Source organism: Methanococcoides alaskense, from assembly GCF_027594145.1.
GTDB classification, from domain to species: domain Archaea; phylum Halobacteriota; class Methanosarcinia; order Methanosarcinales; family Methanosarcinaceae; genus Methanococcoides; species Methanococcoides alaskense.
Genome location: NZ_JAQFFK010000003.1, coordinates 173,014 through 403,699, shown reverse-complemented (window position 1 = coordinate 403,699; position 230,686 = coordinate 173,014). Strand labels below are relative to the sequence as shown.

241 protein-coding genes, 6 tRNA genes, 1 other RNA gene and 4 pseudogenes (2 of these 252 running past the window's edge) are annotated in these 230,686 nt (G+C 43.3%); 103 read left to right on the top strand and 149 right to left on the bottom strand.

What is annotated here, in order from left to right; translation table 11 throughout:
- Positions 1 to 1,152, bottom strand: a pseudogene (locus PBV53_RS05780) (methionine adenosyltransferase) (it extends 55 nt beyond the left edge of the window).
- Positions 1,153 to 1,450: 298 nt separating this feature from the next.
- Between PBV53_RS05780 and hisG the strand changes: the two are divergent.
- From hisG to hisB, 3 genes are read left to right on the top strand one after another with little or no spacing between them, the layout of a single operon-like run.
- Positions 1,451 to 2,305 carry an ATP phosphoribosyltransferase gene (gene hisG, locus PBV53_RS05775; protein WP_270096215.1) on the top strand — a complete coding sequence of 285 codons (855 nt, stop codon included), beginning with the start codon at positions 1,451 to 1,453 and terminating at the stop codon, positions 2,303 to 2,305.
- Between the two features lie 10 nt (positions 2,306 to 2,315).
- Entirely contained in the window at positions 2,316 to 3,056 is a 741-nt protein-coding gene (gene hisA / locus PBV53_RS05770; protein WP_270096214.1) for a 1-(5-phosphoribosyl)-5-[(5-phosphoribosylamino)methylideneamino]imidazole-4-carboxamide isomerase, read from the top strand.
- Positions 3,057 to 3,081: 25 nt separating this feature from the next.
- Positions 3,082 to 3,657, top strand: a complete 576-nt coding sequence (hisB, locus tag PBV53_RS05765) for an imidazoleglycerol-phosphate dehydratase HisB (RefSeq protein WP_270096213.1) — start codon at positions 3,082 to 3,084, stop codon at positions 3,655 to 3,657.
- Positions 3,658 to 3,695: 38 nt separating this feature from the next.
- Here hisB and PBV53_RS05760 read toward each other — a convergent pair whose 3' ends face one another.
- From PBV53_RS05760 to argC, 10 genes are all read right to left on the bottom strand, one after another.
- On the bottom strand, positions 3,696 to 5,798 hold the full coding sequence (locus tag PBV53_RS05760; RefSeq protein WP_270096212.1) for a helix-hairpin-helix domain-containing protein: 2,103 nt from the start codon (positions 5,796 to 5,798) through the stop codon (positions 3,696 to 3,698).
- A gap of 14 nt (positions 5,799 to 5,812) precedes the next feature.
- Positions 5,813 to 6,646 (bottom strand): DUF4130 domain-containing protein, encoded by an 834-nt coding sequence (locus PBV53_RS05755; protein WP_270096211.1) that lies wholly within the window; start codon positions 6,644 to 6,646, stop codon positions 5,813 to 5,815.
- On the bottom strand, positions 6,643 to 7,782 hold the full coding sequence (locus PBV53_RS05750) for a helix-hairpin-helix domain-containing protein (RefSeq protein ID WP_270096210.1): 1,140 nt from the start codon (positions 7,780 to 7,782) through the stop codon (positions 6,643 to 6,645). Before PBV53_RS05750 ends, PBV53_RS05755 begins: the two co-directional genes overlap by 4 nt.
- Positions 7,783 to 7,943: 161 nt before the next feature.
- A complete protein-coding gene (locus PBV53_RS05745) occupies positions 7,944 to 8,459 on the bottom strand; it encodes an ArsR family transcriptional regulator (protein WP_270096209.1) in 516 nt (171 codons plus the stop codon).
- Positions 8,460 to 8,546: 87 nt separating this feature from the next.
- Positions 8,547 to 9,200: a sugar phosphate isomerase/epimerase family protein gene (locus tag PBV53_RS05740; RefSeq protein ID WP_270096208.1), complete on the bottom strand. Its 654-nt coding sequence runs from the start codon at positions 9,198 to 9,200 to the stop codon at positions 8,547 to 8,549.
- Positions 9,201 to 9,428: 228 nt separating this feature from the next.
- Positions 9,429 to 10,778 carry an ADP-dependent glucokinase/phosphofructokinase gene (locus tag PBV53_RS05735; protein WP_270096207.1) on the bottom strand — a complete coding sequence of 450 codons (1,350 nt, stop codon included), beginning with the start codon at positions 10,776 to 10,778 and terminating at the stop codon, positions 9,429 to 9,431.
- Between the two features lie 13 nt (positions 10,779 to 10,791).
- Complete coding sequence (pfkC, locus tag PBV53_RS05730; protein WP_270096206.1) at positions 10,792 to 12,249, bottom strand: ADP-specific phosphofructokinase; 1,458 nt, start codon at positions 12,247 to 12,249, stop codon at positions 10,792 to 10,794.
- Between the two features lie 38 nt (positions 12,250 to 12,287).
- Positions 12,288 to 13,472, bottom strand: coding sequence for a bifunctional ornithine acetyltransferase/N-acetylglutamate synthase (gene argJ / locus PBV53_RS05725; RefSeq protein ID WP_270096205.1), 1,185 nt, complete (start codon positions 13,470 to 13,472; stop codon positions 12,288 to 12,290).
- A gap of 9 nt (positions 13,473 to 13,481) precedes the next feature.
- Positions 13,482 to 13,946, bottom strand: coding sequence for a CBS domain-containing protein (locus PBV53_RS05720; protein ID WP_270096204.1), 465 nt, complete (start codon positions 13,944 to 13,946; stop codon positions 13,482 to 13,484).
- A gap of 21 nt (positions 13,947 to 13,967) precedes the next feature.
- Entirely contained in the window at positions 13,968 to 14,981 is a 1,014-nt protein-coding gene (gene argC, locus PBV53_RS05715) for an N-acetyl-gamma-glutamyl-phosphate reductase (RefSeq protein WP_270096666.1), read from the bottom strand.
- Positions 14,982 to 15,102: 121 nt separating this feature from the next.
- Here argC and PBV53_RS05710 point away from each other — a divergent pair, with 121 nt between their 5' ends.
- Entirely contained in the window at positions 15,103 to 15,531 is a 429-nt protein-coding gene (locus tag PBV53_RS05710) for a nucleoside 2-deoxyribosyltransferase (protein WP_270096203.1), read from the top strand.
- Between the two features lie 26 nt (positions 15,532 to 15,557).
- Here the strand turns inward: PBV53_RS05710 and PBV53_RS05705 are convergent, their stop codons facing one another.
- The 5 genes from PBV53_RS05705 to PBV53_RS05685 all read right to left on the bottom strand — a co-directional run bounded on the left by PBV53_RS05705 (position 15,558) and on the right by PBV53_RS05685 (position 21,440).
- Positions 15,558 to 16,160, bottom strand: coding sequence for a TIGR00296 family protein (locus tag PBV53_RS05705; RefSeq protein WP_270096202.1), 603 nt, complete (start codon positions 16,158 to 16,160; stop codon positions 15,558 to 15,560).
- A 19-nt stretch (positions 16,161 to 16,179) separates the two neighbouring features.
- Positions 16,180 to 17,424, bottom strand: a complete 1,245-nt coding sequence (locus PBV53_RS05700; RefSeq protein WP_270096201.1) for a phosphoglycerate kinase — start codon at positions 17,422 to 17,424, stop codon at positions 16,180 to 16,182.
- A 145-nt stretch (positions 17,425 to 17,569) separates the two neighbouring features.
- On the bottom strand, positions 17,570 to 18,637 hold the full coding sequence (locus PBV53_RS05695; protein ID WP_270096200.1) for a phosphotransacetylase family protein: 1,068 nt from the start codon (positions 18,635 to 18,637) through the stop codon (positions 17,570 to 17,572).
- A 45-nt stretch (positions 18,638 to 18,682) separates the two neighbouring features.
- Complete coding sequence (gene acs, locus PBV53_RS05690) at positions 18,683 to 20,773, bottom strand: acetate--CoA ligase alpha subunit (protein ID WP_270096199.1); 2,091 nt, start codon at positions 20,771 to 20,773, stop codon at positions 18,683 to 18,685.
- Between the two features lie 142 nt (positions 20,774 to 20,915).
- A complete protein-coding gene (locus PBV53_RS05685) occupies positions 20,916 to 21,440 on the bottom strand; it encodes a dihydrofolate reductase family protein (protein WP_270096198.1) in 525 nt (174 codons plus the stop codon).
- A gap of 167 nt (positions 21,441 to 21,607) precedes the next feature.
- Between PBV53_RS05685 and PBV53_RS05680 the strand changes: the two genes are divergently transcribed.
- Together PBV53_RS05680 and PBV53_RS05675 are read left to right on the top strand one after the other, a co-directional pair.
- Positions 21,608 to 22,171, top strand: coding sequence for a flavodoxin family protein (locus PBV53_RS05680; RefSeq protein WP_270096197.1), 564 nt, complete (start codon positions 21,608 to 21,610; stop codon positions 22,169 to 22,171).
- 109 nt (positions 22,172 to 22,280) lie between these two features.
- Positions 22,281 to 24,014 (top strand): chloride channel protein, encoded by a 1,734-nt coding sequence (locus PBV53_RS05675; protein WP_270096196.1) that lies wholly within the window; start codon positions 22,281 to 22,283, stop codon positions 24,012 to 24,014.
- 2 nt (positions 24,015 to 24,016) lie between these two features.
- On the opposite strand, the gene PBV53_RS05670 is transcribed toward PBV53_RS05675, so the two are convergent.
- From PBV53_RS05670 to cgi121, 3 genes are all read right to left on the bottom strand, one after another.
- Positions 24,017 to 25,309, bottom strand: coding sequence for a tRNA (N(6)-L-threonylcarbamoyladenosine(37)-C(2))-methylthiotransferase (locus tag PBV53_RS05670; protein ID WP_270096195.1), 1,293 nt, complete (start codon positions 25,307 to 25,309; stop codon positions 24,017 to 24,019).
- A 12-nt stretch (positions 25,310 to 25,321) separates the two neighbouring features.
- Positions 25,322 to 26,410, bottom strand: a complete 1,089-nt coding sequence (gene glpX, locus PBV53_RS05665; protein WP_270096194.1) for a class II fructose-bisphosphatase — start codon at positions 26,408 to 26,410, stop codon at positions 25,322 to 25,324.
- A gap of 111 nt (positions 26,411 to 26,521) precedes the next feature.
- The gene (cgi121, locus tag PBV53_RS05660) at positions 26,522 to 27,031 is read right to left on the bottom strand and encodes a KEOPS complex subunit Cgi121 (RefSeq protein ID WP_270096193.1); all 510 of its coding nucleotides are present in this window, start codon (positions 27,029 to 27,031) and stop codon (positions 26,522 to 26,524) included.
- Between the two features lie 268 nt (positions 27,032 to 27,299).
- On the opposite strand from cgi121, the gene leuS reads away from it, so the two are divergent.
- Positions 27,300 to 30,188 carry a leucine--tRNA ligase gene (gene leuS, locus PBV53_RS05655; RefSeq protein ID WP_270096192.1) on the top strand — a complete coding sequence of 963 codons (2,889 nt, stop codon included), beginning with the start codon at positions 27,300 to 27,302 and terminating at the stop codon, positions 30,186 to 30,188.
- Positions 30,189 to 30,236: 48 nt separating this feature from the next.
- Here leuS and PBV53_RS05650 read toward each other — a convergent pair whose 3' ends face one another.
- Positions 30,237 to 30,845 (bottom strand): hypothetical protein, encoded by a 609-nt coding sequence (locus tag PBV53_RS05650; RefSeq protein WP_270096191.1) that lies wholly within the window; start codon positions 30,843 to 30,845, stop codon positions 30,237 to 30,239.
- A gap of 243 nt (positions 30,846 to 31,088) precedes the next feature.
- Between PBV53_RS05650 and PBV53_RS05645 the strand changes: the two genes are divergently transcribed.
- Genes PBV53_RS05645 through PBV53_RS05635 form a run of 3 tightly spaced genes read left to right on the top strand, consistent with a single transcriptional unit; the run spans position 31,089 to position 32,944 of the window.
- The gene (locus PBV53_RS05645; RefSeq protein WP_270096190.1) at positions 31,089 to 31,598 is read left to right on the top strand and encodes an ArsR family transcriptional regulator; all 510 of its coding nucleotides are present in this window, start codon (positions 31,089 to 31,091) and stop codon (positions 31,596 to 31,598) included.
- A complete protein-coding gene (locus PBV53_RS05640) occupies positions 31,595 to 32,383 on the top strand; it encodes a DUF7839 domain-containing protein (protein WP_270096189.1) in 789 nt (262 codons plus the stop codon). The genes PBV53_RS05645 and PBV53_RS05640 overlap by 4 nt, the downstream gene beginning before the upstream one ends.
- Before the next feature lie 30 nt (positions 32,384 to 32,413).
- Entirely contained in the window at positions 32,414 to 32,944 is a 531-nt protein-coding gene (locus PBV53_RS05635; protein WP_270096188.1) for a metallophosphoesterase family protein, read from the top strand.
- 184 nt (positions 32,945 to 33,128) lie between these two features.
- Here PBV53_RS05635 and PBV53_RS05630 read toward each other — a convergent pair whose 3' ends face one another.
- The 12 genes and pseudogenes from PBV53_RS05630 to PBV53_RS05575 form a co-directional block, all read right to left on the bottom strand.
- On the bottom strand, positions 33,129 to 33,695 hold the full coding sequence (locus tag PBV53_RS05630) for an RPA family protein (RefSeq protein ID WP_270096187.1): 567 nt from the start codon (positions 33,693 to 33,695) through the stop codon (positions 33,129 to 33,131).
- Positions 33,696 to 34,976 carry a replication protein A gene (locus PBV53_RS05625; protein WP_270096186.1) on the bottom strand — a complete coding sequence of 427 codons (1,281 nt, stop codon included), beginning with the start codon at positions 34,974 to 34,976 and terminating at the stop codon, positions 33,696 to 33,698. It lies immediately after the preceding gene.
- A gap of 109 nt (positions 34,977 to 35,085) precedes the next feature.
- Positions 35,086 to 36,918 (bottom strand): cation:proton antiporter domain-containing protein, encoded by a 1,833-nt coding sequence (locus PBV53_RS05620; RefSeq protein ID WP_270096185.1) that lies wholly within the window; start codon positions 36,916 to 36,918, stop codon positions 35,086 to 35,088.
- Between the two features lie 189 nt (positions 36,919 to 37,107).
- Positions 37,108 to 38,511 (bottom strand): annotated as a pseudogene (gene mtbB / locus PBV53_RS05615) ([dimethylamine--corrinoid protein] Co-methyltransferase).
- Between the two features lie 22 nt (positions 38,512 to 38,533).
- Positions 38,534 to 39,202 carry a dimethylamine corrinoid protein MtbC gene (gene mtbC, locus PBV53_RS05610; RefSeq protein ID WP_309739297.1) on the bottom strand — a complete coding sequence of 223 codons (669 nt, stop codon included), beginning with the start codon at positions 39,200 to 39,202 and terminating at the stop codon, positions 38,534 to 38,536.
- A 125-nt stretch (positions 39,203 to 39,327) separates the two neighbouring features.
- Positions 39,328 to 39,486: a hypothetical protein gene (locus PBV53_RS05605; protein ID WP_270096184.1), complete on the bottom strand. Its 159-nt coding sequence runs from the start codon at positions 39,484 to 39,486 to the stop codon at positions 39,328 to 39,330.
- Positions 39,487 to 39,498: 12 nt separating this feature from the next.
- Positions 39,499 to 39,795 carry a hypothetical protein gene (locus tag PBV53_RS05600; RefSeq protein WP_270096183.1) on the bottom strand — a complete coding sequence of 99 codons (297 nt, stop codon included), beginning with the start codon at positions 39,793 to 39,795 and terminating at the stop codon, positions 39,499 to 39,501.
- Position 39,796: 1 nt separating this feature from the next.
- Positions 39,797 to 40,843, bottom strand: coding sequence for a DMT family transporter (locus tag PBV53_RS05595; protein WP_270096182.1), 1,047 nt, complete (start codon positions 40,841 to 40,843; stop codon positions 39,797 to 39,799).
- Between the two features lie 125 nt (positions 40,844 to 40,968).
- Positions 40,969 to 41,619, bottom strand: coding sequence for a corrinoid protein (locus tag PBV53_RS05590; RefSeq protein ID WP_270096181.1), 651 nt, complete (start codon positions 41,617 to 41,619; stop codon positions 40,969 to 40,971).
- Between the two features lie 41 nt (positions 41,620 to 41,660).
- Positions 41,661 to 43,151, bottom strand: a pseudogene (gene mttB / locus PBV53_RS05585) ([trimethylamine--corrinoid protein] Co-methyltransferase).
- Positions 43,152 to 43,962: 811 nt separating this feature from the next.
- Entirely contained in the window at positions 43,963 to 45,585 is a 1,623-nt protein-coding gene (locus PBV53_RS05580) for a methylamine methyltransferase corrinoid protein reductive activase (protein ID WP_270096664.1), read from the bottom strand.
- A 168-nt stretch (positions 45,586 to 45,753) separates the two neighbouring features.
- Complete coding sequence (locus PBV53_RS05575; RefSeq protein ID WP_270096180.1) at positions 45,754 to 46,344, bottom strand: hypothetical protein; 591 nt, start codon at positions 46,342 to 46,344, stop codon at positions 45,754 to 45,756.
- 321 nt (positions 46,345 to 46,665) lie between these two features.
- On the opposite strand from PBV53_RS05575, the gene PBV53_RS05570 reads away from it, so the two are divergent.
- The gene (locus PBV53_RS05570) at positions 46,666 to 46,980 is read left to right on the top strand and encodes a DUF6951 family protein (RefSeq protein ID WP_270096179.1); all 315 of its coding nucleotides are present in this window, start codon (positions 46,666 to 46,668) and stop codon (positions 46,978 to 46,980) included.
- A gap of 91 nt (positions 46,981 to 47,071) precedes the next feature.
- On the opposite strand, the gene PBV53_RS05565 is transcribed toward PBV53_RS05570, so the two are convergent.
- Complete coding sequence (locus PBV53_RS05565; protein WP_270096178.1) at positions 47,072 to 47,935, bottom strand: RPA family protein; 864 nt, start codon at positions 47,933 to 47,935, stop codon at positions 47,072 to 47,074.
- A 2-nt stretch (positions 47,936 to 47,937) separates the two neighbouring features.
- Positions 47,938 to 49,239, bottom strand: a complete 1,302-nt coding sequence (locus PBV53_RS05560; RefSeq protein WP_270096177.1) for a Single-stranded DNA binding protein — start codon at positions 49,237 to 49,239, stop codon at positions 47,938 to 47,940.
- A gap of 210 nt (positions 49,240 to 49,449) precedes the next feature.
- On the opposite strand from PBV53_RS05560, the gene PBV53_RS05555 reads away from it, so the two are divergent.
- A complete protein-coding gene (locus PBV53_RS05555; protein WP_270096176.1) occupies positions 49,450 to 49,671 on the top strand; it encodes a histone family protein in 222 nt (73 codons plus the stop codon).
- A 17-nt stretch (positions 49,672 to 49,688) separates the two neighbouring features.
- On the opposite strand, the gene PBV53_RS05550 is transcribed toward PBV53_RS05555, so the two are convergent.
- From PBV53_RS05550 to PBV53_RS05500, 11 genes are all read right to left on the bottom strand, one after another.
- Complete coding sequence (locus tag PBV53_RS05550; protein ID WP_270096175.1) at positions 49,689 to 50,195, bottom strand: COG2426 family protein; 507 nt, start codon at positions 50,193 to 50,195, stop codon at positions 49,689 to 49,691.
- Between the two features lie 3 nt (positions 50,196 to 50,198).
- Positions 50,199 to 51,155, bottom strand: a complete 957-nt coding sequence (locus tag PBV53_RS05545; protein WP_270096663.1) for a replication factor C small subunit — start codon at positions 51,153 to 51,155, stop codon at positions 50,199 to 50,201.
- Positions 51,156 to 51,317: 162 nt separating this feature from the next.
- On the bottom strand, positions 51,318 to 51,650 hold the full coding sequence (locus PBV53_RS05540; RefSeq protein ID WP_270096174.1) for a DUF4870 domain-containing protein: 333 nt from the start codon (positions 51,648 to 51,650) through the stop codon (positions 51,318 to 51,320).
- Between the two features lie 12 nt (positions 51,651 to 51,662).
- A complete protein-coding gene (locus PBV53_RS05535; RefSeq protein WP_270096173.1) occupies positions 51,663 to 52,460 on the bottom strand; it encodes a Fe-S cluster domain-containing protein in 798 nt (265 codons plus the stop codon).
- Positions 52,457 to 53,047: an Rnf electron transport complex subunit RnfA gene (gene rnfA, locus PBV53_RS05530; protein WP_270096172.1), complete on the bottom strand. Its 591-nt coding sequence runs from the start codon at positions 53,045 to 53,047 to the stop codon at positions 52,457 to 52,459. The genes PBV53_RS05535 and rnfA overlap by 4 nt, the downstream gene beginning before the upstream one ends.
- 1 nt (position 53,048) lies before the next feature.
- The gene (rnfE, locus tag PBV53_RS05525; RefSeq protein WP_270096171.1) at positions 53,049 to 53,660 is read right to left on the bottom strand and encodes an Rnf electron transport complex subunit RnfE; all 612 of its coding nucleotides are present in this window, start codon (positions 53,658 to 53,660) and stop codon (positions 53,049 to 53,051) included.
- Positions 53,661 to 53,674: 14 nt separating this feature from the next.
- Positions 53,675 to 54,247 (bottom strand): Rnf electron transport complex subunit RnfG, encoded by a 573-nt coding sequence (gene rnfG, locus PBV53_RS05520; protein WP_270096170.1) that lies wholly within the window; start codon positions 54,245 to 54,247, stop codon positions 53,675 to 53,677.
- The gene (gene rnfD / locus PBV53_RS05515; RefSeq protein WP_270096169.1) at positions 54,240 to 55,169 is read right to left on the bottom strand and encodes an Rnf electron transport complex subunit RnfD; all 930 of its coding nucleotides are present in this window, start codon (positions 55,167 to 55,169) and stop codon (positions 54,240 to 54,242) included. The genes rnfG and rnfD overlap by 8 nt, the downstream gene beginning before the upstream one ends.
- Before the next feature lies 1 nt (position 55,170).
- The gene (gene rnfC, locus PBV53_RS05510; RefSeq protein ID WP_270096168.1) at positions 55,171 to 56,532 is read right to left on the bottom strand and encodes an Rnf electron transport complex subunit RnfC; all 1,362 of its coding nucleotides are present in this window, start codon (positions 56,530 to 56,532) and stop codon (positions 55,171 to 55,173) included.
- A gap of 13 nt (positions 56,533 to 56,545) precedes the next feature.
- Entirely contained in the window at positions 56,546 to 58,018 is a 1,473-nt protein-coding gene (mmcA, locus tag PBV53_RS05505) for a methanogenesis multiheme c-type cytochrome (RefSeq protein ID WP_270096167.1), read from the bottom strand.
- 9 nt (positions 58,019 to 58,027) lie between these two features.
- Positions 58,028 to 58,432 (bottom strand): hypothetical protein, encoded by a 405-nt coding sequence (locus PBV53_RS05500; protein WP_270096166.1) that lies wholly within the window; start codon positions 58,430 to 58,432, stop codon positions 58,028 to 58,030.
- Between the two features lie 212 nt (positions 58,433 to 58,644).
- Here PBV53_RS05500 and PBV53_RS05495 point away from each other — a divergent pair, with 212 nt between their 5' ends.
- Positions 58,645 to 59,586, top strand: a complete 942-nt coding sequence (locus tag PBV53_RS05495) for an FAD:protein FMN transferase (protein WP_270096165.1) — start codon at positions 58,645 to 58,647, stop codon at positions 59,584 to 59,586.
- 45 nt (positions 59,587 to 59,631) lie between these two features.
- Here PBV53_RS05495 and thpR read toward each other — a convergent pair whose 3' ends face one another.
- Positions 59,632 to 60,183: an RNA 2',3'-cyclic phosphodiesterase gene (gene thpR, locus PBV53_RS05490; RefSeq protein WP_270096164.1), complete on the bottom strand. Its 552-nt coding sequence runs from the start codon at positions 60,181 to 60,183 to the stop codon at positions 59,632 to 59,634.
- 136 nt (positions 60,184 to 60,319) lie between these two features.
- Between thpR and PBV53_RS05485 the strand changes: the two genes are divergently transcribed.
- Positions 60,320 to 61,201, top strand: coding sequence for a DNA integrity scanning protein DisA nucleotide-binding domain protein (locus tag PBV53_RS05485; protein ID WP_270096163.1), 882 nt, complete (start codon positions 60,320 to 60,322; stop codon positions 61,199 to 61,201).
- Between the two features lie 22 nt (positions 61,202 to 61,223).
- Here PBV53_RS05485 and PBV53_RS05480 read toward each other — a convergent pair whose 3' ends face one another.
- Both PBV53_RS05480 and rqcH read right to left on the bottom strand, forming a co-directional pair.
- Complete coding sequence (locus PBV53_RS05480; RefSeq protein WP_270096162.1) at positions 61,224 to 62,267, bottom strand: mRNA surveillance protein pelota; 1,044 nt, start codon at positions 62,265 to 62,267, stop codon at positions 61,224 to 61,226.
- A gap of 48 nt (positions 62,268 to 62,315) precedes the next feature.
- On the bottom strand, positions 62,316 to 64,307 hold the full coding sequence (gene rqcH / locus PBV53_RS05475) for a ribosome rescue protein RqcH (protein ID WP_270096161.1): 1,992 nt from the start codon (positions 64,305 to 64,307) through the stop codon (positions 62,316 to 62,318).
- A gap of 150 nt (positions 64,308 to 64,457) precedes the next feature.
- Between rqcH and priS the strand changes: the two genes are divergently transcribed.
- The 9 genes from priS (at position 64,458) to PBV53_RS05430 (ending at position 69,985) form a co-directional block, all read left to right on the top strand.
- The gene (gene priS, locus PBV53_RS05470) at positions 64,458 to 65,630 is read left to right on the top strand and encodes a DNA primase catalytic subunit PriS (protein WP_270096160.1); all 1,173 of its coding nucleotides are present in this window, start codon (positions 64,458 to 64,460) and stop codon (positions 65,628 to 65,630) included.
- On the top strand, positions 65,620 to 66,339 hold the full coding sequence (locus PBV53_RS05465) for a hypothetical protein (protein ID WP_270096159.1): 720 nt from the start codon (positions 65,620 to 65,622) through the stop codon (positions 66,337 to 66,339). The genes priS and PBV53_RS05465 overlap by 11 nt, the downstream gene beginning before the upstream one ends.
- 15 nt (positions 66,340 to 66,354) lie before the next feature.
- A complete protein-coding gene (locus tag PBV53_RS05460) occupies positions 66,355 to 66,633 on the top strand; it encodes a 50S ribosomal protein L44e (RefSeq protein ID WP_270096158.1) in 279 nt (92 codons plus the stop codon).
- Positions 66,634 to 66,638: 5 nt separating this feature from the next.
- Complete coding sequence (locus tag PBV53_RS05455; RefSeq protein ID WP_270096157.1) at positions 66,639 to 66,815, top strand: 30S ribosomal protein S27e; 177 nt, start codon at positions 66,639 to 66,641, stop codon at positions 66,813 to 66,815.
- A gap of 10 nt (positions 66,816 to 66,825) precedes the next feature.
- Positions 66,826 to 67,623 (top strand): translation initiation factor IF-2 subunit alpha, encoded by a 798-nt coding sequence (locus tag PBV53_RS05450; protein WP_270096156.1) that lies wholly within the window; start codon positions 66,826 to 66,828, stop codon positions 67,621 to 67,623.
- Between the two features lie 6 nt (positions 67,624 to 67,629).
- Positions 67,630 to 67,800 carry an RNA-protein complex protein Nop10 gene (locus tag PBV53_RS05445; RefSeq protein ID WP_270096155.1) on the top strand — a complete coding sequence of 57 codons (171 nt, stop codon included), beginning with the start codon at positions 67,630 to 67,632 and terminating at the stop codon, positions 67,798 to 67,800.
- A complete protein-coding gene (locus PBV53_RS05440) occupies positions 67,793 to 68,578 on the top strand; it encodes a proteasome assembly chaperone family protein (RefSeq protein WP_270096154.1) in 786 nt (261 codons plus the stop codon). Before PBV53_RS05445 ends, PBV53_RS05440 begins: the two co-directional genes overlap by 8 nt.
- 9 nt (positions 68,579 to 68,587) lie before the next feature.
- The gene (locus PBV53_RS05435) at positions 68,588 to 69,817 is read left to right on the top strand and encodes a TIGR00375 family protein (protein WP_270096153.1); all 1,230 of its coding nucleotides are present in this window, start codon (positions 68,588 to 68,590) and stop codon (positions 69,815 to 69,817) included.
- A 50-nt stretch (positions 69,818 to 69,867) separates the two neighbouring features.
- Positions 69,868 to 69,985: transfer RNA gene (locus PBV53_RS05430), tRNA-Ser, on the top strand.
- Between the two features lie 148 nt (positions 69,986 to 70,133).
- Here the strand turns inward: PBV53_RS05430 and PBV53_RS05425 are convergent.
- Positions 70,134 to 70,964 (bottom strand): YihY/virulence factor BrkB family protein, encoded by an 831-nt coding sequence (locus PBV53_RS05425; protein WP_270096152.1) that lies wholly within the window; start codon positions 70,962 to 70,964, stop codon positions 70,134 to 70,136.
- A gap of 220 nt (positions 70,965 to 71,184) precedes the next feature.
- Here PBV53_RS05425 and PBV53_RS05420 point away from each other — a divergent pair, with 220 nt between their 5' ends.
- Positions 71,185 to 71,379: a YegP family protein gene (locus PBV53_RS05420; protein ID WP_270096151.1), complete on the top strand. Its 195-nt coding sequence runs from the start codon at positions 71,185 to 71,187 to the stop codon at positions 71,377 to 71,379.
- A 179-nt stretch (positions 71,380 to 71,558) separates the two neighbouring features.
- Positions 71,559 to 71,876: an ATP-grasp domain-containing protein gene (locus PBV53_RS05415; RefSeq protein WP_270096150.1), complete on the top strand. Its 318-nt coding sequence runs from the start codon at positions 71,559 to 71,561 to the stop codon at positions 71,874 to 71,876.
- 18 nt (positions 71,877 to 71,894) lie between these two features.
- Here the strand turns inward: PBV53_RS05415 and PBV53_RS05410 are convergent, their stop codons facing one another.
- Entirely contained in the window at positions 71,895 to 72,704 is an 810-nt protein-coding gene (locus PBV53_RS05410) for a protease inhibitor I42 family protein (protein WP_270096149.1), read from the bottom strand.
- Between the two features lie 224 nt (positions 72,705 to 72,928).
- Between PBV53_RS05410 and PBV53_RS05405 the strand changes: the two genes are divergently transcribed.
- Positions 72,929 to 73,270 carry an ABC transporter permease family protein gene (locus PBV53_RS05405; protein WP_270096148.1) on the top strand — a complete coding sequence of 114 codons (342 nt, stop codon included), beginning with the start codon at positions 72,929 to 72,931 and terminating at the stop codon, positions 73,268 to 73,270.
- A 1,350-nt stretch (positions 73,271 to 74,620) separates the two neighbouring features.
- On the opposite strand, the gene cofD is transcribed toward PBV53_RS05405, so the two are convergent.
- Complete coding sequence (gene cofD, locus PBV53_RS05400; RefSeq protein ID WP_270096147.1) at positions 74,621 to 75,541, bottom strand: 2-phospho-L-lactate transferase; 921 nt, start codon at positions 75,539 to 75,541, stop codon at positions 74,621 to 74,623.
- A 65-nt stretch (positions 75,542 to 75,606) separates the two neighbouring features.
- Between cofD and PBV53_RS05395 the strand changes: the two genes are divergently transcribed.
- The 8 genes from PBV53_RS05395 (at position 75,607) to PBV53_RS05360 (ending at position 79,636) form a co-directional block, all read left to right on the top strand.
- Positions 75,607 to 76,809 carry an HD domain-containing protein gene (locus tag PBV53_RS05395; protein ID WP_270096146.1) on the top strand — a complete coding sequence of 401 codons (1,203 nt, stop codon included), beginning with the start codon at positions 75,607 to 75,609 and terminating at the stop codon, positions 76,807 to 76,809.
- A 3-nt stretch (positions 76,810 to 76,812) separates the two neighbouring features.
- Positions 76,813 to 77,169: a prenylated flavin chaperone LpdD gene (lpdD, locus tag PBV53_RS05390; protein WP_270096145.1), complete on the top strand. Its 357-nt coding sequence runs from the start codon at positions 76,813 to 76,815 to the stop codon at positions 77,167 to 77,169.
- A gap of 2 nt (positions 77,170 to 77,171) precedes the next feature.
- The gene (locus PBV53_RS05385; RefSeq protein WP_270096144.1) at positions 77,172 to 77,723 is read left to right on the top strand and encodes a UbiX family flavin prenyltransferase; all 552 of its coding nucleotides are present in this window, start codon (positions 77,172 to 77,174) and stop codon (positions 77,721 to 77,723) included.
- Between the two features lie 159 nt (positions 77,724 to 77,882).
- Positions 77,883 to 77,959: transfer RNA gene (locus PBV53_RS05380), tRNA-Pro, on the top strand.
- Between the two features lie 280 nt (positions 77,960 to 78,239).
- Positions 78,240 to 78,524: a ubiquitin-like small modifier protein 1 gene (locus tag PBV53_RS05375; RefSeq protein WP_270096143.1), complete on the top strand. Its 285-nt coding sequence runs from the start codon at positions 78,240 to 78,242 to the stop codon at positions 78,522 to 78,524.
- A gap of 12 nt (positions 78,525 to 78,536) precedes the next feature.
- The gene (gene crcB, locus PBV53_RS05370) at positions 78,537 to 78,941 is read left to right on the top strand and encodes a fluoride efflux transporter CrcB (protein ID WP_438941551.1); all 405 of its coding nucleotides are present in this window, start codon (positions 78,537 to 78,539) and stop codon (positions 78,939 to 78,941) included.
- A complete protein-coding gene (gene crcB, locus PBV53_RS05365) occupies positions 78,941 to 79,306 on the top strand; it encodes a fluoride efflux transporter CrcB (protein ID WP_270096141.1) in 366 nt (121 codons plus the stop codon). The genes crcB (PBV53_RS05370) and crcB (PBV53_RS05365) overlap by 1 nt, the downstream gene beginning before the upstream one ends.
- Positions 79,307 to 79,327: 21 nt before the next feature.
- On the top strand, positions 79,328 to 79,636 hold the full coding sequence (locus PBV53_RS05360; RefSeq protein ID WP_270096140.1) for a DUF190 domain-containing protein: 309 nt from the start codon (positions 79,328 to 79,330) through the stop codon (positions 79,634 to 79,636).
- A gap of 3 nt (positions 79,637 to 79,639) precedes the next feature.
- Here the strand turns inward: PBV53_RS05360 and PBV53_RS05355 are convergent, their stop codons facing one another.
- From PBV53_RS05355 to PBV53_RS05345, 3 genes are all read right to left on the bottom strand, one after another.
- The gene (locus PBV53_RS05355) at positions 79,640 to 79,900 is read right to left on the bottom strand and encodes a YhbY family RNA-binding protein (protein ID WP_270096139.1); all 261 of its coding nucleotides are present in this window, start codon (positions 79,898 to 79,900) and stop codon (positions 79,640 to 79,642) included.
- A gap of 89 nt (positions 79,901 to 79,989) precedes the next feature.
- Positions 79,990 to 80,691, bottom strand: a complete 702-nt coding sequence (locus PBV53_RS05350) for an RAD55 family ATPase (protein ID WP_270096138.1) — start codon at positions 80,689 to 80,691, stop codon at positions 79,990 to 79,992.
- A gap of 295 nt (positions 80,692 to 80,986) precedes the next feature.
- Positions 80,987 to 81,520 (bottom strand): MogA/MoaB family molybdenum cofactor biosynthesis protein, encoded by a 534-nt coding sequence (locus tag PBV53_RS05345; protein ID WP_270096137.1) that lies wholly within the window; start codon positions 81,518 to 81,520, stop codon positions 80,987 to 80,989.
- Positions 81,521 to 81,833: 313 nt separating this feature from the next.
- On the opposite strand from PBV53_RS05345, the gene PBV53_RS05340 reads away from it, so the two are divergent.
- From PBV53_RS05340 to pheS, 6 genes are all read left to right on the top strand, one after another.
- A complete protein-coding gene (locus PBV53_RS05340; RefSeq protein WP_270096136.1) occupies positions 81,834 to 82,352 on the top strand; it encodes a 50S ribosomal protein L16 in 519 nt (172 codons plus the stop codon).
- A gap of 30 nt (positions 82,353 to 82,382) precedes the next feature.
- Positions 82,383 to 82,994 carry a translation initiation factor IF-2 subunit beta gene (locus tag PBV53_RS05335; protein ID WP_270096135.1) on the top strand — a complete coding sequence of 204 codons (612 nt, stop codon included), beginning with the start codon at positions 82,383 to 82,385 and terminating at the stop codon, positions 82,992 to 82,994.
- 49 nt (positions 82,995 to 83,043) lie between these two features.
- Entirely contained in the window at positions 83,044 to 83,256 is a 213-nt protein-coding gene (locus PBV53_RS05330) for a P-loop NTPase family protein (RefSeq protein WP_270096134.1), read from the top strand.
- Positions 83,257 to 83,289: 33 nt separating this feature from the next.
- Positions 83,290 to 84,528, top strand: coding sequence for a radical SAM/SPASM domain-containing protein (locus PBV53_RS05325; protein WP_374708515.1), 1,239 nt, complete (start codon positions 83,290 to 83,292; stop codon positions 84,526 to 84,528).
- 66 nt (positions 84,529 to 84,594) lie between these two features.
- Positions 84,595 to 85,893 carry a tryptophan--tRNA ligase gene (locus PBV53_RS05320; protein ID WP_270096133.1) on the top strand — a complete coding sequence of 433 codons (1,299 nt, stop codon included), beginning with the start codon at positions 84,595 to 84,597 and terminating at the stop codon, positions 85,891 to 85,893.
- Positions 85,894 to 85,911: 18 nt separating this feature from the next.
- The gene (pheS, locus tag PBV53_RS05315) at positions 85,912 to 87,393 is read left to right on the top strand and encodes a phenylalanine--tRNA ligase subunit alpha (RefSeq protein ID WP_270096132.1); all 1,482 of its coding nucleotides are present in this window, start codon (positions 85,912 to 85,914) and stop codon (positions 87,391 to 87,393) included.
- A gap of 22 nt (positions 87,394 to 87,415) precedes the next feature.
- Here pheS and PBV53_RS05310 read toward each other — a convergent pair whose 3' ends face one another.
- Positions 87,416 to 88,555 carry a DUF362 domain-containing protein gene (locus PBV53_RS05310; protein WP_270096131.1) on the bottom strand — a complete coding sequence of 380 codons (1,140 nt, stop codon included), beginning with the start codon at positions 88,553 to 88,555 and terminating at the stop codon, positions 87,416 to 87,418.
- 417 nt (positions 88,556 to 88,972) lie between these two features.
- Between PBV53_RS05310 and PBV53_RS05305 the strand changes: the two genes are divergently transcribed.
- Positions 88,973 to 90,424 carry a pentapeptide repeat-containing protein gene (locus PBV53_RS05305; RefSeq protein ID WP_270096130.1) on the top strand — a complete coding sequence of 484 codons (1,452 nt, stop codon included), beginning with the start codon at positions 88,973 to 88,975 and terminating at the stop codon, positions 90,422 to 90,424.
- A gap of 164 nt (positions 90,425 to 90,588) precedes the next feature.
- Here PBV53_RS05305 and PBV53_RS05300 read toward each other — a convergent pair whose 3' ends face one another.
- From PBV53_RS05300 to larE, 4 genes are read right to left on the bottom strand one after another with little or no spacing between them, the layout of a single operon-like run.
- A complete protein-coding gene (locus PBV53_RS05300) occupies positions 90,589 to 91,143 on the bottom strand; it encodes a DUF531 domain-containing protein (RefSeq protein WP_270096129.1) in 555 nt (184 codons plus the stop codon).
- 3 nt (positions 91,144 to 91,146) lie between these two features.
- Entirely contained in the window at positions 91,147 to 91,581 is a 435-nt protein-coding gene (locus PBV53_RS05295) for a GNAT family N-acetyltransferase (protein ID WP_270096128.1), read from the bottom strand.
- 2 nt (positions 91,582 to 91,583) lie between these two features.
- Complete coding sequence (locus tag PBV53_RS05290) at positions 91,584 to 91,709, bottom strand: hypothetical protein (RefSeq protein ID WP_270096127.1); 126 nt, start codon at positions 91,707 to 91,709, stop codon at positions 91,584 to 91,586.
- A gap of 3 nt (positions 91,710 to 91,712) precedes the next feature.
- On the bottom strand, positions 91,713 to 92,405 hold the full coding sequence (gene larE / locus PBV53_RS05285; protein ID WP_270096126.1) for an ATP-dependent sacrificial sulfur transferase LarE: 693 nt from the start codon (positions 92,403 to 92,405) through the stop codon (positions 91,713 to 91,715).
- 176 nt (positions 92,406 to 92,581) lie between these two features.
- Here larE and PBV53_RS05280 point away from each other — a divergent pair, with 176 nt between their 5' ends.
- From PBV53_RS05280 to PBV53_RS05215, 14 genes are all read left to right on the top strand, one after another.
- On the top strand, positions 92,582 to 92,986 hold the full coding sequence (locus PBV53_RS05280) for a hypothetical protein (protein ID WP_270096125.1): 405 nt from the start codon (positions 92,582 to 92,584) through the stop codon (positions 92,984 to 92,986).
- A 38-nt stretch (positions 92,987 to 93,024) separates the two neighbouring features.
- The gene (locus PBV53_RS05275) at positions 93,025 to 94,149 is read left to right on the top strand and encodes a magnesium chelatase ATPase subunit I (protein ID WP_270096124.1); all 1,125 of its coding nucleotides are present in this window, start codon (positions 93,025 to 93,027) and stop codon (positions 94,147 to 94,149) included.
- A gap of 14 nt (positions 94,150 to 94,163) precedes the next feature.
- Complete coding sequence (locus tag PBV53_RS05270) at positions 94,164 to 95,768, top strand: VWA domain-containing protein (protein ID WP_270096123.1); 1,605 nt, start codon at positions 94,164 to 94,166, stop codon at positions 95,766 to 95,768.
- Positions 95,769 to 95,832: 64 nt separating this feature from the next.
- Positions 95,833 to 96,405, top strand: coding sequence for a hypoxanthine/guanine phosphoribosyltransferase (gene hpt, locus PBV53_RS05265; RefSeq protein WP_270096122.1), 573 nt, complete (start codon positions 95,833 to 95,835; stop codon positions 96,403 to 96,405).
- Positions 96,392 to 97,387 (top strand): diphthamide biosynthesis enzyme Dph2, encoded by a 996-nt coding sequence (gene dph2, locus PBV53_RS05260; RefSeq protein WP_270096121.1) that lies wholly within the window; start codon positions 96,392 to 96,394, stop codon positions 97,385 to 97,387. Before hpt ends, dph2 begins: the two co-directional genes overlap by 14 nt.
- 5 nt (positions 97,388 to 97,392) lie before the next feature.
- Positions 97,393 to 98,004 carry an METTL5 family protein gene (locus tag PBV53_RS05255; RefSeq protein ID WP_270096120.1) on the top strand — a complete coding sequence of 204 codons (612 nt, stop codon included), beginning with the start codon at positions 97,393 to 97,395 and terminating at the stop codon, positions 98,002 to 98,004.
- A gap of 73 nt (positions 98,005 to 98,077) precedes the next feature.
- Positions 98,078 to 98,791 (top strand): exosome complex RNA-binding protein Csl4, encoded by a 714-nt coding sequence (locus PBV53_RS05250; RefSeq protein WP_270096119.1) that lies wholly within the window; start codon positions 98,078 to 98,080, stop codon positions 98,789 to 98,791.
- 24 nt (positions 98,792 to 98,815) lie between these two features.
- A complete protein-coding gene (locus PBV53_RS05245; protein WP_270096118.1) occupies positions 98,816 to 99,091 on the top strand; it encodes a DNA-directed RNA polymerase subunit L in 276 nt (91 codons plus the stop codon).
- Between the two features lie 77 nt (positions 99,092 to 99,168).
- A complete protein-coding gene (gene pscS, locus PBV53_RS05240) occupies positions 99,169 to 100,332 on the top strand; it encodes an O-phospho-L-seryl-tRNA:Cys-tRNA synthase (RefSeq protein ID WP_270096117.1) in 1,164 nt (387 codons plus the stop codon).
- Between the two features lie 122 nt (positions 100,333 to 100,454).
- A tRNA-Gly gene (locus tag PBV53_RS05235) sits at positions 100,455 to 100,525 on the top strand.
- A 74-nt stretch (positions 100,526 to 100,599) separates the two neighbouring features.
- Positions 100,600 to 100,710, top strand: a complete 111-nt coding sequence (locus tag PBV53_RS05230) for a formaldehyde-activating enzyme (RefSeq protein ID WP_270096116.1) — start codon at positions 100,600 to 100,602, stop codon at positions 100,708 to 100,710.
- A 200-nt stretch (positions 100,711 to 100,910) separates the two neighbouring features.
- Positions 100,911 to 101,495 carry a metal-dependent hydrolase gene (locus tag PBV53_RS05225; protein ID WP_270096115.1) on the top strand — a complete coding sequence of 195 codons (585 nt, stop codon included), beginning with the start codon at positions 100,911 to 100,913 and terminating at the stop codon, positions 101,493 to 101,495.
- 271 nt (positions 101,496 to 101,766) lie between these two features.
- Positions 101,767 to 101,946 (top strand): hypothetical protein, encoded by a 180-nt coding sequence (locus PBV53_RS05220; RefSeq protein WP_270096114.1) that lies wholly within the window; start codon positions 101,767 to 101,769, stop codon positions 101,944 to 101,946.
- Positions 101,947 to 102,106: 160 nt separating this feature from the next.
- Entirely contained in the window at positions 102,107 to 102,787 is a 681-nt protein-coding gene (locus PBV53_RS05215; RefSeq protein WP_270096113.1) for a class I SAM-dependent methyltransferase, read from the top strand.
- A 44-nt stretch (positions 102,788 to 102,831) separates the two neighbouring features.
- Here PBV53_RS05215 and PBV53_RS05210 read toward each other — a convergent pair whose 3' ends face one another.
- Together PBV53_RS05210 and PBV53_RS05205 are read right to left on the bottom strand one after the other, a co-directional pair.
- Positions 102,832 to 103,428: an IMPACT family protein gene (locus PBV53_RS05210; protein WP_270096112.1), complete on the bottom strand. Its 597-nt coding sequence runs from the start codon at positions 103,426 to 103,428 to the stop codon at positions 102,832 to 102,834.
- Positions 103,429 to 103,551: 123 nt separating this feature from the next.
- A complete protein-coding gene (locus PBV53_RS05205; protein ID WP_270096111.1) occupies positions 103,552 to 104,691 on the bottom strand; it encodes an RNA-guided endonuclease InsQ/TnpB family protein in 1,140 nt (379 codons plus the stop codon).
- Between the two features lie 221 nt (positions 104,692 to 104,912).
- On the opposite strand from PBV53_RS05205, the gene PBV53_RS05200 reads away from it, so the two are divergent.
- From PBV53_RS05200 to comE, 7 genes are all read left to right on the top strand, one after another.
- Positions 104,913 to 106,052 (top strand): aldo/keto reductase, encoded by a 1,140-nt coding sequence (locus tag PBV53_RS05200; protein ID WP_270096110.1) that lies wholly within the window; start codon positions 104,913 to 104,915, stop codon positions 106,050 to 106,052.
- 94 nt (positions 106,053 to 106,146) lie between these two features.
- A complete protein-coding gene (locus PBV53_RS05195) occupies positions 106,147 to 107,409 on the top strand; it encodes a PAS domain S-box protein (RefSeq protein WP_270096109.1) in 1,263 nt (420 codons plus the stop codon).
- A gap of 6 nt (positions 107,410 to 107,415) precedes the next feature.
- Positions 107,416 to 110,028 carry a sensor histidine kinase gene (locus PBV53_RS05190; RefSeq protein WP_333482266.1) on the top strand — a complete coding sequence of 871 codons (2,613 nt, stop codon included), beginning with the start codon at positions 107,416 to 107,418 and terminating at the stop codon, positions 110,026 to 110,028.
- Positions 110,029 to 110,075: 47 nt separating this feature from the next.
- On the top strand, positions 110,076 to 110,309 hold the full coding sequence (locus PBV53_RS05185; RefSeq protein WP_270096108.1) for a cytochrome b5 domain-containing protein: 234 nt from the start codon (positions 110,076 to 110,078) through the stop codon (positions 110,307 to 110,309).
- A gap of 188 nt (positions 110,310 to 110,497) precedes the next feature.
- Complete coding sequence (locus PBV53_RS05180) at positions 110,498 to 111,751, top strand: cysteate synthase (RefSeq protein WP_270096107.1); 1,254 nt, start codon at positions 110,498 to 110,500, stop codon at positions 111,749 to 111,751.
- A gap of 38 nt (positions 111,752 to 111,789) precedes the next feature.
- The gene (gene comD, locus PBV53_RS05175) at positions 111,790 to 112,287 is read left to right on the top strand and encodes a sulfopyruvate decarboxylase subunit alpha (protein WP_270096106.1); all 498 of its coding nucleotides are present in this window, start codon (positions 111,790 to 111,792) and stop codon (positions 112,285 to 112,287) included.
- Positions 112,284 to 112,853 carry a sulfopyruvate decarboxylase subunit beta gene (gene comE, locus PBV53_RS05170; RefSeq protein ID WP_270096105.1) on the top strand — a complete coding sequence of 190 codons (570 nt, stop codon included), beginning with the start codon at positions 112,284 to 112,286 and terminating at the stop codon, positions 112,851 to 112,853. The genes comD and comE overlap by 4 nt, the downstream gene beginning before the upstream one ends.
- Here comE and PBV53_RS05165 read toward each other — a convergent pair.
- The 6 genes from PBV53_RS05165 to PBV53_RS05140 all read right to left on the bottom strand — a co-directional run bounded on the left by PBV53_RS05165 (position 112,816) and on the right by PBV53_RS05140 (position 119,518).
- On the bottom strand, positions 112,816 to 114,099 hold the full coding sequence (locus tag PBV53_RS05165; RefSeq protein ID WP_270096104.1) for a methanogenesis marker 16 metalloprotein: 1,284 nt from the start codon (positions 114,097 to 114,099) through the stop codon (positions 112,816 to 112,818). The two genes, comE and PBV53_RS05165, sit on opposite strands and share 38 nt — an antisense overlap.
- A gap of 20 nt (positions 114,100 to 114,119) precedes the next feature.
- Positions 114,120 to 116,108, bottom strand: coding sequence for a monovalent cation:proton antiporter family protein (locus tag PBV53_RS05160; protein ID WP_270096103.1), 1,989 nt, complete (start codon positions 116,106 to 116,108; stop codon positions 114,120 to 114,122).
- Positions 116,109 to 116,226: 118 nt separating this feature from the next.
- Positions 116,227 to 117,363 (bottom strand): hypothetical protein, encoded by a 1,137-nt coding sequence (locus PBV53_RS05155; RefSeq protein WP_270096102.1) that lies wholly within the window; start codon positions 117,361 to 117,363, stop codon positions 116,227 to 116,229.
- 98 nt (positions 117,364 to 117,461) lie between these two features.
- Positions 117,462 to 118,415: a tyrosine--tRNA ligase gene (locus tag PBV53_RS05150; protein ID WP_270096101.1), complete on the bottom strand. Its 954-nt coding sequence runs from the start codon at positions 118,413 to 118,415 to the stop codon at positions 117,462 to 117,464.
- A 91-nt stretch (positions 118,416 to 118,506) separates the two neighbouring features.
- Positions 118,507 to 119,238 (bottom strand): tRNA(His) guanylyltransferase Thg1 family protein, encoded by a 732-nt coding sequence (locus tag PBV53_RS05145; RefSeq protein ID WP_270096100.1) that lies wholly within the window; start codon positions 119,236 to 119,238, stop codon positions 118,507 to 118,509.
- Between the two features lie 7 nt (positions 119,239 to 119,245).
- On the bottom strand, positions 119,246 to 119,518 hold the full coding sequence (locus tag PBV53_RS05140; protein ID WP_270096099.1) for a PRC-barrel domain-containing protein: 273 nt from the start codon (positions 119,516 to 119,518) through the stop codon (positions 119,246 to 119,248).
- Positions 119,519 to 119,670: 152 nt separating this feature from the next.
- Between PBV53_RS05140 and PBV53_RS05135 the strand changes: the two genes are divergently transcribed.
- From PBV53_RS05135 to PBV53_RS05125, 3 genes are all read left to right on the top strand, one after another.
- Positions 119,671 to 120,432 (top strand): ribonuclease H-like domain-containing protein, encoded by a 762-nt coding sequence (locus PBV53_RS05135; protein WP_270096098.1) that lies wholly within the window; start codon positions 119,671 to 119,673, stop codon positions 120,430 to 120,432.
- A gap of 47 nt (positions 120,433 to 120,479) precedes the next feature.
- Positions 120,480 to 122,294: an excinuclease ABC subunit UvrC gene (uvrC, locus tag PBV53_RS05130; protein WP_270096097.1), complete on the top strand. Its 1,815-nt coding sequence runs from the start codon at positions 120,480 to 120,482 to the stop codon at positions 122,292 to 122,294.
- Positions 122,295 to 122,559: 265 nt separating this feature from the next.
- Positions 122,560 to 123,249 (top strand): YkgJ family cysteine cluster protein, encoded by a 690-nt coding sequence (locus tag PBV53_RS05125; protein ID WP_270096096.1) that lies wholly within the window; start codon positions 122,560 to 122,562, stop codon positions 123,247 to 123,249.
- Positions 123,250 to 123,251: 2 nt separating this feature from the next.
- On the opposite strand, the gene PBV53_RS05120 is transcribed toward PBV53_RS05125, so the two are convergent.
- The 7 genes from PBV53_RS05120 to PBV53_RS05090 form a co-directional block, all read right to left on the bottom strand.
- Complete coding sequence (locus tag PBV53_RS05120; RefSeq protein WP_270096095.1) at positions 123,252 to 124,358, bottom strand: TIGR04013 family B12-binding domain/radical SAM domain-containing protein; 1,107 nt, start codon at positions 124,356 to 124,358, stop codon at positions 123,252 to 123,254.
- A gap of 10 nt (positions 124,359 to 124,368) precedes the next feature.
- The gene (locus tag PBV53_RS05115) at positions 124,369 to 125,478 is read right to left on the bottom strand and encodes a site-2 protease family protein (protein WP_270096094.1); all 1,110 of its coding nucleotides are present in this window, start codon (positions 125,476 to 125,478) and stop codon (positions 124,369 to 124,371) included.
- Between the two features lie 27 nt (positions 125,479 to 125,505).
- Positions 125,506 to 125,919 (bottom strand): DUF126 domain-containing protein, encoded by a 414-nt coding sequence (locus PBV53_RS05110; RefSeq protein ID WP_270096093.1) that lies wholly within the window; start codon positions 125,917 to 125,919, stop codon positions 125,506 to 125,508.
- Positions 125,906 to 127,093: a phosphomevalonate dehydratase large subunit gene (locus PBV53_RS05105; RefSeq protein WP_270096092.1), complete on the bottom strand. Its 1,188-nt coding sequence runs from the start codon at positions 127,091 to 127,093 to the stop codon at positions 125,906 to 125,908. The genes PBV53_RS05110 and PBV53_RS05105 overlap by 14 nt, the downstream gene beginning before the upstream one ends.
- Before the next feature lie 18 nt (positions 127,094 to 127,111).
- On the bottom strand, positions 127,112 to 128,377 hold the full coding sequence (locus PBV53_RS05100; protein WP_270096091.1) for an anhydromevalonate phosphate decarboxylase: 1,266 nt from the start codon (positions 128,375 to 128,377) through the stop codon (positions 127,112 to 127,114).
- 294 nt (positions 128,378 to 128,671) lie between these two features.
- Positions 128,672 to 129,133, bottom strand: coding sequence for a DUF5806 family protein (locus PBV53_RS05095; RefSeq protein ID WP_270096090.1), 462 nt, complete (start codon positions 129,131 to 129,133; stop codon positions 128,672 to 128,674).
- A gap of 129 nt (positions 129,134 to 129,262) precedes the next feature.
- Positions 129,263 to 130,444 carry a nucleotidyl transferase family protein gene (locus PBV53_RS05090; RefSeq protein WP_270096089.1) on the bottom strand — a complete coding sequence of 394 codons (1,182 nt, stop codon included), beginning with the start codon at positions 130,442 to 130,444 and terminating at the stop codon, positions 129,263 to 129,265.
- A gap of 243 nt (positions 130,445 to 130,687) precedes the next feature.
- On the opposite strand from PBV53_RS05090, the gene PBV53_RS05085 reads away from it, so the two are divergent.
- Positions 130,688 to 131,005: a cupin domain-containing protein gene (locus tag PBV53_RS05085; protein WP_270096088.1), complete on the top strand. Its 318-nt coding sequence runs from the start codon at positions 130,688 to 130,690 to the stop codon at positions 131,003 to 131,005.
- 19 nt (positions 131,006 to 131,024) lie between these two features.
- On the opposite strand, the gene PBV53_RS05080 is transcribed toward PBV53_RS05085, so the two are convergent.
- The 9 genes from PBV53_RS05080 to PBV53_RS05040 form a co-directional block, all read right to left on the bottom strand.
- A complete protein-coding gene (locus PBV53_RS05080) occupies positions 131,025 to 131,672 on the bottom strand; it encodes a metal-dependent transcriptional regulator (RefSeq protein ID WP_270096087.1) in 648 nt (215 codons plus the stop codon).
- A complete protein-coding gene (locus PBV53_RS05075; RefSeq protein WP_172367511.1) occupies positions 131,669 to 131,833 on the bottom strand; it encodes a hypothetical protein in 165 nt (54 codons plus the stop codon). Before PBV53_RS05075 ends, PBV53_RS05080 begins: the two co-directional genes overlap by 4 nt.
- Positions 131,830 to 133,857: a ferrous iron transport protein B gene (feoB, locus tag PBV53_RS05070; protein ID WP_270096086.1), complete on the bottom strand. Its 2,028-nt coding sequence runs from the start codon at positions 133,855 to 133,857 to the stop codon at positions 131,830 to 131,832. Before feoB ends, PBV53_RS05075 begins: the two co-directional genes overlap by 4 nt.
- Positions 133,858 to 134,039: 182 nt before the next feature.
- On the bottom strand, positions 134,040 to 134,543 hold the full coding sequence (locus tag PBV53_RS05065; protein ID WP_270096085.1) for a metal-dependent transcriptional regulator: 504 nt from the start codon (positions 134,541 to 134,543) through the stop codon (positions 134,040 to 134,042).
- A 96-nt stretch (positions 134,544 to 134,639) separates the two neighbouring features.
- The gene (locus tag PBV53_RS05060) at positions 134,640 to 135,611 is read right to left on the bottom strand and encodes a GltB/FmdC/FwdC-like GXGXG domain-containing protein (RefSeq protein ID WP_270096084.1); all 972 of its coding nucleotides are present in this window, start codon (positions 135,609 to 135,611) and stop codon (positions 134,640 to 134,642) included.
- A gap of 9 nt (positions 135,612 to 135,620) precedes the next feature.
- Complete coding sequence (locus tag PBV53_RS05055; protein WP_270096083.1) at positions 135,621 to 135,989, bottom strand: ATP-binding protein; 369 nt, start codon at positions 135,987 to 135,989, stop codon at positions 135,621 to 135,623.
- 14 nt (positions 135,990 to 136,003) lie between these two features.
- Positions 136,004 to 136,318 (bottom strand): CGGC domain-containing protein, encoded by a 315-nt coding sequence (locus PBV53_RS05050; protein ID WP_331522309.1) that lies wholly within the window; start codon positions 136,316 to 136,318, stop codon positions 136,004 to 136,006.
- A gap of 52 nt (positions 136,319 to 136,370) precedes the next feature.
- Positions 136,371 to 137,123, bottom strand: a complete 753-nt coding sequence (locus PBV53_RS05045) for a DUF166 domain-containing protein (RefSeq protein ID WP_270096082.1) — start codon at positions 137,121 to 137,123, stop codon at positions 136,371 to 136,373.
- Between the two features lie 112 nt (positions 137,124 to 137,235).
- Positions 137,236 to 137,895: a ferredoxin-like domain-containing protein gene (locus tag PBV53_RS05040; RefSeq protein ID WP_270096081.1), complete on the bottom strand. Its 660-nt coding sequence runs from the start codon at positions 137,893 to 137,895 to the stop codon at positions 137,236 to 137,238.
- Between the two features lie 86 nt (positions 137,896 to 137,981).
- Between PBV53_RS05040 and PBV53_RS05035 the strand changes: the two genes are divergently transcribed.
- Positions 137,982 to 138,338, top strand: coding sequence for a winged helix-turn-helix transcriptional regulator (locus tag PBV53_RS05035; protein WP_270096659.1), 357 nt, complete (start codon positions 137,982 to 137,984; stop codon positions 138,336 to 138,338).
- A gap of 11 nt (positions 138,339 to 138,349) precedes the next feature.
- Here PBV53_RS05035 and PBV53_RS05030 read toward each other — a convergent pair whose 3' ends face one another.
- The 3 genes from PBV53_RS05030 to PBV53_RS05020 form a co-directional block, all read right to left on the bottom strand.
- Entirely contained in the window at positions 138,350 to 138,553 is a 204-nt protein-coding gene (locus tag PBV53_RS05030; protein WP_270096080.1) for a DUF1059 domain-containing protein, read from the bottom strand.
- Between the two features lie 42 nt (positions 138,554 to 138,595).
- Positions 138,596 to 139,321 (bottom strand): hypothetical protein, encoded by a 726-nt coding sequence (locus PBV53_RS05025; protein ID WP_270096079.1) that lies wholly within the window; start codon positions 139,319 to 139,321, stop codon positions 138,596 to 138,598.
- 152 nt (positions 139,322 to 139,473) lie between these two features.
- Positions 139,474 to 139,899 (bottom strand): peptidylprolyl isomerase, encoded by a 426-nt coding sequence (locus tag PBV53_RS05020; RefSeq protein WP_270096078.1) that lies wholly within the window; start codon positions 139,897 to 139,899, stop codon positions 139,474 to 139,476.
- Positions 139,900 to 140,157: 258 nt separating this feature from the next.
- Here PBV53_RS05020 and PBV53_RS05015 point away from each other — a divergent pair, with 258 nt between their 5' ends.
- The 5 genes from PBV53_RS05015 to PBV53_RS04995 are packed head-to-tail and all read left to right on the top strand — an operon-like array spanning position 140,158 to position 143,224.
- The gene (locus tag PBV53_RS05015) at positions 140,158 to 141,105 is read left to right on the top strand and encodes a DUF7287 family protein (RefSeq protein ID WP_270096077.1); all 948 of its coding nucleotides are present in this window, start codon (positions 140,158 to 140,160) and stop codon (positions 141,103 to 141,105) included.
- A complete protein-coding gene (locus PBV53_RS05010) occupies positions 141,102 to 141,617 on the top strand; it encodes a DUF7288 family protein (RefSeq protein WP_270096076.1) in 516 nt (171 codons plus the stop codon). Before PBV53_RS05015 ends, PBV53_RS05010 begins: the two co-directional genes overlap by 4 nt.
- Positions 141,605 to 142,063 carry a DUF7261 family protein gene (locus tag PBV53_RS05005; RefSeq protein ID WP_270096075.1) on the top strand — a complete coding sequence of 153 codons (459 nt, stop codon included), beginning with the start codon at positions 141,605 to 141,607 and terminating at the stop codon, positions 142,061 to 142,063. The genes PBV53_RS05010 and PBV53_RS05005 overlap by 13 nt, the downstream gene beginning before the upstream one ends.
- The gene (locus tag PBV53_RS05000; RefSeq protein ID WP_270096074.1) at positions 142,060 to 142,506 is read left to right on the top strand and encodes a DUF7266 family protein; all 447 of its coding nucleotides are present in this window, start codon (positions 142,060 to 142,062) and stop codon (positions 142,504 to 142,506) included. The genes PBV53_RS05005 and PBV53_RS05000 overlap by 4 nt, the downstream gene beginning before the upstream one ends.
- The gene (locus PBV53_RS04995; RefSeq protein ID WP_270096073.1) at positions 142,487 to 143,224 is read left to right on the top strand and encodes a DUF7289 family protein; all 738 of its coding nucleotides are present in this window, start codon (positions 142,487 to 142,489) and stop codon (positions 143,222 to 143,224) included. Before PBV53_RS05000 ends, PBV53_RS04995 begins: the two co-directional genes overlap by 20 nt.
- Before the next feature lie 165 nt (positions 143,225 to 143,389).
- Here PBV53_RS04995 and PBV53_RS04990 read toward each other — a convergent pair whose 3' ends face one another.
- Positions 143,390 to 148,666, bottom strand: a complete 5,277-nt coding sequence (locus tag PBV53_RS04990; protein ID WP_270096072.1) for a VWA domain-containing protein — start codon at positions 148,664 to 148,666, stop codon at positions 143,390 to 143,392.
- Positions 148,667 to 148,925: 259 nt separating this feature from the next.
- Here PBV53_RS04990 and PBV53_RS04985 point away from each other — a divergent pair, with 259 nt between their 5' ends.
- Positions 148,926 to 149,201 (top strand): hypothetical protein, encoded by a 276-nt coding sequence (locus PBV53_RS04985; protein ID WP_270096071.1) that lies wholly within the window; start codon positions 148,926 to 148,928, stop codon positions 149,199 to 149,201.
- A gap of 519 nt (positions 149,202 to 149,720) precedes the next feature.
- Here the strand turns inward: PBV53_RS04985 and thiC are convergent.
- From thiC to PBV53_RS04940, 9 genes are all read right to left on the bottom strand, one after another.
- The gene (gene thiC / locus PBV53_RS04980) at positions 149,721 to 151,004 is read right to left on the bottom strand and encodes a phosphomethylpyrimidine synthase ThiC (protein ID WP_270096070.1); all 1,284 of its coding nucleotides are present in this window, start codon (positions 151,002 to 151,004) and stop codon (positions 149,721 to 149,723) included.
- A 448-nt stretch (positions 151,005 to 151,452) separates the two neighbouring features.
- A complete protein-coding gene (aglJ, locus tag PBV53_RS04975) occupies positions 151,453 to 152,379 on the bottom strand; it encodes an S-layer glycoprotein N-glycosyltransferase AglJ (protein ID WP_270096069.1) in 927 nt (308 codons plus the stop codon).
- Positions 152,380 to 152,931, bottom strand: coding sequence for a TATA-box-binding protein (locus tag PBV53_RS04970; RefSeq protein ID WP_270096068.1), 552 nt, complete (start codon positions 152,929 to 152,931; stop codon positions 152,380 to 152,382).
- A gap of 106 nt (positions 152,932 to 153,037) precedes the next feature.
- Positions 153,038 to 154,141 (bottom strand): SMC-Scp complex subunit ScpB, encoded by a 1,104-nt coding sequence (scpB, locus tag PBV53_RS04965; protein WP_270096067.1) that lies wholly within the window; start codon positions 154,139 to 154,141, stop codon positions 153,038 to 153,040.
- 16 nt (positions 154,142 to 154,157) lie between these two features.
- Positions 154,158 to 155,000: a segregation/condensation protein A gene (locus tag PBV53_RS04960; RefSeq protein ID WP_270096066.1), complete on the bottom strand. Its 843-nt coding sequence runs from the start codon at positions 154,998 to 155,000 to the stop codon at positions 154,158 to 154,160.
- The gene (gene smc / locus PBV53_RS04955) at positions 154,997 to 158,521 is read right to left on the bottom strand and encodes a chromosome segregation protein SMC (RefSeq protein ID WP_270096065.1); all 3,525 of its coding nucleotides are present in this window, start codon (positions 158,519 to 158,521) and stop codon (positions 154,997 to 154,999) included. Before smc ends, PBV53_RS04960 begins: the two co-directional genes overlap by 4 nt.
- A gap of 19 nt (positions 158,522 to 158,540) precedes the next feature.
- Positions 158,541 to 159,353, bottom strand: coding sequence for a hypothetical protein (locus PBV53_RS04950; protein WP_270096064.1), 813 nt, complete (start codon positions 159,351 to 159,353; stop codon positions 158,541 to 158,543).
- Between the two features lie 68 nt (positions 159,354 to 159,421).
- A complete protein-coding gene (locus PBV53_RS04945; protein WP_270096063.1) occupies positions 159,422 to 162,088 on the bottom strand; it encodes an AAA family ATPase in 2,667 nt (888 codons plus the stop codon).
- Entirely contained in the window at positions 162,085 to 163,536 is a 1,452-nt protein-coding gene (locus tag PBV53_RS04940) for a metallophosphoesterase (RefSeq protein WP_270096062.1), read from the bottom strand. The genes PBV53_RS04945 and PBV53_RS04940 overlap by 4 nt, the downstream gene beginning before the upstream one ends.
- A 184-nt stretch (positions 163,537 to 163,720) precedes the next feature.
- On the opposite strand from PBV53_RS04940, the gene PBV53_RS04935 reads away from it, so the two are divergent.
- Together PBV53_RS04935 and PBV53_RS04930 are read left to right on the top strand one after the other, a co-directional pair.
- Entirely contained in the window at positions 163,721 to 164,584 is an 864-nt protein-coding gene (locus PBV53_RS04935; RefSeq protein WP_374708516.1) for a glucose-6-phosphate isomerase family protein, read from the top strand.
- Between the two features lie 87 nt (positions 164,585 to 164,671).
- Entirely contained in the window at positions 164,672 to 165,430 is a 759-nt protein-coding gene (locus PBV53_RS04930) for a DUF128 domain-containing protein (RefSeq protein ID WP_270096061.1), read from the top strand.
- Positions 165,431 to 165,433: 3 nt separating this feature from the next.
- Here the strand turns inward: PBV53_RS04930 and recJ are convergent, their stop codons facing one another.
- The gene (recJ, locus tag PBV53_RS04925) at positions 165,434 to 166,819 is read right to left on the bottom strand and encodes a RecJ family nuclease (protein WP_270096060.1); all 1,386 of its coding nucleotides are present in this window, start codon (positions 166,817 to 166,819) and stop codon (positions 165,434 to 165,436) included.
- A 20-nt stretch (positions 166,820 to 166,839) separates the two neighbouring features.
- On the bottom strand, positions 166,840 to 167,340 hold the full coding sequence (locus PBV53_RS04920) for a hypothetical protein (protein ID WP_270096059.1): 501 nt from the start codon (positions 167,338 to 167,340) through the stop codon (positions 166,840 to 166,842).
- Between the two features lie 101 nt (positions 167,341 to 167,441).
- On the opposite strand from PBV53_RS04920, the gene PBV53_RS04915 reads away from it, so the two are divergent.
- Positions 167,442 to 167,621 (top strand): hypothetical protein, encoded by a 180-nt coding sequence (locus PBV53_RS04915; protein ID WP_250867821.1) that lies wholly within the window; start codon positions 167,442 to 167,444, stop codon positions 167,619 to 167,621.
- A gap of 247 nt (positions 167,622 to 167,868) precedes the next feature.
- Here PBV53_RS04915 and PBV53_RS04910 read toward each other — a convergent pair whose 3' ends face one another.
- Positions 167,869 to 168,264, bottom strand: coding sequence for a DUF1699 family protein (locus tag PBV53_RS04910; protein WP_172368232.1), 396 nt, complete (start codon positions 168,262 to 168,264; stop codon positions 167,869 to 167,871).
- A 257-nt stretch (positions 168,265 to 168,521) separates the two neighbouring features.
- On the opposite strand from PBV53_RS04910, the gene PBV53_RS04905 reads away from it, so the two are divergent.
- Together PBV53_RS04905 and PBV53_RS04900 are read left to right on the top strand one after the other, a co-directional pair.
- On the top strand, positions 168,522 to 169,178 hold the full coding sequence (locus tag PBV53_RS04905) for an MBL fold metallo-hydrolase (protein WP_270096058.1): 657 nt from the start codon (positions 168,522 to 168,524) through the stop codon (positions 169,176 to 169,178).
- 35 nt (positions 169,179 to 169,213) lie between these two features.
- Positions 169,214 to 169,534 carry a ribonuclease P protein component 4 gene (locus PBV53_RS04900; protein ID WP_270096057.1) on the top strand — a complete coding sequence of 107 codons (321 nt, stop codon included), beginning with the start codon at positions 169,214 to 169,216 and terminating at the stop codon, positions 169,532 to 169,534.
- Positions 169,535 to 169,539: 5 nt separating this feature from the next.
- Here PBV53_RS04900 and PBV53_RS04895 read toward each other — a convergent pair whose 3' ends face one another.
- The 3 genes from PBV53_RS04895 to ffs form a co-directional block, all read right to left on the bottom strand.
- Positions 169,540 to 169,779 (bottom strand): hypothetical protein, encoded by a 240-nt coding sequence (locus PBV53_RS04895; RefSeq protein WP_270096056.1) that lies wholly within the window; start codon positions 169,777 to 169,779, stop codon positions 169,540 to 169,542.
- A 69-nt stretch (positions 169,780 to 169,848) separates the two neighbouring features.
- Positions 169,849 to 169,933, bottom strand: a tRNA-Ser gene (locus PBV53_RS04890).
- A gap of 78 nt (positions 169,934 to 170,011) precedes the next feature.
- Positions 170,012 to 170,326, bottom strand: an RNA gene (gene ffs, locus PBV53_RS04885) — signal recognition particle sRNA.
- A gap of 115 nt (positions 170,327 to 170,441) precedes the next feature.
- On the opposite strand from ffs, the gene PBV53_RS04880 reads away from it, so the two are divergent.
- On the top strand, positions 170,442 to 170,681 hold the full coding sequence (locus tag PBV53_RS04880; protein ID WP_270096055.1) for a transcriptional regulator: 240 nt from the start codon (positions 170,442 to 170,444) through the stop codon (positions 170,679 to 170,681).
- Positions 170,682 to 170,732: 51 nt separating this feature from the next.
- Here PBV53_RS04880 and PBV53_RS04875 read toward each other — a convergent pair whose 3' ends face one another.
- The 3 genes from PBV53_RS04875 to xseA all read right to left on the bottom strand — a co-directional run bounded on the left by PBV53_RS04875 (position 170,733) and on the right by xseA (position 173,712).
- Positions 170,733 to 172,112, bottom strand: a complete 1,380-nt coding sequence (locus tag PBV53_RS04875; protein WP_270096054.1) for an ATPase domain-containing protein — start codon at positions 172,110 to 172,112, stop codon at positions 170,733 to 170,735.
- Between the two features lie 102 nt (positions 172,113 to 172,214).
- Positions 172,215 to 172,484 (bottom strand): exodeoxyribonuclease VII small subunit, encoded by a 270-nt coding sequence (locus PBV53_RS04870; protein ID WP_270096053.1) that lies wholly within the window; start codon positions 172,482 to 172,484, stop codon positions 172,215 to 172,217.
- 4 nt (positions 172,485 to 172,488) lie between these two features.
- A complete protein-coding gene (gene xseA, locus PBV53_RS04865; protein WP_270096052.1) occupies positions 172,489 to 173,712 on the bottom strand; it encodes an exodeoxyribonuclease VII large subunit in 1,224 nt (407 codons plus the stop codon).
- A 185-nt stretch (positions 173,713 to 173,897) separates the two neighbouring features.
- Between xseA and hdrC the strand changes: the two genes are divergently transcribed.
- Complete coding sequence (gene hdrC / locus PBV53_RS04860) at positions 173,898 to 174,392, top strand: CoB--CoM heterodisulfide reductase subunit C (RefSeq protein WP_270096051.1); 495 nt, start codon at positions 173,898 to 173,900, stop codon at positions 174,390 to 174,392.
- A 22-nt stretch (positions 174,393 to 174,414) separates the two neighbouring features.
- Positions 174,415 to 175,305: a CoB--CoM heterodisulfide reductase subunit B gene (gene hdrB / locus PBV53_RS04855; RefSeq protein WP_270096657.1), complete on the top strand. Its 891-nt coding sequence runs from the start codon at positions 174,415 to 174,417 to the stop codon at positions 175,303 to 175,305.
- A gap of 467 nt (positions 175,306 to 175,772) precedes the next feature.
- On the opposite strand, the gene mtrH is transcribed toward hdrB, so the two are convergent.
- The 10 genes from mtrH to PBV53_RS04805 form a co-directional block, all read right to left on the bottom strand.
- Positions 175,773 to 176,729 (bottom strand): tetrahydromethanopterin S-methyltransferase subunit H, encoded by a 957-nt coding sequence (gene mtrH, locus PBV53_RS04850; RefSeq protein WP_270096050.1) that lies wholly within the window; start codon positions 176,727 to 176,729, stop codon positions 175,773 to 175,775.
- Between the two features lie 14 nt (positions 176,730 to 176,743).
- The gene (mtrG, locus tag PBV53_RS04845; RefSeq protein WP_250867832.1) at positions 176,744 to 176,971 is read right to left on the bottom strand and encodes a tetrahydromethanopterin S-methyltransferase subunit MtrG; all 228 of its coding nucleotides are present in this window, start codon (positions 176,969 to 176,971) and stop codon (positions 176,744 to 176,746) included.
- Complete coding sequence (locus PBV53_RS04840; RefSeq protein ID WP_270096049.1) at positions 176,968 to 177,207, bottom strand: tetrahydromethanopterin S-methyltransferase subunit F; 240 nt, start codon at positions 177,205 to 177,207, stop codon at positions 176,968 to 176,970. Before PBV53_RS04840 ends, mtrG begins: the two co-directional genes overlap by 4 nt.
- A 5-nt stretch (positions 177,208 to 177,212) precedes the next feature.
- A complete protein-coding gene (mtrA, locus tag PBV53_RS04835; protein ID WP_270096048.1) occupies positions 177,213 to 177,938 on the bottom strand; it encodes a tetrahydromethanopterin S-methyltransferase subunit A in 726 nt (241 codons plus the stop codon).
- A gap of 1 nt (position 177,939) precedes the next feature.
- The gene (locus PBV53_RS04830) at positions 177,940 to 178,263 is read right to left on the bottom strand and encodes a tetrahydromethanopterin S-methyltransferase subunit B (protein ID WP_270096047.1); all 324 of its coding nucleotides are present in this window, start codon (positions 178,261 to 178,263) and stop codon (positions 177,940 to 177,942) included.
- The gene (mtrC, locus tag PBV53_RS04825) at positions 178,260 to 179,069 is read right to left on the bottom strand and encodes a tetrahydromethanopterin S-methyltransferase subunit MtrC (protein ID WP_270096046.1); all 810 of its coding nucleotides are present in this window, start codon (positions 179,067 to 179,069) and stop codon (positions 178,260 to 178,262) included. Before mtrC ends, PBV53_RS04830 begins: the two co-directional genes overlap by 4 nt.
- A gap of 1 nt (position 179,070) precedes the next feature.
- Positions 179,071 to 179,790, bottom strand: a complete 720-nt coding sequence (mtrD, locus tag PBV53_RS04820; RefSeq protein ID WP_270096045.1) for a tetrahydromethanopterin S-methyltransferase subunit D — start codon at positions 179,788 to 179,790, stop codon at positions 179,071 to 179,073.
- The gene (gene mtrE, locus PBV53_RS04815) at positions 179,787 to 180,692 is read right to left on the bottom strand and encodes a tetrahydromethanopterin S-methyltransferase subunit E (protein WP_250867837.1); all 906 of its coding nucleotides are present in this window, start codon (positions 180,690 to 180,692) and stop codon (positions 179,787 to 179,789) included. Before mtrE ends, mtrD begins: the two co-directional genes overlap by 4 nt.
- 180 nt (positions 180,693 to 180,872) lie before the next feature.
- Positions 180,873 to 181,259, bottom strand: coding sequence for a DUF5402 family protein (locus tag PBV53_RS04810; RefSeq protein WP_270096044.1), 387 nt, complete (start codon positions 181,257 to 181,259; stop codon positions 180,873 to 180,875).
- Positions 181,256 to 182,290 carry a peptidase U32 family protein gene (locus PBV53_RS04805; protein ID WP_270096043.1) on the bottom strand — a complete coding sequence of 345 codons (1,035 nt, stop codon included), beginning with the start codon at positions 182,288 to 182,290 and terminating at the stop codon, positions 181,256 to 181,258. The genes PBV53_RS04810 and PBV53_RS04805 overlap by 4 nt, the downstream gene beginning before the upstream one ends.
- A 93-nt stretch (positions 182,291 to 182,383) precedes the next feature.
- Between PBV53_RS04805 and PBV53_RS04800 the strand changes: the two genes are divergently transcribed.
- A complete protein-coding gene (locus PBV53_RS04800; RefSeq protein ID WP_270096042.1) occupies positions 182,384 to 183,193 on the top strand; it encodes a sugar phosphate isomerase/epimerase family protein in 810 nt (269 codons plus the stop codon).
- A gap of 13 nt (positions 183,194 to 183,206) precedes the next feature.
- On the opposite strand, the gene PBV53_RS04795 is transcribed toward PBV53_RS04800, so the two are convergent.
- The 4 genes from PBV53_RS04795 to PBV53_RS04780 all read right to left on the bottom strand — a co-directional run bounded on the left by PBV53_RS04795 (position 183,207) and on the right by PBV53_RS04780 (position 186,124).
- Positions 183,207 to 183,617, bottom strand: coding sequence for a universal stress protein (locus PBV53_RS04795; RefSeq protein WP_270096041.1), 411 nt, complete (start codon positions 183,615 to 183,617; stop codon positions 183,207 to 183,209).
- Between the two features lie 160 nt (positions 183,618 to 183,777).
- Positions 183,778 to 184,293 (bottom strand): Fe-S-containing protein, encoded by a 516-nt coding sequence (locus tag PBV53_RS04790; protein WP_270096040.1) that lies wholly within the window; start codon positions 184,291 to 184,293, stop codon positions 183,778 to 183,780.
- A gap of 6 nt (positions 184,294 to 184,299) precedes the next feature.
- Complete coding sequence (locus PBV53_RS04785; RefSeq protein WP_270096039.1) at positions 184,300 to 184,962, bottom strand: ABC transporter ATP-binding protein; 663 nt, start codon at positions 184,960 to 184,962, stop codon at positions 184,300 to 184,302.
- Positions 184,955 to 186,124: an ABC transporter permease gene (locus PBV53_RS04780; protein ID WP_270096038.1), complete on the bottom strand. Its 1,170-nt coding sequence runs from the start codon at positions 186,122 to 186,124 to the stop codon at positions 184,955 to 184,957. Before PBV53_RS04780 ends, PBV53_RS04785 begins: the two co-directional genes overlap by 8 nt.
- A 295-nt stretch (positions 186,125 to 186,419) precedes the next feature.
- Between PBV53_RS04780 and PBV53_RS04775 the strand changes: the two genes are divergently transcribed.
- The 5 genes from PBV53_RS04775 to PBV53_RS04755 all read left to right on the top strand — a co-directional run bounded on the left by PBV53_RS04775 (position 186,420) and on the right by PBV53_RS04755 (position 189,422).
- Positions 186,420 to 186,833 carry a hypothetical protein gene (locus PBV53_RS04775; protein WP_270096037.1) on the top strand — a complete coding sequence of 138 codons (414 nt, stop codon included), beginning with the start codon at positions 186,420 to 186,422 and terminating at the stop codon, positions 186,831 to 186,833.
- 67 nt (positions 186,834 to 186,900) lie between these two features.
- Positions 186,901 to 187,194, top strand: a complete 294-nt coding sequence (locus PBV53_RS04770) for a hypothetical protein (protein ID WP_270096036.1) — start codon at positions 186,901 to 186,903, stop codon at positions 187,192 to 187,194.
- A 150-nt stretch (positions 187,195 to 187,344) separates the two neighbouring features.
- Positions 187,345 to 187,806, top strand: coding sequence for a restriction endonuclease (locus tag PBV53_RS04765; RefSeq protein ID WP_270096035.1), 462 nt, complete (start codon positions 187,345 to 187,347; stop codon positions 187,804 to 187,806).
- A 176-nt stretch (positions 187,807 to 187,982) separates the two neighbouring features.
- Entirely contained in the window at positions 187,983 to 189,101 is a 1,119-nt protein-coding gene (gene tnpB / locus PBV53_RS04760; protein WP_270096034.1) for an IS200/IS605 family element RNA-guided endonuclease TnpB, read from the top strand.
- Between the two features lie 165 nt (positions 189,102 to 189,266).
- Complete coding sequence (locus PBV53_RS04755) at positions 189,267 to 189,422, top strand: hypothetical protein (protein WP_270096033.1); 156 nt, start codon at positions 189,267 to 189,269, stop codon at positions 189,420 to 189,422.
- 38 nt (positions 189,423 to 189,460) lie between these two features.
- Here PBV53_RS04755 and PBV53_RS04750 read toward each other — a convergent pair whose 3' ends face one another.
- Positions 189,461 to 191,458, bottom strand: a complete 1,998-nt coding sequence (locus PBV53_RS04750; protein ID WP_270096032.1) for a UvrD-helicase domain-containing protein — start codon at positions 191,456 to 191,458, stop codon at positions 189,461 to 189,463.
- A gap of 395 nt (positions 191,459 to 191,853) precedes the next feature.
- Here PBV53_RS04750 and PBV53_RS04745 point away from each other — a divergent pair, with 395 nt between their 5' ends.
- Entirely contained in the window at positions 191,854 to 192,264 is a 411-nt protein-coding gene (locus tag PBV53_RS04745; protein ID WP_270096031.1) for an HIT family protein, read from the top strand.
- A gap of 43 nt (positions 192,265 to 192,307) precedes the next feature.
- Here PBV53_RS04745 and PBV53_RS09595 read toward each other — a convergent pair whose 3' ends face one another.
- The 8 genes and pseudogenes from PBV53_RS09595 to PBV53_RS04710 all read right to left on the bottom strand — a co-directional run bounded on the left by PBV53_RS09595 (position 192,308) and on the right by PBV53_RS04710 (position 202,000).
- The gene (locus tag PBV53_RS09595; protein ID WP_309739269.1) at positions 192,308 to 192,436 is read right to left on the bottom strand and encodes a hypothetical protein; all 129 of its coding nucleotides are present in this window, start codon (positions 192,434 to 192,436) and stop codon (positions 192,308 to 192,310) included.
- Between the two features lie 189 nt (positions 192,437 to 192,625).
- Positions 192,626 to 195,550, bottom strand: coding sequence for a DEAD/DEAH box helicase (locus PBV53_RS04740; protein WP_270096030.1), 2,925 nt, complete (start codon positions 195,548 to 195,550; stop codon positions 192,626 to 192,628).
- 1 nt (position 195,551) lies between these two features.
- On the bottom strand, positions 195,552 to 195,947 hold the full coding sequence (locus PBV53_RS04735) for a (deoxy)nucleoside triphosphate pyrophosphohydrolase (RefSeq protein WP_270096029.1): 396 nt from the start codon (positions 195,945 to 195,947) through the stop codon (positions 195,552 to 195,554).
- Between the two features lie 180 nt (positions 195,948 to 196,127).
- Positions 196,128 to 196,244, bottom strand: a pseudogene (locus tag PBV53_RS04730) (ISNCY family transposase); the annotation flags it as partial.
- Between the two features lie 23 nt (positions 196,245 to 196,267).
- Positions 196,268 to 198,544 (bottom strand): carbamoyltransferase HypF, encoded by a 2,277-nt coding sequence (gene hypF, locus PBV53_RS04725; RefSeq protein WP_270096028.1) that lies wholly within the window; start codon positions 198,542 to 198,544, stop codon positions 196,268 to 196,270.
- Positions 198,545 to 198,607: 63 nt separating this feature from the next.
- A complete protein-coding gene (locus tag PBV53_RS04720; protein ID WP_270096027.1) occupies positions 198,608 to 199,102 on the bottom strand; it encodes a hydrogenase maturation protease in 495 nt (164 codons plus the stop codon).
- 46 nt (positions 199,103 to 199,148) lie between these two features.
- A complete protein-coding gene (locus PBV53_RS04715; protein WP_270096026.1) occupies positions 199,149 to 200,936 on the bottom strand; it encodes a nickel-dependent hydrogenase large subunit in 1,788 nt (595 codons plus the stop codon).
- Positions 200,936 to 202,000: a hydrogenase small subunit gene (locus PBV53_RS04710; protein ID WP_270096025.1), complete on the bottom strand. Its 1,065-nt coding sequence runs from the start codon at positions 201,998 to 202,000 to the stop codon at positions 200,936 to 200,938. Before PBV53_RS04710 ends, PBV53_RS04715 begins: the two co-directional genes overlap by 1 nt.
- Positions 202,001 to 202,172: 172 nt before the next feature.
- On the opposite strand from PBV53_RS04710, the gene PBV53_RS04705 reads away from it, so the two are divergent.
- Genes PBV53_RS04705 through hypE form a run of 5 tightly spaced genes read left to right on the top strand, consistent with a single transcriptional unit; the run spans position 202,173 to position 205,646 of the window.
- Positions 202,173 to 202,403 (top strand): HypC/HybG/HupF family hydrogenase formation chaperone, encoded by a 231-nt coding sequence (locus PBV53_RS04705; RefSeq protein WP_270096024.1) that lies wholly within the window; start codon positions 202,173 to 202,175, stop codon positions 202,401 to 202,403.
- Between the two features lies 1 nt (position 202,404).
- On the top strand, positions 202,405 to 203,496 hold the full coding sequence (gene hypD, locus PBV53_RS04700; RefSeq protein WP_270096023.1) for a hydrogenase formation protein HypD: 1,092 nt from the start codon (positions 202,405 to 202,407) through the stop codon (positions 203,494 to 203,496).
- 1 nt (position 203,497) lies between these two features.
- Positions 203,498 to 203,881 (top strand): hydrogenase/urease maturation nickel metallochaperone HypA, encoded by a 384-nt coding sequence (locus PBV53_RS04695; protein WP_270096022.1) that lies wholly within the window; start codon positions 203,498 to 203,500, stop codon positions 203,879 to 203,881.
- Between the two features lie 20 nt (positions 203,882 to 203,901).
- Positions 203,902 to 204,555: a hydrogenase nickel incorporation protein HypB gene (gene hypB, locus PBV53_RS04690; RefSeq protein WP_270096021.1), complete on the top strand. Its 654-nt coding sequence runs from the start codon at positions 203,902 to 203,904 to the stop codon at positions 204,553 to 204,555.
- Between the two features lie 29 nt (positions 204,556 to 204,584).
- Complete coding sequence (gene hypE / locus PBV53_RS04685; protein WP_270096020.1) at positions 204,585 to 205,646, top strand: hydrogenase expression/formation protein HypE; 1,062 nt, start codon at positions 204,585 to 204,587, stop codon at positions 205,644 to 205,646.
- 51 nt (positions 205,647 to 205,697) lie between these two features.
- Here the strand turns inward: hypE and PBV53_RS04680 are convergent, their stop codons facing one another.
- A complete protein-coding gene (locus PBV53_RS04680; RefSeq protein WP_270096019.1) occupies positions 205,698 to 205,853 on the bottom strand; it encodes a hypothetical protein in 156 nt (51 codons plus the stop codon).
- Between the two features lie 49 nt (positions 205,854 to 205,902).
- Here PBV53_RS04680 and PBV53_RS04675 point away from each other — a divergent pair, with 49 nt between their 5' ends.
- Positions 205,903 to 207,870 (top strand): DUF2341 domain-containing protein, encoded by a 1,968-nt coding sequence (locus PBV53_RS04675; protein WP_270096018.1) that lies wholly within the window; start codon positions 205,903 to 205,905, stop codon positions 207,868 to 207,870.
- Between the two features lie 416 nt (positions 207,871 to 208,286).
- On the opposite strand, the gene PBV53_RS04670 is transcribed toward PBV53_RS04675, so the two are convergent.
- The 5 genes from PBV53_RS04670 to PBV53_RS04650 all read right to left on the bottom strand — a co-directional run bounded on the left by PBV53_RS04670 (position 208,287) and on the right by PBV53_RS04650 (position 212,355).
- A tRNA-Gln gene (locus PBV53_RS04670) sits at positions 208,287 to 208,359 on the bottom strand.
- A gap of 49 nt (positions 208,360 to 208,408) precedes the next feature.
- A complete protein-coding gene (locus tag PBV53_RS04665) occupies positions 208,409 to 209,500 on the bottom strand; it encodes an OBG GTPase family GTP-binding protein (protein WP_270096017.1) in 1,092 nt (363 codons plus the stop codon).
- A 50-nt stretch (positions 209,501 to 209,550) separates the two neighbouring features.
- Positions 209,551 to 210,768: a molybdopterin molybdotransferase MoeA gene (locus PBV53_RS04660; protein ID WP_270096016.1), complete on the bottom strand. Its 1,218-nt coding sequence runs from the start codon at positions 210,766 to 210,768 to the stop codon at positions 209,551 to 209,553.
- Between the two features lie 49 nt (positions 210,769 to 210,817).
- Positions 210,818 to 211,696 (bottom strand): branched-chain-amino-acid transaminase, encoded by an 879-nt coding sequence (gene ilvE, locus PBV53_RS04655; RefSeq protein WP_270096015.1) that lies wholly within the window; start codon positions 211,694 to 211,696, stop codon positions 210,818 to 210,820.
- A gap of 128 nt (positions 211,697 to 211,824) precedes the next feature.
- Positions 211,825 to 212,355 (bottom strand): hypothetical protein, encoded by a 531-nt coding sequence (locus PBV53_RS04650; RefSeq protein WP_270096014.1) that lies wholly within the window; start codon positions 212,353 to 212,355, stop codon positions 211,825 to 211,827.
- Between the two features lie 182 nt (positions 212,356 to 212,537).
- On the opposite strand from PBV53_RS04650, the gene PBV53_RS04645 reads away from it, so the two are divergent.
- A tRNA-Arg gene (locus PBV53_RS04645) sits at positions 212,538 to 212,612 on the top strand.
- Positions 212,613 to 212,683: 71 nt separating this feature from the next.
- Here the strand turns inward: PBV53_RS04645 and PBV53_RS04640 are convergent.
- The 4 genes from PBV53_RS04640 to PBV53_RS04625 all read right to left on the bottom strand — a co-directional run bounded on the left by PBV53_RS04640 (position 212,684) and on the right by PBV53_RS04625 (position 215,811).
- Positions 212,684 to 213,784, bottom strand: a complete 1,101-nt coding sequence (locus PBV53_RS04640; protein WP_270096013.1) for an ABC transporter ATP-binding protein — start codon at positions 213,782 to 213,784, stop codon at positions 212,684 to 212,686.
- 9 nt (positions 213,785 to 213,793) lie between these two features.
- Complete coding sequence (modB, locus tag PBV53_RS04635) at positions 213,794 to 214,462, bottom strand: molybdate ABC transporter permease subunit (RefSeq protein WP_270096012.1); 669 nt, start codon at positions 214,460 to 214,462, stop codon at positions 213,794 to 213,796.
- A complete protein-coding gene (gene modA / locus PBV53_RS04630; RefSeq protein ID WP_270096011.1) occupies positions 214,462 to 215,280 on the bottom strand; it encodes a molybdate ABC transporter substrate-binding protein in 819 nt (272 codons plus the stop codon). Before modA ends, modB begins: the two co-directional genes overlap by 1 nt.
- A gap of 108 nt (positions 215,281 to 215,388) precedes the next feature.
- Positions 215,389 to 215,811 carry a hypothetical protein gene (locus tag PBV53_RS04625; protein WP_270096010.1) on the bottom strand — a complete coding sequence of 141 codons (423 nt, stop codon included), beginning with the start codon at positions 215,809 to 215,811 and terminating at the stop codon, positions 215,389 to 215,391.
- Positions 215,812 to 216,172: 361 nt separating this feature from the next.
- Between PBV53_RS04625 and PBV53_RS04620 the strand changes: the two genes are divergently transcribed.
- On the top strand, positions 216,173 to 217,312 hold the full coding sequence (locus PBV53_RS04620; RefSeq protein ID WP_270096009.1) for an RNA-guided endonuclease InsQ/TnpB family protein: 1,140 nt from the start codon (positions 216,173 to 216,175) through the stop codon (positions 217,310 to 217,312).
- A 136-nt stretch (positions 217,313 to 217,448) separates the two neighbouring features.
- Positions 217,449 to 217,856, top strand: coding sequence for a PaaI family thioesterase (locus PBV53_RS04615; protein ID WP_270096008.1), 408 nt, complete (start codon positions 217,449 to 217,451; stop codon positions 217,854 to 217,856).
- Here PBV53_RS04615 and PBV53_RS04610 read toward each other — a convergent pair.
- Both PBV53_RS04610 and PBV53_RS04605 read right to left on the bottom strand, forming a co-directional pair.
- Complete coding sequence (locus PBV53_RS04610) at positions 217,842 to 218,540, bottom strand: HAD family hydrolase (RefSeq protein ID WP_270096007.1); 699 nt, start codon at positions 218,538 to 218,540, stop codon at positions 217,842 to 217,844. The genes PBV53_RS04615 and PBV53_RS04610 overlap by 15 nt on opposite strands.
- Positions 218,541 to 218,651: 111 nt before the next feature.
- Positions 218,652 to 219,047, bottom strand: a complete 396-nt coding sequence (locus tag PBV53_RS04605) for a response regulator (RefSeq protein ID WP_270096006.1) — start codon at positions 219,045 to 219,047, stop codon at positions 218,652 to 218,654.
- Positions 219,048 to 219,485: 438 nt separating this feature from the next.
- Here PBV53_RS04605 and PBV53_RS04600 point away from each other — a divergent pair, with 438 nt between their 5' ends.
- Positions 219,486 to 219,758 (top strand): hypothetical protein, encoded by a 273-nt coding sequence (locus PBV53_RS04600; RefSeq protein WP_270096005.1) that lies wholly within the window; start codon positions 219,486 to 219,488, stop codon positions 219,756 to 219,758.
- Positions 219,759 to 219,764: 6 nt separating this feature from the next.
- Positions 219,765 to 220,115, top strand: a complete 351-nt coding sequence (locus PBV53_RS04595; protein ID WP_270096004.1) for a hypothetical protein — start codon at positions 219,765 to 219,767, stop codon at positions 220,113 to 220,115.
- Positions 220,116 to 220,122: 7 nt separating this feature from the next.
- On the opposite strand, the gene PBV53_RS04590 is transcribed toward PBV53_RS04595, so the two are convergent.
- The 9 genes from PBV53_RS04590 to PBV53_RS04550 form a co-directional block, all read right to left on the bottom strand.
- On the bottom strand, positions 220,123 to 220,551 hold the full coding sequence (locus PBV53_RS04590; RefSeq protein WP_270096003.1) for a rhodanese-like domain-containing protein: 429 nt from the start codon (positions 220,549 to 220,551) through the stop codon (positions 220,123 to 220,125).
- The gene (locus tag PBV53_RS04585; protein WP_270096002.1) at positions 220,548 to 220,790 is read right to left on the bottom strand and encodes a DUF2769 domain-containing protein; all 243 of its coding nucleotides are present in this window, start codon (positions 220,788 to 220,790) and stop codon (positions 220,548 to 220,550) included. The genes PBV53_RS04590 and PBV53_RS04585 overlap by 4 nt, the downstream gene beginning before the upstream one ends.
- Positions 220,791 to 220,817: 27 nt before the next feature.
- Positions 220,818 to 221,510, bottom strand: a complete 693-nt coding sequence (locus PBV53_RS04580; RefSeq protein WP_270096001.1) for a fibrillarin-like rRNA/tRNA 2'-O-methyltransferase — start codon at positions 221,508 to 221,510, stop codon at positions 220,818 to 220,820.
- Positions 221,511 to 222,524, bottom strand: coding sequence for an NOP5/NOP56 family protein (locus PBV53_RS04575; RefSeq protein ID WP_270096000.1), 1,014 nt, complete (start codon positions 222,522 to 222,524; stop codon positions 221,511 to 221,513).
- A 1-nt stretch (position 222,525) separates the two neighbouring features.
- Positions 222,526 to 223,485 (bottom strand): beta-ribofuranosylaminobenzene 5'-phosphate synthase, encoded by a 960-nt coding sequence (locus tag PBV53_RS04570; RefSeq protein WP_270095999.1) that lies wholly within the window; start codon positions 223,483 to 223,485, stop codon positions 222,526 to 222,528.
- A gap of 71 nt (positions 223,486 to 223,556) precedes the next feature.
- A complete protein-coding gene (locus PBV53_RS04565) occupies positions 223,557 to 224,327 on the bottom strand; it encodes a DUF2953 domain-containing protein (RefSeq protein WP_270096656.1) in 771 nt (256 codons plus the stop codon).
- A gap of 41 nt (positions 224,328 to 224,368) precedes the next feature.
- Complete coding sequence (locus PBV53_RS04560; protein ID WP_270095998.1) at positions 224,369 to 224,761, bottom strand: GerW family sporulation protein; 393 nt, start codon at positions 224,759 to 224,761, stop codon at positions 224,369 to 224,371.
- A 122-nt stretch (positions 224,762 to 224,883) separates the two neighbouring features.
- Entirely contained in the window at positions 224,884 to 227,064 is a 2,181-nt protein-coding gene (locus PBV53_RS04555) for an ATP-dependent DNA helicase (protein WP_270095997.1), read from the bottom strand.
- 45 nt (positions 227,065 to 227,109) lie between these two features.
- On the bottom strand, positions 227,110 to 227,727 hold the full coding sequence (locus PBV53_RS04550) for a type IV pilin N-terminal domain-containing protein (RefSeq protein ID WP_270095996.1): 618 nt from the start codon (positions 227,725 to 227,727) through the stop codon (positions 227,110 to 227,112).
- A gap of 303 nt (positions 227,728 to 228,030) precedes the next feature.
- Here PBV53_RS04550 and PBV53_RS04545 point away from each other — a divergent pair, with 303 nt between their 5' ends.
- The 4 genes from PBV53_RS04545 to arlF all read left to right on the top strand — a co-directional run.
- Entirely contained in the window at positions 228,031 to 228,207 is a 177-nt protein-coding gene (locus PBV53_RS04545) for a 4Fe-4S binding protein (protein WP_270095995.1), read from the top strand.
- Between the two features lie 138 nt (positions 228,208 to 228,345).
- Positions 228,346 to 229,050 carry a UMP kinase gene (gene pyrH, locus PBV53_RS04540; protein ID WP_270095994.1) on the top strand — a complete coding sequence of 235 codons (705 nt, stop codon included), beginning with the start codon at positions 228,346 to 228,348 and terminating at the stop codon, positions 229,048 to 229,050.
- A gap of 200 nt (positions 229,051 to 229,250) precedes the next feature.
- The gene (locus PBV53_RS04535) at positions 229,251 to 230,546 is read left to right on the top strand and encodes a FlaD/FlaE family flagellar protein (RefSeq protein ID WP_270095993.1); all 1,296 of its coding nucleotides are present in this window, start codon (positions 229,251 to 229,253) and stop codon (positions 230,544 to 230,546) included.
- A protein-coding gene (gene arlF, locus PBV53_RS04530) for an archaellum stator protein ArlF (protein ID WP_270095992.1) crosses the window boundary here: on the top strand, positions 230,536 to 230,686 show its start. 290 nt of this gene lie beyond the right edge of the window; 151 of the gene's 441 nt are visible here — the first part of the coding sequence; its start codon is at positions 230,536 to 230,538; its stop codon lies beyond the right edge, outside the window. Before PBV53_RS04535 ends, arlF begins: the two co-directional genes overlap by 11 nt.

The window sequence follows — 230,686 nt, the reverse complement described above, 5'->3', positions numbered from 1 at the left end:
TCAAGCCAGTCGTCAATTACCACTTCTGCTTCAGACCTGATGGCAGCAAAGTTCGCACCATCTTCAGGGATGACCTGTGCACTTGCCACGAGTGGCTGATCGATAGGCATTCCGATCTGAGAGAGAAGCTTGATATGGACATCGCTTACTTCATCAACAGCACTTACAACATCCCTTGCCATCTGTGTGGAAAGCAGGTTATAGATCTTACCAATGTGGTTGATAGGGTTCTTACCGCTTGTTGCTTCCATGCTCATTGGCCTGCTTGGAGTGATAAGACCGTTGCTTCTGTTCCCACGTCCTACTGAACCATCATCACCCATTTCAGCAGATGTACCTGTAACGGTAAGGAAAACGCAGTCACAGCCACCATCGACCTTGTCAGCAGCATTGATGCGGGCTGAAACTATCCTGTCGGTGTACTTGGTAGCAAGATCAAGAACGTACTCGGTCATCTCTTCCTTTGCATTTATGTAGTGGTCCATGTCATCGATGTGCCTGCCGACCATACCGCAGCAGATGGTAAGAGAGATATCATCGTTCTCCCTGAGACCCATGACCTTTATATCTTCCCCGATTCCAGGGATCATCTTTTTCTTAAGGTCTGTCAAAAGTTGCCTTTCGGTGTTGTAGACGACCTGTTCAAGTTCAGAGAAAGGAGCGTGGCCTACACCGAATGAGGTATCGTTCGCCATTGGAACATGGTCCCTGGTGAAAACATCCCTGAGATCAGAAGAACCTGTACCAAGCTTGCAGTCAATGATCATATCACGCTCAAGGTCCATAGCAGGAATGGTGTTACGAACATATTCACGTGCAGCCTGGAGGGCAACTGCCTCTGCAGGGATCTCCATACCATCGAATTCCATGGTAGCCCTTCCGACAAGAAGAGTGTAAATAGGCTTGAGGACCTCGCCGCCTCCGAATTCAGGCCGAGACCTTCCTGCAACGATCTGAGTCTCTATCTGTGTTGTGGTGAAGGATAGCTCCACACTTGTCAATGTATTCTTTACAAAGAGCACGGCTCACAGCTTCTGCGAGACCATCACTGATACTGTCCGGATGACCTATACCTTTCCTTTCAACAAGTTCGGTCTCCTGTTTTTCGATAGGAGTCTCATGGAGATGTTCCACTTTGATATTTCGGATCATATTTAGCCTCTTTTTGATAAATTTGATAAATCAGATAGAAATGTGAAAACCACATGTCGGTTGGATTCAATCTATAAGATGAACAATTTATATATAATCATTACTACCCATGTGAACATTCATAACCTCCAGTAATAAGAGTAGATGATGAAAAAGGATGGAAATAATCGTCAACGTTCTCAATGCTACCATGCAATACTTATAAAGGATAAATGTGTTTCAAGACATAGACCCAAGAACAGTTCTATAATAGATAGAACAAAATACAACTAAACCCGTTCTGTGAGAAGGACTTCATATGATACGTATTGCAATACCTAACAAAGGAAGATTACACGAGCCCACCATACAGATGTTCAAGGAAGCAGGACTTCCCGTACTTGGTGGTTCCAACAGAAAGCTGTTTGCAAAAACAAACGATCCGGAGATCACATTCCTGTTCGCAAGAGCAGCCGACATTCCGGAATATGTTCAGGATGGGGCGGCAGATGTCGGCATCACCGGACTGGACCTCATCTCTGAGACCGAGTCAGATGTAGAGATGCTCCTTGACCTCAAATATGGAGGAGCAGACCTTGTACTTGCAGTACCTGAAGAATCAGACATCGCATCGGCAAATGACCTTGAGGGAATGCGTGTGGCAACTGAGTTCCCCGGCATCACTGCAAGGTATTTCAAGGATCTCGGGATAAACATTGATGTAGTAAAGGTCAGCGGTGCATGTGAAATGACACCGCACGTGGGTATTGCAGATGCCATTGTGGACATCTCCAGTTCAGGAACTACACTTTTGATGAACCATCTCAAGGTCATCGAAAAAGTGTTCTCATCATCCATATATCTGATCGCAAATCACGAAACAGCAAAAACGGAAGAGAAGATAGAACACATCAAAACAGCCCTTGAGAGCGTAATGCATGCCAAAGAAAAGCGATACCTGATGATGAACGCTCCAACCACAGTGGTCGATGATTTAAAGGAAGTGCTTCCCGGACTTGCCGGACCAACTATAATGAAAGTCGAATCCAAGGATAATATCGTGGCAGTACATGCCGTTGTGGACGCAGACATCATCTTTGCCACCATTACAAAGCTTAAAGCTGCAGGTGCTTTTGACATACTTGTAATGCCTATCGAGAGAATGATACCCTAAAGGTGACAAGATGAGCTTTGAAGTGATACCAGCAGTCGATATGAAAGACGGCAAATGTGTACAGCTCGTGCAAGGCGTACCCGGAAGCGAGATGATATCCCTCGAGAACCCCGTTGAAGTCGCCCTTGACTGGGTTTCCCAGGGCGCAAGGACACTACACCTTATCGATCTTGATGGTGCAATAGAAGGGAACAGAACAAATGCACCCATTATAAAAAAGATCGTCGAAAAATGCAAACCCCAGGGAATATACATCCAGGTGGGTGGAGGAATACGTTCCTTCGAAGATGCTGCAGCTTTACTCGATATTGGTATTGACAAAGTGATCCTTAGCACCGCTGCATTAAAGGATCCCGAACTTATCAAAAGGCTCTCCGATGAATTTGGAAGTGAACACATAAATGTTGCACTCGATTCAAAGAACGGAAAGATATCCATCGAAGGTTGGACAAAGGAATCAGAACATACAGCAGTTGAGATGGGAAGCCAGTTTGAAGAGAAGGGAGCTGGAAGCATCCTGTTCACGAACATTGACTCCGAAGGCCTGTTAAATGGAGTGGACCCGAAACCTACTGAAGATCTTGTCAATGCTGTCACCATACCCGTGATCGCATCCGGCGGTGTGACCACCCTCGAAGATATTGTCACACTGAAGAACACCGGAGCAGCAGGTGTTGTTGTGGGAAGCGCACTATACAAGAAAAAGTTCACACTGACAGAAGCAATAGATATCATCAGTGATGAAAATTGAGCATCGAAAACGGCAGAGGAACAGCATGAGAAACGCAAAGATCGCACGCAAGACAAAAGAGACGGATATCCAGATGGAACTCGATCTGGATGGCAACGGTTCATCGAACATTGATACAGGCATCGGTTTTTTCGACCACATGCTTACCGCTTTTGCAAGACACGGTAATTTTGATCTGACCATCGAAGCCACCGGTGACCTGATCGTTGATGAGCACCACCTGATAGAGGACACTGCAATAGTTCTTGGCCAGGCGATCTCTGAAGCACTCGGAGATAAGAACGGGATCGCCAGATTCGGAGATGCACGCATCCCCATGGATGAAGCCCTTGCAGATGTGGTTCTCGACCTTGGAGGAAGGACCTACCTCGTAATGAATGCTCAGTTCGAATCCCCAAGGGTTGGTGAGATGAACACTCAACTTGTGAGACATTTCTTTGAGTCCCTGACAGACAATTCAAAGATGAACCTGCACATAACTGTCACAGGTTACAATGACCACCACAAGATAGAGGCCCTTTTCAAAGCCTTTGCATACGCCCTCCGCCGTGCTGTCAAGATTGAAGGCGAAGGCATCAAAAGTACAAAAGGTGTGCTTTAAAGCAACCTAACAAAATGGAAAAGCCGTATAATTACGGCTTACTTGAACTTTTTTTGCAATCTTTTATAAAAGTCCTGCTCTGGACCATTTGATTTTCTTGACAGACGCTCGACTATGAGCTCAGGAGTGCTCTTTGCAACATAATTGTACCTTGGAGTCCTTTCAACTATAAGGTTAAGGTCCTTGTCAAGCCCGCTTGCCTCGATGCCATCAACACGTACATTGCATTCAGTGTTCTCAAGTATCAGTTCTGATAAATGGGACACAAAAATTGACATGCAGTTATCATTCTCAGAAAGCACCTCCAGTATTCCCGAGATGATCTTTGCAGAAGCTCCCGGCTCAGTAATGGATTCCAGTTCATCTGCCAGAACGAGCTTTGAAGAATCATTTGCAACAACCGAGAAATCAACAAGGGTAGTCTCGAAAGCTCCTGCATCCAGAGTACCTTTGGATTTTCCAAAATGATAGAACTCTTCCGCAAGACCTATCTCCATGTTCATGGCAGGGGTTGGGAAGCCCATGTGAGCAAGGATAACACACTGTGCCACCAATTCAAGCAGAGAGGTCTTTCCTCCTGAATTGACACCACTCAAAAGGACAACTCGACTACCATTCCCATCGGGATCATAGGAGGTGTTGCCTACCGAATAATCAATAGGTACGACCGAACCATGCCGCGTTCTTATGAAAAGGTTCGATGCCGATTCGAACGCAATACCAGTCCCTTCAATGAAATCAGGAAGATGAAGGTCGAACTCCTTTGCAAAGCAACCTATTGAAAAGCCCACATCGAAATCAAGGGCTTCGTGAACCATCCTCTGAGCAATATCATGGAACTCCGAGAGTGTCCTCGCAATATTGCATTTGTGCCGAACCTTCAGTTTTTCCACTTGGTTTGCAATCTGTTGCTTAAAAGAATACAGGCATTCCTGTTTCACTTCAAGGGGATGGGTGATCTCATCCGAAAAAAAGGAATCAAGAGACAATAGCTCATTTCTTTCAAGCTCCAGATCTGCCGCGATCTTCTCTTTTGCATTCTTGATAACAGAACGATAAGAATGGAACAGCTCTTTTTCGAGCAGGTCCTTTATCTCAATTTTCCCGTTCATCACCTGAAGCATATCCTGACCGCTAAGCGTTAATTTGCTCTCCTCCAGAAAAGAATTAAGAGTAACATTAGCAGCAGTAATGGTTTCTGAAACACAATTATCGACATTTCTGGAGATCATCATAAGGCGATCGATACTGTTATCAGAACCCTCCCTGACATCCCCATCCTCATCTATAAGAGAAAGGGTCTGCTTTAATCTTTCAATGTCATCCTCCGCAATATCTTCAAGGGAACATATCCCTGAAGAGCGTAATATCTCGACCATTTGGATACAACATTCAAGTGTGTTGAGATTCCTCGCAAAGAAGTATATCTCCTTCTCCGGCAATATCTGCCACATATTTGCTTTGCGAATATCAGGAATGAACTCAGGATCAACATCTTCAGGAAGGTCGAAGGACATACACTTGTCATCGGCAGCAACAACATGAGAATAACCCCTTGCAGTATCAACGAACTCCCCCGCACCCTTCACGAACTGGACATCCAGAAGATCCCCGAACATCTGCCGTGCAACTTCATACTGCTTGCTATCGGCGGTCAGAATTGCCCTGGACCTAACTTTCGGCGGGTTACATTTGACATCCAGAGCCTTTACATTGGATAGAAGCGAGATAAGTTCTTCATTGTCCCCCAATACGCAAGCAGTCCTAATATACCCGGCAACATCCTTTCTAATATCCTCGATGAGTGCCTTTTTGCTTGCAGGATAAGGTATGTAGACATGAAGCTTGTCCTTTGCATATCTTGTATGTGTGAACTGCTTGATGATATCCAGAAGCCTCTCATAGATATCCGAAGCTTCCTTTGTCTTAAGGAAATCTTCCATACTAACACCTTCGAACTGTGCACGCACTTCGTGTACCAGAGAAATAGCATATCTTTGCCCCACTCCTTCAACTTCGGAAATACTTGCGATATCACCGCTTAAAATAGCATCCATTGCCCTATCCTCCCCACCAAAATGCTCCTGAAAGCGTTTCGCCATTTTCTCACCAATACGCGGAATATCCTGTAACCCATTCATTTTCTCACCCATTTTCATGCAAAACTATCCAGGGTACAGCCGGCAATGCCCCTTTCAACCTTATAACGATCTCTTTTTGACATCTTGCTCATCGAAGCAGAACTCTTAGGCTGAACTTTTTTTGCAAGCCCAGGATTTCTCCTTGAATCTATCATCTGGGAATTATAATAGAGATCCCAGAGCTCATCCACATCATCCGATGTTGATGTTGACCGAAGGCTTTCCACAAAGGATGCGGTGATCTTTGCAAACCTATCAAGTCCAATAAGATCGCCATTGCCTACCCACGCAGAACTATTTTTGATAACTGCCACAGGAACGTCTGGATTTTTCCTGACAAGCCACCTGCAAAACATATCCGCGATATCGTGAGGAGTATCAATAACAACAGACAGTATACCACCTTTAAGCTCCGGTCGTGCGAACATACACAACCTCTCGTATGCTTTGCCAACCTCACGCATATAATTATAATACCGTTTTGCGATCTTGCCCTTCCCTGAATAAAGTCCATCAGTATCGCCATTACAGAAAACCAACAGTCGCACAAGCCCAGCAGGATCACATTCCTTGTGCCTTAGAAGAAGATCAACATACCGTAGAGGATCGGGGTCGAAACTTGCCATACGAGGTTTACTTTTTCCGAAGATCTCCTTAGATAAGGACTCGGACCTATAGGAAGGATCAAAACCTACCATATTTATCTCACCCTCGATACCTGAAAGATCGAGTTTCCCCTTAAGCTCCCCCACATCGCTCGCAAATATCAGTTCAGAACCAGGATCTTCCCTGAAAGCTAAACATGCAAGCAGCACACCCTCTACACTTGACCTGAAGGCTATTATCATGAGCAAGCCCCTATAAAAGAGGAAAGGTTCGTCTGCCTTGAACCATTGATCGAAATGTAGGGCCTTGCACGGGAAACTACGACACCCACCCGGGAAAGTTCCTGCTCGGAAACTATCGGACGGGCACGCACGATCCGGTTAGCACTGATCGGCCCGATACCGGGAACAAGGAGCAGATCGGACATTTCAGCGGAATTGATATCCACCGGAAAACGATCAGGTTGCGATCGTGCAAGCACTTCCTTTGGGTCAGCATTTGAGAGATACCCATGCTCATCATAGATCTCATCGAGATCGCTTGACCTGAGACCATAGTCCTTTAAAAGAAAGGACATCTGATACAACCTCTGCTCACGCCATTTCGGCGAAGGGGACCCATTCTCGAGCGGAGTATCAGGCACAGGGTCAAAGCTCATAAAATAAGGTCTTCGCAATGCATACTTGTCCATGAACTTGTGGACCGTCTTCACGACCTCTTTGTCAGACTCAGGGACCGCACCCACCACGAATTGAGTGTCATTTGCACCAACCATTTTTCCCATACCGCAATATTCACTTCTTTTCTTCTCAATGAGGTCCCTTGTCCATTTCAACCTCTGCAGAACATCGTTCTTATAATCGAAATTCGGGCATATCTCAGAATAATTAACAGAATTGGTGGTCTCCGCATTGACACCGAACTTATCCGCATGATCTGCGATCTGCTCGAGAAGATATTTCGGAGTGCCAGGCATCACACGAATATTGATATAACCTTTAAAGCCCTGACCTCGCAACAGTTCCACCACCTCTAATTGCTTCTGCGAAGTATACTCTGCATCCCCCATGATGCCGGAAGACAGGAACAGACCCTCGATGGCATTCCTTCTGTAAAATGACCAGGTGATCTTTGCAATTTCCGCGGGTTCAAGAGAAGCTCTTTTAGTCTCACGCTCACAGCGATTTGGACAATAGGCACACTCACCGGCACAGGAATTAGATAACAGTGTCTTATAGAGCTGTATGCACCTTCCATCGGGACCAAAAGCATGACAGACAGCACTCTGATTGCAACTGTCATATTTAGTACCTGCAGAGAGGATCTGCATTCTCTCAGATAAGGTCAGATGATGTTCGTTCTGTCTATAAGCACTCATTGAATGATAAATTGGCACTTAATTATATAACCGACAGCCAAGCGAGGTGAAAGTATTATTTAAAAAAATGCCAAAAAACCGTATAAAAAAGAACAGTGCGAAATAATGTAATAATAGGTAGGAACAATGCAAAAACGAAAGAAAATTGGTACGTTCAATGATCATTTCTTGACATGAATATCAAGTTTGATCTTAGTGACAGGTTCAAGTTTCTTCCATTCTATGGTTGTGTCCTCATCAAGTACACAATTCTGAACAGATTTTTCCGAGAACTCACCGTTTATCTCATAGACGTAAAGGCCTTCTTCACCATCGGTCGAAACGATAACTTCACGATCGCCTTTTTTCTGGACTTTGATAGCCGCAACTCCACGAAGAGCATCAAGCAACGTTGTACCTTTTTCTACCTCTATTAACTTGGTAGGTGCGAACACGTTCATAGCAAGATAGATATTCTCCCTGTTAGGCTTCAACACGTGGGTTTTCCCGAAGATCTTCCGCTCAACAAGATCAGCCTCTTCCAATATTTTAGCGTGTTTTGCAGCCACAGGTACGGAAATACCCAACATCCTGGCAAGTTTAGAGATGTGGCGTTCTTCCTCCTCAAGGAGTTCAAGCATCCTGATACGTGTATCGCTTCCCAGGGCATGGAATACTTTATTATCTAACTGACTCATAAATGTAAAGAGAACATTTTGGCATATAAACGTGTTGCCACAATGTTAACTCTTTGCTCATTTTTGTTATGTTCGCGGAGCAGAGTTTCATTTAAGTGCTTCCAAACTTTTGAGCACATCCTCTTCACACTTATTCTCTATGATCTTAATTGCTTTACTTTTGTTAAGCAAACCGGAAAATGATGGAAAATCAATATTTCCTCCACCAATAAAGAAATGGTCATCAATTTCCCCATTATTATCGTGCAAGTGAAAATGTGAGATCGAGTCCCCCCATTTCCAGGAAATTATTAAGGTTCCCCCATGTGTTCGCATGCCCAATATCCAGAGTAAAACCATTATCCTCAAGATCAATATCCGGATTCCTGAGCAAAAACAGTCCCATTTTGGCATGTTCTCAATACACATCCTGACACCAGTATCCTTTGATATGCCCTCAAGATCAACAAGTGATCTCTCAAATGACCTCTGTGCATACATCATATCTACAGGATAGGAATAATATCCGGGATGAACTACCAGAACATCGGAATCCAGCTCATTGCACATGTCAGCCATTTCTTCGACCAAACTAATAGCTGCAAGGCGTATAGGCTCCCTCAGGCTGGACAGGTTCATATCAGTACTCGGGGCATGGACAGTATACTTCAGGTCATAGGAAAATGCCAGTTCTTCCTCACGGAAGAGATCATGTAGCCCTTCAGAGAAGATCTCAACACAATCTGCCATCGGTTCGATCATAACAACATCACGATTGCAGCTGCTTGTACATAACTGGCTGACAACCTGAAACAGGATTTTATGGCAGCAATAACCATTTATTTGCTGCCATCTTTTTTAATCGGGTTATTACAATCGTCATAAAATAAAAAGTGCTATTTTAAAAGATGGCCTTATATTAGGTGTTAAATCGAGATAATTGAAGAGTTTACATTCAAAATTTTTATTTTTATTTTAAACTTCAATTCATTATTGCCCCCCATTTACCCCAATTTCCAGCCACCTCAAAAAAGTAGCTGAAGACACAGTATCCCCAAGCCCCACAGTGGACACCGGCTTTTCACAGATGATGGTCGGTAGGATGCACACCGAAAAACCTCTGAAATCTCCGCATACACCACACTCAAGCCGTTCACCACCGATAAGGTCCTGCATTTTATTTACCTGCTTCACCCCTCCTTCACTTCTGGCAAGACCACTCACTGAATCTTCAAGTTGTGACCGCTCAGGCAGTCTTCCTGATGCTGCGAAAACTGCTGCACAATTCACACCGAACTGCATGCTCTGCATCTCACGAATCGAACTGGAAGCTCCTTTACTGAAAATGCTCATCATGAAATCACGTGTATGCAGGACGATCTTCTTCAGACCGGTAGATGAAGCACATCTTACACAGGCATCCAGGATCGTGCAGGCATCCATTTTCCGTATCATGTCCGAGGGAACACCATGCAATTCAGTAAGCATTACCAGTTCATCCTCATTCATTCCAATGCTATCCACCGTTCCAGCAAGTTCTTTGAAAATAGACACACCCATATCCATGCTCATGAAATGGCCTAGCTCAACATGGATTGGCAGATCAGGATTGAGCGCTTTCCAGTCCTTTAATTGTGAATGTGCCTTTTCAAAACGCTCAGAGTACCCGGAACCGTCAGGATAACATCTCTGTAGTTGGTTGAAACCGGAAATGATCGCACCGTCCATATCTTTTACATGTTCAAGGCTGTACTCCTCGAATTCAGGCGTGATGGTAAGTTCCGTATTAATATCATCATAAGTAGCAATGAAACGGTTTTCTCTGGGTACTATCACCTCTGTGCCAAAAAGATCGAACTGAGTTCCACTGCTAAAATCAAAAACAAAATGGATGATCTCATTTGCATCCTTGGAGGTTGAAGTATCCTGTGGAACAGACTCTCCTGAAAAGATTATGTTACCGCCTGACATCAATGCCTTTATCAAATTGATGTCACCAACAGCATTCATAACGACCTGGTCTGCACCCATGTGAGACATGACGTTTGCCATTATTCCCATATTACCGCCAAGCCGTATCTCACTCTTCTCATAATAACGGCTTTTCAGGAAATGAAAAACATCATCCGAATAAATGAACCATTCGGCACCTGTGCCTTTCTGCATGTGAAGGACCAGTCCCGCAACAAGATCGGTGATCGATCTTATCTCACCCGGACCATCGTATATCTTCTCAAGCAATTCATCCTTATCCACCATCTTCAAAAGATCTGAGATATCCTCCCCGGTTATCGTGTACACAGCATCGATGTTGACATTATACCCACAAAGGACTTTCATGAAGATCCCTCACTCACTTGATCTTGGAAAGAAAACCTGCAAATGCAGCTGCTGAAATGACATCACCAATGCCAACAGTAGCCACAGGCTCGCTGACAACCTTTGCAGGAACAACGATAGCATCATACTGGGGTGTGCGAATGCAGCCATTCTCGAAATCCTCCATGCAGCACATACCACTGCTCACAAGATGGTCCTCCAACCTCTCAAGATCACCATATCCTTTTTCAGAGACAGGAACATCGAGACCTAATGCAGTACTTTCAAGAGAAACGATCTCTCCCTGTAATGCCTGTGCGGCTGCGGTAGTGGAAGCAAACAATAAAGCTTTACGGTGGTCGAGAACAGATACCGGACAATCCTTAGCAACAACACATATGTAAAAACCAAGAGAATGTATATGCACCCTTTCAAGTTCCAGCTCTTTTAAAAGCTTAACTGCGCCTTCAAAAAGAGAAACTATCGCATTCTCGCCCTTATTGATGACAGAATATGCAAGCTCTTCATAACCAAGAACGTTCAACGCATTTGCGACTTCAACTGTATCAAGCCCCAACGAGTGGACGTGCTTTCTTACTATATATTTGAGGATCGAACTTCTGATAAGCTTATTTTGAATGGACGTGAACTCAATATGTATCCTTATATTCGGATTTCCCTCTTTGAGCCTTTCGATCACATTGACGGCTTTATCGATGTAGTCCATATAGGTAGAACCATCTTCATATTCCTCTTTTATCATCTGATAACCGGCAAGTAGCGCACCATCTATATTAGCCTGAAGAGAAGGGATCCGCTCATACAATTCCGGATCCATCTCGATACGGATCCATTTTGGACGGGAAGAGACTATAAGACGATTATCTCTTGGTACAATGAAATTCTCCCCTTTGAAATTAACACCCATGCCCTTTGAGAATTCGAGTATCCAGTTCACCTTGGGCTTATTTTGAGGATCGTAGGCATCCCTGGGATGAACAAGTTTGAGTTGATCACCTTCAACCACCGGAAATAGAAGATTGTCCGAATCTACAAAATAGTCAGCCTGTTCCTTGGAAAGCCATGGAACATAGGTGATCACATTTTGCCCTATAGATGCCAGAAGATTAGAGATTATACCTGCCTGACCACCCATACGTGCATGATCAAAACCCAGATGATCAGTAAGCCATTCATGGACATCGGTCGTATTTGTCGGAACCTCTGCCGCTTTCCCATCACGCATGGCAATAATAAGCCTTGCCACAAGATCTGAAGGGGAATCTATCTCCCGAGGATATTCAAACAACTTATCCTGGACCTCATTTTGATCGACCTGCGCCAACAGCATTGAAATATCTTCCTCGCTTACATGTTTGATAGCGTCAATGTTACTGTTGTAAGCTACGAACATTCCCCTTACATTGTCCAGAGACAAACAAATGTCCTCATAGGACTCACGATAAACAGATTCCCACTTCCCAATATCCATAAGATCACCTTCGATAAAAACCCTTCAAAGCAGTTGTATCATGTAGTATATTCAGCATTGATCCTTACATAATCATACGTAAGATCACAACCCCATGCTTTCGCATTTGCATTGCCAAGGGAAAGGCCCACCATGATAATGACTTCCGAACTTCCCATGATAGCTTCCAGCTTCTGCAGGTGTTCTTTATCTTCAGAGAGGATCTTACCCTCGTTTACAAGATAAACAGTATCCACACCATTGGAAAAAGCAAGAGATAGCCTATCCTGCTCCAGTTCAGCACCAGAATATCCTGCCGCTGCAACAACTCTGCCCCAATTCGGGTCCTTGCCGAAAATAGCAGATTTCACAAGCGGAGAACGTACGATGGCCTTTGCGACAAGGCGAGCATCCTCTTCAGAGACTGCACCGGTAACCTGTGCTTCGATAAGCCGGGTAGCACCTTCACCGTCCTTTGCGATCTGTTTTGCAAGGTCCACAAGAACATGCTCAAGTCCTTCCTTAAATTCATTTATATCAGGAGAGATACCGGTAGCTCCCGTAGCTGTAAGAAGCACCATATCATTAGTACTTGTGTCCCCGTCCACTACGACCATATTAAAGCTCCTGTCAACTGCTTCCTTAAGGCATTCATCAAGTACGTCCGATGGAAGAGCTGCATCAGTGTAGACAAAACCAAGCATAGTTCCCATGTTAGGCTCGATCATGCCGGAACCCTTTGCGATCCCGCCTATACAGACACCACAATCAAGCTCTATCGCAGTCATCTTTGGGAACGTGTCAGTGGTCATTATAGCCCTTGCAGCATGGCTGTTACCCTGAGGTGATGCTACAAGACCGTTCATCACTTCATCGACATTATCACGTATCCAGTCAATATCGAGCTTCCTGCCAATAACACCGGTAGATGCCACTGCGATAAGGTCACTATCGACACCCAGTCTTTCAGAAAGGATAGAGGCCATTTCCCTTGCATCGGCGAGACCTTGCTCACCTGTAAAAGCATTGGCATTGCCACTGTTCGCTATCACCGCTGCCAGTCTGCCATTCTTACCAAGGGCTTCCCTCGTAACGATCAGTGGAGCAGCTATGACCTTGTTCCTTGTAAACACTCCCGCAGCATTCCCTTCAGCCACGATGATCGCAAGTCCCATCTTTCCCGGCTTGATACCGAAAGCACGAACTCCTTTTACTGCACATAGGCCGCTATCTTTCGCTTTCATAACACCACTTTAAATGCCTGCAAGACCGCGAATGATATCGCCGCGGGTTATAAGCCCTACCAGTTCACCATTATCGACAACAGGAAGTCTGTTTATTTTGTGCCGGCTCATTGATCTGGAAGCATCCTCCACAGAACTTTCCGTACCTATCGTGAACACATCCTTTTCCATTATATCACTGATAGGTTTTGAACCAACATCAGAAAGCATCTTCTTGGTGTCTTCCCAACTAATGAGCTCACGTATGGGGATCTCAATTATCTCGAAAGGACTTGGAAGCCAAAGACCGCCGTGCTCAGGGATGTTAAGCAATTTCAATAGATCTACTTCGGAAACGATCCCTACGACCTTACCCTCATCAACAACAGGAACGCCGCTAATGTTCTCTTTCTTCAACAACTGTGCAGTACTGCTAATAGTATCCTGTGGACTGCATACAATGACATTACTGCTCATAATATCTTTTACATTCATGATCATATCTCCTATCGTAATTTATGGGGATGTCGCAGCTATACGAAGACCAGTGGTCTCATCAAAACCACACATAAGGTTCATGTTCTGGATCGCCTGACCTGAAGCACCCTTTACCAGATTATCAATTGCTGAAACAACAACGACACGGCCGGTGTTGGCATCGACTTCAAAACCAATATCACAGAAGTTCGAGCCCCTTACAGCGCTAAGGGAAGGAATATCATCAACGACCCTCACAAAAGGCTTGCCCTTGTAGAATTCGTGATAAAGCTCACGTACATCCTCCAACGACATCTTCTCCTTTGTGAAAAGATGTGCAGTGGTAAGGATACCACGAATGGAAGGAACAATGTGTGGTGTGAAGTTCACATCAGTAAAACCATTGTCCAAACGGTTCAGTTCCTGAAGGATCTCTTCCCGATGCCTGTGAGTGGTCAGTTTATATGCCTGGACATTTTCTGCCATGTTAGGATAATGGGACGCCATAGTAGGATTGATCCCTGCTCCGGTAATTCCGGATTTGGAATCGAATATGGCCATCTTGAGAAGTTTTGCAGCCGCAAGAGGAGCAGCTGACAGAATTGCTCCAGTGGGATAACATCCCGGATTTGCAACGAAGGACTCATCCTTCACTTCAGGATGAAGCTCGACAAGACCGAAAACAGCATCCTTTGGATTAGCATGCTCCATATTGTAGACCTGTTCGAAGACACTTGTCTTCAAACGATAATCGGCACTAAGATCGATAACTTTAGTATTATCATCAATAAGCTCGGGAACTATGTTCATTGCGGTCCCATGGGGTACAGCTACGAAGACAACATCACATCTGCCCCTGATATCTTCAGGAGAAAGGTCCTCAAATTCAATATCCACCAGTCCGCGCAGATGTTTGTGAGTGTCACTTACCGCTTCACCTGACAAACGGCGTGAAGTAGCCGTTTCAATATTGACATACGGATGGTTCAAAAGCAGACGCATCAGTTCACCACCAGTATAACCGGAAGCGCCGACAATTCCTGCATTTATCATATCGGTCATGATGTTATGTATATTTCCAATACTAATTAAGGTTGTTATTTTCTAAATAAGAATAATTATCAACCTTGACCAACATTACATCGAGGGCACTATTAAGACTAAAGGAGAGAAAATGAATACTACCAAAAAGATATATTTGGCAGCACCACTTTTTTCAGAAGCTGAACAGGATTTTAACAGGAAACTGGAAACTGCACTGAAAGATCTCGGATTCGATGTCTTTGTGCCACAGGAAGATTCCAACGATACAGAAGCAGCAAGGGAAGAAATGGACTCCAGCAAGATATTCCAGTTGAACCTTGACGCTATTGATAATTGCGATATAGTGGTGGCAGTCCTCGATGGCGGCAGTGATATCGATTCAGGTACAGCGTGGGAAATAGGGTACGCATATTCAAAGAAGAAAACGATCATCGGCCTGAAAACCGATTTCAGGACACTGGGTCCTGAAGGACTTGTAAATCTCATGATAGGAGAATCCGCAAATGAGCTCAAGACTAATGTATCCGACCTTCTGGAAACCATGAAGAAATATAGATGAAAGCATTTCTTTCATCTACTCTATTTTCACTTACAACAGGAATTGAACTTCTCTTCCTCGATATCCCCACGGGGCTCGATCTCTTTGAATATCTGTCCTTCGAACCAGTACATCTGTGCACCAGTAAGCCATGCATCCTGTGGTAAGCCTGCCTTTAGACAGGTATGGTTTAAAAGATCGATAGCATCAAAATCGTTCTCCGGTGCGACCTGCGGAAGCAACAGCCCCTGATACATACCCATCTTCGCGATCAGACCATGACGACCAATTTCGATTATCTCAGGCAACTTCTCCGGAAGAACATCGATAAGTTCCGGTTGTGTCAGGACCGTGACCTCTACGATAATATCAGACATCTCGGAAATATCGACCATTGGAAAACGAGGGTCCCTTATGGCCGCCGAGATCGCAGAATCTACAATAGCATCTTTCAAAGCCGAATCCGCATAAGGATGACCGATGCACCCTCGCAGATCGCCGTTCTTCGTCAGAGTCACGAAAACCCCACGCGATTCACCGAACACCTCCGGCAGATCGATAGCCTCTGATTGCTCTCCATCTTTCAGAAATGACTCAATAGTATTCCTTGCAAGCCTTACGGCCTGTTCCCCTTCAGAAGCACTTAGCATATTAACCCCCACACAGATTTTATTCAAATTCTCTATATCTTTTTGCAGCAACTTTTAAAGCTTCAATGCCAGGCAAGCTGTCCCCGGCAAGAAAATCAATACATGCCCCGCCACCTGTGCTTATGTGTGAGAACATATTCTCATAACCCATATTACGCACCTCAGCAGTAATGTGGCCGCCGCCAGCAATTGAATAACCGGCATTCGTTGCAGCCTTGATGATCTCAGATGTACCTATCTCAAAGCCCTCTATCTCGGAAACGCCCGCAGGACCATTTAGAACAACGGTCTTCGCATTTTCGATCTCGCTTGAATAGGCCACAATGGTCTCAAGACCGATATCGTTTATTGGAAGGTTCGTCGAAGCCACATCATCGATGTTTGCCTCGATACGTTCTCCATTATTATTAAGAGCAACATCCCTTGGAAAACCGAGCTTACCAGCAAATCTTTCAAGTATATTTTTCGCCTTATCGATCTGGTCGAGATATCCCTGGGATTCGATGAACTTCATATTAGGTTCACCAATATCGACACCTGATGCAGCAAGCACGACATTTGCAACAACGCCTGTGACCAGAACCCTGTCAGCACCGCCACTTGAAAGGACATGCTCAGCCACCTTGAGGGAATCATCGACCTTCGCGCCGCCGAGAACAAATATACACGGAGATTCAGAACCTTTAAGGCTCACATCCAGAGAAGTTATTTCCCTCTCCATGAGACGGCCTGCCCCGGAAGGAAGAAGTCCGGTAAAACCTGTTATGGAAAGCTGGGAACGGTGGGATACCGCAAATGCATCGTTCAGGAAAATATCGAACAAAGGAGCAAGTTTTCGCACCATGTGGGTTCCCTGATGTTCACTAACAGGTCTTTTCAGGGTTTCCTCGGAATAGAAACGCACATTCTCCAGAAGGATAACATCCCCATTTTCCATTGAAGCGATGTTCTCTCTGGCATGGGTACCAAAAATATCCTCGATATAGGTAACCTTCCGACCCAGTGAACTGGACATCACATCAGCATGTAGTTGCATAGTAGTGAAATCGTTCTTTCCTGGTCGGCTCTGGTGAGCTAACAGCACTACCTTCGCATCCTCCAGGTCCCTAAGGGTCGGTATATGGCTTTTGATCCTCATATCATCAAGTATGCCACCGCTAGGGCTCATTGGAGAGTTCAGGTCCACCCTCACAAGAATTGTTCTATCCACTATATCAAAATCGTCTATCGTGAGAAAATCTTTAGCAGTCAAGGTATTCATCACCGGTAATCCTGATCATATAATCCTGATAATTTGAATTTACAATTGAAATTAATGAGATGCACGACACTATAAACCAATCTATATTTATGCATATCTATCTGGGATCTCAAAGGATGTTTTCAAAAATAAGAAATAATGAAGGACATCAAAGGCCGATCAGCGACATAAGCTCTTTGACATTCACATTGTTATTAATAAGCTCTACCATGCGACCGAGCTTATGTTCGCGCCTGAACCTTGCACGCCCTATTAGCCGCTCCATTCTTTCAATGGTCGACATCGTATCCCCTCGAACGAGGATAACAGGTATCTGTGCCTCATCCGCACTACCAAGCACAGCTGCACTTGGCTGAAGATTTCCGGTCAGGACAAGACATTTCACGCGTGCCTCGATCGCAGCCATCTGAATATCAGACCTGTCGCCCCCTGTGATCACAACAGAATTGGGAGTACGCCTAAAATACTTGATAGCAGAATTCACTTCCATTGCCCCCACAAGATAGTGATCCACAAGCACCTCGAGATTCTCAGAACCTGCAAGAACCTCTGCATGAAGGTCTTCAACTATCTCAGAGATAGGGACCGAACGAAGGGTAGTGTCCTTTGGAAGCACACCAAGCACCTTGACCCCTTTATTTTCAAGGAAAGGTACCACCAGCTCACAAACATGCTCAAGCTGTCCTTCATCCACTTCATTGAGAATGACACCTGCGAACATCTCAGGATCGTGTATCAATTCAATATCAGAAAGAATGCGATCCACCGCATGTATGGATTCATATCGGGCGACCAGAAGGATCTTGGTCCCGATGATAGAAGCAACCTGCGGGTCGGACAGACCGTATATTGCCCCGCCTCCAATGCCGCCTGTACCTTCCAAAAGAACAACATCCTTGCCCCTGGATATCTCGCCATAAGCATCGAGAATTGTCTTATCCAGATGCTTTTCGACACCTGCAAGAGCATCTTCCACAAGGTTGTCAGTAAGAAGGATAGGCGTGATGTTCTTAATATCATCCATCAGGTCGAAGAGCTTACGTGCCTGCTCCGAATCCTCATCTGAGAGCACACCATTTACATCCACCAGCATATTACCCACCGGCTTCATGTAACCGACAGAGTAACCCTTGTCCTTAAGTATAGTACCAATACCTGCACACAGGGAACTTTTTCCGGAATATTTCTCAGAAGAACTTATCAATATTGAAGCCACACTGCCCAACCTCCATTTCTTTTAATTTGAATAATTTCAGCATATTCATTCGCCTCCAAGTGTCAGCCTTATGTCCATGGCAACACATCCCTGACCTTCAGGCAACACCATCAGAGGATTTATCTCAAATTCAAGTATCTCAGGGAAATCCGATACAAGTTGTGACACCCTGCAAAGAGTATCAACGATCGATGCGATATCAGAAGAACTTTCGCCCCTTACCCCCGTCAATATAGGATAGGTCCTGATGGATGATACCATCTTTTTGAGAACATCCACTCCAACAGGAGCAACACTGAATGACACATCCTTAAGCACTTCCACGTATGTCCCGCCAAGACCGAACATAAGCAGTGGACCGAATTGCACATCCCTGTTCATACCAATGATGACCTCCTTACCACCAGTGATCATTTTCTGGACCTGCACACCGGAGACCACAGCATGTGGCATGTAGCGTCTCACATCCGACATCATCGTGAGGTATGCCCGCTCAACATCATCCGCATTCTCAAGCCCGATGCGAACACCCCCCACATCGGTCTTGTGTGAGATATCAGCAGAAAGTATTTTCATCACAACGGGATATCCCATATTCTCACATGCATCTAACGCACCTTGCAACGTCTTCACATTGAGGGTTTCCACCACAGGTATGCCATAAGCCCTGAGAATATCAAAGGATTCGAGCCCGAGAGTGCGCCTCCCATTTGAGATTGCATCCCTTAGCAGAGAAGATACGAATTCCTTATCTACATCGAACTTCTCAGGCAGAACATATTCATGTTCCTTCATGACGCCATAGTCACATAGAGCTGCCATGCTGGCAACTGCTCTTTCAGGGAAAGGATAATTCGGAATATGATGACGGTTCAGTATAGCTTCACCCTCTTCGATTCGCGTACCGCCTACAAAACTGCATAATATGGGCTTCTTCGTATGTGCACATTTATCGGCAACCACTTCCGCAATGCTCTTAATTTCCGTCATTGCCTGCGGAGAAGTTAGAAGGATAACACCATCTACGTTCGGATCATCAAGTATCGTTTCAATTGCAAACCCGTAGATATCAGGACGAGCATCCCCCAAAACATCTACCGGATTATAAAGGCTGGCTGCAGGAGGAAGTTTACCCCGCAACTTACCGATAGTGTCCTCATTAAATGATGAAAGGGAAAGCCCCGCGAACTGACAAGCATCTGCTGTCAGAATACCAAGCCCGCCAGCATTTGTGATGATGGCGATGTTACGACCATCGGGTATTGGCTGGCTGGAAAAGGCACGTATGTAGTCCATTAGCTGTTCAACGGAATCAGCCCTGATAACATTACACTGGGAAAATGCAGCATTGTAAGCCTCATCTGAGCCTGCGAGTGTACCGGTGTGAGAGGAAACCGCCCTTGAACCAACTGCGGTCCTGCCTGATTTTATCACAATGACAGGTTTCTTACGGGAGACCTCGCGGGCTATCTCCATGAACTTCGGCCCGTCCTTCACACCCTCAAGATAAGCAGCTATTACAGCAGTATTTTCATCATCCTCCATTTCAAGCAGGAAATCGTTCTCGGACAGATCGGCCTTGTTCCCAAGACTGATGAACTTCGAGAAACCTACCCCTCTTGCATCCGCCCAATCGAGGGTCGAAGTGCATATTGCACCTGACTGGGACATCATTGCGATGTTGCCCTTCTTGGCCATGGATGCAGCAAAGGAAGCATTCAGACCGGATTCAGTATCAATTATACCCAGACAATTCGGACCCACCATACGCATCCCGCGTTCCTTTACGATCTCAGCACACCTACGTTCAAGCTTCGAACCTTCGATACCTGCCTCCTTGAAACCTGCGGAAATAACAACTACGTTCTTTACTCCTGCCAGACCGCATTTTTCAAGCGCATCGGGAACAAGCACAGCAGGCACGACAATGACTGCAAGCTCTGCTCCCCCGGGTGCGTCCAGAATGGTCGGATAGCAGGGCAGACCAAGAATCTCATCGGCTTTAGGATTAATAGGTATTATCCTGCCACTGTAACTTTCAAGCAGATTATCAAGCACCGCCCGCCCCACTTTCCCTTCAGTTCGGGAGGCACCGATGACAGCCACAGAAGCCGGATCGAATAATTTTTCAAGCATTGTGATACCTGTGAATTTCTAAACAATATAAACGATATAATGTCAGACCAGTATTTAACTAACTAACTAACTAAATTATATTGAGAATACTGATAGATAATGTTTTTCTAAGAAAGAACATTTATCGGTTCAGTGGGAAACTTTAGACCAGCATTTCATAATGAAGTTGCACCATTCCTTTTTCATACTGTTTTACATCAAGTAGCTTCAGTTGGGTCTTATAGGCACCTTCACGGAACAATGGAATTCCCTCACCTAAAAGAATGGGCATCACACCAATTATGATCTCATCGATAAGCTTGGATTCAAGGAACTCCCGAACAACTTCTCCACCACCCAGGACCCAGATGTCCTTTTCCGTTTCAGAGGAGAGCTCTTCCACAAGCTCTTTAACAGGAATGTTGGTAAACTTCACAAGATCAGTGTCTTCGAACTTATTACTGTGAGTAAGAACATATGATCGTGCGAACTTGTAAGGCCATTCGATACCAAATGAGAGGATCATTTCATAGGACTTCCTTCCCATTACGACAGCACCGATATCCTTTATGAAAGTGTCATAGAAATCATATCCGGGTATGTCGATAAGCCAGTCCACACTCCCTGACTTTGTTGCAATATATCCGTCCAGGCTCATGGCAATGTATAGAATTTTCTTTTGAACCATTGATTCAACTCCACGAAACCATTGTAAGGGATAATGATCTTTTGACATAAATACTATCAACTTCCGGGCCTACTAAAAATATTTACAACAACTTTGATACTGCACTAAATATGATTCAAAACCCAAAAGCTAATAATCCTACATTGCCTATGCAAATCAGTGATCATATGAAAATACTTGGAATATCAGGAAGTCCCAAACAAGAAGGTAACAATGAGACCATCATAAAGAATGTACTGGAAATCGCAAAAGGCAAGGGGTTTGAGACCGACAGCATCATGATCTCGCAAAAGAAGATCTCACCATGTATTGCATGTGGAACATGTGCAAGAGGGGAAAAATGTCCCATCAACGATGACATGCAGGAAGTATATGGCAAACTTGCAGAAGCTGATGCGATAGTATTCTCAACTCCGGTATATTTTGGCGGCATGACAGCACAGCTCAAGGCATTGTTCGACAGAAGCGTACTGCTCAGGCGTCAGGGATTCCAGCTTCGTGGCAAGTTCGGTGCGGTAATGGCAGTCGGAGGCTCCAGGAACGGAGGTCAGGAAAAGACCATACAGAACGTTCACGATTGTATGATGGTACACGGAATGATACCAGTAGGAGACGGTGCACATTTTGGCGGAATCGCACAAAAACCGGTCGCTGATGACGAAATCGGCATGAAGACCGTTATTGATACCATTGAGAACCTTTGTGCAACCCTTAAAAAGAATGAGTTATAAATTATTTACAAAATTTCAGCATGCAGAGGATGAGCAATTTTGCACATCCTTTGCATCCCATAGAATTAATATCGAATATCAATCTATCATGTGAAGTTCGTGGACCAATATGTTCTCAAGATCGGACATCACTAAATTAATGCAACGCTGGCCCCACTTTGAAGATGGGGTCACCAATGATATCGCAATACTGATAGGAATATTCACAGGACTTACCATCGTAGCATACAATATTTGTTTGAAATATACAGAAGATCTGTTCTGGAGCAATAGTGAGATCACGAGCAGCTATTTTGTGATACTCATCCCTGCCATTGGCGGATTGTTGGTCGGGATCATAGTTTTCCTTTCTGGAGATATGCGTCGCTGCAATGTACCAGAGGTCATTGAAGGGACTGCCTTGCATGGAGGGCGGATCAGGATAAGGGATGCTTTTCGGGAAGTAGGTTTATCAATAATATCCATTGCAACCGGAGGTTCCGTAGGTAAAGAAGCTCCCGGCATCCTTGCAGGTTCAGGTATCGGCTCGATGTTCGCAAAAGCCTTGAAAGCACCTGACCATCGTTACAGAACATTAATAGGGTGCGGAGCTGCCGGAGGTATCGCTGCTGCCTTTAATGCCCCCCTTGCAGGGGTGGTCTTTGTTGTAGAGGTCATATTGGGAGAACTTGAAACAAGGACCTTCATACCCATTGTCATATCGGCTGTATTCGCCACGCTTGTAGCAAATCTGATCTTCGAGGTCAAGCCGATACAGATATCATACTACGGTTTTGTGGACCCGATAGGCGAATCGATCCTTTATCTTATACTTGGAACTCTTTGTGGCATAACATCCGTTTTATTGATACGTACCCTTTTCATAGTACATGACGGATTTAGCAAACTTCCCGTCCACAGCGTATTCAAGCCTGCCATTGGCGGTCTTTTTGTAGGTTTGATAGGATATTTTTACCCCCAGATACGCGGGATAGGTTATGACGTCATAGCAGATGTGCTTGTGAACAGCTTTACCATTCAGTTACTTCTGGTATTATTAGTCTTGAAAATACTCGCATTCTCATTTACAATAGGATCCGGTGGTGCCGGTGGTTCTATTGTACCTTCGATGTTCGCAGGAGCTATGCTCGGTGGAGCATACGGAACGATAGTACACAGCATATTCCCGACAAGTACCGCTGCTGCAGGAGCTTATGCGTTGGTGGGAATGGGTGCGACACTTGCAGGAACAGCAAGAGCCCCGCTTACAGCGGTACTTATCCTTTTTGAGATTACACGGGACTACAATATCATATTGCCACTTATGTTCGCATGTGTGGTCAGCAACTCAATTTCCAACAGCCTTCACGAAGAATCGATGTTCACAGAAGTGCTTAAACGAAGAGGTTTCACGATACGCAGAGGAAAAGAGGTCAACATAATGGAAGCAATGTTCGTCAGGGACAATATGCGAACTAATGTCCATACGATATCTGATGAAGATACAGCAAAGGACCTCCTCGACATTATGCAGTCAAGCCGGCACGCAGGCTTCCCAGTTCTTGATGGTAATAAGAAGTTATGCGGTATAGTGACCCTCGAGGATATGAGAGAAAAGGTCAATTATGGAGAGCTTGACACCAGGATAAGCCAGATCGCAACCCATGATGTTATCTCAGCATACCCTGACGAAACTCTGGACGTGGTCCTGAAAAGATTTGCAATGAGGGACGTTGGAAGACTACCCGTAGTCTCAAGAGATGATGACAAAAGCCTTCTAGGCATCATTACAAGAAGTGATATCGTCAAATCCTACAACAAAGAGATAGTCACTCATGTCCAAGAAAAAGAGATAAGGAAATGAGATCAGTCCAGAACACGTCCGAGGAAATATCCGGCGGTTGTATCATATATCTCAACGTTGCAGGAAGTTCCCGGAGAAACAGAACCTTCTGGAAGAACGACCGGTTTGTAGGATGCAGTGCGTGCCATCAATCCTTTGACCTTTGCGTCCATTGAAATGAAAACCTCCCCCTTCCAGCCGATCATTTTTTTCTTGGACTCCAACTTAATAGTATCGCAAAGTTTGTGAAGCTTATGTGAACGCTCGACAACGATGCGAGTATCAAGATTGCGATATTCAAGGGCTTTTGTAAGAGGGCGGGGAGTATAACGGGAGATGTTGACCTTGTCAGGTTGCAGGGTCTTCACCCATTCAAGTGTTATGTTGAAATCATCATCGGATTCACCGGGAAATCCTACGATTATATCAGTGAACAGGGTGAGGTCCGGAAAAGCATCCCTTAAACGGTAAACAATGGCATTTGTCTCTTCTATGGAATGGTAACGGTTCATCTTCTTGAGGACATTATTGGATGCTGACTGTATCGGAAGATGCACGATCTTGTATATCTTATCAGACCTGAAAGCCTCGAGGAGGTCATCAAGGATAGGAGTTACCGAGAACGGATTCATCATACCGACCCTTACCTTGAAATCCCCCGGGATCGCCACGATACGTCTTAAGAGCTCCGGAAGCAACACATCCCTGTCAGTGCCATACTGCCCGTTATCCTGTGAGGTTAACCATATCTCACGACATCCCTCGTCCACTGCCATACGAACATCCTCAACAATGGAGTCGGCATCGAAAGAGCGTAATTTGCCCCGGGCTATGGTAACGATGCAATAGGCACAGCTATAATCGCATCCCTGAGATATCTGGCAAATGTGTATGTTCGGATTAAAACGCGAATGAGCGGTCTTGAGAAATCCTTCCGGCTCGGAGGTGATCAGTTCCACCCTTTCGCGTGAACCGCCGTTGCGGGAGTTCTCAATGGACCTCAGGACCTGCCCTATCTTTGCAATGGAGTTCACTCCAAGGATATGGGCATCGGGATTCCTCTCAAGTATCGTTTCGAGCTGTACCTGTGGCATGCAGCCGGTGGCGACCACATCAATGCCCTTATACCCGAGGTCCTCGATCTTGTGAAGGATCTTCTGCTCAGTGGTATACTTAACAGTACATGTGTTTATGACCACTACTTCGGCATCCATCTCATCCACAAGCTCATACCCAAGATCTCTGACCGATGCGATCATGATCTCGGATGAAGCTTGATTTGCCGAACATCCATAGGTTGTGATGTGTACTTTCATGTCAAGGAGCAATTATAGACGTAGAGGTGTCTGTTCTTTGTCGCCGATATAGATGGAATCAGTCAGTTTCACAACACCGGAACTACCCATGCAAATGCTGTGGACCCTGGCATCCCCGCCACCGAAAAGGTTCACCTGGTTCAGGAACTGACCACTTGTGACCCCGGATGCTGCAAATATGAAATCACTTCCTGGAACGAGTTTGTCAGTGTCAAGAATATCATTGATGTTGTCTTCTGTGATACCCATGGTAGCGAGACGAGGCATCTTCTCTGCTTTCTCTTCTGCTATCTCTTCTTCAGATCCACCGTTGGCTACTGTCGGAAGGAGGAGCCTTGCAAGGACCTTGCCGCCAAGGATCTTGATCGCAGCTGCAGTCAGCACGGCCTCACCTGAACCGCCTGAACCCATTACGACATGGATGCCCGAGCCACGTATAGCTGTGGAAACGCCTGGCATGAGATCACCGTCAGAAACAAGGTTTACACGTGCACCAGTGGCACGGATCTCCTCGATCATATTCATGTGCCTATCCCTTTCAAGAATGACAACAACGATCTCCCCAATATCCCTTTCCAGTGCCTTTGCAACGATCTCAAGATTCTTTATGATAGGTGCATCAAGGTCTATCTTTTCATCAGGATGTTCCTTTTCATACCTGACAACATCAGGACCGACAACGATCTTATCCATATAGACATCAGGACCGTGGAACAATCCACCCGGCTCTGCCATTGCCATAACGGAGATTGAACCAGGGATACCGTCTGCGGTCAGGTTTGTCCCCTCAAGGGGATCTACCGCAATGTCTACTACGATACCACCTTTACCCGTACCGACTTCCTCACCGATGAATAGCATAGGAGCTTCATCACGCTCGCCTTCACCGATCTTGATAACACCTTTGAAATCAAGGGTGTTCATCATCCTACGCATGGCTTCTACGGAAACCTGGTCTGCGTAGTTCTTGTTGCCTTTGCCCATTTGATATGATGCAGCAATGGCTGCAGCTTCTGTTACGTGGATAAGGCTTGGAAGTAATGCACATTCGATAGGACCTGCACATTTTATCATGTTCTCTACTGTCTTTGGGTGAGGCAAAATATCATCTCCGATAAACGTATGTAGCTGACTAATGTTTCAAAACTATTAATGTTTTCCATTAAATTTTCATCAAGAATGACCATTGGCACAAATATGGTCGAAATCGATTTATTTTAGAACATCCACAAGAGCAACCCTTTCCAGAACCAGTTCAGGTATCCGGTCCTCTCCCACCGCCTCAATTTCAGCGTCCGTTATAGAGAATTGGGAAATAAGTTTTTCATTCTTGGATACTGAATGTTTGAGCACATCCGAGGGCTCAACCAGTGAAGAGACCTTTTTAGCGGCTTCGCCCACATTCTCAGGAGCTCCCATTATAATGAACACGACATCCAGCCTGCCTTCGGAAAGACCAATGGAGAATGCCTCGCCGATCTGCCTTTTACCGGAAGCATACCGCATCATCTCCACACCAAGGTCCTTTGCAATGTTAGTACCATTCTCCATTGCTTTCATTGCTTTTGAAATTGCATGGTCTATATGGGCTTTTCCAGCGATCTTGCCGGCATCCATTCCCTGTATTATCACATCATGTTCGGATGCTATTGAAGAAAGACCTTTCAAGAACCTTTGTAGTTCATCTATGACCAAAGAGCCTTCTATGAGCTGGATATCCATGATATGTGGATTAGATTTCCCTTCAATAAGTATGACGGTCACCATATAAAGAAAACAATATATGATCAAAGGGAAGCGTTCTTTCCGCTCCTTTTATTTAGTTTGTCATTAATTAAACGAAATAGAACTAAATAGAACTAAATTTATCAGAAATAGAGCTATTATCATATCTCCAATTTTCCATATCAGAAGTCGCGGATACCAAGATCGAAGCTATCCATGATGTGTTCTCGAAATAAGATAAGAACTTGTTGGAACGGTGTTATTTATGCAACAGGATTATAATTCAAGCAATATTGAACAGAAATGGCAACAAAAATGGAATGAGAGCAAGGTCTTTGAAGCTGAAGCCGATGACCGCGACAAGTATTTCATAACTATCCCATACCCATACCTGAACGGAAATCTCCATGCCGGGCATACAAGGACATTCACCATCGGTGATGTCGTTGCAAGGTACAAGAGGATGCTGGGCAACAATGTCCTCTACCCAATGGGATTCCATGTGACCGGAACACCGATAGTCGGGCTTGCAGAGCTCATACAGAATCGGGACCCAGAGACGATGAAAGTGTATACCGAGTTCCACGGGATACCAATGGAAACGCTCAAGGGTATGGACACTCCTGAAAGAATCGTGGATTATTTCAGCGTGGAAGCTGAAAAATCGATGCGCTCCATTGGATATTCCATCGACTGGAGACGTAAGTTCACGACCACCGATCCAAATTATAAGAAGTTCATAGAATGGCAGTTCAACCTGCTTTATGAAAAGGACCTCATCGTCAAGGGTTCACATCCTGTCAAATGGTGCCCTAATGACGACAATCCAGTGGAAGACCATGATATCCTCCACGGAGAAGGAGCTACGATCATCGATTACACTCTTGTCAAGTTCAAGTATAATGGCATGATCATCCCATGTGCCACATTGAGACCTGAAACGGTCTTCGGTGTGACAAATCTGTGGATCAATCCAGATCTGGAGCATGTTAAGATAAATGTGACCTTTGAAGGTAGGGAAGAGGTATGGGTCGTAAGCAAGGAAGCATATCGTAAACTTACTTTCACGGACAGAGAGGTAGAGTTCATCGAGGATATCGATGCCAGGTCATTGATCGGTATCAAGGTCACTAACCCTCTGAACGACACACAGGTAATTACCTTGCCTGCATCCTTTGTAAAGGGAGAGAACGGAAGCGGTATCGTAATGAGCGTGCCTTCGCATGCACCATATGATTATCTTGCTTTGAGAGACCTCTATGATAAAGACCTGAGCGAATATGGGATCACTGAAGACCTGCGGGAACTTAAGTTCATTTCATTGATCAAAGTGAAAGAATTCGGGGAATTCCCTGCGATTGAAGCTGTGGAACAGTTCGAGGTAAAGGACCAGGACGATCCCAAGGCAGAAGAGGCGACAAAGATCGTCTATCGCCGCGAGTTCCATGGTGGTGTGCTGAAAGAGAATACCGGAAAATATTCTGGAATGGCTGTTTCCAAGATCAAGGATGTCCTTACAAAGGACCTCATCGAGATGGGGATCGGCGAAGTATTCTACGAGTTCAGTGAACCGGTCGTCTGCCGTTGCGGAACACCATGTGTTGTCAATATGGTAAAGGGACAGTGGTTCCTCAACTATTCCAACCCTGAGTGGAAGGACAAGGTTTACCGCTGTATCGAGAACATGGACATCATCCCTGAAGACCTCAGGGTAGAGTTCAACAACAAAGTGGACTGGCTCAAGGATAAGGCATGTGCAAGGAAGAAAGGGCTTGGAACACTTCTGCCTTTCGATAACCAGTGGCTTATTGAGTCCCTTGGGGATTCCACTATCTACATGTCATATTATGTCTTTGCGAAGTTCATTGCAATGGGAATTAAGACCGAGCAACTCGTACCGGAACTGTTCGACCATGTGCTCCTTAAAAAATGTTCATTGGAGACTGCTGCTGAAAAGAGTGGGATCGATGCAGATATTATCGAACAGATAAGCAGCGATTTCGAGTACTGGTACCCTGTTGACCTAAGGTCTTCAGGAAAGGACCTGATACCGAACCATCTTTTGTTCTTCCTGTTCCACCACGTAGCTATCTTCGATGAGGATAAATGGCCACGTGCAATAGCCATCAATGGTTTTGTGTCACTCGAAGGGAAGAAGATGAGTAAATCAAAGGGTCCCCTTCTTACACTGAATGATGCCATCACAAATTATGGTGCGGACATTTCCAGGATGTATATCCTTTCCAGTGCGGAACAGATGCAGGATGCTGACTGGAAGAACTCCGGAATCGAAACTGCCAGAAAGCAGATAGAAAGGTTCTATAATTTCTCAAAGGATATTATTGGATCCGGCATCCCAACCTGTAATATGGAGAACCTGAAAGGCATCGACAGATGGATGCTCAGCAGATTGCAGCAGCGCATACTTGAAACAAATGAAGCGCTTGATACGATCAGGACACGAAATGCATTGCAGAATGCATACTTCCTGCTGTTCAATGACATAAGATGGTATCAGAAACGTGGCGGAAGCGCTCTTCTTTGTGAGGTACTGGATGTCTGGATAAGACTCATGGCGCCATTCACACCACATATCTGTGAAGAGATATGGGAGGCAATAGGCCATACAGACAATGATCTTATTTCATTGGCAGACTATCCGCAATATGATGAGAGTCTCGTGGACACTCAGGCAGAATTTACAGAGGAGCTTATCAGCGGTACCCTTTCAGATGTGGATGAGATTATAAGAGTCACAAAGCTCACACCAAAGAAGGCCATATTGTACACTTCACCTGAATGGAAGATGGAGACGTTCAAGAAGGCCCTTTCAATGCAAAAGGAAGGAAACCTTAATCCCGGCATACTCATAAAGGACCTTATGAGCGATCCGGAGATGAGGAGCCATGGAAAAGAAGTTCCTAAGTTTGCACAGAAGGTCGTTTCGGACATAACGGCCATGAACGAGGAAAAGTTCGATACACTCTCGAACTTCGATCTTGATGAGAAGATCGCACTTGAGGAAAATCTGGAATTCTTCAAGAACGAGCTTGGATGCCCTGTGGAGATATATTCAGCAGATAATGCGGAGTATGACCCCGAAAATAAGGCAAGGTTCGCATATCCACTCAGACCGGCTATCTATCTTGAATGATGGGGAGGGGAATATCCCTTCACCACACTTTTTTTTATGATCTTAGTCTTAGATCAGAGTTACCTGTTTTGTCTTTGGCACAAGACCACTAAGGTCGGACATCTCTTTGACCAAAGCAATAAGAACAGTGTTCGCAATTTTCAGTACTTCAGCTGATGTGGGATCGACTGCGATATTATATGCCGGGTCCGAATCTGGAATTACGATACGGTTGATGGACCTTCTCAATTCTTTCAGGTCTTTACCCGCCAGGTCCGTTACCGTAATGAGAGAACGACGATAGTTCCTGATGTGGGATTCATTTATACCCATTAATTTCAGTTCTTCCTTGAAAACAGGTCTCTCAAAGATGGAAGTGGCAATATGAACGGCTACAGGAAAACGAAGATCCGGTTCAAGGGATTGAAAATGTTTAGCCATTACAGAATACAGTTCACTTTCAGATGCACCTCCGCTTTCCACACATACATATATCTTGGAGGGAGGGATCTCAACTTCAGTTAATTTATCCATATCACGCAATGCGCGAAGATAGCCTGTGATGATAAGACGGTGCTCTTCAAACCCTTCTGCTTTGAGCTCCCTGCTTATACCGCTTATGGATAATTGCTTTTTAGCAAGTATCTTGTAGATTTTTTTGTATAGATATTCAGCCATGCTTCCTAACCAATATTGATAACAAACTTGGATAAATGTATCGGTCAATTAGAGATAATGCTGTACAGCATAAAAAAGAAGAGCATAAGACACTAAAATATGCATAATGAGGGCATAACCCCACAACACCTTTATTAAGTAAAAGTTGTATATGTAAGTAAGCGTAGTGAATGAAAAAGTGGATTTTGCCCTTAAAGGATCTGCGAAACCCCCCCAAACTTACCTTATAAGAGGTTTATAATAATGCCGAAAAGGACTCGAATTATAAATGACCCCTCAGAACTGGTTCCCCTGCTCCAGACTTTCCAGTCAAAAGAACATAAACAGGTGTTCAATCTCCTTTTAGAAGAATGGTTGACAAAAGGAGCTATAGAAGATAAAATGGGATTTGATGCAACCGAAAGCATTAGCATACTGAAAAAATGTGGCCTTCTTGAAAGTCAGTGGCACATGCCGGAACCCGGTAAAAAGCCCGAAAAGGAATATCATTCATCTTATTCTAAAGTTCAATCGAACTTCCAGTGTTCTTTTGAAGATCTGAGCGATATAATAATACTTACTTTCAATAAATATGAAGAGATCAGTGATCTCATAACCGAGCTGGAGGAACTTGTGGAGAAAGGAAATCATTCCATGAGCAGTCTGACACGTGCTATGAACAAAAATCCATTATACATTCGTTCTCTGGCCAGAAGGTCATCAAAGCTTTCTGTCATGGGACAAAGGCTCAAGATGAATGAGGAAAATGAATGATAGATATTCTTCAAAGTAAAAGTGGTATCACCAAATTTCAGATACTTACAGAAGTTGCTGCACATCAGCCAAATGTTCGCCAGAAGGAGATCGCTGAAAAGATCGGTGTTACTCCCCAGGCAGTTTCTGAATATATAAAAGAACTTACCGCGGAAGGATTTATCTTTTCTGATGGCCGTGTACGCTATAGGATCACTAAAAAAGGTGTTGAATGGGTCCTGGAAGGCGCTGCGGACATGAAACGCTATGCTAATTTTGTCATGAGCGATATCATTAGTCATGTTTCCACATGGACAGCCATTGCAGATGAAGATCTTGAAAAAGGAGATGACGTATATCTTCAGATGCGAAAGGGTTTACTTTACGTCAGCAAAACGAATATAACGAGTGCAACCGGCATCACCATATCTTCTGTTGAAAAAGGGGATGACGTTGGGGTTACGAACCTTTTGGGAATGATCGAACTTGAGACGGCAAGCATCACCGTGTGCAAGATACCCCGAAGTGAACGTGGCGGATCAAGAAATGTAGATCTTGAAAGACTGGAAAAACTTGCCAGCTCAAAATCATTTATTGCAGTCATTGGTGTTGAATCCCTTGTTGCATTGAAAAAGATAAACAAGGAACCAGATGTGATGTATGGGGCCAAAGAATCAATTGTTGAAGCTGCATTCCACGGATTATCATCTCTCGTGCTTGCAATTGATGAAGAAGTGCCACAGATCATGAGCAGGCTGGAAACTGAAAATCTGGAATATGAGCTTGTAGACCTCACTGTTCAGTGAGGAAAAGCTGATATTTATGAAGGAATAAATATGAGAATACTTGCTATTTCTGACACACATATCAAAGGAGGGGACCTACCCCCTGCTTTCAAAGGATTACTTGATGAATGCGATATAATTGCTCATGCTGGCGATTTCACATCAAATGAATGCTATAATGCATTTGCAGCTACAGGGAAACTCAAGGCAGTATATGGTAATTCAGATGGTCCTGAATTAAAACAAATATTGCCTGAAAGACTTGTTTTTGAAGTAGAGGGAGTTAAGATAGGGATAATCCATGAAGGATCACTATCTATCATGGATACGACCGCTTTACGCTATCTGGCCCTTGAGATGGGTGTTGATGTCCTTATATTTGGACACATACACAGACCATTGATAGAAAAAAGTGATGTGATACTCATATGCCCGGGCTCACCCACAAAGCCACGTCAATCAGACCCATCTGTAGTATTGATAGATATCAAGGATGGTAAAATATTGCCAAGAATAGTTGAGATCGAAGGGGATGCATGCGGATTCATCGAGTTTTCACGCAGTCTGGAGAAAAATAAATAAAAATTAGAATTAGCGAAGTCTTATTCTTTCTTACATTTTATATATTCTATTTTGAACATTACCAGTTAGGAATACTTGAGTCACATTATCGCCAAATTTCAGCATATAATTGGCATTTAGCGAATTGTACCCTCATAAATATTAAAAATAGGAGAACTGCAGAAAATGTGCAGTTGTTGAAATATCAGAGATCTTCTTTCAATGATCTCAAAGCTTCCCTGATCATTGATGAATAATGATCTTTATCAGTATTGTAGTGCTCTTTTGCTTTGACAACATTGGAATCCATATTATCAAGGTCCTTTACACGCTCAAGAGTTCGCCTTGCTGCATCTGCAACCCAAAGATCACGTGTGGCAACATCGACAATTGAGATAGATTCCGGCCTTACTGATGTAAAGACCGTGCCCTCAGCATTTGTATAAGTGCTTGGCTTACCTACGATCGCTACAAAAGCTGGAGTTTCACATTCTGCAAGAGCCTGAGCAGCTTCCGGCTGGTACTGACCTGCATAGATCATGAAAGAACCAGTTGGATCGGACACTCGGCCCCTCCAATACTCGGAATCCGTACCTATATCCTCTTTTTCTATGAGAGTACCTACAATGAAAAGGCGATTTACCTTTGCACCGGTAGGCGTCAACAGATATTGTGGAGAATACTGATCATCCCCATCCTTGAAGGTCAGATTGGATTCCCTGAATTCCTGTGCAAAAACGCGCCTTGAAACTTCCCTAACGTATCCAGACATTTAGATCATCTCCGCATCTGCAATTAGTTCATCAAGCATTTCCATATCCATCTCATCCTGCGGTTCGATTGAATCCACAAGAATGTATCGATCGACCTTAGAGCCAGTCACAGTGAAATATTTTCCAAGTAATTTTAGCCTCATCTGATCAAGGACAACACCCTGATCAAGTGCATCAGCAGCCATGGAAATTGCATCATCCAAAGTAATACCACTTATTTGTTCTGCAAGTTCTCTTTTAAGGATAGATTCCTGTGCAGTGTTGCCGTCATCAAGAACTGCCTTGATACGAAGATCATAAGTACCATCTACTTTTCCATGTTCCATACAGGCACCTTTCGTTAGTGCTCTTTTACACTCAGGACAACGTTTTATCAATCCTGAACCTGACTGTACATCCACCATTGCACCGGCAAATATTATGGAGGAAGAAGCTACCTCTATATCTTCATCAAGTTCTTCTATAGAACTGTTCTTGTTAAGAGTTACCGAAAACTTTTCATTCCATTCCTGTGCAACGACATTATTGAAAAGATAGCTGCTCCCCTCAGTGAGATCTGGCAGTTCTGCACTTGTCCATTTAATGAATTTGATAGTACCGGTACTATCTCCGACCAATCCCACCTGGGATATGGATTCGTGGGAATTGTCCCATAACTGAGATACCTTTGCTCTAATAGAGACCCATTTACCATCTTCTGCAATATCAGCAACATTTACTATTGGTGCAGGTTGCCCATCCCCAGCTCCTGCCATCGGAGATGAAATGACTTCAATGTCCTCATCGATTTCTTCTACCACAGTGTTCTTATTAAGAGTTATTTCAAATCTTCCATTCCATTCATTGCTAACAACGTTCTTGAAATAGTAGCTTTTTCCCTCTTCAACATCAGGGATAGTGTCACGTGACCATTTGATGAACTTTATTGTAGCGGTTTCATCACCGATGATCCCTACCTGTGAAACAGATTCATGGGAACTATCCCATAATTGTAAGACCTTTGCCTTGATGTTTACCCATTTTCCGCCTTCATCGATCCCATTGAGCTTAACATCGGGTGTGGACCTCGAATCAGGTGTTGTTGACTGACCACCAAAAAAAGCATTTCTGTCAAGATTATTTTCCTTTAAGAAATATGTAATGACACTTCTGCGAGCTTCATCAAGAGGAACTTTGAATTTTGTCACCAATTTATCAAGACGTTCTACAATGTCCTCAAGGGGTATATCTACGCCAAGTTCCAAAAATTTTGATTTTATACTCTCTGCTGTTTTATCCATATTATTTCCTCAAGCCTCTTGTTTGTTCCTGATAGAGAGGCAAATTAACTACATCATTTAAGTATAAATACTTAAAGGAAGCAGGGTGAAAGTAATCGCAGAGCTGATATTACCTTCCTAAAAGGTCTGCAACCACCTTTGCTGCATCCCCTTCCCCAATAACGGTTACCATATCATCGAATTCGAGTACGAGATTTCCGTTTGCGATGAACGATTGATCACCCCTTCTCACCATTAGCAGAAGACTGGATTCAGGAAGAGACAACTCTTTGATGGCTTTTCCTGCAACCTTTGAATTTGTGACCTTGACCTCAAGTATATCCCCACCTTCGCCTACTTCGCACATGGAGAACATGTGAGGCCTTCCTACCATATTATCGAGGAAAAGGGCAGTACTCATGGCAGGGCTCATTGCACGTATATCAAGGTCCCAGAAAGCATGCAGGTTTTCCATATTGTTAACCCTTGCAATTATTTGATCTTGCTTGAAACCGAACTTCGTCTTTACGATCTGGCATACCAGAAGATTAGTATTATCCTGATCGGTACTTGCAACGACATATTTTACATTCTCAATACCGGCCTTTTTGAGCACGTTCACATCTTCCGCATCACCGTGTACAACACGAATTCCAGATTTCATAAGGCGTTGGCAGTTTTCCTCGGATGATTCAACAACAACTACATTTTCGCCTCTTTTTTCGAATCTCTCCGAAAGTATTCTGCCGACTTCTCCTCCACCTACTACAAGGATCTCCATGGGTATCACTCCTAAAAACTTAGCAACATATTTTGACAGGGAACCTGTCATTAATACAGTAATGATAACAGTTAAAAATACCAGACCTACAAGCTCTTGTCCGCCTTCAATGTTCAAACCATTCAGCTTTATCGCAAAGTAAGTTGCAATGGATGCGGGTACAACGCCACGAGGACCAACAAAAGAGATGAACAGCTTTTCCCTGATATTGAACGCTGTCCCCACCATACTGGCAAAAACGGAAAGAGGGCGGACAAGGAATATCAATAGGAATACAACAGTAATTCCAAGAAGACCTATCCTGAAAATATCTTCGAACCTGAGCATTGCAGCAAGAAGAATAAAGATAAGGGAAAGCATCATCATCACGAGATCCCCTTTGAACTCTTTTAAAGCATTCTTGTAAGGTACATCCGAAGTTCCCATAATTATTCCGAACACTGCCATTGCAAGAATCCCGGATTCTGCACCCAATGACTCAGAGATGACAAAGATGGCAATAACTGAAGTCAAGGTCAGAAATCTCACCATTTGCTCAGAGATAACGGCTTTTGAGAGGAACTTTGATAATAAGAAACCTCCCAGTGAACCCATTGACAGACCAATGAGAGCTCTGTAAAGAATAAAGCTGGCAACTTCAAAACCTGATAACTGGGAAACTACGACCTCAAAAACAAGTGCTGCAAGTATAACACAGGCGGCATCGTTAAGGACACCTTCAAGCTCTAGGGTTTTGCTGACCTTATGGCTTACACGGACCTGCCGCACAACAGGAGTTATCACCGTAGGACCGGTTGCGGTAACCAATGCTCCGAAAACAGCAGCTATTTCCAATGGGATACCAACTATTGCATAGCTTAGAAATGTTGCACAGACAAATGTAATCATGACCCCAAGGGTCACAAGCCTGAGCACACCTTTTTGTATGGCCCTTATCGACTTCACATCAATATGAAGACCACCATCGAATACTATCACTGCAACGCACAGAGAGACTATTGCTGTAAGGCCTTCTCCAAGAAGAGAAGGGTCCAGAAGTCCAAGAATTTCAGGTCCTGCAATGATACCTTCTGCAAGCAGAAAAATAAGGACGGGCATTTTGAAGAGTCTGCTCAGACTTTGTGCCACAAGGCTCATGATCAATACAGCAAGTCCGATCTGCAACAGATATATGGATTCCACTTTATAACTCCAGAAAGCATTTTAAGGCATCTGCCTGAGTGATGTCAATAGGGATAATGCAATTAAAATATAAATCTGTTTTCAAAAACGACTAATATAATGGTGTTGAAACCAAATGATTTTGAAAGATCACTAAAAAAAGAAAAAGTAAAAAGAAGATAGGGTAGAACCCCATCTACTTTATTGAAATTATGCGATGGTGTTTCTGAAAGTGTCACAGCAGTTGATGTCGATACCGAGGAGTTTCTCGATGTTCATCTTAGCTGCAATACCCTTTGCGCAACCTGGCACAGAGGTGATTACACCGATGTCGAGCTCTTCTCTGATCTCTCTCATGACGAACTCGTCGGAAAGGTCTGCATTTGAGACACCGAGCTTCTTTGCTACGAAGTCCTTTGCTTCTCCGAGCCTCATGTTCTTTGAGAACTGCATCCTTGCAACAAGGTCACCAGCTGCTCTCATACCGGTCATACCGGAAGCCATGATGTGTGAGATTGGCATACCGAGTGGGTCGCCAACACCGATCTATATTCCATCTACGCCTGCGATCTCAACAATTGCCTTGCTTGCCCTTGTTACTGCATCTATTGGAGGGGTCTCAAGCATTGGGATACCGCCGACACCCATACCCATATCTGCATGACATGGGATGTTTGATGCTTTGACAGCTGCCTTTGTGAATGTTACTGAGCGACCCAGATTCCATGCGGTGGTCTTGCTGGTGTTGGTGTTACATACAGGACCGAAAGTGTTAGCTCCTGCCTTCTCAGCAAGTAATACCTGCTCGTGTGGCCAGAGACCTGCAAGTCTTGTACCATCGTACTCAAGGTCACCGTGCATACCGAGAACGAGTTCTCCTGCCATACCTGCGTTGATGTACATGTTAGGGAACTCTTTTCGGAGTTGCTCAATAGCATTAAGTGATGCATACACGTCACCGTCACCAGCTGCACCGATGGTATCGAAGTTGACACCATCAGAACCAACCTTCTGAAGTTTCTGCATGATCCAGACCATGTCACGGATTCCGTGGTCACCAGCGTGCTGGATAGAATCCTGAGCTTCAGATATCTTGAAAGCTTTCATAAGGTCGCCTGGGTTCTCGAAAGGACCATCAGGAGTGTAGTACAGACCCATGTTTGGCATTGCACCGTAGAGCATAGGAATTACCATGTTCTGCTGGCAGGACTCCATTGTCTGGCATTCCTGGGAGATGACTGGCTTGACTGGCTTGAAGCTGTAGTCGATGTGACCGAGCTCCATTGTGTCTGCGCCAAATGCACGCTCGTGGACCATTGAACCAACGAGTCTGCTTGCAGGAATACCTACACCACTGTTACCCTGGTCACCATCGATCCTGATAGCACCGATGTCGTGTGTTACCGGAACTTCAAGTCCTGGCTCTACACCGACGATCCTGCCAGGAGCAGTGATGATGTCAAGCATATGGTCCATTTCATCTTCGGAAAGTGTTGGGATGTCACCGAGGTCTGCTGCGTCAGCACAACCTGATTCGATATCAGCCAGTATGTCTTCCTTGGTCATGAAGATCTTCTGACCGTCACCCATTCTTAAGAAATATTCTGTTGCCATGTTTACACCTTAAAATTTGTGATTATAAAAGAAGCTCTTTTGCTTTTGCTACAGCTTCACTTGCATTTTCTGCATAGCAGTCTGCGCCACATTTCTTTGCCCATGCGTCTGTTGCTGGTGCGCCACCGACCATGACCTTGATGCTGTCCCTCATGCCGTTCTCTTTGAGAAGCTCGATGACTTCTTTCTGGCCCTGAAGGGTTGTTGTCATAAGTGCGGAAAGACCGACCATGTCAGCGTTGGTTTCCTTGATCTTGTCAATGAAGTTCTGTACAGGAACATCTCTGCCAATGTCGTGGACTTCAAAGCCTGCTGCCTGAAGCATTGTTGATACGATTGCCTTACCGATGTCGTGAACGTCACCCTCGACGGTACCGTTTACGATAACACCGAGCTTAGTGGATGCGCCTTCGCCGGTTGCAAGCTCGTCCTGGAGCATTTCAACACCAGCGGACATTGCGTCTGCTGCCATCATTACGTGTGGAAGGAAAAGCTTTCCTCTCTCGAAGAGTACACCAACTTCGTTCATGCCTGCTGCGAGACCATTGTCGATAAGTTCTACTGCTGGAGCCTGGCCCTTTGCCTTCTCTACTGCAGCGATCACATTATCTTTCTTGCAACTTACTACCGCATCGGATAGTGTTTTAAATAATTCTTCGTTTGTCGTTTTAAAACCTCCTTTGAAAACAATTCTATGACAATCCCAAAGGGACTTATAGAAAATTGAAAGTGTAGTTGGGGCGGATGCGCTGAGGCATATACCCCATCGTTTACCCAAAAGTCCAACTACACATATATATTTTGTGATTCAGGTCCTTAGAATTGGGACACGAATGTCCTTGCCTGCCACAGTGCAATCAATGCAATAATAATGACTGCAACCATCCAAGTGTACTCTGCTGCTGGCATAGGGGCAGTGGTCATATCAAAACCAGGGCCATAGTAAGCAACTGTTAAATCATTCATTATACCCATAACAAAACCTCCTTATACGTACATTAGACATGCATCTGATGCACGAGTCTTTCCGAAATCTGTGATGACATATTTGTGTAAAAGGAAACCTTTCTTATACACACCATCTTCATCTATTTTTGATTCAACAGACTTAAGCATACCACCTGAAGCCAACTCAAGGATATCGAAATTGATCGAATCCCTACCAAAGTTGCTGTTCATGTTGTATTCTTTCTGCATCTTTACAACAATCTCATAGTTCCAGTGCTCTTTCTCATCAGAGAATAGCTCAAGCAACCTGAATTTTATTGGGCGTAGTCCAGCCATATTATTCACCTCTCAGAGATTCCATTTCACCTGTTTCTTCGGAGATCATTACAAAGCTACCGAGGACACAAAGTGCACCACCGATAAGTACTGTCCATGCTGGCACCTGAGCCATGAATAGGTACATGAAGATCACAGCACAAAGACCGTAAAGGTTTCCTATACCCTGCCCTCTTCCAACACCGATAAGTGGGAATGATTTATACCAGCAGACATAGCAGAAACCAAATGTGATACCTGCGAATCCAAGTACTAGCATTGCCAGTGGGGTGAATGCCTGAAGTGCATACTCGAGGATTGGATAACCAGCAAGTGCAGCAATAGGTATGAGAATTACCCAGTACAGAAGATTCTCACCGAGGAATCTGATTGTAATTCCTACATCAGGTTCTGCGATGTCAAGACCTTTACCGGCAATAGCGCCTTCAATACCCCAGCCTAATGCAGCCATCAGACCACCAATATATCCGATGTAGCTGAGATTTCCAGCTGATATCTCAGCGATTGCTCCACCGACGAAGATGGTCAGACCACCAACAATGATGACAAGGATACCCATCCAGGCCCTCTTGGAGATCTGTTCACCATACCATTGTCTTGCAAGGATGGAACCGATCACAGGGTACGTCAAAGCAGCAACTGCTGCGAATCCTGCACCGATAAATCCTATAGCGATAAATGAACCAAGAATTGCAATTGGTCCACCAAAGATAGACGCAAGGAAGAACCATTTACTGCATGGATGGAATTCTTTCAATGTTCTCTTCATCTCACCGAGCTTACCAAGATATCCATTCCATATAAGAAGTGCAACAATGACAGTTAACGCATTGAACGCAGATATCAAAAGAGCGACGACAATGGTTGCCATTGAACCACCATGTGTTGCATCAATATCTACCCACATTGCATCAAATGGAGGCACTGCCCAGATAATTGTACCAGGAATATACCATATACCCCATAAGATTGCACAGAACAAAGCCCACATGTAGCCCTTGTTCATTTTACGTTTATTTTCCAATTTCTTCAATTCTCTTATATCCAAAGTGACTCCTCCTCCAACTCTATTATAAGAATAATAATAAATATAAATATATAATAATAAATAATGAATTCTAACGAAAAGAAAAAGGGGCCCGAGCGAACCCCTCATCTTCTCAGAGAGTCAATTTACTCAGCTGCTGCGTTACATTTGACGACTGCGTCAGTTGCGTTCTCAGCATAGATGTCTGAGCCGATCTTGTCTGCCCAGTCCTGTGTGACAGGTGCGCCACCGACCATGGTCATGACAGTGTCACGGATTCCAGCTTCCTTAAGCTGTTCTTCGATCTGCATCTGAAGGACCATTGTTGTGGTCATGAGTGCGGAAGAACCAACGATTATTGGCTTGTGTTCCTTGACTGCATCTATGTATGTTGCGATTGCAACGTCCCTGCCGAGGTCAACTACCTTGAATCCAGCGATCTTGAGCATTGTTAAGACAATGTCCTTACCGATGGAGTGGATGTCACCCTCGATGGTACCGAGAACGATTGTTCCCTTTGATTTTACAGCTCCGCCCTGTGCCTCAAGCATAGGGGTGAGTATTGCAACACCAGCGCTCATTGCTTCGGATGCTGCAATGACATGAGGAAGGAAAAGGGTACCCTGTTCGAACTGGTCGCCTACTTCGTTCATACCTGCAGTAAGACCTTCCTGAATAAGGGAGACCATATCGACCTTTGCTTCGATTGCTTCTTCACAAATCTCTTCAACAAGCTCGTCATCGAAATCCATGACTGCAGCTTTTGCTTTCGCGTTAATTTCATCCTGTGTAACCATTTTTAAAACTCCTTTATTTATGTATATAATTATAGTCCAATTTACATATTGGATCTAAATGCAGCATCTGCCTTGTCCACTACAGCCTGCATGTCTGCTAAGAGGTCGCTGTCGATTGCCTTGACTACATGGTTCTTCATGATGTCAAGAACTTTTTCGTGTGCAACTGTTGCGAGGTCTTTTGAACCTGCAGCTTCCCAGTCACCGAACATGTCTCTGTCGATAAGTTCTGGATCAGATACGATGCTGATGTTGTTCCTGGTTTCCTTGTGTGCAAGGAAGTTGTTACCGATTCCTACCTTCTGGATGGATGCTACACCAAGGGTCTCGTCTGTTACTGGGACACCTTTCATTGCGGACTTTGTCATCCTGATGATGTCGTTGTCAATAACCAACTGCTCCATGGAGAGGGTCATACCGAGCTCAAGCATACCTGCACCGTAGATGGTGTTACATCCTGCGAATGCTGGAAGGAGGGTGGTCATTGTCTTTTCGTGGCCTGCCTGTATATCAGGGACCTTTGCATCTGCCTAGGTACCTGCAACATAGGTTGGGAGGCCATAGTACTGACCGAGCTTACCTACTGCAGCGCTGATAAGACCGAGTTCTGGTGCACCGACCGGAGCTGTTCCTCTCTTCAGATCGAAGGTTGTGGTTGAGCTACCGTAGAATACTGCTGCGCCTGGCTGTACGAGCTGTGCGAGTACAATACCTGCGAGAACTTCTGCGTTGTGTGTAACGAGTGTACCTGCCCTGAATACTGGGGAGGATCCACCGGACATTGCCATGCTCAGAACGTTTACAGGCATACCGAAGCGTGCACCTTTTATGATTACCTGGCATGCATTGTCACTGAGCTCGAGTGGGCTGGTTGGGCACAGAAGCATAGAGAAGATTGGCCTCTTACGTGCTGCTTCAGAGTCGCCACCGTAGTATGCGTCAACAATACCTTTGTAGTACTCAACGTTCTCACCGACAGGGTCGATGTGGTGGAAGTGTTTTGAGGTGCTAGCGATAGGTGTGAATGTCTCGTGAACATCCTGTGCACCCTTACCTGCCCAGTCCCTTGCGGAAACGGAAAGTGTAAAGTAGCTGATCTCCTCGAGGTAGTCAACGACCTTTGCGGAATCTGCAATGTCCTGCTCAACGGAGTCGACTGTCTCGTACTTGCCTGGTGCGACATAGTTGCACATCTTGACACCGGTACCGAAGTTAACCCAGTGGACCTTACCCTTGTGCTCCATTGCGACATCCTTCTTCTTGTCACGGCCAGCGAGAACGAACCTTGATGGAGCGTCAATAAGTGCTCTGTTTACAAGGTACTCAGGGATCTTTACGATCTGGGTCTTCTCATCAACTTCACAGCCTGCTTCCTTGAAGATAGCCCTTGCTTCTGCGTCAGATACCTGAACACCAGGGTTAAGGAAAACTTCCATTGAAGCATAATGAATAGCTCTGAGATCATCTTCGGAGAACAACTCTAACTGTACACCCTGGAGAGGGGATCTACCTGGATAATAAGCTTCTACCATTTTCTTTACAACTCCTTTATTTGTCTTTTTTAGTAAGATCGGATCAATTCTGGAACGAACGTCCCCGATCATAATATCGGCAAGTCTTTTTTATTCGGACAAGGTCACAAGGACCACAGCCCCCAAAAGGGTGTCCGAATGTGGCGGAAATGCCAACATTATATTGCTTCGGTATGAAACCCCGTAAGACAGGTCAATGACCTATTACGAACAGCGTTTCATATAGCGTCTTAAAACATCTATAATGGAAAACATCATTAACATGCCAAGATCCGCATGGATCCTATAAGCAATTGTTAATTTGATCATCCACCATCAGTTGTAAGGCGCACTTCTGCTTTTTACTGTAATACCTGCTTTTCAATACTCGCTTATATATTTATTGGTTAGCAACTCCAAAAATATATAAGCCACATTTGCCTTAAACGGACAATTTCAAAAGAATCACAACAGCCATATTTTTAGATGCTTGTCTAAATCAAGCATATTTGCTCGGATCATAAAAAAAGGACATAGAGCAGATTTAGAGAAAAAAACACGATCAATAGAAGCTAAAAAGATAAAATGTGAAAATTATGACAAAATAACACAAGAAAAATTGCTCCTATTTGTTGTATCTACACATGTGATAATACACAGGCAAATGTAGTATATGAATTTTATAATAATGTATCAAAATATGTTTTAAATGATGATGTGTTTAAAAGCAAAACACTGAATTACATAAGATTTAAATACAAAGAAGAGATGCCGCCGCAACTACCCGATAAAAAAATAAAAAAGAGAATTGAGCACGCCTTTACAAGCGCATTCAATGTTTAACAGAGATCTCCTTATAGTGAATTGCATCCACCGGACAAATCGCCACACACCTTCTACAACTGGTGCCAAGACATCTTTCACTATTATAATTTGCATAGAGCTCACCATCGCGCTCAATTATCTCAATAGCATCCTCCGGACATTCGGTCTCACATTGACCGCAGCGAATACACGTAGGAGCATGTTCTTCGATGATGATGCCAAGGTCTCCGACTATCTGAAGCCCACCTTCGCCAACTTCATCGATATCCCTTGCAACCCTCTTCTCTATACGAGGATTTATGAAAGTTTCCGGCAGAGGAGGCAACTCGTACATCTCAAGCATCTGGTTGTACATCTCAATAGGCATTCCCTGGGTCCAGTAAGAAAGCTCACACATATAGATATTAGAGAAAACCGTACTTGTTGCCATCATCAAGTGATCCGCGGTGATCTTATGGGCCATCCCAATAACCTCATCGAGCTTGGACTCATCAAGAACAAGGTCTCTTGCAAGTGCAACTGAAGTGTTCCCGAATTGTACTATATTATGTGCAAAATTAGGACATGAACCCAATTTTCTCGCCTTGTCAGCATCGACATAAGCGCCCGTTGCACCAGCCATATACATGTTATCAAGGTCACTATAAGCAGTACCTGATTCGATCATAAGGGTAAGTTGTGCAGCCCTGATAGCACCAATAGCTTTACCAGCTTCTTCGATATCCTTTTCAAATATCTCGATACCCTCATCAAGGAAAAGCTTACCATTAGGAAGCTCAGGTATTTTCTTCATGATACCACATTCCAATGCAAGAGCCAGAGCAGAAATGACACCAGTACCCGTCACACCTTTTGCAACAACATCAGAAGACTCTTTTATCTCACCTGTAACAGGATCTATCAAATGTCCTTTTCGCTCGGTCATGGACTCATCGAGTATAGTGACCCTCCACAGACCATCTTCAACCGTTACATCTGATATAGCACCCGGACTTGCCAGCATTCCACATTTGATGCCCTGACCTTCAATAGCAGGACCTGCTGCCGCACTAGCGGTTATGATCTTATCGCCCACCTTGATAGCCATCTCTGCATTGGTACCATAATCAGTCACCATCGAAGGAGTGTCCATGTCCATAAAATCGGTCTTGATCATCATAGCAAGAGCATCTGCACCGATCTCATGTTTTATCGCAGGAGGAACTATAACGGTACAATTTGGAAGGTCCATGATGCCTTCAAACAATTCGTTTGCAGGGAAGACCCTTGCATCCCTGACCACATTCTCAACACCCAACTTTTTCTGCTTGTTCTCACCCGCATAAGCAAGGTCCCTCATCTCCATGTTCTGGAACAGGGAGAGCTGTATAGGATTTCCACAAACAGCAAGTCTTTTAATGAGAGAAGGATCAACACCGAACTCTTCAAAGATCCTTTTGATCGTATCCAACATTATCTCATTGGCCACATCTTCTCCAATCTGGATAGCGAAATCCAGATGATCCATGACATTTCCACCAGGTAGCGGATGTTTCATGGTAATAGCCGTCTTTAGAACCTTTTTAGATTCCAGATCGATCAACTGGGCACGAAACCCACTAGTTCCCAAATCCAATGCAATACCATACATTTTGATTACCTCTGACATAATAATACTTTCATTTCAATATAATAATAATGCATTAAAACAAAAGATTCAATGCTATATAAGGGCTTTGTACAAACCATACAAAACCGGTCGATCGATACCTTAAGCAACAAAAAAAGAAATAAAAAAGAGAAAGTGACAAAATAAGTTTCAGTCACACTGACAACATTCAAAATTGAATCCAAGGAGGAATGAACCAGTACCATGTACGCTCTGAAGCCCCATCTTTTCTTTCAGATACTCATCCGTAGGAGGAGAGGGGGAAGCAAGAATAGCATTACAGACATGGGACAAACATTCGACCTCATCACATGGCTTTGGTGGCATAACGACCACGAGAGGATCAGATTTAGAATTGAGCGCTGTTAGGAAACCTTTATCATAAACCACAATATTGCCGATGACAAGAGACTCAGCATCATTTTCAAAGGACTGTAATTTCTCAGGATCATTAATATCCTCACCAACGACCGTATCCTCATGCATAAGAAGAACATTAGGTCCACAAGGCCACTTATATTCCATGGTCGTCTGGAAAGGAATAATAACATCACTCTGCAGAACTGCCTTCACGCCTTTGTTGTCACCCCTGCCAAGTCCCATAAGAGTCATTTGATCTGCTTTTTCTTCCAGTTTTGCTATGACCTTCCTGTCTTCATCACTAAGGACAATTGTTTTGCCAACTCCGGTCATACCCTCCAATCCTTCCCGTACCATTTTGATAATCTCATCTTTTTCCATGCCAATCCCTTCCCTGCCTTCAATATCAAAAAATTGTGATCGTAAATGTTTTTTGAGAGACACAATCGCTGTGAATCTATTTTTGTTTTCTTTATTTAAGCATATCGAACAATCCCTATCAATATTTAACCTTTTTGTAATGAAAATAACTGATAAAACAAATATTGAGAAGGTAGAATATGACACAAGTGCTGAACCATATGGTTTTGTGACATTTTTACAAGACCTTATATAGAAAGTTCACGATACGTTTATTGGACAGATCAGCAAATGAAATTTATCAAGGCATATATTTTATTAAAGATCTACAAGAGGTATACCATGACAGATATCACTGTAAACTCAAGGATATGTGGATTCACACACAAGATCCATGGAACAAAAGACGGTAAAAATGTTACGATCAAAATTGAGACAGATTGCCCAAAAGTAAAGAACATTTCCGATCTTGAAGTATCAATGATGCAAATGTTTGGCATTAAAGACAATTATGTCATCGGTAAAGCACAGGAAGGAAATTGTTGTGCCACCTGTATCGTACCTAGTGCAATACTTCATGCATGCAACCTTGAGCTCGGACTAATATCACAGACCCTTGCAAAAAAGGTCAAAGATATAAGTATCGATTTTAAGTGAATTAATAATATCAAAAAAGAATGATACATTATAATTGATACAGTTGATACAATTAGATCAGCGTATCAATACAGTATATCAGAATGAGATCTTATGATATGAGCTTCAAGATACCTGCCTTTGGCTCATAACATTGCCCTTTTGCAAGTAATGACCTTACTGCTGAATCCACTGTCCTTTCATTAAGCTGTCTGGAAACTGCAACAGATAAAAGTTCAGCATAATCAACACCTTTACCCTTATCAAATTCGTTCATTATTTCCAGAACGAGGGTGTCAATATCCTTTTCATCAGATTCGTCAGAAAGCAGATCCAGGGAAACTATACATTTTTTTACGACAGATCGAATTTCATTAAGATAATTTTCATCAATGCCATAATGCCTTATAGCCATTCCAATTCCCTCTGAAAGCACAGGAGCTACCCCCAGACCTTCCATGCATTCATCCATGGAATCAATATTGCCACATGCCAGCAATATCTTAGAAAATGCATCCAGCCTGTCAAGCGTCAATTCTGCAGTATCCAATATCCACCTGTTGCGCGCATCCTCATCTGTAAGATTGATCTCTTCAGGCCTTAGAGATATGACCGCAGGACCATCATCCGGCTTATAGGATCGGACCTTGCCAACAATAGAAACATACTCAGGAGGCTCCACAGATGATAGAAATGTCGCTGCATCGGACTGGTACTGTCCTGCATATACAGTAAAGGCCCCGGAAGGATCAACAACACGAGCCCTCCAGGTACCAACATCAGAGCCGACATTATCCACCTCTGTCAGAACACCTGTGACAAAAACGCGGTTGACCATAACACCACCTGGAGTCAACAGATAGTTTGGCGTGTGCCCATCAGATGTTATCGCCTCATCCACAGTAGAATGGATCGTAGAACTGGAATCATTAAGCTCTTTTGCAAACATCCTATATGCTATTTCACGATCTACCATGATTACTCCACCCCATCCAACTTATTTAGAAGAAGAGGGACCCTTTCTTCAATATCCGACCCCGGTACCCATACGGCCTTTGTAACAAAAGTAACCCCGAACTCGATTCGAGATGTATTCCCGCGAACTCCAAGATAACGCCCCGTAAGAACACGTTTCATATCCTCAAAGATCGCATTCATTGACATGGTCTTACCCAAAAGAGAGAAAGATTCATGAAGGGATTTTCCATAAACGAGCTCCGAGAGTTCCCTGTTCAGCATCACGAGGACAGAACCAGTCCCATCATCGAGTATAAGTTTGACCCTCATATCCTGCAAACCATCAACAGCCCCATGGGAACGGCAAACGTTCTTTATGATCACCCGATTGCACACAGGACAACGTGTGATCAAACCTGACCCCGGCCTGACAGAAACAATATTGCCCTCCACAGCAACATCGAACATACCTTCAGCCTGCAAGACATTAGAGATGGGCACTGGCTCAGGAGGTTTGTTCACTGCCAACGGATCGAACGATAGATCTTCATCAGCACCAACCGATTCAACTTGGATAGAACTATCAAGATGTATAGATGGAACCCCACGATACATACGCACAGATGCATCTTTAAAACGGATCATCGAACCGATATCCATACCATCCAGAGGAGACCACGAGACAAACGGCAACCTACCGGTCTCATCGGCCAGAACACCTTCAATGATGGTAAGATCTTCACCCTTTACTTCCACATTTCGATGATACAGGTCAATGATCGCAGCCACCGAACTAAGAAAAAGATCAGAAGGACCTACATCGATGAGCTTCTTTACAGGAGTAACAGACAATTCAGAAATGTCCGGAAGAGAACTATCATCCAGCAATATGACCTCGGAATAAGCACTGATACTCACTTCTACACGATTATGCCAGTTCTTGCCACTTGCATTACTTATCCGCACCGCATCCCCGGCATTCAATGCGAGTTGTTTCCATGACGTAAAAGGACATAAGCCAGACCTGTCTGCAAGAACACCAGAAAATATGGTAGTTCTTTCACCTTTCAGATCAACGGTCCTTTCACCAATATCAAGGATGCGAACCTCCAGAAACACTCCTTTGTCACCTATAGAAAGGTCTTTGACATCAGTCGTCACAGGATCTAATGATCGGAATTTTTTCAGTATCGTACGTTTTGCTTCACTGATAGGAACACGATAATTGATCAGCAAATTAAATTCATCTTCGACCTTGGACCTATCGACATTAGCAAGCGCCTTTGTTAGTTCCTCAATGTGAGGCGCATATTTCTCATCCATAATATTCTCCCTTTTTAGTGAGACAGTACACATAATCTAAGCATTTCTTCCATAAATAAGATACACCCACAAATATTAAGGACCATAATATTAGAAAGAACAAGCATACGCAGCTTTTTTTATAATACAAAAGTATATATATATAATTATCCAAATCAAGAGCATATATTCAATTAAAAAGCGATAAGAAAGAAATAAGGGGATTAAAGAATGACAATACTACCATTGGCTTCCGTAGAAAGGTTGATACGCAGTGCAGATGCAGAAAGAGTTAGCGAACCTGCAGCAACCGCCCTTTTGGAAATAATAGAAGCATACGGGATAAAAATATCAAAGGAAGCAATAATATACGCCAATCATGCAGGAAGAAAAACAGTAAAAGAGGAAGATATAAAACTGGCTTACGAAATGATCACAAAGCCACGCTATTGAACCTTCCCCACTATTTTTTAATTCAATATCTCAAGGGCACCCATTCCAGCCAGAGTTACAAGAGTGACCACAATTCCGGCGATCAACAATCCTGCAAATATAGACAGTAAAGCTTGCCTGAACTTTATTCCAAATACGAACGCTGCTGCACAACCGGTCCAGGCACCCGTGATCGGTAAAGGGATGGCAACGAACAGCGTCAGAGCAAGTGGCCCATACTTTTCCATACGTTCAGAATGCTTTTGACGTGTCCTTGTGAAAAGCCATGTGAAGAACACATCCCCTACCTTGAAACGTCTCAGAAAGGTCGAAACCGGCTCCAGAAAAAGTAAAAGCGGGATCACAGGGATGAGATTTCCCAACACAGCTAAAAAGTATGCCTCTATGGGACCTAGCCCATAGACACCAATAGCTATCGGAATTGAACCACGTAGCTCAGAAATAGGCAGAGCACTCAGGATGATGGTTGCAAACCAGGAAGGGATGCTAACAAGAAGTTCAATTAATTGCTCCTCGAAAGGCATTCCTTATTGCTCCTCTGCCAGTGCAAAATGGGCCAGTAGAGCATCGAGCTGTATCCTTTCATTGGCACCTTCAGTGAGCCTGAAATCTACCTCACCGATCATATCCATCAAGGCCACCAGTTTCTTACCGGAAACATCCATATCAAAGATGGCACGATATATCTGCACTACAACATCTTCCCCTGAAAGACCTTTTTCGAGCATTAGAGAATCAAGTTTCTTGCGTGCAGATATGAAGTTTCCTGAAAGAGCTATTTTCAAAAGTTCGGCTATCTCTTCCGGATGAGCGGTCGCAGTTATTCTATAGATCGCATCCTTGTGAATGGTGGTATCGAACAATGCTGCAGCCTGAAGTGCATTTATTGCTTTCCTCATGTCACCCTGTGCAACATACTTCAAAGCATCCATCCCATCATCGGCGATGGTAAGACCCTCTTTTTCAGCCACATGGCGACATCGTTCACCAACGGAATCATCTGCAAGGTGGCGGAACCTGTAAACTGCACATCTTGACTGAATTGGTTCGATTATCTTTGAAGAGTAATTGCAGGAAAGAATGAAACGACAGTTACTTGTATATTTTTCCATTGTACGGCGCAAAGCGGATTGTGCATCAGAGGTCAATGCATCGGCTTCATCAAGGAAGATGATCTTGAAATTCGCACCACCGATAGGAGAGGTTTTTGCAAAATTCTTGATCTTGGTCCTGACCACATCGATACCACGCTCGTCCGATGCATTAAGCTCTGTGAAGTTCTCACGCCAGTCATCTTTAAAAAGTTCCCTTGCAATTGAGACTGCAGTGGCGGTCTTGCCTACTCCCGGAGGACCTGAGAACAATAAGTGAGGAAGATTTCCAGACCTTACATAGGATATCAGCCTTTCAGTTGTCTCTTTTTGACCTACGACATCTTCAAGCTTAAAAGGCCTGTATTTTTCGATCCATATCTCTTCTTTTATTTAGAACCCTCCATTCAATTGCGAATTGGATTAACGATGCAGGAATAAGGTTGATAATACTTTTTAATCTTTCGTGAGAAAGACCATAGTTCATAAAAAATAAACAAAGGTCATGTGCAAGATGCACATGAAAATTGGAATTGAGACCGGAAAGATCCGGACTCACTGGTAAACATAGTTGTATGCGATCTTTCCAATGACAGGTACTTTGAGCCTTGAACCTCTCCATGCCATGAACATGAACAATGCCCAAAGGAAAAGGGAAAAGAAACCTACAAAATCTGCAAGTAACCAGCCAACGTATGGAACCCATCCAATGAGGAAGACGATCGCAGTAAGGATCATGAAGACCATTGCTGACTGAATTGCATGGAAACGAACGAACTTATTCTCCTTTTCAACGAAAAGGAACAAAACACCAGTCATCCAGAATCCAAGATAACACAATACTGCCACAATGTTCTCGTTGAATCCTATAGAAGTCTTATATGTCATTCAACTCACTCCTTATCTCATTTCAATACAGTTCTGCGGACATTTCTCGACACATATACCACAAGCAGTACATTTATCCTGATCGATCTCTGCAAGGAAATTCGTAACCTTGATAGCATCTTCAGGACAGTTCTTCTCACATATCTTACAGCCAATACATCCAACTTCACAGACAGCCTTTACGGCCTTTCCTTTGTCATGTGAATTGCACTGGACATGAACTCGCTCAGAGTCCTTTGCAAACATCAGAATATCGTTTGGACATGCTGCGAGACAAAGACCACAGCTCGTACAGAGGTTCTTATTCACAGATGGAAGGCGGTTCTCGTCAATGGAAATAGCACCGAATGGACATGCACGAACACAGGTACCGCGGCCCATACAGCCGTAATTACAGCCCTTTTCACCATCTGAAAGCATGATGACAGCAGTACAATCTTCAATACCTACATAATCGAACCTGTCGACACAGCGGATACCACCACCACATCTGACATATGGATATTCCTTCTCGGATTCTGAAACTTCCTGACCAATGATAGCACCGATCGCCTTAGCAGTATCAAAACCTCCAACAGGACAGCCATCAAGAGGTGCATCTTCAGCAACTACCTTCTCCGCAAAGTCTGCACATCCCGCATAACCACAAGCACCGCAATTTGCACCTGGCAGGATCTCAACGACCTCCTCAACAAGAGGATTTGTCTCGACCTTGAACATCCTTGATGCTGCGATCAGCATGATGCCTATAACAAGGCCAAGACCACCAAGGGTGGCCATTGCCTGAATTATCAATGTAGTCAGACTCATAAGGGGATCACTCCAAAGTAGTTAACAAATGCCATAGACAGCATTGTCGCAATAAGGAACGCATGGGGTAAACCACGCATTGATGACGGGACGTTCACAAGAGTAGTCCTTTCTCTGATGCCGGACATCATCAACATTACCAGTGCATAACCAAGACCTGCCGAAGCGCCGAAAACGACACTCTGTATGAAAGAGTATTCATTCAGAACATTGAGCAATACTACACCGAGAACTGCACAATTTGTCGTAATAAGAGGCAGGTAGATACCTAGTGAACGATAAAGTGAAGGTACATTCTTCCTTACAACGAACTCTACAAGCTGTACAAGTGCTGCAATTACCACAATGAAGCTAATAAGATCAAGGAACTCTAGCTTTAGTGGAACGAGCACAAAGTTATAGATAAGGAAAGACACTGTCGCTGCCAGCGTCATTACGAAAATGACAGCTCCGGACATGCCCGCAGCACTCTTTGTATCCTTGGTCACACCTACAAAGGAACACAGACCAAGGAACTGGATGATAAGGAAGTTCTTGATGAACACACCATCCATGAATATCTGGAAAAGACTTGCGTCAGCGACCATATTAGCCACCCCTTGCAAGCTTCTTTGCTCTTATGTGATTTACTATTGCCATGAGAATACCTATTGTCAAAAATGCTCCTGGTGACAGTATCATGAAGGTTATCGGATTGATAGGAATGCTTAAAAGCTGAGTTCCAAAGATCGCGATCCCACCGGTTCCGAGAAGCTCCCTTATCCCACCGATCAGTACCAGCACAAGAAGGAAACCTGCAGAACTTCCTAAAGCATCGATCAATGAATAGAACATATTGTTCTTATTAGCATAAGCTTCCGCACGACCGATGATGATACAGTTCACGACTATCAGGGGAATGAACACACCTAATGCCGCAAACATCGACGGGAAATAAGCTTCCATGACCATCTTTACAATGGAAACGAATGTTGCGATTATCAAAATGAATATCGGCAATCTTACAGCAGCAGGGATCTGCTTCCTCAAACCTGATACCATGAGGTTGGAACAGATCAGAACAAATGCTGTCCCTGCTGACATACCGATCGCATTGTCAATGGATGTGGTAACTGCCAGTGTAGGACAGAGACCCAATACCAGACCAAATATAGGATTATCTTTTGTAATTCCACGAATAAATTCACTTAAGGGATCCATATCTACACCTCCGTTTAGGCCTCTGCCACTTTAATGTCTCCAACCTGTTCATTCAGGGCATCTATTACTGCCTGCGAGGATATCGTAGCACCTGTGATAGAATCAATAGCCCCACCTGACTTTGAAAGGCTGAGATCTGCAACCTTCACATTGGTGAACTGGCTCTTGAAGGGATCATCAGCGATCTTAGAACCAAGTCCGGGAGTCTCAGTATGAGCCATGATGCCTATACCGGTAATTGCATTGAACGAAGAGTCAACACCGCCTGCCACTTCGATAAGTCCCTGAGCGCCTACTTGTTTTCTGAAGAAAGCATATCCTACGAGATTACCGGAACCATCCTTTGCACGATAATAGAGGATCTCCTTGTCACCCTCGTCATTTATGACAGTGTCACCATATATTGCCTCGAACTCTGCTGCGGAGGGCATGACCTCTGCAAGAGTAGATGTCCTTGCTTCTGCATAGTTCTTCTTCAATTGTTCATTCGTAGGCACAAAGGTCACAGCCAGAAGGGCTGAAGCAATGACCGAGATCAATACCAATTTACCTATAATTATTACAATATCTTTATTGGAATCAGTCATCTAAGAACACCTCCAGACGGTCCTTGAAAGGCATCTTTGAAACAATGCTCCTGTACTTACGTTGTAAGAATGTCTCAGTACCGTATGATGCCGGAAGGGTATTGTTATCGATCAGTGAAGCAACACAGTTTGCAAGGAACAGACCATAGAAAGTCCCATCTACATAATTTGCAAAGTGCCCATATACAACTACAAGAACACCACAAACGATACCATAGATCACACGACCGTTCTTTGTCGTGGGTGAAGTTGAAGTATCGGTCGCTATGAAAAGAACACCAAACACTACAACCCCAAGAACAACATAGGACAGACTGTCACCCAGTAAGAATGCGAGCAGTACCGTTGTCACAAAGAAAGCCACAGGAATTCTCCATTCGATGTACCTGCGAAATATAAGGACTGCACCTGCAAGTAAAATGAAGAAAGGTGACACTCCAGCCATTACCCCTGCCCCATTCTCAAGAACCAGCTCAAATAAGACACTTGTCTGAGGATAGGATGCAGGAGCCATTATTGAACCCCATGCCAACGACAGGAAAATCCATGCAGCGAGGACTGGATTGAAAATATAGGAACCAATGCCCCCAAAAGCATGCTTTCCAATACCAACAGCAAAAACAGTTCCTATCATAGGTATCCAGAGGGGAACTTCCGGTGGAATTATCATAGCTACCATCAGACCGATCAACACTGCATGTCCGTCGGCGATAGTTATCTTCTGGCCAAATGCTTTCTGTATAGCTGCTTCGGTCGCTATCGCTGCAAAGATACTTGCAGCCACCAGCCCTATGGCAGGAAGACCGAACAAATATACGGACAAAAGGACTACAGGCATAAGAGCAAGGACCTTTGCCCACATTATCTTCTTAAAAGTGATATTTTCTTTCTTATGAGGTGGAGCTGAGATCGTAAAGGTCATATTAGTTACCTCCGCTACAGCCGCAGCCTAATTTCAGATTCGCAGGAGATTCCTTTGAAGAAAGGTCTTCATATGCATTCTCAATGGAATTCTTTGCATATCTGATAAGCTGTAACAAATGTATCTTGGAAGGACAGACAGCTGAGCATCTGCCACATTCCACACAATTCAAAATATTCATCTGGCGACACTCATCGAAACGACCCTGGTCTGCAAAAGCAGTTATCCTGCTTGGAATAAGGTCCACAGGACAAACATCCACACATCTTGCACAGTGAGTACAGTCAATTGACACATCCCTTATGACCTCATCTGCGGACAAAACCGTAATAGAAGTTGTCATCTTGGTAACCGGGACATCATCGGTGTACTGTGCCACACCTGTGACAGCACCATTTGCAATGAGTTTGCCCGTATCACCCATGTAACCACCACATGCATCGATAACATCCTTGAAAGGAGTACCGATCTTGACCAGGATCTTCTTTGGGCTATTGACCTTACCGGAAACGGAAACTACTGTTTCTATGTACGGTCTGCCTTCATGCACTGCATCATACAATGCCTTTGCAGACTTCACACCACAAATAGCAACACCTACATCAGTAGGATCACAACAGAACGAAACTCTTCTTCCGGTCAGATTATAGGTCAAAAGGTCAAGGATCTTCTGACCATAAATGCGTTCCTGGGAAACCACTATGATGTCTGAGCCCTGGTCCTTGAAGTAATAGCTGAGTTTTCGCTTACCCATCAAAGGAGCAACTGTCAACAACTTACCATCGACTCTCAGGTGGTCAAAAGCACTAATTGACTCAAGGTCATCATTTCTTAGCACGACCGCACCTTTTGAAGCACCTGCAGCCTTCATCAGCAACTTCAAAGCACCGATCATCTGGAAGGCATACTGTGCAGATGTATCATAGTGCCCGCCAATCCATTCCGAAGAAGTTGCGTTTATCAGAACTGTATCGATCTGCTTCCCTTCCGGTTTCAGGACCTTATGAGTAGGAGTGCCATAGTGTTCTACGATACCAGCATCCTTGATAACATCCACGAGTTTAGATGCAGAAACATCCTTTACCGGTGTAAAATCAACACATTCGACATCTTCAGTCGGCTGTATGATAACACTGTTCACTTTTGTTCCATTCGGATTAGCAGCCTCTTCGATAGAGATAACCTCTCCGCAAACACTTGAATGGATGGAAGCCGAATCATAACATTCGCACTCCCCGATCTTCTGTCCCATTGCCACCATATCCCCTTTGCTCACAAGAGGTGTACAAAGACACCCATCGTGCTGTTTCAAGGGAATTATGATCTTTTCAGGGATCTTTTCCATAACATATACATTCGTCACGACAATCAACTCCTTAGAATGCAGGCTCCCTTTCAACCTCAGGAGGCTTTGCTCCAGGAATGGTCACGCCAATATCCTTTAATGTGAAATCAGTTGGAGGGTCGGTCTCTGCAGGATCCGAAATGAACCCAATGGACTCCCAATCGATAGCATCCGCAGTTGATCCATGACAATCCGCACAAGCAAGAGGATCTGCAAGACCTACTTCCGAGCTTGCGATATTATGGCTCAGCTTGTAGTAAAGCTCAACTGTCCTAAGAACCGCATTCGGATAATCTGCATTACCATCGATACCCCCATCAAAGCTTCTCATTTCATCAACGGTTACAACACCATCATCATTGGAATCTGCAGCCTTAACATCTGACACAGGTATCGCATCACCTAGCCCCATACTGGTATTTGGTGAATTGACGATATCACTGTTAATGCCAGCATCCCACCAGATACCAGTCACAACATTGAACGGTTCAAGAAGAACACCAGCTTCACCCCTACCATCAGTGGCAGGCAAATCATGCCCTTCAAGTCCATTGGACCATGCAAGAACCGGTTCGAAGCTATCATCCTTGTAGGAATCTACCCTTTCCCCATTAGACCAGTCAAATGAAGCAAGTGGGGTCACACCACCAAGATCTCCGCCTGGAAGGGCTGGAATATGACAGGACTCGCATGCAACAGTCTCGTGTGCATCGACTATAGGTCCATGTGAAATACCTTCATGGCAACCAGGATCAGCACAGCTCTTCGTTTCTGCCTCGATCTCATGTATATTTTCAAGGTCCTGCTTAACGAACATACTGGACTGGGATATCTCATGACATTCCACACAATTTACATCTGCATGTGCATCGAACTTATGGTAATCCTCTGATGCCCATGTAACAGCAGTGGTCTCCACATTTGTAACATGACAGTTATCAGAACAGGATTCCTTAACAGGTGCACCATTAACAGAATCGTGGAATAATAACAACAATGGAAGCGGGGTCACAGCATTTCCCACGTAAGTGATCTTACGAATAGTATCCTGTTGCACTTTAACATTTGCAGCTTCCATTGCTGCAGCATTCGCGTTTTCAAAATCGCCTGCAGCAAACGACTCAGCACGAGCATCAAAATCATATTCGCCATACTGCTCATGACAGATCATACAATCTGCATCCACACCATACTCATCAAGCACTCCGCCACCTGGATGATAAGCACCAAAGTTCTTCACCCATTCAGCTTCACCTTCGACCTCGATATCAAAATTGGTCAGTGGTTCCCATTCCCCAATATCCCTCTGGATATGGGTATTGGTAGCCACATGGTCAGGTGCTGTAAAGTGACAACCACCACAGCTTGAATCGGACCATTCTCCCTCGGTCATATAGTGAGTAGCAATAGCTTCATTCCCACTATACCCCATGCCGGCAAAAACACCTGCAAAAGCAAAGATGAAAATAGCAGCTCCTAATAGAATTATTTCTAACCTTGCCATAAAAACCCCTCATTTATCCTGCGCCACGTCCTCCAACTCTTTGAGCACGACCTCAATGATGGTCGATAAGTGCTGTTTCTCCAGAACGTTCATGTCATCGGAAACATACTTGTGCAGCTCAAAGGTTTTGGGAATCTCACGTACATTAAAATCGAAAATTTTGTCTAAAAGTCCTTTCTTTGGAGTTATACCCAAAAAATTAACATCCAGGCGATTTCCAACCTTATGTGCTTTCACTTCTATCTTGTCCAATAAAGAACCGGACTTGACATAGATCATCTTATGATCAGCACCAAAATTCTTCTCAATCCCTTTCCAGCCATACTCTTCAATGATCTGATGGATAGCAACTGCAAGGTATTTGTCCTTCCCAGCAATACCTCCAGAAGCTAATCCTGCATTAGAATCACTCATACTGACACTTCCTAAATGAATAATAATTAACATTTAACGGATTAATATAATTGCCAGAATCATTGATTACCAATATTTATATGTTTCTAAATAAGCTTAATATCAAGCGCATCTATCCCTACGCCATGGACATGAGAGCGGTTTTATTGTTTGTATTAATCGTTATAGTTTCAATATCATTTACACAGTTATATGACTATCAAGAGAGTGATTTGTTACAAAATGACCCAATCTTCTACACAGACAGTCGCAGTATAATGGATACCACGGTTACAGCTGCAATATATGATTATGACACAGACCATGCGGTACAAACTGTGGATAAAGCTTTTGGAAGAGTAGCCCAAACTGACGAACTGATGAGCAGCTATAAGAATGACAGCCAGCTCAATCTGCTGAATGAGAACAACAGACTCGAAAACGCTTCAGAGGAACTATTTTTCGTTATTGGCCGGTCCACATATTACTCCAGTATAAGCAACGGTGCATTTGACATAACAATAAAACCGATACTCGACCTGTGGTCAGCTAAGTTCAGCCCCGGTGGAACTTACCAGCCACCAACCCAGGAAGAGATAGACACCACTCTGGAACTTGTTGACTACAAAAAGATAGTCATTGAAGGAAATACCATCTATACGGAACCCGGAATGAAGATAGTTCTTGGAGGCATAGCAAAAGGATATGCTGTTGACCAGGCAATAGAGTCCCTTATCGATGACGGAATAGAGAGCTGCTTTGTGGATGCCGGCGGAGACGGGCGTTACATCGGCACAAAACCAGATGGAAGCAAATGGACCGTAGGGTTACAGAACCCTGAAAAACAAGGCGATTTCATAGCGGTCATGCAACTGGAGAACATGGCTGTTGCCACAAGTGGGAACTACGAACGATATTTCAGTGATGCTGCAAAGGTATCCCACATATCCGACCCAAGAACAGGATATTCATCCCAGGAACTCATAAGTGCAACAGTTATCGCAGAGACCACAATGGATGCAGATGCACTCGCAACCACAGTGTTCGTACTCGGTGAAAAGGAAGGATTGGAGCTTATTGAAAGCCTTGAAGGTATCGAATGCCTGATCATCACATCCGATAAAAGGATACTTCGGTCCAGTGGATTCACAACATACGAAGATACAAATATCTGACATGAAGGGGTATGAGATACCATACCCCACTTTTTTGCATATAGTTTATTTTCGTCCTAAAAGAACCTCATGCATTGTCTCATAAACAGGACCATAAGGAGTAAGAGTACTTTTCATCAAAAGGACCTTATCGACCTTTATTTCCCCAAGGTCTACCTCTTTGAGCTTATCAAGTACAGCTAAGAACCCTTCCATCTGTCCTTTAGGCATGAACTTGATACGACCCAGAGTTGCATGTGCGGTAAATTCCCTTTTATCTTTCTCGAAATCGAGCCTTGAAAGACTTGCTTCCACATCATCATGGAGTTGCTTGAAATTCCCTTTAGCCCCAAGCCAGACAACCCTGGGAGAGCTTAAGTTGGGGAAAACACCAACACCTTTGATATTCGCATTAAATGGCATGCATTCAATACCATCTAATGAAGATGCAATATCCGACACCATATCATCTGAAACCTCACCGAGAAACTTCAATGTAATATGTATAAGTTCAGGAGAAACAAGCTTTAGCTTAAAACCCTCGAATGAAGAAAGGACATCAATAAGTTCCCCACGTACAGAAGACGGAAGGTCCACCGCAATAAATATTCGTGACATAATAAGAATTAAAACATGTATGCCTGTTAAGCATTACTGTCAAATTAATTTAAGTAATTGTTTTGACTATAATATAATATATCAGGAATGTACATAATAAATAACAAGCAATGATTTCGTAATTTAGAGGAATGATATGGGTACCATGGACACAACAGGAATTCTAGCAAAACATGCGATCAAGATCGCAGAAGAGCTCTGCTCACCTGCCATAATAGTGTCCGGAGATTTTGACCTTGAGGGTATTGAGACAAATATACCCATATATTATGTACCACGCCGCCAAAAGAGCATCATCGACAACCTTATATCTGACAGCCAGGAAGACGAAAAAAGACTGAAGAACATTCTGGAACCAATGTCAAGAGAGGCCAGCAGCAATACCCAACATATAGAACAGGCTGCTGCAATCGAACATATCATAGGTGAGCTTCGAACGGGAACTATCGTAGGCCTCATACAGACCAGAGAATCCGGTGCCATTGTAACCCACGAAGTATCACAAAGCCCGCTCATTAGAACCCTCCAGGAATGTGAAGAAAGGATCGATCCCGAGGTCATGCGTGCAGCTTTAGCAATTGCATTTGACATTGCAGCCTCTGGAAGAGAGGGCCATAAGATAGGAACGGCATTCATTTTGGGAGATATCGAAGAAGTATTGCAGCGTTCCCACCAGATGATACTCAACCCTTACGCAGGACACAAGGACGAACATCGCAACCTACTGGATAAGAAGAACTGGGAATCAGTAAAGGAGTTCGCACTTCTAGATGGTGTGTTCGTGATTTCAAAAGAAGGTATTGTTCAGGCTGCCGGCAGATACCTCGATGTCGATGCGAAGGAAATAGACATAGAAAAAGGATTGGGAGGACGACATGTCTCAGCTGCAGCCATTACAAGAGACACCTTCGCCATAGCAGTAACGATATCAGAATCCGGCGGAACCGTACGCATATATATGGACGGAAAGGAACTGCTATGCCTTGACTATATGGAAAGACCATCCTTACAAAAATAAATGTGCGATGCTTGCGAACCCCTCATATCTTAAATCGCAAGATCGCTGCAATTCCACCAAGTGAATGTAATCTTTGACCAGGTTCGAATTCTGTGCTGAAAACGACCATTTTCCCCTGTGAACGTTCAACGTTCTGTATAAGACCGTCAATGTTGCCGGATTCCCTCTCAAGACGAAGCATCTCATCAGCAACCAGAAGGGTTTTCACAGCACCGAAATCGATCGCCTGCTTCACTTCATCCATACCATAGGCAACCTTGCCATCAAGTGCTATCTCTTTTAAGAGGCTTTCCATGAGAGAGGCTTCCCTTGCGATCCTTGACTCTTCCATGATACGGTCGACAGCACCCCTTCGAAGAACTTCCTGGAAGCCGGACATGCCTATGGAAGAAGTATCCTCAACAAGGATACCTGCCACAAGATCCGAGTTCTTAGACGATGCATACTTCATGAAATCATCTTTAGTAAAACCAGGACCTGAAACTACCACCGACTCAGTTCCACTCATTGCATGGGTCAGTTGGTCAAAAATGGTACTGAAGAACACTTCTCGAAGCGTGCCTTCCCCTTTACCGGAAGACTGAGTTATATGAGAGTATATCTCAATTCCATAATGACGTACAAAACCAATGTCCGCATCCCCTTCTTCGATTGCCACGAGAATGACCTTGGGTCTTTTGGAAGCTGCTTCCGCTTCATTAACACGTTCTAACTGGTCCTTTTTCCAGTATTTAGTGATGGAAAGGTTCGTACCATCTTCAATGTTCAACGTATGATAAAAACCCGCATCCATTCCATGTTCAATAAGACCATGGACCCGCAGACGGTTAGAGAACTTATGGAACTCAACATCCTCGACCCTCACGCCGAGGCGTACGGTCTTCTTTTCGGCCTTTTCGGGTCTGAGCTTATCGGCTGCAGAATCCGCTTTCCTTTTAGTGAGAGAAAAGACCAGGTCGCCCTTCTCGATGATATATTTCAGGTGCCACAGATCATCAAGCGTTTCCGGGGTCAGGGAGATCTCCCCTTCCCTGTTGTGTTTCAGGTCTCTTTTTGTTACCCTCATGATAATACCCGATATTGTTTCCAGCCCATATATCCATAACGGAAACCGTTATTTCCTGATATCCGATTCACCCGGAGGAAGCATTCTTGCAATTCTGTCAGGTGATGCGATCTGTTTGACAAAGGAAGGGTCTTTCAGCTCATCGACATACATACGATATAACTTCTTGGAAATATCGTTCTGATTGAACTTGCCGGGCATGACCTCTATCACATACTTCCCATTGGCCTGTACCGCAGACAAAGGTCCACCGATAACACGCGTTTCAGCACCCAGATCAAGACCTATGGCAACACCAACAGGAACATCCTTGTAATAATTACGTTCACCCCGAATGATGAAAGCACCTTTTTTAAGATACTCACCGGATTCAGGCGTCTTTGATACCTGTTCAGGCTTTATCCAGTAGCAATCCCCACTGAACTGCCCGGCTTTCCAGACACTTGAATAAGATACGACAAACCTTGCCGCTTCTTCGAGGGTAGTTTCAGGGATATCCTTTCCTTCGGTCTTAATTACAGTTATAGGAGCTCCGGGAACCTGAGTATGGAAAACGATGTCACGTTTTTCCATATACTTCTTCACGATCTCCTCGTTCGTATCAGAATCCCTTCCGCCGATAACAAGGAAACCATCGGATGAGAAGAACCACCTGAACCGGTCATACCAGTGCTTCTTGAAGACGGCCTTTCGCCTTTTAGAAACTTTCTGTTCCCGCTTTTTCATTGCTCTTTTCGTATCTTCGATAGCAATCAAGGCCCCGTCTCGCTTTTTGCTGATCTTCTTGGCCTTATTATAATACATCTGAGCATTTTGAGGAATGGTCTTACGAATATTGATATTCGCATTTACGACATCAAGATCTACTAACACACTCCCTTCCGCCTGATCGATGCTTACTATAGCCTTCGCTGCTGGAAGGGTATCTTTTGCTTTCTTAAGAGTATCCCAGATATCTTTCCAGGAATAGCCCTTATCCCGGGCATCTTCGAGAACAGAGAGAACCTCTTCTACTGTCTGATAATTTCCATAGATGCTTTCGGCGATCAGTGTGTACTTAGTCACATCCTTTTCAAATTTCAGTATGGCTTCCTGCTGTTTCCTCAGACGTCTTTCAAATACGTCCTCTTTTTCCTTCTTTTTAGCAACTACCTGTTCTATGACCTCTTCAGATGCCTTTTTACCAAAGAACTCATCGAGAGCCTTATTGAACGAAGGGTAAAATTCCTTTTCAGCATCGGAGTATTGCATAAGCTCCAGAGGAAGTACATCCACTGCCTGTAACTCGTCTTTCACAGTCTTCTTTATGATACAGGGCTTTAGTTCATGGTTGACGATCGGAGCAAAAACGTTTGTAATAGCTTTGCTGAGTGCAGCCACTTCCTCAGGACTTGCAACCTTTGCAGAGGTATTCTTATCCACACCTGCCCTTAAACAGACCTCTTCTGCAAGGACCCCCCCAAGATTATAACTTGTCGCTATCGTCCTGACAACATTTGAATCCGAAGAAAGGAAGCGCTCGGACATTACATTAGCATCGACATCAAGAGGACTTAGTTGCGCTTCAGGATATTCATATATTTCGCCACTGCGAATACGCCTGCCCTTGAAGGTGACGGGTTTCATAGGCAGGATGATCTTCCTGTCACTGTTCAAAAGAACAATATTACCACGCGAGAACAGTTCGCAGACGAGGATGGTCTCGATACCTCCACGTATTGCCCCGATCTCGATTATCCTGTCAAAATCATATTGCTTTATAGAAGTGATCCTTCCACCGAGGATATGTTTTCTAAGCAGCATTGGAAAAGCCTGCGGGGTTTTAGGGCTTTCACGCACATAATTGCTCATGTGTGCCCTTTTGCCTGCCTGTATCACCAGGTTGTCCCGACCTTTCCCAAATATAAAGAGATTTATCCTGATCTCATCCGGTGCCGGCTGATATATCTTTCCGATCTTGGAATCGATAAGGGAACCTTCCCCCTCGCCAAGTTCAGATACAAGAGCAGCTACATCTGCACTCGTCATCTCCTGTTTCATACGTGCTTATACCTTCCGACCGGACTTAAGGTTTATCCATCTTAGCTCATCTGAAATTATCAGAGATGCTCTAGATTAAGCAATAAAGAAATAGTATTAATGCATCAATTGGTTGAAACCAACGATCACCGAATTATTGGAAAATTATACATGGATCTCAAAACCAAACATTATCTCAAATCGAAATTCCAGGAATATTACAGGACCGCTGAAATTCATCTACCTGCAAGGCTGCCAGAGAGAGAATGGGGAGTTATTTCTTTTGACGAGATGCCGGAAACCGTGATGAGAAGGCATAAGGCATTTGGTTCTGCAGGAGAGGTTGAGGACTATCTTACAGGAATGGCACCTGCTCATGTATATTATTCCGTTGCATATTATACGTATCCGAACGCGCCGACCATGAAAGAAAAGCAGTGGCTGGCTGCAGACCTTATATTTGACCTTGATGCAGACCATATCCCGGGAGCACCCAATTCATATTCTGATATGCTCGAACATGTCAAAAAGGAGACATTGAAGCTCTATGACCTCCTGACAAACGATTTCGGGTTCAAGGAAGAGGACATCGGGGCGGTCTTTTCAGGAGGAAGAGGCTATCACTTCCACATAAGCGATCCGCGTGTGCTCTCCCTTGAAAGTGCAGAAAGAAGGGAGATAGTTGATTATATCAGCGGAAGAGGACTGAACCTTGATAAAATATTTGTAAAAAAAGGTATTAGTGGAGATGCCGGAAGTGAGAAGGCAACAATGAACGTATTCCCTTCCGAAGATGACGGAGGTTGGGGTGAAAGGATAAACCGTCATATGATAGCATACCTGAGAGATCTGGCAGCAAAAGAGGATGCGGAAAAACTTTTCACCGGATTTAAGGGGATCGGGAAGAAAACATCAAAGCAGATAGTGGAGATATTAAGGGACGATACCCAGGTAGATCTGCTCAAAAAAGGAAATATGGAAGCTTTGTCACGTGTGAACAAGGATATTATACAGACCCTTGCCGAAAGATCGGTCACAGAGCTTTCTGCAAGTGTGGATGAGCCGGTCACAGGAGATATAAAACGCCTTATTCGCCTTCCGGGATCATTGCATGGGAAATCGGGGATGTGTGTCACATCGTTGTCCATCGCACAGCTTGAGGAGTTTGACCCGTTGAACGATGCCGTTGTGTTTTCGGACAAGCCGGTAAAATTAAAAGTGATAAGACCTTTTGCCGTACAGATGAAAGGTAAGGACCTCTATGTTGAAGAAGGTGTGCAGGAACTACCGGAATATGCAGCTATCTACCTAATGTGCAGAGGTGCAGCAGAATATGGACCGTAATGAGCTTAAGAGCATACTCCGTGAAGAGAACAGTTCCGCATTAAGAGGATTACCCCATGGGTTCTATGTCCTTGTGGACAAATATATCCATGAACTGGAAGGCGAGATAAGGCAGATAAGTAACCAGCGTTCTCCCGAATCGAAGATCCTTGAAGATGAGCTTCAAAGTGCCATCAACGATGTGGAGACCATATTCATCAGGCGCATACGCAAAATAACATCGAGGGCAACTTCGAATGCGTTCTCCAGCAGTTCACCAAAACAGGACCTTGACAAGCTCCTTCCTGAGGAGAAGAAAGTATATGAAGCAACCCTTTTTGCAATACAGATCGCAAGAGGAGAATTACTGGAACCCATACTGGATCCTACAGCAAGTTTTAATGTAGAGAAGGTCGAACCTGCGGAAACAAGGGTCCAGGAAGCGAACAATGCTGCTACAGATACTGTCAAAGAGAGAGAGAAAGTAGCAGTCGCAGAAATTCCTGCTGGTATTGAAGACAATGGAAAGTCAGAGATAGCCAAAAGGAATATAAATGAAGAATACTTTGTTGTCCGAATATTGAAAGACCTACCGACATTCAATGCCGTAGATAAACGAAATTATACTACTCATGCAGAAGATGTTGTTGTTTTACCCGCAATGAACGCAAACGTTCTGGTAAAACGAGGCGCAGCTCATCTTATTACAAAGATAACAAATTCAAATTGATAGAAGGTGTAAATAATGAAAATTCCAAAGAGGTTCAGAACTTATTGCCCATCCTGCAAAACTCACACTGAACACATTGCAGAAAGAGTGAAAAAAGGCAAAGCATCGGCAATGACACATATCGCAAGGCAGAAAAAGAGACAGACTGGTATAGGAAACAGTGGTAAGTTCTCAAAGGTTCCTGGAGGAGACAAACCAACCAAGAGAGTACAGCTCAAATACCGCTGCACAACTTGCAACAAGTCCCACCAGAGACCATGTTTCAGAGCAAAGAAATTCGAGTTTAAGGAATGATGATCATGACAAACCCTAAAAGCAGATTTTTACGTGTAAAATGTAACGACTGTTCTAACGAACAGGTGATCTTTGGTAGTGCAAGCCGCAAGGTGACCTGCCTTGTTTGTGGAAGAACACTCGCGGAGTCTACCGGCGGAAAGTCAACAATAACAACACATATCCTGGAAGTCCTTGAATAAAGGGTGTAGAATGGAAAATAATAATTGGCCAGAAAGCGGCGACTTTGTAGTTTGTACTGTAAAGAACGTAGTCGACTTTGGGGCCTATACCACTCTTGAAGAATATGGAGGCAAGGAAGGATTCATCCATATCTCCGAGGTCAAAGCCGGCTGGGTAAAATATGTTCGTGACTACGTAAGGGAAGGACAAAAGATCGTCTGCAAAGTGCTGAACGTAGATCCAAACCGACGTCACATCGATCTTTCATTGAAAGATGTGAACGAACACCAGAAGCGTGCAAAGATACAGGACTGGAAGAACGAACAAAAAGCTACAAAATGGCTTCAGTTCGTAGCAGAGGACATGGGCACCAGTCAGGAAGAGATGGAAGGGGTAAAGAAGATTCTTTCGGATGAGTTCGGAAGTTGCTACATAGCTTTTGAAGAAGCTACCATCAATGGCGAAGAGGCTTTCGAAGGCATTGCCATCGGCAAGGAACTTGCTGAAAAGATAGTCAGTATCGCCCAAGAGAATATTAAACTTCCATTCGTAGATATCGCAGGATATGTGGACCTTACAAGCAACCTTCCTGACGGGATCGAGCTAATAAAGAAAGCATTGAAAGCAGCAGCAAAGGTCAAAATAGACGATGTAAGGATAGATGTCACTTACACCGGTGCACCAAGATACAGGATAAAGGTAATCGCACCAGAGTACAAGACCGCTGAAGCTGCTTTGAAGAAGGCTTCTGAAGAAGCTATCGAAACCATTGAGAAGAAGGGCGGAAAAGGTATTTTCCACAGGCATATAGAAACAGCAAAGGCGTGATTTTCATTGGGAAATAAGCTTCGAAGATGCCCCCAATGCAATATTTATACGCTGAAAGACAACTGTCCGGAATGTGGTGAGAGCTCAGGCAATCCCCTTCCGGCACGATTTTCTCCACTTGATCCTTATGGGAAATATAGACGAATCTCTAAAAAGAAGGAGATGGAACATGCGTGAAACAACCGTAATTCGCCTTAAGGAAGACATCCAACTGGAGAATGCCACACTTCTTGTAGGACTCCCCGGAGTCGGGCATGTAGGTAAACTTGTTGTTGACCACCTTATTGAAAAGCTCGATGCTGAAAAGGTATTTGAGATATATTCCCCCCATTTTCCACCACAGGTAATGGTGAACGAAGAGAGTACTGTCAAACTCGTCAATAACGAGATATACGTTTGCAAAGCTAACGGAAATGACATAGTACTTCTTGCAGGCGATCATCAAAGCACTAGCACAGAAGGACATTACGAGCTAGGTACAATTTACATTGACATTGCTGAAGAACTCGGAGTGAAGAGGATATTCACCCTTGGCGGCTACCCCACAGGTCAATTGACACATACTGATGAGGTCATGGGCGCTTCCAATGATCTTGATATGGTGACAGAACTCAAAGAGTATGAGGTCACATTCAAACCAAACGAACCCGGAGGAGGTATCGTTGGCGCTTCCGGACTTTTGCTCGGACTCAGCATGTTCAAGAACATCAAGGCAGCATGCTTGATGGGACTTACTTCAGGATACCTTGTAGATCCTAAGAGTGCACAGGCACTCCTCGCATTACTTAGTAAGATACTGAACATCGAAGTAGATGTCAGCGAACTCGAAGAAAGAGCTAAGGATATGGAAAAAATCGTTGCAAACCTGATGGAAGCAAAACAACAGCAACAGCAGCAGCAACCGGAAATGTTGAGAGACACTGCCACAGATGAAGATCTAAGGTACATAGGGTAAGATGATCTGATGCAGATCAATGCTGATCTTCACCTTCATTCAAAATATTCCATGGCATGCTCCAAGAATATGGAGCTGTCAACAATTTCTATTGAAGCAAGGAAAAAAGGAATTGACCTTGTTGCTACCGGAGACTGCATTCATCCAAAATGGCTTGAGGAAATTAAACTAGCCGCTACGGATAATGAGACTATTATTATCAATGATACTCATTTCATCCCCACGACTGAGATCGAGGATAAGGACCGAGTACATCACCTTTTGATCCTGCCATCGATATCCAAAGCTGAGGAACTGGCAGAGGCCATGTCGAAATATGGAAACCTCGCAGTTGATGGCCGTCCCACGGTGCGCCTTGACGGCTGTGAGATAGCACAGATAGCAAAGGACGTGGGTGCCCTTATTGGCCCCTGCCATGCATTCACACCCTGGACAGCTCTTTATGCATATCATGATTCCCTTGAGAGCTGCTATGGGGACATGACTGACTACATATCTTTCCTCGAGCTCGGATTAAGTGCAGACAGCGATTATGCAGACCGCATAAGTGAGCTGCACAGACTTACCTTCCTCACGAACTCCGATGCACATTCCCCCTGGTCCAACAAGCTCGCACGCGAATTCACAAGATTCAATGTCCCGAGCATCGATTTTGAAGGACTTGAAAAAGCAATACTACGCAAGGAAGGCTACAAAGCAACCCTGAACGTGGGATTCTTCCCGGGAGAAGGAAAATATAACGAATCCGCGTGCATCAAGTGTTACACCCATTATACCAATGAGGAATGCATAAGGCAGAACTGGAGATGTCCTGAATGCAGAGGACAGATCAAGAAGGGAGTTAAGGACAGAGTGAACGAACTTGCAGACCTGGAACAGCCACAACACCCCGACCATCGCCCTGATTACATACACCTTGCTCCCCTTGCCGAGATAATAATGATGGCACTCGGACATGCCAGCATCACCACAAAAGGTGTGACTTCGGCATGGACAGCCCTTATCGAAAGATTCGGCAACGAGGTCGGAGTCCTTCTTGATAGCAATCCCGAGCAGCTTGGCATAGTAGACCAAAGAATAGTCGATGCCATAATGGCATTCAGGAACGGTGAAGTGATAATTCGCCCTGGCGGCGGCGGAGAATACGGCCACATAGAACTGCCAGTTTCAAAGGACGAGGAAGCGGAACCACAACAACAAAATCAAACAAAAGCCCAGAGTTCCCTTTTCGATTTTTGATATCTTTTTCGACACTTATATATTCAATTAAAACTATCAAACAGAACAGTGCCGAGGTGGCAGAGCGGACTAATCCAACGGTGTATTTATGCCGCGGAGTCTAAACGCGGCAGGCTCGAGACCTGTTTCTCCTAACGGAGTGCTTGGGTTCGAATCCCAACCTCGGCGTTCTACTTTAAGTATGTATATGATCATTTTCATTTTTCTTAAGTTCAGAAAGAGAAGAAACGACGTTTTTTTGAATTTAGTATTTAATCTAAGTTTGACCAATTAAAAGGAAGGTTAAGAGCTTGGTGAGATTTGTAGGCTACACAATTTATTGTTCACTATCTGAGTAAATTTTGATAAATTCGGCCATTAGGGTTACGATAATGGAAGAGTAATACAGCCACAAAAAGATCGCGAGAAAAGCACCAATTTTTGTATAAACAGTTGTAAAATTACTATATGAAATATATAAGCTAAAGAGATGTTTGCCAAGGGTGATGAAAAGGACAGTCAAAAATGAACCTATGCCAACATACTTAATTTTGACCTTCTTATCAGGAAGGGCCATATAAAGATAAATAAAAAAGAATATAAGTAAGAAGAAGGTTGCGATAGAAGAAACATATTGCATCAGCTCCAAAGGCAACGGATGAATGATAGTGAGCATGTTTGAGATCACTACTAAAAATATCTCTGCAAGAATGCTTATTATCAGCAACAAACTAAAGATAAAAACCGCAACGAATGAAGAGATACGTTTCTTGAACAGTCTGTGACCCCATCCTTTTTTAGAATCCAAAACTCCCCACATATGATCGATCGTTTTCTGGAACTGTAAGAAGATGTTGCCAGCACTCCAAAGGAAAAGTAAAAAACTGATTATCAATCCAAAGGTCAGGGAACTCGTTTCCGGTAATTGATGGAAGAGCAGGTTTAATGAATTTATAATTTCTTCATCTGCAAAAGGTGAAACGTAATCGATAATTGTTGCCTGAAGTCGTTCCACTTTCAAGAACATTCCCCCCAGGGATAATGAAAATAAAAGTAAGGAAGGAAGACTGAGTATTAAATAAAATGAGAGTGCTGCACTGAAAGAGGTACCATCGTCAGCGTTCCATCTTCTAATGGTTTGTACAGCCACATCCCTGAGTTTTCCCATAAGAGGTATTGAACTTATAGCTACAATTAGTTTCTGATAACGTTCATTTTCGGGTTTAAGAAAAAGAAGAAACGATGTTTTTACTTATTTTTGGCCCACAACTTTTCTGGACGAAAAGTATATAAGTCAAACCGCACAAGAATTTAATGGGAGTAATGTATCAGCGTTTTGCTGATGTGTAACACATTGTATAGATCGTTTTAATGAAAAGGGGGAGAATATGCCAAAATTTGAAGTATATACTGACAAGGGTGGAAAATACAGGTTCAGACTCAAAGCAAAGAATGGAGAGATCGTAGCAACAGGTCAGGGCTATGCGACCAAAGCAGGCTGTATGAATGGCATAAAGTCTGTCAAGAACAATGCAATGGATGCCGAGATAGTTGAGATCGAGACACCTTCTGAAGAAGAATAAGTGTTCATTCCATATCCGGAATGTACCATTGACTTCTTAATATTTTTTTAAAATTTTTATATTTTGAGATAGCTCAACCGGATTCACGACAGCTCTTTTTCCTGAACTCACGGCAGGTCATACAATAGGATACACAACAACAAATCATGATGATGCATTACGTGTAGTCCGTAGCCTGCATGGAAAGGGTAGCAAAGGAAGGAGATTTCAAAACTAATTTCTCAAGAGGAGGATTGGCTAGGTCCTTTGAAATGACACCTGAGATAGAATGGCTGGCTACCGAAACTGCAAGTGTTTTCGGTCTTGAAATTGCAGGAATTGACCTGCTTTTCGATGGAGAACACTTCAAGGTATGTGAAGCGAATTCCTCACCAGGATTCGAAGGCGTGGAAAGCTGTTGTGGCATAGACATCGTACAGGAAAGGTACAACTTCATAAGAGTGCGTCTTGGAATGTTCCCGGAAGAGGAAGAAGGGAATAAAGAAAATATGAATTAAAAGAGGTTCTTAAGAACCTCATTCCATCACATTGTCAACGGTGAACTCGAATGTATCAGTAACACCGTTCACATCTACTGTATAAACTCCCTTTTCAAGCCCATATACATCCAGTGGAATGTTCACTTCAAAAGGAACAAGTGCCTGAGTACATGCTAAGTCCTTTGGTCTTTTGGTCTTCAATGCAATATCAAAACCATTTCCAGTATTAACAACCTCAATGTTCTCCTCATCAATGGTAGTACAGCCATCGGGCAGATTCCCAATTACTGTTACACTGATCTGAAGAGGGAATGACTCCATGACCATTATTTGAACATCATCCACAATAGCAGTACCAACGACATATTCCATATCATTGTCATCGGATGCAAGCATATCAGCCAGAACGACCACATCCATACTGAACGTATCCTCTTCACCGGTCACATTTTCCCAGGATCTCTTGTAAATAGCATTTATCTGATAATTTCCCTCAGATACAGCTTCAAGTGTCCATTCGTGCACACCGCCAGCACCTGGCATAGGTTCATCCGGACCTACGAACTCATCTTTTACCAGAACAATACCTTCGGGAAGAGAAAGGTCCCACGAATAGCCTGTTGAAGGATTCTCATTGAGCTTCAGAACTATACTGTCACCCACCTTAAGAGAGATCTCACTGCTGTTCGCTTCTTCAGAAAAGACAGTTCCTGAAGCAACCGTATCATCAACATTCAGAGTTTCATCGATGGTGCCGGTATCCGTGCAACCCATAGAAAATGCTGCCACCGTGACTGCAACAATTGTTATCAGTACGAGAATACCCATTCTTGTATATCGTGTCATTGTAATATATCTCCTATATAACAGAAATGATCCGTTCCTATATAGCCATACCTTAAACTACGAATTCATTTGAAGCTATCCGATATTGATTTTTCTGCAAACCTAATATAATTGAAAATGAGGTGATTAAAATTTACAGTTTTTTTGAGACCGCCATGCCCATCCCAAAATAGTATAAAAAATTACATGGATACTTTATAAATATGATTAAGAGCACATTTTTATTGAGTACGAAGAGGAAATGCCATGAAGTGTGGAAGGACCATAACGATCCTATATTTACTAACAATATTTATGACATTGAGTCCTGTGATATAACAGTAGCTTCTTCAATAACGATCGAGGATCTTACACTGGAGGTCCAGCTTTTACAAATAGCCCTGATGATAGGAAGTTATAGCGTCCCTGCGGATTTATATGGAATAGAGAGGATCCCCGTGATAATCAACAGTATGGATATCTTTATAACTATTGCAGGAGTTTTTTTACTTAACCTGATCGCAGGAGTCTACCCTGCTCAACGTGCAGCAGGATTAGATCCGGTTGAAGCGATTTCATCAAATTGAGAACGAAGTTATCTTTTGCAAAATATGGCGTAACATTGTTATTAAATTTATAATTTTGCTGAAAATTTAGTAAAATTTCGGGTTTTAAGGCGTAACCTGTATATACAGGTAAGTAGTTCTTGCAATTAGATGAGCGGGAAACTAATTCTTTTCAAGTACCCCCCACTCCCCAACCCGCTCATACCACCTTCATTCAAAAAACATCTTATTGATGCTTTTTTTTAACAATTGATTAAATTGAAAATAGCATATTTTTAACTTACATGTTCTCAAAAATAGATAGATATCTTTTGATAGGTCTTGGAAGATCCCATAAGCACATTTTTAAAGACGATACCAATAGGATTGAAACTGCACAGAGGAGGCAGTATCAATACCATAGAGTAAAATTGTATCTTGAAAATGCATCAAAACAACGAACAGCACAGTTACAATTATTTCATATACATAATGCTGTTCTTGTATAGAACTGACAGGAATCTGCCCTGTTTCAGCAGATCCAACCTCATGACAAGATTGGGACGAACAGAATCAAACATCATTATACATTCATTATGACCAGATTACGCCATAGCCCCAGCATCTGGAAAATATCGTCTATCACATCCCACCGACCATGCCGGCACCCACACCCATCCACTAGGACAGCACAACAATTTTACGACCCAGGAAATCGCAGATGAGATCAGGGACGTGAGACATGATGGATAAGGGCGCAAAACAAATCCGGAAATAGCACAGACCGTAACCATTGAAACAATATCCAATGACACAATGCTGGAACACACACATCATATAACTTCTTTTGATGTTGTAAACATTGAACATATTAATTATGGAAAAGATAGGAAAATAGGCATATCGATGTCAATGGTTACCATGACACCCACAATACATAGGACATTCATACTTGAGACACCATAAATTCCCCATATAACCTTAGGGAACAGAGAGGACATTCAGGATCATCAACAGTATGGATATCTTTATAAGTATTGCAAGAGTCATTTTATTCAAACTGATCCCAGGAACACACACCATCCAGCATGCACCAGTATTACATCAGTTCGAATGAATCTGATCGAATTGAGGACAAGGTCATTATTGAGAAAAATAAGGACGTAACTTCTTAACTAAATTTATTGATATGATGAAAATTCATCGAGATTTCAGGATTTAGGGCGTAATGTGTATATACAAGTAAGGAGTTCTTGCAATTAGATGAGCGGGAAACTAATTCTTTTCAAGTACCCCCCACTCCCCAACCCGCTCATATCATTTTCATCTAACAAACATCTTATTGATACTTTTTTTAACAATTATTTAAATTGAAAATAACATATTTTCAACTTACATGTTTGCAAAAATGGACAGGATCTCTTTTGATAGTTCTTTACTTATTTCAGGAGATCTCATGAGCGTATTTGTAAAAACTACATCCACCCCTAGATTTTGAAATTGATCAGGGGAAGCAGTATCACGATTATCGAGTACAAGGACATCAAGAAATTTACCATAACACTCGGCAACACCCCTTGAGGATACATCAAACCCACGAGCATTCATAAACTTACCAGCCGGACCGCTAACTGCTTCATCCCCAATGATAGGACTTACAGCAACAACTTTTTTCTTACGGAGGATCTTGGCCATACCCGGAAGGGAAATGATTGGACCTATGCTTGTAATAGGGTTGCTTGGGCCTATGAGAACCTCATCATCTCCCTCAAGCGCTTCAAGCACCAGCGGACATATGGAAGCCTCTTCAATACCTTCCTGTTCAACGGACAGAACTTCCGGCTCACCGTGCCGTTTCACCCAAAATTCCTGGAAATGGATATTACCAGAAGGTGTTTCCACCATGGTATGCACAGGATCATCAGACATTGGAAGTACATTTACATTTATCCCATATACAGAAAGGAGTTCTTGTATAGATCCTGACAGAGCCATTCCCTGCCTCAATAGGTCCGACCTCATGATATGAGTGGCACGATCAAGATCACCTATCATCATACCTTCATCATGACCAAGTTCTTTCATAGCCCCATGGGTTTGGAAAGTATCATCTTTCACACCCCACCATTTATCCCGATCGATCCGACCAGACAAGAGATAGAGTATAGTATCGATGTCAGGAGTTATCAGGTTTCCCGACACCCATACGTCTTCAGCAGTGTTCACAACAACGGTCAATTCATCTTCCGGAACAATGTGCCTCAGACCATCGAGCAACTTAGGAGTACCGGTTCCACCTGAAAATATGATCATATAATATAACCTCAATATTATGCATTAACGGAACATGATTATATAATGAGGTCTATTTAAAGGGTATGAAGGTTATCCGGGATCCGGTACACGGCTATATAGAACTGGACGAACTGATCTTGCCGCTGATAGACACCCCTCAAGTGCAGCGATTAAGAAGAATAAAGCAACTAGGACTCTCGAATCTAGTGTACCCCGGAGCGAACCATACGCGTTTTGAACATTCCCTGGGGGTAATGCACCTTGCCACCATGCTAACCTCACAGATCGATTCCATTGAAAATGAAGAAAAAGAGGAACTTCGTGCAGCAGCATTCCTTCACGACATCGGACATGGCCCCCTTTCACACGTAACTGAGAGCCTGATCAAACAGTATACCAGAGAACAACATGAAGATGTCAAACATATCCTCAGGAAAGGAGAGATTGCCGAGATATTGGAGGATAACGGCTTAGATCCAATGACCATCGCAGCCCACATAAAAGGTGAGACCGACCTTGGTAAAATAGTCAATAGTGAGATAGATGTTGACCGCATGGACTACCTCGTGAGGGATGCACATTATACTGGTGTGGCCTTCGGGCTTGTGGACTATGTTCGCCTCATACATGAGATGAAGTTCTACGAGAACAAACTGGTTGTCAACTCAGGCGGCCTGAAAGCTGCTGAATCCCTTTTAGTATCACGATTTCTGATGCACCCCACTGTTTATTACCATCACGTATCGAGGATAGCCGAGACGATGTTCACAAGGGCAGTTAAGCACCTTATTGACAAAGGCACACTTGATCCTTTCAAATTAAGAATGATGGAAGATGACACCTTATTTGAATTGATGAGAGCAGATGACGATTACGCAGGAGAGATAGCCAAAAGGCTTGACGAAAGAAGGCTCTACAAACGGGCCCTGCATGTAGGTCACGATGAAGTGGAAGAAGGAGTTATGCGCTATCGAGGAAAGGTGGAAAGGGCAGAAGCCGAGATAGCGGACATGGTCGGCATAGACAGTCGTGAGATACTGATAGACATTCCGAAAAAGCCGGAAATTGCAGAAATGAAAGCATTGATCAAGATGAACGGGAAGATGATGCGTCTTGATGAGGCATCCAATATCGTTGCAACCCTTGAAAAAGCACATTTTGACAATTGGAAGATGGGAGTTTACACTTTAAAAGAGCACAGAGATGCTGTGGGTAAAGCTGCCCGTGAATTCTTCGGTGCTAAAAAAGAAACCACACAATATCGTTTTAGTGACATTGAGGGATAAAATTTGCCAACAATAACAAAGATAACAAGTAGAGGAGAACTTGTACTGGAGCATAGGAATATCGGGGACGAGATCATTGTGACACTCACAGGAGGAGATGGACATGTGGGTGCAGTTGCTGTTGGGTACTATGACAATACACACGGACATGCATCCTCTTCAGTTATCACATTGCCATCCCACAGAGATGATGCTATTGCACTTGATGCAGCAAGGAAGATAACTTCTGCCACCCATAACACAACCATCCTTACTGCAGGGGTACATTTTCCAGACATAACAGATGAGGAGATAAGAGAAGTGCTTTCAAAGGCTGATGAGCTCATTAATGACCTCATAATATCACTGAAGGAGATATAACAATGGAGATAGTTATCGGCATAAGTGGAGCATCCGGTGCACAGTATGGCATTCGTCTTCTGGAAGTCCTTTCTGAAATGGATATTGATACCCACCTGGTCCTTACAGAAGCAGCAAAGAAGATACTCGCAGTGGAAACCGACTACACCCCGGAAGATATCGAGGACATGGCCACCGCAGTTTACGATGAGAAGGATTTTACAGCACCCATAGCAAGTGGATCCCACCCTTTCGAAGGAATGATAATTGCCCCCTGCAGCATGAAAACACTGGCATCCGTGGCAAATGGAACATCTGATAACCTGATAGCACGTACTGCAGATGTTTGCCTTAAGGAAAGGCGTAAACTGGTACTGATGACACGTGAAACCCCCCTTAGCGGAATACATATAGAGAACATGCTAAGAGCACATAATGCAGGCGCAATTTTGTTACCTGCATGCCCGGGATTCTATAATCGACCAACCACAATGGAAGAACTTATCGATTTCATGGCAGGGAGAGCACTTGATCTGATGAAGATAGAGAATAGCATATATCGTAGATGGAAATAAAAAACTGGCAGTATAAGCATGTTTCACATTCAATTTCCATAAAATTTGATGCCAAAAACAGGGATTTAATAGATAAGTATATCTACTATAAGTCCTATTTAGGAAATCGTGTCATGAAAGACGCCGCGTGCGAGGTTTTTTGCATGTGATTTACACGATGGGATAGTAGGGTAGCCTGGTCATCCTCGAGCGTTTGGGACGCTTGGACTGCGGTTCAAATCCGCGCTATCCCACCAGAATCTTTTTTGAGATACAGTTTATAATTATGCCGATATAATTATCCATAATTTACCCACAACATAGCATACATGCTTATTTTGCATCCACATTACGACCGTATTAAGAGCTACAGTGTCATTAAAACCTCATTTTAGCCACATCACCATACGATCAACCATGCACCATTAAGATCACAGTTGACCCCCAAACATTTACCTATTTGAATTTTATGAGTCTTAGAGATTCAGCAGAACATCTTGGATAGTTTTATTAAATATGCAGTACACACAAATTGTCATGGCCAGCGTAAAAATAAAACTGTTCGCAAATCTCAGGGAGACTGCAGGAGTTTCCGAAATTGAGCTTAAGGGAGAGGACATTCAGGAGATACTTGAGTCCCTTCTGAACAAATATCCACAGATGCAGGACCTTATTTTTAATGACGTTGGCGATAAAAAGGAGCTTCGGACCTATATCAATGTCCTGGTCAACGGTAACAATATACAGCACCTGGAAGGATTTAACACTGTATTGAACGAGGATGATGAGATCGCCATATTCCCACCAGTCTCCGGCGGTTAAGGCCATTTTCTGATGAACAGAGCAGAACCGTCCCCGGTAATGAAAGCCCCCAAGCAGCTCATTGAGCTATCAGGCATTGCCTCAGGAGGTTTTTTGGGTGCTATCTCAAGGTATCTTATAACCTCGACCACAGTATCACCCACAGGAACGCTCTTCGTTAATGTATTGGGGAGTCTGTTCTTAGGAATGTTGATGTACGACAACGAATACATCGGATATGTTGACCAAAGAACACGTTTGATCATTGGCACAGGTTTTTTAGGCTCTTTCACCACTTTTTCCACTTTTGCAGTGCAGACATATTCCCTCGGAGGAAATCCTGCAATAGCGAATATCTTAGCGAACATGATCCTGACAATTCTTGCAGTGTTTGCAGGCAGAGGCATTATCATACAAATATCAAGGAGGAGGAGCTGATGACAGGAGGACTTGAAGAGATCCTGCTGGTCGGGCTTGGTGGAGCCATAGGCGCTCCTTTGAGGTACATAGTATCCGGCATAGTGCCAAAGGCCAGGAACATCCCCACAGGAACACTGCTTGTCAACATCATTGGAAGCATTGTGCTCTCGACCCTTACATTTGCATCATCAAAAAATATTAGCCTGCACCTTGTAAATATAGGAGTGCTTGGCTCTTTCACCACATATTCTACGTTTGCATACGAAACTTCCAGAATGCTTGAAGAAGGAAGAACAATAGATTTGATATTAAATATAATCTTGAATCTATCCCTGTGTATCTTAGGAGTGTTGCTAGGACATCAATTAGCAAGTTTAATCTAATTTGAAAGAAAATGAGTTAGTATGGTATCAAAAATTCTCAAGATATACCTTAATGAGAACAGCAAATTCGAGGGAAAGGTTGCACATGAGGCTATATTGGAACTGCTCAGGGGAGCGGGCATATCAGGAGTAACCGTGCTTCATGGTATCGAAGGATATGGTGTGCATAACGAGATACATACTGCAAGCATACTCAGGCTTGGAACCCAGCTCCCACTAATAATAGAAGCTGTTGATTCAGAAGAGAAGATCAGGGAGATACTCCCAAACATAAGGAAAATGGTTCCTGAAGGACTTGTTACTCTTCAGGAAGTTGAGATAATATATTGAATATCAGCGGTAAAGTACCACTGAAGTCCCTCTTACATCAATGAGTGTTGCCTTTGTGCCCTCAACGAGGGATTCAGCGATCGCATCAATTCCATCTTCATAAGAGGCACTTTTAAGAACTTTTACCTTTACGAGATGCCTTTCCTTGATGTGTTTTCTCAATTCAACGATAAGCTGGTCAGTGACACCGCTTTTGCCAACATTGACAATAGGCTTGACATGAGTGGCTTCAGACCTAAGTTTGTATAGTTTTTCTTTATCCATAATGAACCTACAGAAAATTTATTTGAGTTATACCTTTCGGCAGTACATGAGAATAGTGCTTTGAAAGACAGATATTTTCAAGGGAACTGTCATTCAGTGGAAAGAATGTTAACATCAGTACCATCTATCTCAAAATCATACCATTTGGTTGGTTTTTGAGTGATACCCAGTACCCTTATAGCATACCCAGAATCAGTTTCCTTTATCTCGATCATACCATCGAACAGTTGTTTCAGAGTAGCCACCGTCTGAGGATCGTGCATCTCATCCTCTACCACAAAGATACCAAGTGCTTTTGCGGCCTTGACACGCCCTGTGTAAACATGTAAGAATCTGAAAACGGTCTGCAGATTGGAATACATCAAAATAGTAGACAATGAGTTCATGCATAACCTCAGGCCAATGGACTTCCTCTGCACAAGGAATTCCTCAAGATACTGACCCAGCCTCACACCGATGCCAGTAAGATCCACCGGGCTTGCCGCCCTCTTGATCGTATCCACATCCTGCGTAAGAATACCAAGTGTTTTGGTAACACAGTCCACAATGCCGATATTGGCATTCTCAACATCAAGATCATTAAGAGAGAACCATTCGAGGACGCGCTCTCCGGTCTCACGAGTAGAAACAATAATAGCAGCTTCGTTGTTCTTCAGGCCAGTATGAACGATCTTATTGAGAAGATCATCCTTTCCACACATAGGAGGACCTATCAACATAAGGTTGGTACCCTCTCTAACCCCTCCGATCAGGTCATCAAGTTCCTTTATACCTAATAAATACTCAACCATGTGTATATTCCTACGATAAATTCTTCCCTGTCAACAATATGCGCAAACTCTGCACACGAATAGCATGTGCATTTTATTATAACTATTTAACAATGACGTTGAGATAGTAGATATTTGCTTATGCGTACAAGCATTACATGATAAAGAGATATCATGTTGACATGTTCTTTCGCTTGCGACTACAAATATATTGCAGGCATGGCACTACATAATAAGAACATATTATTCTTTAGAGACCATACTATATAGACCATACTATATAGACCATGCCATATAGACATATTTTATAAATTCCTTATCTGATATGTTTAACGATATGACCGGCTTCCGGGAGAATGATCTCAGACATTGCCAGCTCAACAGCACCGGGAGACCCTGGCAGACAAAAGACCGCAGACCCGCCAATAATGCCTGCATCCGCACGCGTCAGTATGACAGCCGATCCGATCTGTTCAATGCTTTTGTATCTGAAAAGTTCACCAAACCCAGGCATTTGCCTGTCGAACATGGGCACCACGGACTCAATGGTCACATCGGAAGGAGTTAGACCAGTCCCACCAGTAGTAATTACAATATCTGCACCTTTTAGTATCGCTTCAGTGACAGCTTCTTTTATAGCAGACATTTCATCTGAAACAAGACAATAATCAACTAGATGATGCCCATTTGCTTCGACCAGGTCCATCATTATTTTGCCGGAAATATCCTCAGCACCCACAGGAGATGTGCCTGAACCATACTTTCCATACCTTGAGGTCGAAATGGAAATGATAGCAAATTTAAAGGTTTTAGCTGCATCTTCCTTGTGTTGACTGGAGACAGTGTTCATAATAAAAGTATGTATAATGTGCTATATATGGATTTCCAGGAGCGTTATTCCATATATAAATAGAACCGGTCTTTTCAAAAGCTAATTATACTTGATGCACCATAATGAAAAATTCATCAAAAACGATAGATTATGATTCTATTGATAAGACTTATAAACCCCTAAGTAATAGGGGGATGCACCATTGACACATTAACAATTTAAAGAATTTCAAGACGCACTACTCCAAGTCAGGATAACCTGTCTGAAAAAGATAAGAATTTGACAGTGTGTTCTTAAATCACAATAATATATTTCAAGGAGGCTTAAACTCATGGTAAGAAAACCAGCAAGTATGTATAGAAATGTGAAGTCACGCTCATTCACCAGAAGGAAATATATGGGCGGTGTACCGGGTAGTCAGGTCATTCACTTCGATATGGGAAACAAGACCGCTGAATTCCCAGTAAAGATAACACTTCTAGCAGATGAAAGATGCCAGATCAGACACACAGCTCTTGAAGCTGCACGTATCACTGCTAACAGAGCAATGACAACAGCAGCAGGACGTTCCGGCTTCCATATGAAGCTCAGGGTTTACCCACACGAGGTTCTGAGAGAGAATAAGCAGGCAACCGGCGCAGGTGCGGACCGTGTATCAAGTGGAATGAGAGCTGCATACGGAAAGAATGTCAGTACTGCTGCAAGGGTATCCGCAAGACAGAAGATCTTTACGATCTCAGTCAACAAAGAGCACTTCGTCATTGCAAAAGATGCTCTGAGAAGGGCTGGTCAGAAATTACCAACTCCTGTCACGATCGTAGTAGATCAAGGCCAGGAACTGGTAAGATAATTAATTTTAATATAACAAGAGGGTATCAAAATGGATGATTACGAAACGATGTTGAATAGGGCTATTGAAAATCTCCCTGATGTGGAAACTACGGACGTTCGTTTCGTAATTCCAGAACCCAGGATATTCATAGAAGGTAAGACCACCATTCTGGAGAACTTTGCGAACATCGCAGACGTTCTGAACAGGGACCCAGACCATCTTATGAAATTCCTCACAAGGGAAATGGGTACTGCAGGTAAACTCGAAGGCAATCGTGCTATCTTCCAGGGAAAATTCCCCAAGGAGAACATAAAGTCGAACATCGAGGCATATGTGGAAGAGTACGTAATGTGCTCCGAATGTAACCGTCCTGATACCCAGCTTGTCAAATCCGACAGAATAATTATTTTAAAGTGTTCTGCCTGTGGAGCACATCGCCCTGTCAAGAAGAGGCGAACTACAATTGCCACACCACGTGACGCAGTTGAAGAGGGTGAGGAATATGAAGTAAGAATAGATGCTGTCGGTTCAAAGGGCGACGGTATTGCTAAACTTGCTAAATTTACCATATTCGTACCTGGCACCACAAAAGGTGATGTCCTGAAGATCAAGATCAAGAGGATTAGTGGGAACCTCGCATTTGCAGAACGCGTTGTTTAAACGCGTTCATCCCACATCATCATTGAACTATTCCCTTGAGAGGGTCTAGATGTATCGAGATTCGACTTCAATACCAGAGTTCCATGAACTTATTGGTAACGAAGCTCTCGACAATGATGTAATTCTCCTTAAGGGAGGACTTGAAAGTGGACTTGCCACTTTCGAGGTTCAATTTTTATACGAAGGCGTTATCGGAAATGGGGAGCTAAAGGCTTACATGACCATGGAAGATAAAGAAGCGCATCATTTTCAGCCCAGATAAGCAGACTCCCGGAGAGGATGCAACAAACCTATAATGATATACGAGGACTCTAAAATGGGAAATGTGGATGAGAATACAGATACATCACCGGATAAAGAAGAGATAACAGTGCTCTCCATCCCGGGACTTACCATCGATCTGAAACATCAGAACGGATTTATAAAACTTGAAGCAAAAGGACATTTACGCGGCATTTGCTCCCCTTTCCTTAAAAAAATGAACGCAACCCTTGAAGCTGAAAAACCGGCACTTGTAGAGAAGGACAGGGTCATTGCTTCCACATGGTTGCCCCCGATCCCCAGTAATGTGTTCAAACGCCTGTTGTTCGCAGAGACCCAGATAGCTCTTGGAAAATACGTTCCAGAGACAGTTTCTTTTGAGATCACAAGGAACTGCAACTGCAACTGTGACCACTGCATCATGAGTGAAGGAGAAGAAGAAGGAGACCTCGATACTGCCACCATCAAAAAAGCCATTGATGAAGCCCTGGATATGGGTGCAGTAGTCATCACTTTTACAGAAGGGGACCCGCTTCTTCGAGAGGATATATTCGAACTCATCGAATATGTGGACAAGGACAAAGCAATCGTCAATATCTACACCCCAGGCACAGAAATGACGGCTGAGGTTGCACAAAAACTTAAAGAGATAGGACTTCACAACCTCCTGATCAGCATATACTCTACTGTACCGGAAGAGCACGATTCCGTAAGAAAACTGGAAGGTGCTTTTGAAAAAGCGACCGGTGCAATAAAATATGGATTGGATGCCGGACTTCTTGTTACCATGTGCACCCATGTATCCCCTAAGAACATGGAAAAACTGGAATCTATGTACCAGTTTGCAACGGAATTGGGAGTACATGAATTCTCCCTATGGGAATCAGTTCCTAAAAGACCTGAAGACCCCATCATCACAGATAAGGATAGGGATCGCATAATGGAAATGTACCGCAGGATCAATGCCTCCAAGGACGGACCCCGGATATTTGCAAATACCTATTTTGAAGGCGAAATGCTTGGCTGTATGGCAGGTCAACGCTGGTTACACGTGTGCGTGGAAGGTTCTGTAAAACCATGCCCATACATCCCATTCAGCTTTGGCAATATACAGACCGATTCCCTGAGATCAATATGGAGCAAGATACGTAAGGTCAGTGATTTCAAGGGAGAAAGACACACCTGCCTTATGCAGGAAAAGGAATATTTGAAACTTGTATCAAAGATCCCTGAGGAAGCCAGCAAACCTTATGATTTCAAGCTCATCAGGTAAGCGATATATACGTTCAAATTCAAGAATACCGATACTATAAGCGGCAAAAAATTACAGAGGCAGCACATGAATATGAAACTTGACCCATGGGGTTCTGTGAACATCGATGACTATTCCAAACTATTCGATGAATTCGGCATAATGCCCTTTGAGGACATCTGCTCAGAACTCCCCGACCCCCACCGATACATGCGCAGAAAAATAATCTTCGGACACCGAAGTTATGATCTGATCAAAGATGCAATGAAGAACAAAGAACCTTTCTCGGTCATGAGCGGTTTCATGCCAACAGGAGGAGGACATCTCGGACATAAGATGGTCATGGAAGAGATAATCTGGCATCAGAAGATGGGAGGAGATGCCTTTGTAGGCATTGCTGACAGGGAAGCATATTCAGTAAGAGGCATTTCATGGGAAAAGTGTCGCCAGATCGGCATAGAAGATTACATAGTAAGCCTCATTGCCCTTGGATTCGAGCCGGACGGACATATTTACTTCCAGTCCGGATCCGAAAATGTGAAGGACCTTGCATTCGAGCTCAGTGCCAAGGCAAACTTCTCAGAACTCAGTGCCATATATGGATTCAGCGGAGAGACCAATGTAGCACACATGGTAAGTGCGATCACCCAAAGTGCTGATATCCTCCAGCCGCAACTTTCTGAGTACGGCGGACCTAAACCTACGGTGATCCCAGTGGGAGCTGACCAGGACCCACATATGCGTCTCACCCGTGGACTTGCACATAAAATGAACATGTTCAGGATAGAAGGACGCGAAGACAAGGACAAGAACAAGTTCTTCAGTGTACGCAGCAAAGCCGCACCTGAAGGATCCCTTGCAGAGATAGCAGAACGATTGCCCTGGGACACCAAACTTTTCGAAGGACACATCGATGTCTACGGAGCAGATGACTACAATAAGCTCCTTGAGACGGTAAGAGAGGTCGAGATCGAGAACGGAGGTTATGCTTTTGTACCACCTTCCTCCACCTACCATAGGTTCATGTCAGGCTTGCAGGGCGGTAAAATGTCCAGCAGTATTCCGGATAGCCTCATTTCACTAAAAGAAGACCCGAAGCTGGCTGCAAAGAAAGTAAAACGTGCCAAGACCGGCGGAAGGGTGAGCCTGGAAGAGCAGAAAAAGCTCGGCGGTGAAGCGGACAAATGCTCTGTGTACGAACTATTGATGTTCCACCTTGTGGAAGATGATAACGAGCTGGCAGAGATATACGATGAATGTGTAGGCGGCAAGCGTATGTGCGGTACATGTAAAGCCCTTGCATCAGAGCTTATGGAAGAATTCCTGACAGACCATCAGGAAAAACGTGAGCTTGCAAAAGACAGACTGGACGATTACGGATTATAAAGAAAGGAAATTATCCCTATGACCGATTATAATCTTACAACCAATGACAAGAATGTGCTTATCGTAATGGATGAACTAACATCCACGACTCCGGAAGAGCTTGCAGAAAAAACGTCCATGAAAGTAGAAACTGCAATGCAATCCGCATTTTTACTCTCAGAGAACGGACTGACCGAAGTGACCGATGTTGTCACCGAGAGATATTCCCTCACGTCAGAAGGCCTTACCTATGCGGAAGAAGGACTGCCTGAAAGACAGATAATGAACTGTCTCTCTGAGCCGACATCCATGGACGAACTTAAAGATAAGCTATCTCCAAAGATGGTCGGTATCGCAACAGGATGGCTCCGCAGGAAAAATTGGGCGAACATCGAGAAAGGAATGGTGGTCCCCACCGGAAATTCCGATATTGGCGAAGACGAGAAAGCTATTGCAAACTTCAAAGAAGAGAACCAGACCCTCGAAGAGACAGGCACTGACCAGAACACCATAAAGGACCTCGTCAAACGAAAACTGGTATCAAAGACCGAAGACAAGGCCCGCACAGTGTCCATCACCGATGAGGGGCGCCAGCTGGTCAAAGCCGGCATCACCATTGAAGAAGAGATCACACAGATAACATCCCAATTATTGAAGAGCGGAGACTGGAAAGGAAAGAAGTTCAGACCTTACAACATACAGACCCCGCCAAAACCAGTGTACGGTGCAAAGATCCACCCGTACCAGCGTCTTATAGACCAGATGCGCCAGATCTTCCTGGAAATGGGATTCACGGAGATAAAGGGCGATGTCGTGCAAAGTTCATTTTGGAATTTCGATGCACTGTTCCAGCCACAGGACCATCCTGCCCGTGAAATGCAGGACACGTTCCATCTGGACACAACATCAGAACTGCCGGAAGAATACAAAGAAGGGATACGCGACATGCATGAGCATGGAGGAGACCTGCAATCCACCGGATGGGGCGGTAAATGGAGTGAAGATATAGCAAAACGCGATGTTCTGAGAACCCACACCACCGCTGTAACCATCAAGTATCTTACAGACAATCCAAACCCGCCTGTAAAAGCGTTCTGTATCGACAGGGCATACCGCCGTGAGACCATCGACCCGACACATACCCCGGAGTTCGAGCAGCTCGAAGGTGTTATCATGGACGAGAATATGTCCTTTGCGAACCTTCTTGGATGTCTTGAAGAATTCTACCACAGGATGGGATTCGATGATGTTAGGTTCAGACCTGGATACTTCCCATACACCGAACCCAGTGTCGAGCCTGAAGTATACATCGACGGACTTGGCTGGGTAGAACTTGGAGGAGCCGGAGTGTTCCGTAAAGAAGTTACCGAACCTCTGGGCATCAAACAGCCAGTACTGGCATGGGGTCTTGGCGTAAGCCGTGTGGCAATGTTAAAACTGGGACTTAAAGACCTACGTGAGCTCTACCAGGCTGACATCGACTGGTTACGCAAAAGTCAGGTATGCCAGTTAAAGGATTGATAAGATAAGCGGGCATTTCCGCTTAACTCCTATTTCTTATTTTTAACAATACCTTTGCAAGAAGAGATCTCTTCATTTCAACTGCGCCTGAAGGGCACAGTTCGCGGCAACAATAGCATAGGATACACTTGTCCTTATTTATGCACAGTTCCCCGCCTTCCTGTTCTATAGCTTTTGCAGAGCAGTTCAGAACACAAGTACCACAAAGGGTACATGAAAAAGGATTAATGAATGGTCTTATAGTGAACAGGTTCCCAAAACGGCTCACGATGAAAGAAGGCATACTTCCAACAAGTGTCACCCCCGGCATTGCAAACTCGACCCTCGCCTCATCAAGGGACAAACCCACTACATCAGGCTCAGGATGACCGAATCCTCTATTGAGGGCAGCAACATTCGTAGGAACCGTCAAAGGATCAAGACCAATAACCTTTGAAGCCACGATATCAAGAGAAACAGAATCAAAGCTTGCCATCACAAGATCAGAACTAACAGGATGACCAAGTGCAGGACCGTTGCCTTCCATTCCCACCACCCCATCCATGACAGCAAGATGAGGCACCTTCACAGAATAGACATCAACAAGCGCATCAGCGAACATGTCCATCTTTCCAAGCACATGTGCCTGTTTCCTGAACTTTAAGGGAAGAGCCCCAAACATATTTTTTACAGCACCGGTATACTTTGTCAGCTCATGGGTCTTGAGCTTTGGAAGAGAGATGACAACATCTGCCTCCAGGACCGGTTTTGCATAATAGATATGTGAAAGCTGTACCGAGTTCTCAACGTCCACAGGAACATGACCGGAGGTCTCAAAGCTCAAGACCTCTGCACCTCCCCTTTGTGCAGCTTCCCTTATGCCGGATATATCAAGAGCTTCATCAGTAACACCCGGATGACTTATACCGGCACCATCCCCTACAATGGGGACACCTCCTGCCTCAATGACAAGTTCACACATGGCCTCAACAATGACCGGGTGCGTGGTTACAGCTTTCTCAGGAGGAACTGCAGCAAGGATATTTGGTTTTAAAAGGACCTTCGCGCCCGGAAAAATAATAGATTCCAGACCACCTATAAGGCTTATAGCTTCTCTGACCGCATCCTTTGCATCCGAATAGTCAGCACATCTTACAATGGATACCTGAGGCACATATCCCATTTTTCAATATCCCCTGTTCTTTTTATCCCGATAGTCACAATCACTGTAATTCTTACAGCAGTTACCACTGCATTATTATTAGACATAGACCCGCCTGAGCATTATGCTTTTTCCTCCATTCATACATTGTTGTCCGCATTGGACGAACAACTATTCATTCCTACAACAAGAATGACGGATTGGTTGAACATGATCAAATTAAATTAAAAACATTATCAATTTTGTATGAAATGAATTGTGCTTTGGCAATACAAAATACCTAACGTAGATTGCAACAGAAAACAATCCTGAAGCTAACAGTTGGTGAACATGTCAATCTCGTTTTCCTGCTATATCAAATTGACAGAAATATAGCATGCGCCTCTTATATCATTTAAATAAAAAATATTATAATACATAAGAATATGATGGTAGTCCATGTGCAAATATTCTGATGACCAATGGAAATGCCCATATGAAGCCTTACCCGATTTAGAATATTGCATATTTCATCTTAAAGATGTGGGCAAAGATATAAAGGAATTTAACAAGGGAATTGATGAAATATTAAAATCAGAGAAAAAGATTATTAATTTCAATGGATTCTTTTTTCCACCAAAAACTTCAGATTTTTCAAAGACATCTCATGAACATAACCACGTTTTCCTAATAGATGTGGACTTTAGCTATGCTGAGTTTTCAGGAGATGTCAATTTTATCATGGCTAAGTTTTCAAGAAATGCAAAATTTCTAGGGGCGGAGTTTTCAGGAAATGCCAATTTTTTCGGGGCGGAGTTTCTAGGAGATACAGAATTTACAGGGACGAAGTTTTTAGGAGATACAGAATTTACAGGGGCGGACTTATATAGAAATGTAAAATTTCTAGGGGCGAAGTTTTTAGGAGATGCCAATTTTTCCATGGCGAAGTTTTTAGGAGATACAGAATTTATCAGAGCTAAGTTTTCAGGAGATACGGAATTTACAGGGACGAAGTTTTTAGGAGATGTACAATTTTTCTGGACTAAGTTTTTAGGAAATGCCAATTTTTTCATGGCGGAGTTATATGGAGATGCCAATTTTTTCATGGCGGAGTTATATGGAAGATTTAATTTCATTCCAAATAATTCAAAATTAATAAATTTTAAGAATACATTTTTTTCAGAAAATGCGAGAATTCTAGCAAATCTGAGTCAATGCAATTTTAATCGTTCTAATATCGAAGTAGTAGATTTAACTGATTCTACATGGAACAATGATGAAATAAAGGATTCCAGGCTACAATCCAGAATTTATAATTATTTCTTTAATTCATCGATAACAATCAGGGAAGCATCTCAAGAAGAAACTGCTTTTGAATGGAAAACACTCGAAGGGATATACAGGCGCTTAAAACAAAGTTATCAGAAATCGGGCAATTATGAAATTTCTGGTGAGTTCTATATTCAAGAAATGGAATGTAAGAGAAAACAATTAGGGTTTTTAGGTAGGAAATTTTGGAATATATTCTATAGAAGATTCTGCTTATATGGAGAGAGACCATATAATGTAATTTTAGTTTCATTTATTACTATCATTATGTTTGCAATATCATATTTATTTTGTGGAATTGAATTTACTGGGAGTAAATTATTACAAATTCAGCCATCATATATTAATTACGATTTAAGTCTGAATTATTTTGGCCTTCAATGGTTAAAAGCAAACATTCACTTAGTTTATAATGACTTCATATTGTGCATTTATACAAGTTTAATAACATTCACAACACTAGGTTATGGTGATGTCCATCCGATCGGATGGAGCCGTTTATTTGCTTCAATTGAGTCTGCTATTGGCATATTTGTGACAGCACTGTTTATCTTCGTCTTTACAAGGAGGATGATAAGATGAAGGTGATAAATCATTTTCTTAAAAATGAATCCAAAGCCTTTACATCATCCCTCATCTTTGCTGCCTATGGAAATCTTAAATTATATGATCATGTTCCGCAAAATGCTTTTTATGATAAAAAGGTAATACTGCCTTTAAATCATAAAAAAAGCCAATTATAGTAGTTATCTCCTGTTCCGTTTATCTTCCAGTTTCCTTCTGGTATTGACTATACCCATAATGTAAGCTGGAATAATTCCCATGGCAGTACACGTCTCAAGGGAGATACCATCACAGGTAATGTCGAGGTGATGATCTGTAAGGGAATACAATTTCTTCGGAAGACCTTTCCTGCCAAGACCAATGAGCAGAAGATAGGACCGGTTGCGCATCATGCCTTCAGCGATATCTTCCGGAGTGACGGTGAACTTTTCCTCAGGCATTGAGGTGGTTACCACAGCAGTTCCGAACTGGGATTGGAAGCCTTTTTTTGGAAGATCGAAAATGAACAGACGGTTATTCTCATGCAATGCCTTTAGATATTTACCAGACCCGCCAATGGTTGTCTTGTCCATAACATATTCCACAAGTTCCTCCGGGGTCATCTTAAAAGGAAAATCAAAAAGACAGAGGGTTAGACCGTAAGCATAACAGATAGGCGCAGCTCTTGCAATCGCACGATAATGAGCATCAAGCACCTTTATTTTGTCATAAGTATTTATAAGACCAAGTGTTAACACAATTTAAACCTCTTTCAGTACCATACATAGAACATATTGTTTACAGTTATCGTATCGGTCACATTCACGACAATCCTGCCATAAGCTCGCTTTTTCAGACATGGGAAGTTCCACAAAGCCCATTTTTTTGAAAAAGACAGGAGATGTGGTCCTCACATAAAGCCGGTCATGGGAAACATCCCCCAGGAGCCTGGAGATCATTTTTGATCCGATCCCCAGTCCACGATAGGTAGGATGGACTGCAATGGAATGAACTTCACAACATTCCTTTTCCGAAATTGCTGCCACTCCAACGATCTTACCATCCATTTCAGCAACTATGAAATCCTCCATGGGAACATCATCGATATCAAGGAAATATGTTCCCATAATACCTTCAATTGACCTACGATCAGATGCTTCTGCACCCCTTATCGCCACATCGACATTTTCATTCATGTTCAGAGAACCTCATCCATGCTGCCACTTCTGAAACCTTCCAGATCAAGCGTCACATACGGATAGCCCATTTTATTCAAGCAGATAAGGATCGGAATTCTATTTTGAATGATAATAGGAATATCCACAGGCTATACCTCGATACGGGCAATATCATCGTGTACCCGCACCCTTACAGAAGAAATTCCCAAGGAATGAATGAGATCTTCCGCAGTTTCAATTTTTCCAAGGATATCAGAGGTCACTTCAGTGCCATAAGGAAGTCTTGAAAGAAGACAGGAATTTGAAGGTCGATTAGCAACATCAAGTCCGAGATAGGATGCCATCTGGCGAACTTCCCCTTTACTTACATCGAACTCTACATAAGGGGTAAAGATCGAGGATCCAGCTTCCCTCAGGGCTTCCAGCCCGGGTCGGCGACCGGTTATTTCGGAAGCATTTGTCCCCTCCATGATCACATTCAACCCTTCCTCTGAAGCTACGCCTTTTAGCTTCTTGACAAATTGCTTCTTGCAATAATAACATCTCTGAGGATCGTTCATTCTTATACGCTCATCGGAAAGAATGTCATGGTCAACAACAATGTGTCTTATTCCAATAACTTCTGCTGTTCTTTTTGCATATTCAAGTTCACTTTGCGGGATCACAGGTGAATAAAGGGTGACAGCAAGAGCATTGTCCCCCAATGCATCAAAAGCCAGAGCAGCAAGAGTTGAGCTATCCACGCCTCCTGAGAAAGCAACAAGCACCTTTTCTTTCTTAGATATGGCCTCTTTTATAAGATTAATTTTATCGAGTATTTTCAATTCTATTGAGGGGTCCACGCTAAATCCAAAGTACCGAAAAGATAAATAAGTGATGTATGAGGAAAAACAGCTCATAACAGATTATTTTATATTATCTATTTGCATCGATAAAATATATATCTTATTATGATGATAATAGTTATATTGGTTAGTGGACAAATTAGTGCATTATAATAAGAGAGAAGGGTGAAAAAGTGGATAATGAATGGGAGATAGACCTGAAATTGCCGGATATATCTGCAATGGCCACACTGCTGGCAACTGCAACATGTTCTGCCATAATGGGAGCTGCTGAGATCGCTTACACGATGTTGTGGATCACAGCTGCGTATGAACGCCATGGAAAGGACTTCTTTATCGACCTTATCAATGCAAAAGCACTTACATGGACCGCAGAATTCGTTATTGTCGCGGGATCATTGATGTTGCTTTCTTCAATGATGTTCCTGATAACAATGTTCTACTCACTGATACAATTGAATGCGGTGAGAGACCCAAGCAAAAAGATCAGGATGAACGTAATATTCCTGCTTTTCATAATTGCAATGATATTGCTGTTCATAGCACTCATTTCAGCATTGATCCTGAGATATATATGATCGGAAAGACATACAAATAATCCAACAGAGGGGATATCATGAGCTTTACCAATATTGCAGGCACCATAAGAGAAGTGCCAAAACCGGTCGAAAAGAAGAGAACGACCTTTGATGAGATCCAAAAAACGGCTACCAAGACGAAAAGGGTAATGTACCCTATTTCCGGGATCGTGGGACAGGAAATGATGCTTCGGGCATTGATACTGAATGCAATCAATCCATCCATCGGAGGAGTTCTGGTACGAGGCCAGAAAGGAACGGCAAAATCAACAGCCGTGAGAGGATTAGCAGAGATCTTGCCGGAGATCGAAGTGATCAGCGGATGCAAATATAACTGTGACCCCATGGACACCGACACGTTCTGCTGGGAATGTGTGGACAAACAGAGGAAGGGTCAGATAAAGGTAGAAAAAGTACCCATGAAGGTCGTAGACCTTCCGGTTGGAGCTACCGAGGACAGGGTAGTTGGAAGTCTAGATATAGAGAAGGCTGTAAAGGAAGGTACCCAGGCCTTTGAGCCGGGTATCCTTGCCAATGCGAACCGAAATATCCTTTATGTGGATGAGATCAACCTGCTGGATGATTTTGTAGTGGATGCATTGCTCGATGCTGCTGCAATGAACGTGAATACGGTGGAAAGAGAGGGCATAAGTGTCAGTCATCCTGCCAATTTCATTATCGTAGGAAGTATGAACCCGGAGGAAGGAGAGCTTCGACCACAGCTTCTTGACAGGATAGCCCTTCAGGTAGAAGTTGAGGGAATTATCGATATTGAGCAAAGGGTAGAGATCATTGAGAGACGGAACCATTTCAACGATGACCCGCAAGGGTTCAGAAGGGATTTTGAATCCGAACAGGATAAATTGCGTGCCAAGATACTCAAGGCAAAACAGGCAATAGGCAGGATATCCGCAACAAGGGACAATCTGCGAACAATTGCGAAGATATGTGTTGCCTTCAATGTTGATGGTCACAGAGCCGATATTATGATAGAGCGTACTGCACGCACAAATGCAGCCTATGAAGGCAGAGAGAGGATCACCAACGAGGATATCATAGAGGCCGCAGAGATGGTACTGCCTCACAGAATGAGAAAGAAACCATTCGAGGAAGAGGAGTTCAGTGCGGAACAACTTCGGGCCGTAGTTAACGGAACTGTTTAAGACAGGTATATCGAATGAAGGATCAAGTTACCGCATCCCGTATGAGGAAAAGCCTTGACAGGGACTATGATGTCGGGGTGTTCAATCCGGGCAGACCTGTAATGAGCGTTCGGCTGCCCCTTACAGATCTGTCTCAGATAAGTGGGACTGATACCGAGGCTGTTCACGAAAAGCTCATATCGGGAACATGGTCGATAAAGCCGGAAGATGTGAAAGAGATATTCATTATCGCTGATAACGACCATGTGATAGTTGATCCGAAGGACTTTTTCGATTCTTTTAAGAAAGAGCCAGAGATAGAAACGGTCTTTGAGGAAGAACAGGAATTATCCAGGAATGATGACCATGCTATCATGAGGATAACAGTTCCTGAAGAAGTGGTCGAGGAAGAAAACAAAGAGACCGTTGACAAGGTAATTGATGAGCCAGAAGTTCATCTTGTCCCGAGGGAATATGAACCGACCATCGAAACGGGTCCAAAACAGATAAAGAAAGAGAGTCCCGTACTCATCAAGAAAGCCAGGCAGACCGTGGTAACGGATATATCCAGAGCAAAGGAAGAGGCCCCAGAGATTTCAGAGGAAAAGAATACTTCGGAATTACTGGAAGCAGAAGTAACGGAACCAGAAGAGGAAGTAGATAATGATCCTGTGATCGAAGAGCTGGTCCCTATTTCAGAGACCGGAAAGGATACTGCTGAAGAGATAGCAGTACCAAAGTCAAAAGCAAAGCCTGAAAGAGATGATCCTCTCGAAGATGAGAAAGCAGTGAGCAAGATACTTACGGATTTTGCGAAGAACAAACAGAAGAAGAAAGTAGTTTCCGGAAGACTGAAATCAGGCAGACGAGCAGAGGTTCTCACCAAGGGTAAGAGAGGGCGTTATGTCAGGTATAAGATGCCTGGAGATAAGGTAACGGATATCGCCATTGCGCCTACTGTGCGTGCAGCGGCACATCACGCCAAGGACGGAAAGATAAGCATTAAAAAGAGCGATATCAGGGAAAAGATAAGGCGACGAAGGATATCCACTCTAATAAATATCGTTTTTGATACTTCTGATTCCATGGATGAAAAAGAGAAGATCAAGATCACGACAGATGTTGTTCTCGCACTCCTCAAAGATGCGTATCAGAGAAGAGACAGGGTATCTCTTGTTACATATAGCGGAAGGTCGGCAGAACTCGTGCTACCGTTCACTTCGTCCGTGGAGTCTGCAAAGAGATATCTGGAAAAGGTGCCTTTCGGAGGGACCACACCGATGGCCTCCGGCATACTCGCAGGGGTCCAGACAATCCTTCAGGAATTGAAGCGTGAACCTTCAGCTGTCCCTATCATGATACTTGTGACAGATGGTACTGCCAATGTCCCATTGCATCGGGGCGGGAGCATAGAAAGGGAACTGCTACAGGTATGCAAGGGTGTTAGTGATTACAGGATAAACATGCTTGTTGTTGATATCAGCAGGAATGGAAGTGACCTTGCGGAAAAGCTGGCAGATGTTGCCTGCGGCAAATATTACCATCCAGTACTTTTAAGTAAAGAAACACTTTATTCTGCTATAAAAGGAGAGCGTGACGACCTGACAGATATTGCATCTTCTGCCTCTAATCTTCGATGAGGCGGGGTCGTTACCCCCGGGACTGCGAACGCGGTCATTTTTTAAACATAAAAGGCAGGATAACATGTTAGAAGTTCTTCAGGAATCACTCCGTAAGGCACCCATTGTGATAAGAGGCGAATATCCGTATTTCATACACCCGATCTCAGATGGAGTCCCATCCCTTGAGCCGGAGCTGCTGGATGAGATCGCAGACCATATGATAGATATTGCGGGAACGGATTACGACAGGATAGTATCCATTGAAGCAATGGGAATTCCACTGGCAACGGCACTTTCAATGAAGACAGGAAAGCCCATGTCCATTGTCAGGAAGAGGCAATACGGACTTAAGGGCGAGGTAGTCCTTTCACAGAGCACAGGTTATTCAAAAGGCGAGCTTTACATCAACGGAGTGAGCAAGGGCGAGACTGTCCTTGTTGTGGACGATGTTATCAGTACCGGCGGCACATTGAAAGCCCTTCTTCCGGCACTTGAGAACATGGGGGCGAATATATGTAATGTCATCGTGGTCATCAGCAGAGGCGATGGTGCTGCAAAGATGAGCGATATGGGCTATAATGTCAATACCCTTGTGAAGATAGATGTCGATATGAACGGGGTCTCTATTCTGGAGGTGGCCGGTGAGCAGCAGTGAGCCTTTCGATTTTCAGATAGACCATATAATTGAGATAATAAGGAAAGTGCAACCTGAGATCATCGGGCTGCAATTTCCAGAAGGGTTCAAGAGGCGAGGTCCTGCTATTGCTTCAGAGATCAGTGAAGCCACAGGTGTGGAGATCATCATTTCTGCAAATCCCTGTTATGGTGCTTGTGACCTCGATATACCCATTCTCGAAAATGTTGACCTCCTTTTCCATTTCGGGCATGCTCAACTTGATGATAACAGGTATAGCGACAAGGTCATTTTTATAGAGACACGCTCCGATGCGGACGTCAAGGATGTTGTCCTCAAGGGTTTAGAGGAACTCCAGGGGAAGAAAGTGGGACTTCTGACCACTGTACAGCATGTCCATAAGTTGCCGGAGGTTCGGGAGATCCTTGAGGCCAACGGCAAGGTCGTAGCCATAGGAAGAGGCGACAGTAAGATTGCATACGCCGGACAGGTGCTGGGATGCAACTTTTCGGTTGCAGACGACCTGGACTGTGAGGAGTTCCTGTATATTGGCAGTGGAGGGTTCCATCCGCTTGGGGTTTCGCTTGCTACCGGAAAGAGGGTCCTTATTGCAGACCCCTTCTCAAAGGATGTGAGGGAGGTAGACCCGTCCCTTATCATGCGTCAGCGTAGTGCGGCAATTGCGAAGTCACTGGATGCTGAGTCTTTCGGGATCATTGTTTCCAGTAAACCAGGGCAATACAGAATGGAACTTGCCAGGGAACTTAAAAAGCTTGCCGAGGAGAAGGGCAAGACCGCTTATATATTGATACTCGACCTCATCACCCCTGACCAGATGCTGCAGTTCAAAGTGGATGCTTTTGTGAGCACTGCATGTCCGCGGCTTGCTGTGGATGAGGTGGGAAGGTTCTCCGCACCCATGCTCACCCCACAGGAATTTGAGATAGTTCTCGGAAAACGTGAGTGGGAAGACATGGTCTTTGATGAGATAAGGGGAGACTGAGGATCATGAAGCAACGCAAGCTCGAGATCCTCCTTGAAAAGGTAAGGGGGTTCGAGAAGCCTAATATAACCCTGGAACAGTACCCCACCCCGGCTTTGCTTGCGGCGGAGATGCTTCATTTTGCGTTAATGAAGGGAGATCTTGAGGGTACGGTCTATGATCTGGGATGCGGCACAGGAATGCTTGCCATCGGTGCAGCCGTCCTTGGTGCTGAGAGGGTCGTGGGATTCGATTCAGACCCGGGAGCACTGGAGATCGCCCGGGAGAATGCTGAGATGATCGGTGTAGATGTGGAATTCGAGTGCATGGATATCAGACAGGTCAGAGGACATGCAGATACTGTGGTCATGAATCCGCCTTTTGGTGCACAGGTAAAGGGAAGTGACAGGCCTTTCCTCAAAACCGCATTGCGAGTGGCGGATGTGACGTATTCCATACACAATAGTGGAAGTCTGGCGTTCGTGAAAAAGTTCATTCAACCTGCGGTCATCACGGAATGGTACAATACTGGATTTCCGATAAAACGAACATTTAAATTCCATAAAAAAGATGTAGAAAGAATTGAGGTTGAAATTTACAGGATTATTACAGATAATTGCCAGACCGAACAAAAGTAATTGCTGGCGTATTTAAATTATATGAGGGATTCCTATTAGAATAAGAAACCGCAAGAAAACGACCAGAAGGAATATGAAGTCCTTGGGTGAGAAGCCAGAGGTCGAAGAGGAAGTATTAGATACTGCCAGTAAAAAGGTAAAAGTGGCAGAAAATAAAGTAGAGAAGAGGAAAACCGAGACCCCTAAGACTAATACGGAAGATGATCACGTGGAAGAGGAACAACATGGAGAGAAGGTCCTGGTAATGCCTGGTGACATTATCGGCACTACCGAGGAATTTGAAGCAGGGGATAACACTTACATTGTCAGAGGTGACATTCTTTCACTTGCCGCCGGCTTCGTAATGGTGAACAAGAAGAGCAGGACGATATCTGTAAAACCGACCACAAGCATGCCACCAACTATCAAGAAGGGTGATATACTGATAGGAACGGTCGTCAATGTGCGTGATTCCATGGCACTTGTGCAGATAGAGGGAATCAAGGGTGTCGTTGACCGTCAGTTCATCAAACCCGGAATTGCTGCCATTCATGTGTCCAATGTGAAGGAATCATACGTTAAGGAAATGTCAAAGGAGTTCGCCGTAGCTGATGTTGTTAAGGCGAAGGTCATCAACCTCGAGAATATGAGGATGACCACTTCCGGAGACGAACTTGGTGTGATGGTCGCAACATGTGCCAATTGTGGAAGTACGTTGAGGAAAGAGGATCAGATATTGAAGTGTCCTGAATGCGGACGTGCAGAGTCACGTAAGATATCCTCCGATTACGGCACCGGTATTATTTAAGTTCAACAACAAGGAGATTAAAATATGGAACTTAAGATTTTAGAAAAATCTGATGATGAGATGAAAATGGAGATAGCTGGAGAGAGCCATACGCTCTTGAACATGCTCAAGATCATCCTTATTGAAGATGAACGCGTCCATACCGCGTCATATGATATGAAACACATCAATGTCAGTGAGCCTGTTCTTTTCATTAAGACAGAGAATGCTGATCCCATAGATGTTGTCAAGGATGCTGTGGCTAAATTGATCACAGATTGTGAAGAGTTCACTACAGTCTTCACTAAAGCTGTGGAATAATATTTCCACACTTTTTTACTATTTTGACCCATTAGTTGCCACTCTGGAAAGAGAAGTGACCAAACAGAAGTGAGTATATGACACTTGATGATGCTGCATTGAAGAATTTCGGATTCATTGAACGCCCTACTAAGAATATGATCAATATCGATCCCCTGCAGACCGGAGGAATACTGACAGAGGATGCCAGACGTGCTCTGGTGGAGTGGGGAGACGGATATTCCATCTGTGATAACTGCGGAGGCGTTCTGGACCTCATCAAAAAACCCCCTGTGCAGGAATTCATCCACGATGCCCTCCCGGAGTTCCTGGGAGTGGACCATGCGAGGGTAACCCACGGTGCGCGTGAATCGAAGTTCGCTGTGATGCATGCCATTGCCCAGGAAGGCGATACTGTCATCCTTGACGGCCTTGCCCATTATTCTTCTGTTGTGGCAGCTCAACGCGCACGCCTGGAGGTCAGAAAGGTCCCGCATTCGGAGCGCCCGGACTATTTTATAGACCCTGAGGGGTACGGCACCGCCATCGAGGAGACCATCAGCGAGACCGGAAAAGCTCCTGCTCTTGCACTGCTGACCTACCCTGACGGTAATTACGGCAATCTTGCCGATGCCAAGAAGATAGCCTCCGTTTGCCATGAGTACGATGTCCCTCTGCTCCTGAACTGTGCGTATTCCGTTGGCAGGATGCCAGTGAATGCAAAGGAGCTGGGCGTGGATTTCATTGCCGGAAGCGGTCACAAGTCCATGGCGAGCTGCGGACCCATAGGTGTGCTTGGCGTGAATGACGATAATGGCGACTATTCCGACATCATATTCCGAAAGTCCCCGACCAACAAGAACAAGGAAATAGAGCTTCTGGGCTGTACTGCCCGCAGTGGGACCCTGATGACCATGATAGCCTCGTTCCCTGAGGTCGTGAAACGCACCCGGAACTGGGACAATGAAGTGGCCGATGCGCGATGGTTCTCCGAAAAGCTGGAAGCCCTGGGACTCATACAGTTGGGACAAAAGCCCCACAACCACGACCTGATGTTCTTCGAAGCCCCCAACCTCTACGAGATCTCCACAAGGGTCAAGAAGGGAAGGTACTTCCTCTACAAAGAACTCAAGAGCCGAAACATACACGGTATCAAAGCTGGCCTTACCAAGTTCTTCAAACTCAGCACCTTCGAAGTCGGCAGAGAGAACCTCTCCTACATAGTAGATTCCTTCGACGAGATCATTAAGAAGTACGAGTGAGGTTAGCCTCACTTTTTTTTCTTTTTTTTATCTATCCCAAAAGTGCCAACGCTGTTCAAATCGCCCACAGAAGACCAAAACAGCTATAATATAAAACGGCTAAAAGGACATAGAGAAGTTGTGCGACTGTGGTTTAGTGGTATGACCTGAGCTTCCCAAGCTTAGAACCCGGGTTCGAATCCCGGCAGCCGCATCGTCTTCGTATAGTGATTTTAGTCGTTTTTCTAGTGAAGCTACTCTTTTTTCCAGATTATTTTTACCCTTAGGTTGTACAACTACGAAGCAACAAAGCTTGCATTAAAGCGTGCTGTCGAAGGAACACCTACCGTAGATGAAGCCCTTGCAAAGAAGGACTGTGCAGAACACCCATTCGCTTAAATGAATACTTCCTGCGAGTGATCGCAGGATATCCTTACTTTTATTTTAAAAAATATTGCATTTAAAGGAAAACTCTTCTGGCGGCCTGATACGCTGATCCGCAGCTTTTAATGTTTTCATTATATTGGTGGAAAAAGAATTCAACATCCCACCAGCACACCTCAGATAATTTTATACACCCAGAGGTTCTATCTTTTAATATGCCATATCCAGTTGCGCATGTTATGTTCTTCGTTCTCTGCATCTGTGCAATAGCAGTCTATACGATCCTGGTAGCACTCCTTCGCAGAGATATTTCATCCAAAAATATCATTCAGATCCTGTTGCTACTGCTTGTAGGAGGATTTTTTGCAGAGTTCCCGGACATCCCGGCTGTTTATAATATCCTTGTAAATGGTACCATGGAACACTCCCAGATTGGACCGATACCAACGCATTCGCTGTTATTCAGTTCTTCTGCGATCCTATTTGGAACATTTATTGGATATATGATATATCGGGAATTTGGCAAGGCTGTATATGTGGGTCTTTTTGCCATGTCTGCATCCCTTGCACATCTATTGCTGGATGATCTTTCCAGAGGCGCCATATATTATTTATATCCAATATCCAGCAGAGCGTTCAGTGTATCCTCTTATATGGATGTAGGAATTGCAAGGGTTAATTTCATTCGTTATCTAATGGCATCATATGTATTGGTCTTCTTTCTCTTTGTTGTGATCATGATGGCGTTGTTTGCATTGGATCACCTTGGTTTTGAGTTCAGATATAGGCCAGAAAAGTAATCTCATCGTATTTTCAAAATATATTATTCTAACTGTATAATACAAAGAAAAATATGGCAACGGTATTTTGTGACTTTTCTGCACACCTTTTAAAAAAAAAAAGTTCCGTAGGATTTGGGATATGATCCGCAAGCGAATGTCTGGCTATAAAGGACATAAGCTTGTCAGGGCTATGCCAGAACTAGCAACAACCTAATATTACTTATAGTAATTAATTGACGATATCGTTATATATTATTACGAATGACTTGTGATTATAGGTGATAATACAATGAGTCGCGTACTTGGTCTAAATGTCCCTTCATTTACGGTTGGCGCAAGATGGTTTGCAGACAGGATCTTTAATGCTCTTTTTGTTAGTGGTGAACATTCCATGTCCATAGGTCTCTACAGTTGCCCGGGCGGTTCCTGCACATCTTCAGTTGCAGATAACATAGTTGATGGAAATTAAGGGATGACTACCCTCAATAAATACGAGGGGATATAGGCAACTCTTATTTTTTGTATGCTGGTTTTCCGCCTTATTTTAGAGTTTTGACTATAAGCTAAAAAGGAGCAATAAATAATATCGCATATGATTTATAACAGGAATAAAGAAAAGAGGGCACTTCATGACCAATACCACACAATTCACACCGGAACACTATGAGAAGAACATACACCGGACAATACCCCATTATTCCAGTTTCCAAAAGGAGATCATCGACCTCATCAGAACAACAAAACCTGATTGTGAGGCCTGGCTTGACACCGGGTGTGGAACAGGGTCATTAATTGAGCTCGCAAATGAGACATTTCAGGACTGTAACTTTTACCTGAACGACCCTTCCGAAGAAATGCTGTCATATGCAAGGACCAGACTTGGAAAACATGAGGCTGAAAGGTTCAAATTCACAAATTATACCACCGCAGACCTGCCCTTATACGAAGTAACAAAATGCGATGTTGTTACAGCGATACAATCCCATCACTACCTGAACAGAGAAGAAAGGGCAAACACCACAGCGAAATGTTACGAAATGCTGAAAAGTGGCGGCATTTTCATAGCATTTGAGAATACCGCACCTGCAACGGAAAGAGGGATAGAGATCGTCCTGGACAGATTGAGAAGGTTCCAGCTTGAATGTGGAAAGGAAAGTGTTGCTGTGGAAGAGAACCTGAAAAGATACAACACCGTTTATTTTCCTATAACGATTGCCGAACATATTGAAATGCTAAAAGAGACCGGATTCACCACATGCGAACTTTTCTGGACATCATACATGCAGGCAGGATTCTATGCCATCAAATGAAAGAGCGTAATATATCGAATATATCCCACACTCACAGACATTGCTCATACTTTCACGATTTTTGCTCTATCCCTGGTCAGATTCGTGAGCTTGTCTGCAAACCCATCTTCCTCGCCCTTTCTCACCTTAACGGATAGTTTGACCACATCACTATAATCCTCTCCAGTGCCCTGTCCATATTCCTCAGCCAGCCTTTTGACCGACTGCATATCAGAATAATCAAGGCAGACCACCAATTCCACCATCTCATGGACCTCAACTATCCCCGCTTCCTCGATCGCAGCAACTGCTGTTTCCCTGTAAGCCCTTGAAAGCCCGCCAAAACCCAGTTTGATACCGCCAAAATAACGAGTGACCACGACCACCGTATTGCTCAAGCCCTTAAGTTCCAGCACCTTGAAAACCGGCTTACCCGAGCTTCCGGCAGGTTCTCCGTCATCATCATACTTCGCCACCAGAGCATTGTCATTCTTTATCAGGTAAGCCGAAACATTGTGATTGGCATCACTGTACTGTCCTTTGAGCTGATCGATAAAGGACCTTGCCTCAGCCTCACTATCGATGGACCTCACATGACCTATGAAGGTAGAATTCCTGAACTCTTTTCGGACGACTGCAAAAGAACCTACTGTTTTGTACAATTCAACACCATCGCAATTAATGAATGGAAATAACTGCAAATATTTAGAAGGACGGGATACACAATCGATAACTATAACAAACTATAACCAAGAATTAATTGATGATACGTGAACTACCACCTATTAAAATAGGTGACTTCCTGTTTCATAGCCCAGACCAACGTCCGTGACTCCACAGGCTCTCTCCGTAGTCCCTACGGTGCATAGATTTAGAATATTGATTGCTGCATTAACATCCCTGTCAAGCTCAAGTCCACACTCGAGGCACTTGTGTACCCTGACCGATAGACCTTTCCTGACAATGTTTCCACAACTGCTACATTTCTGTGATGTATTGTATGGGTTAACCAATTCGACATACTTGCCAGCTTCTTCCGCTTTGCTTTTTGCCATCTGGATCAGTTGACCCCATGCAACATCCATTATTGATTTTGCAAGATGATGATTCTTAACCATATTCCTGATGCTCAGATCCTCGAACACTATCCAGTCAAACCTGTCGACAAGGATTCTGCTCAACTTATGGTTAAAATCAAGTCTCTGGTTACGTATCTTTCTGTGAACCTTAACAACTTTAAGTTTCTGTTTAAGACGGTTTGATGATTCCTTTTTCTTCTTGCTCAGTCTCTTCTGCTGGACTGCAAAGGACCTCTCAGACTTGCGGTAATATGTAGGAGAATCGAATTGTTCCCCATTGCTCAATGAGACACACGAGTTAAGCCCCACATCGACCCCTATGAATGTAACAGGATCGATCTTTTCAGGACTTGTACCCATATCAACAGAAAAGACTGCATACCATTGATCCCCTTTACGTTTGATAGAACATGTCTTGATCTTGCCTTCTATCTCTCGGTGTTGTTTAATTTTGATACTCCCTATCTTGGAAAGTTTCAGTTTAGTTCCTTCTATCCTGAAACCAGATTGAGGATATGTGAAACTGTTATACCTGTCCTTTCCTTTGAACCTTGGATACCCTGGCGTTTCACCTGATTTGCACCGTCTAAAAAAAGCATCAAATGATTTTCCAAGTCTTCGCAATACATCCTGTTTGATCTGTGAGAATACTTCAGTCCTACACTCGATATACTTGACCTGATTTATCTGGTCAAATGTCGTTAATCCCTGGTTGCATCGGTCATACGCATCCCTTCTGTCCGAAAGAAACTCGTTGTAGATGTATCTGCATACGTCCAGAGTTTTGACCAGAACAATCTCCTGTTCTTTGGCCGGGTACAGACGGAATTTGTAGGATTTCCGCATATTATTATATACGCTTTGATACTACTAATATATATCAGAAACAAGAACAAACAACTTTTTACGCAATTCATCCATCTGTTTCATCTTGCAGTTACACTGCAAGACATCCAGATTAATCTGGATGTTTTCGATGAAATGAAACTCCCATTAAATCTTCGTTTTAATGCGAAATTAAAATGGGTGGTATTCTTGCTTATTTAATTATAAAATAGAGGGATTACATGTTATATCGTAAATTTGGCAATGCAGATGAAAAGGTCTCGATACTTGGATTTGGTTGCATGAGACTCCCCGTCATCGATGGAAAAGAAGATCAGATCGATGAAGAAAAAGCGACCAGAATGATCGAATTTGCCATTGAAAATGGGGTCAATTACTTTGATACCGCTTACCCGTATCATGCAGGAATGAGCGAACCTTTTGTTGGAAAGGTACTTGCCAACGGTCTTCGGGACAAGGTGCTCCTTGCCACAAAGCTTCCATTATGGCTTGTCCAGACAAGGGAGGACATGGACAGATTCCTTGAAGAACAGTTAGAACGCCTTCAGACAGACCATATTGACTTTTACCTCATGCATGGATTTACCAGAGGATACTGGAACAGAATGAGAGAGCTTGGCATGTTCGAATTCATTGAAAGTGCCATATCCAGTGGAAAGATCAAATATATCGGATTCTCGTTCCACGACGACATAACGGTATTCAAAGAGATCATAGATGGCTACGACTGGGATTTCTGCATGATACAGTATAATTTCATGGATGAGGACTACCAGGCAGGAAAGCAGGGACTTCAATATGCTGCACAAAAAGGCATAGATGTAGCTATAATGGAACCCCTAAGGGGAGGAAATCTCGTACAGGTGCCTGAAACAGTACAGCGCATCTGGGACAGTGCCGAAATAAAACGCACCCCTGCGAACTGGTGTTTCCAGTATTTGTGGGACCAGCCGGAAATAAGCATAGTTCTTAGCGGAATGAGCACTTTGGAGCAGGTGGAGCAGAATATTGCCTATGCTGAGAAAGGAGAAGCAAATTCGCTTACAGATAATGACAAAGAAGTTCTCCAAAAGGTGCGCAAGTTCTACAATGAGAAAATGGAAGTCAATTGTACTAACTGCAAATATTGTATGCCATGCCCAACAGGAGTGAATATACCGGCCGCATTTACCTATCTTAACAGTGCCTCAATGTATGGCAATGTTGAAAAAGCAAGTTTCCAATACGGTCTGTTCGTACCCCCCGAAGAAGCAGCCTCCAGGTGCACGGAATGTGGGCTGTGCGAAGAACATTGTCCGCAGCATATTCAGATACGAGAGATCCTAAAAAGGGTTGTGGAAGTTCTGGAAGGAAATGATTGATAGAACACTTCATATATAATTAGATGGAACTTATATGGGTACTTGAAGATTATAATTGTTAACTGAGTAGTTCACCGAAAGGTAGGCAACATCAATGACAGAAAACGGTCGTTTTGTCTCTATTGAAGATCTTGTGAACAAAGGGGAGGAGAAATACAAGTTCCTCATAGAGAATACAAGTGATATCCTCTACATAGTGAATTCAGAAGGAATTGTACTTTATATCAGCCCACAGATGAATCACTATGGCCTCGATCCAAAAGATATACAGAACACTCATTTTAAAGACTACGTGTACCCGGGTGATGGTGAAAGGCTCATTGATGAGTTCTGGAAGACGATGGAAAGTCGTAGAGCTATTAATACAACTTTCAGATTGGTCGATAGCGAAGGAAATCCACATTGGATGGAAAACCTGCCACAGTTCCAGAGCAATAAAGATGGTAGCTCAGCAGGCATCATTGGAGTTCTCAGGGATATAAACGAACATAAGCTCACGGAAGAGGATCTGCGGACAGATCGCAAACACCTTGAAAAGCTTGTTGATGAAAGGACCGCTGAACTGACAAAGGCCAACGAGGACCTAAAAAAGGAAATTGAGGAACGAAAGGAAATTGAAGCTTCCCTGAAAGAAGAGAAGGCCCTTTCAGAAAGTATATTGCGTGTAGCTCCGATCGGAATTGGAAAAGTTACTGGTAGGAAGATATTGGAAGTGAACGATGAAGTCTGTCGTATGACAGGGTATCAAAGGTCAGAAATGATAGGGCAGGATACCCGGAAATTCTATCTTTCCAATGAAGATTACAAAAAGGCCGGGGAAGAGATATACCCCGATCTAACTGAAAAACGAATAGCTACTGTAGAGTACCCTTTCAAAAGGAAGAACGGACAGATAACAGACATACTGCTTAATTTTGCTCTTGCAGACCCTGACGATGCTTCAAAAGGGTATATTTTCACAATGCAGGATATCACTAAGAAAAAGCTTGCTGAAAGGACCATTCGAGAAAAGGAAGCAAAGAACAGAAGTATATTCCTTGCCACACCGATCGGGATTGGTGTTGTCTGGGATAGGGTATTCAAAGATGTGAATCAGGGATTCTGTGATATTGTAGGCTACTCAAGAGAAGAGCTCATCGGAAGGAACGTAATGATATGTTACGATTCCGAAGAGGAGTACAATAAAGTTGGTATTGAGCTTATTAAGCTTATAAAAGACAGAACAACGGAAACTGTCGAAACAAAGCTCAGAAAAAAGGAAGGAACCCCTATTGACGTGCTACTAACAGTAGCTCTGGTAGATCCCAAAGATCCCGAAGTAGGAATGACCTTTACCGCACAGGACATCACCGAATAGAAAAGGATAGACCTGGAAAAGGAGAAGAAAAAGAGACATATTCGGAGTATATTCCAGGCAACACCAACAGGAATAGGGATCACATGGGCACGCAAGTTCCTCGATGTTAATGACAAACTGTACAAGATGTTCGGATATACAAAAGAGGAACTTATCGGACAGAATACTGAGATGCTCTATCCAAGTCATGAAGAATACGAACGTGTCGGCAAAGAACTGAAGAGAATTATCGATAGCAAAAAACCAGGTCTGATAGAATCACAATGGGTTCGCAAAAACGGGGATATCAGAGATATCTATATGACATTTGCACTTATCGATGTTAATGACCCTTCGACAGGGGTTACCTTTACAGTGCAGGATTTTACAGAGAAAAAACTTGCCGAAGAAGATCTGTACAGACTTAACCAATTCCAGCAGACCATCATTGAAAGTGCAGATGTCTGGATAAATGTCCTCAACAAGGATGCAGAAGTAATTGTTTGGAACAATGCTGCGGAGGCCATAAGTGGATATTCCAGGAAAGAAGTACTTGGAACGACAAAAATATGGGATCACTTATATCCTGATAAAAAATATAGAAATGAGATATTCGCCACAGCTAATGCCATCATAAACGAAGGAAAGAAGGTCTCAGGATTTGAAACTGTGATCAAACGAAAAGATGGGAAAGAGCGTATAATATCATGGAATTCAAGGAATCTTCTTGATGAGAGCGGCGAGACCATTGGCTCAATTGCAATTGGAAATGATATCACTAGGCAAAAAGAAGCCGAGAAGGTGAAAAAACAACAAGTTCATTTCATGCAGGAACTTATCGATGCCATTCCAGTGCCAATATTCTATAAAGACAAGGACGGGATCTACCTTGGATGCAACAATACTTTTGCAGAATTTACAGGCATACCAAAAAAAGATATGATCGGAAAAGGTGTTTATGAGCTGTACGAGAACGATATCGCAGAGAAGTACAATCAAATGAATACGGAGCTCATTGAAAAGGGAGGAACTCAGACATACGAGTACTACTTGCGATCAGTTTCCGGACAAAAACGTGCAGTTATTTTCAATAATTCGGTTTTCACAGATATAGATGGTAACGTTGCAGGACAGATCGGTGCCGTTTTCGATATAACAGAGCGTAAAGAGGCAGAGGAAGCCCAAAGAAAGCACGCCCATTTCATGCAGGAACTGCTTGAAGCGATCCCTGCACCTGTGTACTATAAAGATAAGAATGGGAACTATCTTGGCTGCAACGGGGCCTTTGAGACATTTTCCGGTTCAAAATGTGAGGATATGGTAGGAAAGGATGCATATGGGGTATATGATGAAAAGCAGGCTGAAGAATACCACCATATGGACCGGGAACTTGTGAAGAACGGCGGAACACAGACATACGAATCTGAGGTCGTTTACATGGGAGATAATACAGAACGTAATGTCCTTTTCAATAAGTCCGTTTTCACTGACATGAATGGAGAAACTGCAGGACTCATAGGAGTTATCCTTGACATTACTCAGCGCGTGGAATCAGAAAACAAACTGAAAAAACAGCTTCATTTCCTTCAGGAACTGATGGACGCTATACCTGCACCGATGTTCTATAAAGACAAAAAAGGACTATATATCGGATGTAACAAAGCTTTCGAAGATATGACAGCTCATAAGAAAGATGATATTATTGGAAAAAGTGTATATGAGCTTTGTCAAAATGATCTTGCGTATAAATATCACGAAATGGATATGGACCTCATGGCCAGCGAAGGTACGCAGATATACGAAGGTCAGGTCGAAAATCCAGTGACAAAAAGCAGACAAGATGTGATATTCCACAAATCGGTCTTCACGGATATGAATGGAGAAACGTTAGGACTTATTGGAGCCATCCTTGATATCACAAAACGTGTCAGGTCCGAAAAATTGCTTAAAAAATACTCTGAAGAACTTGAGCATTCAAATGAACTCAAAGATATCTTTACAGACATCATGCGACATGATCTATTGAACCACGCAACTGTAATAAGTGGATATACATACATGATGCTTTCTTCAGAAGATGATGAAACGAAGCTGAAAAGATTGGGAAAGATCGATCTCAGTACCAAAAACCTTATTGAACTTATTGAAAGTGCAGCTGCTTTTGCCAAACTGGATTCTACCGATGATATGGAGTTTGAAACCATTGATGTTGGCAATATGATAAATGGCGTTATAGCCAACTTTGAGTATCAGGCAGAAGAAAAAGGTGTGTATATCAGGATAATTTCGGAAGGGTCATGCACTGCACTTGCAAATCCAATGATAGAGGAAGTTTTCATCAATTTAATATCAAATGCATTGAAATACGGATCTGACAAAGGGGACATAGTGGTCCGAATTGAAGATGCGGACGATAACTGTAAGATCGCGGTTACTGATTCAGGCGAAGGTATTTCAGACGAAGACAAGCCATTGGTATTCGAACGTTTCAAACGTGTGGGAAACAAGAGTATAAAGGGAAGCGGGCTTGGCCTTGCCATCGTAAAAAGGATAGTTGAACTCCATAAAGGCAAAGTTGGTGTGGAAGATAATCCTGAAGGACAAGGTAGTATGTTCTGGGTCACATTGAAGAAAGCATAAATAATTATTAGGACATAGTAAAGATATAGAAAAATGGGAGGAATCAAATGGAAGAATTCACAACAGAGGAACTTGCAAAATACAACGGCAAAGATGGAGAAAAATGCTATATTGCATATAAAGGGAAGGTCTATGATGTAACCGAGAGCATGCTATGGGAGGACGGTGACCATCAGGGAATGCATGAGGGAGGCATTGACCTTACAGCTGATCAGGAAGATGCGCCCCATGATGACGATGTACTGGAAGATTTACCAGTAGTGGGAACTTTGAAGGCCTGAAACCTTCTTTTTTTCGAGGCTTTGGTAGCCTCATTTTATTTTTTACCCTATGATAAGCTCAAGAGTGAACAGCATTTTTTGAACGGTTGTGTCCGAAATGTACATTACCAGCCACAATAGATACACAATACGGCAATTTTTGCCCATTTAATGAAAAGTTATATAAACATATTTTCCGACTTGAACCCATGAACAAATATATTGTGAAATGCCCCGGATGCGGGGAAGTTCGTGACCCATACGCATTACACTGCCCTGATGATGATGCATTGCCACGTACCGAATACTTCAAAAAGCAGATCGAGCCAACCGATATGCCGGGAATATGGAGATATTACGATTGGCTGCCTGTAAACGGCATAATAGAGAAAGGTTCCGGCAGACCCGTGACCTACAAAAGCGAAGGGTTTGCAAAAGAGCTGGGATTGAACGACCTGAACATAACTTTCAATGGATACTGGCCTGAAAAAGAGGGTGCCATAAGAACATGCAGTTTTAAAGACCTTGAATCGTTCCCAACCATACAGCGCCTCATGGAACACAATGAGAAGAGGATACTCGTTGTAGCATCCGCCGGCAATACTGCCAGGGCATTTACTCATGTGGCATCAATAACAGGATATCCAGTATTGCTCATAGTTCCAAAGAACAGTACATATAGGCTCTGGACAACTGAAGAGGACACATCTTCGGTCTGTACGGTAACTGTAGATGGTGATTATTACCAGGCCATCGCAATGGCGGAAAAGATAGCAGCAAGGGATGGTTTTGTCAGTGAAGGCGGAGCACGCAACGTTGCCAGACGTGATGGTATGGGAACCGTGATGCTTGATGCGGTCCTCACTACAAAGAGCCTACCCCAGCATTATTTCCAGGCTGTCGGAAGCGGTACTGGCGGAATATCCGCCTGGGAAGCTTCCATGAGGCTCATAGAAGATGGCCGTTTCGGGAATAATATGCCACGCCTTCATCTTGCACAAAACCTGCCATGTGCCCCGCTTTATTCAACCTGGACAGGCGAACAGACCAATGGGAACTGCCCGGAAGAGATGTACGATGATGTGCTGTTCAACAGAAAACCACCATACGGAGCCATCGGTGGAGTGAAGGATGCCCTTGATGACACTAATGGGATCATCTACGGAATAACGAACAAAGAAGCTGATCAGGCAAGAAAGCTCTTTGAAGAGAACGAAGGCATTGACATATTACCTGCTCCTGCAATTGCCTGTGCAGCCATTATGAAAGCTCTGGAAAAAGGCGAGATAAAGGCTGATGAAAGTATTGTTCTGAACATTACCGGAGGAGGTCAGAAACGCCTGGAAGAGGAATTACCGACCCGTCAGTTGGGTGTTGATCTTGAAGTATCCTCTGATGACACCGATGCAGAGAACAAGATATTGGAAAAGGTCGCTGAACTTTTAAAGAACAGAGGTTATTGAATGAACGGTGCCATCGATCTTAAAGTGTGGTGATACAAATGGATGCCAGTGTAGCAGTATTTAACGGTATAAAGATGACAGGTGTGGACTTTGTAGTGAGTGTACCCTGCATTAACCTGAAAGAAATATTCCCCATGATCGATGACGATCCTACGATGATACATATTCCGGTCACGCGTGAAGAGGAAGGTGTGGGTATCTGTGCCGGAGCTTACATGGGAGGAAGGATCCCCGCAATGCTAATGCAAAATTCGGGACTCGGAAACTCGATCAATGCTTTGGCATCATTGAACAACCTTTTTCATATCCCGCTACTCCTTATAATGAGCCACCGTGGTTGTGAAGGGGAGACGATCTGTGCACAGTACCCAATGGGACAAATGACACCTTCGTTACTCGATACCCTTGACATACCATATGTAGTTCCCACGATCGATACTGTGGAAGACGCAATACATTATGCGTGGAGAATAGCCATTGAAAAAAAGAGACCTGTAGCGGTTCTTCTTGAGATCGGGTTCTGGGAGGCAGAATGAAACGTTTCAATGCCATTAAAGCGATAGTTCAAAAGGCAGAAGATAAGGATTCACTCCTCATCTGCAATATTGGATACCCTTCCCGCGAACTACATGATCTGAAAGACAGGAGCGCAAACTTCTACATGCTGGGTTCAATGGGACTTTCATCATCCATCGGTCTTGGAGTTGCCCTTTCAGTTCCCGACAGGCATGTCATAGCAATAGACGGGGACGGTTCGGTCCTGATGAACATGGGAAGTCTTGCCACCATTGCACACCAACATCCTGAAAATTACCTTTTGATAATAATAGATAATGGAGCCTACGGTTCTACCGGAGACCAGCTCACAGCCACAGCTCTTGGTACCGATCTCGCAATCGTTGCAAAAGGAGCTGGTATCGATGAAGTTCATAATACGTTCAGCGAAGAGGAATTCAGGGAGAAACTAAAAAATGTTGACAGGGGAGTAATTGTGGTGCACGTTGATGCAGGAAATTCAAAAGTTCCTGTGATACACCTGACCCCTGAAAAGATAATCGAAAGGTTCATGTCCGAATGCGCTCGACCATCGATGTCATCCTGAAAGAACCATCAAGTATCTGTTCTTTTAACTTTTCGGATAATTCCAGAGCCCTTTTCTTATCAGACTGACGCAGGACGATAGGAACATTTGTGGACTCCCCTCCAAGCTCAAAATTGATGGAGCCAAGATTGGCAGTGTAAACATCGGTCACACACAGAGTGGAACAAAGACCGCAATTGAAACATGTGTACCGGTCAAGTTTTACCTCACCGTCCTCAAAGCTGATAGAAGCCATGGGACACATCTCCGCAGGTTCACACAAAGTACAGCCAATGCATTCATTCGGGCTGAAATCTATCATAAGGTCCGTACCTTCCCATACATCGCCATAGTCGGAATAACCAACACATGCCCTTTTATCAACGGCCATTACCGGCATCTTAAGCTGCCTGTCACGTTCCTTTATCGATTCGAGCACTGAATCACTTGTCACAGGAACAGGCACAGCCCAGGAAACAATACATTCCGGACCGGCTGAAGTGAAAAAACCACCCATGTATTCAGGTTTCATCCCATGCATATCCGCAAAGGCAGTAAGGTTAGGTTTTTCTGCACTGCTGCGGGTCCCGGGCCCCATTATGAAACCTTCGGAGCCGTTCATGAGCATCCGCGTTCCAATCCCAATGGATTCCAGGAGAGGATCGTTCTTAACCGGATTAATCTGACCGCAACCGGAAATAGTAGCCTCTGTAAGCCTTGGACCAAACTCCATGGCATGGAATATACTGGCTGCCGGCTCATCCGAAGTGTTCACAAATGCGGAATAGTTCTTGAAAGCATGCCTCGTACCGTAGAGCATAGCATACGGCATATCATCAAGTGTTACATGTGTCTTGAACGATTCACCTTTATCAGTAACTACTTTGACCTCCACAGACATTCTTTCTGCAAGGTCACGGAAAAGATGACCAGCACCATAACGGGAATCATCTACACTATGGTCTGTACCGAAAAGCATCAGGTCAAGAATACCAAGCCTTTCGTTCGGACAGGGACCAACGTGTGCAGGCACACCATTCATATAGACTTCTTTTGCACGTAAGAAACTGTGTGAAGACTCCACAGGAAATGACAGGATCGCGTATGTACCACTCATTATGGCACGCGTAGCTGCTGTCACGACATCCACATCTTCAGCTCTTATATCTTCCCCACTATCCACAAGATCGCAGACCTGTTGAGCAGTAAGCACGACTGCATCTCCTTTTTCGATCTTGCGATTTATCTGTTCAATGCTTTGTTCCATGAGATCACCTTATTATTCTGTTAAATATCCCCACCTACAAAGAGAGGTGCTACCTTTGATATCATTTCTGGTGAGCCCATGAGTACAAGCACATCGCCTGATACCAGAACGAGATCTGCATCAGGATTCGCTATGATATCCGAACCTCTCCTGATAGCAAGCAAGGTGACACTGTACTTTTTCCTGAGATCAAGCTGTAATAGGTTCTTGCCAACTGCAAAGGAGGATGCTCGCACTCTCAGATTGGTGATATCCATTTCCGGCAGATCGAACTCCATGTCATAAATGTTCATGGAACCTGACATTGTCCTGAACATCTCATATCCATCTGAACGGATCTCCGAGATGAACTTCTCGATCTCGTCCTTGGGAATGAGGTACCGCTTCATCAAACGCACGAATATTTCTATTGAGGTCTCAAATTCTTCAGGTATCACCTCGTTGGCACCCAGCTCATAAAGCGGCTCCATTTCCTGAAGATACTGGGTACGTGCGATAATATGGATATTGGGATTCATCTTACGTGCCAATGCAATAGCCCTTCTTGTACCTGCAGGGTCAGAGATACAAACGACCATTACCCTCGCATCTTTGATATCCGCATGCTCCAAAACACCCTGCTGGGAAGAATCACCATAATAGATGAGCTCGCCTTTTAGCTGCTCCTTCCTGACCGTTTCAGGGTTCGTGTCAAGGATAAGATAAGGAATGCCTGCAACCGTTGCAGCTTTTGCAACTGTCCTGCCATTAAAACCAAATCCTGCAATGATAAGATGGTCTTCCAGGTGATCCTTCTTGTCAAGTACCGGCATCATTTTACGGGAGTGGAAACCACATTTCATTTTTGAAGGAATTGGAAGGTTCACAATTTTGTCCGCAACTTTCGGAGACAGGGACATCACAGATGATGTGACTGCCATAGTAAGAATAGAGACCACAAGGAAAAGCTGGTAGACATCGTCGGTGAGCAGCCCAAATTCCACACCGAACGTGGAGAGAACGAAGGCGAACTCACCTACTTGTGCAAGACCAAGTCCTGCCATTACAGCCGTATGCAAAGGGAAACCAAGCAAATACGAAGACATTCCTGCAATTACCGATTTGAGCATTAATACACAGACTGCGACTAGTATGAACAGAACAGGATCATTGAAGAAATAACCAAGGTCAAGCAGCATCCCTATGGATATGAAAAAGAAGCTCATGAAAATATCACGGAATGGTATGAGGTTACTCAGTGCCTGATGACTATATTCGGATTCGGAGATGATAAGCCCTGCAAGGAATGCCCCCAGAGCAAGGGATAGGCCCAGACTCGATGTTAACCATGCGACAGAAAGGCAAATGACGATTATACTGAGAAAGAACAGTTCGGAATCCCTTGTCTTTGTTATCTGGAAAAGTACTTGTGGAACGATCCATTTTGCACTTGCAAAAACAAGAAGGATCAAGCCAAGCCCTTTTGCGATGATAGGAATAAAAGCAGCATCCGACATGGAGCCAGCACCTGCAAGGAATGGAGTGATAAGTATCATTGGTACGACAATGACATCCTGATACAATAGAACTGCAAGTGAAAAACGACCGTGAGGTGCCTGAAGTTCCCCACGTTTCTGCAACAGTTTGAGCACGATGGCAGTACTGCTCAGAGAGAAAAGGAAGCCAATGAAGATCGATTCGCCTATACCGTATCCAAGGTAGTTGGCAATGAAAAAGACAGCAATAATTGTAAGAAGGACCTGAATAGAGCCTCCGAATACAACCGCTCTTTTGATCTTCCAGAGATCTTTAATGGACAGCTCCACACCGATAGTGAACAAAAGAAGGACGATGCCCATCTCCGCAAGTACCTCCACCTCTTCGACGGCATCTATAAAACCATAACCATGGGGACCTACAAGTATTCCGGTCACAAGAAAACCGACAATAATGGGAATGTGAAGGCGATGACATAAGTAAAGGATCACTATGGATAGACCAAAGATTATGGTAAGATCGTTTATTATCAAAGATATCAACCCGTATTTTCCTTTGCTTTATAGTATATAAGCTAACAAGAATTCTCTAGAGCAAAACTATAAAGAGAAAGGAAAGATCGTACCGGTACGAAAGTACCGGGAGTTCAGATCAAATGTTGTCCACGCCGAGAAGGCTTGCAAGTTCCAGACCTTCACTACCAAGCTCCGAAAGCTGGTCGAACAGATCGGTCTTGCTCACATATTTTTCAGTGCGAGTACCATCGTTCTCCTCGATCTTTATAGTGATCTCATCCTTAGCGTAACCCCTTTCGAGACATTCGTTGATAAGTTCTGTGAACTGCTCGGCAATAAGTTTCAGGCAATCGAATATCTGATTGTTCATGATAGCATCATCACCATCAAGCACTAATTTGACAAGAGTGTGTTTTTTGATGCTGGAACTAATGTGTTCTTTAAATGTATCAAGCAAAGCTATCACATGTTCCGATTTTAGGGACTGCATCAAAGTAGGGTCTGCAGTCACCTCGTTCCCATGGTAATGCAATATAAAGGAGTTGCCGTCCATTTCAACCTTGAAACGTTTGGTGGATTTCTTGTTCTCGAAACTGGCCATAGCCCGAACATCATCAAACTCCAGGGACGTTAACATGAAATCGGATACTTCTTCCAATTTGACCTTTTCTTCTTTGTAAAATATGCCAGACTTTATCCATGTAGGCAGGAAAAGAGTGCCATATACACCCCTTATCGTTAGCAGGTCATCTTTGAAAATGAGTTCAGACTCGTATTCCATTCCAGCGACCGTTGATGAAATTTTCCCACTAAGAACACCCCTGTTCATTGAAGCGAAGAACCTGTCTGTCGTCCCATAGATGCCACCTTCAAAAAGAGAATTGAGACTCGACAATATCTGTCTGCTTGCACCCAAATTAGCATCTTCGATGCTATTATTGATGCTCTCGATCTCAAATTGCATTGTCTTTGTGCTTTTATTGAAAGAAGCATCACACTGATCAAAAACAGAATTCCTGTAATCAAGGATCTCTTTCATATCAGAATCTTCTGTCAGACCGTTTATGAATTCAAGAACCTTACTGTTAATAGACTCGAGCTCATCGACCCCTTTTTCCAGAGAGATACGCCTTCTGTAGAGATCATCGTTCTTTTCAATCGAAGCGTTCTCTATCGGAAGGACCTTTCTTGATATATCAACGAAATTCTGAACATCCTTGATAATATCTCTTTGAAGAGGGAGATCGGTAGAGTCCTGAAACGTGTATTTCATATTACTCCCCATCTTAACATATATTCATTGAATTAATTGTTAGAGTGCAAGCATTAAATAGGTTGTGTAGGCAGAAACGAATTTCTGCCAAAATACCATTATCCAAGAACTGCACGTACCGGTTCGAGTATCTCATTGAGGTATTTGGCTGCACCGTTCTTCAGGTCCATTGGATGAAGACTGCCGTCTGCAAACACTTTTTCAAGCTCAGCATAACTCTTGCAGACAAGGTCACCGCCGAACTTTTCCGGTCTTTCGAAAACCATCTCATCATAACGTGGGGTTATGTGGTACTTGAAAAGCTCAAGGACCGGATTGTTCTCAATATCTTCTGCCGGACAGAATGCTTTCTTGAACTTCTTTTTGAGAGCTGCTTCATCGTCGTCAACAGAGATGTAGTTCTCATTTGAAGAGGACATCTTCGTACCGTCCAGTCCGAGAAGGATAGGGGTGTGGATACAAAGAGGTGCCTTAAAACCAAGACCAGGAAGACCTTCCCTTGCAAGCATGTGTATCTTCCTCTGGTCAATGCCACCAACTGCAACATCGACACCAAGAAGAGCAATATCCACTGCCTGCATGATCGGGTAGACCATCTGGGACACCTTTGGATCTTCCATCTTTCTGCCTACCTCGTCCATGCTTCTCTTTGCCCTGTTGAGTGAAGTGGCCTGAGTGAGCTTGAGAACATTAAGCATGTATTCAGGAGATAGCTGGAAGTCAGAGCCATAAACGAAATTCGTCTTCTCCGGGTCAAGACCAAGTGCAAGGAAACATTCCTTGTTGTAATCAGCGGTCTTGCGTACTTCTTCCATTGTTCCCTTCTGATTAAGGTAAGCATGAACATCCGCAAGAAGGACCGTTATCTCAAATCCGGCTTTCTGGAGATCAAGTAATTTGTTAACAGTAAGAACGTGACCCATGTGGATCTTTCCGCTTGGTTCGTAGCCGGTATATGCTGAAGGATGTTCCTTTGTCTCCAACAATTTAGTAAGTTCCTCTTCTGTAACTATTTCCTGCACGTTCCTTTTTATAAGATCCATCTTTTCCATAAATTCACCGCTCTAGATCATCCATTATATTAGAATTGTTATGAATAATAAAACATTAAAGTTAAGCCATCACAATATAGATTACGATACATCAATAACCTATAAGATGTTTTTTCAAAAGATCAGTACCTTCTTCAGAAGAGAATTTGGGGATTTCCCAGTCCTGAACCACTTTTTTCCTTGTACTTGATCTTGTTTCCTTGCGTACAGGGTCAAATCCGGCTACCTCGTAATCGTCCTTATAAACAAGAACCCCTCTGCGTTGCCACTTAGGAACCTTATCGAGATTTATGCCGCGCTGGAAAAGCAATTCATGTATATCCTGCGCCTTCTTACCCTTAATAGCCGATGCAGCATCCTTTTTACTCATCCCTTCCGAAAGCAATGTGTAATAGCCGTATGAACTGACACAGTTCCTCCAAGCCTCACTCTGCCTCCAGATAAGATATTCAGAAACATACTCCTTGGTTACCGGAACTATCCTCGAATCGAAGGATACAGGTTCATCAAGACCCATCCTGATGGTAAAAGCACTGCTAAGGTAACTGGATATGACAGAGTCCAGTTTCTCGACCCGCCCCTCAAAAGGCAGATCAAAGAAGAGGATACTTGCCTCATCAGAAAATGTGTACGCTAACGCTGCATTAATTCCACTTTTTTTGAAAAAAAGCTCAAGCGAATCTGCCATTGCAGCTGCGAACTTTTCATCGTACGGCTTTTCACATCCAAGCCGGGAAAGTGTCTTTTTAAATGTCCTGCCGTCCACACGTACGATCACAGGCGGGACGCAGCGTAGATCCGAATAGATCTCCCGTTTTTTCATAATAACATCAGTCTTCTTTTGGTTCCTCTTTTACAGGTTTCTTGAACCTGCTGACGACATCACGGATAATGACGATGTCCCCGGTTGTGACCACCCAGCGGTACGGAAGGATAACGCCTCTTGTCTGGACATCAAAAATATCACGATTGATGTCTGAAAGAGCAATCCCCGAAACAATTCTTTCATCTACATCGAAGACGAGGTCGTTCACTTTACCTACATATGTACCCTGGTTCGTATACACATTTAATCCAAACAGTGAAGTTATATCTGCACGCATGATAGTCCCTGTTGTATTCCTAATAATAAATATAAGATATATGTTGATTCTATATATAAAATGTGTATTCTTAATGTTAAATCCTTCTAAAGAAATGGCAACTCATCATCATTAAATAGAAGTATAGCTGAAAGTCCAGTGGAGCAAACAAAATGCTTACAAGCACTTACACACACATTCCCGGAATTGGAAAAACTATTGAAAAACGAATATGGGAGAGTGGATATTGCACATGGGATGAGTACCTTGAGCATCAGGATGAAATATCCATTCCAGCAACCCGAAAAGAAAAGATAGCAAATGGCATAGCCGAATCTAAAAAACACCTGGAACAAAAAGATTTCGAATATTTCGCCAACTGTATCCCAAGTGCGGAACAATGGAGGGCATTTGAACACTTCTCCGATTCGGTAGCCTATGTGGATATAGAGACAACCGGACTTTCACCTTCAAGTTCCTACATCACAGTGATAGGAATATACGATGGGGAAGATGCAAAAACGTACGTCAAAGGCATAGACCTTGAAGATGCTGTGGAAGAGTTACAGAAATATGAACTCCTCGTATCGTTCAACGGTGCCCGTTTTGACCTGCCTTTTATACAAAAAGAGTTCCCACAGATAGAGTTCAACCAGCTTCACATCGACCTGATGTATCCTCTAAGGCGCATAGGCCTTTCCGGCGGCCTCAAAGCAATTGAGAAAAAACTGGAGATAACCCGAACCGATGAGACCGTAGGGATCACCGGATTCGATGCAGTAAGGCTCTGGCACGAATATGAACGCGGTAATGAAGGCTCCCTTGAACTGTTGCTGGAATATAACAGGGAAGATATTGTCAACCTTAAAACAATAATTGAAAAAACGTATCCCCAGTTCATCGAGAGAACATTCCAGAAGACCCTCGGGAAATGACAGGAGGGAAGCAGCACTTTCTGCTGTGACCGGAGGGAACAGCTAAAATGAGACCGGACATATCTAATATCCCTGACCTGCCGGGCGTCTATCTTATGAAGGACGTATCCGACAACATCATCTACATCGGAAAGGCGAAGTCCCTTAAAAAAAGGGTCAGCCAGTACTTCCAATCCAGCAAGAACCATTCTTCCAAAACAATAGCAATGGTCAGGAAGATAGCGGATATAGATTACATTGTCACGGAATCCGAGGTCGCCGCACTGATACTCGAAGCGAATCTAATAAAGAAGAACAAACCGCACTACAACATCGCCCTGAAGGATGACAAGCGTTATCCTTACGTGAAGGTCACTGTCAATACAAAATTTCCCAAGATATTCATGACGCGCCGCAGGCTTATGGACGGCGCTCTCTATTTTGGTCCTTATACGAATGTGAAACCTGTCAAACAGACCCTTGAGATGATCTCACAGATATTCAGGATCAAAAGATGCAACCGTAGGATAGATGGCAAAGGAAAAAGGCCGTGCCTGAACTATCATATCGATCGCTGTTATGCCCCATGCAATGGCTCGATCTCCCCTGAAGAATACCGCGATAATGTGATGGAAGCGGTGAAGTTCTTTAAGGGTGAGACATCCGGCATAATAAAGGAGCTTCAGGAAAAGATGAACGTCCATGCTCTGGCACAGGAATATGAGAGTGCTGCTGCCATACGTGACCAGATAGATGCTCTGAAAAGCCTTTCCCAGCAGCAGACGGCCACTGCTGGAAATGATGACAGCGATATAATTGCAACTGCTTCCGACGATGAGACCGTTTTCGTACAGATCTTCTACATCAGGGATGGGAACATGGTCGGTAAAGCCGATATGTCCCTTTCGTGGGGAGATGCCACCGGCGATATAGCCCGTGTCACAGAGGAATTCATAAAGCAATACTATCAGGATGCTCCTGTACCACCTGAGATACTTGTACAGCACCCGATACCCGAAAAGGAACTCGTTATCAACTGGCTTTCTGAAAAAGCCGCGAGAAGTGTACAGATACAGGTACCTCAAAGGGGTAACAAGAAAAGATTGATGGAAATGGCCGAGCAAAATGCCCAAATGACCATGGAGCAGTCACACCTTAAGCAAAGTGATAAGGAACAGGCACTGCAAGCACTGTTACAGCTAAGGGGTGCCCTTTCACTGTCCACATTGCCTGCACACATCGAAGGTTTTGATATTTCCAACATATCGGGCACTGATGCTGTTGGTTCAATGGTGGTCTTTGAGAACGGCCTACCTGCAAATAGCAAATACAGGCATTTCAACATAAAAACGGTAAAGGGAATAGATGATTTTGCCATGATGGCAGAGGTAGTAAAACGCAGATATACGCGGCAGAAAGCCGAAAAGGACAAACTACCAGACCTCATCCTCATAGACGGAGGTCCCGGACAGGTCAGTGCTGCCATGGGATCTTTAAAGGAACTACAACTCGACATCCCGCTTGTGGGACTTGCAAAACGATTCGAGCATATCATCGTACCAAGGGATGGCACCGATGAGGTAGTGATATTACCCCACACCTCCGAAGCCCTCAAAGTGCTCATGCGTGTAAGGGATGAGAGCCACAGGTTCGCTGTATCATCCCACAGAAGAAGACGCACTGCAAGGCTATCCCACTCAGAACTAGACACTATACCAGGAATAGGAGCCTCAAGAAAAAAGGCATTGTTGAACCATTTCAGTTCTATTGATCAGATACGATATGCATCCGTTGAACAACTTACTGCAGTGGAGGGCATCAGTAAAGGACTTGCTGAAAAGATCATTGCTCATTTTAAAAAAGAGAGAGTTGCAAACCAGTAAATTTAATCTTTTTTACTGCAATATGCGACACTTAATCGCAAACATTTGCCTGCTTTTTTAGAGATATGGATGCATCAATGTACAGACATTCATTTACTCCACAATTTGAATATGATGCAGAAACTGGCATCCGTTTGAAACAAAAAAAGTGAGAGAACGGTATTCTGACATGAAACTTTGATAAAGGAAAATACCATAATTAAGATTAAGGAACACGACGTTCAAAGAACAAACTCATAGTAACAAGCAGGTGATGACCTTTAAAATGATAGAAGAAATGATAAGGGAAACGGAAAAAGAGCTCAAAGCATTGAAAAAATATCCCGATGCCAAGCTTATTGAGATAATAAAGGAGGTCGGGTTCGAGTGCGATCTGTGTGGGATGTGCTGCACCAGACAGTTCAACGACCACGTTTTCCTGCTAGAAAAAGATGTGGAAGCAATGAAACAGATAGATGCATCCCTTATCACCCCTGCACCATACTATGAGTTCTGTGACCAGAAAGGGAATTTTTACGTTTCCGGATACTCACTGAGAACAAAAGAGGATGGAAGTTGCGTCCTTCTCGAGAACAATAGGTGTACCATCTATGACAAGAGGCCTACCATATGCAGTCTTTACCCGTACATGCTCCACCGGGAGACAGATGAAGAAGGCAACCTTGACTGGCGGCAGATATCCGGTCTGGACCAGCATGGATGTTATCATAGTGAGATCACGGATGAAGATGCGAAAGTGATAGCATCTGATATTAAAGAATACGAAGAAGCATACCTTGAGCAGCAGATAGCTTTCTTTAAAAAAGTAAAGGAACATTTCAAAGAGAATGGATCAAGGCATGTCAAATCAGTCTATGACCGCCAGATGCGAGCCTTTGAAAAGGGAAAAGAGATAGTAGTTTACGTGTTCCACAAAAACGGATTGGAGCTTTGCCGCATCTCAAAAGAGAAATGATATCACTCATTCCAGCTACCGCTGAGCTTACCATCCCTTGCCATTTTGCCCAGTACCCGATTAACAGTATCACTGATAAGTGAGGGAACGATTTTCTCGTAAGGTGTTGAAGGTAAAGGTGAAAGGTAATGGGCTCGCACTTTTCCACCTTTTTTGCAGATCCATTTTATCTGGTCAAGTGTTCTTTGCTGGTCTTCTTCGGTCTCATTGGGAAAACCGAAGATAAAGTCCACTACCGGTATGATCTCATGCTCAAAGCACCGTTCAACAGCGACATTGACATCTTCGGACGTGTGTCCCCTTAACATCTCTTTCAATATACTGTCACTTCCAGATTGGGCACCCAGACTTATCGTTCTGTTGCTGCAGTACTTATCGATGAGGTCCAACCCTTCGTGTGTGACAAAATCAGGACGTATCTCGGAAGGGAATGTACCAAAAAATATGTTCTTGCCTTCAATGGAACTCAACTTTGAAAGCAGAGCTTCGACCTTGTCGAACCTTGGCTGAATACCATTGCCGCCATAAGCAAATGCGTTTGAGGAAGTAAAGCGCAGGTCGTTGTAATATTTAGCGAAACTGACAATGGAATCGATGCTTCGATGTCTCATCTCATGTCCGAATATGCGGGGCGTCTGACAGTATTTGCAATTCCACGAACAGCCCCTGCTTATCTCTATGGGTGAGCGAAGAGCTTTCGAGTCAAAACACGGATAATTATCAAGGTCCACATTGTCACGCTTTTCCGTAAGCACGACCCTCCCATCGCATTTGTATCCGATACCCTTGACCTTTGAGACATCCCCGCCTTCAAGGAGTGTATTTACAAGATGCGGAAGGGTCTCTTCACCTTCCCCTATAACGACAAAATTGAAGTGCTCCAGAGTATCCTCAACAGAACCTGAAGGATGCGGACCACCTGCTATACAGATGGTATCGGAAGGGCGGGAATCTACCTCTGCAAACACATTCTCTTTTTGTTTGGTGGCAAAGCTATAGATCATGATGCCCTCATGCATCTCTTTTACAAGCTTGCTTTCGGGAAGAAGGGGGAGAAGGGCCGCAAGGCTGTAAGTGTTCTTCTGCATCAACCTGAAACATACATCCATTTTTTCAACCTCAAGTAATTACCAGTGTAAAAGGTACCAGAGTAAAACATAGCAGACCAAGTATGAAAGTCCCGATCCCCAATGCAATTCTCCTGTTGTCAAGCTTGATATCATCATTCAAGGTCCTTGGATGACCTGCCAGTGCAAAAAGCAGAAGGAAAATAGACCAGAACATCCATATACCGCCATTTTGCTGAAGCACGAAGATGACATAAAGTCCGAGACTTCCCAAAATGAACGGCATTGCCATAGAAACATGTTTTGCACGTTCCCCGAGCATTGCACGAACGATATGCCCGCCATCGAGCTGCCCCGAAGGTAGCAGGTTCAACACGGTCACCAGCATACCGACCCAGCCTGCAAATGCCACAGGATGCATGGTATCGACAGTATTGCCGGATATCGTATTAATAACCTGGAACAGAAGAGGGACCTGTATATCGATCACCATATTGCCAGGTGTGACTATGTACTCCACAGGCGTTAATGACAGCCCGATGAAGGTCACGATAACAGAGGCCACAATACCCACAATAGGACCTGCAACGGCCACATCGAACAATGCTTTCCTGTCAGGTATGATACCTCTGTGTTTAATAACAGCACCCATTGTGCCAATGATCGTGGGGAAAGGAATGAAATATGGCAATGAGGTTCGCATGCCGTGCATCTTCGCAGCCATGTAATGCCCCATTTCATGAGAGCCGAGAACGAACATTATCGCAAGCGTAAAGGGAAGTCCTTTGGTGAACTGAGAAGGTTCGCTGAATATATCCACCCCGAACATCGTGGCGCCTGCGAACATGGTGGTAAATACCGTTGCTACAGCGAGCAGGACATTTATCCATATGCGCTCAGGGACCTCTTGTATCGGAGAAACGACCAATACATCTTCCCCGAGTTCCTTTGTAAAGGAGAGTTGATAGCCCTTGGCTGTTAACTTTGGCCAGAGATATTGATGTACCATCTTGGGTTCAATTTGGGGAAGGCCGTAAAAATGAATTTCACTGTCAGCATAGTTCACTTCATAGGCTTTGAAAAATGGATGAATGTCATCATAGAGGTCCATGACCATGGCCTCTACCTCTGCATCCTCTGGAGCTTTATTTCTTGAAGACATTAACTTTATTGTTTCCCACGTCTGAATTTAACTGTCAATCAGTTCAACGAAACCGCCGGTACTATCGACCTTCACACGATCACCGTTCTTAAAAATGGTGAAAGGGTCCTTGTCAAGCCTGTCCACGAGAGGGATATCAGAGATGATAGCTCCCACTGCAACTATCGGTTCAGAATCGATGTTTATCATTGCAGCAGGGGATACGTTGTTCTTTTTCAACTGGTATATCACGTAAGAACCCACGGTAGAACCTTTCCCATGCGGGAAAACAAGTATCCTGTCCTTGATACATTCTCCATAAATGGCATGACCGGGATCAACAACTACTCCTGTTTTCGGGTCAACGTTACCTAAGAAAGAGAGAGCATCCTCTGATAGGAGCACCTCGCCTTCCGCAACTCCTCTTGCAATGGTCCTGCATTCAATCTTAATTGTCACCACCTGCCCTTTTGATACATGTTTCCAGACTTCCGATCTTTGCAGGGACCTTGCACATTCCCGGAACGTAAGCCAGTGCTTTGCCTGAATTGACCATCATACAATTGTGGCCTTCCGTTGCAGGGGAGACGACCATACAGGTATCACACAACACCTTTGAGCCACTCTCTTCTATCCTTTTCACAACATCGGGATATCTTTGGGCAACTTCCCTTGAAGTGCATACCCAGAGTTCCTTTTCTATCTTTTTGCCTTCCAGCAGATCGGCGATCCTGTTCAATTCCTCAGGAGAGCAGTGCGGACAGCCGACCGCTACGATGTCGCATTCCAGGTCATCCTCATTGCCAATGATGGTCTCATATACCTCATCAAGCTGACTTCTCTGGATAGTGATGGTCTCATCGGGTTTATCAAAATTGACCTGCTTCGCCTCAGGCGTGACACCCTCCACGTGATACAATGCAACTGCACCGGATGCCGCCATTGCAGCACCCAATCCTTTCAGTTCATCTGAGGTAGGTGTGGAGGCCAGATGGAACATCGGTACGCGATTACCAATTTCCTTACCTGCGATATAACCAAGGGCACCATAATCAGAGCCTGAGAGCTCATGGTCCACTACCACTGAGACCGTAGGAACACGATTCTCATCAAGATGGTAACCATAGTTCGCTGTCTTCCCGACCAGTGCAGCAGATAATGCGGACGGACCGCCTTCACGGTTGGTACGTGCACCTATCACCGAATTGGCATAGGAGACAGCCGAAGACTCGCTCCATGCAAGGTGGTCGCCACAGGTAGCTGAGAAGCCTTCGAGATAGTAGGGAGTGCAAGTGCACTTTGAACTTATACCGAGCTTTTCGTAAGCAGCTATTATCTCCAACTGTTTTTCGGCAAATTCCGGCTCGATGCCCATCTCTTTCCACCGGACCATGTCCATGCCTGCGGGATTCAATATTGAAGGGACCTTTACCGTCCCTTCGAGATCGGAGATCCATTCAAGTCCGGCATCCCCCATCGTCTTGTAGGACACGCCTGCTATCTGGGCGCTCTTGACAGGGATCAGACCATCCGCACCATAAATATCTCCAAGTGCAACAAGGATCTCCATGGCTTTGCGCAGGGTCTCCCCCTGTTCGCCGTCAAGTACATTTTCTTCTTCTGCTGTCAGATACATTATAATTTCCTATAGTTATCATTCGGGCATCTTTGCGCGCTCGAATATCTCTTTTTCTGCAAGGACCTTTGTGGCATCTATGCCCATCTTGGTGGTGGTCCCATCGGGAGAACCTCTTGGGTCAAGGGAACTTCCACGCACGTTCGGGATTATCATGACATCGAGGTCAGCTTTCACCCTTGTTGCAATGGCAAATTCCACATCCATCATATTGAAGATATCGATATCCTCATCCACGATAACAACGTGCTTAAGGCTCGTATGGGCTGCAAATGCCGCCATGATGGCGTTCTTGGCATCGCCTTCTGTCTGTTTTTCGATCTGGACGACCGCGTGTAGATAGCAGCAGCCACCTTCCGTTAACACTACGTTCTTTACGGTCGTGACCTCTGCCACTGCATTGTATATTTTTGGCTCGTAAGGTACGCCCATCATGAGAAGATGCTCTGCACCTGCCGGAAGGATGCCGTGATAGATAGGGTCCTTCCTGTGCATTATCTTTGTAATTGTGATCACCGGTTCCTTGCGCACAAGGTCATAGGTGCCTGTAATATCAACGAAAGGTCCTTCATCCACTCTTTCTGTGGGGTCCACATAGCCTTCAAGGATTATCTCTGCATGTGGAACTTTCACACCGTTCTCACACTCGAACAGTTCCACAGGAGCACCTCTTAAAGCTGCTGCATATTCGAATTCCTTTCCTGCCGGAACACGGGTGGTGGAAGCGAAGGTTATAGCCGGATCAGCACCCAGCACGATGGCTACCGGTAAAGGCTCGTTATTCTCAGCTGCCCTTTTGTGAAGTACATAGGAGTGGCGTGGAGGAACAAGGCGTGCTGCCAGCTTGTTCTTACCCACGACCATAAGTCTGTGGATGGACGCGTTCATCATCCCGCCATATTCAGAAACGACAACTCCGGCCGTGATATAAGGACCACCGTCTTTCTCAAAGTGTGTCATCAGAGGAAGTTTTGAAAGGTCCACATCGTCCTCAATGACCTCCATGGTCGGAGAGGTATCTACTATCTTTACTTCCCCGTCCGGCCTTATATCTGAAAGCCTCTGTATGATACCGTCCTTGGGCACACCGAACATATCGGCAAGCTCATCCCTTGAACCCAACAGGTTCATGATGGCCTTTTGTCCGTCAATATCGTGGAACAGTATGGGAGCATTGCTCTTCTTTGCAAGTCTTGGTGCTTCGAATACTTTCGAAACAGGCTCTGTGACCTCAACTAACCTGCCACTGGTTCGTAAATGGTCGATAAAATCTCTGAAGCTCATTGTATCGAGGTATAAGAAAATGTCTCATGATAAATACATTGTCGTACCTTTCACTTTTCTTGTCCGGCAGATGTTATGAAACATAAAAAAGAAAATGTTGTCAAAGGAAGGAGGTTGACCCACCAAAACATCGAAATTTTTGGGAAACCAAGATGTAAAGGAGTTGCAATGGGTTTTTTGTGCGACAACATCTTCGAAGCAATTGTTAGAATTGCCTTATACCATAAATAGTATCGTTTTTAGGTAATGTATGTTATCTTAAATAGTAACGGTTTGCAATGGTACTTGTACAACTCAATAGTCCAGAGACTCATTTATCCTGCGAAGGGTATCTGCCACAAGCATTTGTACATCTGTCATATGGTCATCGGAGATCTCACCGCTCTCGGTCTCGATCAGAAGTTGCAGGTCAGATACGATCTTGTGTATTATCTTTATCATCTCCTCCTGTCCGATGAGCCCGGCATAGTATGCATAAAAGAAAGTTGTACCGCTTCTCTCGATCTTGTGCTTGAAAGCAGCATGTGCATTGGACACTTCCTGCCTCGTATATGGCTCATCCACAAAAGGAACAAGCTCAGGCAGGTTCTCCCCTATCCACGTCATCTCGGAACGATTAGAGAGATTCTTGAAATCAGCACACAAACGTGCGATCACCCATTCCCGTGCAGTAAGATGAGTGGTCTTTTTCAGAAAACGTGTGACATCAGAGTAACTTTTATTCTCTAATTTAGTGAATTTCTCATATTTGTTCAAAATATTCCCTCGAAATACCTATGTTCAAAAATGTATTGCAACCAGATAAATACTTTCCTGCACATATATATTGCATCTCACATACAAAGAACACAATATCAAACTTGATCCATTTACTTACTAACAATATCATTCATCCTTATACAATTCTTTTCTAATGGAGGTTGAAGAAGTACCATTATCAAGGTAGTCAGCAAGAGGAACTACCTCACAAATATCTAATATCTCAGGCTCAAGATAGATGTCAACCCCTTTTCTCTGGAATACAAGGAAATGAGTGTTCTTATTCCTGAAATATTGCAGCATGTCCCTCATGTCTTCAACATTGCGATAGTATCGGATTTTGAAAAGACGGTTCGCAGTATCCGCCCCGATAATGAAAGTGGCATTTTCGAAGAGATTAACTTTCTGAACGAATAAGGGAGCGACAGTCAGGAAAACACCACCAAAAAAGACCTCATCCTTGTACTTCCTGAGAGAATCCAGCCTTTCCCGAAGCGATATAAGATCTATTGGTGGCTTGTCCACGTTCGTGAGAGAGATCTCAAAGTGAACCTTCTTCCCCAATTTATTAAAAGCCTGCTCAGCCATTTGAATATGATTCTTATGGCACGGATCAAAAGAACCTGAGAATATAATTTCCGGCTTTTCAGTAACAGTTTCGCTGCCCAGATCGAATTGAACAACATCGGACACAAGGTCCAAGCTGTTCATGATATTATCAGGAAGGGCGAGCATCTGAGCCACTTCTTTAGAAGCGGTGGCTTCCCTTTCTTCAACGACCTCATCCCCATGTAAAAGCTCTTCAAGGAGCAGATTTCCGGTCCAAGAGCATTCTTTTGCAATGGAATCGACTATCATGCAAGTTGCAAGGTACTCTTCTTCTTCCCTCGACCGCTCTTTTCTGAGTATGAGCGTTCTTACGAGGGTCCTATCGAAGGACTGTATAGCAACGAAGATCTTATGTTCACGCCCTTCACGCTCATCCTCCCCCACAGAAAGTTTGCAGGAAGCAGCCACGCCCATCAATCCTTTGTCTGCCACCACTTCGTCATTGCCTGCAAGAGATAAAGCACGGCGGTATGCAGCCATGGCCATGGCCCTTACGGTCACAGGTGAAGCATATTTTTCAGGCTTTTTGCCAATAAGTTCATCGAGCGCTTTAGAACTATAGGGAACGAGAGCTTCAAGGACTGTAGCAGAACCGCCCCCATACCTCAACAGTAGGTCAATGGCTCCAGCACCGCCTCCTGTTAGCGCAAGAACGAGCTGACAGGGGTGCTCGTGTATATGCATGATGATATCACGCAAAATGACCACTTCCTTTGAAGGGTTGTTCAGATCCTATTTTCATAGGACAGAGGTCTGTATGGAACATCAGATAAAGTTATTGATGACAAGGGGTGAAGGTCTGATCATCCACTATATCCATGGATCGATGGGTATCGCCACTGGGCTTTTAATTCAATCCTTGCATCATGCAGGCCTTGGTAACTGGCAATGTAAGGGTACCTTAAGGTGTCTTTTTTATTGATCGAAACCATGAGGTGTACCATGGAAAAACATAATATATTTAACCAAATACCAGTCGACCTAACCCATGAAGTGTTCGAGCCTCTGGTGGATCAACAGGGGGTATTGATCGAGCGTATCATTTCAAAGAAACATGTGACCCCAGAGGGACAATGGTACGATCAAGACCGCAGTGAATGGGTCATGGTGTTGCAGGGGGAAGCGAAGTTGGTGTTTGAAGATTCGGAGGTGGTGCACCTCGATCCCGGCGATCATATTAATATTCCTGCCCACTGCAAACACAGGGTCATTTGGACCAGTGACACGACAGAAACCCTCTGGTTGGCGGTACATTATTGAGCTAAATTAGTTATCATTCTCATTCGATCCTTACAAATATACTCTCCGCTATCTCCCTATCGACTGCATATCTAGTATGGTTCAGATCGAAGACATACGAAGGATACGACTGGACAAGGTTCACAGGAATGCCTGGCAGTACACCCATTGCCAACATTTTCTGCATCTTCTCTTCTTCCTTCATATTGAAATATGCTATCTTGCCCTTCTGTCCTTTCTTTAACAATGAAAGGGGGGTAACGACCTGTTCCAATTCATCCCTGGCTTTCTTGCAGCATTCCCCTTCAGGTATTGGTTTACCATGAGGACAAGTACTCGGATGTCCTAGCAGGGTGCACACATTGTCATCAATACCCCTATGGAGTATGTGTTCGAACTCACATGCAGAACTATGCACGTACTTGTCCTTTGTGTTCAACACATCCACCAGAAGTCGCTCGGCAAGGCGATGCCTTCTGACAACCAATCTGCCATTTTTGGCACCTTCTTCCGTAAGGCTTGCGTTTGTATCGGAAATGGTGATATTGCCGATCTCAAGTAGCTCCTGTATCTGCGGAGATGTCTCGTTCAGTCCGAGGGATCTCAGGCCCACATGAACCATATTATTTTCATTTGTGCAGATCCACATCCTTTCCAGGACTTCCTCTGCGGCTTCACTTATTTTCATTTGAACAGCCCCCTTACGAATTTTTCCAGTTTTGTCTCCGGTGGTATCTCATACCCGCATTTCGGGCAACGTTGCAGATTACATGAGCTAAACCTGCCACAGCTTGTACATTTTGACCTGTCAGGTTCATCGAACTCAAAGCTACAAAGGGGGCACTTCATAGGACCACCCCGAATGTAGTGAGAACATAGTTCACAACAAAGCCTACTGCAAATGCACTTGGGAAGATGAATGCAGCCATTCCGAGAGCTATCTTGATACCTCTCTCTTTCACAGTGACCATGAACTGGGCTATACATGGCATGAACAGTGTCAATGTGATAGCAGCAACAACGATGTTAATATCGCTCAGCAGCCCTGCGTTATACATATCGAACATTCCGGCAGCACCGAAATCCCTCCTGAAGAAGCCGAACAGGAACATGAACCCCGCTTCTGCAGGGAGTCCTATCCACTGCGATGGATAACTGAACAGTTGAACTGCAATCTCGAACAGTCCGGTCAACCTACCTATCCATATAAGCACACTTGCCACAACTAACAGAGGCAGTACCTCAAGGAAATACCATTGCATCCTCGAATATGTCTTTATGAGCACATTTGACAGCTTTGGAAGCCTCAGTGGGGGCATCTCCATGAAGAAACTGGGACTTGCTCCCGGCAGGACCTTTGATGAAAGATATCCCACCAATACCAGATCCAGACAGATCACGATCGCCCATATGAACAGTGCCCTTCCACTGAATGATAGTATACCCAGTATTACACCAAGCTGTGCGGAACAGGGTATTGCCAGTGACAGCAACATGCTTGTGATGATCCTTTCCCGTTTTGTCTCGAGAGTACGGGTCACCATTGTCGCCATGGTAGAACAGCCGAAACCGAGTACCATTGGGATGACAGCTCTGCCGCTCATGCCCATCTTCTTGAATGCACGGTCTATCATCATTGCAAGACGTGGAAGATATCCAGTATCCTCGATAATGGAGAACACAATGAAGAATGCACCTACCAGCGGCATGATAAGTGCTATTGCATAGGTTACAGCCTGTGTGAGTATCCCATATTCACCTACGAAAAGGTCCTGTATGGCCGGATAGGGCACAGCAGCATTGAAACTCTCGATTACCCAGGGATTTATCATTTCCCCGAACAGCGTCCCTTCGAGGTAATCCACAACCGTTCCTGCCGCAAACCCACCTACGAACTTGTATAACCCGAAATAAAGCACCAGAATCAGTATTGGAATCCCGGTGACAGGGTGAATGAGGAGGCCATCGATGCGCTCCCTTAGTGATGTTCGGGAACTTTTTTCAACGTCTTCTGTAAGTGTAACGTCCCTTTTTCCTGTTGTCATGACATTCTCAACAATATCATTGACGAATGCCTGTCTTTCTATGGTCAGGACATAATTAAGAGGATTGTTGTACTCTTTTTCAGTCCCATCTATTATCTTCTTTATAGCATCGACATCTTCGCCTTTCTGAGAGATGGCCTCGAATGCGACCTTATCGTTCTGAAGCAACAATTGAGCAAGCGTTCTTTTCGAGATGCCGTATTCATCCTGTATCAATGATGAGATACTTTCGATCGCATACTCGATCCCTCTGCTATACACTACCTTGCTATCGACATGCTGGAAGCTGTATTTAGATATCGCTTCTTCAAGCTTGTCCAGACCCTCTCCTTTTATTGAGGTCGTGCAGATGACCGGAACCCCAAGTTGCTGCTCAAGCCGGGAAGCATTTATCTCAATGCCTCGCTCGGTCGCTTCATCCATCATGTTCAATACAAGTATAAGGGGAACTTCCGCTTCGATAAGCTGAAGCGTAAGGGGAAGCATACGCTGGATGTTCTTCGCATCCACCACATGCACATAAACAAAAGGATCGTTGTCGAACAGATAGCTCTGTGATACACGCTCCTCCTCAGTTATAGGCAATAATGAGTACATCCCTGGCGTATCGATTATCTCGTATTCCTTCCCGTCGATCCACCCTTTTCCCTTACTTATGGACACAGTGGTTCCCGGATAATTGGAAACTATCGCATAACTGTCCGAAAAGTGATTGAAGATGACACTCTTACCCACATTCGGATTCCCCACAAGGATTATCCGTTCAAGGTCGCTCTGGGTCTCATCTTCCTGACCGCAGCAGCGTTTCTTTTTTAGTATAGACAACATTTGTTCACGAGCCTCCTAAAGTTAGGCTATCCTAATATAGAGGGGACTAGTTAACCATAGTATATAAATTTTGGCGCGCCTAACATATTACGGAGTGTTGAAACTATAAGAAATAAAAATGGGACCAATAAAGTCCAGAATCAAAAAAGGATAGGTTCTGAAGTCTTAGCGGTCAGAAAGTCTCAAGATCGATCCTTGCACTCTTTTTTGAGATCTTTGCCAAAGGAGGAAGATATGTTGTTTTTCTTTCTGCAGTTTGGGATCTCACCTTTTTCACAAAATTCCTTAAAATTGAGGAAAAATTTTGGCATTTCTTCTCTGCAATTAACAAAATCGCTGAACTTTGTGAGCCTTTCAAGGGTCTCAGGGGTTATGGCATGCTCCATCTTGCAGGCATCATCGTCTGCGGTATCTTCATCCACACCAAGGAGAACGAGGAACTCATGCAACACACTGAACTTTTCCTTCGTGCTTCTCGCAAGCTTTCTTCCTTCCACGGTGAGAGTAACACCGCCATACTTCTCGTAATTGATGAATCCTTCCCTTGTCAGCTTTTTGAACATTCCCGTGACACTGGACGGACTTACATCAAGGAATCGTGAGATATCTTTTACCTGAGAATAGCCCTTTTTCTCAATGATGGTATCAATAGCCTTAAGGTAGTCTTCAGTTCTCTCCGTAGTCAAGCATATCCAACCTTTTTAGGTATAACAAATATAATGAAGATACAATGTTTGTCATTTAAATAGATTATGTCAGAAAAAATAGATGACGAAATGATCTCAGTCCAATTTACGCATGAATATGGACCCATCCCTCATTTTTACCTTGACGTATTGTTCTTTCTCTTCACCGACCTCATATTTGTTATACAGCATGGACTCCACTCGCCCTGCGCCGGTCAACTTTCGAACGATAGATATGTTCTGACCACCCACCCGCACTTTTTCAGCAGGAGGAGCAGGTGTCACTTTCTTTTTTGAATATATCGTGCCACCGAGCATACCGGCACCCACATACCCCTTAGCATCATTGAAAATGAGAGTTCCAGCTTTCATATAAGCACCGGAGAATTCCCCTACAGTACCTTCTACCACAACAGAACCACCATTCAGATGAGCGCCAGTGTTAAGCCCGGCATTTCCCTGCACATTGACATTACCCCTTTCCATAAGAAGTCCTGTTCCATTGTAAACATCGCCTTTTACGAGAACTTCTGCATCACAATTACATCTCGAGGCCAGTGTTCCCCGAAGAATACCATCATCGAGGATAAGTTTACCATTTACCGCATCGAAATCGTTCCCACAAAGCTCTTCAACGCCTTTGCCACACAGAAGTTCAGTTATGGAAATGAACTTCCGGTATCCCTCAACATCGGATACCACCTCGATGATGTTTCCAAAGGGCTGTTCAATATCGCCTGTAATGTAAAGCGAGCCTGCTGACATCCCCATCCCTGCTTCCGGCCCCACATTTCCTTCAACGAAAATGTTACCGGCAGCTTCGCTCTTGCCGCTACCTCCGAAATGGGCAAGGCCAACCCCCAGAGAGTAGGCAAAACGACCTCCCACACTCCCTTTAATGTGAACATCATTTCCTTTCTTAAGCTCGTTCACAAGTTGCTGATAGGTATATTCGGTACCCTTCTGACCAGGTATGACCGCAGATGGCTCCAGCTTTTTCTCATACCAGTAGAAATTGAACGTATAATCACATACGTTGTCAGGTACAGATGTCAGTTCAAGCTCCATTTACCGCTCTCACCCATGGATAAGTTGAGGCAGACAGCGTGTGCAGACCCAGAGGCTTTCCATATTGTGCCTCATAGGCAGGAGGTATCTTTCATTTTCCCCGGCACCGCAACTGAAACAGGAGATAGAGATATCCGTGCTCTTTGACTGAGCCTCTGCCTTTTCAACATTGAACTCCACAGTCTGCCTTTCCTCTATTGTGATAGCACCTTCAGGACAGACACCGATACAGAATCCCATACCATCACAAAGATCTTCAGAAACGACCTTTGCCTTTCCATCAATTATCTGTATAGCTCCTTCGGCACAAGGTGAAACACATTGTCCGCAGCCAGTACATTTATCCTCATCTATCTTAACGATCATTCTTTTAACCATTCTCTATATCTCCTTTAGTGATGTGTTCCTTCTACAATTTCGATACCGGCATCAGTGATCGTCTTCTTGATAGAATCAATGTGCGGGCATTCCGGATAGTTCTTCATGATCATGCATGAGCTTAGGTGTATCACGTCAATATCGTGTTTTTTCAGGGAACGCACCAGTCGGAAGACCCTTCTTCCTGAACAGCCCCCGCATGTGAAGAATGCGATCATCTCAGTATCATCATCGTAGTCTGCGAACTTTACTTTCCTAGCATTGAATGCCTTTAAGCACCCAACTCCGGGACATGCCTCGGAAACAATATCGCATCGGAGTACTGCTATTTTTTTGGGTCTTTCCTCAGTAATGATATCACCTCATTTTCAAGTGTGCTCTTCACTCCTTTTTAAAACCCGAAGCTTCTTCCACACTTCCCCTTATGATGTACCCGGCTTCATGCAATATCGTATCTTTCAGTTGGGTATCCTTATCCATGCTGGCAGTACATGGGTATGCATGATGTGCCCCCGATACGATCTCTTTATAATCGTCTATGTCCGTCCATCTTAGTTTTTTTGCAACATACCATGTGGAGCCGCAGGGTGCATCCCTGAGCACCTGCACATGAGAGAATATCCTCCGGTCAGGATCGATCTCGATCTTCAGCAGGGGTCTTCCAAATCCCATATCAACAAATTCATCGATAAGGGCCTTGCCTGTTTTTGTCAGTGAACAGAAGGGCTTGGGGAACTCACAGTCAATTCCAGCGGATTCAAGCTTTTCCTTGACCTGCTGCACAAGTCCTGCAGGTGCAAGTTTTGGCACTTCCACAGGTGCTATAACTGCCTTTGCTTTAGCATTGGCTGCTATTTCAGGAAGCACCGAAAAAATATCGGGATGCAGGTCCATAGCTATGAGGAGGTCACATTCACCCACATTTTTCGGGATGTGATCGAAAGGATCATCTATGAACTCGGGAAGATCATCAGGGAACTCATAGAGATCAACAATACTATCAGCATGCGATATTTTCAGTTCACGACAGTGGTCACACAGGTCCCCACACGAGGTGCAGAACGTGCTTGAGTTGACGATATTGCCTATGACCTTTTTACCGAACTCACTATTATAATAGAAACTTATCCTCATTGTTAACTCCCTTAAGCCATCAGGAATTGGGTTGCTCTAAAAACGATATGAACTAAACAAATAAGAAAAAAGGGCTATTTGAAGCCCTCAATTTATGAAAGGTCCTAACAGCTTAAAGACCAACTTCCTTCTTGAAGGTGTCAAGTCCGATCTCTTCGATGACCTTTCCAATACGCTGTTTCTTTGCATGTGACTTATAGAATGAAATGATACTGTCAACAAGTGAAAGAACCTCGTCCTCATCAAGTTCTTCAGCGATAGTATCTGCAAGGCGTGGTTTTAGACCTGCACTGCCTCCGACCATTACTGTGAATCCCTTAGGAGTACCCATTATTCCAACATCTTTTATGGCATTCTCCGCACATGAGTTCATGCAACCTGAAACACCGATCTTGAACTTTGATGGAAGCTCCATTCCATGGTATTTCTCATCCAGTTTGAGTCCAAGCCCTACAGCGTCCTGTTGTCCCCTCTTACAGAATGTGGTTCCCGGACAAATCTTCACACTTCTTACACAAAGCCCTATTGCTGCCCCTGGTTTCATCCCAAGGTCATCCCAGGCATTGTCCAGGTCATCTTCCTTGAGTCCAACGATGGCAAGTCTCTGTGCTGATGTGACCTTAATTGCAGCAGCTCCGTATTTTTCAGAGACATCTGCGATCTTTCTGAGAAGATCAGGGGTTGTAATACCGCCAGGAATATGTGGTGCGATAGCAAATGTTTCCTTGTCTCTCTGAACAATAGCTCCCTTTTCAAGTATATCTTTTGACATTTTTTGATCACTCCAATTGATATCTTTTTGGTATCAAGTATATTCGAGATACTTCTATATATAATGGCAGTTTCTTGATGGATACTATGAAGGACTGTACCATCTACAAAACGATCGATATCATTGGCAAGAGGTGGACTTTGTGCATACTTCTTGAGCTTTACAAAGGAAATAACAGTGAAAAACGATTCAACGAACTTAAGAAAAAAGTTGCAGGCATTACTCCGAAAACCCTTTCCACACGGCTAAAGGAACTTGGAGAAGACGGTCTTGTTAAAAGGACTCTTGATGAGGCTACTGACCCCATGGTATACACTTACTCCCTATCAGAAAGTGGAGCGGATTTCATGGAGATCATCCAGTCTATCAAAGAATGGGGTCTTGAATGGAAATTTGAGAATAAAGCATGCGGGCTTTCAAAATGCAAGAACTGTAAATTGTGAACGTACCTATATCAAAGGGCTCCGCACCCACAGCCCCTGCTCAAAAGAACGGACATACGTGCTTTGATATCAGCAAGGTCCTCATCCGAAAGACCCTCATGGGCCTCTTTGATATGCACCAGCATTTTTTGTATAACACTGTCAGCCTCAGCTGCGCTGCCGGTTGCAATGAAGTCACAGTTAAAGCCCAAGTCCCTGCATTTTATTATCTTCACTTTTTGTCCCCCATGGATAGTTGAATTGAAAAAAGGCAGGGATCACATCCTGCCAATCATATCAAATACGGGTGTCAATGATCTGATAGCATCCTCGCATTCAACGCTTTCCGCACACAGCTTTCTAAGACTGTTACACTTATTGATCAATTTGCTGACATCATTTGTAGCGGCATCATTTATCTGATCTGCCATATCAAGAATGGCCTTGAAGTCACCGTTCCTTTCGGAAAGGTTTGCCTTGAACGTATTTATTTCAGTTTCCAATACCGGCTGAACAGCAGCTCTGAAAACCCTCAGGGAATTATCGGTAAAACCACATTCTACGTCCTTATTCATATCACATTCATCATCTGTTATTTCCATAGATGATATTTTTGCGAACAGGTGTGAAAGAATGGTCCTCTGTTCTGTCAGATACTTTATGAATGTGAACTTCAGCTTGTGGCTGTTTGCCGTCTTTGGTTTTATTTCAAGGGTTACATAAGGAAGAGCTGACTGATATGCAGCAGTAAATTCATCCACTTTCTGAGGATAAAATCTCTGTAACAGGTCCAGAACTTCTTCAGACCATTTCTTATATTCCACAGAAAAGATTGCCTGTGACTCTTTAGCTTCGCCCACAGGTGGGAGTATCCTGAATTTTCCTTCCGCCTCATTCTCGTTCTTTTCAAATTCGAGGAATGGATACATTTTAGCAGGAAGATCTTCGATCTCATTGAGCACAATACTTGCTAATCTTACACGATTGAACGTCTTTCGATCCATGTTACACCTTATATTTCACTACGTAGCAATATAAAAAAAAGAAACAATACCAAGGCAAATTTTCAATAAAGGATATGAATATCCAAGAACTTGAAAATATCCTTGTATTGCCCCACGTTATTCTTCAAAAAGAATGAATGGATACTATAGTATCAATCTTCTTCTACTGTTAATTTGGTCATGATGTCACTCTCTTTGATAGCATTGACAACGTCCATGCCTTCGATGACCTTTCCAAAGACAGTGTGTACACCATCAAGATGTGGCTGAGGAGAGTGAGTGATGAAGAACTGACTTCCACCAGTGTTCTTTCCAGCATGTGCCATTGAAAGAGCGCCCTTTGTGTGTCTATTTGGATTTATCTCACATTTGATAGAGTAGCCTGGTCCACCTGTTCCATTACCTTTTGGACATCCTGCCTGGATCATAAAGTTAGAGATCACCCTGTGGAAAGTAAGGCCGTTGTAAAAGCCCTGTTTAATAAGCTTCTCAAAGTTAGCAACTGTTTTAGGTGCATCCTTTTCAAAAAGTTCGAGTACTATAGTTCCTTTATTTGTCTCAATTATCGCTTTTTTCATTATTGATCTCCTTTCGGAATTATGGCAATTGATAATTTAAGGGTTTCCGTGTTACTTATTGAAAAAATAGAGATTAATAGGACATTCAATTTTATGAGTCGCCTATAAATTTAGGTTGCTTGACCAAGATGCATATATAAATTCGTTCATACATATACATATATATTTATAAAATATAAGTAACATGATATTGTTTGCCTAAAATATATTCACAAATATTATTTTTATATAAATATATACAAATGTAGAGTGATAAGAATGGATGATCGCGGTCAAGTTGCTTTTGATTTCCTCCTTGGAATGGGTTTATTTTTAGTTGCATTTATTTTTACGATGCAATTTGTACCGGGTTTGTTCATTTCTGATTCTACCGATGAGACTGGCATTGCTTTTACTGCATATCGTACTGCTACGGTCCTAAGTGAAGATCCGGGCTGGTGGGACAACAGCATCAAAAAGGGTACGGATTGGGAAGATCATTTATCCAGCTCAACAAGAATAGGGCTTGCAGTAGATACTATTCCGAAAACCCGACTGACGGATACGATAAATCTTCTGAGTATGAACAAATCATTGAAGTTCATGCAGCTGGATGAAGACACCGTAGTAACGAAATTAGGCCTTTATGATAATATTAATGGAAAACATATCAGATACGGCTACAACATCTCCCTCAATCAGGACGGTAAACCCATTTTATTGAATGATACTTTATTTGTCAGGGGAGAGATAAATACAGATTCTGTAGATGTATTCAAGATAGAGCGTCTTGCATTAGTGGAAACAGGCACATTTGTCGAGTATGATGCCCATTCCATTTATTCCAATGGAACTGCGAACACTACAACACTATCTATAAACGGGTCACAAAAAGGCAAGATGGTAATTGACATCAGTAACTTTACAACGACTTCGCCAAATTCAAGTTTCGAGAATATATACATGGATGGAACTCTATTGAGCAACTCAGCTGATTATGTTGTTTATCTTAAAAACAGTAGCAATGGCTTTGAAAACTATTCATCCCCTATTATGAGCGAAAATACGCTTCGTCTGGAAATTTATCCAATGACTTTTGAAAATTCGAGCCTCGTGAAAATTGAATTCGATAATGTTACCTTTGTACCAGGACCAGCAGTGGAATACACAGCTAGCAAAGAACCGTTCTATGAACTGGCACAAATGATGGTGAAGGTCTGGAAATGAACGATAAAGCACAACTATACACCCTCGAAGGTCTTATGGCAGCAGTTCTGATCACTATAACAGTACTGGCTGTTGCACAAAGTTCAGTGGTGATCACCCCTCAGACGGATAATTTCCTTGAAGTGCAGATGAAGCAGAAAATAAATGATGCGCTTGTGATACTCGATGTAACTCCTGATACTACAATTGAGAATAACCTGACGGAATGCGTTGCCAGCTGGAACACGAGCACAGAAGCATCTTACGGAAAAGATCAACTTGTGGCACTTGATAAGCAATTGGCAATAATGTTGCCGGATCTCATGTATAATGTTGAATTTGCTTATGTGGAAAATAACAGTGTAGTAGTGAAAAACACTGTATTTAATGGCGCCCCAACAGAAAATTCGATCACTGCGAACCGACTTGTGACGTTGAGCAATTCAACTGTGAATTCTTATGGCGGAACATGGGTGGTAGCCGATGATGAACTCAAAGTAGTAGAAGTGAGGTTAACTGCATGGCACGTATAATTGAAAATGATCAGGGACAGTGGATCCTGCTCTCAGGTCTTGTGGTAGCTATTGCTCTGGTCTTCCTGGTAACCCTAATGAACAATGCGGCAGTTACCGGTTATCACTCATCTAACAATGCCCTCGAATTTCCAAAAGATGATATCAGGGATCTTGTATCCCAGTCAAGAGAGGCTACATCCCAGGCAGTTCATATTGCACATCAGATAAACCAGTCATCCAATCAGACAATTCCAGATATCACTACTTCTATTATTGAAGATTTTAGTCGCCAGACAAGTTTGCTGTATGCTTCACATGGCCAAACGGTTGCTATAAGCGTATCGAACATCACGACGAACGATTCAACATCAGCTTTTGGTGATATTATCTGGCTGAACATCAGCTATAATGATGGAAATACATTCTATTCTTCAGAACCAGAGATAGTGGAGGTCAGTGTATGAGATTATTTTTCAAAAATGAAAAAGGAGTATCTTCTACAACCGGTTATCTGTTATATTCATCCATATTCATAATGTTCTTCGTAGCCATCCATTTTAGTGTGAACGATGTTTTGCTGGAAAGACAAAGTGATATTGTGATCGAAGAGGGATTCAGTGACATAGGGAATATGATGAGCACCACCCTCACCGATATGTACCTTGTCGCACCGGAAAATGGCAGGATCGATACAAAGTACATGATACCGACGACCATTGGAAATGAATATTATACAATAAATGCAGACGTGGCCACTACAGACCAGCTAATTGAAGTGGAATCCCAATCATCTCAAAGGAAAGTAGATGTAACGATCAGCGGGATCGCGAGTACGGTCCCAATTAATGGAACTGCCTTGAGTGGTGAAATGGAGCATAGGATCAGTTATGATTCAACAAGACAATGATAGAGGAGATAAAGCCGTATCTGAAACAGTAGGATTCATACTCCTGTTTGGTGTGGTTGTAATAGGAATGAGTTTCATTTATGTAACGGGCTATCCTATATTACAATCGAACATGGATTCAAGCATCTTTCAAGGGGCTGAACAAAGTTTCATTGTTATGCAAAGTGATATGAAAATGGTCTCTTTTGACCAGACACCTGTTAAGAACATGAACCTCAAGCTTCATTCGGCAGGAATGTGGATCGATGATACACCTTCCATGGAAATATCTTACAATGGAACGAGTACACATTATCCCATAGGAAAGATAGAATACATAAAAGAGGAACAGTCCTTAGCTTATGAGAACGGTGCTGTAATGGCACAATATGACACCGGGTCGAAGATCATGCTTTCTGACCCCCGGATATACTCAACGGTTATTGGAGGCGATAACATAACCACTATTGGTCTCGTGCAGGTTAATGGTAATGGCGGCTCATCAGGAAGTTCTGTGATCACTTTGAAGATGGAACACAATGACACAGTTCTGACAAGAACAGATGTGCCCGTTGATGTAACTATGGTCATGAATAGTGACTATGCATATGTATGGAGAGATCACTTTGAAGACATAGGATTTACAACATCTACCGTAAATACCACCTATCTTGAAGCATACAAGAACGATACATTCCTGATAATAGGTTACAACATAGTTGACACCATAATTACTTGAATATGAGTATAGCAGGAATAGAAGTGATGTGGTTATTTAAGGCCACATCCTCATCCTTTTTTAAAATTGCCATCTATTATTAGATGATATTCTTTTCAGTGAAATATCTACCGAGATGATGATGGCATGAACCAGTCGTATTATCAAAAAGAAGTAATAACGTTTTCATGAAAGCGTTATTACACCTTTTGGCCTTATGTACACCACAGTATCATCAGAGACTGAATTGTTTCCATTGCTTCCTATGGCTTTGATGTTTGCAGTGCCTGCCCTCGTGCTCATAAGGTTTATTTGATCAGACCCACTGACAGTTATGTTCATTGGATTTTCAGTTTCATTGAACGCGCCGATGCTTGAATATATCTGCATGTTGACAATAGCCGGATTCCCATCAGAATAAAAAGCTTTCAGGTTCAATATCGCATCTTCATCAATAAGCACAGTTGGAGATTCCGGGACAATTGAGATACTTCCAAGAGAGACATAATCAACATCAGCCCCAAATCCGGAAATACCGGTTTCGCCTTCATAATTGATATTAATATCAATGGTTGTTTCATTGACATCGGTATAGCTTAACGATGAGGTAGGTAATATCAAAGGAACTGAACCCGCACCTTGGACCTTGAGCTGGTACCATACTCCCCATTTCTGCCCAGGGATCATGGATGGGAGATCCCAAAGTAATTCCGACCTACTTCCTTCAGTACTGATAGTTGGTTCTGCATTGCCTTGTGGAGGAGCCATTGGAATAGAATAGTTGGTCGCATTCCCAAACGTGGAATTTGTACTATTTGGTATGTAAGTTGCTGTAGCTACAGACAATCCCTTTATGTAATTATTAGGTATGTGTATTGAAAGTGTGGGACCTGATGCAGTGAAATTTGCAATATCTGATGCAATGCCTACAAAGATATCTTCTAATACAGTGGAATTCGGCGCAAAGTAATATTCCCCACCAGTCATATTCGCGATCTCATAAAGGATGGGATCGACCTCACCTTCATTGTTGCCAAGACCAACGGTGTATATAGTTGTATTGTGTTCTTTTGCGCGGAGGGCTTCTTCTATCAACGAGTGATGTCCTGCATTATCCAGACCATCGGTCATAAGGACAACTGTTGAATTGCCGTTAATTGCTGAAAGCTCATTGTTGGCTGCGTAAAGACCTTCATCGATTGCAGTCATTCCATCAGCAGTGATCGTATCTATTGAATTTTCAAGATGATCAAACGAATTATATGCCAATGAAGAAGTGACTGTAGCTCTCCATTCCTTCCAATTCAACTCCATAGGCAAATAGGGTGCATCGTTGTTCGTTGCATTGATCGTGAAGAATGTGTCGTCCTCATTCCCTGCTGTTTTGTTAACAATCAGATAATAATCATTTCCTATGAGTAATGATGAATTCAACACCTTAGGATTGGATCCGGTTGAAGATGCCAGAAGTTTAGTTCCTTCATACAATGCCATATCGAGAGTGGAACTATCATTCCAGAAGAGCTCAAAACTGTGAGATGCATCCGTTTCCGGTGTGAAATAACTGACCCATTCACTGCTATTGCGCAGATAGCTGGATTGATTATCCGAAGTTACTACGTTATTATCACTGTAAAGAACAAGTCCTGAAAGATCACCGCGATTCTCATCAAAGCTTGATATGAAGGCTCTTGATGCAATTTGTGTTGCACTCTTTTTGTCTATAAAAGTGTTGAGTGTGAACGGTCCATCTGCGGAATAACTACTGACCTGTACGGTCCAGTTACCGGTTTCGACCATATCTAGATCCGGATAATCATAAGAGGTAGGCTGCACCCATACAAATTCGGAAGTGTCCTTTGTGATCGAATATTCCACGACCACCAAAGGTTTCCATCCGTTGAGGTATCTGGTATGGTCGTTTGCGTTGGTATCGGATGATGCAAAACGGTCAACGCTCGGATTGGCATCAGTTCCACCATAATTGCTTCCTACGAGTACAAGGCTACATTCGTCATCCCATTCTGGAACCCTGTCTGAACCCCACATTGAATCAGTAATATTGAATTCAACGACATCCCCTGACACGGAGGAGGATAATGAAAGTGCATCGATCGCATATGAATTTTCGTAATCGGAATTACTAAAGGAACCGGACACCCATATTTGTGATGTTGCGTTATTGTCCCATGTGGGACTTGAGTAGGGTGTCAAAAGGTCATAGACCGTGATCGTTCTGGAATCAGTTCCTGCATCCCATCCAATATCAGGCTCATCCATACCCGTCAAGTAAAGCTTTACACATCTTATTGTTGTATTGTGTGTGGGAGCTGAAGGAAGTCTCCATTTCATCATAGAAGCTGCTTGATCGCCTGTATCGTTCAGATCGCTGGTAACAAATAGTGAAGTTGATGCCTCATAATTAGTATCCGGATTTAAGGAGGTTATGTAAGTATCAAATTCAGCATCTCTCACATTGATATCTACAGAGGACCTTTCATCCGTGAAGTATCCGGAGGTAGATTCCATTTTCCCATAAGATATGCCGGATGGTGATGTTAATCTGACATCCAGATCATTATCAATGAAAGCCCAACTTGCCATTACCTTGAGATCATTGACCTCCTCATTTACCTGAAATACATTTTCATACCCATAGTATGAAGTGTTGAAATTGATCACATATGGCTCAGCACTTGTGTATGTTGTTTCTGAGGGTTTGGATGCTAAAAGGATCCCATCTGCAAACACTCCTAGATTTCTGATAGAATTGGGAGAATTCATCGGATCTTCAATAATGATAGTGTTCGTACCGTTCAGGACCTCTGAAGAGATGTCATGCTCAAAGGTAGACCATTTTTCACCTCCGGTAACAGGTATCTCGAAGACATAATTTCCATTAACATAAACGCCACAGTTTTCATCGAGATTATCAATGTCCCATACATCATATTTTAGTATATATGGCGCATGCGAAAATGTCAAAGTAAGCTCATCTTCAAAAGCATAACTGTATGGAGTGAATCCTTCAGCGCCATAATCGATCTCTGTTACATCGAAATCACTGATCTCTTTTGCAATGGCATTGTAAACTGTTTGCAGTTCAGAACTGCTTGGAGCGTTGTAATAGCTACCACCGGTTTCAGATGCAATGTGTTCCAACAGCGTCTCATCGATTAATTCAGAACTTCCAAGACCTATGGTGTATATCCTGATGTTGTTTAAATTTGCAGTACTTATTGCACTTTCTGGATCAGATCCTCTATTTGTCACTCCATCCGTAAGGACTATCATTATTTTTTTGGCACCCGGGCGACCATTGATAAGAAGGGCATTAGCCTTTACCATACCATCCCCCATTGCAGTATAACCACTTGCATCCATGGAATCGATTGCATTGTGCAGCAGATCTTTGTTGCCAGAAAGATTAAGGGGTAATGGCTGTTGATCTACGGCACTATAGGTTGCAAAAGAGACAACACCCACTTCTGCATTCGAGACCAGATTCTCCATGAATACCTTTGCTGCTGACTTGGCATCTGTAAGTGGTTGCTCCGGTGTGGTTCCAAGGTATTCCATACTTCCAGAACGATCCAGAACAAGAATTACGTCAAGGGGGGTGCCTGCGTAATAATCGGGGTCCATACTTCCAGACCGGTCAAGGACAAGCATTGATGTTGCAGCCGATCTGCTTATAGGCAGTTCTCCTTCTACTGTAATGATCGTTGTGACGTTTACAATATCACCAGAGTTTACGATATAAGGTTCTGCATCGATATAGGCACTGAGGAATGGCTCATCCTTGATCTCTATTGACATACTATCGTTTATGACACCACTTGTTGCGATAAGGGTACAATTGTCCACGATGTTCGAACTTGTGAAGAGTGCATTCACTCGCCCATATTGGTCAGTTGTGGCGTTTATTACATTAGTTCCTTGATACCCATCCATTGAAAGAGTACCCATGGAAGGAGCTGTGTTGTTAAGGCTTATATTCACATCCTGCAGAGTGTGCCCCCATGCATCAAATGCTATCAATATGACACTTGAATTATGGTTTCCAGAAATGTTCTGTAAAAGTACTTTATCTGGATTTGCATAAAAATTAAAGATTGAGAGAGGCCCTTCTGTGAATGAAAGCTCTTTTGATGCATTGATATCTGTGGAACCGGTCTCGTTCTTATACGTTGCTGTGACCGTTATGTTTTCTACATAGGGAGTTGGACCAACTACAGTGGTTCCGACCCCATAGCCATTCAACGGGATCAACGTGGACCCGGAATTTGATTCGAACAGTACCCGGTCCTTTATCTGGAAATTTCCCGGAAGTAAAGGATTCGAGAACTGGTCTATGACCTGTGCAGAAAGTCGGTAAGAATCTTCATTGTTTGCATAACAGGATGAAGGCGTTGCTGAGAGTGTGAGGGCAGTTGCAATGTCCGAAGTACCAGTTATGCTGAGCCTGAGGAATAGAGAGGTATTTAGTGCATCTACATTGACTATATTTCCCCCGGCACGTTTGTCTGTTCTGAAAGATACAGTCGCAGTACCATCCACAGGTGTGATCTCTACTGAAGAGGAGAGCCATGCTGAGCCATATGTTATCGGACTGTTGTATATGGTGTCTGCAGGAGATGTTAAGTTGAACGTTAAAGTAGCCCCTTCGATTGGATTATCGTAACGGTCATATAAACTTACAACGATATCAGAAGTTGTATTGACGAGATATTCACGATCATAAAGTGCTTCCATTGAGTAAGGGCTGGATGGTGCATAAACTACAGATGTATTGTTCGTAATCCCCACTAGATCTGATCCTATTGAGAGTGTTCCTGCAAGAGTGGAATTTATTCGCAATAAAAGCCCTGTACCTTCAACCGATTTGACAGAGGTCATGTTGTTATGGTCAATGGATATTTCGAACATGTTACCCATCACTTCAGATAGGGCAATGTTCTCGTTATGTGGTTCAGAGAGTACGTCCTCCATTGTAAGATAGATGTTGATAGTTGGAGTGTTGTTGATGTTGCCATACTGATCACGAGCAGTTACATTCACATCGACCTCATCCCCTGCTACCGGATCAGTGTTGTTGATGTCGAAGATAATATCCGTTACCGGACCAGGCAAAAATGAGACGAGGGTTGTGTTCGTTTCAGTGCCCGAACTAGCATTTACGACCAAGTTGCCGGAAATTGTAGAATTGATGGAAACAATGGCAAACCCGGAATCGTTCGTTGTGGAAGAAAGAGAACTGAGGGTTCCTAGATTGGTCGAAAAATTAACCGAGGTGTTGTTAAGAGGTAGCGTCCCGTTCATGAGAAGGGCAGTTAATGATACGTTCTCTCCTACTTGTGCCGAAGTATCACTAGCTGAAAGCTCCAATGTTACGGCTATTGCAGGAGTTGTGAATAAAAATAATAGAACTAGAATACTCGCTAACTTTGCTGATGTTCTCATGTGATCTACCCTGAATTATGCACCAAGATTTAAATGGATATTAAAAGTATATAAGTATGGTGAATAATAATAAGAGAATTTAAAACAACCATATTGCAGATCGATCAAACGTTGCAATTTTTAGATCATTTATGTGCATGATCTCATTATTTTGCGGATTTATTTATATAATAGTTTGATTTGGAAAAAACTTAATTCCGATACCGTATTCAATATAGATTTTTACCAAAATCATTTTATATGTGTAGGGGTTGTTAAAATGGGTGTTACTAAAATGATTAATTCAATTCTTGAAATGATAAAGAATGTTCCAGAGGGACAGGAACTGTCAGGTTATATCTATTTGCTTGACGGTGCATCATCCTCTATCATTTGGTATGATAACATTACAGATTGCAGCCAAGTGGAAGAAGACGATGTTACTTGGTTGAGCTTCAAATATGAAAATCCTGACTATGGGTCATCGATCCTTATAGTTCAGAAGTCGAATGTATCAAAACTTGACCTTTCGTACGTAACAAAGACAACATACTGATCTATTAGTGTGAGACAAAAGATAATTGAAAATATTTATTGCACCATTCTACACCAGAGTGGTGAATAATATCTTATTTTTATGATTGATTAGACAGGACCTTACTAGCTGTTGCTGTGTCTACTAACTACCCCCTATTCTACTGAATTTTGCTTCGTCCTACTAGTAGGCACTCAATCCTACTGGCTGTCACTCCACCAACTAGCTGCCACTCCACCTCACTAGCCGTAACTCCATCCTACTAGACGTCACTCCATCCTACTGGCTGTCACTCCACCAACTAGCTGCCACTCCACCTCACTAGCCGTCACTCCATCCTACTAGACGTCACTCCATCCTACTAGACGTCACTCCATCCTACTAGACGTCACTCCATCCTACTAGACGTCACTCCATCCTACTGGCGTTGCTACGTCTAATTATTATCAGAAATAATGGGGTTTAATTCTAAAAATAATATGAAAGATCACAGGACAAAAAATAATTCAAAAAAAGAAGTTAAAAGTAATGCCAATGGCATTACTTTGCGAGATTGTAGTTCTGGTTGACGATCTTCACAGCACAGAAGTCACCGCACATTGTGCATGCATCTTCATCTGCTGAGGATCTCTCGGTTCTAATCTTTCTTGCGAGTTCTGGGTCGAGTGCAAGACTGAACATCTTCTTCCAGTCAAGGTCTCTGCGTGCCCTGCCCATTGCAAGGTCCTGATCCCTCTTTCCGAGTTTGACCATGTCACCAACGTGTGCTGCGATCTTGGATGTCTGGACACCCTCAATAACATCATCGATGTTTGGAAGTGCAAGGTGCTCTGCAGGAGTTACGTAGCAGAGGAAGTCACAGCCGTGTGATGCGGATGTTGCTGCACCGATAGCTGTTACGATGTGGTCTCTTCCTGGAGAGATATCTGTTACAAGTGGACCGAGCATATAGAATGGCTTGTGTCCGCTCATGGACTTCATGAGTTTGACGTTCATCTCTACTTCATCGAGTGGTACGTGACCTGGGCCTTCTACAATTACCTGAAGGTCATACTTGTCGTGTGCTTTCTGTGCACATTCTGAGTTGATGATGAGCTCCTGTACCTGTGCCCTGTCGGTAGCATCGTGGATAGCACCTGCGCGCATTCCGTTACCTGTGGAGAGAACAACGTCGTGCTCTTTAAGGATCTCACAAAGGTAGTCGAAGTCAGCGTAAAGTGGGTTTTCCTTCTCGTTGTGAAGCATCCATGTGGTCATGAAAGCACCGCCACGTGAACAGATACCACCATAGCGACCGTGTGCTTTGAGCCTGTCGAGAACGATGTTGTTGATACCGGTGTGGATAGCCATGAAGTTGGTACCGAGCTTTGCCTGCTGCTCAGTTGCGTTCCACAGATCATCTTCTGTCATGTGGATGATAGAACCGTCTCTCTTTGCAGCGCCAATGAAAGCCTGGTAGAGTGGGACTGAACCAACGGAGAGGGAAATAGCGTCACATACCTTCTTTCTGATACTAAGGAAATCTCCACCTGTTCCAAGCTCCATAAGGGTGTCAGCACCTGCAGCTTCTGCAGCCTTTGCTTTTGCGACTTCCATGTCCTCATCGATGATGTCTGAGGATGCACCAATGGATGCATTTACCTTTGTTGTAAGACCTTCGCCGATACCACAGAGCTTAACGTCCCTGTATGGGGAGGTTGGGATTACGATCCTACCTGCAGCGATTCCGCGCATAATGTATTCAGGATCTAAACCTTCATTCTTTGCGACTTCTTTCATTACGTCCGTAATTTTACCAGCTTTGGCCTCAGTTACAATTGACATGATTAAACCTCGTGATTAGTTATCCCAAAAAAGAAGGTATTTTATTTAAGTATTGTCACAAAATGAACTTGAGAACCAATCAAGTAAAGTTGAATATCAAATGATCGATCTCAATTATACTAAGGCACCTAGGTCCAAATATCAAAAGATTTCAAAAATAAAAGCGTCTTCACATACCGTTTGAAGTAGACGATTTTAACTAAAGTAATATTATTACAATTGTATAAAACTCCACAAACTCAAGTTTTCTTGAATAGATATAAAGTAAGATTACTTGATTTTGGTAAAAATTTCATATAGATAACATATTGGAGATTTTAGCACATCCGACCGGACATTGCCAAAGCATGATAGGGATAATAGAAGAAGAACAAAAAAACAATAGAAGTATGATCAAAGGATAATAGATCATAGTATTATAGTAACGTGAAAAATAAGTGAATCAATTTCACTCATCTCTTTTTCTGAGCATGCGCATTGTTTCCCTGTGGAGAGAAACTATAAGATCGCTCAACATTCCGAAAATGAACATCTGAATTCCAGAAAGGATAAGCAATGCCGTTAAAATGGTCATCGGAATGCGAGTTACCCCGTTCATCCACTCGTTTACCACATAAAGACCAACAGCAATACCCGAAAGTATTAATCCGGTACCTAATATTCCAAAGTAGAACATCGGATTATGCAATCTTGCCATTCTGATTATGGTCTTACCGATCTTCAACCCATCTCTTAACGGATTGAGCTTTGTATCCGCAGAGGAATGCCTTGCCACATAAGTGATGGGAACAACCTCGACCTTCATCTCGTGCTTAACACTCTCGACCGTTATCTCGGTCTCGATCTCAAATCCCATTTCGGTCAGAGAAAGGTTCTTTATCACATGACGTGTGAACCCGCGATATCCTGTCAGTATATCTTCCAGCCAGATACCATATGCAAACCCGAAAAGCTTGTTGAGTACCCGATTCCCTGCAAGATTCAATCTTGTAAAAGCACCGGGTTCAAAATTGGCCATCCTGTTCCCGAGGGTCTGATCAGCGCGGCCATCGAGGATAGGCTGGAGCAAAGCATGAACATCACTGGCAAGATAAGTTCCGTCACCATCTATCATGACGGTGTAAGGCTCTTCGATCAGCTTAAATGCTTCCTGAACAGCCTGCCCTTTACCCCTACCTTCCTGAACGATCACCTTTGCACCGATCTCTTCAGCAAGCTGTCGAGTATTGTCGGAACTATGGCCATCTATAACAAGAATATTCTCAAACCCTTCGGATCGGAAATCCTTGATAAGCTGTACAATGGTAGCTTCCTCATTCAATGTGGGAATGAGGATGCAAACATCGTTTTTGTCCAGTGAGGCAGGAATACTCATTTACAGAAGTCCCATGTTGTCAAGCTGCTGCCTTACAACCTCAACTCCTTGCTCACAGTTCTCAGGTGATTTTCCACCTGTGACCACAAGTTTACCGGAGCTGAAAATGAGTACTACGACTTTCGGATCAGCGATCCTGTAAACAAGTCCGGGGAACTGTTCAGGTTCATACTCGATATTCTCAAGCCCGAGCCCTATAGCAATTGCATTGAGATTGAGAGTAGCCTTAAGGTCAGCTGAAGCAACAATGTTCTGTACAGTGATCTCAGGATCTACAATAGTTTCCATGCCGATACCGTTGAGCTTCTTTGCCATATTGCCAATGACTATGTGTACGTCAGCAACGTTCTTAGCACCGGTACATACGACCTTACCGGATGTGAATACAAGGAATGCGGCCTTTGGGTCAGTAACACGATAAACAAGCCCAGGGAATTTCTGCTTGTTGTATTCCGCACCCTCGAATTCCGCTTCGATCTTTATGAGGTCGAACTCTTCAGCAAGTTTAGTTGATGCGACCACGTTTTCTATTTTGATATTATGTTCCGACATGTTCTTTGACCTTCAGTATTATAAGGATAGGTATATTCGCAAATACAGTATATATACTTATACCCTTTCCTTTATATATCCATTTAAAAACTATATCAATGAAAAGTCAGTCTTCGAGCTTCTTCAATCCATCGATGATAGCATCATATTTTTTGCACACCCTCTCAATGAGATCGCCCTCGACAGATGAATGAGTAGGGACCAGAATATCAGCCCCTTCGGTAACGTTCGTACCTTCGCTTGATGTACCATAGTCAGGTGCTATAACTACCCCTTCTGCTGAAATACCAAGGCGCAGATCACTAACGATCCGGGCGATCATATCTGTTGCTGGCCTGACCTTCTTACTGATCACAAGTGCCTTTGACACATACCTCTCCCTCAGTTCCGTAATGAGTTCGATGCTTTCTTTCACCCTTTCTGGATCAGCCACGTTCTCAAGTAACTTTATGGCATCGAGGAGATCATCAAAAGTGGTAGACCGTACCTCAATTATCTCACCGTCATAATTATTTGTTACTTTCTCGACGTAACCTTTTGTTATTACAAGCTTATAAACATCAGCAAGCTCATCCAGTTCTTCTTCAGTAGGATCATAGGCATTGATCGTCCTGTAGTCCTTTATACCACAAAGGTCCACAAGGGACCTGTACATCGGAGTAAAACCAATGAACTTGCGTCCCAGCCACCTATCAAGACCTTCCTTACCGCTTTGCTGGCGTGAGAGTTCAACGATCTTTTTCTTGATCGATTCCGGTTCATTCCTATCAAGACCGAAATAATCTGCAAATAGCGGAGTCGTTTGAAGAAGTTTGGTCCTCCCATGAGGCACTGCTTCAATGAAGCCCCTGTCCTTAAGTTCCCGAATATGATCATAAACGGAATTGCCCCTCATATCAACGAGCTCCGACTGGACAACGGGTTGATGATAAGCAACCATGGAAAGCGTACGAAGTATAGGCGCTTTCAATTCCTTTGGTGCGATGGGACTTATAACATCAGTATATTTTGGTTTGACCTGCATGACATAACGCCCGCCAAGGTCTATGATCTCCATTCCGGACTCGCGTGTCGAGTACTCTTCCATCAGGGACCGGATCACAGGTGCGACATTCCTTGCTGACCTATTGAGGACCTTCGCAAGCGTCTGTGTGTCAACAGCTTCACCAGCCGCAAAAAGTACAGCTTCTATGATCTCTCTATCGCTCATTTATTTCCCCTTCAAATCATTCAATGACAGCTGGGGGAAGCACAAATAATTCCCCGAAAAGTTCTTCCTGTGCCAACAATACCTTTTTCTCAGAAGCAAGGAACAGCAGTGAGATATACGTCATCAATCTTTCCGAGCGGCTTCCGGACCAGTCTACAAGGTCCGAGAACATAACTTCATCCCTAGTTCTAAACAACTCTTCCAGAGAAGTATAAAGAGTGTCCACCCTGCCGCGTATATCCTCCTCATGGGCTATCCCGAGCACATCGTCTGTAGTGACCCTATCAAACACTTCAAGACGGCGGCGTATTCTGCGGTCTTTCCTTCTGGTCTCGACCTTTTCCGCCTTCTTAAGCTCAGTGATAAGCTCTTGAAGAGTGACCGGCCGGGTTGCAGTACGGCGTATAGGAAGCTTTGGTACTGGATATTCCTTGATGTCATAAAAATCCATGTCATCGTCCAGGAGATCATCATCCACTTCCTCTTCTTCCTGAACGATACCTATAGATTTCATCCTGAGAAGAATAGATGCATATAGAAGTGTCCTTCCTGAGATCCTGAGGTCCATTATCTTAAGATCTTCTATATATGCCAGAAACTTATCTGTAACTTCGACAATATCAATATCCCAGGGATTAATATCCCCGTTCTTCGCAAGGGTGACGAATATCTCCACAGGTTCACAGAGAACATCATCGGATATCTCTATCTGCGATTCATCGACACCGAGGGAGCGAAGGGTCTCAAGAAACTCAGGATCAATGGAACTACCGGATATTTTGACGACCTCATCGATGCCAGCGCCTGCTTCATCCATACTTGCATCGATCCCTTCAGGCTCCTCTGGAATATCGTTCAACGTAATTTCACACCCGTAATGCTTGTGATATTGTTCTCCTGCATGGCCACACCAATGGTACGCTCAGCCGCCTCTATCATCGGCTTACGCAGGGACACGACGATAAACTGTGCCTTACCCTTTGCTTTTTTAACACGCTGTGCAACACGGTCAGCGTTCGCACCATCAAGGAACATATCGATCTCATCGAATGCGTAGAAAGGTGCAGGGCGATACTGCTGGATAGCAAAGACAAATGCCAGTGCAGTAAGACTCTTCTCCCCACCGGACATTGCTTCCAGACGCTGCAGGGTCTTCTCCTTTGGCTGTGCCCGAAGGGTAAGTCCACCATTGAAGGGTTCGTCAGTATCATCAAGTACGAGTTCCCCGGAACCATCAGAAAGTTCGTGGAAGATCTCCTTGAAAGGTTCGTTGATACCATGGAAAGTTTCCATGAAAGCATCTTTCTTGAGCGTCTCATACTGATCGATACGAGAAAGGATCTGTTCCCGTTCATTAAAGAGAATGGCCCTTCTGGTCTTAAGGTCCACGACCCTTCCATCCACCTCATCGTATTCATCGATGGCTCTCATGTTAACAGGCTCGAGACGTTCCATGGCCTTCTCGATGGAGGCGATCCTTGTGCTAACTGTCTCATAATTAGGAACATCCTCGACCTCTTCGATACCACGCCTCACAAGTTCCTCCTTCAGGTCCTTTGTCTGGTCCACAAGAGCATTGAGAGTAGCTTCCAGTACCATCATCGCCTTGTCCGCATCATCGAGTTTTGATCGAACGAAAGCAAAGTCCTTCTCGGCCAGATTGTATTCGGTCTGCTTCAGAGCACGCTTCTGTTGCATATCCCTGAGCTCTTCGGTCAGTTCCTTCTCACGCCTTTGCTTTTCCTCGAGATCGAACTCAAGTTCAGCTATCTTGGCCTTGAACCCGGCAACACGTTCCCGATGAGTGGATTTTTTCTCTTCCATCTCTTTTATAAGCTGACGATCATCTTCGATCTTCTTGGAAGCATATTCATGATCAAGGTTCAGGGCATTGATATCCGCCTCGATATCACGTATACGCCCATCCAGCCTGCGCAATTCCTCATCGACACGATCAGCCTGTTTGTTAAGCTCAGGAACTTCAGAATCAGACAGTTTCTCATCAAGGACAGCGATCTCAGCTTCAAGCTCTTTGGAACGCCCTTCCATCTCTGCCTTCCTTGAAGCGACCTGTTCCATCTCTTCACGAAGCTTTGCCCTCTCCCCTTCGATCTGCTCAAGCTCATTGTTCTTAGCTTCAATAAGCTGCGTAAGACGTTCAGCCCTGCCGCCGATCTCTTCAAAGATCATTTCCTTCTTAGATATCTCTTTTTCAAATTCGTGGATCTCACGCTTGAGATCAGCAATATGTCCCTCGACAGCATCCAGTTTCTTGATAGCAGTATTGCGTCTTGATTCAAATTCGGTAAGCTGCTCTGCGATCTTGAACAATTTATCCTTCTCAGCAGCCGCAAATGAGAGTCCGGAATTTCGCCCCATCGAGCCACCGGTCATAGCACCGCTTTTCTCAATGACCTCTCCTTCGAGAGTTACCATACGAAGGCCGCCAATTAGACGGCGTGCGTTCTCAAGCGTATCCACAATAAGGGTATCTCTGAAGACATACCAGAATGCCGCTTCGAACTTATACTCAAAATCGATAAGATCGATAGCATAGCCCACAACACCCTTCCTGTCAGAAAGGTCCTTGTACGGCCTTCTTGATTCCATCTTGCTCAGAGGAAGGAAGGTTGCACGGCCTCCACGCTGCTGTTTCAGGAACTGGATGGCCCTTGATGCATCCTCATCGGTCTCAACGACCACTGCCTGCATACGTCCCCCGGCAGCAACGCTGAGAGCATTTGCATATTTCTGATCGACACTTCCAAGCTCTGCTATGGTCCCATATATTCCGGGAAGACCATGATGCTTCTTCTCGGCAATGATCATGTCAACGGCTTTTGAATAATTACTTGTGTCCTCCGCAGCACGCACGCGCGCCTCAAGCAACGCATAGTCCTGCTGATGTTTGCGTAATGTGACATCAAGGTCAGTAACAACGCTCTTGATCTGGAAACGGTTACTTTCAAGATCATCAAGATCGCGGGTATGAGAATTGATCTGCTCCGTTAGCTTCTCTATATCATACTGTGCAGACTTCGTATCACTGTCAGAGGACTCGGATTTACCCTTGGCATCCGTGATCTCGTTCTCGATATCCCTTACCTCAGCAGACTTCCTCCTCAACGAATCCAGCAAACGGTCTTCCTGACGCATAAGTTCACTTTTATCGTTCTTCACGGTCTCAAGTTCGGACTTGAATACTGAAAGCTCATCACGCGTCTGTGCGAACTTCTCATCCACATCAGATATCCTGCTTTGCAGGATCATTCTCTCGGTCTTCCTTTCAGAGATCTCAGAGAGAATACTGTCCTTACGAAGTGATTCTTCAGAAAGCTTAGAATCAACATCGTTGATCTTGTTCTTTGTTCCCTCGATATCAAGGAAAGCTTTCTTGCGTCTGGAATCAATATCTTCGATCTCATTGTCTGCAAGCTCGATACTATTGACACATCGGGATACTTCTCCCTTTATTCCCTCGATGTCTTTTTTGACCTGTATCTGCTCGTCCTCGCCCATCCTCTGTATCTCAGATGTGAGCCCAGTAAGCTCCTTCTCGATCCCTGCAAGCTTCTCCTTCCTCTCCTCGATAGATAATTGCAGCTTTTCCTGCACTTCTTTCTTGAAAGAAATATCCTTGTCGACATTCTCAAGTTCAACTTTTGCATCCTTGAGCTTGGAAAGAAGTACGAAACCCTCGAACTTCATCTTCTCCTGCTTGAGTGCCTGATACTTGACCGCCTGATCACGTTCCACCTTGAGCTTCTCGAGCTGTTTTTCCACTTCCTCGATCAGTATATCCGCCCTTTCAACGCGTTCCCTGACGATCTCAAGTTCATTGAGCGCCCTGTCCCTCTTGTTATCGAACTCAGCAACACCGGCGATCTCATCGATGATCTTACGCCGCTCGTTCGGGGTCATTGTAATGATGCGGGTAACATCTCCCTGCATGACAACATTGTAACCTTCCGGCGTCACTCTTGCCTTTGAAAGATAATTATGGACCTCAGTGAGGCTCACAGCCTTGCCGTTAAAATAGAAGTAGCTATAATAGCCATTATCAGTCTCCCTGATCTTTCGACTTATGGTAACCTCATCGGCATCCACCGGCATCTCACGGTCAGTATTATCGAATTTAATAGTAACCTGTGCAAAATCCGGCCTTTTTGCCTTGTCGCCATTGTATATCAGATCAGTAAGTTTTTCAGCCCTTAATGTTCGTGAGCTCGAAAGACCAAGAACAAAAAGGATACCATCGATGATATTTGATTTCCCGCTTCCGTTCGGACCGGAAATGGTAGTAAAATCATCAAAGAACGGTATCTTAACTTTTTTGCCAAAAGATTTGAAATTTATAAATTCAAGTTCCTTAATATACACAACATTCCTCGGTAATGGATTATAAAGATCTTCTGCGAGTCGTTGTGATCACCGTATCTTCACCATCACGATCTTCCACAGTCTCAAGTTCGGTCTCAGAACGCCTGCTCAATGACTTCCCATCTTCAGCGACAATATATTCACAGTCATCGTTCTTTGGGGTTGGAGGAGTACTTCTTTCAAATGGGGACCTCATATCATTTGCAACAATGTATTCAGAAGGAATACTATCCTGCGGACTCTGCACTGGCTCCTCTACCTTTATTTCACGGATTTTCATATTGATCTCGCCAGAATTAATAAGGTTGCCCCAGTTCGAACCTGAAGATGTCTGTGACACAGGCGATCTTGCTTCCTGAGCCTTTAGATCAGGAACTGGCACCTCAACTGCGGGTTTTGGAACTGACCTCTGACCAAAAAGGGAGTCAGTAAGACGAATTTTTGATCCAGGAACCGCTTCCAGAGGTTTTTGTGCCGAAACATCAAAGGCCATATCAGTTATAGACTTTGCAAATCCGAGGTCTGATCTTGGAAGATCTTTCCTAAGAGATCTCAACTGAGATTTCTGGTCGAGAAGTTCATCCATCATTCCATTTATATTGCTTGAAAGTTCCTTTACGTCCTGCTCGATCCTGTTGAGCCGATTGTTGATATCAAGGTCGTTCTTGAGGTCATTACGGAGCTCCCTCATGATAGAATCACGAAGATTAGTGCTTATTGCCTCCATACCTACTTCCTTTTCAACTAGCTTCCGCTCAAGCCTCTCTATTACAAAGTCTCTGTTCTCGGCGCTCATTAGATCCCTCGCAAGTCGTCCATCCCTTATGTTCAAACCATTATCCTGGCTTTAATAGGCTAAAAGATATAATATATCTTATGGTTGCATTTTTTCGAAAAATGTCATTTGCCGGATATTGAAGAGCTATTTGTGATAGGGTCTTTCTCAACGACAAAAACATGGTCTGCTGAATCTATCAATGACTCATCGTGGGATACTATCAATATCTGACCAACCCCAATATTCCTCATCATATCGATAAGTTTGATCAACTGATGGACGTGACCACGGTCAAGGAAAACAGTAGGCTCATCAAGGATCAGTGGCGGCAGCTCGGTACTACCCGTACTTCCCGGTGCGTTTGCCAGCAAACGGTATATGGCACACCGAAGGACCAGATTGAATATTGCCCGCTCCCCCCCACTCAATAACTTGGGTTCAAGAGGCGTACCGTCCTTCTCGTATATCGTCAGATTGTATTCCGGATCAAGGCTGATATGAGAATAGGCATTGTTTGTGTACATAAAAGAGAATATCTCGTTCAGTAACCTGTCAAGAGCGTCAATGTTCTTCGCACGAAGCTCCACGCGAAGACGCAGATACATCGTTTCAAGTTCCTCTGCATCCCGATAGACTGCTGCAAGGAAATCCTTCTTGTTCACCAACATCTTCTGCTTTAGCTTAAGCTCGTTCAGTCGCTGGATATCCCCTTCGATCCGTCCGATCTCCTTGTGGAGTTCACCCTTACGCCTATCCCGCATTTCCACCTCAGAGACGATCCCATTATATGCACTTTCATACTGAGATCTATCTGCCTGGAGCTTCTTCAGATCAACGTCCCCCAATGCCTCATCAAGTTTAAGGATGCGTTGCTTACGTTCATTTATCTGCGACTCGAACAGTTCTATCTTTTCCAGTCCGTTTTTCACCCCGTCCTGAAGACGGTTGATGTTACTTTGTATATCCCGGACCTTCAGAATATTGGAACGTATCTGCCTTGCTGCCTCCAGTTTATGCAATAACTTCCCATGAAGTTCCTGTGCAGCGGACTCCTCACTTTTAAGAGACTCCATCCCACTTTTCAGCTCAGCTATCGAACGCTTGCATTCATCGATCTGTTTTTCAAGATCTAGTACCTTATCATTTTCTTCCTTGATGGAACTTAGATGCTCCTCTATACCCTTCTCAATGGAAGTGATCTCGCTCTTCTTAAGCAATAACTGCTTTTCAGCCTCAGCTATCGCTTTAATGATATCCCGCACATTCCTTACACGTTCCACCTTTACCTTGATCTCTTCCTGGTCTGCCCTTATCAGTTCCAGCCCATGGACAAGCTCAGTTTTCTGACCCTCATCCCCAGCGCTCTCTTCGCATACTTTAGAACCCTGAAGGTCCTGCCCGCAGGTAGGACAAAGCCCCTTGCTAAGAAGGTCTTTGCTTTTCTGTATCTTTTTCTCAAGTTCTGCAACCTTGGTAGATATTTCTTTTTCTTTACCGTGAAGCTGTGTTTGCTTAAGGTTCAAAAGTTCAGAAATATCATCAATACCATCCAGCTTATCTTCCGCAAAACCGAGTTCTTTTGCGTCACCGTACTTATTTTGGATGATCGATCCGATCTGTTCGACGTCTCCCAGACACTTTTTGAGATCATTTTTTACAGATACGACTTTCTCTTCCCGGGTTCGTATGCTACCAACCGAATTTTTCAGTTGTTTGTTCAGATTCAGGAGGAAATTATTTTGAGCTGCCTCATTGTTCAATGCGAGCTCTCTTTTTTTGACAGCAACGTTAAGCCCATCCCGCGCAGAAATTTCCTGCTTTTCAAGATCAGTAACACATCCCTCGATATCAGAACCATCTGCGACCTCTATCAGTACTAAAAGGGAGACATTGGAACTATTAAGGGCCAAAATATCCTTGTTCCCTGAGTCCACCTGAGCCCTGGAACTCTCGATATTGGCATGCTCCTTTGAGATATTGATCTTGAAATCCTTTATCTCAGAATCGGCCTTTTTCTTCTGTTCCAAGGTCTCAGAATATTTCCCGATACGGTCACCGATAGATTCGATCAGCTCTTTAGCCCGTTCTTTTTTTGACCCGAGGTCCAGAATCGCTTTTTCGATCCCGGTCACTTCGGTCCTGAGGCCGTTGAGGACCTGATAAGGTTTTGAACCTTCAAGGACCTCAATGTCAGCAATATTATCCTTAAGACGTGCATCAGCCTCCCTCTGGTGCCTCCCAACACCAACCCTTGCACTGCTTGCACGTTCCCTGTATTCTTCAAGCTTGCCTATCTGAAGAAGGTCATCGATCATTCGCTGCCGGTCTTTTGTCTTGGCGTTGATGAGTACATCAATTTCTCCCTGCCTGATGTATACACAGTTAGTGTAGGCTTCCTCATCCATTTTCAGAAGTGCCTTTACAGCTTCATATGTCTGATTTGCCTGGTCCACCATCACTTCATCATTTATCTTGAAAACAGACCTGTTGTTCGATGCCTTGCCGGACCTTGCATCTACCTTATACCCCTGCTCGATACTGTAATCATTCCCCTGATTCTCGAAATCCACAACAATTGATGCTTTTGTAGCCCCTTTTCGAATAATATCCGAAATTACGAAATCCTTTGAAAGAGCCCGACTTCCGAAAAGCCCTGTAAAACAGGCTTCCAGCAAACTGGATTTACCACTGCCGTTCACACCGGATACAACAGTAACACCATCATTGAAACTAATATCAAGGTCACTGTAACTCCTGATATTCTCAACACGTACTCTTTTAAGTTTCACAGATAATCCCCCAGATTGTACTGACGTGGTTTTGCATGCACATCCCCCTTCTCCACGGGCTTCTTTTCAGGATCTTCCGGGGTATCATCATCAGAGTCTTTCAACGTTTCGTCATCAGAAACAGTTTCAATCGTGCTTGCTGTGATCATATTGGTATCTTGAACTTCCGGGACCTGTTCGGAAATATTATCAGGGACGTACTTTTCAGCCGGTTCAGCTATTGTTTCGCCATGGTTATCCACCACATCGATTTCGGCCTTTCCGTACTCACCCACTACCTGAGAGCTGTCCCGAAGACCGACATTCAAAACAGGGACTGAAAAATCGATCGTGGATAGCAAAACACCTATTTTAGACTCTGTTTCAAGATCTACCTTTGTTTTCGGAACTGAGCTGTCCCTTACCACCTCATCGATGAGGATACCGCCACTGGTAAGCGTCATATTCTTTATTTCCCTTTTGACAGCTTCTTCAGGATCCGAGAAAGAGACTTCGACATCCATATCTTCAGAGACTCCCTCGCCATGCCGCATATCCCGTATGCGCGTCACAAGAGCTTCCTGTTTTGCAAGGAGGTCCTCTATCTCATTATAAGAAATGGATACATCGGAATTGCCGGAGATATCCAGGAAGACGACCTTCCCGGCAACATCGTAGCCTTTGATAGTATTAATGATAAGTTCGTAAGCGGCATCTTTTTCCCTGAGCTCCACAGGAATGAAAAGAAAATCCCTTGTGACTATATTACGCCGACTGATATCGAGACCATCATCGTTGATAGTAATGATGTTATAGGTCCGAGGATCGCTCTCTGATGCACTATTACGTTCAGTACTTCCACAATAGGTAGCCCATGTACTGCCCACCTTTGTTTTTTCATTCTTGTGGTAATCACCCAGAAGTATGGCATGAAGATCAAATGGAAGGGAGCTTATCACATCCTCACAATCCCATTCCCCAAATGGGAACGGTGCCATTAACTGATGCATAACGAGAAGGTTCCACTCCCCGCAATTCTCAGCAGTGAAATCGGAATAATCATAAAGGGGTATCTTAGATCGTGGAACATTATCGATACCGTAAATAGCAACACCGTCGATCAGAAATGGCCTAGTGCCAAGTCTTGATGCAATGTCCATACTCTCGAAAAGGTCCAGCCATTGAGTGTGCTGTTTGCTTTCATGATTACCTACGATGGAGAGAAAAGGAATTTTCTGTCGTTTTAATTTGGAAAGGATCTTGATGGTATCAAGAATATCCTCCAGGGTAGGATTCCTTGAATCGAAAAGATCGCCTGCATGGACAACAGCATCCACTTTCATATCAATGGCATCATCGATCACACTGGAAAAGGCATTGATGAAATCCTGTCTGCGTACCTCACTATGATATTGACGATAACCAATATGAGTGTCACCAGTATGCAGTATTCTGATCTCCCTCTCCATGCCTCATTGTATGTTCTTTTGTATCTTAAGGTTGCTGTTTTAGTGACATTGCGCCTCTTTGTTTATTATAAGATAGGAGTTAAATTTAAAATGTAGTATAGACCTATTAAACAGTAGAAAGCGGGGAATGTGGCCTTTGAACAGCTCTTGGCTGGCTGCAGCTTTTACTTGAAAAGGTGATATAATGGGACATAAGGTAGAATTAGGGGGAGTGGAAATGCAGCCTGACATAGGGATGTTGCATGACATGAATGTGGGAAATGTGGCTGAGGTACAGCTTTTGACTGGCCACAGCTGTTACTTGAAAGGTGATATAATGGGATACACAATTGAATTCGGGGGAGTGGAAAGACAGCCTAACATACGGATGTTACATGATATGAAAGAGGTCGTTTATGACCACGAATGGTTCGGATCAGTGGATGATATGGAACTATACTATATGTTCAGGCATCTTTCATTGTCTGAGGAAGACTTGAAAATAATTAACAAGTCGCATCTTCGTTATGATATCACAGTAATTCCTCCGGCTATGTTCGGAAGTGAGTTCATCAAGACCGCCGGCCATTATCATCCAAATGTACCGGGACAGGAGATATCCTACCCTGAGGTATACCAGGTGCTTGAAGGCGAAGCAACATACATTCTGCAAAAACATGTGGGAGATGACGTTGTGGATACGGTCGTCATTAAAGCAAAAAAGGGCGACATTGCGCTGATCCCTCCTGATTACGGGCATGTGACGGTAAACGCTTCCGACGAGATCCTTAAGATGGCAAACTGGGTCTGCTGTGATTTTTCTTCCAGTTATGCACCTTTCAGAGATATGGAAGGAGGGGCTTATTATCTGTTAGAGTCCGGATTCATGAAGAACCATCATTATGAGAACCTTCCGGAAATAAGGTACATAACTCCGACAGATATTCCTGAATTTGGCCTTTTCTGTGGCAGGGACATGTACGACCTTGTGAATGATACTGAAAAACTTGAATTCCTTAAAAGTCCACAAAATTTTGCAGGTGTGTTTGAAAGTATTATCAATGTCTGATAATACAACTTTCTTTTTTTTCATTGTAGCCCAGACACAAAACTCTAATACAGTAATTTCCTTACTTTAGAGAAACGAGAGCTACCTATGATCAAACAACCCAATCGCGTACAATTCACTTCCTCCCGCATTGAAGACCTTATGTACAGGACCACTTTTGATCCGGAAAATATGACTGGCGAACTGATAGTGAACCTGTCCCTTGTAAAGGAACAAGATCTCGAAGCCGTTCTGGAGGTATATAACCTTGTCATCAGAAGCGGATTATCGGTCAGCCCTTTCCTGAAGATAATAAAAAGTGGAGAGACCATCGGCGATCTGAAGATAGCACAAGGAGATGTTGGAATTGCTACTGTTTGCAGCATAACCATCGATGGAGTTCTTTTGAAGGGCGGCGTTATGATAAATCCTCGCTTTGGAGGAGTGGTACAGATAAAGAACGGGCAACCGGTTCGTTTTACTGATGTGGTCACTTATGCCAGTACCACCATTGACCCCCTCGAGGTCCTAATGTCCCAGGACATAACATCGGTCACGAAGATGCTGAGAACAGGTTCCGGCAAGATCCTTGCAAATCTCAGGGAAGCTCCCCTAGTAGCAAGGGATGATATCGACCATATCCTTTCAGACCTAATGGAAGCTGGCCTTAGCGGAATAATGGAGGTAGGGGAGCCAAATACTCGTGTGCTGGATGTTCCTGTTGAACGTGACCATTTAGGCGTTGTTGTTATTGGAGGGACCAACCCCATGGCAATGGCGAAGGAACAAGGTTTTGAGGTCCGCACTAGTGCAATGTCAGCGCTCATTGGCATTGACAGTATGAAGCACATCGAGGACCTTATCTAAACCTCATCTTTTTAGTTGTTTGCCAATAACGGCATCAAGCTTTTTTATAAACTCTTCTTTTGCACTTTCAGGGATCGTAGCTCCGGCTGCAATATCATGCCCGCCTCCTGCACCATTGACCTCTGCAGCGGTCATTGACATGGCTTCAGAGAGATTGAGCCCTTTGCGTATCAGGTCCTGCGTACCGCGTGCCGACACTTTTACGCCATCCTTTGCGTCTGCGAATGCGATTATGGGCAGATTTCGATTACCGATAACGGATGTGCTCATGCCTGCAATAATGCCCACTATGGTCTCAAGTATGCTCGAACCGGCATCAAAATACTGAAGATTGTCGAGCTGGGTCACACCTTGCTCTTTGACGAACATAAGTCCATTGACAAGGTTCTGCCTGTGCTCGCTCAGAAGCTTCTTTGCAGATTCGTATGCTTCACCCCTGTCACCCATGCACACTGCCAGTCCGATATCGGCGTGACCATATCGTGCGGTTGCATTCAGCAAGGTGGAATATTCGGAAGCATCCCTCATCTCAGTACCTTCCTTTTCATTGGTGAGCAGATACACTTCCCCGATCAGACGCTCGATCTTATAGGGAGGAAGCCCTGCCCGGAGACAGTACTGGACAAGAGCTGATACGATCTTCTGTTTATCCATCTGCCCAATATCGATCCAGCGCCTCCATCGTTCATCCCCGCCGAACTGTATCCCAAGGTCGTGAAGAAATCCTATACAGGCATCTTCATTACCGGTAAGTCCGGGCAGATATGGGTCTGACGCATACTGGAGCAGTTTGAAGACCGGACGGGTCTGTTTTCCAAAGAGCATTATATCCTTTTCAAAACTGAGAACACCTGCCTGGGCGCCCTCTTCGAGAATATATCGATTTAGACCGGTAAGATGGCCTTTTTTAAGATGTTGAAGGTCCCCTACTGCGCCCACTATAGCAAGGTCTGCAAGATCTTTATTGTCCCCGAGGGCATTTGCCAGGATATAGGTCATCCCAGAGCCGCTAAGCTCGTATGAGCCATTGAAGCCATAAAGATGAGGATTGAGGTGATGTTCCATTTCACCCCTTGGCTGATGGTGATCAGCGATAACTGCATTTATTCCGTGAGCATTGAGAGAGTTGATCATCCCGCTTCCAAGGTCAGTAAAAATGACAAGTTCCGGATTAAGGTTCGCTATTGATTCGATCTCCACCTCATCGAGCTGTTTTACAAAATGGATGGAATGTTCGATCCCTGCTCTCTCCAGTGCTTTGCATATTATCCCTGCAGAGGTCAACCCATCCGCATCTATATGTGAGACCACATATACAGAACCTTGATCTTTAATTATGGATGAACACTCCATAGCTTTTGATCTGATCTCCTGAATTCTTTCCAACATTTATATGCCACCTTTTACCATTACTCAAGAATTCTTATGCCGCCTCTCCATTTTGTAGGTTCGATAAGATAATGTCCTTTTTTCCTTTCCATCTCAGGATAGGTTTGTATCTCTTCAACAGTGTATTTCAACGATGTTTCATCGTTGTACCGTTCCCTCAACTCATCCCAGGGGATGATGTGTGCTTTTCTGGATTTTCCAGCACCCATTCTTAATTCTACCGCGAGATAGCCTGTACGCCCCGACCTTCTCAGAAAGTCAGATATGCGGACTATCTGGTGAGCACCCTTTTTATCAACTGTGAAATGCTGGGTAAAATAAAGTGCGTTTGCACCCTTTTCAACCGAAATGCTCTTGCATTCTATGCCCAGGTAGTAATCCGGGTTAAGGGAATCCACCAGTACATCCAGGAACTGCGGCGTGAATCGGTGCTGTTTGAGCCTATGTGCGATCCCCCTTACATCAGCATCTTCAAAAAAAGCATTGAAAGATAGTACAAGTTCCCTCTCGAATTCTGTCATGTGTTTACCATTGAATTTTGTGTTTAGATATTGTTGTCCTCTCTTATATTCCTTCTTCCACCGGCGTTACATTGATGTATCAGGCTTATAATGTAGGTACAATGAACAAAAAGACAATGGAAATCTTGCTGGCTATTGGTTCGGTCGTTGTATTCGTAGTGCTTCTTATAATGGTTCACGCAACGGGTATGGAGCCACAAGGATATGGTTTTTTAGGAGCTTTAGTGCTATTCGTACTGACAGTATCCCTTGCAGGCATTAAATTGACAAATATAGAGTAAGACATTTCAAAATCGCTGATCACGCAGTTGTTTCAATAGTAGCCATCCCAACTATTGAATAGGACCAGGTCTTATTTTAGATATAGAACAGGCACTTGCCACCGTTCGAGGTCACGTGAACTGGTAGTCCAGATATTTGATGAATGATCAGCAAACATAATAAATGTAAAAAGTGTGGGGAGAGGTCGGTATAAATACCGACCTTCTTCTTAGGGATTTCGTTTTTTCGTTTTTCAAGTGCAGTAAATTACTGCTTCATCAGGAATTCAATGAAATCCGGGCTAAGCCTGGTTTCTCTGACCATCTTCTCATTGATCTCTTCTTCAGAGAGACCTTCGTCGCGGTACTCCTTTATTCGATCATAGACGCCCTGAGATACTTCGGAATATTCGTTGATATCCTTTCTGTGGCCCCATACATCGCCTTCGAGAAGGTTTATGTCCTGCATTTCAAGATACATCTTTGCAGACTTGGAGATAGTCTTCTTGTATGAACTTGGAATGTGAAGTGCTTTGACACTTGGACATTTTTTAACAAGCTCGAAGATATCCGTGTTTGATGGTCTGAATGCAAGGTGGACGATCTCTTCGTTTTCGCTTAACGTCTTAATCTCTTCTTTTGAACTTACGACTCTAATCTTCATTATTTGACCCTTCCTGTTTTTCGATTGTGCCGTGATTATTTTAAGCATTATGTAAAAATTTGCATATACAACACATCTATTTGTATATACACAACCTCTTCTATATAAAGATTATCAGTGTTGTTTGTAAAAAATTACCAGATGGAAATAAGATTCATACTTAAGGGAATTCGGCAGTTTTAAGATATATTGTACCATTAATGCCAGCATAAGTTCAGAAGATGCATATTTGACAGAACGTTTCAGGAGACCAGACCATGAAAAGCACGACAATTGGTAATGTATCAATAGAATGGCTAGGCCATGCCGGATTCATATTGCGCGGGCAGAAAACAGTGATATACATTGATCCATATGCAGTTCCAGATGAGATAGGTCCTGAAGATGAAGCTGACATCATACTTCTGACACACGAACATTTCGATCATTGTGACCCAGCTTCCATACGGGCGGTCCGCGGAAGTATGACAACGACATTGATCCCGGAAAAGATGTCATTAGAGTTCAAAGGCGATGCACGCAGGATCATTGAAGGAGATGAACTCACAGGAGATCTGGCAATAAAGGGAGTGAATATAGAGGTAGTGCCTTCCTACAATCTGAATAAACCAAACCATCCCCGAGGAGAAGGCGTAGGTTATATAGTCGAACTTGAAGACATAAGGATATATCATGCCGGCGATTCAGACCTGATCCCCGAAATGGCCGAGATACATGCAGATGTGGTCCTTCTGCCCATAAGTGCAGATTTCACAATGAGTGAAGAAGAGGCAGCAGAAGCGGCCATAACCATAGGACCAAAGGTCGCAATTCCCATGCATTATGGCCTTGTTGAAGGTACTGATGCAGACCCACAGAAGTTCAAAGAGCTCATCAATGCAAAGGATCCTAACATCGAAGTTATAATTCTTTAAAATGATCATGCGTATACACAATAGGTAATATGTACATGTCCCGAATGAAAAAGAAGCAAAAAAATATTATAAAAGATGTGGCAACTGAGAGGATCGAACGCCTGTTCAAACTGGCAGCCGAGGAATACAGCTCCAACCCTGAAAGAAGCGACAGATATGTACAGCTGGCAAGACGTATCGGCATGAAATATCGATTGCGATTCCCACCTTCCCTGAAACGTAAAATGTGCAGAGGATGCAGCTCATACCTTGTCCCCGGAAGTAGCTCAAGAGTAAGACTTCATGGAAGGTACATGACCATAACATGCCTTAAGTGCGGACAAGAAGTGAGGATACCATACCATTTAAAAAAATAAGCTGTTCAGATCCCGGCAACCAGGTTCAGCAGTTTAACAATAAGATATACTCCAACGAGCATTCCAATTCCCATTATTGCGAAGATAAGGATGTTCCTGAGTACTTCGTTCTTTTCAGAACCTGCACGTATTCCGAATGCACCACAGGTACCACCTGAACAACCGCCACAACCATCCGACTTGTGGCCCTTTTTTTCCACAGGCACTTCATTGAGCACAGGGATTATCAGTTTACCATCGACCATTATCTAAGCCTACCATTCCTTTTTCGATCATAATTAAAAAAAGCATAGTCAACAAAAGATATAAAAGGACGACGAGAGGGGGATTCGAACCCCCGAGGTGCCGGGCACCACAGGATTAGCAATCCTGCGCCATACCGGGCTTGGCTATCTCGTCATTAAGAGTTATTTTCACGCCAATGCGATTCCATAAAGGCAATAGCATTATATAACGCTTTTCGTTAGAAGTGCAAAGTGGCGGGCATACCGCGAGTTGCTGAACATCACAGACCCAAATGATCTGTGATCTCTCCTCCACCCCGCAGCCCTCCAAGCGACAAATGTCAATGGTAGGTCTGCTCCCTTCCGGGCCTCGACTGGTTCCCACTGCAAAGATAGGTGAACCAATTCTCCAATTGGTCCTCCTACCAACATCATCCAAGCAGGACGGGGCTTCTACGTTGAGATCACAGGTTTGAATCTGATCAAAACAACTTCTTTTGGCTTCGTCTCCCGCATATCGGCGATTTCGGGTTACAGGTAACGCCGGCCTACCCAGACTAGCCCGCCACGCATAGTTATGCTTTACAGGTAATAAAAGTATTCCTATCACGCATGCAACAATGGAAGAACAACTGTACGAATATAGTTATACGATGTAGTAGTAAACTGTATATGGTGAGAAAATGGAAGAATTAATGGGTTTTGTTACCGGAAACAAGAACAGACAGAAATTATTGGCCTTACTCGAATCCAGAGGACAGTTGGAAGGAGCACGCATCGCTAAGAACATGCATATTGCAAAAATATCTGCGGATAAGATACTCGAAGAACTCACCGCAAAAGAGCTTATAGTTGAGGAAAGTGGAGTTTACAAACTCACAGAACTTGGCACAACGGTTGCAAGGACCGTACTTTCAATATAAAATGAAAGTAGTATTATGCTACTTTTATACCTTTTTTACTTATCCTGCCATTCAAGGCAACACATCACACTGAAGCTTGATGCCAGTGTCAGAGATCGTGTATTCCCGCATGATCAGACCATGGCGAGAACCTTTGGATTTCAGTATCCTCAGATACCTTTTGAACTCATTGGAACAGAGTATCTGCGTAAGGGTTATCACAGTGTCCATGATAAATGATGCATCATTGCTCATGATTCTGCCCGTCTGCGGGTCCAGTTCTGTTGTGAAAACTGAGGATACGCCCATACTGTTGAGATAATTTGTAAGGCTAAGCAGGTATCCACGAAGTTTTATATCATCAGGGAATGTGATCTCCAGATTGACAAGGCCGTCCAGAACAATACGCGTAATACCAAGTTCATCTATGAGTTCCTTTAGTCTTATTGCATGTTCCGCAGGATGAATTTCCTCAGGATTGGAATGAATGAACCGTAATTGCCCGGAATCGACATACTTTTGCATATCCCAGCTGAACTTTGCCGCTTCCCTGATGATCTGTTCCGGCCTTTCACCATAGGATACGATTACCCCATTCTCACCATTAATGAGACCTTCCATCATGAAATTCCATGCGAAGACCGACTTACCCGAGCCAGGCTCACCTGCAACGAGCATACTGCTACCTGCAATTATGCCCCCGTAGAGCATAAGATCGAGATTTTCAATCCCAGACCTTATCTTTGTTTCAGCTACCCCATCAACTTTAGAACTTACCAGGCGGGGATAGACGACGAACCCTTCAGAACTTACATCATAACTGTAATCCCTGGCAGTGCTTACCCCCCTCTTTTGGAGATCGAGTCCCAGCATCTTAATAACTCTCATTTTATGTGCAGTATGATAACCGGAATTCTCTTTTGACAGGTAAATGATACCATCGGTAAGATGACTAACCACAGACCCATGTATCTGTTCTTCCAGAAGTTCAGCTGTCAGCAGCACAAGAGCATTCGATTCCTTGAGCATGGAGTCAAGCGTATAGAAAAAGCGCCTTCTTTCCTGTTCAACGAAACCAAATCCCATAGGAGTTATAGGATCAATGACGATGCGATCAGGATTTTCTGAGGTTATAACATTCCCCATTTCGATCAACATGCTCAGTGGATCCTTTTCAGCAGCCTGTCTACTTAATGGATGGATACTGACATTCTCGAAGAGGAACGGGAAAACAGACTGCAATTTCTCGAATCTTTCAGATGTCTCTGTTGTAAGCGGTATGTACAGCACTTTCTCTCCGTTCTTTGCGGCATTTGAAAGCATCTGAAGTGCCATTGTGGTCTTACCGACCCCAGCTGTACCGGCAACAAGGATAGTCGAAGGGGTTCTAAACCCACCAAGTATCTCATCAAGTCCCTCAATACAACACGGTAAATTCTGAAGTTCGGACATTATAATTTTCTATATGCATAAGGATTACTTATACTTTCTCGAGTCCAGCACACCCGCGTCGCCACCAATACTGCCAGTAACACTATATATTGCAAAAACTTCTCACTGATCGGACCCATTGAATGGTCCTGTTACAAGCTTTCCGCTCCTTTCCATCAGAACCTCTACCTTCTTCTCGGAATCCTCGATCTTCTGATTACAAAGCAGTGCCAGTTTCATACCTTTCTCAAAGGTCTCAATACTTTCATCAAGTGTAAGCTGCCCTCTTTCAAGCTGATCCACTAGACGTTCTAGCTCCTCCAGAGATGCTTCGAAGGTCTGTTCTTTTTCTGTCGCCTCTTTTTCAGACTTGGTCTTCTTTGTATTTCCCATATTATCACCCTTCGTAATGCAGGTATTTCTTCCTGTCACGGATTATATTTTCAACCTTACACTCAAATATCCCGTCATTGACAATAACATCCAATTGCGCATTCTCCTTCAGCTCGCTGACACTTGAGATAGATACCTTCCTTTCAGGATCTAACGCTATACTATACCCCCTTATGATCGTGTTCAGGGGACTTACCGCATTGAGCCTAGACGAATGGAATTTAAGTTCGAACGCTTTATCCTCCAGGGCCCTCCCCATGGAAGAGGTCAGTTTCATGGTAAGCTCATCCAGATACTGAGAGTCCTGCATCAGCATATCCATTATATGTTGCGGCTCCAGTTTATTCCGGACATTTTCCAGCCGACCTTTCCCTTCTGAAATAACATGCCCCACCTTATTCTCTAATCGGGAGGACAATGTTGCAAGATGCCTTTTTACCTCTTTCTTATCCGGCACTACAAGTTCTGCCGCAGCAGAGGGGGTCGGAGCACGCATATCAGCAGTAAAATCAGCAATGGTAAAATCCGTTTCATGCCCCACAGCGGAAACTATCGGTTTTTTGGAATTGAAAATGGCCCTTGCGACCACCTCTTCATTGAAAGCCCACATATCTTCAAGGGAACCGCCACCCCTCCCCACAATTATAACGTCAACATCCGTCTGGTTAAGCAGTTCAATTGACCTGACAATACTTTCCGCAGACCTCTCCCCCTGAACAATGGTAGGGCTTAATAAGATATTGACCGGATACCTACGGCCGATAACATTCAGAATATCGTGTATCGCAGCTCCCGTGGGAGAAGTTACAACCCCGACCCTCAGAGGATATTCAGGTATTGGTATTTTGTGAACATCACTGAAGATACCTTCTTTCTCAAGCTTGTTCTTAAGCTGCTCATAAGCCTTGTATAGCTCGCCCACACCATCGGGACGAATGTCCTGAACATAGAGTTGATACTGCCCGCGTACCACATACACATCCACTGAACCGAATACCAGTACCTTCATGGAGGATTCCAGCTCGAACCGGAGAGTCCGGTTCACAGACTTGAAGCTGACACAACTTATCTGACTTTTTCCATCCTTGACAGTAAAATAATAATGACCCGAACTATGCTTTGTAAGATTGGAGATCTCCCCCTGCACCCAGATCTGATTAAGTTTAGGATTGTTCGACAGAGTGTTCTTGATGAGGTTGTTCAGTTCTGTAACAGTATATGCGGGCATTGTTCAAGTCTCCATCATGACGTACGATTATGTCTTTTTCCTATTAGTATATAGAGCGAGTAGGTTGAAAGTAATTTAAGTATGGATACGTAAGTAAATTATTCATAGGCATCATAGACATAAAGTCCCAGCTTGTAAAAATGCAACGACATCTTTTATTAGGTATGAAAGGATAAATCATTTTAATGTCTGCTACAAATGGATCAACTTTTCTATCCAGGCTGGATAAAACGGGAACTGACATTCTCAAATGCATGCATTGTGGCGTTTGTACCGGCAGTTGTCCGTCTGGAAGGCATACGAGTCTGAATGTAAGGAATTTGCTCAGGAAGGCTCGCAAAGGTGAATCTGTGCTTTCTGATGAGACACTTTGGACATGTACAACATGTTATAATTGTCAGGAACGTTGCCCGAGGGGAATTAATATTGTTGATGCAATTTTTGAGATACGTGCGATAGCAGTACATGAAGGGATCATCCTCCCGGAACATCACACCGTGGGCAAACTATTGATCGAACACGGGCATGCGGTGCCCATAAATGCTGAGAACAAAGCAAAGAGAGAAGCACTTGGGATGGATGCTTTGCCACCCACAGTACACAGTTTCCCGGATGCATTGAGTGAAGTTAGGAAATTGCTTGCCAACTGTAAATTCGATGAGTTGATATCAAATGAGTGAATCTGCAAGGAAGGAACACGAAATGAACAAAATGTCGCTGTTTCTCGGGTGTGTGATCCCTAATCGATACCCAGGTATTGAAAAAAGCACAAAGCTATGCCTTGAGAAATTGGATATCGATTGTGTCGATCTTGAAGGGGCTTCATGTTGTCCGGCACCGGGAATTCTTCGGTCGTTCGATAAGACCACATGGCTTGCCCTGTCCAGCAGGAATATTACATTGACCGAAGATCTTGGACGGGACATACTTACTATCTGTAATGGATGTTATGGGTCCCTTTCCGATGCGAATAATGAATTGAAAGCTGACGAGGACCTAAAGGAAAGTGTTAATTCTCACCTTGCAGCCGTAGACAGGGAATTTAAAGGTACACAGGATATTCGCCATATTACAGAGTTCTTATATCAGGAAATAGAGCCCGGGAATATACGTGAACTTGTCACACAACCTCTGGAGATCAGGGTTGCTGTGCATTATGGCTGCCACCTGCTGAAGCCTTCAAAGGAGAGGACAGGTATGAGTGTGGAAAGGCCTTCTTTCTTTGATGAACTTGTTGAGGCCACAGGTGCAGTGAGCGTGGATTATCAGGATAAGATGGAATGTTGTGGTGCTGGTGGAGGTGTCAGGTCTGCTTTGAGTGATGAAGCCCTTGCCCTCACAGAACATAAATTGTCAATGATAGAAGCAGCAGGTGTTGATTGTATTGTCAATGCATGCCCGTTCTGCCACATGCAGCTTGATGTAGGACAAACTGACCTTAATGAAAGAGATGGTACAGAGCATTCAATACCAGTCTTGCATTACACACAATTGTTAGGGCTTGCTTTTGGATATACCGTAGAGGAACTGGGCATTGACCTCAATTCGACATTGAACAAAGCTTTTTTTGAGATGATCGAGGAGCGACCTTAATTCTCACTTTTTTACATGCATGCTGCTCTTGAACAAAGCATGTGAGGTTTTAAAAAATCAGAAGCTGCTTGTTTAGATCAGCTTGTTGATTGAGTTGTTCTCATCCATGATATCAAGACCGAATGTCTGTAGGCTAATGAATATTGAGACTTCCGTTCCGAATTTTATTTTTCTGCTATGTCAATTATCTCCCGAATAACAATAGGCCAAGTAACAGTATAATTGCAAGACATATCATAATGACAAAAATGAGTGTCGGAAAATTTTTTTGATCCATAAAGCGTAATTTGAACCTACCGTATAAATAAAATGCCACTCCATTCACTATTTTTCTAAAGAAAATAATTTATGCAGGAATAATTCCTTTTGGAGTTTTACAACTCTTATGAACCAGAAGAGGAAACCAAAATACAGATCTGGAAATTAGAAATAAGTTAATGAAAAAAAGAAAATGAAAAGCTGGTTGTTTAGACCAGCTTGTTGATTGGGTGGTTCTCATCCATGATCTCAAGACCGAGTTCTTTTGCGGTCTCAGCAAGGATGATATCTACCATTGCGGTTGCAGGGTAGACTGTGTCAGTGTTCTCGATAGGACCGAACAGCTGGAAGTTGGAACCGAGTGTCTGTGGGACAAGGTTCGTTCCGATATCTGCTGGCATGTAAACTGCCTTGCGCTGTTCCTTTGTTTCGAAGCCCTTCTTGTAATCCTTCATCCAGTCCCATGCAGAAGCAAGGTTGTGGTATCCGCCACCTACAGGGAGTCCGAAGTGACCCTTTACAGCGATTACTGCTCTCATGGATGCACCAGCGCCTGCTCCGAGTGGAGTTGCAGCTACATCAACGAGTGGTTTTGTGATGCCACAGTCCTTTGCGATGTCGAGCATACCCATGGTCTGACCTGGACCACCGGTCTCAAGAACCTCAAGCTTTCCTTTTACGGTTGGGTCTGTTGCGTTGAACGCAAGGACGATTGAAGCATTGATATCACTCTTTCTGATAGCTTCGATCTCATCGTCGTGGATACTACCGTTGATAGAGTTGTAGATAGCCCTGTCAGCTACACCGATCTCTGTAACGTATTCTGCTGCTGTAGCACGTACTTCTCCTGCGGATGAGTCGATAAGGAAAGGTGTCTTGTCATCTTCTGCAACGAACCAATCGATGTATTTCTTGATAGCCTGTGGCGTTTCACCGACGATCTGGTTAACACATGGGTTACCTGTTACATCGGTCATCTCAAGCATGTGGTTCCAGAGATTGTCTGCTGCTTCCTTGTCGAAAACTCCCTCATCTTCATCGGTCACGATCTTGTGCCTGTTGTAGAACATTGAACCGATCAGAATTGTTGGGTACTGACCCGGCTGACCGCCGAACTTGACGCCGCCAACCTCGAATACTTCCTGTTTCTTGTCAAATTTAAACATGTTATTACCTCTTATCAGATGAGTATAGGAGAGAGTGAAATGTAGATCAAGAATATCAATATACCAGCTATTGCTCCGTACATTATGCCTATATCCCTACCTAATTTCTTTCCGATCCTCTGTGCGATCTCACTGTTTACGAATTCGATCTTCTCGTCGATCAAATTGAGCTTCTCAAGAACCTCATTGAAATCTGCAGGGTCTGTTACAACACTTGGTGTTGTGTTCTTTGCGTCGCTCATATTACACCACCTACCTGCCAGATGATCAATGGGAGTATCAGTACCATAACAACTGCGAATGCAAAACCGACAATAAAGCCGGTTGCAGCTGTCGCGTTAACTCCGGAGTCGAGCTTCTGGTTCCTTGCGATAAGCTGAGCCCTGTATCGAATTCTATCGACAACGTTTTCAATGGCACCCATCTGTGGGCTGATTACCATTGGGACTCCCTGTCCAGATTCTATTTCTTCTGCCATGTCAATTACCTCCCGAATAACAATAGGCCAAGTAGTGACAGCGTGATTGCAAGACCGATCATTATACCTTCGACCTTACCTGCGTGTACACCTGCATGATACTTGTTCCAGTTACCGGCAATGACCATTTCCCTGTCAATATCAAGGATCCGGTTCCTGATCGTTGCGATCTCAGCTGCCATTGGCTTAAGTCCGCCGGCCTCTTCCTCGGCTTCGCCGTCACCTTCGCCGACTTCTAAGACCATAGGATCAACATCAAGTGCTCCAGGGTCCTTTGCCACACATTCTTTGATCTTTGCAACGATCTGCCCCATATCCTCGGTACCGATCATGTCGATCATTTCAACCTGCTGCTGAAGTCTTTCGACCGCTTCATCAGTGAGGTTCTCGACATAAGGAATAGCACCTGTTGCACCCACAATACGGTTATCACTTACACCGTTCTTGTGGACCATCATGAACGCTTCACCGGTAATGTGTCCTTTGACTTCGGAACCGGTAATGATCACGAATCTGATGTTAGGATTTCCAATGATCTGTGCAACGACCTTCTCAAGACCGAGGTTCTCTGTTTTACATGGACCTGTAATTGCAGCCCCTGCTTCAAGTTGTGGGGCGCCAGGTATGTGTGATCCACAGGTGATAACAGCAACGCAGTTCTTTACGTCCCCTACCTCGTATTCACCTTTTAGGGTTGGCCAGTCTACTGCTGGTTCTCTCTTATCTACCATATTATAGACCTCCGATCAAACTGAGGATGTATAGTGTCAATGCTATCATACCTGAGAAGACAAGACCGACTACAACACCATAGAAAGTGTTACCGAAGAAACCTGCTTTTAATGCTGTGTCTTCCCTTCCGGGGAAGGCATTCAAAAGCTTCATGTCAGGTGAAAGTGAATTGACCAGATCATCAGCGATCTTATCAAGTTCATTGACCTGTTCCATGATCGGATCCATTGAGTAACAGATGATGTCCTCACGTTCTGCTGCCAGAACTGATGTAAGTGGGTCTAATACAAGATGTGCTTCTGGTGCTACGTGTACCATGCTCATTCTAATTCCTCCTCAGTAGGCAGAAGACCGGTTCCAAGAACCTTATACGCGTCTCTGTTAACGAGTTTGACAAACTTACTGAATGCAATGTACCATATGAAAACACCGATCAGTATAGATGGAACAGCAGATGCGCCATCTGCGACGGTTGCTACGATACCTGCAACGACCATTGCGATCGCACCTTTCTCAACAGCGGTCATCAATGTCCTATCCTGAGTTTCATCAGGACCAAGGTTCGCATTGAATGGATGGAGAATTGCCATACCACCAGCGATGAAGATCACTGCGATATATCCGGTTGCAACAACGGTTTCCAGTACTGCATCGAACATGAAGGTACCTGTCATTGCGACACTAAGGCCGATGATGGTAAGTGCACCTGCACCAGCGATCTCTGTCATGGACTGTTCCATAATAGGAATGCCCATTCCAAGGACCTTGTTAGCGAGTACACCAATGACAAATCCGATAATTGCTGCCGTAATAAATGCTACGATAGGTCCGGCAATGCCGCCGACTGCAAGTCCGAACATGGATGCAACAACACCCATACCAAGTGCCATCATACCAATGGATGGAACACCGGTACCAAGACCGTAACTTGCTACACGCCTGACAGCTGCACTTCCCCAAACGATCGCACAGATAGCGCCAAGTGCACCAATGAATGCGAATGCGGGTGATGCAACGGAAAGGAAATGACCTCCGTATGCTCCTGCGAGACCTCCGAGAGCTCCCAGAGCGATCAACTTATTCTGTGGAATGCCACCTGTGGCTTCTCCACCAGCTCCTCCTGCGGACATATTAGAGACCTCCGATTGTGAGTATACCAACGAAAGCACACATCAATGTTGCTACAAAGGATGCAAGAACTGCCTTTGGCCATTTCTTGAACTTAGGGTCGTGGAAACCTTCGATGGTTCCTCCAATGTTGTATGAAGGAATTACTGCGTTCACGAAAAAGATACCTACAGCGAAAATACTTGCAAGTGCTACAAGGTCACTCTGGCTGAGACCAGTACTGGTGCTCATGAGAGCGAAGTAGATAACTGACCCGCCAATGCCACCAAGAGCACCGCCGATAACACCACTCACATATGAGACGGTTGGAAGTCCGTGTCCCTCAGTACCCTGTGAAACGTAGATGTCCTGCCTGTCCTTTGTGATAGGGTCATAGTCCACTTTTGCGGATGCTGGTGGTACACCAACACCATATACGTAGACCCATGTTCCCACGATCATTGTTACAGAGATCATGATCATTGCTCCGACTCCACCGGATGCAGCAACAAGTGGTAAACTGTCAGATACTGACATAACGGCTCCTGCGGTCACAAGTCCTGTGAGACCTGCTCCAGCAGCCAGTTGTACAGTACCGGTACCAATACCGGTTGCCTGTGCCATAGCTGCAGGTGCTCCACCTACAGGCACGAAGTGAACACTCCATGAAATAAGCATACCGCCAATGGTCACCATTGCGATGTATAAAATGTTCTCTGCGATAATTCCTGCTACATCTATCATGCAGCGACCTCCTCTTCTTCCTTGTAAGGACCAAATGCCTTACGTGCTGCTACTTCGATCTTTCTGTTCCAGATGATCATAAGTAACACTAAAATAACTCCTGCTGCAACTGAAAGCCATCCCATTGTGAGACTGGTAGCAGGGTTAAAAACAGCTGTTACCCAACCGCTTAAGAAAACGGTCATACCGAATGCAAGACCGGTTACTGGGCCTCCGAACTTTGCACAGAACCATGAATTGTCGATACCATTACGAAGACCAGATTCTGCTTTCCTTACAATATTACCGGAATTTGCAGCATTGAGACCTGATCCGAACTCAACGTTCTGGAATTCACGCTCTGCACCATAATGAACATCACCAGTGGATGAACCGATAGCTCCGACGGTGATCCCCCAAATGAACGCAAGAAGCGTAAGTGGGAAAGGATGTGCAAGAACGGCCACCATAATGTATGATACAACAAGGATACAGAATGTTGTAATGAATGCATATCCCATCATCACTGGCGTATGTGATCTGAGAATATCAAGATAGATCGGTTGTCTGAAACGTTTTTGACTTGCGGTACGGCCCATGTAAGCCGTAATACAATATGTTCCGTGTACTGCGGTAGCAACAAGTGCACCAATAGCGATAGCAAAGATCACAGACAGACTTGCGGTCATCAATACAGATGCCACGGTTCCGCCAATAGCACAGATCAGTGCATTCGATGGTGGTTCACCAGAAATTGCTTTGTTGTAGATCCTATGTGGATACATCATCTGGGGTGCTAGCTGTACTTGTGAATTAGGGTTACTCTGAGATCCGACATCAGATTCGAGATCCTCAGTTGTGCCAGCAATAGTTGCGGCAGCGCCCATAAGTGCTAGAACACCCATGCCCATGAGTGGTTCCATTTATTTTCCTCCTTCGTAGTTCTAAATCAATAATATAAGTGCGAATAACTATCTTCGATATTTTAGCCACATATTACGTAAATATGGCATAGACTAACGTAAGATGGACAGCATTATCTAAAATCATTCATAAACCTTTCGGAACTTTTCTGTAAAAAAAGGGTTCTGCGAGAATTATTCTCATTCTCGACTGTCGAACCTTAAGATATAAATATCAGGACGTGGTCGTTTGCCGCTTCCTCTGGCAAAATCCATGTAACAATTGCTACAAAGCATACGTGCATTGATAGATGCAATTTCAGAGGTCCCAGGAATAAGACGGACAAAAAGGAAAGATGGGTCGATCTCAAGGGATGTGACCGTTTCAGTAAAGTATTTGAGGATATGCTCTTCGAAGACCTCCAGATCATCCAGTTGGAGTCCACGCGTGTTTATTGTGATACCACCACATCCACAAGGAAGAGCAAAGGCATCCATCTCGATCAGAAAGACAGGTATACCCAAAAGTTCCCGAAGTTTGTTCTCCAATGCTCCACGTGCTTTCAGCATATCTTGTGTAATAGTCATGTTCTATCTCCTGATGATCCCAATGGTACCATACAACGTCCGTCCTCATCCTGGGAATATACCCGAATGATCTTCTCAGCAAGGCGCTTACAATATCCACACTTGTGGCAGACCTTGTCGCATCTTTTCCATTGCTCTATGGCCCCGCTCAGCTCACTGTTCGGGATAAAGAAATGGTCCTTCAGGTCCTTTATGCTATCCAAAAGGTCCATAAGATTGCCTTCATAGCTCTCATTAGCGTAAGCATCTACGGCATTAAGGATCCAGTTGACGAACTGCGTCCTGCCACCGATCTTGAATGTGTCCGTGATATGGCGATATTCCTTAAGGTCCTCCGGCCTTATCCAGGGGGACTTTATGAGCTGTTGCGGGTCATTGATCCTCAAGGACAGGCACTTGAAGTAGTAATAATCATCAAGCACGTTCGGCTTTGGCCCCGGACCATTGGCATGTGAGAAGAAATTGAAGTGTGCATACCTGAAAGGGCACTGATACAAACATGCCTCGTTTACAAGAAGCTTAAGATCGCATGATACTGCGTCCCTTATCGATTCGAGTTTATCGAATTGCCTGTTCACTGCAGGATCAATGACTATAGTAGTCGCTCCAAGTTGTTCATAGAACTCGGCCTTCTGCGGAGAATCCACAAAAGAGAGTACCGAGACCACCACATCCATATCATAATCCTTTGCGAGCATTTCCACAAAAAGGGGATCTGCGACAGTGATCGAATCTATCCCGATGCCGTTCAACTTATCGAAATACCAATCGATGGTTCGGTAACCTTCCGGCGTAAGTTGCTGTCCACCCATGCAGGAACTGTTAAGGATTATCTCCATTTTCACGCCCTTATCATGTGCGTACTCTGTCTGTATAGCGATCTCCTCGAGCTTCGGCGCACTCAGGTTGGTCCTGCCAGTGCCAATATAATCGGGAGACCCTGCCATATAGACAGCATAGATATCATCAGATCCTGAAAGCAGGTCTTCAAGTCCTTCAAGATGACCTACATGGGGTACATACAGCTTCATTGAAACCATCTTATCGTGTAAATTTAGATAAGGATTTTGGTTTGTCACCTCAGACCAAAATAGTTATTAAAGGCTATTTTCGTTCTAATCAATATGATAATAGGTGCATCTTCCTTTGCAGGCGGTCTTAAAGAGCTGGACCAACATGTCCGATCTGTGGAACTCTATATGCCAAAACTTGGAGTATATGAAGGGAAGGAACTTCAGAAAGACAGGCTGGACCAGATCCTCGACGAACTGTCCACATGCGATCTTGATACATCCATGCATGCACATTATTTTGCAGACGTTCCAACATATCCAAAGGGCCTTGTGGTTGATACTGCATCCATGGAACCCATGCACTTCAAGCTGATGGAAGAATGCATATCACTTGCAGGAAAGCTCGATACGAAAGCAGTTGTCGTTCATCCCGGCAGAGTTGGCGATGACAGACAAAGGTCCCTTGGCAGGATGACAACCAATCTGAAAAGACTTGCAGCTTTTGCATCAGAGAACAATGTCATGTTAGGACTCGAGAATAAAGAGGCAACCGACCCCGGCAATCTCTGTTGTGAAGCAGAGGAACTGCTCAAAGTGGTCAATGAAGTGGATTCTACGAACCTTGGGGTGACATTTGACATAGGACACGCGAACCTGACCTGCGGCGGAGACCACGATAAATTGAACGAGTTCATCAGGACAGTATCAGAACAAGTGATACATGTGCATCTGCATGACAATTACGGAAAATGGACCCCTAATTACGATGGAGATGAGCACATGGCACCCGGAACCGGTACGATCGATTATTCAGTGCTTAATTCGCTTAAAGGTTACAAAGGGATATTCAATCTTGAGGTTTTTTCCATCGAAGATGTCCTTGCGGGAAAAGAGATGATCAGAGAACATATCAGCCTTTGATCAACATTTTTCATTATAAACGGAATTCCGGAGGAACGACCAGAACAAGTATTGGAGAAAGTTGAAGGACCTTCAGTGTCACAGAACCCATTATCTGTTTTATTCCAGTGTGACCCCGGGTACCTATAACGATCCTGTCGACATTGTGCTTTTTTGCAGTCTTTACGATCATTTCTGCGGCATGGCCATCAACTATCTCCGAGATGATGCTCTGTTCTTTACACCCTCTTTTGAGAAGTTCTTCCCTTACGCTATTGATCACATGCTCAGCACCGTTCTCACGCCAGGTTTTCCTACCAAGCCCCTTGTCTTCGACCACATGAACGATTATGACCTCAGAATCGTGTTTGCTTGCGATCTGACCTGCAACCATTGCAGCGTTTTCCGAATATCCTGACCCGTCAGTGGGAAGTAATATTTTCATATAATTTTTGGTTACTTTTTAAGTGTATTAAAGTTATTGGAGATCGACCTTTAGCAAATTTATTCTATATTTATTCAGGAATTGATCAAACGCGACAAAAACAAAGACAAAAATAGAACATCATAATAAAAATAGAGGAAAGAGGAGCTTTTATCCCCCCTCATCCCCTCTGAACTGTTTCGAGATGAGCTGCCACAATATTATCCAGCTCCATTACAACATTTCCATTAGAGATGGTATAAGGAATGTTCTCTTTCGGATATGCTACACATGATCCCTGTATCCCTTCTCCGTTATTAGCATCAAAAGTCGTTCTGCATGAATCACAGACAAGCACATCCTTGTCAAGGGAAAAACCAATTGAACCACATGGTGGACAAACGTTCGATCGGACTATTATGTCGTCACCTAACTTATAGGCCATAACTGCGATCTCACCTGTATCGGCATTTACCTTGAAATGAGTGTTCACATTCTCCTCGATCGCCTGGACAGGGATCGTAACAATATTGCCCGATACTTCCGGATCTATCCACGTTGCTGCAATAGGTTTAACGACAGATCCCGCAACAGGTTCAACAGCAGTTTCTGCCTGTGCATTATTTTCAAGACATCCAGGTACAAACGCAACCGCGATCATTATCAACAGTATGGTCCCTATTAATTTTGAATTCATTTTATATCATTCCTTTATTTTTCCGTCTTGTAAGTTGATGATCCTGTCCGACATTCTGGCAAGGTCGTGATTGTGCGTTATCATGACCACTGTCATATCGTCCTTCAGAGAATTGAGAAGGGAGATTATCCTCTCCCCTGTTCCTTTATCCAGTGCTCCTGTGGGTTCATCCGCAAGCAGTATCTTTGGACTCATGACCAATGCCCTTGCGATAGCGACCCTTTGTTGTTCCCCCCCACTGAGCTCAGATGGTTTATGGTCCAGACGATGGGAAAGCTCCACTCTTTCAAGAGCATCAAGGGCTGCACTATGACCCCTATCCCCTGCAAAAACAAGAGGCAAGGCAACATTCTCATATGCGGTAAGAGAGGGGATCAGATGGAATTGCTGGAACACAAAACCCACAGTCCTACGCCTATAATCGACCATCTCTTTCCGGGATATCGTAGTAATATCATCCCCGTCTATGAGAATGGACCCTTCAGTGGGCCTGTCCAACATGCCGATCAGGTTCATCAGGGTAGTTTTACCGGACCCGGATTGCCCCATGATGGACACAAATTCCCCATTTTCAATGTCCATATCGATGCCATGCAGTACCTCGACATCATTGGGACCTATTTTGTAGCTCTTTTTCAAACCACTTGCATGGATAAGTCCATTAGACACTCCTTAACACCTCCGCAGGATCGATATTCAATGCCCGCTTTGCCGGGATTATGGATGCGACAATTCCCACCATCACAGCCATACCGGATACCAGAGGCAGAAGTTCCCACATTGGGAAAGGTTCAGCAAAGCCCAGTAAGGGGGCAATTATGTAGGACAGTAAAGTTCCGGTCCCGAAGCCAATGCTGCCTCCGATCGTTCCTATCAACGCCCCTTCAAGGAACAACATTGATATGACCTGATGATCGCTTGCGCCAATTGCACGCATGATACCTATCTCCCTTATCTTTTCGTTCACAGATGCAAGCATGGTAGAAGCAACGGTAAGGGTACTCACAAGCAGAGTTATGATCGAGATAGCCATTGCAGAAGTTTGAGTATGCTTGATCATGGCCATCTCACTCTGAACGATCTGACTCATTGCCCTGGCCTCCACATCCGGCAGGGCGCCTTCTATCTGGAGGCTCATTTCGGACACCGGACAGTCATTACAAAGAGCACGAACATCAATGCTGCTGACCTTTCCTTTTTTATCGAGAAGGGTCTGAGAAACAGAAAGAGGCATTATTATGTAGCCGTCTTCCTCCCCACCCGTGCTATCAACAATACCCACCACTTCAAGGTCCATGTCAACACCATTCCCTTCAAGGGTGATCATCGAGCCAGTATCCAGACCCAGTGGTCTTGCTATGTCCGAGCCAAGCATCACTTCCGTCCCATTGGGATTGGATAGCCATTCCCCATTCACGTTCCACCACGACCTGAGATCTTGTTCCTGTTCCACATCAACCCCCATTACTATGACATTTTCGTGTCCAAGTCCTGCAACTCCATACAAACGAGGTGCCACCACCCCTAGATTCGCACTGTTCTCGATATCGTATATTCCGGGAATATCAGATTCTAATATGTAGTTATTACCAGTGGATATCGAACCGAGAGATGTCGAACCTGCTAACAAGGGTATTGAGTCTGTCTGCGGCCTTACGATGATATTAGCACCGAAGTTGTTCGACTCTTCGTAAAGGCTATCATTTGCAGCAGAAAACGTTGTAACAACCGCAACCATAGCGGATGCTGCAACAATGATCCCCAGGACTGCGATCGCAAGTTTAGTTCTCCTGCGGAAAACATCTTTTAACACAACAGAATATAAGCGCATAAAATGTAATTGAAAAGGTAAGTACATCAATGCAAGTTACGCGGTAAATATGGCCCCTAAGTGAAGCCATCACATTTGAGGGGAACTATATGCAAGAAGGTTTCGTGATGCATACTTGGGGTCATAAAAGAGGTAAAGGATTACTTTGAGTATCAATTTTTGACATTCCTCCAAAAAATAAAAATATATAAGTATTACTTTCACCTCACTAGAAAGGTTAATATTAAATAGCGTTGCAATTAGAAATTGTAGAAAGAGGCAAGTATTAAATATCATGAGAGGGGGTGTGATTCAAATGTCAGAGGATCGTATAGGTCAATCTCGCAAAGATTTTCTTCGCGAAATGTTTTCGGGTATTCCAGATATAAAAGGAAGGACGAAACTGCAAAAGATTGTATTTTTAGGGCAAGAGGAATTGGGACTAGATAAACAATTTGATTATGATGAATATCACTATGGTCCATATTCTCAAGAATTGACCGACACTCTTGACGAAATGGTATTTGAAGGCGACATCATTGAAGACTGTGAAACTCATGGAGAGTACATAACTTATTGTTATAGGTTATCCGACTCTGCGGTCAGTTCTGAATCTAAGCAAATTCCAAGTTCTACGATGATGAAATTAGCGAAATTAGCAAAACTTCCAAGAGCAAGAATCATTGATTATGTCTACCGAAAGTATCTCCCCCACCGTACTCCCAGCTGAAAACGGTTTCGAATTTATTTTATCTCATAATTCTATCATTGAAGATACATCTATTCGTAATTTATTCATGAAGTTGGAAGATGACTTATCCCTTCGTCAATTTTTTATCGATTCTACATATGCAGATCTATTGAAAAAATGCAATGGAAAAGATATGGATTTGTTTCATTTGTTAGATTTTGTAAGAAAATCAAAAATTATACCTGTTTCGTTGCCTGGTACAAGTGACTCCCCATTTTTTAATTATATTGCAATGTTAGCTAACAAAGCAAATAATCTATTCACAACTGAACTTGAAAGAGAATTGAGTCACGTTTGTGAAAAAGCTGAAAGAATTGGTGTCCTTTCACTTTCATCATAGATTGATAGTATCGATGACAAAAGTAACGGAATAACTTTTGATGCGATCACATGTCCTGATAAATGCGATGCTATTGAGCATTTCAAACCATGTGAAGTAACTCCAAAAATCTGTTTTTATAGCATTTCAGATAAATTTAATGAATTGTGGATGAAAAAAGAAAACAGTGGTTTATTTCTAGAACTCTGGCTATATCATTCACTAAAGACTAAATTTCAAGAAACTGAGTTGATAGGAATTCACCATGGGGTAAGTGTTTCAAAAGATTATCAGAGTCAAGTGGACAGTGTAGATGATTTGTTGAGAGACTCTGAAATAAATACAGGGAGTACCATTACCGAAGTGGATGTCCTTATAACCAAGAATAATGAACCTTACTGTATTATCGAATGCAAATGTAAAGATAAAGGAAACGTGGGGATGCCAGACGTTTTGAAATTAAAAGGCACAATGAGTTTACTTGGTGTCGAAAAGGGAATACTATTTACAAAGAACTTTCGGCAAGATTTGGGGGATAGCCAAGTGTTTGAAAATATATATGTGATCCAGGATGTCCTTATAATGGAAAATATTTTGGATCAAGTCTTTGACATAATTTCATCAAATAACTAATTTTGATTCATTTTCCCGACTTATCGATGTGTTCCATTTCCTCAAATACTTCTGGATATCGAGATCTCAACGCAGCTGTCACTCCCTTTCGTAAGGTGGGGGATGAAAGGAGTACTATCCGCATACAACATTATTTTACAAAACATTGATATATTGTTAAAACATATGTTATATTGATGCTTAAAGCCTATAAATACCGACTGTACCCCACGGAATCTCAAAATGAGATTATTGTAAAACATATTGGTGCATGTAGGTTTACGTATAATTGGGCACTAGAGCAGAAGAACAAAGCGTATGAAGTTGATAAAGAACACTTATCGAGATTTGAATTACAGCATCGACTTGTTCATGACCTAAAACCAAACAATGAATGGTTAAAAGAGGTCAATTCTCAATCATTACTAAATACACTCATCAATCTCGAATCTGCTTTCACTCGTTTTTTCAGGGAGAAAAAAGGCTTCCCAAATTTCAAGTCAAGAAAAAATCCCGTACAATCATTCCAGATACCACAACATTATTCAGTGGATTTTGAAACTAATACAATCAAACTTCCAAAAATAAAGCAACCAATAAAAGCAAAGTTGCATAGGAAATTTGAAGGTAAATTAAAAACCGCTACATTATCCAGAACTCCTACTGGAAAATACTACATCAGTATTCTTGTGGATGATGGGAAAAAACTTCCAAATACACAAACTTTCGATGATGAGACGACGTTGGGAATAGATGTTGGACTTACTCACTTCGCCATACTTTCCAATGGTGAAAAGATTGACAATCCTAAACATCTTAAAAACAGCATTGATAGAATGAAAATCTTACAAAAACGGATGAGTAAGAAACAAAAAGGTTCAAATAACAGAAATAGATCGAGACATACCGTGGCAAAAATTCACGAAAAAATACGAAATCAGAGAATGGATTTTCTGCACAAAACTACTTCTAAACTTATAAGCGAGAACCAAGCAATTTCAATAGAATCCTTGAATGTTTCAGGTATGTTAAAAAATCATTGTCTTGCACAAGCAATCAGTGATGTTTCATGGAGTGAGTTTTTCCGACAACTCGAATATAAAGCAGATTGGCACGGGAAAACATTATTGAAGATAGGTCAGTTTGAACCATCTTCTAAATTATGTAATGTATGTGGTTTCCACAGCGGTAAAATGACTTTGAAAGATAGAGATTGGAGATGTCCTGAATGTAATACAGAGCATGACAGGGACATCAATGCTGCAATCAATATCAAGAAGTTTGCGCTTCAAAATCAAAATTTACTAAACATTTGAATCACCTTCGGAACGGGGGGAAGAGCCTGTGGACTTGTGAACGATAGTTCAAAGAATGAAGCAGGAAGCCTCATGCGTAAGCATGGGGTAGTTCACAGTAGAAGAAGTATGACCAGCTGCAAATGATCATTTCCTTAAAAGAAGGAACGTTTGGCAGGTGGTGCTATGAAAAACGATGCATTTTTGCTCCAAAAGAATGTACAGGACCTAAGAAATAAGTTAGCTGTATGTGAAGCGTTTCCAGAAGGCATCCCAATCGATCTCTTGCATGGTTTTAAGAAGCGTCATAAGCCATACAAAAGCGACCATGGGATTCATTGAACCCCTTACAAAATAATTGGGAAAACTCTTCTGAATTATCATTTAACAAGACCGAGCTTCTGTAGACGTGCTTTAATTCCACCTTTCTGTCTTCCTAACTCAGAAGCTATTTTATCAAACTTATTTCCATGTGCGTACATTTTAATCAAATTGGATTCTTCCTCAGAAGTCCATTTCTGGTATGCATTTGAATGAGTCTTTCTTACATCATCAAGTTTGTACTTCTCATGATCCGACTTTAAATCTTTAACTGGTTTCGCAGGCTCAAACACTTCCTTTTTTTCAGCTGAGGGAGGTTTGTCACTCACAAGATGATTGTAACATTCAAGTAACTCATTGAAAACAGGCCCACCCTCTGAATCTGGAGAATGAATTATCAATTTCTCAGAAGCACGAGTCATCCCTACGTACAAAAGTTTCTTGTCTGTGACTTTATCTACATCAACAAGGATACAAACTTTAGCTTCAATACCTTTGGCAGAATGGTATGTAACAAAATTAATCTTGTTTTCCATAACGTATTTTGTAGCTACTGAGTTTGTTTTCAGACCTTTACTTAAAAACTTATACAACTTGTCACGTAGCCAATTACTTGGAACCAAAACTAGTATGTCTTCAGGATTGTACTGTGGTTTTTTCAATAAATCTTCAAGTAACTCATTGATTACTTTAAAATCGCCTTTAATGAACTCAAGATTGTTGTCAATATCAAAATCACAACAGATTCCATCTCTACCTTCATAAAAGTTCTCAACTTCTCTTTTTGTTGATGGATTTTTCATTAAATAATCCAGAGCTAAATTCACGTGAGTGCTGCCTGATCGGTAAGATGTCTTTAACAGTTTGGATCTACCTGCAATATTAATTCCTAAACTTTTCCAATTGTGTGTAGAGGGGTTATAGATACTCTGTAATCTGTCACCAGCCAAAAACAAGTTTTCAGTTTGTTGACCATTATAATCATACTTTTTGCATAACAACAAACAAAGTTTCATCCAACTATCATGGAAGTCTTGATATTCATCGATCAAAATAGCATCGTAAATAGGACGTGCATTTTCGATTGCTTTGTAAGGTAATATTATTTTCCAATAGTTCTCTGGGACAGGATCAGGAACAGAACCAATATCTGCAACTGATTTTGCAAGGCTATGGAATGTTGAAATTTCAATGTTCTGGTAGTTTACTCCCATGATGCCTAAATCTTCATGAATCGACTCAAGTTTATGATTCAATTTTGTAGCAAGAGTGGCATTGTAAGTTAGAATCTTAATTTTCCAGTTTGGATTTTCCCTAGCAAGATTTACAGCTCTTGCCAAAAGGATAACTGTTTTCCCACTTCCAGGAATTCCTGAAACCATGTAATGACCATACGGAATCCTTCTTGCAAACTTTTCTTGTTCAGAATCAAGCGTTTTAATTATGCTATTTTCAGTGCTGTTTTTTCTACCATATTCCCATAACTCCTTCTGTACACTTTTAACTTTTATTTCAGGAAAGAAAGCGCTTCTAAGTACTGAAAAATCATATTCTTCAATATATTGAACTTCTTCAGAAAAAAGATCGTTAATTGTAAGATCACTGATTCTTTCAGACGTTATGCACTTTGAAGGTGGTTGAAAAAAACATGGATCCCATTCTTCGATTTCGCGTGACTTTAAATTAGTAAATACTAGATTAGAATAGAGACCATACTTTAGTTCATAATTGTCATCTAATAATGTTAATTGGTTCTGCAATCTGCTTTTTGCAGCATTGTAATATTCATTTGCTACATATATTGGATTGTGTCTCGATGTACCATTAATAACTGCAGTTAATGGATTTATTTTTTCGATATTTTCCAAACTCCAATCCTTGACTTCAATAATGGAAACGCCTTTATATTCATCAATCAAAACAAAATCCGGATTCCATTTTTTAATGCGAGGTTGATAATAGAGATATGCGTTCCAAGTTGAATCTGCATAAATCTGTTTTATCTTATTAGCAATCCTTTTTTCCCCATTTGTTAAATTGGATGAATCAACCTGCATTATGTGTAACACCAATATACTACCCCGACATATTATTTGAATTAAATATTTTATATGTGCCATAATAGCATGTATGGTAAATATAAGCATATCGATTTTTAAAACGTGAAAACTAACGATTTCAACCTTTCTTTTTATAATTCAAAGTCACACCCTACGATATATCACAGATTCAATCTACTCCTTATCCAAAAAACCACGCATTGAAGGAAACTCAGTCACCCTATCAATTGGTAGAATCGGTACGAAGGCTTAGATTGGAAATGGAAAAGAATTAACCCTCAGCACTGCTCGCAATAGCATTGCTAGCAACATACAACAGACACAAGAAATAAAGAATGTCCGTCAGAATATTATAAATAAGTAAAGCAGAACTATATATGAGGAGTCAAAATATGGATTGTCTGTTCTGCAATATAATAAAGGGAGATATCCCATCCCATAAGATCTATGAAGACGAGGAGACCTATGCTTTCCTTGACATAAACCCCTGTTCCAGAGGGCATACCGTAGTTGTTCCAAAAAAGCACTACGACAGCTTTACCGATATGCCAACGGAAGATGCAGGTTCCCTTTTCGCCACCGTGAAAATGCTAACAGGGATGTTAGAGGATGCAATGTCAGCGGACGGCTCAAATGTCGGTCTCAATAACAAGGCTGCTGCCGGTCAGGTAGTGCCACATGTGCATGTACACATCATTCCGAGAATGGACGGGGATAATGGCGGTTCAATGCATTCGATAGTATCTGTCAGCGGTGCAGGGAACGATCTGGAAGAATTGGCTGAGATGTTGAGGGTTGATTGATAAAGCTCAAAGTATGAGAGAGGAGTTATTGATCTTAACGCTTTTATGCATCATTGCGTATTAAAACAAATAAAAACTCCTTCCCGGATTTTTGTTTTTTGAGATGACCAATTTCTTCAAGATGAAATAAGTCGTTTCTTGCCGTAGCATAAGATACACCTTGTGTATTCATGATTTCTCACAAAAGTTCAACTTTATTTGCTAAAACCAGATTATCTATTAATTTGATAGATATTAACAGATACTAATAGTTTAGATTGTATTGACTTAAAATTATACCTTTTGTTTTGAAAGTTGTCAGAGAGCATACCGTAGTAGTCCCAAAAAAGCACTACGACGGCTTTAGCCCAACTTAGCCCTATTAACTGCTTGGTGCTGTAATATAATCATAAATCGAATCTTCAACAGGGTGATTCATCCTATATTTTACTTTTACAACTGAAACATTTTTATTATTGTCATCAACCAGATTAGTTTGTTCGAAACTTTCATCAATTGGGGTCACATCACCCATATAGTAGAAATCATTACTTTCGCCATTGCTTTTTTTGATGAATAAAGGCAATCTAAGACCCTTTCTGTAATTTCTAATAGTAGCAACATCTTTGCTATCCAGTTTTCTTCCAGATTTAGACATCCATTCAAATTCAGAATTATTGACAAAACCATCTTCATATTTCGTAGTACTCGAAATATCCTCTTCTTTGTGATAGTTCACAAATATTGGACAATTTGTCTTCTGAGGACTAATAAGATAACCTCCAACATTTTGTGCCAAAGGATTCTTATCCCAATTCAGAATTCTAAAAACATCTTTTCGGGAATATTTCTGATACAATAGGAAGCCATCAACATATTTATTTTTGTCAAAATTTCGATTATAAATTGTTTCGGAATAGTCCAGCATATCATTTAGAAAACGCAAGAAAGTCTCATTTTTGAGTAAATCTATAAATTCATTATTAAATGTGATCACTTCATTTGCATAAGAAATGATGTTTAAATCATATTTTTCACTTACACTCACTAGTTTTCTATTATGATTTTCAGTTACAAATTCAAAATTGATATTTTTGATAGACGATTCTATTGTTTCATCAGGAAGCGAAATTCCATATTTATCAAAAATAATTGCTTTAAATTCTTCCTTTAACAGAATTTTTTGAGAAATCAGTTTTTTGAGAATAACAACTTCTTCGACTCTTTTTGTGTTTGCGATCTCATTTGAGAATAATTCGAGTAATTTGACTTCATTTTTAGAGAGCTTGTCTTGTAATGATTCCTCTTGACTTGATACAAAATTAAAATAGGATTTTAAATATTTTGCATATAATTGTGGATCACGAGAACCATGTTCTACAAAGTCCATCATCATAGGAATACTACCTATCTTGAATTTTAAAAGCTCGTAATCTTTTACAAGATCTTTTTTGAGATGTAAATTCGCTTTGTCAATTGCTGTAAAAATCCTCTCATGCGTAATTTTATCAAAATTGATAGTTGAAGCACCCGGAATTAAACTGCTTCCACTTAACATCAATTTACGCAATGTATCCTTGTTGTAAGTAGTGTCCCCATATAATGCAATTGGGACTAAGTAACTATTATTGTAATTGCCTATGAAATCAATTACAGTAAGATATTCTTTGTCATTAGCTTTACGCAATCCTCTTCCTAATTGCTGTACGAAAATGATGGCTGATGCTGTTGGTCTCAGCATAATAATTTGATTTACTTTTGGAATATCTACGCCTTCATTGAAGATATCAACAGTAAAAATATAATCTAATTTTTCAGAAGGATCATAACTTTCCAATCTGTTTATTGCATTAATTCGCTCTTCCTCACTATTTTTGCCAGATAATGAAATTGTCTTGTATCCCCTTGTATTAAATGCATCAGACAGTCCCTGACTTTCATCAACCCTGCTACAAAAAATAAGTCCTCTCACACAGCCATTATCACAGCCATAAAATTCAGCGTTTTCAATTATTCTATCCACACGTTCTTTAGCTGTTAATAAAGAGAAAGCAGCATCCTCATCTAAGACTTGACCATCTACCGTAACATCAGTCACACCAAAATAATGAAAATTCGATAACATTTTTTCTTCTAAAGCTCTATGCAAACGTATTTCGTATGCAATGGTGTGTTCAAATTGAGAAAAGATATCAAAGCCATCTGTCCTTTCAGGAGTAGCAGTCATACCCAACAAAAACTTTGGTTTAAAATAATTGAGGATTTTTTGATAACTTTTTGCCCCTGCTCGATGAGTTTCGTCTATAACTATATAATCAAAATGACTTTCATTAAACTGCCTTAAATGTTCATCACGAGAAATAGTTTGAATTGTTGAAAAAATAAAATCTGCATTAATTTCTCTTTCATTTCCTGAGTAAAGACCCATGCTTCGACTGTCGCCAAAAATTTTTTCGAAGCTTTTCATCGCATTTTCTGCAATATTTCTTCGATGAACTACAAATAAAAACTTTTTCGGATTATATGCTTTTACATCAAATGCAGAAAGATATGTTTTTCCAGTTCCTGTTGCAGAAATTAATAAAGCTTTATCTTTATTGTTTGACCTTAAATCTTTCAAGTTTTCCAATGCTTCCTTTTGCATTGAATTGGGAGTTATTGAATCATTGTGGTGAGATTCGATGCTTTTTCTTGAACTTGAAATGAATTTCTTATTCAAATTATAATCTAACGCATAGGATTCAATGAATTCATCATCTACCAATACAGCATTTTCAAATTCATTTCTAAATTCATTGATGGAATCAACTATCAATTTTGAATCAGGAGTAGCTGAAATTTTTAAATTCCATTCTTTATTTGAGCATAATGCATTAGCTGTAAGATTACTACTGCCAATAATTAAGTTATATCTATTGCTTTTTCTGAATAGATATCCCTTTGCATGAAAATCACAGTCTACTGCTATCTTTAAGTCAATGTTTTTAAATTTTGACAAAGCCCTTAATGCTTCTGGCTGAGTGAAATATTGATATTGGGATACCAATATTTTTCCATTAATTCCAGCATTTTCAAGTTCTTGGAATGAATTAATTAGACTAGTTACACCACTTTTTGTTGCAAATGCTACAGAAAACCAAAATTCGTCACAATTTTTTAGTTCCCTAGTTATTGTCTTTAATACTTTTTTCCCATTATCAGTATCATTTACTAATAACTCTGGAAGATACTCTTTTTTTGAAGTAAAGGACTGATCAATAAAACCAGTTTTCAAGCTATCTAATAAAGATTCAGAAAATTCATCCATTTTAATATTCCTTCATTAATTTTGAAATAATTGGTAAATCTGCTTCAGCCCAATCCAAAGTTGATAAATTTTCTGGATTTAACCACTTAAACGCAATATGTTCTTTCAGGTTCAATGTTGAATTTAAAGCAGTGCAAATGAAACTGTGCATAGTGATACTAAAATCAGGATACTGATGATTTACAGTTAGAAATTCTCTCCCTATTTCTATATTTAGATCGAGTTCCTCTAATAATTCACGTTCTAATGCTTGTTCCCTAGTTTCATTAGGTTCTATTTTTCCACCTGGGAATTCATATTTTAAAGAAATGTAATCGTACTTCCCATGATTTCTTTGAACACATAGAACTTTATCATCATCCATGATTATTGCTGCAACTACGTCATAGTGTTTCATTTGTTTTATACATCCCTGAAAATATGATAACTGAAATAATTAATAAACCTTTTTAAAATTGTCGGGATGATTTCCTGTGCCTCAATTAGAATACATGCTGATAAAATAACATATAATAGAATTATCAAAAAATAATAAAATCGTCCCGCCCAACTCATTAACAAAACTATATAGTCCTAAAATTGTCCATTTAATATGATTGTGTACTCGTTCACATTCACTCCCATGTGAATGATCTTCATCGGACCTATCATTTTCAATGTTCTTGTTTCGCAGGTGCATACCTACTTGTTTTTCAGTATCTAATGCTATTGATGTTTTCAAGAAATTCTTTCAGAGGACCCTGCAACCACCACTTGTCCCAAAGATACCCCGCCATCGCCACAGGGAATTTTCTTATGTGTAATAAATTCAAACCCGGCATCTTTAACAACTTCACTGATCCGGCCTGTTATGTGTTCGTTGTATGCAACTCCGCCACTGAGTCCTATAACATCAATGTTCCTTTTTTTAGCAGATGAGATGGCAAGTTCTGCAACCCCGAATGCAAGTGTATCTTCTATAGAATATGCCAGATCACAGACTGCGTATGTATCGGTCCTTTCGTATAGATCGTACAACAAACTGGTAGTATCAAGCACGCCTCGTTTACACTTAACAGGCAGATCTACGTTATGTAAACTCTTTTTTGCAACTGATTCCAGCTTCATTGCAGGCTCACCCTGGTAACTGCGATAATGTGAGACACCAAGAAGTGCTGCTGCACTATCAAGCACCCGCGCGGCACTACTCGTTCTAGCCAGGTTTATACCTTTTTCCAGTTGGTCCAATGCAATGTTACGTTCTGGTTCGCCATGCTTAAAATAAAGAGGCAAGTCCCTCAATTCTTTCGGCTCAAGAACATCATGCAGCATTCCCAGAAGCATACGCGAAGGATATGTTGCAGCCACATCCCCCCCAGGCATTGGCTGCTCCATAAGATGGGCAGTTCTTTCATAACCGGAATAAGTGGCTTCAAGGATCTCTCCACCCCATATTGTTCCATTTTCCCCGTAACCTGCACCGTCAAGAGCAATTCCAATGATCCTTGAATCAACCGGCAAAAGGTTATCCACCATTAGAGAGACGATATGTGCATAATGATGTTGCACGAAAACCGTGTCATCCCCACCTGTTTCCTGTGCGAACCGCGTGGTATTGAATTCCGGATGCAGATCACAACCCCATAAGCCAGGCTCAATTTTTGTCAATTGTCCTAAGTTCAAAACAACCTGCTTATGGTACTGAGCGGTCTCAAAGTGCCTTGTGTTCCCAATATATTGGGAAATATATGCATTGTTCTTCTTTGCCAGGGTAACAGTAGTATTTAGTTCGGGACCCACACCTATCGCCGGCTCTATTGGGAACGGAAGTTCTATCCTCTCAGGTACAAAACCCCGCGATCGTCTTATAAAGGCCATTCTACCATTAACGGACCTGATCACCGTGTCATCGGTCCTGTTCCTGATAGCATAGTTATGAAGAAGATAATGATCTGCGATCCTTTCGAGATGTGACAATGCCTCCCCATTATCGGTCACCATTGGAAGACCTGGAAGATTTGCAGATGTCATTACGTAAACATCCGTATCACTATTATCGAACAGAAGGTGGTGTGTGCCTGAGTAAGGTAGCATTACCCCTATATTGTGCAGATCAGGAGTTATGTGACACGATAGTGAAAGATCATCACTTTTATCCAGGACAACTATTGGACGCTGCCTGCTGAGCAATAAGGAACTTTCATCTGCACTGATACTGGCAAAAGAACATACCGTTCCAACATCTTTTGCCATCACCGCAAAAGGCTGTGCAGGACGATCAAGAGAATTCCTGAGCTTTAGGACCGCACTGTCTGAATTAGCATCACACACAAGATGGAATCCACCATATCCTTTGACTGCAACAATTGATCCATCATCTATGAGTTCAGAACATTTGATAATAGCATCATGTCCGGATGCAAGGACATCACCGCTTCCATTAGTAAATGAAAGGACAGGACCACAATTTGGACAACAAGTGGCCTGTGCATGAAATCGTCTGTCAGAAGGTATCTTGTAGTCAAGACCGCATTCCGGGCACAGTGGGAATTCAAGCATACTGGTATTTTCCCTATCAAAAGGAAGAGAACTTACCAGAGAATATCTCGGACCACAGTTCGTACAGGATGTAAAAGGGTAATGATAGTGCCTGTCTTTGCTATTATACATGTCCTGCAGGCAATCGGAACAGATCGCAGTGTCAGGCGGGATGATGGAGTTGGTAGTTTCATCCTGTTCACTGTTAAGTATCGAGAAATCAGAAAAACCTGATACAGGAAAAACCTTCGTTCTTATTTGGTCGATCTGTGATAGCGTTGGCTTCTTAAAATAAAGATTGTGGAGGAAACGCTCGAGCTCCTCTTTCTCTCCTTCTGCAACTATCTCTACTTCATTACCTGCATTTTTTACATAACCGCAGAGTCCGTTCTCTATTGCGACATTATATACGAATGGGCGAAAGCCAACACCCTGAACTACCCCGCTAACATTGATCTTTCTGCATTGAGTTTGCATCTTTAATGTACCTGGTTCAAGATAATATAAGATCTCGGGGAAAGTAGACTCAGTGTTTTAGCCTTAAGATGTTCCTACCATTTCCTCAATAATATACGGAATCACCCGCTCCACTGCATCAAGAACCTCCGAACTAAGGTCCATTGATAGCTCCTCCTTTACCTCGCCGATCTCGATCCCAAAAACGATGATCTCAGGAAGGTCCTGAACATGTTTCCCAATGGACAGGATATCAGATATACTGATATCATGAGCGGAAAAAATTCCAACATCTTCATGGTCTTTATTCAAAAGGTCCTCAAGTTCGAAACGAAGAATTGAACCTCTTTTCGTACTTCCACTGCCAACCATTGAATCAACAATAATTACCTTATCAACATCTTCCAGCAGGTTCAGGATATCCAGGCCACATACACCAGCATCCAGTATATCAATATCCTCCGGAATACCGGCCCCCATTTTTTCGAGAGCCTCGACAACCCGAACTCCAACACCATCGTCCCCCATTAGAATATTCCCACATCCGATTATGCGAAGAGACGGATCAAATTCAGACATTTCGGCCTCCGATGTATATTCTGATCATATGATGAAATATAATATCTCACAACAGCCTGAATGTACCGGGAGGGTTCTTCCCAGTTAGGTCTATGGTGTGGACAGCACATGTGATACAGGGATCATAAGACCTTCCCACATGTAAAATACCGGTAGGATTGCTGAAATCAACTCCCAGCCAGTTATCGACCGCAGATATCCTGCATCCTACCAGTGCCTGTTCAAGAGGACCCGGCACCCCTTCATTGTCCCTGGGACTCAGGTTCCAGGTACTCGGTGTAACTATCTGGTAATTGGCAACTTTTGAATCATCATCTGTTATGAGCCAATGTCCCAGTGCACCCCGGGGAGCTTCACAAAGACCCATTCCCCTGGAATCCCTAGACGTTGACATAACAATATCCACCCGGAATCTTCCATTCGGATCAAGGTCTGTTGTTATCCATTTGATCATTTCATTGGTAATAATGAACAATTCCTGCATGCGTGCTATCATTCTGGTAAAACAATTGAAAGGAGAATATCCGTTTTCCCGGAACATTTGTACAAGACCCGTGACAAGTGGCTCTTTCATAATAAGCAGGCGGGATAACGGGCCCACCTCGCAGGGAATCCCATCATAACGCGGAGCTTTGGCCCAGGTATATTTCTCCTCAGAGAAATTCTGATAATTGATCCGGTCAGGATCAGTGAATGGTTCGGTAGTCCCCTCATAAGGATGCTTGTAACCATCGTAATCGTCATAGAAAGCATGTTTAACGCTTTCTGTGACCTTATTTGAATCAAATTTATGGAACTCTAAAGAGCTGCTCATAAAACCGGACGTCTGGAAACGTTCACCTGAAGGGCTTGTCGGGTCATAGCCCTCATGGTCCACATTATAGAAACCACCATATGAAAGAAAGCTTACTTTTGAAAGGTCACTATAACCACCCATTTTATCGTGCTTGAAACTGATCGGAAGTCCTAGTAATCTTTCACCTATAAGTTCCGAACCGAATGCAGAATAGAGCTCTACATCTCCCCAGCCATTTAAGCGCGAAAGATCATTCGTCTGAAGTGAGTTTTCAATTAGGTCATTAAGGTGTTCAATAAGGAAATCAACAGCTTTCTTTGGGGAAGACGCTTTATAAGTGTTCTCAACCCAGTCCTCAAAAGGCATCCGTATTGCATTGGTGTTTAAGAAATCGACCACCTCAGACATGATCGATGACAGAGTTTTAATGTCCGAAGCTGTTGGATTGTTTGTAACTCCTCCGGGATACATAACGGTCTGATGAGGCATTTTACCACCGATCACAGCACCGGCATCGTGTAGTCTTTTCTTCATCGGTATAACACCAACATAAGAACTACCCGGAGGAATAACCTCTCCACCGATCTTATAGCTGATCGGGGCAAATCGTCCCAGCAGTTCTTTCCATACCGAACCTCCCAGGTCACCAAAAGTGGAAAGCACATCACCATAAGCGGGATTTGCAAGGTCCGGACCCCATAGAATATAGAAATGAAGTAAATGGTTTGAGATCGTGTTCAGGCCATGATTGATGTTCCTTGCAACAAGTGCATCCTTTGGAACAGACTGGGCAACACCAAATAGCTCATCAAGTGCATTAACTGCAGATATCGAGTGTGCAACCGGGCATACACCACAGATCCTCTGTGAAAGGAGAATTGAATCCCTCGGGTCCTGACCACGATATATACGCTCAAAGCCCCTGAAGATCATGTTGGAACTTCTGGCTTCCTTTATGATACCGTTCTCATCAACCTCAGTATCCAGCCTTAAGGGCCCTACCACCCTTGTAAGGGGGTCAACTGTTACGCGAACCATTATCTATCAGCCTTTTTCTTTGTTTTCTTGCTTGAATACAGAGGTCTTGCATTATCAGGAAAATCCGGTTCAACACATGCTATACATGGAGAACCTGCCTGAACACAGTAACTATGCCCGTCATTCCATTTACGCAGTGCACAGTCAGCATGTGCAAGGAAGGCCTGACATCCCATTTTCAACAGGCATTTTTCCCCACCAACACAACTGTCAAATTCCTTGTTTTTGAAGAATTCCTTTCGGGGACAGTCCTTATGGACGTTATGATCCGGCGGGAAGAACACCTTTGGCCTGCCAAATTCATCCAGCACCTCAGGCAGGTCATCTGGTATCTTGATATTACCGGAGATAATTGCACTTAACGTAAACATTATCCAATCAGGATGAGGAGGACAACCAGGAATATTGATCACAGGTTTATCTATTCCGAGAACCTTCAACATCCCTTTTGATGGGTCTTTCTTCGTGAACGCGACACCCCTATAGTCCAGAATATCAACTATGTCGCTACTGGCTACATTGATACCTCCATATGCAGCACAGGTCCCCACAGCTATTATAAGGTCAGCATTCTGGGCTGCCTTTTTGAACATTTCTTTGCTGCTACGGTTTCCGGACATGAAATATTTTCCTGAACCTTCCGGACCATTTGCGATCGCACCTTCTACCATCAGAATATAATCGCCCCTTTCACTGATCTCATCGAGCAGGATCTCTGAATTTAGTTCTGACGTATTGGCAGGCTCACCATCCACAAATAGCCCCTGATGTGCAAGGAATGCTTCATGCCGCTCCAGATCTATGTTGAGTATCTCAAATGCTTTCAGTAGATCCGGATTGGCAGCATCCAATAGAGACTCAGAACAGCCAGTACATTGGGCTCCCTGTATCCACAGGACATGGGTCACAGGAAAATCAGTATCTCCCAGAGTATCGTTCTTATAGTTCTCCAGAAGCTTGAACCCCGCGCCCGCCCTTCTTGCTTTAAGGAACTTGTGCCAGTCCATCCTTAAGAAATCAAGATCATTGGCACTGCTACCTGAATTTTTACTTTCTTCGCTCAAGCGATCATCTCAATATGGATTATCGTTGAAATGGATCCGGATACCCCCACTAAAATTGATCGTTAGAACCCATCCCACTATTGTAGTTATTTTGCCTCCATACATAAATAGCAATCTACATGATTGGCAGCAGGCAACACATATTAAATACAAAATACCCTTATTTTATAGTATGTGCATAGCCATTCCGGGGAAAATAACTTCGATCCTGAATGAAAATACAGCTACTGTGGATATCGGGGGTATAAAGAGAAAGGTGAACCTTGATCTTATAGGGGGAGCTGATAGTTCGCTCATAGGCAAGCATGCGCTTGTTCATGTAGGGTATGCCATCTCATTGATCTCTGATGAAGAAAGCGAAGAAATTCTCAAATTATTAAGAGATCTGATGGACCCCAGTTGATATGATGCAAAATATTGAACAAAAGCTTATATCAAGAATTAATGAACATGCAACACCTCTTCGAATAATGCATGTGTGTGGCACCCATGAAAGGACCATATCAAAATACGCAATTCGTGATATAATCTCTGAAGACGTTCAGTTATTAAGCGGCCCGGGATGTCCGGTTTGTGTAACCCCATCAAAGGACATAGACTTTGCAATTGCCCTGGCAAGATCCGGAAAGGTGATCACTTCCTTTGGAGATATGATGAGAGTCCCGGGCACCATGGGAAGTTTATTCGATGCCAGATCGGATGGATATGATATTCGTATGGTCTACAGTATCGATGATGCCATAAAGATCGCAAAAGATAACCCTGCCCTTGATATTGTATTTTTTGGAATTGGGTTTGAAACTACTGCACCATCCAATGCCGCTGCAACATTAAGAGGACTACCTGAAAACTTCAGTATTATCACATCCCATAAACTTATGCCTCCGGCAATGGAGATCCTCACACAGGATACGAACGTAGACGGATTCCTGGCACCAGGACATGTGTCAACGATCATTGGCACAGATCCATATGATCCCATCTCAGAAAAGGGATTTCCAATTGTTGTAACAGGGTTTGAAGTTCTCGATGTTCTACTCAGCATAGCCATGGTCCAGGACCAGATCATATCCGGCAGGTCTTGTGTGGAAAATGCATATCCACGCTGTGTGAATGTTGAGGGAAATCTCAAGGCCCGGGAAATTATGTATCACGTCTTTAAGAAGACCGATAGTAACTGGCGAGGAATTGGCATGATCGAAAATTCCGGCCTTGCTCTGAAAAAAGAGTTTGAGCAGTTCGATGCTGTAAATGTTCATGCTGATATCTATGACAAGACCTCTCATGAGAAAAGAGCTTCCGAGATCGAGGATCATGAAAATGATCTTTATGAAGGCTGTATCTGTGCTGAAATATTAACAGCACGTGCTGAACCTTCCCAATGCCCGCTCTTTGGCAGAAGATGTTCTCCTGAAGATCCGGTCGGCCCCTGCATGGTAAGCCTGGAAGGCACATGCTATAACTGGTACAAATATACACGTAACAAAGGAATATAAAATGCATGAATATTCACTTGCTTGTGAGATATTTGAGACTGTAATTGCAACAGCACATAATAATAAAGCATTGGCAGTAAATTCCATAGAACTGGAAATAGGCAGACTTACACATGTGAACGCGGACCAATTATTGTTCTGCCTTGAGGTTCTATCCCGGGATGGTATTGCCAAAGGTGTAAAGATCGATGTGAATTTCGTATCACCATGTGGAGAGTGTGAATGCGGATACCGGGGAGATGCAGGGGTTTCAGATAACGTTCGTTGTGAAGATCAGCCACCCCTTTATGAATATACAGGACTGACCTGCCCTACATGTGGCAAGTTGCTTCAGCTGGTAGGTGGAAATGATCTCATTATTCAGACGATAGATATCGAGATATGAAATTAGAAAGGGGTAGTATAATGCTAATGCACGTAGTAAATATCAACAAAGATGTCCTGAAAGCCAATAATGAACTTGCATATAGCAACAGGAAACTTTTAGTTAAAAACAGAATTTTTGCCATGAACATCATGGGAGCCATAGGTTCAGGGAAGACAACACTTATTGAAGAGGCTATAAATTCGCTCAAAGAGCGTTACAGAATAGCGGTCATTGCGGGTGATGTGGTAGCACAGATGGATGCATCCCGTTTTGAAAAACTTGGTGTGAGAACTGTAGCTGCAAACACCGGACGAGAATGTCATCTGGACGCTAAACTTGTCGAAAGGTCATTAGCAGATATAGACCTTGAAGATATTGATATTCTGTTCATTGAAAACGTAGGGAATCTCATCTGCCCTGTGGACTATAAACTTGGTGAACACGTCCGTATTGTGGTCGTAAGTGTAAGTGAGGGAGATGATACTGTTTTGAAGCATCCGATGATATTCAGGACCTCTGACCTTGCCATCGTGAACAAAGTGGACATCAGTGAAGCTGTATCTGCTGATCCTTCTAAAATGAAAGCTGACATTGAACAGTTAAATCCATCAATACCCATACTGCTAACCTCTAGAAATGACAGGGTCAGCATTGACAGATGGATAGAGTACATCGAATCGCATATTGAATAAATGGATTCTTGTTTCTGATAGTGAGGATCATGTCAAAAGATAAAATCGTAAGGATGGAACACGGAGCTGGCGGAGAGGCAATGCAAACACTGATACGTGACGTGATCCTCAAAAACATAACTAACAGATCTGCGGGACTTGTAGGGCTTGACGATCTCGATGATGGTGCAACTATAAACATCGCAAGTAACATTCATGATAGTGAGAGATCTGATGAGATCGTGATAACCACAGACAGCCACGTGATAAAACCACCTTTCTTTCCAGATTCCAACATTGGCAGGCTTGCTGTTTCAGGTACAGTTAATGATCTTGCAGTAATGGGAGCTGCACCTCTTGCCCTTACATGTGCAATGGTCGTGCCGGAGGGATTTGAACTTGATTCTTTTGAGAAGATAATCCGATCCATGAACGCAGCTGCAGAAGAGGTGGGTGTTCCTATCATAGCAGGCGATACAAAAACGGTAGATAGAAATGGACTTGATTCCATCATCATCAATACCACAGGTATCGGGATCGCGTATGAAGTGATAAGGGACTGTGGTTTATGCCCTGGTGACAGAATAATCCTTACAGGCACCATAGGTGATCACGGAATATCACTTCTGGCCCATAGGGAAGGATTCGATCTTAATACTGATCTGGTATCTGATGTAGCTCCCTTATGGAATATGATAAGGTCAGTTATTCCAATACGAACTATCGAAGGCAAGCCTGCAATATCAGCCATGAAGGACCCGACACGTGGTGGACTTGCCGGTGCACTGAACGAAATGGCTCAAAAAAGCGGAACAGGAATTATTATTGACCAAAAGGACCTGCCTATAAGAGGATCAGTATCATCTGCCTGTGAAATGCTTGGCATCGACCCTCTTGAAGTAGCAAATGAAGGTAAAGCGATCATTTGTGTAAAGGATGAAAATGCAGAAGAAGTGCTATCAATAATTCGTAAGCATGAGTATGGCAAAGATGCTGCGATCATAGGAGAGGCAACAGATTCGAATTCAGGTAAAGTCCTGATGAGAACAACAATTGGAAGCATGAGGTATGTGGATACACCTACAGGTGATCTGATACCAAGGATCTGCTGAGATATGAATTTTATTCTACTTCTTTTTTTCCAACATTTTCAAGCTCTTTAATTACAACACTCCCAGAATTGTAAGCAGTGTTGGTGTGAAAACACCATCAAAGGTACCGAAAAGCTTGCCTTTGGCTGCCTTGTGTTCGTCAACCTGCTCCTGTAATACATAATTTTGAGTAGTATTTGAGAAGTTATTGTCCCCCGGCTTTTTCACACATATTATATAAATGAAAACAGAGTAATAAATAAGATAGGGGAATTTTATGAAAGGAAAAATAATCTTATTTATGCTCATTTCCATAATTATTTTGACCGGAATGACAGGAACAGGCCTTGCTCTATCCAATGCAGGCGGAGGAGACTGGAGTTACTCTGAAGAAATGACAATAAAAGAGAACTCTGGTAAGGATCTAACCAATTACCAGCTACAGGTTCTGCTGGATCCTTCAAATTTCGATTTCTCAAAAGCAAAGCCTGATGGGGCAGATATCAGATTTTCCAGAAACGATCAGCAATTATCTCATTGGATCGAAGAGTGGGATGCTGGATCAGAGAGTGCTATAATATGGATCAAAGTTCCTTTTATTCCCTCTAATGGAATGACCGATGTGACAATACATTATGGAAATCCGGCTGCAAATGACATTAGCAGTGGGGGTTCAACGTTCGATCTCTTCGATGATTTTGTCGGAACTCGTTTGAGCAGTACGGACTGGAGATCAGAAACAAATGGTGGAGGGGATATTGATATTGGCAATGGGATTCTCAGCCTGGTAGCCCCGAAAAGACACCCCGCTGATTTTTCAAAAATAACTTCCAGGGATAAATTTGGGATAAATTCCATGTTCGTTGTCAAGAGAATGAAGGTTTCCACAGGGACCGACCCGGGAGGCCCGGCACTGGAGCAGGGATTTGTTGACCCACAAGATGAACGCGAAAATATGATAGTCCATCGTACAGAACTCACCAATGAGAGCAAGGTTTCGTGGACTCTGACCAAGAAAGACGATAGGTTCAATTCAAGAGATCTGACAAACCTTGGTATTGCGGAGAAGACATGGTATACATCAGGTATTGCATGGTATGAAGAGGATGATCTCAAAAAGGTTTCATGGTTCAATAACGGGATAAGAGACACAAGGATGGATTATTCATCTGACATTGAAGATGAAACTGTAATTGATCACATCCCGGATAATGAATTGAAATTATACCTATATTCAAGTACGGCCAGTACCTTGAATAACACAGGATATATGGATGTGGATTATGCATTTGTACGCAAATATACGCCACAGGAACCAACCTTTGTCCTGCCTGGAGAGGTCGTTACGCAAGAGCCTTTGCCAGAAAGTGATATACAGGTCACTCAGCCTCCTGTGAAAGACATCACTATGACTGCCTTTGATGGTGGAACAAAAGCGATCTTTATCTTTGAGCCTTATCCTGACAACAGCTCAATTTCTCTGATAAACGATCTAAAAGCCAGTGGCATAAATACAGTGTTCCTGAGAACGGATATCAACAATGTCTGGAGCTCTGAAAGGTTCATAAAGTCTGCACATGAAAATAACATGACGGTCCATGCAATGATCCTTGATGAAAAGAAGGATTTCGTAGATGGAATTAACGAAAGTTCAATTGAGGTGATCGAGGAAGTCCTTGATTACAACACGAAATCACTTGCAGGATTTGATGGGATATACATAAGCCTGAAAAACTGCGACCCTGTTGAATTGGAACAGGTGTGTCAGGAAAATGCACAGCTTCTGGAAATAATCCATGAGAAAACAGCTGGAAAGATATTATTAGCTGCAGGAATTCCGGCAGTGTATGACAGGTCAAGTATAGAGGACATTGCACCCAATGTTGATCTCTTTGTTCTAATGACCCATGACATGGATGAGATCGAGCTGACAGCTGAAGAAATAGAGGATTCTGTTGCCTCAAAAATGGGAGAGATCAGAGGAGCTGGAGAAAATGCTCTGATCACAGTTGTCGTGAGCGAAGGATCTGATGGTGACGCAGAAGTTGATGAACTGTTGAACAGTCTATACGTCTACTACTCTGATGATCCAGCATTCCTGGGAGTTTCTCTTCTAATGCATGAAGACCTGCAAGAAGTTCTGGAGGCTACAGCCCCGGCCGAAGAAAAGAGAACACCAGGATTTGAAGCTATATTTGCGATCATTGGTTTGCTATCGATCACATATAGACTAAGGAAGCAATGAGATCGTTGGCATACAGGATAGCTGAAAATGTGAATTGGATGGATATTTGGAAAGCGATCTTCCAATGATCCATTCTAAATTCTTTTTTAATAATCTCTTTTTCTCTTATACAAGTACTTCTCGAACTCTATCGCGAAGAATGCCGAGCTTGCAACTGTTATTATCCAGAGTCAGTCGAACAGTGATATTGGAGCTAAATATCAAAAAGGTATTGATCCTATCCTTTATCTGCAACTTTGCTTCCTATCTGGCGGGATTGGAGATAATTCCGGTTATTATATAATCAATTTCATCAAATACTTCTTGATCTTGAAAGCATTCAGAATATATCCGAATAACTGAGAAAATGCTTTCTTCGATATGGAATAATTAAAAAACCTATTCAAAAACAATAGGACTGCCTACAATAAATGTAGTAGTCCCGCCCGGATTCGAACCGGGGTCTCAAGCTCCAAAGGCTTGAAAGATTGACCGCTACTCAACGGGACTTCACACCTTGCATAGGCATAATGATACTTATTTGTTATGCAAAAAATGTTTATTTTTGTATGATAAGGGTCAGAAGATCACCATCGTCAAGATAATGGTCAAGGCCGGCACGCTGACCGGGGTGTTTAGCTGAGGTGCCCCATACCTGAGAATACCTGAACTTATCCCTGAAATCGCGGTGCAGACGTTCACAGATATCACCAACGGTAACGCCGTCCGTCACTATCAGAGGCTCATCCATATCGGCAAGGCCGCCTTGCGGTTTTAGATATACTCTGATGAAATCCAGGGAATCGTATATTAGGTCCTTCACGGCTTCGAGGTTCTTCTCCTCGTTAGCGGAAATGAACGTTGCATCAGGGAATAGCTCCTCCATCTTATTGAGAATCTCCTCATTGGCAAGATCGACCTTGTTAACGACAATGACTGAAGGAACGTATACCCTGTTACCCATTATAACATCGATAAGTTCGTCCACATTGATGTTATCCCTTATCAGAACATGGGCATTATGTATCTTATATTCACCAAGTACTGCCTTGATAAGATCATCAGTGAGCTCCAGCTCCATCGTAGTACTTATAGTGACCCCGCCACGGTCCTTCCTCTTGATAACTACATCAGGAGGACTCGTGTTCAACCTTATCCCCGCATCATAAAGCTCCTGTATAAGCACCTTATAATGCCCGGGCTGGAAAACATCCAGCAGGAACAGTACCAGATTGGAATTACGCACAACAGCTATGACCTCTCTCCCGCGGCCACGACCACTTGCCGCACCCCTTACCAGACCAGGTACATCAAGCACCTGAATGGTCGCGTCCTTATAGTCCAGCACACCGGGAATGACATCAAGGGTGGTAAACTCATAGGCACCCACCTCTGAATTAGCGCCTGTGATCTTGTTCAGTAACGTGGACTTACCCACAGAAGGAAAACCCACAAGAGCAACAGTAGCATCACCGGACTTCTTCACGGAATACCCATCACCGCCGGATTTGGTAGAAGCCTTCTTTACAACCTCTTCTCTTAAACGTGCGAGTTTAGCTTTCAATCTACCAATATGATGTGAAGTAGCTTTATTGTAAGACGTTTTACGTATCTCGTCCTCGACTGCCTGAATATCTTCCTGTATTCCCATCTGTTCCCTACCACAACTTCAATATAAAAAAGAGTTTCCTTAGAAGAGCCTCATTTGAACGCATCATCGAAAAAAGTTACCACAACTTCCATTCCTTTTTTGACCATAGGAACATCCGCCGGGATCTCAATAAAACCATCCGCATACGCAAGGGTCGTGATCGCTGCTGAAGACCTGCTGGTCGAGAACACCACACCATTTTCCAGCCTGACCGCTAGCATCTCATGCCGGGTGCCGGATATGACATCCTCACCAAGAACCGCAGTCAGAGTCTGCTTTTTAGCCACAGGAGCATCCAGGTTCCTTCTGATAAGAGGCAATATGAACTCATAGAAGACCGTAAGTGAAGACGTAGGGTGTCCAGGTAAGGCAACGATGGGGATCTCATTGATCATCCCTAAAACCACCGGTTTACCCGGCTTGAAATTAAGACCGTGAACAAGAACATTTCCTTGCTCTTCAATAATATCATACATGAAATCATCGGGTCCTGCTGACGTACTGCCAGAGGTCAGAACAATATCACACTCCCCAATCGCCTTTTTCACTACAGCACTTACCGTATCCTGATCATCCTTAATAAGACCATAAGCGATCGTATCAACACCTAATTTTGTTGCTGCCGCATAAAGTGAATAAGAATTAGTGTCATAGACCATCCCAGGTTGAAGATCGGTGCCGGGCATAGCAAGTTCATTGCCTGTGGAAATAATTCCCACCTTCATAGTATTGACAGCAACCTCACGCATGCCAATAGCTGCAAGAACACCAACCTCCCGGGCACCTATGGTCAACCCCTTGGAAAGCAAACAAGCATTCTTTGATATGTCGGAACCTGCCAATATCAAAAATTTACCTGCCTTTACAGATGTTTTCACAAGGACAGTATCGCCATTAAGTTCAGTATCCTCGACCATCACGACAGCGTCAGCACCATTCGGGATTGGACCGCCTGTTGCAACCTCGACGGCCTCCATCTTGCCTACCTGGTACTGAGGAGGCTCCCCCACTGGAGAAAACCCTACCATCTTTAACGCAACGGGAATATCACCTGCAAAAGCAACATCCTCCGAACGCACAGCATAGCCATCTCTAAGAGATTTATCAAAACCAGGCACATCGATGGTCGATATGACATCCTCTGCCAGAACCCAACCTGTTGACCTCTCAATAGGAATAGACACTATGTGTGTCCTAACCTTTACCCCTTTGAAAAGGGTTCTCGCATCTTCAATCGAAAGAAGATCCCGCAGTATTTTTCGTGACATTGTAAGTTCAAGTTTAAAAATAAAAGAAAGTGAGAATGATCTTTAAAGATCACTCAAAGATAGGCGTACCGATGGTGCCGGTAACTTCCTCGAAAGCAGCAACTGCAGCTTTTGTGATAGGACCGACTGAACCATCACCGATCTTGCGACCGTCAAGCAATGTGATAGGTGCCGCCTCTGCTGCTGTACCTGTAACGAAGATCTCATCTGCAGTGTACATATCGAAAAGACCGAGGTTCTGAACAGCTACCTCATATCCGCGTTCTTCAAGAAGCTCGATAGCGGTTGCCCTTGTGATACCTTTCAGATTGTTGATGGTAGGAGGAGTGTAGATCTTGCCGTTTTTGATAACAAAGATGTTGTCACCGGAACCTTCAGAGACGAAACCGTTCTGGTCAAGGAAGATAGCCTCATCGCCACCCTTTGCGTTCGCTTCGATCTTGGCAAGGATGTTGTTCAAATAGTTCAATGATTTGATGTTAGGGGACAGTGCGTCAGGGGCATTACGCCTGATACCGACTGTGATAGCTTTAAGGCCGACCTCATAGAGGTCGCCATACATTGCACCCCATTCCTGTGAAATGATATAGATGCTTGGCATTGGGCACTTGCGCGGGTCAAGACCAAGATCGCCGATACCACGTGTAACGATAGGGCGGATGTACGCATCAGTGAGGTTGTTCTTCCTCAATGTCTCAAGGATGGCCTCTGTCATCTCAGCCTTTGTGATAGGAACTTCAAGAGCAATTGCCTTTGCGGAATCATAGAGCCTGTCAACGTGCTCATCGAGCTTGAAGACACGCCCGTTGTATGCTCTGATACCCTCAAAAACACCATCTCCATAAAGGAAGCCGTGGTCATAAATGGAAACTGTTGCTTTGTCCTTAGGGACAAACTCGCCGTTGTAGTAGATCAGTAATTCGCTCATAATGGATCCTCATTGAATATACCTTATAAGGGGTACGTTTTGTAAGTATTGTTCCCAAAATGTATCGCTAATATATATGAATATTTGTAGCAGACAAAACTCTGGAGACAGTTAAGAGAAGAAAATGATCATATTTTTGATCCGCAAAACTCTCGGAACACCTCATTCGAGTCACGCAATCCCATTACGAATGATACAAATACGAAAGGCATCCATACATGAAATTTCATATAGGACGGAGAAACGAGCATAACAATTGCCAGAACAAGAAGTAAAAGACCGGTCTGAGACAAAGAATAACCTATAGCAGCTTTTTTTGCTCCGTTCTTTAACGCATATGCCGCCCAGAACCTGATATCCAGTATGTGCATTGTCGAGAAGGTGGAAGTTATCTCGACCCCATCGATTGCCTTTAATAATGAGCTTTTTCTTATAGCCAAGATAGTCCGGGATGAAAGGATCGCCAGTAAAAGTATAATTAAAAATACAAAACCACCCATCAACGGCTGCTCATAAAGAACAAGAGCTGTTGACAGGCATATAAGAAACCCAAAGATCGATGGCAGATAACTTTTCTTATGCTTAAAAGAATGTATCAAATTATAAAGACTGAGAGCTGCAAAGAAAAGAATTCCAAAAATGATAAATGCTGTATTCATAAGTTCAACCTTTATTGTATCATGCCAAAGATCAAAGTCTTGAACATCATTGAAAATAAATGACATGCTTATATAAATTACTTTGCAAATGGGTAGTAAACCCCAATAAATCAGCCCCTGTACAAAAGGCTTTTATGCATAAACAACCATGTCACATCTCGTTCACTTAGAACGATAATTGAGGGTCCGTGGCTTAGCCTGGATATAGCACCGGGCTTCTAACCCGGGGGTCGTGGGTTCAACTCCCACCGGTCCCGTAAAAACTCTTTTAATAGCCCTTTTTAAAGGGCTGTTATTTGCTTTTTTGAATTTTAAAAACATATACACCTTACTCAAAGACCAGTACGTCCTTCGCTGCGATCTTCACGATGACACGGGATCCCATAGCTTCATCCAGAAGCCTTGTCGGAACATCACAAAAAAGAACTACATTACTTCCATCAAGTTCCACAGCTATCAGCTTGCTGCTACCCTTATCCGTAACATCAAGAACATTGCCTGCAAACACATTGCCCTCATCTGAAAGCAAACCCTCATCATAGGCCATCAGATGTATGTTCTCCGGCCTTACCCCCCAGGAAACAGTATCTGAACCAGACACATCCGAACTTGTAACAAATTGCATACCTCTGCCTTCAAGAACAAAGCCTTCAGGAGAGTTCCCGACCACATCTCCATCCTCAAAGATATTGCTGACACCCACAAGTTCTGCCACATCCCGGTCAACAGGAGAATAGAACACTTCCCTTGGACTGCCTGACTGGTGAACCTGCCCCTCATGAAGGACCACGACCCGGTCTGCAAGCGAGATCGCTTCCTCTGGACTATGGGTGATGAACAGTATAGGAATGCCAAGCTCTTTCTGAATAGTTTTTATCCTCTCCCTCAGTCGCATCCTGACCACCATATCAAGGGCAGAGAAAGGCTCATCCAGCAACAGGATATCGGGACTCGGTGCAAGGGCACGGGCAAGGGCAACCCTCTGTTTCTGACCCCCCGATAACTGAGAGGGATAACGTCCTTCCAGACCCTCTATATGCAACAGACGAAGCATCTCGAACAAACGATCTTCCTTCTTCGCCGTATCCCACCCCTTAAGACCATAAACGATGTTCTTCCTCACATCCATATGCGGGAAGAGGGCATAGTTCTGGAAAACATACCCCGGCCTCCTGTACTGTGGCTGGAGATCGATACCCGAATCGCTATCAAAATACGTTTTTCCATTAACAATTATACTTCCGCACTCCGGAGTTTCCAGCCCTGCGATACATCGAAGTGTCGTGGTCTTACCGGAACCGGAGCGACCAAAAATGACCACCAGTTCATTCCCCACCTCAAAGCTGACATCCAGAGAAAAAACATCATCTCTGCCACCCTTCCTGCCACGGGACCTATACTTCTTTGACAAGCTCACTTTTACGCCCATTTAACTACCTCACACGCTCCAACGATCCACGAACCTTGCAGCCAGTGCCATGGATAATAATGAAACAACGACCAGAGTGATGACAAGAATATTCGCAAGAGCATCATTGCCTGACTGGAACGCCGTATAGATGGACAACGACATGGTATTCGTTTTCCCCGGAATATTGCCCGCAACCATAAGGGTAGCACCGAACTCCCCCACAGCCCTTGCAAAACTTAACACGATGCCTGCAAGTATGCCTTTTTTAGCAAGAGGTAGGGTCACAAAAAGCATGGTCTCAAGCTCACTGTGCCCAAGGGTATAAGCCGCATACTCCAGTTCACGATCCACTGCACTGATAGCAGAAGCAGTGGTCTTCACCATCAGAGGAAGGGACACAACAAAGGCCGCGATCACCGCAGCATGCCATGTGAAAAGCAATGACCAACCCGTCGTCTCAAAAAGAAAACTACCTATTGCACCGTTCTTGCCCAACAGAACAACAAGAAGATAACCCGTAACTGTCGGCGGAAGCACAAGCGGAAGGGTAACAAGAATATCAGCGAGCCATTTCCCCCTGAAATCCCTCCTTGCAAGTGCATAGGATATGAGAATACCGAACACAGCAACAAGACAGGTGGACAGAACGGCCACCTTTAAAGTGATAGATAGGGGGATCAAGGCATCTTCAAGCATCAATTATCATCCATTACAGTAAAGCCATATTTTACGAATATATCTTTTCCTTCATCCGAAATAACATAATCTATGAATTCCCGGGATGCTTCCAATTCATCTGAAGATGAAACAACTGCAATGGGATAGCTTATACTGGTACTCACCGGAATTTGTGCAACAACGTCTATCTTATCCATATCTGAGACCATCGCATCGGTCATATATACAAAACCCGCATCAACTTCCCCGCTCTCAACATAAACGAGCACCTGCTTCACACTCTCCGCATAAATGAGCTTTTCACTAACATCATCCCACAGAGAAGCTGCCTCAAGTGCACCTTTCGTATATCTGCCCACAGGTGCGATCTCCGGGTCTCCAATAGCTATCTTTGTAATTGAAACATCCCCAAGGTCTTCAAGGGTTCTTATAGTATTCTCACTTGACCTGGGAACTATCATTACAAGAGAGTTCTCAGCGAAATCATGCCTTGTGTCAGCATAGATCATGTCCTCGGAACCGAGGAGGTCCATATGCTTCTGGGAAGCTGAAGCAAAAACATCGATGGGAGCACCGGCTTCTATCTGCATACGCAGGGTACCTGAACCCGCCAGATTGAGAATTATATCGATATCAGGATGCGACTCTTCAAACTTGCGTTCGACCTCAGTGAAACTTTCGGTCAAACTTGCCGCGGCAGAGACAATGACCTCAGAACTCACATCTGTATGAGATGATGAATATCCTAAAAAAGCACCCCACCCCATAACCAAAAACAATGCCATCGCCATTACCAATATGATAGATATGCCCATTAAAGAACGCTTTTTATCCATACAATACCTCCGCTCACCATTACACCGTTATGTTTAGTAGAACATAACGGAATGAGATTAGATTGCTTGTATAAAAATTTTATTGTCAAGCGGGATGAGAACTTAAATTTAATATTTACCGATCAGTTTTGCGACCATCCTATGAACACCATGCATGCTGAGATCCTTCCCAAGATACAGCATAGGACACCTTCCAGTGTAACATTGATGATCTGCACAAAGTTCCCTCACAGCAGGAGTATCCGTTTTCCAGTGAACCCAGGTATTTACCACACCTTTCTCGAAAAGGCCTTTCATGGCATCTGCCGGTTCGGTCTTTGTCAGACCTATCACCGCATTTTCCACACCTTCCGGAGCTTCACCTATAGATTTTATCGCATCTAGCTTGGGCCTATCGGAAAGGTCCACAAAATGAACAGTTTTCCCTTTCTTCCTGAGTTCCTCGACCGCCCATTTCATTGCAGGCTTGGTCCCATCACTAACAAGAATGAATTCATCTGCATCCCAAAACTTCGAATAGGTATTTTCCATTATAATGACCCCCACGATTGAAAACGGTACAGATATTTATATCAAACAAAATAATATAAATAGAGCACCTTTAAGAATCAAGGATGTTGACACTTAAAAGACCTTCTATTAACCTCATTATACATTTAAACTACGGATATTTGCCTATTTATCCATAGTCACCGTCGATCACACACGAACAATATACACAATGAGATAACTCCACTGGAAATAAGGGGGTCTTTGCGCTAAAACCAGCCAATCTCATTTATAATTAAATAAGCAAGAAGACCACCCATTTCAATGAGTGGATGAATTGCGTAAACAGTTGATTGTTCTTGGTTCTGATAGATATTAGTAGTATCAAAACGTATATCACAATATGCGGAAATCCTACAAATCCCGTCTGTACCCGACCAAAGAACAGGAGATTGTCCTGGTCAAAACTCTTGATGTATGCAGATACCTCCACAACGAGTTTCTTGCGGACAGAAGGAATGCGTATGAAAGATATAATCAAGGATTAACAACATTTGACCAGATCAATCAGGTCAAGTATGTCGAGTGTAGGACTGAAGTATTCTCACAGATTAAACAGGATGTTTTGCGAAGACTTGGAAAATCATTTGATGCTTTTTTTAGACGGTGCAGATCAGGTGAAACGCCAGGGTACCCAAGGTTCAAGGGGAAGGACAGGTATAACAGTTTCACATATCCTCAATCTGGTTTCAAAATTGAAGATAACAAACTGAAATTTTCCAAGATAGGGAATATCAAGATCAAACAGCACCGAGAGATAGAAGGCAAGATCAAGACATGTTCCATCAAACGTGAAGGGGATCAATGGTATGCAGTCTTTTCTGTTGACATGGGTGCAAGTCCTGAAAAGATCAACTCTGTTACATCTATAGGAATTGATGTCGGGCTTAACTCATGTGTCACGTTGAGCAATGGGGAACAATTCGATTCCCCTATATATTACCGAAAGTCAGAGAGATCTCTTGCAGTTCAACAAAAGAGACTGAGCAAAAAGAAGAAAGGTTCATCAAACCGTCTTATACAAAAACTCAAAGTTGTTAAGGTTCACAGAAAGATACGTAACCAAAGACTTGATTTTAACCATAAGTTGAGCAGGGCTCTTGTCGACAGGTTTGACTGGATAGTGTTCGAAGATCTGAGCATCAGGAATATGGTTAAGGATCATCATCTTGCAAAATCAATACATGATGTTGCATGGGGTCAACTGATCCAGATGGCAAAAAGCAAAGCGGAAGAGGCTGGCAATTTTGTAGAATTGGTTAACCCATTCAACACATCACAGGAATGCAGCGGTTGTGGAAACATCGTCAGGAAAGGTCTATCGGTTAGGATTCACAAATGTCCTGAATGTGGGCTTGAACTTGACAGAGATGTTAATGCAGCGATCAATATTCTTAATCGATGCACCGTAGGGACTACGGGAAGAGCCTGTGGAGTCATGGACGTTGGTCTGGGATATGAAGCAGAAAGCCACTCATTTTAATGGGTGGTAGTTCACGAATAATGCTTACTTAAATGTCACACGTTCGCTTTATTAAAAACTACTTTCAGAGAAGGTCAGATATAGTGTATACTTAAAACATGCACATCCTATCAAAGAACTGAATGGATGCGATACAATGGAAAAGATAAAAGAATTCTTCAAAATGGACAAATTCGCTGAATACATCGATGTTAAGCTTCTGGAAGTCTCGGAAGGCTACGCAAAAGCAAAGATGGAAATCCATGAGCATCACCTGAACGGGGTGGGCATCGTTCAGGGAGGAGCAATATTCACCCTTGCAGACTTCGCATTTGCCGCCGCTTCCAATTCTCATGGCACGGTTGCAGTCGCAATAAATGCCAATATATCCTTCGTAACTTCCACAACATCCGGGACCCTGTATGCCCAGGCGCGCGAAAATTCAAAAAACCCAAAGATAGCAACCTATACAGTAGACATTACGGACGAAGAAGGAAATGCCATAGCAATATTCCAGGGAATGGCATACAGGAAAAAAATCAGTGTAGATTCATTTTTGAGCTGAATAAAATTTCAGGCGTAAAGACTCAGCAGCTTCCTTTTCCAGATGGTCAAGTCCAAGAAGGAAATCGCTTAGCATTCGATGGTCATCCACTAAACGGTCTGCATTTTTCAGGCTTTCCTTACTGACATAGGTCGGAACAGCCAGACAGAACATACCTGCCCTATTTGCAGCTTCCACGCCCATTGCTGCATTTTCCACAACAAGACATTCACTTGCATACAGCCCGAACATATCAGCAGCACTCAGAAAAGGATCGGGAGCAGGCTTACCATTATCCACATCCTCCCCACTTATGACAACATCGAAAATACCATCATAAAGATTAGTGATAATATCTTGCACTATATTCCGATCAGCTCCGGAAACCACCGCAAGCATAAAACGCTCTTTCAAAATTGGAAGACACTCGAGAACCTCACTAAAAGCCTTCAGTTCTACAATTCTGGCAAACTCATCCCGGTACCTGTGTATAAGCCCATCTAAATCAAAGTTCAGAAGATCCACACCATCTTTTTCCAGCAGATAGCTTACGATATCCACTGTCTTTGAGCCTTCCATATTATAGACATCCTGAGCATCCATGGATAAACCCATATCGGCAAATACATGACTCAAAGCTTCGGTATGGTAAGGCATAGAATCCACTAGAACCCCATCCATATCAAATATCAGACCTTTTAGCACAATTAACACCCTAATATAACCTTATTGCAGAACAACATATCCCGGAAATAGATACAAGAGAAAATATAATAGAACCGGAAAACGAAAAGCGATCAAACACCAACTGGGGATTTACTTTAACCTGAGCTCTTTTCCATGTTTGTGGAGTGCGATCTCAATATTGGATTTGAGGTCCTGTTCTTTGAACGGTTTAGATATGTAACCATAAGGTTCTGCGACCTTAGCTCTCTCAAGTGTCCTGTCATCGGTATATGCTGTAAGGAAGATCACCGGAATATCGAATTTAATGCGGATCTCATTTGCAGCTTCAATGCCGTCCATATCGCCCCTCAGCATAATGTCCATCAACACAAGATCAGGGTAAAAAAGGTCTGCTTTAGTAATTGCATCCTCCCCGGATGAAGCAGTACTGGGCACTGAATACCCCAAACTAATGAGCTTGTTCTTAATGCTCAACGCCACAATATTCTCGTCCTCGACGACTAAAATGCTTGTCTCTTTATTCATGTGCCCTCAGACCCCATATTTTATCAAACGTGACCCTAAACGCTTTAACAGATGCATCATCCATGGAAATTGTGCAACTGCTACTGATAAGCGTATCCAATAAATGTGAACTTAACAAAGTAGTTTTATAACGTATATACTTTTTGAGAGAACTATAGTATTATCACTCACGATTAGTATAAATTTATTTTCATTACCAGAACATACACACATCAGATCATTACTAAATTCATTCACAAATTGATATTAATTGTATTGGTAATATATCATCAATAATAGTTCCAGAAAGAAAAGCTGCAAAATTCCTAGAATGGAACGTTCAGTTGTCAGAATATCTAAAACTTCTTTTTGCGATATTTTATAAATAAAAGGAGGACATCATTATTTTAAAGATGTTGACGAAATTTGTATAAATAAGAAGTTCATCTGTAGATAACAATGCCGGAAAATATAGAACACACTCCATTGACATCCTGGAATCCCAAGATGAAAGCTCCATCAATTGACGATACCGCATATATTCACCCACAAGCAATTGTGATCGGAGATGTAACCATTGGAAAAAGAGTAATGGTATCTCCTTTTGTATCCATAAGGGGCGATGAAGGTAGCCCCATCCATATTGGCAACGACAGTAATGTTCAGGATGGAGTTATCATGCATGGCATGAAGACCATTGACATTAAAGGAAATCCAATTAAAGCAAATTAGGTGAATGTGGAAGGTAGACCATATTCAGTATATATAGGAGAAAGAGTTTCACTTGCTCACCAATCACAGATACACGGCCCCGCTGCAGTCTGTGATGATGCATTCCTCGCAATGCAGACACTGGTATTCAATGCAAATGTTGGCAAGGGCTCCGTGCTTGAACCCAAATCCGGTGCCTTTGGCGTAGACATTCCGGAAAACAGGTATGTCCCCGCAGGAATGATGATCACCAAACAGGAAGATGCAGACGCTCTGCCGGAAATATTCGAAGGATATTTCTTTGAAAATACCAACAGAGAGGTAGTTTCCGTGAACATCGAGCTTGCTAAAGGATATAGGAAAAAGAGTGAAAAATAAAAAGGGATCAAATCACGTAAGGATAAACTGCTGACATCCATACCCTAATACCGCCTTTCATATTATAGACATCCGTATAACCGGCATTAACAAGTGTTTTACTTGCCCTGACACTTCTTACCCCTGTACGACAATATACCAGGATGACCTTGTCCGCTGGAACTTCATCCAGCCGTGATCCCAATTGTGAGACCTCGATATTTACTGCACCTTCGAGATAACCTGAATTGAATTCACTTTCCGTGCGCACATCCAGAAGGAAAACATCTCCCTTATCGAGCATATCTTTAGCCTCATGAACGGATACATCCGTATAGCTCACATCTGCCCCATTTTTATTTGATGCAAATTTATCATATCCAATAAATCCTAAAGCAATGCATGCGATCACCAGTAAGGTCACCAACATAGTGATATTATTTGAAAGAATGCTCATTTTACATCACGCCGGCAAAAGAAATCCCCTTCGAAGCCAAATTGCTTGTAAACATAGCATTCCCTGCAAAGACATTCCTTTTTTTCCGGAAGTGAGCGATCATTGCCGCGTGCACAGAACATATAACCATCTCCGGGATATGAAGGACAACGTTTGCAGTTGCAAGCTTTTGAATGGTGAAAAGAGGGGCATACCCCAAAATATTTCCCACCGGAGAATCTTTCCTCAGTATCTGACATTTACAGCCCCCCATATAGAGAAAATATTTAGTTTTCTTTAAGCTTCTTTTTCGCAACCAGTCCCAAATGGTCCTCATGGAACGGTGCAAGGTCGTGTTTCTTAATAATCTTGAATTGGGTATCGAAGTCCTTTTCCAGTTTGTTCACTTCCTCTTTGAAGACCTTGGAAGGATTCGCCACCGTATCGATACTTCTGGCCTTAATGGAAAGAAGCAGATGCCCATCTTCCTTAAGGAACTGCCCCGCATTCACCGCAGCGATCTGCGCCTGATTAGGCTGGGCAACGTCCTGAAAGATCACATCGACCTGTTCAACTATATGAGCATAAAGCTTCGGACGGGAGGCATCTGCAAGTATTGGCACGATATTGGACCTCGTATCACAGAGCTGGATCAGTTCCCGCATGGTACGTGGGGAGAACTCCACCGCATAGACGATACCATTGGGAAGCATATCTGAAACGTGGCTTACGGTGGTGCCTGATGCGGCTCCAAGATACAGGACCCGGGAATCACTTTTTATCGGCACCTTCATCTTCTTGAGGACCATTGCCGCGAGTTTGCTCCTGCGGGCATCCCAGGCACGATATTCCTCACCTTCTTCCTCCAGCAGATTCTCACCATAGACATTCGAGCCGGGGTTGGCATTCTTTGTGGCCAATATCTTCTTACCGCCTTTTCGAACCTCGAATATGCCCTCTGATATCTCATTCACATCCATTTATCTCTCGCCTCCTTTATTTTTACCCTTGTATCCTTTGCCAGCGGGTTTTTGTTTAACGGGAGGCTTGGGATTTGCAGCTTTTATGAAATTCACCTTTTTCTCAAGGTTGACCTTTATCTCAGGATGCAATTCACCGGAATAAACATCCATGCGTGCTGCCAGACTTATCTTTGCAGCCAGCGCACGTGCGATCTTACCCCTCTGCCACCAGGGGGAGTTCTTGACCAGAGGATTATTGAATATTATACCGTGCTTTGGAGATGTTGCCCGCCCACGAAGATGTTTGAAAAGTGCTCTATTGGCACCCATGACCTGAACTGTGCTCGAGGGCAATTGAGAAAGCCTTGCAAGGCCACCGGTCATACTGATAAGCCGGGCACCGATAAGAGAACCCGCGATCAATGTGACGTTCGGTGCCATTTTTTCCATGTTCCTGACTATACTAGCTTCAATGCTGTGCCGACTGTCATAAAGCTCACAAGCATTAGAAGCAAAGCCCATTATAAGCTCCTCATCGGCGGAAGGGAGTTCAGAACCCATGGAAGAGGTTGCCTTTTCGAACATAGGATGTTCGGCAGGAACGTTGTTGCGTGAACCGAACTCGCTAACGAAACGTACAAGCGGTTCAGAACTTAGACCCAATTCCGGAAAATGCAGACCATACCATTCGGAAAGACGTTCGGAAAGCACGTTGACAACATCATCGATATCATCCAGCGCCTCTACAGCCTGAATTATTTGCATATCCGGAGTATTCGTCCTCGATATCTGTAACTTCGCAGCACGAATTGACACATCCCTTAACAGAGAATTGTATTCCTCATCGTTTTCCACGAACCCGCATTCAATTGCCACTGTACGTATATCGAAACCACTGCCGGGAGAATATGCGACAACGTCCTTCTGGAGCAGAAGTTCCGCAAGCTCATCAACATCTTTGTTGAAAGGTTCACATTCAGTAACACCATCGTCACCAATGGTCAGTATACCATACCAAGTAATGATCTTCAAATCAATCCTTCCATATCATTGCACCGGAATTGTTCGCTTTAGTAAGGACAACGGTGCCGCCCCCTGTCTCATCAAGGAAATGTTGAACTTCATCCCTTATTTGTTCAGCCATATTTCTGTTATCAATAAATCCAAATACCGCAGGACCAAAGGAGCTCATCCCTGCCCCACATGTACCAAGGTCCTGCATAAGTTCCATAAGGTCCCTTACTTGCCGGGATTGCAAAGCAACTTCACGCTTCTTAAAACCAACATTCTGCAAATGGTCCACGGCAAACCCGAAGTTCTCGATATCGCCTTCGAGTATAGCAGGCATCATCTGCATTAGCACCACATGACAGACTTCCTGTACTTCGCTCAAAGGTATCGGACATTCCGTTTTGAAAATATCGACCTCTTGCGAATCATGTGCACCAACAGAATCAGGAATTGCGAGAATAATATCCCAGTCCGGAAGATCATGCCTGAAAACCACAGGAGCAGGTGCTGCTTTGCTGGTAGAAGAAGGAGAGAAAGAACCTTTCTCACTGAACTTATGCCCGACATCAACAAGAAAGCCACCGCTTTCAAAGGAGGCTACTCCAATACCAGAAGTACCGCCTCTGCCAACTGCGATAGCAAGTTCCCTTACGGTCAGCCCGAGACCATAGAGCTCGTTCACTGCCGCTGCCGCACTCAACGCAGACTGTGTCCCGGAACCAAGACCCACATGAGCAGGCATATCCTCTTCGACATGTATGAGGACACCCTCACCCTCAGGAAGAACAGCCTTTGCCGCTTCGACCATACGGTCTGCAAAACTGGAGATACCCGTCACTTCGACCCCATCCGCCTTTTCGGCAGAAAGCACAATATTGGGATGGTCAAGGGTTATCCCTATACCGCCATCTATTCTGCCGATCTCTGCATTCAGATCTATCAATGATAGATGCAATCTGGATGGAGACCTTATTCTGATCATGGTCGGTTATCTGTGTTCATATTATTAAATACTAACACTATTAAAAAATCAGGCTGTTAAGCCCCGGAAAGTTAACTGGAAGAATATCTGTTTTTCGCAAACCACCAGCCGGTCTTCAGCACCTTTACATTGAATATGAACATCAAAAGCGGAGGAATAAAAGAACCGATCCTGAAACGGATTGAACCTGACAGGTGCACATCGAACGCCTCTTCCATGAAAACCGGATATAAAGAATAACTGAAACTTCGGGCCCTTCCCCGAACTATGGAAGCCAGCGTATGTAGATAGCCGCACAACATTCCCGTGTCAGCAGGGTCAGGCAATCCATAAGTAAGGTCGAATGCGAGATCCCTTATGTGTAACTGAAAAAGAAGACCCTTCATCAAATGGAAGAACTGCCCCTTTATAGCATACCCTTTCCTTGCCATTTCATACGTATTTTTCAGAGGATGATCTGTATCCTCTTTTGTAGTGTCCTCTTTTGTAGTGTCCTCTTTTGTAGTGTCCTCTTTTGTAGTGTCCTCTTTTGTAGTGTCCTCTTTTGTAGTGTCCACCTTTGTAGTGTCCTCTTTTGTAGTGTCCACCTTTGTAGTGTCCTCTTTTGTAGTGTCCACCTTTGTAGTGCTTTCTTCTGCCGAAGTTGTGCCATTCGTGACAGGAACCTCTTTTGCATCGGGCTGACCTGAAAAACTGTAAGACAGGAACATCCACTTCAAACTGACATTGCTTCGGACCCCGGAAAGACCACCATTTACATCAAATGCTACAGCTATAGGTGCCAGCAGGATCAGTGCCAGCAAGAAGATAACGATCAGAACTATTACGTAAAGGAAGAACATCAGTTCCAAACTATCACTTGCCGATAAAAGATAAAGGAAGTTTATTCAGCATCCTCAGATGCACCCTTATTTTCATCGTCCTTTTTCATTTTGCCTTTTACAGACCTTATCTTTTCGTAAACCCCAGGAACTGCATCGAGGAGTTTGCCAAGATCACTATTTCCGGCAAGGGTCATCAGCCTTACACCTTCATCGGAAATCACTAGAAAAGCAACAGGTTCGATTTTAGCACCGCCTCCACCGCCACCTCCGAAACCGGATTCAACACCATCTTTGGAGCCTTCGCCCCCGCCGCTTCCAAACCCAAAGGAAACCTTAGTGATAGGAAGGATGGTTTTACCCCCGGCAATGACCGGTTCACCAACAACTGTTTTAGCACTTACCAGGCGTTCAAGTTCACTGGTAACCTCTTTCATAACATCTTCAAGACCCATACATAAACCCCCATATTAGTTCTGAGAACGCGCATATTCAAATGAAAGATAACTATGAATACCTATGTTGATGAACAGTTAAAAAATTAGCCCTATGAGAAGGGAATAGAACAGAACCGAAGTTACTGCTCTTCGTTATCCATAAAGAAGTTCATGAGCGAATACTTCACTTTTTCAGGATCAACATCCACTAACTCACTTCTCTCTGCCGGCGGGAACACTTCAAATACCGAGAACTTACCAAACCTCTTCTTTGAATCCGTGAGGAACCTGCCATCGAGAAGGATGCGAGCACCATAGTCGGTCGGAGAACGTACCACGCGGCCCATTGCCTGTCTGATCTTACGGATCGTCGGGACCTGGATCGCAAACTCCCAGCCTGCACCATAGCCGAAGACATGGTCATACGCAGACTCCACTGCATTCATCCTGTCATTGAGTGCAGGATAGCCGACCCCTACAATTATAACTGTGCGCCCACGTCCGTCCCTATAATCAATTCCTTCGCTCAATGTACCCCACAGATATGAGAGCAGCACTGCTTTACCGTTGTCCTCTCCTATTGCGAAGAACTCTTCCCGCACATCCTGTGACGATACGCCCACCTCATCAAGGAATACCGGCACATTGACGAGGGGTTCGATCTTTGAATAATATCGCTTGGCCTCAAATGCACTCTGGAAAAAGAGAATGACATTACCCTTTGAATGTTCTATAGAATCCAGAATCACCTGTTCCAGAAGTTCAGTTACATGCCGGTCATCCCTGTTCTTGGCAAAGAGCGGAGGAATAGATACTGCTATCGAAAGCCTTTTTTCTTCAGGGAAGGAGGTCCCGTAGGACATCTCACACGTATCCCTCGTGATACCCAGGGTCTTCTTCACCATCTCGAAAGGATGAAGCGTTGCTGACATGAGGATCACCGAGAACAGAGAATTGAAAAGCGGTTCGGTCACGTTCTTCGGGATACATGTGAAAAGCTCGATGCGCCCGTATATATCATCGTTCATATCCCTGCGGACGTTCAAAATGGGATAGTAGTTCAGATTGTGGGATAGTTCGATATAAACTGAAATGAAATCCGCAACAGACCTGATATGTGAACGTTTCATGATACTGCTAAGGCCTTTTTTGTATTGTTCCCTATATGTCTCGTCCAGTTTGGCACCAAGCACACTTGCTTCTGAAAGCAATATCTGTATATCGCCCTTCTCACCAAAATCTCCCTTGGCCTGGCGGAGGAACTTACCACGCACAATGTCATTGCGTTCGTAAGGATCGCTTATGCGCATATCATACCAGTTCTTTCTGACACGTTCACGTTCACCGAACTTGAACCTTGAATTGTAGGTATCCGAGATCACATCAAGGAAGATCTTGAAAATATCGCGTATATTGTTATCTGCCAGAAGATCACTGTTAGCTTCGAGTTCGGCCATTGCTTTTTCAATTGAATGTTCGGTAAGGGATAAAGAGGAATGCGACCTTGCAGCGGATTCGAGATTATGGGCCTCATCGAAAATCACAATGGTCTCCTGGGGCTCCTTTTCGATCCAGCCCAGCACCGTTGAGAAAATATCAGGATTCAGAACATGATGGTAATTGCATATCAGCAGATCTGCGTGCTTTAACTCCCTTTTCACCAGCTCATACCCACACATGCCATCCTTGATAGCATGGTCATTGATCTCCTCAGGGGAGCGTACTTCTTTGTAAAGCCAGCCTCTGAACTTTTCACTATCTGAGCGTAGAACCTCATAAAGATCATTGCACGAGCGGTCGCGAAGGCCTCTTGCTTTTTCTTCCACAGCATCGATCTCTTTTGACAATTCATCCCTAAGGGTCACGAATGCCGGGTCATGGGACTTTTTGTAACTATCGCGTGCAGAGTTCAGTTCCTGCCTTTTAAGATATATCTCCCGCTCCGTCTCCATCAGCTCAAAGGTGTTCTCCCTTTTAACAGAACATTCCTCATAATCAGCTTCCTGGGGGCACATCGCGGTTTTACCTTTTATGACCGCGACCTTGACATCCTGAACCTTTTTTATGTCACGTGCCTCATTGATGAACTGTACCATTTGCTGATGTACATTGGTAGCGATAATGACGGTCTTGCCTAACATTTTACCAACATGAAGTGCCGGAACAAGTGCACTAAGTGTTTTACCGGTACCGCAGGCTCCTTCGAACAGCACTAACTGTTGCTGCATAAGGGCACTGTGAATACGGTCCATTGCTTCCTGTTGATTAGGATAACATGAATTTTGCGTAAAATATTTCATGAATGCAGGCTTGTCGCTCATCGCGTTCCCTATGATGTTACCATACTTTAATAGTATTGATACAAATTATTCGAAAGGTCTCACATTCACAACATCTTCACAGATCACACGGTCTGTGAAACTATCGAATATCTTGACAGTGACAGTGCCCCCATCTTTGAAACCGTAATTGTTGGAAGTATCGGAATAGCCATCTACACTTACATGAACAGTGGAAGCATCTGTACCATTTATGCTGTCATCCCCATCCAACACCAGAACCTCCCCTGCCGACCACAAGCCATCATCGATACAGGGATTATTGCTAATATATGTAAAGAACGAACCCTCCGGCGTAAGGTCAAAATATTTTACAGTGACATGACCGTAGGCCATGAAACCACCATCTCCGACCTTACCAACATAGCTGCTACCCTCACCACTGAGAACCACAAAGGTAGAATCCAGATCAAGAGGATCTCCACCCTTGTGCTCAAGGCTCACAACATTATCTTTGTACCCACTCCCATAACCCACAGCATCGTTCACTTCGATCATCGCCACAGGAGTGGACGAAGAGAGAATAGAACCGGTACTTACAACAATTGTTGCCACTGCGCCTGCAAGGAGAACTGTCAAGATTACCAACAGAACTGCTCCAATTACAGGTGTTACTGCATTATTATTTTTTATGATCGCTACCACTTGATCCACCAAATAGCAAACATCTTTAATATATTAAACGGTTTCGTCAAAAAATAATATTAAAATAATAATTTGTTTGCAGACACCTTATTTGAATGAACTATTATATGGAGACTGTTTTCACATAACCCAAACAGTGAAACATAGCAGAGAACAAATATAAATTACAGAGAGAAGCGCAATTGTTCAAAAAATAGAAACTTTTTTGGATAATCGATACCTTTTTATCTAACTTATTTAATGGGTATATTGCAAATTTTGCACTCATATAATTAGATCCAAATTTAATAGGAGAAATGAATAATGGTAGCAGTAATTAAAAGAGACGAATGTGTAGGATGCGGAACATGTGTAGACGATTGCCCATCTGAAGCAATCAAAATGGACGGAGAGAACATAGCTGTCGTGAACGCTGACGAATGTATTGACTGTGGTGCATGTGTGGACAGCTGTCCAACAGACGCTATCTCAATGGAATAAGCTTACTTATTCCATACTATTTTTATTTTTCATATTGAGCCTTTCCTTCGACACAGCATAAAGACCTAGCTATGCTTCGATCTTCCACAGAGTGCCAATAGGTTTAAACCATTGACAACATTATGATGAAAGATCACCATGCTAATCGTATTATCAGTAGGCGGGTCCATACTCGCAAAAGATCTTGAACCCAAGCATTTTTCCGCATATGCTTCAGCATTGAAAGAACTGGCAAATAAACATCAGATCGTGGTAGTGACTGGTGGCGGTGTTGCTGCAAGGAACTATATTGATGTTGCCCGAGGTGTCGGAGCCAATGAAGTGGTATGTGATTTCATTGGAATTGACATCACGCGCTTGAATGCACAACTTCTTATCGCTGCACTTGGAAGCACTGCATATCCAGAACCACCTACCACATATAAGGAAGCAGAATCTGCCCTTGCATCAGGGAAGATCGTTGTGATGGGAGGAGTGATACCCGGTCAGACCACTGATGCTGTATCAGCCATCCTTGCAGAATACCTGAACGCAGATATGATGGTAATTGCAACATCTGTTGACGGAGTCTATTCAAGTGACCCCAGAGAAGACCCTGATGCTAAGAAATTTGATGTGATGACTGCAAAGGAACTTGTCGGCATTGTGATCTCAACAGAGATGAAAGCAGGATCTAAATCTCCGGTAGACCCTCTTGCCTCAAAGATCATCGAACGCTGTAATATCGACACCATCATCATGGATGGAACCGACCCCCAAGACGTTCTTGAGGTCGTGCTCCAGGAAGCTGTCAAAACCGAAAAAGCAACAGGCGTTCGTCTGGGAACACGCATAATTGGATAAAAGGAGACATACACTCTTTTTATCTTAAATACATTTTATAGAAGATACAAGATCAAAAGTTTTGGTCCACAAATACATCAACGTTTGTGTTCTGTTTTGGCATTTTTTTGGAAATATATATATATAATAGAATGATACACTTTATATTATATATATGCCTAATTAATATAAAATCATAATTACAACAGTCCGTGAAAAAAATGGCGGGATTAAATAATACTCTGAAGAAGCTCACCAACGGAATTCTTCGAAAAAAAGGTAGCAGCGAAATTGAAGGGTCACCTTTTGGAGCACAGGCGTCTCCATTTGATGCATCTGGATCCCCTTTTGCAGCAAGCCCTCCTAATTTTGGTGATGCAAATAATTCTCCTGGTGGAACACCATCGGGACCATCCTCAGCTCCGCCTTTCGGACCTCCGGGTATGAACGCGAACGGATCAGCATCACAAGCTCCGGCAGTCGATGACAAGCGTGTAGATGAGAACGCGGACAAAATAAAGGCACTCGAGAGCAAACTGTCAAAGATAGATGTGGCTATCTCATCTGTACAGAGAGAGAACCAGGATGTCAAGACAACTGTTGAGAAAATAGACCAGAGTGTGCTTGAACTATTATCATTGTACGAAATAGTTTCAAATCAGGTCAATCCATTCGTAGGTGATGAACAGAATAGCAATGCCAATATCGAGCGATTTGACAAAACTGAAAAGAGGGTATCGGAAGTAGCTGATTTTACCCTGATGCTCAAAAACGAGATAGAGGCCCTTCACCAAAGCATGAAAATGCCTGGAATTTCTGTTGAGACAGAAACCAAGATGACGGACATCGAAACGAAGGTGGATGTCTTTGCGGACGCGCTTATAGCATTACAGGAAAATATCAATGAGATCTCAGTGAACCTCAAGGACTTTTCAGAAAGCTCCCACCAGATGGAAGCGAACATCGTTGATATGGCGCAGACAACAACCATGTTTTCAGAAAGGATCGAAGAGCTTGAGAAAATTGACCTTTCTGAACTGGAAAGTAAACTGGAAAAAGCATTTCTCGAAAGAGCACAGCAATCCTCAAACCCCAATCGATCTCAAAATGCCGGATATGATAACTGGAACAATGGAAATGAGGGGAACTCTGAAAAGATCCCCCTGGTCCGCTTGGAATCCATCAAAAAGAATCCCATGAGCGTAGTTATCCTGCTAAACTGGATAGAGTTCCTGATGGAACGGGTCGGCAGAAATAACCTAATGGACGCTCTTGATTATTACGTTGATATCGAATGGATAAGTGAAGAAGTCCGATTCGAGATAATGGCCTATGCCAGAGGAATTGATTATTATGTGGAAAAACCCACATGGAGACTTTTACCGGAAGACCACACAAAATCACTTCTTTTCATCGAACGGCTTTGTGGGCGTAAGATAGACAGGACCATGCTCAGCATGACCGACAGAGAAATGGCAAAGGTGAAACACGGATTGGAGGAACTTTATGGGATTTGAGACTACGATTGTCATCTCCATATTCTTCATATCCGCCCTTGTTCTTGGAACACACTCCTATGCTGTGATGAGCACTTCAAATGATATTGTTACTGATGCTGAAGACGTGAAATATAATATGCAATATCAGAAGCTTAACA

What these genes read in the sequence shown, in the direction of transcription:
- argJ (WP_270096205.1), bottom strand. Translation starts at nt 13,472, where the DNA reads ATGAAAGCGAAAGATAGCGGCCTATGTGCAGTAAAAGGAGTTCGTGCT.
- PBV53_RS05085 (WP_270096088.1), top strand. Translation starts at nt 130,688, where the DNA reads ATGGAAAAACATAATATATTTAACCAAATACCAGTCGACCTAACCCAT.
- PBV53_RS04790 (WP_270096040.1), bottom strand. Translation starts at nt 184,293, where the DNA reads ATGAATTCAAAATTAATAGGGACCATACTGTTGATAATGATCGCGGTT.
- PBV53_RS04720 (WP_270096027.1), bottom strand. Translation starts at nt 199,102, where the DNA reads ATGTCTGAATTTGATCCGTCTCTTCGCATAATCGGATGTGGGAATATT.
- PBV53_RS05155 (WP_270096102.1), bottom strand. Translation starts at nt 117,363, where the DNA reads ATGAAATACACGTTTCAGGACTCTACCGATCTCCCTCTTCAAAGAGAT.
- PBV53_RS04625 (WP_270096010.1), bottom strand. Translation starts at nt 215,811, where the DNA reads ATGGAAAATACCTATTCGAAGTTTTGGGATGCAGATGAATTCATTCTT.
- PBV53_RS05270 (WP_270096123.1), top strand. Translation starts at nt 94,164, where the DNA reads ATGAAGGATCAAGTTACCGCATCCCGTATGAGGAAAAGCCTTGACAGG.
- modA (WP_270096011.1), bottom strand. Translation starts at nt 215,280, where the DNA reads ATGGATAAAAAGCGTTCTTTAATGGGCATATCTATCATATTGGTAATG.
- PBV53_RS05590 (WP_270096181.1), bottom strand. Translation starts at nt 41,619, where the DNA reads ATGGTTACACAGGATGAAATTAACGCGAAAGCAAAAGCTGCAGTCATG.
- hypE (WP_270096020.1), top strand. Translation starts at nt 204,585, where the DNA reads ATGTCAAAAGATAAAATCGTAAGGATGGAACACGGAGCTGGCGGAGAG.
- PBV53_RS05455 (WP_270096157.1), top strand. Translation starts at nt 66,639, where the DNA reads ATGACAAACCCTAAAAGCAGATTTTTACGTGTAAAATGTAACGACTGT.
- PBV53_RS04930 (WP_270096061.1), top strand. Translation starts at nt 164,672, where the DNA reads ATGATCAAACAACCCAATCGCGTACAATTCACTTCCTCCCGCATTGAA.
- PBV53_RS05080 (WP_270096087.1), bottom strand. Translation starts at nt 131,672, where the DNA reads ATGAAAATAAGTGAAGCCGCAGAGGAAGTCCTGGAAAGGATGTGGATC.
- PBV53_RS05480 (WP_270096162.1), bottom strand. Translation starts at nt 62,267, where the DNA reads ATGAGGGTAACAAAAAGAGACCTGAAACACAACAGGGAAGGGGAGATC.
- PBV53_RS05005 (WP_270096075.1), top strand. Translation starts at nt 141,605, where the DNA reads ATGGCACGTATAATTGAAAATGATCAGGGACAGTGGATCCTGCTCTCA.
- PBV53_RS05485 (WP_270096163.1), top strand. Translation starts at nt 60,320, where the DNA reads ATGGGTACCATGGACACAACAGGAATTCTAGCAAAACATGCGATCAAG.
- PBV53_RS05055 (WP_270096083.1), bottom strand. Translation starts at nt 135,989, where the DNA reads ATGGTTAAAAGAATGATCGTTAAGATAGATGAGGATAAATGTACTGGC.
- PBV53_RS04535 (WP_270095993.1), top strand. Translation starts at nt 229,251, where the DNA reads ATGGCGGGATTAAATAATACTCTGAAGAAGCTCACCAACGGAATTCTT.
- PBV53_RS05385 (WP_270096144.1), top strand. Translation starts at nt 77,172, where the DNA reads ATGGAGATAGTTATCGGCATAAGTGGAGCATCCGGTGCACAGTATGGC.
- PBV53_RS05755 (WP_270096211.1), bottom strand. Translation starts at nt 6,646, where the DNA reads ATGATAATAGCCTTCAGGTCAAGTGTAGAGGGTGTGCTGCTTGCATGT.
- argC (WP_270096666.1), bottom strand. Translation starts at nt 14,981, where the DNA reads ATGATAAATGCAGGAATTGTCGGCGCTTCCGGTTATACTGGTGGTGAA.
- PBV53_RS05045 (WP_270096082.1), bottom strand. Translation starts at nt 137,123, where the DNA reads ATGAGGATAAGTTTCTATTATAATAGTGAGTTCGGTAAAAAGGTCATA.
- PBV53_RS05580 (WP_270096664.1), bottom strand. Translation starts at nt 45,585, where the DNA reads ATGTATGGTATTGCATTGGATTTGGGAACTAGTGGGTTTCGTGCCCAG.
- PBV53_RS05460 (WP_270096158.1), top strand. Translation starts at nt 66,355, where the DNA reads ATGAAAATTCCAAAGAGGTTCAGAACTTATTGCCCATCCTGCAAAACT.
- PBV53_RS05205 (WP_270096111.1), bottom strand. Translation starts at nt 104,691, where the DNA reads ATGCGGAAATCCTACAAATTCCGTCTGTACCCGGCCAAAGAACAGGAG.
- PBV53_RS04900 (WP_270096057.1), top strand. Translation starts at nt 169,214, where the DNA reads ATGTCCCGAATGAAAAAGAAGCAAAAAAATATTATAAAAGATGTGGCA.
- PBV53_RS05060 (WP_270096084.1), bottom strand. Translation starts at nt 135,611, where the DNA reads ATGGAGCTTGAACTGACATCTGTACCTGACAACGTATGTGATTATACG.
- PBV53_RS05340 (WP_270096136.1), top strand. Translation starts at nt 81,834, where the DNA reads ATGGTAAGAAAACCAGCAAGTATGTATAGAAATGTGAAGTCACGCTCA.
- PBV53_RS05125 (WP_270096096.1), top strand. Translation starts at nt 122,560, where the DNA reads ATGATAGAAGAAATGATAAGGGAAACGGAAAAAGAGCTCAAAGCATTG.
- PBV53_RS05015 (WP_270096077.1), top strand. Translation starts at nt 140,158, where the DNA reads ATGGATGATCGCGGTCAAGTTGCTTTTGATTTCCTCCTTGGAATGGGT.
- PBV53_RS05645 (WP_270096190.1), top strand. Translation starts at nt 31,089, where the DNA reads ATGCCGAAAAGGACTCGAATTATAAATGACCCCTCAGAACTGGTTCCC.
- PBV53_RS05360 (WP_270096140.1), top strand. Translation starts at nt 79,328, where the DNA reads ATGGTATCAAAAATTCTCAAGATATACCTTAATGAGAACAGCAAATTC.
- rnfE (WP_270096171.1), bottom strand. Translation starts at nt 53,660, where the DNA reads ATGGATCCCTTAAGTGAATTTATTCGTGGAATTACAAAAGATAATCCT.
- PBV53_RS05625 (WP_270096186.1), bottom strand. Translation starts at nt 34,976, where the DNA reads ATGGATAAAACAGCAGAGAGTATAAAATCAAAATTTTTGGAACTTGGC.
- PBV53_RS05195 (WP_270096109.1), top strand. Translation starts at nt 106,147, where the DNA reads ATGACAGAAAACGGTCGTTTTGTCTCTATTGAAGATCTTGTGAACAAA.
- recJ (WP_270096060.1), bottom strand. Translation starts at nt 166,819, where the DNA reads ATGTTGGAAAGAATTCAGGAGATCAGATCAAAAGCTATGGAGTGTTCA.
- PBV53_RS05415 (WP_270096150.1), top strand. Translation starts at nt 71,559, where the DNA reads ATGGAAAGGGTAGCAAAGGAAGGAGATTTCAAAACTAATTTCTCAAGA.
- PBV53_RS04585 (WP_270096002.1), bottom strand. Translation starts at nt 220,790, where the DNA reads ATGTCAGATACTGAGGAAAGATTCTCCGGTGGGAAATATTTTGGGGTA.
- PBV53_RS05640 (WP_270096189.1), top strand. Translation starts at nt 31,595, where the DNA reads ATGATAGATATTCTTCAAAGTAAAAGTGGTATCACCAAATTTCAGATA.
- PBV53_RS05635 (WP_270096188.1), top strand. Translation starts at nt 32,414, where the DNA reads ATGAGAATACTTGCTATTTCTGACACACATATCAAAGGAGGGGACCTA.
- PBV53_RS04830 (WP_270096047.1), bottom strand. Translation starts at nt 178,263, where the DNA reads ATGAGCATGGTACACGTAGCACCAGAAGCACATCTTGTATTAGACCCA.
- PBV53_RS05630 (WP_270096187.1), bottom strand. Translation starts at nt 33,695, where the DNA reads ATGTCTGGATACGTTAGGGAAGTTTCAAGGCGCGTTTTTGCACAGGAA.
- PBV53_RS04560 (WP_270095998.1), bottom strand. Translation starts at nt 224,761, where the DNA reads ATGGGTCTTGAAGATGTTATGAAAGAGGTTACCAGTGAACTTGAACGC.
- PBV53_RS05150 (WP_270096101.1), bottom strand. Translation starts at nt 118,415, where the DNA reads ATGGAAAAGATGGATCTTATAAAAAGGAACGTGCAGGAAATAGTTACA.
- PBV53_RS05705 (WP_270096202.1), bottom strand. Translation starts at nt 16,160, where the DNA reads ATGCTAAGTGCTTCTGAAGGGGAACAGGCCGTAAGGCTTGCAAGGAAT.
- PBV53_RS04740 (WP_270096030.1), bottom strand. Translation starts at nt 195,550, where the DNA reads ATGGATGAATTTTCTGAATCTTTATTAGATAGCTTGAAAACTGGTTTT.
- PBV53_RS05100 (WP_270096091.1), bottom strand. Translation starts at nt 128,377, where the DNA reads ATGAGCTTCAGAGATTTTATCGACCATTTACGAACCAGTGGCAGGTTA.
- PBV53_RS05350 (WP_270096138.1), bottom strand. Translation starts at nt 80,691, where the DNA reads ATGGTTGAGTATTTATTAGGTATAAAGGAACTTGATGACCTGATCGGA.
- rnfG (WP_270096170.1), bottom strand. Translation starts at nt 54,247, where the DNA reads ATGACTGATTCCAATAAAGATATTGTAATAATTATAGGTAAATTGGTA.
- PBV53_RS04770 (WP_270096036.1), top strand. Translation starts at nt 186,901, where the DNA reads ATGAAGTTGGAAGATGACTTATCCCTTCGTCAATTTTTTATCGATTCT.
- PBV53_RS04910 (WP_172368232.1), bottom strand. Translation starts at nt 168,264, where the DNA reads ATGAAGATTAGAGTCGTAAGTTCAAAAGAAGAGATTAAGACGTTAAGC.
- hypB (WP_270096021.1), top strand. Translation starts at nt 203,902, where the DNA reads ATGCTAATGCACGTAGTAAATATCAACAAAGATGTCCTGAAAGCCAAT.
- rnfA (WP_270096172.1), bottom strand. Translation starts at nt 53,047, where the DNA reads ATGGTCGCTGACGCAAGTCTTTTCCAGATATTCATGGATGGTGTGTTC.
- mtrG (WP_250867832.1), bottom strand. Translation starts at nt 176,971, where the DNA reads ATGAGCGACGCAAAGAACACAACACCAAGTGTTGTAACAGACCCTGCA.
- PBV53_RS04775 (WP_270096037.1), top strand. Translation starts at nt 186,420, where the DNA reads ATGTCAGAGGATCGTATAGGTCAATCTCGCAAAGATTTTCTTCGCGAA.
- PBV53_RS05570 (WP_270096179.1), top strand. Translation starts at nt 46,666, where the DNA reads ATGACAGATATCACTGTAAACTCAAGGATATGTGGATTCACACACAAG.
- pheS (WP_270096132.1), top strand. Translation starts at nt 85,912, where the DNA reads ATGACCGATTATAATCTTACAACCAATGACAAGAATGTGCTTATCGTA.
- PBV53_RS05185 (WP_270096108.1), top strand. Translation starts at nt 110,076, where the DNA reads ATGGAAGAATTCACAACAGAGGAACTTGCAAAATACAACGGCAAAGAT.
- PBV53_RS05135 (WP_270096098.1), top strand. Translation starts at nt 119,671, where the DNA reads ATGCTTACAAGCACTTACACACACATTCCCGGAATTGGAAAAACTATT.
- PBV53_RS05345 (WP_270096137.1), bottom strand. Translation starts at nt 81,520, where the DNA reads ATGAACACTGTCTCCAGTCAACACAAGGAAGATGCAGCTAAAACCTTT.
- PBV53_RS04705 (WP_270096024.1), top strand. Translation starts at nt 202,173, where the DNA reads ATGTGCATAGCCATTCCGGGGAAAATAACTTCGATCCTGAATGAAAAT.
- PBV53_RS05225 (WP_270096115.1), top strand. Translation starts at nt 100,911, where the DNA reads ATGCCATATCCAGTTGCGCATGTTATGTTCTTCGTTCTCTGCATCTGT.
- PBV53_RS04735 (WP_270096029.1), bottom strand. Translation starts at nt 195,947, where the DNA reads ATGAAACACTATGACGTAGTTGCAGCAATAATCATGGATGATGATAAA.
- PBV53_RS05140 (WP_270096099.1), bottom strand. Translation starts at nt 119,518, where the DNA reads ATGCGTGCAGATATAACTTCACTGTTTGGATTAAATGTGTATACGAAC.
- xseA (WP_270096052.1), bottom strand. Translation starts at nt 173,712, where the DNA reads ATGCCCGCATATACTGTTACAGAACTGAACAACCTCATCAAGAACACT.
- PBV53_RS05275 (WP_270096124.1), top strand. Translation starts at nt 93,025, where the DNA reads ATGAGCTTTACCAATATTGCAGGCACCATAAGAGAAGTGCCAAAACCG.
- PBV53_RS04605 (WP_270096006.1), bottom strand. Translation starts at nt 219,047, where the DNA reads ATGAATAAAGAGACAAGCATTTTAGTCGTCGAGGACGAGAATATTGTG.
- hisG (WP_270096215.1), top strand. Translation starts at nt 1,451, where the DNA reads ATGATACGTATTGCAATACCTAACAAAGGAAGATTACACGAGCCCACC.
- PBV53_RS04810 (WP_270096044.1), bottom strand. Translation starts at nt 181,259, where the DNA reads ATGACTATTACACAAGATATGCTGAAAGCACGTGGAGCATTGGAGAAC.
- PBV53_RS09595 (WP_309739269.1), bottom strand. Translation starts at nt 192,436, where the DNA reads ATGAATACACAAGGTGTATCTTATGCTACGGCAAGAAACGACTTATTT.
- PBV53_RS04940 (WP_270096062.1), bottom strand. Translation starts at nt 163,536, where the DNA reads ATGGAGAGGGAGATCAGAATACTGCATACTGGTGACACTCATATTGGT.
- PBV53_RS04555 (WP_270095997.1), bottom strand. Translation starts at nt 227,064, where the DNA reads ATGAGCGACAAGCCTGCATTCATGAAATATTTTACGCAAAATTCATGT.
- PBV53_RS05740 (WP_270096208.1), bottom strand. Translation starts at nt 9,200, where the DNA reads ATGATCGAACCGATGGCAGATTGTGTTGAGATCTTCTCTGAAGGGCTA.
- PBV53_RS05720 (WP_270096204.1), bottom strand. Translation starts at nt 13,946, where the DNA reads ATGAATGTAAAAGATATTATGAGCAGTAATGTCATTGTATGCAGTCCA.
- PBV53_RS04570 (WP_270095999.1), bottom strand. Translation starts at nt 223,485, where the DNA reads ATGATCAGAATAAGGTCTCCATCCAGATTGCATCTATCATTGATAGAT.
- PBV53_RS04580 (WP_270096001.1), bottom strand. Translation starts at nt 221,510, where the DNA reads ATGGATGTGAATGAGATATCAGAGGGCATATTCGAGGTTCGAAAAGGC.
- cgi121 (WP_270096193.1), bottom strand. Translation starts at nt 27,031, where the DNA reads ATGGATATCCAGCTCATAGAAGGCTCTTTGGTCATAGATGAACTACAA.
- pfkC (WP_270096206.1), bottom strand. Translation starts at nt 12,249, where the DNA reads ATGGATATTGGGAAGTGGGAATCTGTTTATCGTGAGTCCTATGAGGAC.
- PBV53_RS04545 (WP_270095995.1), top strand. Translation starts at nt 228,031, where the DNA reads ATGGTAGCAGTAATTAAAAGAGACGAATGTGTAGGATGCGGAACATGT.
- PBV53_RS05565 (WP_270096178.1), bottom strand. Translation starts at nt 47,935, where the DNA reads ATGGTAGATCGTGAAATAGCATATAGGATGTTTGCAAAAGAGCTTAAT.
- PBV53_RS05435 (WP_270096153.1), top strand. Translation starts at nt 68,588, where the DNA reads ATGCAGATCAATGCTGATCTTCACCTTCATTCAAAATATTCCATGGCA.
- PBV53_RS05305 (WP_270096130.1), top strand. Translation starts at nt 88,973, where the DNA reads ATGTGCAAATATTCTGATGACCAATGGAAATGCCCATATGAAGCCTTA.
- PBV53_RS05000 (WP_270096074.1), top strand. Translation starts at nt 142,060, where the DNA reads ATGAGATTATTTTTCAAAAATGAAAAAGGAGTATCTTCTACAACCGGT.
- PBV53_RS04840 (WP_270096049.1), bottom strand. Translation starts at nt 177,207, where the DNA reads ATGGCAGAAGAAATAGAATCTGGACAGGGAGTCCCAATGGTAATCAGC.
- PBV53_RS05250 (WP_270096119.1), top strand. Translation starts at nt 98,078, where the DNA reads ATGAAGTCCTTGGGTGAGAAGCCAGAGGTCGAAGAGGAAGTATTAGAT.
- PBV53_RS05320 (WP_270096133.1), top strand. Translation starts at nt 84,595, where the DNA reads ATGAATATGAAACTTGACCCATGGGGTTCTGTGAACATCGATGACTAT.
- PBV53_RS05180 (WP_270096107.1), top strand. Translation starts at nt 110,498, where the DNA reads ATGAACAAATATATTGTGAAATGCCCCGGATGCGGGGAAGTTCGTGAC.
- PBV53_RS04660 (WP_270096016.1), bottom strand. Translation starts at nt 210,768, where the DNA reads ATGTCACGAAAAATACTGCGGGATCTTCTTTCGATTGAAGATGCGAGA.
- PBV53_RS04990 (WP_270096072.1), bottom strand. Translation starts at nt 148,666, where the DNA reads ATGAGAACATCAGCAAAGTTAGCGAGTATTCTAGTTCTATTATTTTTA.
- PBV53_RS05330 (WP_270096134.1), top strand. Translation starts at nt 83,044, where the DNA reads ATGTATCGAGATTCGACTTCAATACCAGAGTTCCATGAACTTATTGGT.
- PBV53_RS04780 (WP_270096038.1), bottom strand. Translation starts at nt 186,124, where the DNA reads ATGCGCTTATATTCTGTTGTGTTAAAAGATGTTTTCCGCAGGAGAACT.
- PBV53_RS05555 (WP_270096176.1), top strand. Translation starts at nt 49,450, where the DNA reads ATGACAATACTACCATTGGCTTCCGTAGAAAGGTTGATACGCAGTGCA.
- PBV53_RS04985 (WP_270096071.1), top strand. Translation starts at nt 148,926, where the DNA reads ATGGGTGTTACTAAAATGATTAATTCAATTCTTGAAATGATAAAGAAT.
- PBV53_RS05215 (WP_270096113.1), top strand. Translation starts at nt 102,107, where the DNA reads ATGACCAATACCACACAATTCACACCGGAACACTATGAGAAGAACATA.
- PBV53_RS05410 (WP_270096149.1), bottom strand. Translation starts at nt 72,704, where the DNA reads ATGACACGATATACAAGAATGGGTATTCTCGTACTGATAACAATTGTT.
- PBV53_RS05145 (WP_270096100.1), bottom strand. Translation starts at nt 119,238, where the DNA reads ATGAAAAAACGGGAGATCTATTCGGATCTACGCTGCGTCCCGCCTGTG.
- PBV53_RS05425 (WP_270096152.1), bottom strand. Translation starts at nt 70,964, where the DNA reads ATGGGAAAACTCAGGGATGTGGCTGTACAAACCATTAGAAGATGGAAC.
- modB (WP_270096012.1), bottom strand. Translation starts at nt 214,462, where the DNA reads ATGCTTGAAGATGCCTTGATCCCCCTATCTATCACTTTAAAGGTGGCC.
- PBV53_RS04935 (WP_374708516.1), top strand. Translation starts at nt 163,721, where the DNA reads ATGGGACATAAGGTAGAATTAGGGGGAGTGGAAATGCAGCCTGACATA.
- PBV53_RS04600 (WP_270096005.1), top strand. Translation starts at nt 219,486, where the DNA reads ATGCCGGAAAATATAGAACACACTCCATTGACATCCTGGAATCCCAAG.
- PBV53_RS05675 (WP_270096196.1), top strand. Translation starts at nt 22,281, where the DNA reads ATGTTCTCAAGATCGGACATCACTAAATTAATGCAACGCTGGCCCCAC.
- PBV53_RS05200 (WP_270096110.1), top strand. Translation starts at nt 104,913, where the DNA reads ATGTTATATCGTAAATTTGGCAATGCAGATGAAAAGGTCTCGATACTT.
- PBV53_RS05540 (WP_270096174.1), bottom strand. Translation starts at nt 51,650, where the DNA reads ATGACATATAAGACTTCTATAGGATTCAACGAGAACATTGTGGCAGTA.
- PBV53_RS04995 (WP_270096073.1), top strand. Translation starts at nt 142,487, where the DNA reads ATGATTCAACAAGACAATGATAGAGGAGATAAAGCCGTATCTGAAACA.
- PBV53_RS05550 (WP_270096175.1), bottom strand. Translation starts at nt 50,195, where the DNA reads ATGCCTTTCGAGGAGCAATTAATTGAACTTCTTGTTAGCATCCCTTCC.
- PBV53_RS04565 (WP_270096656.1), bottom strand. Translation starts at nt 224,327, where the DNA reads ATGTTCTTCCTTTACGTAATAGTTCTGATCGTTATCTTCTTGCTGGCA.
- PBV53_RS04615 (WP_270096008.1), top strand. Translation starts at nt 217,449, where the DNA reads ATGGAAAAGATAAAAGAATTCTTCAAAATGGACAAATTCGCTGAATAC.
- PBV53_RS05420 (WP_270096151.1), top strand. Translation starts at nt 71,185, where the DNA reads ATGCCAAAATTTGAAGTATATACTGACAAGGGTGGAAAATACAGGTTC.
- hisA (WP_270096214.1), top strand. Translation starts at nt 2,316, where the DNA reads ATGAGCTTTGAAGTGATACCAGCAGTCGATATGAAAGACGGCAAATGT.
- PBV53_RS05355 (WP_270096139.1), bottom strand. Translation starts at nt 79,900, where the DNA reads ATGGATAAAGAAAAACTATACAAACTTAGGTCTGAAGCCACTCATGTC.
- thpR (WP_270096164.1), bottom strand. Translation starts at nt 60,183, where the DNA reads ATGTCACGAATATTTATTGCGGTGGACCTTCCGTCTTCTGTACGTGGG.
- crcB (WP_270096141.1), top strand. Translation starts at nt 78,941, where the DNA reads ATGACAGGAGGACTTGAAGAGATCCTGCTGGTCGGGCTTGGTGGAGCC.
- PBV53_RS04880 (WP_270096055.1), top strand. Translation starts at nt 170,442, where the DNA reads ATGGAAGAATTAATGGGTTTTGTTACCGGAAACAAGAACAGACAGAAA.
- leuS (WP_270096192.1), top strand. Translation starts at nt 27,300, where the DNA reads ATGCAACAGGATTATAATTCAAGCAATATTGAACAGAAATGGCAACAA.
- comE (WP_270096105.1), top strand. Translation starts at nt 112,284, where the DNA reads ATGAAACGTTTCAATGCCATTAAAGCGATAGTTCAAAAGGCAGAAGAT.
- hypF (WP_270096028.1), bottom strand. Translation starts at nt 198,544, where the DNA reads ATGCAAACTCAATGCAGAAAGATCAATGTTAGCGGGGTAGTTCAGGGT.
- PBV53_RS04800 (WP_270096042.1), top strand. Translation starts at nt 182,384, where the DNA reads ATGATAATAGGTGCATCTTCCTTTGCAGGCGGTCTTAAAGAGCTGGAC.
- acs (WP_270096199.1), bottom strand. Translation starts at nt 20,773, where the DNA reads ATGCTTGAAAAATTATTCGATCCGGCTTCTGTGGCTGTCATCGGTGCC.
- tnpB (WP_270096034.1), top strand. Translation starts at nt 187,983, where the DNA reads ATGCTTAAAGCCTATAAATACCGACTGTACCCCACGGAATCTCAAAAT.
- PBV53_RS05575 (WP_270096180.1), bottom strand. Translation starts at nt 46,344, where the DNA reads ATGGAAAAAGATGAGATTATCAAAATGGTACGGGAAGGATTGGAGGGT.
- PBV53_RS04895 (WP_270096056.1), bottom strand. Translation starts at nt 169,779, where the DNA reads ATGGTCGATGGTAAACTGATAATCCCTGTGCTCAATGAAGTGCCTGTG.
- hdrC (WP_270096051.1), top strand. Translation starts at nt 173,898, where the DNA reads ATGTCTGCTACAAATGGATCAACTTTTCTATCCAGGCTGGATAAAACG.
- mtrH (WP_270096050.1), bottom strand. Translation starts at nt 176,729, where the DNA reads ATGTTTAAATTTGACAAGAAACAGGAAGTATTCGAGGTTGGCGGCGTC.
- PBV53_RS05500 (WP_270096166.1), bottom strand. Translation starts at nt 58,432, where the DNA reads ATGAGTGATTCTAATGCAGGATTAGCTTCTGGAGGTATTGCTGGGAAG.
- priS (WP_270096160.1), top strand. Translation starts at nt 64,458, where the DNA reads ATGGATCTCAAAACCAAACATTATCTCAAATCGAAATTCCAGGAATAT.
- PBV53_RS05255 (WP_270096120.1), top strand. Translation starts at nt 97,393, where the DNA reads ATGAAGCAACGCAAGCTCGAGATCCTCCTTGAAAAGGTAAGGGGGTTC.
- PBV53_RS05710 (WP_270096203.1), top strand. Translation starts at nt 15,103, where the DNA reads ATGAATACTACCAAAAAGATATATTTGGCAGCACCACTTTTTTCAGAA.
- PBV53_RS04805 (WP_270096043.1), bottom strand. Translation starts at nt 182,290, where the DNA reads ATGAAGCTGTATGTACCCCATGTAGGTCATCTTGAAGGACTTGAAGAC.
- ilvE (WP_270096015.1), bottom strand. Translation starts at nt 211,696, where the DNA reads ATGAGCGAATTACTGATCTACTACAACGGCGAGTTTGTCCCTAAGGAC.
- aglJ (WP_270096069.1), bottom strand. Translation starts at nt 152,379, where the DNA reads ATGAGTATTCCTGCCTCACTGGACAAAAACGATGTTTGCATCCTCATT.
- PBV53_RS05035 (WP_270096659.1), top strand. Translation starts at nt 137,982, where the DNA reads ATGAAGGACTGTACCATCTACAAAACGATCGATATCATTGGCAAGAGG.
- PBV53_RS04745 (WP_270096031.1), top strand. Translation starts at nt 191,854, where the DNA reads ATGGATTGTCTGTTCTGCAATATAATAAAGGGAGATATCCCATCCCAT.
- PBV53_RS05450 (WP_270096156.1), top strand. Translation starts at nt 66,826, where the DNA reads ATGGAAAATAATAATTGGCCAGAAAGCGGCGACTTTGTAGTTTGTACT.
- pyrH (WP_270095994.1), top strand. Translation starts at nt 228,346, where the DNA reads ATGCTAATCGTATTATCAGTAGGCGGGTCCATACTCGCAAAAGATCTT.
- comD (WP_270096106.1), top strand. Translation starts at nt 111,790, where the DNA reads ATGGATGCCAGTGTAGCAGTATTTAACGGTATAAAGATGACAGGTGTG.
- PBV53_RS05680 (WP_270096197.1), top strand. Translation starts at nt 21,608, where the DNA reads ATGAAAATACTTGGAATATCAGGAAGTCCCAAACAAGAAGGTAACAAT.
- rnfD (WP_270096169.1), bottom strand. Translation starts at nt 55,169, where the DNA reads ATGACCTTTACGATCTCAGCTCCACCTCATAAGAAAGAAAATATCACT.
- PBV53_RS04795 (WP_270096041.1), bottom strand. Translation starts at nt 183,617, where the DNA reads ATGAAAATATTACTTCCCACTGACGGGTCAGGATATTCGGAAAACGCT.
- PBV53_RS04640 (WP_270096013.1), bottom strand. Translation starts at nt 213,784, where the DNA reads ATGGGCGTAAAAGTGAGCTTGTCAAAGAAGTATAGGTCCCGTGGCAGG.
- mtrD (WP_270096045.1), bottom strand. Translation starts at nt 179,790, where the DNA reads ATGATAGATGTAGCAGGAATTATCGCAGAGAACATTTTATACATCGCA.
- PBV53_RS05025 (WP_270096079.1), bottom strand. Translation starts at nt 139,321, where the DNA reads ATGGATCGAAAGACGTTCAATCGTGTAAGATTAGCAAGTATTGTGCTC.
- PBV53_RS05750 (WP_270096210.1), bottom strand. Translation starts at nt 7,782, where the DNA reads ATGAGTGCTTATAGACAGAACGAACATCATCTGACCTTATCTGAGAGA.
- PBV53_RS05650 (WP_270096191.1), bottom strand. Translation starts at nt 30,845, where the DNA reads ATGGCTGAATATCTATACAAAAAAATCTACAAGATACTTGCTAAAAAG.
- PBV53_RS04905 (WP_270096058.1), top strand. Translation starts at nt 168,522, where the DNA reads ATGAAAAGCACGACAATTGGTAATGTATCAATAGAATGGCTAGGCCAT.
- hpt (WP_270096122.1), top strand. Translation starts at nt 95,833, where the DNA reads ATGTTAGAAGTTCTTCAGGAATCACTCCGTAAGGCACCCATTGTGATA.
- mmcA (WP_270096167.1), bottom strand. Translation starts at nt 58,018, where the DNA reads ATGGCAAGGTTAGAAATAATTCTATTAGGAGCTGCTATTTTCATCTTT.
- PBV53_RS05040 (WP_270096081.1), bottom strand. Translation starts at nt 137,895, where the DNA reads ATGTCAAAAGATATACTTGAAAAGGGAGCTATTGTTCAGAGAGACAAG.
- hypD (WP_270096023.1), top strand. Translation starts at nt 202,405, where the DNA reads ATGATGCAAAATATTGAACAAAAGCTTATATCAAGAATTAATGAACAT.
- PBV53_RS04755 (WP_270096033.1), top strand. Translation starts at nt 189,267, where the DNA reads ATGAAAAACGATGCATTTTTGCTCCAAAAGAATGTACAGGACCTAAGA.
- PBV53_RS05105 (WP_270096092.1), bottom strand. Translation starts at nt 127,093, where the DNA reads ATGTATCTGACAGCAGAAGAAGAAAATGTACTTGACGGCGAACAGGGG.
- scpB (WP_270096067.1), bottom strand. Translation starts at nt 154,141, where the DNA reads ATGAGCGATAGAGAGATCATAGAAGCTGTACTTTTTGCGGCTGGTGAA.
- thiC (WP_270096070.1), bottom strand. Translation starts at nt 151,004, where the DNA reads ATGTCAATTGTAACTGAGGCCAAAGCTGGTAAAATTACGGACGTAATG.
- PBV53_RS04765 (WP_270096035.1), top strand. Translation starts at nt 187,345, where the DNA reads ATGAAAAAAGAAAACAGTGGTTTATTTCTAGAACTCTGGCTATATCAT.
- hdrB (WP_270096657.1), top strand. Translation starts at nt 174,415, where the DNA reads ATGAACAAAATGTCGCTGTTTCTCGGGTGTGTGATCCCTAATCGATAC.
- PBV53_RS04915 (WP_250867821.1), top strand. Translation starts at nt 167,442, where the DNA reads ATGAACAAAAAGACAATGGAAATCTTGCTGGCTATTGGTTCGGTCGTT.
- uvrC (WP_270096097.1), top strand. Translation starts at nt 120,480, where the DNA reads ATGAGACCGGACATATCTAATATCCCTGACCTGCCGGGCGTCTATCTT.
- PBV53_RS05375 (WP_270096143.1), top strand. Translation starts at nt 78,240, where the DNA reads ATGGCCAGCGTAAAAATAAAACTGTTCGCAAATCTCAGGGAGACTGCA.
- PBV53_RS05120 (WP_270096095.1), bottom strand. Translation starts at nt 124,358, where the DNA reads ATGGATGTATGTTTCAGGTTGATGCAGAAGAACACTTACAGCCTTGCG.
- PBV53_RS04875 (WP_270096054.1), bottom strand. Translation starts at nt 172,112, where the DNA reads ATGTCCGAACTTCAGAATTTACCGTGTTGTATTGAGGGACTTGATGAG.
- PBV53_RS04870 (WP_270096053.1), bottom strand. Translation starts at nt 172,484, where the DNA reads ATGGGAAATACAAAGAAGACCAAGTCTGAAAAAGAGGCGACAGAAAAA.
- PBV53_RS05760 (WP_270096212.1), bottom strand. Translation starts at nt 5,798, where the DNA reads ATGAATGGGTTACAGGATATTCCGCGTATTGGTGAGAAAATGGCGAAA.
- PBV53_RS05325 (WP_374708515.1), top strand. Translation starts at nt 83,290, where the DNA reads ATGATATACGAGGACTCTAAAATGGGAAATGTGGATGAGAATACAGAT.
- PBV53_RS05605 (WP_270096184.1), bottom strand. Translation starts at nt 39,486, where the DNA reads ATGGGTATAATGAATGATTTAACAGTTGCTTACTATGGCCCTGGTTTT.
- rqcH (WP_270096161.1), bottom strand. Translation starts at nt 64,307, where the DNA reads ATGAAACAGGAGATGACGAGTGCAGATGTAGCTGCTCTTGTATCTGAA.
- pscS (WP_270096117.1), top strand. Translation starts at nt 99,169, where the DNA reads ATGACACTTGATGATGCTGCATTGAAGAATTTCGGATTCATTGAACGC.
- PBV53_RS05295 (WP_270096128.1), bottom strand. Translation starts at nt 91,581, where the DNA reads ATGAATGAAAATGTCGATGTGGCGATAAGGGGTGCAGAAGCATCTGAT.
- PBV53_RS04750 (WP_270096032.1), bottom strand. Translation starts at nt 191,458, where the DNA reads ATGCAGGTTGATTCATCCAATTTAACAAATGGGGAAAAAAGGATTGCT.
- PBV53_RS05560 (WP_270096177.1), bottom strand. Translation starts at nt 49,239, where the DNA reads ATGGATGAGAAATATGCGCCTCACATTGAGGAACTAACAAAGGCGCTT.
- PBV53_RS04715 (WP_270096026.1), bottom strand. Translation starts at nt 200,936, where the DNA reads ATGGTTCGCGTAACAGTTGACCCCCTTACAAGGGTGGTAGGGCCCTTA.
- PBV53_RS05685 (WP_270096198.1), bottom strand. Translation starts at nt 21,440, where the DNA reads ATGGTTCAAAAGAAAATTCTATACATTGCCATGAGCCTGGACGGATAT.
- cofD (WP_270096147.1), bottom strand. Translation starts at nt 75,541, where the DNA reads ATGATCATATTTTCAGGTGGAACCGGTACTCCTAAGTTGCTCGATGGT.
- PBV53_RS04920 (WP_270096059.1), bottom strand. Translation starts at nt 167,340, where the DNA reads ATGACAGAATTCGAGAGGGAACTTGTACTATCTTTCAATGCTTTTTTT.
- PBV53_RS05245 (WP_270096118.1), top strand. Translation starts at nt 98,816, where the DNA reads ATGGAACTTAAGATTTTAGAAAAATCTGATGATGAGATGAAAATGGAG.
- PBV53_RS04970 (WP_270096068.1), bottom strand. Translation starts at nt 152,931, where the DNA reads ATGTCGGAACATAATATCAAAATAGAAAACGTGGTCGCATCAACTAAA.
- PBV53_RS05220 (WP_270096114.1), top strand. Translation starts at nt 101,767, where the DNA reads ATGAGTCGCGTACTTGGTCTAAATGTCCCTTCATTTACGGTTGGCGCA.
- PBV53_RS04620 (WP_270096009.1), top strand. Translation starts at nt 216,173, where the DNA reads ATGCGGAAATCCTACAAATCCCGTCTGTACCCGACCAAAGAACAGGAG.
- PBV53_RS04665 (WP_270096017.1), bottom strand. Translation starts at nt 209,500, where the DNA reads ATGGGAATACAGGAAGATATTCAGGCAGTCGAGGACGAGATACGTAAA.
- PBV53_RS05115 (WP_270096094.1), bottom strand. Translation starts at nt 125,478, where the DNA reads ATGTCTTCAAGAAATAAAGCTCCAGAGGATGCAGAGGTAGAGGCCATG.
- mtrC (WP_270096046.1), bottom strand. Translation starts at nt 179,069, where the DNA reads ATGTCCGCAGGAGGAGCTGGTGGAGAAGCCACAGGTGGCATTCCACAG.
- PBV53_RS04650 (WP_270096014.1), bottom strand. Translation starts at nt 212,355, where the DNA reads ATGAATACAGCATTTATCATTTTTGGAATTCTTTTCTTTGCAGCTCTC.
- mtrA (WP_270096048.1), bottom strand. Translation starts at nt 177,938, where the DNA reads ATGGTAGATAAGAGAGAACCAGCAGTAGACTGGCCAACCCTAAAAGGT.
- PBV53_RS05735 (WP_270096207.1), bottom strand. Translation starts at nt 10,778, where the DNA reads ATGAAAGTCCTTTGTGGGTATAATGTCAACATCGATGCTGTGTACACG.
- PBV53_RS05465 (WP_270096159.1), top strand. Translation starts at nt 65,620, where the DNA reads ATGGACCGTAATGAGCTTAAGAGCATACTCCGTGAAGAGAACAGTTCC.
- PBV53_RS05440 (WP_270096154.1), top strand. Translation starts at nt 67,793, where the DNA reads ATGCGTGAAACAACCGTAATTCGCCTTAAGGAAGACATCCAACTGGAG.
- PBV53_RS05600 (WP_270096183.1), bottom strand. Translation starts at nt 39,795, where the DNA reads ATGGCTGGACTACGCCCAATAAAATTCAGGTTGCTTGAGCTATTCTCT.
- PBV53_RS04675 (WP_270096018.1), top strand. Translation starts at nt 205,903, where the DNA reads ATGAAAGGAAAAATAATCTTATTTATGCTCATTTCCATAATTATTTTG.
- PBV53_RS05535 (WP_270096173.1), bottom strand. Translation starts at nt 52,460, where the DNA reads ATGAGTCTGACTACATTGATAATTCAGGCAATGGCCACCCTTGGTGGT.
- PBV53_RS05010 (WP_270096076.1), top strand. Translation starts at nt 141,102, where the DNA reads ATGAACGATAAAGCACAACTATACACCCTCGAAGGTCTTATGGCAGCA.
- PBV53_RS04590 (WP_270096003.1), bottom strand. Translation starts at nt 220,551, where the DNA reads ATGAGCATTCTTTCAAATAATATCACTATGTTGGTGACCTTACTGGTG.
- PBV53_RS05165 (WP_270096104.1), bottom strand. Translation starts at nt 114,099, where the DNA reads ATGGAACAAAGCATTGAACAGATAAATCGCAAGATCGAAAAAGGAGAT.
- PBV53_RS05335 (WP_270096135.1), top strand. Translation starts at nt 82,383, where the DNA reads ATGGATGATTACGAAACGATGTTGAATAGGGCTATTGAAAATCTCCCT.
- PBV53_RS05395 (WP_270096146.1), top strand. Translation starts at nt 75,607, where the DNA reads ATGAAGGTTATCCGGGATCCGGTACACGGCTATATAGAACTGGACGAA.
- feoB (WP_270096086.1), bottom strand. Translation starts at nt 133,857, where the DNA reads ATGTTGTCTATACTAAAAAAGAAACGCTGCTGCGGTCAGGAAGATGAG.
- PBV53_RS05020 (WP_270096078.1), bottom strand. Translation starts at nt 139,899, where the DNA reads ATGAAAAAAGCGATAATTGAGACAAATAAAGGAACTATAGTACTCGAA.
- PBV53_RS05745 (WP_270096209.1), bottom strand. Translation starts at nt 8,459, where the DNA reads ATGAGTCAGTTAGATAATAAAGTATTCCATGCCCTGGGAAGCGATACA.
- PBV53_RS04695 (WP_270096022.1), top strand. Translation starts at nt 203,498, where the DNA reads ATGCATGAATATTCACTTGCTTGTGAGATATTTGAGACTGTAATTGCA.
- hisB (WP_270096213.1), top strand. Translation starts at nt 3,082, where the DNA reads ATGAGAAACGCAAAGATCGCACGCAAGACAAAAGAGACGGATATCCAG.
- mtrE (WP_250867837.1), bottom strand. Translation starts at nt 180,692, where the DNA reads ATGGAACCACTCATGGGCATGGGTGTTCTAGCACTTATGGGCGCTGCC.
- PBV53_RS05670 (WP_270096195.1), bottom strand. Translation starts at nt 25,309, where the DNA reads ATGAAAGTACACATCACAACCTATGGATGTTCGGCAAATCAAGCTTCA.
- PBV53_RS05075 (WP_172367511.1), bottom strand. Translation starts at nt 131,833, where the DNA reads ATGAAGTGCCCCCTTTGTAGCTTTGAGTTCGATGAACCTGACAGGTCA.
- PBV53_RS05310 (WP_270096131.1), bottom strand. Translation starts at nt 88,555, where the DNA reads ATGGGATATGTGCCTCAGGTATCCATTGTAAGATGTGCTGACTATTCG.
- crcB (WP_438941551.1), top strand. Translation starts at nt 78,537, where the DNA reads ATGAACAGAGCAGAACCGTCCCCGGTAATGAAAGCCCCCAAGCAGCTC.